Genomic DNA, 225,857 nt, shown 5'->3' with positions numbered 1-225,857 from the left:
CGGCGTTGAACCCGAACCAGCCGAACCACAGCAGGCCGGCGCCGAGCAGCACCAGCGGCAGGCTGTGCGGCCGCATCGGGTCCTTCTTCCAGCCGATCCGCTTGCCGAGCACGATCGCCAGCGCGAGCGCGGCAGCACCGGCGTTCACGTGCACCGCCGTACCGCCGGCGAAGTCGATAGCCTTCAGCTTGTCGCCGATCCAGCCGCCGTTGCCGTCGTCCAGGAACCAGACGGAGTGCGCGACCGGGAAGTACACGAGCAGCGTCCAGCCGACCACGAACGCGATCCAGCCGCGGAACGTGGCCCGGTCGGCGATCGCGCCCGAGATCAGCGCGGGGGTGATGATCGCGAACATCAGCTGGAAGGCGACGAAAGCGAGTGTGGGCGTCGTCCCGCTCACCGCCTCGGGTGCGAGCAGGCCCTTCAGCCCGACTTCGGAGAAGTCTCCGATCACGTGCCCGGTGTCACCGGCGAATGTCAGCGAGTAGCCGACCACCACCCAGAGGATGGTGACGACGGCGATGGTGACGAAACTCATCATCATCATGTTCAGCACGCTCTTCACGCGCACCATGCCGCCGTAGAAAAAAGCCAGGCCCGGGGTCATCAGCATCACCAGGGCGGCACTTGCCAGAACCCAGGCGGTATCGCCGGCGTTGATCTCCATCAACGTCATCCCTTCCATCGAACTGGGGGTGGCCGGCGTCCTCAGTCGGGGAGGTCTCCACAACGCCGGGGAGCCCGCCGCTGGCCACAACGCACACGGTGTCGGCGCGCCGTTTCAGCCGATCGGTCCGTTTGTTTCAGGCATGTGACAAAGCGGGCTCCCAGGTGACATCGAGGTGACATGGCTCACCGAAGGCCAACATGTGGCACTCTGGCCTGGACCACACGGGCAGCAGCCGCGCCACTGCACCCGTCTGAGCTGGGGAACGACGAAATGGAGCCGAACCACGGGGTGAGGCCGCGCCGCGGCAGACCACGGGACCCGGAAGCGGAGCCGAGGATCCGCCGGTACGCCGTGCAACTACTGCTGGAGCGGGGATTCGAAGGAATGACGGTGGACGACGTCGCCGAGGCCGCGGGGGTCGGCAAAGCGACGATCTATCGGCGGTGGGCCAGCAAGGAGCAGCTCGCCAACGACGCCATGGCCGATTTGTTCGACCTGGAGATCCCGGACGCTGACACCGGTTCGATCGCGGGTGACCTGCGCCAGGTCTACCGCGTCGCGCTGGCGTTCGCGAACAGCGAGTACGGCCGGGCGATGATTCGCCTGGCGGTCTCGGAGGCGAACCGCGACGAGCGGTCCGCCGCGATCTACCGAGGTGTACTGGAACGCCGGATCGAGCTCACCCGGCAAGCACTTGAGCGCGCACGGGAGCGTGGCGAACCGATCAAGAGCACCGCGGACCCGGTGCTGATGGTCGAGTGGATGGCCGGGGTGTTCGTGATCCGAGCCCTGACCGGACAACCGATGCCGCCGCCCGACGATGCCGATCGCCTGGCCGACATCACACTGCGCGCAGTACTCGAGTTGCCTGTCTCAGAGCCGTAGTCCGGGGCCCAGAGCCACCTGGTCCACGCGCATCTCGGTGACGCGTCGGACCCGTCCGCTTTCAAGGTTCCAGGCCAAGACCCAGCCGTGGACCCGGAACAGCACGTTGCTGTCGTCGTACCAGCCGAGTACGGCGCAGCAGCCTGCCACACGCACGAACGGACGATCCCCCGCCCCCTCGTAGGTCGGGGGATTGTCTTGTGGTTCTCCGAGCACCAGCAGCCGGCTGGGCAGCGTCCGCAGCGTGGAGATCGCGGCCAGCACCTGAGGCTGTGACACCCTCGTCGGGACCTCCGGGAGCTTCTCCGCGATGAAGAGGCGCGCCGCGGCGGAGTTCGACGACATCGTCTGCCCCTGCCAGGACCGGACGGGCAGGGTGAGAGGACCGTCCTCCATCCACCGGCCGTTGAACAGGTACCGCATGACGGCGCCGGTCTGGATCCGGTACGGCGACGTGATCTCTTCCGGGTCGTCCGTCGCGGAGACCGGGATCACTGCCTGCTCTCCGTCACCACCTTCTCCGACGACCACCTGGTAGGCGGCGCCCGGCCCGCTGATCAGCACGCGCTGCTCGTCCTGCACCCAGGACACGCTGCGGAACTCACCGGCGGGCAGGGGAATGCGCGAGATCTCGGCCGTCGTCGCATTCACCGTGATCAGCTCACCCGGCTGGGGGAACGCGACGACCCGACCGTACGGAGAGATCGCTCCCGGGCTGAGAGGCGACTCGCCGCCGACCGTGACGAGGCCGACGTCGGCCTTGGCCCAGGACCCGTCCGCGCCGAGCAGCACCGGTGCATAGCGATCGCCCTGCTTCACCAGAACGACGGCAGCGACGGTCTCGAGCGTGTGTTTCGCCAGTGGACGGACCTTGTCCGGCAACTCCAGGCGATCGCCGAGCGGAGTATCGAGCCGGTCGAGGAAGCGTTCGCTGCCCGGCGGCGGCGCGACCCAGTAGTCGATCCCGCTGATCTTGCCGGACGCTTCGATGTACCCGGGCGGAGTCGTCGGGGGTGTGATGTCGGCGTTGCCCGACGTACCGACCTCGATCAGGATCGACGCGACGATCGCCAGCACGATGAAGGCGATCACGCTGATCACGACGGTACGGCGCCGACGCCGGCTGACTCTCACGCCGGCTGCCCACGCTGCGTCGGCCAGCTCAGGCTCAGGTAGCTGGTCGGCCGCCTGGAGCAGCAGAGGCTGCACGTCCTCCCGCCTCATCGGGCATCACGCCAGTCCCCCGCGCCCATCGCCGTACGGAAGCGGCCGAAGGCGCTCATGCCGTGGGCGTGTACGGCGGTGTGCGAGAGACCGAGCAGCTCGGACACCTCGAACTCGGTCAGCTCCTCCAGGTGCAGCAGCACAAACACCGTGCGTTGTGCGGGCGTCAGCTCGGCCAGTGCGAGCTTCACCGGGTCTTCCTCGTCCGGAAACGGTTTCGCCCGGTTCCACGGACGCAGGGCCGGCTGGTAGAGCATGCGCTGGACGAAGGCGTCCGGGTCGTCGACCCTGGTCCAGCGCACGGACAGCTGAGTGAAGGCGCGCAGCAGTAGCTCTTCGGCTCGGTGCAGGTCGCCGTACACGAGGTACGCCGAACGGAGCCATCTGCCCTGCCGCGCATCGACGAACGAGGCGAAGTCCGGGTCGACCGTGTCTTGCATCCACCCTCCCGGCCCCTATTCAACTCCTCAACTACTGCGCGCTGCTACTGCCAGACGCGTCTCTTCGGTGATCAGGTCGAAGTTGATACCTCCAGCAGCCGCCAATCCGGCCGCTGCGGACGGCATGACCTGCGCCATCGGGTTGCTGACGTTGCCGGCCGCGAAAACACCAGGGACTTCCGTGGCACCCATGGCGTCGACCTGGACCGCAGTACCGACCTCTACTCCGTTCGACTCCACCAGAGTGGTCTCCAGGCCCAGGTCGGCCAGGAAGCCGGCGCGTGCCCGCATGGTCGTCTGAATCGCCAGCGCCTGCCGCGGAACGACCGTGCCGCCCTCCAGCCGTACACCGGTGATCCGGTCGTCCGTGATCTCGACCTGCTCGACCTTCCCTTGTACTACGGCGATTCCGCGAGCAGCCAGCGCCTCCCACTGCTCCTCGGTCGGCTCCGGCGCGGTGTGCAGGAACAGCGTCACGTCATCACTCAACTGCCGGAAGAGCTGCACCTGGTGCATTGCCATGGAACTGGTCGCCAGTACGCCGATGGCCTGGTCCTGTACCTCCCACCCGTGGCAGTACGGGCAATGCACCACGTCCTTTCCCCACCGCTCCACCAGCCCAGGTACGTCGGGCAGCACGTCAGTCAGCCCTGTCGTCACCAGCAGTCGCCTGCTCCGGTACGTCGTACCGTCGGCCAACTCGACCGTGAACCCATCGTCGTCGCGCCGGGCCGTGGTCACCGTGCCGTCGACGAACTCACCGCCGTACCCCTGCACCTCCTGGCGGCCGATCGCGTAGATCTCCCCGGGCGGTACGCCGTCACGCGTCAGGAAGTTGTGCACGCCGTCGGCGGGCGCGTTGCGCGGCGTACCGTCGTCGATCACGAGCACGGACCGGCGGAACCGGACCAGTGCCAGCGCCCCGCTCAGCCCGGCCGCGCCGCCGCCGATCACGATCACGTCGTACTTCGTCATCTCTGGACTCCTCTCTTCTAGCGTCTGAACCGAGGATGCGTCGTGATTTTCATTTTCGACAAGTATTGTTGCCGGTATGGCAAACGACGAGGACGTTCTCGAGTCGGTCGGACCGCGGCTGCGGGCGCTCCGAAGCGAGCGTGGCACGACGCTCGCCCAGCTGTCCGAGACGACCGGTATCTCGGTCAGCACACTGTCCCGGCTGGAGTCCGGGCAGCGCCGCCCGACGCTGGAACTGCTGCTGCCGCTGGCCCGGGCGCACCAGGTGCAGCTGGACGAACTGGTCGACGCACCGCCGACCGGAGACCCGCGGATCTACCAGAAACCGATCAAGCGTCACGGCACCATTCACGTTCCCCTGAGTCGGCGGCCGGGCGGGCTGCAGGCGTTCAAGCAGATCCTGCCGGCGGGTTATCCGGGCAATGACGTGGTGCAGAAGACCCACGAGGGCTACGACTGGTTCTACGTGCTTTCGGGCCGCATCCGGCTGAAGCTCGGTGACCAGGACTTCATCGTCAAGGAGGGTGAGGCGGTCGAGTTCGACTGCCGGGTGCCGCACTGGTTCTCCAACCCGGGACCTGGACCGACCGAGGTGCTATGTCTTTACGGCCCGCAGGGGGAGCGGATGCACGTCAGAGCTCGCACTACATGAGGAGAGACCTAGTGAGCGTCGCGTTGTTCACGCTGGGCGGGACCATCTCGATGGCCGGCACCCGTCGCCTTACCGGTGACGACCTCACCGCCGCGATGCCCGGGCTCCCCGAGCTTGGCCATGCGGTCGAGATCCAGGACATCGAGAAGGTTCCCAGCGCCAACCTCACGGCCGCCAAGCTGCTCGAGGTCGTCGACGCCGCCTCCAAGGCCGTCGCCGCTGGAGCCGCGGGAGTCGTCGTCACCCAGGGAACCGACACCCTGGAAGAGAGCGCGTTCCTCGCCGACCTGGTCTGGCCGCACCCGCAGCCGCTCGTGTTCACGGGTGCGATGCGCAACCCGACCCTGGCCGGTCCCGACGGCCCTGCGAACCTGCTGGCCGCGCTGCGCGTCGCCTGCTCCCCCGCAGCACGTGACCTGGGCGCACTGGTCGTCTTCAAGGAAGAGATCCACGCGGCGCGCTGGGTGCGCAAGACGCACAGCACGAGTACGGCGACGTTCGTGTCACCGAACACCGGTCCGATCGGCCACGTCGTCGAAGACCAGGTCCGCGTACTCACACGCCCGCTGCGGCTGGACGGCGTACAGGGCAATGCTGAACCTGCCGAGCTCGACACCATCCACGTCGCGCTCTACACCGTCACGCTGGACGACGACGGTCTGCTGCTGCAGGGCCTGGCCGACACACACCAGGGGCTCGTCGTCGCCGGGTACGGCGTCGGACACGTGCCGGCGACGCTCGCACCGGTTCTCGGCGAGCTGGCGACCCGGATGCCGGTCGTCCTCACGTCACGGACCGGCGCCGGCTCGATCGTCCGCAACACGTACGACTCCCCCGGCTCGGAGACCGACCTGTTGCAGCGCGGCCTGATCGACGGCGGGTTCCTCGATCCGTACAAGGCGCGCATCCTGCTCCGGTTGCTCCTGGCAACGGACGACGACCTCGCCGCGGCGTTCGCGCAGTACAGCTAGCTCAGGGACGCGGCCTTGGTCATCAGGTAGTCGCGTTCCGGCAAGCTCGTCGTACCGCGGGCCGCCGCCCGAAAGTGCTCGGCGGCGGTCTCGCGGTCGCCGCGCATCTCGTAGAGGTGACCGCGGGTGGCGTCGAGGCGGTAGTGGCCGGCCAGCTCGTCGTCCAGCGGTGCGAGGAGCTTCAGGCCGGCGTCCGGTCCGTCCACCATGGCGGCGGCGATCGCGCGGTTGAGCTTCACCATCGGGTTTCCGGACAGGTCCTCGAGGAGGCCGTACAGCCCAAGGATCTGCGGCCAGTCGGTGTCCTCGGCGCGGTCCACCTCGTCGTGCAGTGCGGCGATCGCTGCCTGGATCTGGTACTCGCCCAGCGGAGGCGTGTTGAACGCGTCGACCGCGAGTGCCACGCCTTCTGTGATGGCGTCGTGGTCCCACTGCGACCTGTCCTGCTCAGCCAGCGGGATGATCTCCCCGCCCTTACCGGTCCGCGCTGCGCGACGAGCGTCGGTCAGCAGCATCAGAGCGAGCAGTCCGGTGACCTGTCCGTCGTCCGGCAGCTGAGTCCGTACAGCGCGAGTCAGGCGGATCGCCTCACTGGAGAGGTCGCTGCGGTGCAGCTCCGGGCCACTGGTGCTGGTGTAGCCCTCGTTGAACATCAGGTACAGCACATGCAGCACGTTGCGCAGCCGATCCGGGTCGGCGTCCAGTTCGAAGCTGGAGCCCTTGAGCTTCGACTTCGCCCTGCTGATGCGCTGCGCCATCGTCGCCTCAGGCACGAGGTACGCCGTGGCGATCTCGGCCGTGGTGAGACCGCCGACCGCCCGCAAGGTCAGTGCGATCGCCGACGCCGGTGTGAGCGTCGGGTGGCAGCACAGGAACAACAACCGCAGTGTGTCGTCGTGCTCCTCGACCTCGCCGGCCGGCACCTCCCGCAGCGCCGCCCGCTCCTCGCGACGCCGACGGGCCTGCTGCTGGCGAACCTCGTCGATCAGCCGCCGTGAGGCCGTCTGGATCAGCCAGCTCTTCGGATTGTCCGGCCGGCCGTCCCGCGGCCAGGTGGTCGCTGCTGCGAGCAGTGCCTCCTGGACCGCGTCCTCGGCCGCGGCGAAATCACCGGACCAACGCACGACGGCGCCGAGGACCCGCGGCGTCAACTCCCGCAGCAGGTCCTCGAGCTCGCCGTCCGGTTCAGAAGTCGTGGAGATCGGCATCCGACTCCATCACGCGGCGGACCTCGATCGGTTGCTCGAGCGGTACGCCGCCGGGTCCGGGTGCGGCGGACTGCCACGCCGCGATCTCGTAGGCCCGCTCCTCCGACTCCACGTCGATCATCGTGTAGCCGGCCAGGACCTCCTTCGACTCGGCGTACGGACCGTCCGTCAGCACCGGCGCGCTCACACTGGCCGCCCGCACCACCTTGGCGTGCGCCGGCCAGGTCAGCCCCTGCACCTCGACCAGCTCGCCGCTCTTCCGCAGTCGCTCGATGCCCTCGCCGAGGTGGTCCATGTGGGCCTTCATGTCGGCCTGGTCCCACTCCAGCATCGGGGTGTCGCTGTTTCCGCCGTCCATGTTCATCAGCAGCATGAACTTGGTCATGTCCTTCTCCTCTTCGTAGAGCCTTTACCCGGAGACGGAGCCGGTCGCGGGTTCTCTACATCAGTCCAGCAGGGCGTCGACGAATTCTTCGGGGTCGAACGGGGCCAGGTCGTCCGGACCCTCACCGAGGCCGACGAGTTTGACCGGTACGCCGAGTTCGCGCTGCACCGCGATCACGATGCCGCCCTTCGCCGTACCGTCCAGCTTGGTCAGGACCAGGCCGGTGACGTCGATGACCTCTGCGAACACCCGGGCCTGGGTGAGGCCGTTCTGGCCGGTGGTGGCGTCGATGACGAGCAGGACCTCGTCCACCTCGGCGGACTTCTCGATGACCCGCTTCACCTTGCCGAGCTCGTCCATCAGGCCGGTCTTGGTGTGCAGGCGGCCGGCGGTGTCGACCAGGACGACGTCCGCCTCCTCCTCGATGCCCTGCTTGACCGAGTCGAACGCGATGCTGGCCGGGTCGCCGCCCTCGGGTCCCCGGACGGTGCGGGCACCGACCCGCTCCCCCCAGGTCTGCAGCTGATCGGCGGCGGCCGCACGGAAGGTGTCGGCGGCGCCGAGGACGACGTGCTTGTCCTCGGCGATCAGCACCCGGGCCAGCCGGCCGACGGTCGTGGTCTTGCCGGTGCCGTTCACGCCGACCATCAGGATGACGGAAGGCTGCCCGTTTTTGCGGCTCACCTTCAGCGAGCGGTCCAGCGACGGGTCGACCAGCGCCACCAACTCCTCGCGGAGGATCTCCCGGGCCTGTGCGGCGCCGACGCCCTCGACGCGCATGCGGGTGCGCAGCTTCTCGACCAGCTCCTGCGTGGGCGCCACACCGACGTCAGCGGTGATCAGCGTGGTTTCGATGTCCTCCCACGCCTCCTCGTCGAGCTTGTCGCGGGAGAGCAGCGCGAGCAGCCCCTTGCCGAGGGAGCCCTGCGAACGTGCCAGACGGGCGCGGAGCCGGACCAGCCGGCCCTGCGCGGACTCGGGCTTCTCGACCGTCTCGGTCGCTGCGGGCTCCGGTAGCTCCGTGTCCTCCAGCGTGCGGGTCGGCGTGTCCCGCGGTTCCTCCGCGTCGTCACCGACCTTCGGCTCGGCGACCTCCGCGGATTCCACGGCGGGCTTCGAAGCCTTCGGCGGGAGTTCGGCGCGACGCCGCCGCGTGACGACCAGGCCGGTGGTTCCGACGACCAGAACGACCGCGATGACCACGACGATCGTGATGAGAGCCTGGTCGGTGAGCAGTGAAACGAGCAGTGGGGTCAACACGGTTCCCCATCTTGACAGACGCCCGGCCCGCCGCCCGCATTTGTCACGTCAGGCAAACCAGTTGTCGCGGTACGTGAGGAGGCACCAACTCCGGGCGATGAGTCAGCAGAACCACGGTCCGGTCGCCCGCCGCAGCGAACAGGTCGGCCAGCAGCGCCCGTCCGGTTTCCTCGTCCAGGTGCTCGGTCGGCTCGTCGAGCACCAGTACGTCGCGATCGGCCAGCAGCAGCCGCGCGAACGCGAGCCGCTGGCGCTCACCACCCGACAGCCGCGCACCGTGCTCCCCGACCATGGTGTCGAGGCCTTCCGGCAACTTCTCGACGAGCAGCCCGAGCCGCGCCCGGTAGAGCGCCTTCCACACCTGCAGGTCGCTGACACCCGGCTTCGCGAGCAGCAGGTTCTCCCGGATGCTCGTGTCGAACACGTGGCTCTCCTGGGTCAGCAACCCGACGACGGACCGCACCTGGTCGCCTTCGAGCCTGGCGAGATCCACACCGTCCAGCAGCACCTCTCCCCCGCGCGGATCGAGGAACCGGAGCAGGACCGAGGCCAGCGTGCTCTTACCCGAGCCGCTCGGGCCGGTGATCACCACACGGCTCCCTGCCGGCATGTCCAGGCTGAGTCCATCCAGCACGTCGGGGCCGTCGTACCCGGCTCGCAGCAGGTTCACCTGCAGGTCGCGTCCGGTTGGGAGGGGCAGCGGCTTGGTCGGCTCGGTGACCGGCGCGGGGGTGTCTACGAGTTCCTGCACTCTGTCGAGGGACGCCCGTACCCGGATCGCCAGCTGGGCGGCAGCCGGGATTCCGCCGAGTACGTCGGCCAGGGCGAGCGGGGTCAGGACAAGTACGGCGAAGACCGCGCCGGTGATGTTCGCCGTGCTGCCGAGGACCAGGGCAGCCACGCTGGCGCCGCCGACGCACAGGACGAGCAGGGCGCTGCCTAAGCCGGCGCTCCAGGCGGACCGGCGTTCGGCGGCGGCCAGGTGCGCGTCGCGGCGGCTGAAGTCGTCCAGCACCGAGTCGATCGCGTTGTAGGCGACCACATCCGCTGCTGTGAGCAGGGCCTCGGTGGTGGTGGCTGCGACGTCCCCACGGGCACCAGCGACGTTGCGCTCGGCTCGCTCAGCGGTCCGGGCAGTCAGCCACGGTACGACGGTGCTCGCGATCAGGACCGCCAGTGCGACGGCGGCACCGGCTGTTGGAAGCAGCACCGCGAGGAGACCCACCGTGGCGGCTGCTGTGACGGTTGCGACTGCAACGGGCAGGAGCACTCGCAGCCAGAGGTCGAGGACCGCATCGACGTCCAGCACGAGGCGGGCGAGCAGATCGCCCTTCCGCTGCGAACCGAGTGGCGCGAGCTTCTCCAGACGCCCAGTGATGCGCGCACGGGTCTCCCCCAGCACCCGGTACGCCGCATCGTGTCCGACGAGCCGTTCGACGTACCGGAAGACGCCGCGCCCGACACCGAAGGCGCGCACCGCGACGATCGGGACCATCAGCAACAGCACAGGTGGTTGTGCCGACGCCGCTGTGATCAGCCAGGCCGACGTGGCGAGCAGAGCGACAGCTGACCCGGCCGCCGAAACACCAAGCCCCAAAGCCAAGCCCAGCTGCCACCACGCCCGATCCGCCGGGCGCACGAGGTCGATCATTGGATTGGCCAGATTGAAGCGCGGTGTTCCAGGGTGGCGAGGCACCGCGACTGGCCCGCTTCGCAGACTCGGGCAAGTTGTCGGCGGTAGCTGTTTGGATTTGTAGCATGTCCCGGTTCCGGATGTGCCCAACTGCCGAGCAGCAGGCTGCGTTGCTCGAGCACTGCAGACATGCGCGACATGTGTGGAACCTGGCGCTTGAGCAATGGTTGATGTGGACCCGCGACAAACCGCCAACGCCGGGGTACGTCGAGCAGGCGCGCCAATTGACGGAGGCGCGAGCCGTGTTCGGATGGCTGCGGGCTGGGTCGCAAACCGTCCAGCAGCAGGCTTTGCGAGACTTCGACCAAGCGGTCAGGTACTTCTACGCAGGAACCCACCGGCGACCGACGTGGCGCAAAGCCGGACGGCACGAAGGGTTCCGAATCGTCGGAACCCAAGCGTCTCGGGTCGAGAACCTGAACCGCACGTGGGCGCGAGTGCTGGTGCCGAAGGTCGGCTGGATCCGGTTCCGCCTGTCCCGTGCCATATCGGATGCGAAGTCGTACCGCATCACCCGCGATGGGGCCGGCCGTTGGCACATCGCCTTCGCCGTCATCCCGGCACCGATTCCGGCGCCCGGGACGGGTGAAGTGGTCGGCGTGGACCGCGGTGTCACCGTCTCGGCGGCCTTGTCCACCGGTGAACTCCTGTCGTGCCCAGGGCTGTCGGAGACCGAGCAGGACCGCCTCAAGCACCTGCAGCGCCGCCTCGCGCGCTGCCGTCGTCGCTCCAATCGCCGCCAGCGGGTGATGGCCGCGATCGCCAGACTGCATGCTCGCGGCGCCGACCGCCGCAAGAACTGGGTCGAAAGGACCAGCACAGACCTCGCCCGACGGTACGACGTGATCCGCGTGGAGGATCTGCGCATCCCACAGATGATCAGACGTCCCAAGCCTAAGCCCGATCCCGAACGATCGGGCGCCCACCTGCCGAACCGGCGCCGCGCCAAAGCCGGGCTCAACCGGGGCATCCTGGCCAACGGTTGGGGTCACCTCGTCCGACGACTCGAGGACAAGGCCACAGGACGAGTCCAGAAGGTGAATCCTGCGTATACGTCGCAGACCTGCAGCGTCTGCGGGCATAGGGCGTCGGAGAACCGCGAGAGCCAAGCGGTTTTCCGATGCGTAGCCTGCGGACACCAGGCGAACGCGGACGTGAACGCGGCAGTCAACATCGCGGCCGGACGGGCCGTCAGCGCACGCCAAGAGACGCCACCACGAGTCTCGCCGAAGCGTGAACCTCAACTCGCTACCTCCGCGTAGTCGTTGGAATCCCCGCCATTGACAGCAGGGAGGACGTCAAGCGTTCACCAACTCTCTTGGTGCCGCTGGTTCTACGGTGATTGTCCGGTCGGCGGCTGCGATCAGAGTGGGACGGTGGGCGACCATCAGGACGGTGCGGCCGGTCGAGCGGAGGGCGGTGATGACTCTGGCTTCGGTCTCGGGGTCGAGGCCGGCTGTTGGTTCGTCGAGCAGCAGCACCGGGGCGTCGGTGAGGAGCGCGCGAGCGAGTGCGACCCGACGTTGCTGACCGCCTGAGAGTTGCTGTCCCTGCTCCCCCACCGCCTTGTCGAGCGGCAGGTCGGCAGCACCCGCGGCGAGGAGTGCCAAGCGGACCTCGTCGTCCGATGCATCCGGCCGGCCCAACCGCACGTTGTCGGCCACAGTTCCCAGCCGCAGGCCGGGACGCTGCGGCACCCACGCGAACTGCCGCCGCCACTCCGCCGGATCGAACTCGTCCGCGGCACTGCCAGCGGCGACGACCACCCCACGCTCCGGCGCGACGAATCCGAGCAGCACAGCCAGCGCCGTCGACTTCCCAGCGCCACTCGGTCCGGTCAGCGCCACCACCTCACCCGGCCGCAACTCCAGATCGAACCCCTCCAGCGCAGGCACGTCCCGCCCCGGGTAGGTCACTGTCACGTCGTACAGGTACAGCGGATTCACCCGAAGATCGGGTACGTCGGTGCGCTCGCCACGTACAGGCAGCGGCGTCTCCAGCACGCGGAACACCTCTTCGCTGGCCGCGACCCCGTCCGCGCTCGCGTGGAACTGCATGCCCACCTGTCGCAACGGCAGGTACGCCTCCGGCGCCAGGATCAGCACCATCAACGCGGTCTCGAGCCCGAGCTTCCCGTCAACCAGCCGAAGACCGACGCCCACAGCAACCAGTGCGACCGACAGGCTCGCCAACAGCTCCAACGCGAACGACGACAGGAACGCCAGCCGCAGGCTCCCCATCGACGCAGCCCGGTGCTGGTCGGTAACCCGTCGTACGGCGGACTCCTGCGACTTCGCGCGGCCGAACAGCTTCAGTGTGGTCAGTCCGCTGACCACATCCGCGAAGTGATGCGCCAGCACGGCCAAGGCGTGCTGACGCTGCCGGCTGCGCGCCTGCGTCACCCAGCCGATCAGTGCCATGAAGATCGGGATCAGCGGCAGGGTGATCAGCACTGTGCCAGCAGCGATCAGGTCACCGGTTGCCATCCAGCCGATCACGCCGGCCGGCACAGTGGCGGCCAGGATGAGCTGTGGCAGGTAGCGGGCGAAGTACGGGTCCAGATCGTCCAGGCCCTTGGTCAGCAGGGTTGTCAGCGCACTGCTGCGTTCACCGCTCAGCCAGACCGGTCCGAGCTTCAGTGAGTGCTCCAGCACCTGCCGCCGCAGCGTGGACTTCACTGCGGCGGCTGCGCGTTGTGCGACCACCTCCTGCGCCCACACCAGCAATGCCCGCCCGGCAACGACTGCAGCCAGACCCCAGGCGACAGCAGTCACCCCGCTGCCCCGCAGTACGACGCCTGCAATGCCGTGTGCGAGCAGCACCGCCTGCACGATGATCAGCACACCGCTAAGAACGCCGATCAGGACAGACGCCAACAGGAAGACCCGGGCACCACGGGCGCGCTTCAGCAGCCGCGGGTCGAGCGGCTTCATGCGACCACGACCCGCTTACGGAAGACCCAGTACGTCCACCCCTGATAGACCAGTACCAGGGGGAAGAAGATCGCCGTGATGATCGTCATCGCCTTCATCGTGTACGCCGAGGACGCTGCCTCGACCGCGGTCAGCGTCGACCCGGGATCCAGCGTGGACGGCATCACGTCCGGGAACAGCGCGACGAACAACGACACCACGGCCAGTCCGATGGCAAGCGTCGTACCGACGAAGGCCCAGCCCTCGCGGCGCAGCAGGTTCGCGACCAGGCCGCCGGCGAACGCGACGATCGCGGCGATCGTCACGATGACGGACACGGTGTCCCCGCGCAACGCCTGCGCCCAGGCGAGGAAGGCGATCGTCAGCACCGCGGCGACGGCACCGGTGCGGGTGGCGAGCCGGTTGGCGCGAACGCGCAGCTCGTCGGTGGTGCGCAGCGCGAGGAAGATCGCGCCGTGGGTGACGAACACCGCGACGAAGGTCAGGCCGCCGAGCAGCGCGAACGGGTTGAGCAGCGTGCCGAAGCCGCCGACGTACTCGTGATCGGCATCCAGCGGCACACCGCGCACGATGTTGCCGAAGGCAACACCCCAGAGCAGGGCCGGCAGCACCGACCCGACGACGATCATCGCGTCCATCCGCGCGCGCCACGCCGGCTCGTCCCGTTTGCCGCGGTACTCGAGTGCGACGCCGCGCACGATCAGCCCCACCAGGATCGCGAACAACGGCAGGTAGAACCCGCTGAAGAGCGTCGCGTACCACTCCGGGAACGCCGCGAACGTGGCGGCACCGGCCATGATCAGCCAGACCTCGTTCCCGTCCCAGACCGGGCCGATCGTGCTGATCGCGGCCCGCCGTTCGGGCTCGTTCCGGCCCAGCACGCGGTACAGCATCCCGACTCCGAAGTCGAAGCCCTCGAGCACGAAGTACCCGGTCCACAGCGTCGCGATCGCGACGAACCATACAGTCGTCAGTTCCATCAGAGGCCCCTCAGTACGCGAACGACAGTGGTTTGTCGGGCTGATCCGGAGCCGTGTCCGGCGGCGCATCCGTCCCCGCCAGGCCGGCCCGGATCGTCCGCAGCAGCAGCTTGGTCTCGACCACCGCGAGTACGCCGTATAGCGCGGTGAACCCGACCAGGGACGTGATCACCTCGCCGCTCGTCGTACTGGGTGAGACGCCCGACGCCGTCGGCAACAGGCCGAACACCAGCCACGGCTGCCGACCGGTCTCGGTGAAGATCCAGCCGAATGTGTTCGCCACCAGGGGCAGCAACGGCAACGGGGCCGCCAGCCAGACCAGCCAGCGGGTAGGAGCTCGGCCGCGGCGCGTGGTCCACAGCAGCCAGAGCGCGATCGCGGCCGACGCCATCCCGACGCCGATCATCAACCGGAAGGTCCAGTAGGTCAGGGGGATGTTCGGTTTGTACGACCCCGGTCCGTACAGCTGTTCGTACGCGTCCTGCAGCGAGTTGATCCCCTTTACCTCACCGTCGAAGTGCCCGGTGGCGAGGAAGGAAAGCAGGTACGGCAGCTTGATCGAGAAGATCTCCTTCGAACCGTCCAGCGTGCCGACGGTGAACACCGAGAACGACGCCGGCTTCTCGGTCTCGTACAACGCCTCGGCCGCCGCCATCTTCATCGGCTGCACCTCGGTCATCACCTTGCCCTGCAGGTCACCGCTGATCGCGACACCGACACTGGCCACCAGGACGACGGACGCGCCGATCTTCAGCGCCGACCGGAACACATCCCGGTCCGTGCCCGGCCGACGGATCAGATGCCACAACGCCACACCCGCCACGAACCCGCCGCCGACCATGAACGCGGCGAAGATCGTGTGCGGAAAGGTCACCAGCACGACCTTGTTGGTCAGCACCGCCCACAGATCCGTCAGCTCCGCACGACCACGATCAGCGTTGTAGCGGAAGCCGACCGGGTTCTGCATCCACGAGTTGGCCGCGAGGATGAAGTACGCCGACAGTTGCGTGCCGAGCACCACCATCCAGATGCAGCCGAGGTGGACCAACCGAGGCAACCGCTCCCAGCCGAAGATCCACAGGCCGATGAACGTCGACTCGAGGAAGAACGCGAGCAGGCCCTCGAGCGCCAGCGGCGCGCCGAACACGTCGCCGACGAACCGCGAGTAGTCGCTCCAGTTCATCCCGAACTGGAACTCCTGCACCAGGCCGGTGACGACGCCCATCGCGATGTTGATCAGGAACAGCTTCCCGTAGAACTTGGTCAGCCGGAGGTACTTCTCCTTCCCGGTCCGGTACCAGGCGGTCTGCAGGCCGGCGGTGATCGCGACCAGCGAGATCGTCACCGGCACGAAGAAGAAGTGGTACACGGTGGTGATCGCGAACTGCCACCGCGCCAGATCCAGGGTGTCCATCGGAAGGCCTCCCCAGCCCATCTACGACGTGTCGTAGTAGATGCTAGCGCGGATCTACTACGACGTGTAGTTATACTGGTCACGTGGCGAGTGAGGAGAAGGGTCCACGTCCCCTGGGCGACCTGGAACGCCTGGTGATGGAGCAGCTCTGGGCGGCTCCGGCCGCGCTGACCGTGCGTGAGGTGCACGAGCGGCTGGCCGGCACCCGTGAGCTCGCCTACACCACCGTGATGACCGTTCTGGACCGGCTGGCGAAGAAGAAGCTGACCGAGCGCGAGCGCGACGGCAAGGCCTGGCGCTACCGGGCCGCCGCGCCACGTGAGGAGTTGGCCGCCGACCTCATGCGGGACGCACTCGACCGTGCCGGCGATCGGCGCGAGGCCCTGGTCCGTTTCGTGGGTCAGGTGTCCGATGAGGAAGCGGCACTGCTCCGCGAGGCCCTGTCCAAGCTGGACGACCAGGAGCAGACGGGGTGACCACCCCGGTCCTGCTGGCCGTTCTGGCGCTGGTACTCACCGGCCCGGCACCGGCGCTGCTGGCTCGTTCCGACTGGCCCTACCGGGTCCCCCGCGCCGCCGTCATCCTGTGGCAGGCAATCGCACTGGCCGCCGTACTGGCTGCACTTGGTGCTGGTATCGCGTTGTCCTACTCGATTGCTGGTCGCCCTGGTGAACCACGGTTCGATCCGTCGTCGGCACGGGACCTGGTGGCCGCAGCGATCCTCGCCATGGTCGCGCTGGTCGTAGTGCGACTGCTGTGGGCAATCGGGCGAGTAGCGGTCGGTACTCGGGCACGGCGCAAGCGGCATCGCGATCTGGTCGACGTACTGGCGACACCGGACGGGCTGATCCCAGGACTGCGGGTATTGGCGGAGGAGACGCCGCTGGCCTACTGTCTGCCGGCCCTGCGTGGCGCGCGAGTTGTCGTCTCCGTCGGCGCGTTGGAGCGGCTGGACGACAGTGAGCTGAAGGCTGTTCTCGCACACGAGCAGGCGCACCTGCGGGCGCGACACGACCTGGTGCTGGAAGAGTTCACCGCGCTGCACCACGCCTTCCCACGCTGGGTACGTAGCGATGTTGCGCTGGAGCAGGCACGCACACTGGTCGAATTGCTCGCCGACGACGACGCTCGCCGCCGCAACGGTCCACGCCCGCTGGCGCGCGCCCTGGTCGCCCTTGCCGGTTCACCTGCACCAGAGGCTGCCCTGGCAGCAGCCAAGTCCTCCACGGTCCTGAGAGTGCAACGCCTGGCCGGCCCGGCCCCCAACGAATCCACGCTCTCCGCTGTCACGTACGCCGCAGCGGCCGTACTCCTGATCCTGCCGACGATCACCATCGCCGCACCGATCGTGAAGGCGATCGTCGACGCAGTCAGCTAGCCGGCCGGTACCGCACCAGTACGCCGCCTGCACCCCAGGGACGCGCCTCGATCAGCTCCAGGCCCACCGGCGAACCACCGCCGGACGGGAAGGCGCTCTTGCCCACCCCCAGCAGCACCGGGCAGATCCGCAGCTGCACCTCGTCGACCAGCCCGGCCCGCAGCAACGACTGGAACAGCGTGATGCTGCCCCACAGGATGATGTCTTTGCCGGTCTGCTCCGCCTTCAGCGCCCGCACCGCGTCCAGGTCCCGGACCACCAGACCAGGCTCGTACGGACCCCACGGCGCGCTGTGCAGCGTCGTCGACACGACGACCAGACGCAGCGCGTTGAGCTTCTCGGCGATCGGCTCGCCGGCCGACGCCTCGGTCGGCCAGAACCCTGCGAACAACCGGTACGTCTCGGCGCCCAGCAGCATCGTGTCGACACTGTCGAGCAGCTCGAGGTTGTCGTCGTCCGGCTGCGAGCTGATCGCGTCGAAGAACTCCAGTCCCCCGTCCGGCCCCGCGGCGTACCCGTCGAGCGTCACGTACTCCTGGAAAATCAGCCGCCTCATCCAGCGAGGCTACCCGAAATGTTTCCCCTCACCCCTTGCTACAGCCAGGAGCACCAGCCCTGACAGAACCAGCAGAACCACCATGGTGACGACGAATGTCAGCACTTCTCTCCCCAGATCCCCACACCCAACACAGTGCTTGACGTTCTCAGCGCGCCAGAAGTTCCCCGAACGCCTTGGCGATCTCGTCGATCTGCCACTCCAGCGACGCCGGCGTCATCACCAGCTCGACCCACGACCACCCAGGTACGTCGGCCGGCTGCCACGGACCGCACAGAGACTCGTGCGTCCGCTCCATCCGCTCGACGGCAGCCTGCTCGATCGACTCGGCGGCACGCGGCGCGTAGACCCGGAACGAGTTGGTGTGCGGCGGCTCCGGGAAGACGCGGAAACCTTCGCCCTGCAAGGCCGTTGCGACCTCGACGGCCCGCTGGTGGAGGTCGTCCATCAGCGGCAGTACCGTCCGGAGGCCGTGTCGCGCGGACACGGCGTACGGGAAGAGCGAGTACAGGTTGCCGCCGAGGCGCCGCTGCCACCGCCGTACCTCTGCGATCACGTCCTCGGGCCCGGCGAGCGCTGCACCGCTGATACCGCCCAGCACCTTGTAGAACGACACGTACACCGTCGACGCCAGCGCTGCGATCTCAGCCAGGCTGTGCTCCAGGTACGGCGTGCTCTCCCACAGCCGCGCGCCGTCCAGATGCAGCGGTACACCGCGCTCCGCACAGGACTCCGAGAAGACGACCAGCTCGTCCCAGGTCGGCAGGACGAACCCCGCATCGCGTAGCGGCAGTTCCAACGTCACCGCGGCCAGCTTGCCCGGGATCGCGGCCAACTCGTCCGGTCGCGGCTGACGCGGCTCTGACGTCAGCCGCTCGATCCGCAGGTGGTGCACCTCTTCCAGCGCGTTCAGCTCGTGCACCAGCAGGTGCGCGAGCCCGTGGACCGCTACCCGGCTGATGCCCGCACGGTCGGCGTACACCCGCAGCACACCTTGCTGAGCGAGGATGCCTGTCGGCAGGAACACCGCGGCCGGCTTGCCCAGCAGCTCGGCCACCTCCTGCTCCAGCGCAGCTACCTCACCACCGTTGCCGTAGGCATCGACCAGATCGTCGGTTGCGACATCTGCAAGGTGACGCAGCCGGTCAGCTGCGGGCACCCGCCGCTGGCCGAGCCAACGCTCACAGTTGTCCGCCGCGTTCTTCCGGCGCTCTCGCAGGTCCTCGGAGGTAGTAGCCACAGCTCCATCCTCTCGCGCCGCTCAACGGGGCTAGATCGTGGCCGTCACCACGTGCTTTCCCTGCACGGTCCTGATCTCCACAGAACGCACCTGGTCGATCGGAGTCAGCACACCGCCGCCGAACGCGCTCCCGCTCTTGGCAGCCTTCTCGGACACCAGCCAACTGCCCGCCACCCAGCTCCTGCCGGCCTTATCGGTGATGACCATCTCGCACTGGTCCCCGGCCTTCAGACCGCTCACCTGCACCCTCACCCAGCTCCAGCCCGCCCGTGGTTCCACTGTGGCGGCCATGGTGGCACCGGTGGTCGTGTCCGACGTCGTCACCTGCTTGGAGCCGGCGACAGGCTGATCGGTGTCCGGTGCAGTAGACCGGCCCAGTACGACGCCTCCGCCGAGCGCACCAGCCACCACGACAACCGCGGCCGCGATCAGCAGCCAACGCGAGCGCCGCTTGGGCTTGGCCTGGGGCTCCTGTCGCTGGGGCTCGCGGATCTCGCGCAGCGTGCGCTGCAGCAGCAGGTCGCCACCCTCCGGTGGTCCCTCCAGGAACGCCTCCGGTGGCACCTCTCCCAGGAAGTCCTTCATCTCGGTCAGCTCAGCCAGCTCCGCGCGGCACTCCGCACAGGTGGCCAGGTGCTCGTCCACGGCCGCTACCTCGGCCGGCTCCAGAGCGCCGAGGGCGTAGGCGCCCAACTGCGTACGGTCGTGCTCACTCATAGGACACCTCCGCTCCTTTCCCTGCCATCACCGCGCGCAGAGCTCGGAGGGCGTAATACGAACGCGATTTCACGGTACCGGGTGGAACACCCAGCTCTTTGGCAGCCTCTGCGACGGAGCGGCCGCGGTAGTACAGCTGCACGAGTACTTCGCGGTGCTCGGGCGACACCTTGTCGAGCGCGTCCATCACCACCATGGTGTTCACCACGGACTCGGAGTGGTCCCCTGTGACCGGTGGCCTGTCCACCACGTCCGCCACCTCGGTCGGACGCACCGCACGAGCACGTGCCCGGTCAGTGACCAGATTGCGCGCCACCGTCAGCAGCCAGCCCCGCACCGACCCCCTGCCGCTGGTCAGGTCGTCCGCGTGCTTCCAGGCCCGCAGCAGCGTCTCTTGTACGACGTCCTCGGCCGCGGCCCGGTCGCCGGTGAGGCGGGTCGCATACGCGAGCAAGCTGCGGCCGTGCTCGGCGTACAGCGCCCGGATCAGGGTCTCGGCGTCGTGCGGCCCTGGGTTGTCAGCCACCGACCGCACGATACCGGGATCAGCGGGCGCCCACACCACGACAGCACCAGCCAGATCAGTAACCGTAGCCATTGCCGGAACCACCCGGCTCGGTGGTGATCTTCTGACCGTTCGCGCCGACGACCCACCAGACGCCGCCGACGGCCTGTCCTTTGGCCTCACCGGCCTCGCTGTCGCTGGCGAACAGGTACAGCGGCAGCCCATTGATCGCCAGCTGCATGGTGCCGTCGGCGCGGGTGACGGTGCTGACCAGGGAGGCGTCGATGCCGTCGAACTGCGGCGTACCGTCACCGGCCGGCACCACCGGCCACTTGGCGAGGCAGTCGCCCGAGCAGTTCGACGTACCGGAGGTGTCCTTGTCGAACACGTACACGGTCCGTCCGTTGCCGTCGACAATGACCTTGCCGTAGTCGCCGACCGTCGCGGTCGCCAACTTCACTGCGGCCGCACTCGACGAACTGCTCGAGGTCGGCGAGTCGTCACTGCCGCATGCAGTCAACCCGGACAGCCCGAGCACACCAACAGCCAAACCGCTCATCACACGCTTCACAACAGGCTTCATCACAGGCTCCCCCGATCGGGTCCGAACGTCACCCGCCATACGTGCCGATCCGCCGATCGGTTCACCCTGGAGCGATATCGTCGTCGGCATGAGCCAAGAGATTCCCGCAGCGGTTCAGCGCGCGCTCGACGCGATCGACGCCCTGGACAACGACGCGTTCGTGGCGGCGTTCGCCGCGGACGGCTACGTGAACGACTGGGGCCGCGAGTTCCGCGGCCACGACCGGATCCGCTCCTGGAGCGACAACGAACTGATCGGCAAACGCGTCACCTTCACCGACACCCAGGTCACCACCCCCGGCAACCCCCTGACAATCCTCACCCAGGTAGGCGGAGACGGCTTCAACGGCCCCTCCCACTTCACCTTCGAGACCAAGAACGACGAACTGGCCTCGATGACGATCACGGCCTGATCGGCCGCTCCTAGACCGGTTCGGGTTCGCGGATGCGTTGGGAGATGACGGCGGAGACGCCGTCGCCGCGCATGGTGACGCCGTAGAGGGCGTCGGCGACCTCCATGGTGCGCTTCTGGTGAGTGATGACCAGGAGCTGGCTGTTCTCGCGGAGTTCCTCGTAGATCTCCAGGAGGCGGCCGAGGTTGGTGTCGTCCAGGGCGGCCTCGACCTCGTCGAGGATGTAGAACGGCGACGGGCGGGCCTTGAACAGCGCGACCAGGAACGCGACCGCGACCAGCGAACGCTCACCACCGGACAGCAGCGACAGCCGCTTGACCTTCTTGCCCGGCGGGCGCGCCTCGACGTCGATACCAGTGGAGAGCATGTCGTCGGGGTCGGTCAGCACGAGCCGGCCCTCACCACCCGGGAACAGCCGGCTGAAGACGTGCTCGAACGCGATCTCGACGTCCCGGTACGCCTCGGTGAAGACCTGCTCGACCCGGTCGTCGACCTCCTTGACGATGTCCATCAGGTCGCGCCGGGACTTCTTCAGGTCCTCGAGCTGCTCGGAGAGGAACCGGTGCCGTTCCTCCATCGCCTCGAACTCCTCGAGCGCGAGCGGGTTGATCTTGCCGAGCTGGTTCAGCGCACGCTCGGCCTGCTTGAGCCGCTTCTCGACCTTGGTCCGGTTGAACGGCTCCGCCTCGAGCTCCAAGGTTTCGTCCTGTGAAGGCACCGGCGGCACCAGCTGGTCCGGTCCGTACTCCGTGACCAGCGCGTCCACCTCGATACCGAGCTCGCCGAGCGCCTTCTCGTACAGCTGCTCCAGGCGCATCTTCTGCTCGGCTCGGGCCAGCGCGTCCCGGTGCACGGTGTTGGTGAGCTGCTCCAGCTCGGAGCTGAGGTTCCGCGTCGCGGACCGCGCCTGGGCGAGAGCCTGCTCACGGTCGGCCCGCTGAGCCTGAATCGCCGCCCGCTCGGCCGCCGCCAGCTGCAGCGACGACTCCAGCCGCGCCAGCACGTGACCAGCAGCCAGGTGTACGGCGTTCGCCGCCTCGGCCTGCCGCGCCCGGCGTGCTGCCCGCGCGATCGACCGGGCCCGCGCCTCGCGCTCCTGCCGGGCCGCGCGCTCCAGCGAGTCCGCGCGACCGGACAGCGCCCGGGCCCGCTCCTCGGTGGTCCGCAACGCCAGCCGCGCCTCCATCTCGGCCGCACGCCCCGCCTTGGCCTCCTCGGCCAGCCGGTCGCGCTGCGAGGTGTCGGGCTCGTCGCCGTCCTCGTCGAACGCCTCGGCGTCCGTCAGCCGCTCTTCGAGCTCGGCCAGACCGGACAGGTTCCGGTCGCGCTCCTCCTCGGCGGCCGCGATCGCCTCGGCCATCCGCTCCGCCTCGCCGCGGGACGCCTTCGCCAGCGATCCGAAGTGCCCGAGCTGCTCGGCCACCGCCGCCATCGACGCGTCCGACTCGTGCAGCCGGGCCAGCGTGATCTCGACGGACTCCTTCTGGCGGCTCCGCTCGTCCTCAAGGCCCTGCAGCTCGAACCGCAGCCGCTCGCTCCGCGCCGTCGCCTCGGTCAGCTTCTCCGTCGCCTCGTCGACCGCGGACTGCACCTCGATCAGGCTCGGCGCCGCATCCGACCCGCCGTACGCGAAATGAGCTCCGAGTACGTCGCCGACACGCGTCGTACACGTGACGTCGGGCAGGTTCCGCAGCAGGGATCGTGCCGCGTCCACGTCGTCGACGACCGCGACCTTGCGCAGCAGCCGCCGCAGGGCGGGCCGCAGGGTCTCCGGGCATTCCACGACATCCACGGCGTACGACGCGCCATACGGCAGCGCCGGCCACATGGCGTAGTCGTCGGCCGGGGCGTCGCCGAGGAGCATCCCGGCGCGGCCGAGGTCGTGCTCCTTGAGGTGGCCGACGGCGTGCAGCGCCGCGTCGGTGTGGGTGACGGCGACCGCGTCAGCGGCCTCGCCGAGCGCCGCAGCGATCGCGGTCTCGTACCCGGACCGCACGCTCAGCAGGGCGGCGACCGAGCCCATCAGCCCGTTGACCTGCTCCGACGCGGCCAGCAGCGCGCCGGCCCCGTCCTTGCGGTTCAGACCGAGCTCAAGCGCTTCCTTGCGGGCAGCCAGACCGGTGCGCTCACGCTCGGCGTCGCGCTCCTCGGCTCGCAGCTTCGCCAGCCGCTCGTCCATCTCGTCGAGCACGGCCTGGGCGGCCTCGTACTGGTCGTCGAGCCCCTTCTCGCCGGCGTCGAGCCCGGCGACCTGGGTCTCCAGCGCGGTGAAGTCGTGCTGAGCCTTCGCGGCCCGTTCCTCGGCCTCACGCCGGTTGTTGGCGAGCCGGCCGATCTCGGACTCGGCGGCGGCCGCGCGGCTCTTCAGCGCGTTCACCTGGCCGGTCAGACGGGCCAGTCCTTCGCGGCGGTCCGCGGCGGCCCGGATCAGCGCCGAGATCCGGCGCTCCTCCTCGGCCTCCTGGGCTTCCAGCTGCTGGCGGCGCTCGACGGACTCGGCGAGCAGCTCGGAATGCGCCTCGACCTCGGCCTCGATCTGCGCCTCGGTCTCGCGGACGCGGGCCGCTTCCAGTTCGAGTTCCTCGGGGTCCCGCCCCGACCGTGGGCCGTCCTCGGCCTCGTCGTTCAGCGAGCGGATCCGGTCCGCCGCGATCCGCGCCGTACCTTTGATCTTCTCGCCGAAGCCGGACAGCTGGTACCAGGTGTCCTGGGCGGCCTGCAGGGCCGGCGCGTCCTCGCGGAGCGCGTCCTCCAGCTCCGCCTCGAGATCGCGGGCCTCGCGCAGCTTCGCCTCGGTCTCGGTACGCCGCTGCGTGAGCGCCGCCTCGTCCCGCAGCTCCGCCTCGAGCGCGGACTGCGCCTGGACGATGTCGTCGGCGAGCAGCCGAGCCCGGCCGTCGCGGACCTCGGCCTGGATGGTCACCGCCCGGCGCGCCACCTCCGCCTGGCGCCCGAGCGGCTTCAACTGACGGCGGATCTCCTGGATCAGGTCCCCGAGCCGGTGCAGGTTGCCCTCGGTGGCCTCCAGCTTCCGGATCGCCTTTTCCTTGCGCTTGCGGTGCTTCAGGACGCCGGCGGCCTCCTCGACGAACCCGCGGCGGCCTTCCGGCGTGGCGCGCAGGATCGAGTCCAGCTGGCCCTGACCGACGATGACGTGCATCTCGCGGCCGATCCCGGAGTCGCTGAGCAGCTCCTGGACATCGAGCAGGCGGCAGTTCTGGCCGTTGATCTGGTAGTCGGACCCGCCGTTGCGGAACATCGTCCGGCTGATCGTCACCTCGGCGTACTCGATCGGCAGGGCGCCGTCGGCGTTGTCGATGGTGAGCACCACCTCGGCGCGACCCAGCGGGGCGCGGCCGGAGGTGCCGGCGAAGATGACGTCCTCCATCTTGCCGCCGCGCAGCGACTTGGCGCCCTGCTCACCCATCACCCAGGCCAGCGCGTCGACGACGTTGGACTTGCCGGAGCCGTTCGGCCCGACGATGCAGGTGATGCCTGGTTCGAAGTTCATCGTCGTCGCGGACGCGAACGACTTGAAGCCTCGGAGCGTCATGCTCTTCAGGTACAAGGCGAAGCTCTCCAACCCGTGAAAGGACAGACGGTACCGGAGGAACCGCCGTAGCTGTACGTCACGCTGCCGCTACCCGGGGGAAGGTGTTCCGCTTCGCAGTCTACAAAGAGATCCGCGGAATCCAGCGGAGGCCAGGCCGTTGAGAGATGGCCGGCAAGTGGTTTGGGTGCACAACAATCGGTGAACCTACAACCGGCGGAGGCCCGGACGGGGGCCACCGCCGTTCTGCAGCGTAGTGCGGACGGTCGAGATTGAATCTGCTGGCGTCAGACCGAAGCAGGAGTGCGCAGGGCCTCGTCGACGGTGAGCAGCCGACCCTCGTGGATCTGGGCCACCAGGTGGTCGTTCTCTGCCTGGAGCCGCATCACGTGCGCCTCCAGATCTGCGACGCGCCGGTTGAGCAGACGAACCTGCTCGAGCATGCGCGGGTCAGTGCCTCCAAGATGCCCTAGAAGAGCCTTGGCCATTGTGCTGTCCTCCGGAAGGGTTCTGGCCGGTCGCGCTCCGTATCGGGGTCATCAGGGAGCGCCGAAAATGTGTGCCGTCTTTCAGGGTGACACCGGCGAGGGCGACGGGTCAACCTGGGCCACGTTTATTAACGATACCTCGCTCACCAGCGGACATGGCGCGGGACCGGCTGACATTTCGGGCACCGGTACGACGAACGGTTCATGAACGGCTCGCGACGGATCGGCCGGCCGTCCCGCGGACACGGCGATCCCTCCTGCCCGTAGACGTTCAGGCCGCGCTCGAAGTACCCGGATTCCCCGTTCACGTTGACGTACAGGGCGTCGAAGCTGGTGCCACCAACGGTCAGTGCCTCGGCCATCACGGCCTGCGCCTGCTCCAGGATTCCCCTTATTTGTAAGGGTTTCAGCGTTTCTGTCGCCCGGGCGTAGTGCAGCTTGGCCCGCCACAACGCTTCGTCGGCGTAGATGTTGCCGATTCCGCTGATCGCGGTCTGGTCCAGCAGCGCTCGTTTGAGCCCGGTCCGGCGGCGGCGGATCTTCGCCGTCGCCAGCTCCGGATCGAACAGAGGATCGAACGGGTCACGGGCGATGTGGGCGATCTCGGCGGGCAGTTCGGCACCGCCCTCGGAGTACGACAGACCACCGAACATCCGCTGGTCCACAAAACGGACCTCTCCGCCGTCGTCGGCGAACCGGAACCGGACCCGGAGATGCGGCTCGTCGGGCGCGCCGACCGGCTGGACCCGGAACTGACCGCTCATTCCGAGGTGTGTCAATACCGCGTCACCGGACGTCAACGGCAGCCAGAGGTACTTGCCGCGCCGGGCCGGCTCGGCGAAAACCTGCCCCTTGAGCCGCGAGACGAAGTCCTCCGGCCCGGCGGCATGACGCCGTACCGGGCGGGGGTGCAGCACCTCGACGGTCTCGATGGTCCGTCCGGCGAGAAACTCCACCAGACCCCGCCGTACGACTTCTACCTCAGGCAGCTCCGGCACTTCAGGACTGCGAGGGGTCCACGCTGTCCGGATGCGCGGCGCGCAGGGCCTTCCAGGCGGTCTCGGCGGCCTGCTGCTCGGCTTCCTTCTTGCTCCGGCCGATGCCGTGGCCGTAGGTGTCGGAGCCGATCCGGACCCGTGCCTCGAACGTCTTCGCGTGGTCCGGTCCGGACTCCGCGATCACGTACTCGGGGACGCCGACGCCGAGCTGGGCGACCAGCTCCTGCAGCGACGTCTTCCAGTCCAGGCCGGCGCCGAGCCGGGCCGACGACTCCATCAGGTCGTCGAACAGCCGGTGCACGACGCCGCCCGCGACCTCGAAGCCGCGGTCCAGGTACACGGCACCGATCAGCGCCTCGACGCAGTCGGCAAGGATCGACGACTTGTCGCGGCCGCCGGTGGCTTCTTCGCCGCGGCCGAGCCGCAGGTACTTGCCCAGCTTGAGCTCGCGGGCGACACCCGCGAGCGCACGCATGTTGACCACCGCGGCCCGTAGCTTGGCCAGTCGGCCCTCGGACAGGTCAGGGTGGTTCCGGAACAACGACTCCGTGACGATGACGCCGAGCACGGAGTCCCCGAGGAACTCCAGCCGCTCGTTGGTCGGCAGCCCGCCGTTCTCGTACGCGTACGAGCGGTGGGTGAAGGCGTGCTCCAGCAGTTCGTCAGCCAGCGATACGCCGAGCCGCTGGTTCAGCTCGGCGTAGAGCCCCGTTTCGTTGGCAGAGTTCACTGTGAAGGTTGCCGTTTAGCTCTCGACGACCTGGCGGCGCTCACCCTTGGCGCCGTACTGGCCGCAGTTCGGGCAGACGGTGTGCTGCAGGTGCTTCGCGCGGCAGGCGGGGTTCACGCAGGTGACCAGCGACGGGGCAGTCGTCTTCCACTGCGCCCGGCGGCTCCGGGTGTTGCTGCGCGACATCTTCCGCTTCGGAACGGCCACGGTTATGACTCCTCGGTTCGGCCGGGGGCTGGTGGACCCGGCCGGCTCAGTCTGACGTTTTCAGTGGTGCGGTACTTCGGTGTTGCGGTGGAGCTGTTTCAGTCCTGCTCGTCCTGCCTGAGCAGTCCGCCGAGGGCGGCCCAGCGTGGGTCGGACCCGTCCTCGTGTTTGTGGCCGGGCTCGTCCGCCAGGCGTACCCCGCAGTCGGGGCACAGACCCGGACAGTCGTCCGTACACAACGGCTGGAACGGCAGTGCGAGCACCACCTGGTCCCTCAGCGCCGGCTCGAGGTCGATCAGATCGCCCTCCATCCGGCTGGCCTCGTCCGGCTCGGCTTCGCTCTCCGGGTAGACGTACAGCTCCTGGACGTCAGCGAGGAACTCGTCCTCGATATCGACCAGGCACCGCGCGCACTCCCCGACCAGACGACCACTGGCCGTTCCGGTGACGAGCACCCCTTCGACCACCGATTCCAGCCGTAGATCGAACTGGATCGGATCGCCTTCAGGGACGCCGATCACGTCGATTCCGAGCTCCGCCGGCGCCGGGCTCGAGAAGGTGACTTCGCGTTGGGACCCTGCGCGGCGGCTCAGCTCGTGCGTATCGATCACGAGTGGGGACCGCGGGTCCAAGACGCTCAGAACATCCCCCTCAGGCGTGGGCAGGCAAGAACTCGGTCTCGTCGAGACCGGTGATCTACACTACCAACTCCCCGGCGTTGCGCCCAATCCGGGGACACTCACAGCGTGTTCAGTAACCGTGCGTGAACAGCCGGCGTCACGAACGTGCTGACGTCGCCGCCGAGGCGGGCGATCTCCTTGACCCAGCTGGACGAGATGAAGCCGTGTTCCGGCGCGGTCGGCAGGAAGAACGTGTCGACGCCGGTCATCCGCCGATTCAGCTGCGCCATCTGCAGTTCGTAGTCGTAGTCGGCCGCCGAGCGCAGGCCTTTCACCATCACGCCGGCGCCCTCGGCCCGGCAGTAGTCGACCACCAGGCCCTCGAAGGAGCCGATCCGGACGTTCGGGAACGGCTCGACCAGCTCGGTGAGCATCTCGATCCGCTCCTGCGGCCCGAACAGCCGGTTCTTCGACTGGTTCACCCCGGTCGCGACGATCAGCTCGTCGAAGGCCGCAGCCGCCCGGGTGATGATGTCGAGGTGCCCGACTGTCGGCGGGTCGAAGGTCCCTGGAAAGACCGCCTTAACCATGGCGGTGACCGTACCAAAGACGGGCCTCGCCGTACTTGCGGTCGCGCAGCGCGGCGAACCCCTCGGGCCAGTCCCACGGCTCCCGCTTCCCGCGCTCGACGACCACGACTGCGTCGTCGGCGAGCCAGCCGTGCGCCACCAGGTCGGTCAGCACGTCCTGCAGCTCGGCCGTCTCCAGCTTGTACGGCGGGTCGGCGAAGACCAGGTCGAACACCGCAGGAGCATCACCCGCTGTCACCTTCTCCACGGGCCGGGTCAGCAGCGTCGCTCCAGGCAGCCCTACGACCTTGATGTTGGCCGCGATCACCTCGGCCGCTTTCCGGTCCGATTCGACCAGCACGGTCTTCGCGGCCCCCCGGGACAGCGCCTCCAGCCCGATCGCGCCCGATCCGGCGTACAGATCGAGGACCGCGAGCCCGTGGAAGCTGCCGAACTCCGACTCCAGCGACGAGAACAACGCCTCACGCACCCGATCCGCCGTCGGCCGCGTCCCACTCCCCGCCGGTACGTCGATCCGCCGCCCACCAGCCACTCCCCCGACTATCCGTGTCACGGGGCCTCCCGTTCTGGACTGAGGAGCGGAGGGAGCGAAGCGACCGGAGCGACGAGGGAAGAACGGGAGTAAAAGCCCCGTGACCCCCGCGCCGGAGGCGCGGCATTCAACACAGTCAATGCTTCTCCAGGTATTCGGTGGTTTCGGACTGCAGGGCGCTTCGGACGATCGCGAGCAACTCCGGGAACTCGGACAGGGCGGGGTCCACCCCGACGATCCTGGTGGCCTCGTGCCGGGCCGCGAGGATGATGTCCTCGTCCCGCAGCACACTGAGCAGTTTGAGGCTGCTGCGTCGCCCGGACTGCGCGACACCGAGCACGTCGCCCTCGCGGCGGGTCTCCAGGTCGATCCGCGACAGCTCGAACCCGTCGGTCGTCGACGCGACCGCCTCCAGGCGCCCGTACGACTTGGAACCCGCCCACAGGTCTGTGACCAGCAGGCACAGCCCGGGCACCTTGCCCCGCCCGACCCGGCCGCGCAGCTGATGGAGCTGCGAGATGCCGAACCGGTCGGCGTCCATGATCACCATCGTCGAGGCGTTCGGTACGTCGACGCCGACCTCGATGACCGTGGTCGCGATCAGTACGTCGATGTCGCCGGCCGCGAACCGGGACATCACCGCGTCCTTCTCCTCGGCCGGCAACCGCCCGTGCAGGATCTCGACGCGCAGGTCGTGCAGGATCTCCGCGAGCGCCTCGGACACCTGCATCACCGAGATCGGCGGGCGGGCCTGCTTCTTCCCGCCCTCATCGGTCTCGAGGAGCTCGCCCTCCTCGTCCTTCGCGTTCTTGACGTCGTCCCCGATCCGCGGGCACACGACGTACGCCTGGTGGCCCTTGCCGACCTCCTCGCGGACGCGCACCCACGCCCGCTGCAGCCAGTCCGGCCGCTCCTTCGCCGGGACCACCGACGACTGGATCGGCGACCGCCCGGCCGGCAGCTGGGTGAGCGTCGAGACCGCGAGGTCGCCGAACACCGTCATCGCCACCGTCCGCGGGATCGGTGTCGCGGTCATCACCAGCACGTGCGGCGTGTTCTCGCCGGATTTCGCGCTCAGCGCGGCCCGCTGCTCGACCCCGAACCGGTGCTGCTCGTCGACCACGACCAGCCCGAGATCCGCGAACTGGACCTTGTCCTCGAGCAGCGCGTGCGTCCCGACGACGATCCCGGCGGCGCCACTGGCCGCGTCGAGCATCGCCGTACGGCGGGAGGCCGCGTTCAGCGAACCGGTCAGCAGACCGATCTTGGTGGCATGTTCCGCGCCGCCGAGCATGCCCTGCTCAGCCAGGTCGCCGAGCATCTTGGTGAGCGTCTTGTGGTGCTGGACGGCCAGTACCTCGGTCGGCGCGAGCAGGGCGGCCTGGCCGCCGTTGTCGACCACGGACAGCATCGCCCGTAGCGCGACCACGGTCTTGCCGGAGCCGACCTCGCCTTGCAGCAGCCGGTGCATCGGGTGCGCCCGGGCGAGGTCGGCGAAGATCTCCTCCCCCACCTCGGTCTGGCCCTCGGTCAGCTCGAACGGCAGCCGCTGGTCGAAGTCGTCGAGCAGCCCACCGGCCTGCCGTGGCCGCGGTACGGCGCTCTGCGCGTCCATCACCGCGCGGCGCTGGGCGAGGATCGTCTGCATCACCAGCGCCTCCTCGAACCGGAACCGCTGCTGCGCGTCGTGGATGTCCTTCTCGGTGTCCGGAAGATGCACCTTCTGCAGGGCATCCCGGAGACCGATGAGCTTCTCATTGCGCAGGACGAGGTCCGGGACGGGGTCGTCGACGCGGTCGTCGAGGCTGTCCAGGACGATCTTGACCGACCGCTCGATCGTTGCAGTGGGCAACTTCGAGGTGGCCGGGTAGAGCGGGCGGAACGGCCGTGCCCGGCGTTCGATCTCGGCCTCGGTGAGGTCTTCCTCGTCGAGCACCTCGGTGCCGGGATTCTTCAGCTGCATGGTGGTGCGGAACATCGTCACCTCGCCCCAGAACAGGGCGGCGGTGCCGGGCGTCAGCTTGGTCAGCAGCCAGGGCTGATTGAAGAACGCCAGCTCGATGTCGTTCCGGCCGTCGGTGACCACGACCTTGGTGATCGTCCGCTTCTTGCGGAACTTGTGGACGTCGTCGGGCCGGATCTCGACCTTGGTGTCCAGCGCCCGGGCCGTGACCTTCTTGACCCGCCCGTTGACGGTCGCCTGGTCGCCGACCTCGAGTTCGTCGAACGGGGTCAGCTCGCCCTTCTTCAGGTACCGCCGCGGGTAGTGCCGCAGCAACTCGCCGACGGTCTCGATCTCGAGCACGTCCGAGAAGGTCTTGGCGGTCTTGGCACCGAGGAAGTCCCGGAGCTTGCGGTCCATGTCCGTTTTCATTCGACCCCGATCAGGAGCGGATACCTGTCCTGTCCTCCGTCGTACACCACGACATCGACATCTTTGCGTTGCCGGCGTACGTGCCGCTCCACAGCCTCGGCCAGAGCCGGATCGGCGTCGCGGCCGGTGACGATCGTGAGCAGCTCGCCACCGCCGCCGAGCAATCGGTCGACGACCTCCAGCGCCGCCTCCTCGAGGTCGCCGGTGATCAGCGCGAAGTCGCCGTCGACGACTCCGAGCGCGTCGCCGATCCGGCACCGGCCGGCCATCGTCCAGGCGTCCTTGACCGCGATCGTGACGGCGCCGTGCCGGGTCTGTCCGGCGGCGGCCGAGAGGTGTACGACGTCGTCGTCGAAGCTGCGGTCCGGGTCGTGGACGGCGATCGCCGCGAGGCCCTGTACCTGGGCGCGGGTGGGGATCACGGCAACCCGGATCCCGTCCTGGCGGGCGGCAGTGGCGGCGGCCTCGGCGACCGCGATCGAGTCCTGGTCGTTGGGCAGGATCACGATCTCGGGCGCCTGCGACTGCTCGATCGCCTGGAGCAGTTCGCCGGTGGAGCAGCGGCGGCCGGGGGCGCCGCGGATGATCCGGGCACCGGCCTCGGCGAACAGCCCGGCGAGTCCTTCGCCGGCGACGACCGCGATCACCGCGCGGCCGGGCGCAGGCTCGTGGTGGTGCGCCTGGTCGTCGAAGTGGGTGACCCGGATCCGGTGCGGGCGGCCGATGTCGATGCCCTGTTCGATCGCGGCGCCGACGTCGTCGGTGTGGACGTGGACGTTCCAGAGCCCGTCGCCGCCAACCACGACGACGGAGTCGCCGAGCGCGGCCAGGGTCTGCCGGAAGTCGCCGACCTTGTCGTCGGGCGCGTCGAGCAGGTACATCACCTCGTACGCGGGTCCGTCCTGGCTCTCGGCGCTCTCACCCTGCGGTTCGACTCTCGCCGGTACGTCGACGCTAACGTGCTGCCCGGTGAGCACAGATTCCATCGCGCCCAGGATCACGACGAGGCCTGCTCCTCCGGCGTCGACGACGCCCGCATGCCGCAATACGTCGAGCTGGTCGGTCGTCCTGGTGAGGGCCTGGCGGGCGGAGGCGACCGCGGCGAGGCAGACGTCGGCGAGGGTCTTGCCGTCGTTGGCAGCGGTCATCGCGCCGGTGGCGGCGGCGCGGGCGACGGTGAGCATCGTGCCTTCGACCGGCTGCGCGACGGCCCCGTACGCGGCGTCGGCGGCGAACTTGAGGGCATCGGCGAAGGCGGCTGCCTCGCTCATCCGCGGGTCGGCGAGGACGCCGTCCGTCTGCTGGTGCGGGAGGTTCTCGTCGAGGCGGAGGCCGCAGGCGCGGATCAGCTGGGAGGTAATCACGCCGGAGTTCCCGCGGGCGCCGAGCAGGGCGCCGCGGCCGAAGGCCTGGATCGCCTCGGTGAACGTCAGTTCGCCCTTGGGCAGCGCCTCGCAGGCGGCTTCCCAGGTCAGGTAGAGGTTGGTGCCGGTGTCGCCGTCCGGCACCGGGTACACGTTCAGCTCGTCGATCTCGGTCCGGGCCCGGGCCAGGTCGGCCAGTGCGGTCCGGGCCCAGGCCCGCAGCACGTCAACGGTCAATTCCTCCACGCCCGGAAGGCTAACGCGTGGACGTTCGATACGGTTCGCGGGTGAGCGGCGGCAGGAGTGTGTTGTTCTCGGCCGCGGCCGAGAGTTACGAGTTGGCTGTGCGGGAGATCCGGGGCGAGTTCGGGCGGGACGTGCGGGTCCAGCGGGTCGGCGCCGAGCTCGGGCGGGTGGATGGGCCGTCTGTAGAGGCGTTCGCGGCGGCGTGTGATGCGGGGCGGATCATGTTCGTCCGGCATCTGACGGTGGAGATCGCGAGCTTCGAGGAGCTGCCGCCGGAGTACGAGCTGGCCGAGGTGGTGCTGGGTGAGCTGCCCGAGTACCCGAAGGCGCTCGCCGTACAGGCCTGGACCGATGCGGCCGGCACCGGCGGGTCGTACTACCACCGTCTGGAGGAGGCGCTGGCCGGCCGCGGGGTGGCCGTCACGCGTTCCGGGCAGGAGTACGTCGTCTCGTGCTTCACGGGGCGGAAGGCGGTGCTGCTCGGGCTGAACCGGCTTGCGGACAGCCTGTCGGACTGGCCGGGCGGGCGGATGCGGCTGGCCCGGGGTGACGAGCGGGTGTCGCGGTCCGAGTTCAAGCTGGAAGAGGCGATCGCGACCTTCGGGCTGGAGCTGCCACAGGGCGGGAAGGCGGTCGACCTCGGCGCCTCACCGGGCGGGTGGACGCGGATCCTACGGCTGCACGGGCAGGAGGTGTGGTCGGTCGACCCGGGTTCGCTGGATCCGCGGCTGCGCGGTGATCGCCGGATCCATCACGAGGCGACGACGGCGGGCCGGTTCTTCGCGGCGAACCGGGTCCGGTTCGACGTGGCGGTGAACGACATGCGGATGGACCAGGTGACGAGCGCGCGGATGATGCTGGACGCGGCGGCGCACCTGCGGCGCGGCGGCCTCGCGGTCGTGACGCTGAAGGGCGGCGGCAAGAACCCGCTGGACGGCGCCCGCCGCGGCATCGAGGTCCTCGGCGAGCGGTACGACGTACTGCACGCCCGGCAGCTGCACCACAACCGGAACGAGATCACGGTCGTCGCGAGGAGACACGAATAGGCGCCCGGGTCAGACCCGGGCGCCTATCGAAAGGCCCTACACGGAGGAAAGCTTCAGATCAGCCGACGACGCGCTGGACCTTGCCGGCCTTGATGCAGGAGGTGCACACCTTCATCTTGGTGGGCGTGCCCTTGATGATCGCGCGGACCGGCTGGATGTTGGGGTTGAACCGGCGGGGCGTACGAGCCTTGACCCGCCGGATCATCGCGCCCTTACCCAGGCGGGCAACGCTGTTGCCGAACGTCGGCTGCTTGCCGCAGACATCGCACTTCTTAGACATGATTCTCCGTGTTCAGGGTCGTGACACCGACAGACCATGTTACATGCGTGTCAGCACACGACCAATTCGGCTGCCTGCCTTCGATTAGCCAATGAGTTAGGCAGTGAGATAGGCCACTTCCTCGTCCGTCAGCGTCACCGACAGACCCGGTGTGGAGGTCCGTGTCTCGCTGACGTGCCGCGGCCCGATCAGCGGGAACACCAGGTACGGCTGGTGCAGCAACCAGGCCAGCGCGATCGCGGTCGGCTCGACTCCCTTGGCGGCCGCCAGCTCCCGTGCCCGGTCGAGCCTACGGAAGTTCTCGTCGGAGTAGAAACAGCGCACGAGCTCCTGGTCCGAGATGTCCTCCGGCTTGGCCCGTCCGGTGAAGAACCCGCGCGCCTGGCTCGACCACGGGAACAGCGCGACCTGCCGCTCACGCAGCCATTTCTGCGACTCGTCGTCCGCCACGTGCCGGCAGCCGGCCCACGGTACGTCGTACGCCCGCGCGAGGCTGAGGTGATTGCTCAGCAGCGTGAACGGCTGCTTGCTGTTCGCCTCGGCGTACGCGTTGGCCTCGTCGAAGCGCGCGGTGGACCAGTTCGAGCCGCCGAACGCCTTGATCCGGCCGGCCTTGAAGTGCTCGTCGAGGACGTCGACGAACTCCGAGACCGGGATGTCCTCGTTGTCGCGGTGCATGAAGTACAGGTCGACGTGGTCGGTCTGCAGCCGTTCGAGGCTCTCGTGCAGCTGCCGCGTGATCGACTCGGGGTCGCAGTACGGCGTATGCGCGCCCTTGCCGATCACCACGACGTCGTCCCGGTTGCCGCGCGACTTCATCCACTGCCCGAGCAGCTTCTCGCCGCGTCCGCCGCCGTAGATGTACGCCGTATCGAACGTCGTACCGCCGCGCTCGACGAAGTCGTCGAAGACCACCGCTGCGTGCGGCAGCGTCTGCTGGTTGTCGACGCCCATGACGAGCCGGGACACCTGCCGGTCGACGCCCGGCACCTTGCCGTACGTCATCGGGGCGTCCTCGCGGCGGGTGAGCGGCCGTCCGGTCGCGGTCGGGATAATCGCGTCGTCCCGCTCGCTCGCGTACTGCTGTCCGATCGCGGCCCGCCACTGGTCCTGGACCGTGAGGTTCCCGAGGGTGTCCGCCCAGGTCATCTCCGGCGCCTGCTTGGCCCCGGACTGGATGGCCGCCTGGACGGCCTCGGCCTCGGCCGTGTAGATCAACGCCGGCTCCGCGGAGATGTCCCGCGGCTCCTCCCCCACCCGGTGCAGGGTGACGTGGGTCGGTTTGCCGTCGCCGCCGAACCACGGGTCCTCGACGACGAGGTATCCCTCGCTGCCGAAGATCCGGACCTGATTCTGATCGGCGAGCCGTACGCCGGTGCTCACCTGAGCGGTGACGCCGCCGTCGAAGAACAGTGTCGCCACCGTCCACTCGTCGGCGCCGGTCTCACCGACGTGCCCGACCGCGCTGACGGCGGCCGGGTCGGCGTACGGCTGCCCGGTGGCCGCGCCGGCGATCAGGCGGGCCATCGACGCCGGGTAACCGCCGACGTCGAGGATGCCGCCGCCGGCCAGGTCGTCGGCGAAGATCCGGCTCTCCGGCCGGTACCCGGCCGCGAACGCGAACGTGGCCTGGATCTGGTGGACGGTGCCGATCTCGCCGTCGCGGACCAATTGGGCGATCAGCTTGGTCTGCGGCAGGCACCGGTACATGTACGCCTCCATCAGGAAGACGTCATTGCGTACGGCGGCCTCGATCATCGCCTCGGCCCACGCGCGGTTGATCGCGAGCGGCTTCTCGCACAGCACATGCTTACCGGCCTCGGCCGCCTTGATCGCCCACTCGACGTGCATCGGGTGCGGCGTGGCGATGTAGACGGCGTCGACTGTGCTGTCGGCGAGCAGGTCGTCGTACGAACCGTGCCGGTTGGCGATGTCCCACTTGTCGGCGAAGGTGTTCGCGGATTCGAGGGACCGGCTGCCGACGGCGACGACCTCGTTGGTCTTCGACGTCGGCACCTGGCTGGCGAACCGGGAAGCGATGTTGCCGGTGCCGATGATGCCCCAGCGGAGCTTGTGGTCAGTCAAAAGAAATCCCGTTGTGATTGTGGTTGCAGGTCAGAATTTCATGGCCCCCGCCGCCAGGTCGGCGATGAAGGATCGGGCGCCGATCAGGAAGACGCCGATCAGCGGGATGACACTCATCAACGCACCGGCCATCACCATCGAGTAGTCGGTGCCGTAGATGCCGTTCAGCTGGTCGAGAGCGACCTGGAGGGTGAGGCGGTTCGGGTCGGTCATCACGATCAACGGCCAGAGGTAGTCGTTCCAGACGTTGATGAAGGTGAAGATGCCGAGGAAGGCCAGACCGGGCCGGAGCACCGGCAGGCCGACGGTGAGGTACTGCCGGAAGAATCCGGCGCCGTCGACCTTGGCGGCCGAGATGAGTTCGTCGGGGATGGCGCCCTTGGCGTACTGGCGCATCCAGAAGATCCCGAACGCGTTGGCCGCGCCCGGGATGATGAGGGCCTTCAGCGACCCGATCCAGCCGAACTCGGCGAGCGTCACGAACTGCGGCACCAGCGACAGCTGGGCCGGGATCATGAAGGTCGCGAGCAGCAGGCCGAACAGGAAGTTGCGGCCGGGAAACTCGTACTTCGCGAAGGCGAACGCTGCCAGCGAGTCGAAGAACAGCACCAGCACCGTGACCCCGAGGGACGCGATCAGGGTGAGCAGCATCGATCCGAAGAAGTCGACGTTGTCGAGCACCTTGCCCATGTTCTCGAACAGGTGGGAGCCGATCAGGAGCTTCGGCGGGTAGGCGAAGATGTCCGGGGTGGTGTTGGAGGCCATCACCACCATCCAGTAGAACGGGAACAGCGAGACCAGCACGCCGAGCATCAGCACGATGTGACCGACGGCGGTGCGAATGCGCTCAACGGACATCTGCGGCCTCCCTCTTGGCATTCTGGGCTGCGATCCGGCGTTCCACCCGTCGTGCGGCGCGTCGGGTCAGTCGTTCGTCGTCGTTTCCGCCGATCAGCCGCCAGTTGATGATGCTGAACAGCACGATCAGGATGAACAGGGCCCAGCCGATCGCGGCGCCGTACCCGAACTGGTTCTTGATGAACGCGCTCTGGTACAGGTACGAGACGATCGTCAGGCCGGCGTCGCCCGGACCGCCGATGTTGTCGGTGTCACCGAACAGCACCCGGGACTCGGTGAAGATCTGCAGTCCGCCGATGGTCGAGGTGACCGCGGTGAACAGGATGACCGGCCGCAGCATCGGCACGGTGATCCGCCAGAACGTCTGCCGCGAACTCGCGCCGTCCACCTTGGCGGCCTCGTACACGTCGGCCGAGATCGCCTGCAGCCCGGCCAGGTAGATGATCGCGTTGTAGCCGACCCAGCGCCAGGTGACGATGGTGGCGATCGCGATCTTGATCCCCCACGGCTGTGTGAGCCACTCGATCTTGCCGACACCTATGGACTCCAGGAAGGCGTTCAGCAGGCCGAAGTTGTTGCTGAAGATCGAACCGAACACCAGGGTGACCGCGACGACCGAGGTGACGTTCGGGATGAAGTAGGCGATCCGGTAGAAGGTCCGGAAGCGGGTGGCGTTGTGCAGCGCGTTGGCGATCACCAGCGCGAGCAGCAGCATCGGCACGGTCGACAGCACCCAGATGATCAGCGTGTTGCCGATCGCCTTCCAGAACGTCGGGTCCGAGAGCAGGTAGTTGTACTGCTCGAGCGCGACCCATTTCATCTGGCCGATGCCGTCCCAGGAGTGGAACGAGATCCAGATCGAGAACAGCACCGGGAACGCGCCGAAGACCGCGAACAGGATGAAGAAGGGCGAGACAGCGGCGTACTGCGGGAGCGCCTGCTTGTACTTGTTCGGCGGCTTCTCCGAGGTGGTGGACGGCCTGGTGACCGCGGCCGGGGCAGTCTTGCTGGTGACAGCCATCTCAGATCGCCCCCGCTCGGGTCAGTTCACGCTCGATCTGGTGCTGGGCGTCGGCCCAGGCCTGGTCCGGGTTCTTGCCGGCCGTCTCGACGTTGATCAGCTCGTTGCTGATCGGCGTACCGATGATCGAGTCGTACGGCGAGAAGTAGGCGCCCGGGTACTTCTTCGCGGACTCCGCGAACACGTCGACGATCTTCTGACCACCGAAGAACGGGTCCGGCGCCGACAGCTTCGGATCGGTGTAGCTGGCCGGTGTGGAAGGGAACAGCACCGGATCGAGGAACGCCTGGGCCTGGTTCTTCGCCGACTCGAGCCAGCTGATGAACGCGAACGCGGCCTCGGGGTTCTTGCAGTACTTCGTGATCGCGAGGAAGGACCCGCCGCGGTTGCCGGCACCACCAGGAGCCGCCGTCACCCGCCAGAGTCCCTTCGTCTTCGGAGCCGCGTTCTTCGGGCCGAGCTGCGCCCACCAGACCGCGGCGTTGAACACGACGAGCTTGCCGTTGGTGACCACCGCGTCAGCGTCGGTCGAACCGTTCTGCGCGTTGGCGGACAGGCCTTCCTTGACCACCCGGACGGCCAGGTCGAACGCCTCGCGGACGTGGTCCTGGTCGCCGATGTACTGGCCGTCCTCGGTCATGTACCGCTTCGGCTGCTGGGCCATCCGGTAGCTGTAGATGCTCGTGATGTTGTCGGTGATCGACGAGCCGGGCACGGCCTGTTTCACCTTCTTGCCGAGCGCGATGTAGGTGTCCCAGTCCGGGGCCAGCTCCGCGACCGCGGCCGGATCGATGTCGATCCCCGCCTTCTCGAAGACGTCGGTCCGGTAGAACAGCGCGGTCGGCCCGGTGTCCATCGGGTAGGCCATCATCTTGCCTTCCGGCGTGACGCCCCACTTCCACTTCCAGGGCAGGAAGTCCTTCTCCAGGTCCTTCGCGCCGAGCTCGTTCAGGTCGTGGAACTGGTCGGCGTTCGGGAAGTACGTCGCGACGTCGTCGTTGATCGCGACGATGTCCGGGACGAGAGACTTGCCGGCCAGGGCGGTCAGTACCTTGGTCTTGTAGTTGGAGCCGATCCGGGTCATCGCCAGCTTCATGCCGTCGTACCCGGGAATCGACTTCTCCGCCTGGCCGATCAGGTCGTCGTTGACGGACCCGACCCAGGTCCACATGCTGAGCTCGTGCGAGCCGCCCAGCGAGCTGCGGGAACCGCAGCCGGTGAGACCCGCGGCGGCTATGGCGGAGCCGGCCGCGAGGAAGTGCCTTCTGCTCAAGGTCATAGCCTCACCTGGCGCTTTCTGTTGGATTTCGCCGGAAGGTGTCCACATATGTTTACGTAGCCATCAAGGTAAGCGCATACCGACTGAACCGGTCAAGCCTCCGATGACAAGATTGGGTTCCATGAGTCCCAGCGCAGTCCTCTTCGATGCCGATGGCGTTGTGCAACGTCCTGACCGCGACTGGTGGTCGCAGCTGACCTCGCTCGTACCTGCGGACGGCGACGGATTCGTCGCGGACCTGATGGCGGCCGAGAAGCCGGCGCTGCTCGGGAAAGTCGATTTCCGCGACGCGCTGGCCGACGTACTGCGGCGCTGGAACTCGCCGGCGTCCGTCGACGAGGCGCTCGAGCCGTGGAGTTGGTTCGTCGCGGAGCCCGAGGTGATCACGCTCATCCAGTCGCTGCGATCGGCCGGCATCGGGTGCCATCTGGCGACCAACCAGCACGCGTACCGGCGGGCGATTATGCAGGACGAGCGCGGGTACGGCGCCTGGTTCGATCGGACGTTCTACTCGTGCGACGTCGGCCTGGCCAAGCCGGATCCGGCGTACTTCCGGGCGATCCTCGGCGCGCTGGATCTGCCCGCCTCGTCGGTGCTGTTCATCGACGACAACGTGGACAACGTGGCGAGCGCTTCGAGCGTCGGGCTGCGCGCCGAGGTGTACGACCTGGCGGCCGGCGTGCCGGCGCTGGTTGAGCTGCTTCGGCATCATGACCTGCCGATTCCGGGCTGAGGTCTTGTGATGGCGTGAAGGCTGTGACATCGTCGCCGGGCAGATGACAACGTAGGACATTCCACCAGCCGCTCCCTGGAGGCACCACATGTCCGATCGCCGCCGCACGCTCTCCCGCCGCAGTGCGCTGGGCCTCACCGCAGGCCTGGGGCTCGCCGCGACCGTCTCGCGTCAGTCGCCTTCGGGAGCGGCGTCTGCTACGTCGGCGTACCCGTCTGCGTACCCCAAAGGACAGCGGCCGCGGGTGCTGAACGTGTTCGCCGAGGATTCGCTGAGCCTGCCCGAGCGGACCCTGGCGACGACGCTGCAGGGCCTGATGGCGCGGCGCGGCGGCGAATCGCTGTACCTGAACCTGCCGACGCTCGGGTACCAGCACTGGCTCGACGACCTGGTGTCGCGGTACGGCGTCCAGGTGCGTCCCGGAGACCTGTGGAAAACCGTCAAGCGGTCCGGCGTTCCCGGATATGTTCTCTTTCGTACGGGCACCCCGTCGGTCAACGTCGCGACCACGCTCGCCGGCGTGACGGGTGCCGTGGCGATCGAGGAAAGCTTGGAGGCACTCGCGATCCGGAACGGGTTGCGGAAGGTCCTGGACGTGCGGGACAAGGACGACCGCTGGGTGTTCGAGACGTACTGGCCCCGGCTGCGGCACGACGTCGTGGTCGAGCAGCGCGCCGACATCCCGGAGCGGCTCCGGGACTACGTCACGATGGCGGGGACGCTCGCCTTCTTCGACGGCAACTCGGAGTTCCGCGCCGACGTGGTCGACGCGCTGGACGACGACGGCACAGTCATCGGCTGGGGCGATGCCTCGGCGGGCGAGGACGCCTTCATCGGCGTGAACTCGGCCACCGGCGTCAAAGCGCTGCCCGCTGACCACGCCCGCAACCTGTCGGTGCTGTCAGGCATCTCCGAAGACCGCCTGACGCAGCACGTCCCGGCGCAAGCTCCGACTCTGGACCCCGACGCGCATTACGTCACCTTCCTAATCACCGATGGCGACAACATTCAGTGGGCTCTTGGCGACTTTCCCACCGATCCGCGGTGGTTCGGGAGTCCGCGCCGGGGTGAGGTCGACCTCGGCTGGGGCATCTCGCCGTCGCTGATCGATCTCGCGCCGTCGGTGATGCGCTGGTTCTACGACCAGTCGCGGAAGGACCGCTGGGTGGTCGGCCCGTCGGGCGGCGGCTACATGTACCCGAGCCGCTACCCCACCGCCGCGCTGGACAAGCACACCGCGTCCCTCGCCCGGGCCATGGGGCGGGCCGATCTCTCGGTCGCGCAGATCATCGACTTCGACGCGTTCGAGAACACCCGGCTGTGGTCGTCGTACCTCAAACGCCCCGAGATCGACGGTCTGATCTATCTCGAGTACTCGAGGTACGACGGTCTCAAGGGCAAAGTGGTCTGGTCCGAGGGGAAGCCGGTGATCTCCGCCCGGACCATGCTCTGGGAGGGTCTCGACGGCGCCGACGAAGCGTCCGTCACCGCGGAACTGAACGCCGCGACCCGCAACCCGTTCTCCACGGCCGGCTATTCGATCGTCGTCTGGCACGCGTGGAGCAAGTCCGTCGACGACGTTCTCACCGTCGTCAACGGCCTCGCCCCACACGTCAAGGTCATCCCGCCGGACACGCTGGTCCGGATGGTCGCCAAAAACGCCAAACCGTAGGGGTCGTTGGGTCAGGTGCGCGGGACCTTGAGTTTGTCCCAGGTTTCCTTGCCGGGGATGCCGTCGGCGTCGGAGCCGGGTTGGGCGACCGAGCCTGAGAAGCCGAGCTTCTTCTGCCAGGCGGAGTAGGACTTGAGGTCGCCGGTGCCCCAGGTGTCCTTGTTCGTCTGGGTCTCGTACTTGTTGCACCCGACGGCCACGAGCCGCTCGTGCATCGCCGCGATGATCGGGCTCTTGCGGCCCATCACGAAGAACGACTTGCCCGGGAACGTGACGAAACCGGTGCGCGGCCCGGCCGAGTGCACGTACGACGGCCGCCCGTAGCCGGCGATCGTGCTGGACATCCGCGTGTGCCGGCCGCACTTGTTGCTGTAGTTGCCCTCGATCGTGTAGACCTTCGAGCCGCTGACCCCGGTGACGAGACCGACGTGATCGATCCTCGACTTGAGATCGGTGCCGTCCCAGTCGAAGAAGACGATGTCGCCGCGCCGGATCCCCGCGATGTCCACGTGCCACTGACTGTGGTTCTTGAACGCCTTCGCGTGTGCCGTTGTCAGCGCGAAGTCGCCGCCGAACGTCACCGCGGCCTGGTTGCCCGAGTTCCAGGCCCAGAACGTGATCGACGCGTCGCACCACGCGAAGTTGCCGTTGAACGCCGCGCCGTTGCGGTCGCGGTACCACTTCTGGATCTTGTTCGGCTCGCCGAGACCGATGTCGAGCTCGGCGGTGTGGATCATGTCCTCGAGGCCGCTCATGATCCGGCCCCGCCGGAGTACGTCGGTTCCGCGTCGGCTACCCGCGCCCGGCCGTACTCTCCGTCCTCGGCGGGCCCGAACTCGGCCTCCAGTTCCTCCGCCTCGTTCTCGATGTCATGGTCGAAGCTCGGCTCGACGAGCAACCCGGCCTGCTCTTCCTGCGACATCTCGTCCGGCAACTCGTCCAACTCTTCCAGCGACGGCCGCCCGTTGTCGGTCATGGCAATGCCTCCCCCTCACCACGATGAAAGCCCCCAGCCCTGATCCCTTCATCATGCTCCGGCGCGTGAGGTTCGACTACAGCTCACGGAAGTACACCGCCACCGGCAATTTCACACATCCGATTGATTCATAGAACGCACGGGCCGGCGCGTGGAAATCGTCGCCTCCGGTGCCGATCTCGACGTACTCCGCGCCCTCGGCCCGCATCGCCGCGAACGCGTGCTCACAGAGCGCGGTGGCGATGCTGGAGCGGCGGTGCTCGCGCGCGACCGCCAAGATCTCGACAGTGGCCCGATGGCGGGCGGTGTCGAGATGCCAGGCGACGTACCCGGCAGGTACGTCGTCAACGACGGCAACGGCGACGTACTTGTGTGCGGCCGGATCGTGCAACCCGGCGACCTGCCTGCGGTAGTCGCCGCGCCAGTCGCCGTGCTGGCGGGTGAAGATCAGGTCGCCGACCAGCGGCCGGAACGACTCCTCGTAGAACGGCCCGAACGTGTCGATGGTGAGGTCGATGAGCCGGGTCAGGTCAGCGTCGACGTACGAACGAATGTGCATGGAGTGTGCCTCTCGCGAGCGAAGGAGAATCCGGGCAGGCGCGACCGGCTCACCGCACGCGCGCAGGCGGCGGTGGGCCGGGATCAGCGCCGGGTACGCCCGGCGGCGAAGCACTCCATGTCCGCGATGTTAGCGAGCGACCGGCGGTACGGCGACCGGAACCGTGTGGATCTGGCCGGTCCGCGGGCCGTTGGTGAGCCGGCCGAGGTTGTCGGCGATGCTGTCGGCCATCCGCCATTCCGCGGTCAGGATGCACAGCGTCGGGCCGTCGAAGTCGACCAGGCCGAGCGCGAACGGCGCCCGGTTCTCGGGTACGTCGATGCGCTCGAGGATCTCGCCGCCCGCCGCGACGCGGACCACGCCCTCGCCGCCGGTCTGGCACCAGATCGCTCCCTCGGCGTCGAGGCAGATGCCGTCCGGGCCGAGGTTCTCGGCGTACACGCGACGGTTCGACAACCCGCCGTCCGGCTCGACGTCGAACGCGGTCAGCCGCCCCGCGAACGACTCCGCTATCACCAGCGTCCGGCCGTCCGGCGTCAGCACCATTCCGTTCGGGAACTGGATGTCGTCCGCGACCTGCCGCACCTGGCCGTCCGGCGTGACCAGCTTGATCCAGCCGGGAACCGGCTCCTCGCCACCGGAGAAGTCGAAGTCCGCGCCGTCCAGATAGATGTTGCCTTGGGCATCCACCACGATCTCGTTCGCACCCTGCTCGGCGAGCACGGTGATCGAGCCGTCGGGCTCGTACCTGCGCAGCTTGTCACCGGTGGTCAGCATCCGGCCGTCCGGCAGCCAGTCGACGGACCAGCCCATCAGGCGTTCGACCGGAGCCTCGAAGGACTCCGTCTTGCCGTCGGCGTCGACAGCGACGATCTGCTGCTCGATCCAGTGGCAGAACCACAACCGGCCGTCGTGCCAGCGCGCGCCTTCGGGAAAGGCCAGGCCGTCCAGTAGAAGCTTCATCAGGTCACCTCGTTCGTCGTTTCGGGCTCGTTCACCCCCTACACGAACGCGGCCCGGTCAGATCGACGGCTCAGCAGAAAAAGTACTGCGATCAACGGCAACGTCACCAGGTACGCCGTACGCAGATCGACGACGCGTGCGAGTACGGCGAGGAGCGCCGGCGCTATGAGGATCGCCGTACCGGAGGCCATTGCACCGACCGCGGAGAGGCGGGCCGAGCTGAGACCGGGGGTCGCGACGAGGGCTGCGAGCGTCACCGGGTACAGCGGGGCGACCCCGAGACCGGCCACGACCAGGCCGAGGGCGACCAGGGCCGGCGCGTCGAACAGGCTCACCAGCAACGTGCCGCAGGCGGCGAGTGCGCCGGACGGGAACACCGGCGACCAGCCGCGGTAGCGGATCGGTCCGATCGCGCGGCCGACCGCCATACCGATCGGGAACGCACTGCCGAGCAGCGCGGCAGCTGCAGTGGGCAACCCGCTGGCCACCAACCGCGCCACGGCCCACACCACGAAGCAGAACTCGACCGACACCGCCAGCACGACCCGCAGCCATCCCGCGCCGACATCCATGACGACGCGCCGCCCCACTCGCCTCCACTTCCGCCCGAGCCCAACAGCCGGAGCCGAATCAATCAACACCGGCACGCTGAGCCGCTCGCCTTCCGCGTCCCACTGAGGCGCGCCTGCGCCGCGCGCCGCCGTTGGCTGGGGCGGTCGAGAGCGCCGCGTTAGCACCGCTAGGAAAAGCAGTGGAGGAGCCGCGGCGAGCATGGCGTAGCGCCCGCTGGGGCCCAGACCGTCAAGGGTGCCGATTGCTAGCGGCGCTAGGATTCCGGTTCCGCTGGCGACCGCGTTGACCCGGCTCAGGCGGGCAGCGGCCGTCGGGCCGTTGAGCATCAGCGGTGCGACCAGGACGAGGAGCGCGCCGCCGAGGCCGACCAGCAGCCCGCCGGCGATGGCGACCGCGTACGTCGGGGCGACCGCGATCAGCACCGCGCCCACCGCGCAGACGACTGAACCGAGTCCAAGGACCGTCGGCATCGGCCAGTGTTTGAGCATTCGCGGACCGATCACCGCGACCAGCAGCAGCCCGGCCGCGAACCCTGAGGACATCAGCGCCAGCCGGCTGGTCGGCTCGTCGAGATCCCGCGCGAGGATCGCCACACACGCGCCGAGCCCGGCCAGCACGAACCCCATCGCGGACAGCGCGATGCCGATGCGTATCTCATCGCCGCGGGCCTTGGTCTGCGGCGGGGCCTGTGCGCCCGCGGTCATTCCAGACCTTTGAACAGCGCGTCGAGCCGGTGCAGATCAACCAGCTCGATGTCCGCCGAAATGCCCTTCAGACCAGCCGTCAGCGCACCAGACGCCTGGCCGGCCGACAACCCGACGACGGTGTCCTCGACGACCAGGCACTGCGTCGCGGGTACGCCGAGCAGCTCTGCCGCCTTCAGGTACCCCTCCGGATCGGGCTTGCCACGGCTGACGTCGTCGACCGTGACGAGGACCGACGGCGCGATCCCGGCCGCGGTGAGCCGCACCTTCGCGAGCTGGGCCGGCGCACTGGTGTAGACCGCCCACGGCAGGCCGATCCGGTCAAGCGTGGCGAGCAGGTCCAGCGCACCCGGCTTCGGCACCACGCCGTCGACGTCGTTGACCTCGAGATCGAGCACCCGCGCCCCCGCCGCGGCACGCTCGGCCGGCGTCGCGTCGGGCAGCATCTGCGCGACGGTCGCCACCGCGGGGTTCCCGTGCGCGACAGCGAGCACCTCGGCCGGCGATACGCCGTACTCGGTCGCCCAGCGGCTCCAGCTCCGGTCGACGATCGCGTCGGAATCGACCAGAGTGCCGTCCATGTCGAACAGGACCGCGCGGATGTCCCGGATCTCCATGACGCCTCCCATTAAACTCGTCCTCCGAGCATAACCGGAAGGGCTGCTATGACTCCAGTACGGCGTGGACAGTGGCAGACGGCTGCCGATGTACTGACCCAGCTGACCCGTCAGCCCGGGATCACGCGGGCGGCGGTCGCGCGGGCGCTGCGGTTGAGCACGGGTTCGGCGACCGAGGTGACTGCTCGGCTACGCGACGTACACCTGCTGACTGAGGTACCTGCGCCCAGTCAGGGCCGTGGTCGGCCGACCACGGTGCTGCAGCCGCATCCGCAGGGACCTGTGGTGCTCGTACTCGATCTGCGGCAGAGCAGTTGGCGGAGTGCGGTCGTAGCGCTCGACGGGTCGCTGCAGGAGCCGCAGTACAGGCGGCACCGGAGTCGGCGTGCACAGGTCGTGCTGAACAACCTGCGGCGTGAGGTGGAGCAGGCACAGCAGCGGTACGGCGCTCGGCTCCAGATGGTGAGCCTCGCCGTACCGGGCACTGTCCGTGACAACCACCTGATGCAGGCACCGACGCTGGAGTGGGTGGAGCTGGATCTTGCACAAGTCACTGGCGACACCGGCGTACCGCTGCTTGCTGGCAACGACGCGACGCTGAGTGGGGTGGCAGAGGCGCGTACTGGCGCTGCTGCAGGAGCTGGTACGGCGGTACACCTCATCATCGAGGTAGGTATTGGCGGGACGCTGCTGATCGACGGGGTGCCGGCACAGGGCGCGTCGGGAGCAGGCGGCGAGTACGGCCACATGCCCTTCGGTGACCGGTCCCGGTCCTGTCCGTGCGGTGCGCGTGGCTGCTGGGACCTGGAGATTGATGGACGGGCGCTGGCGCGTTATCTCAAGCAGCCGACGCCGGACGACCCAGTTGCCTACACGGAAGAGGTACTCCGGCGTAGTGATCGGGCTGCACGCGCTGCAGTGACGAGGGTGGTCGCTTCACTGGGCTACGGCATCGCAGGTCTCGTGAACGCGCATGACCCGGATGTGGTGACGATCGGTGGTCTGGCGATCCCCCTGCGGGCGGCTGCGGAGGAGACCTTTGCAGAGGCGTACGAGAGCGGTCTGATGACGTTCCATCGCGGTGCTCCCCCACCGGTGCTGCCGGCTAGGCACCAGCCAGATGGGCCGCTACGTGGCGCTGCCGCGCTGGCACTCGACCAGCTCACCAGCGAGCCAGCCATCGCAGCCTGGGCCGCCCAACGCTAGTCAGTAACCTCTTCCGCTTCCGCTGCCTCTTCGGATTCTTCAGCCTCTTCGACGCGGGGCTTGGGGACGATCGGGGGTTCTACCTTCGCCAGGATCTCGAGGATGTCGTGCCGGTGGTGCTGGATCTCGTGAGCGGTGTGCCTGATGACCCAGCCCAGCGTGCGCGGCGCCCGGACCGGGTAGTTGTACAGCCCCAGCTTCCCCAGCTCCTGCGGCTGCAGCACCCGCGCCGCCGCCCCGAACTCGCGCGCGAACCGCACCAGCGCGGCCGCGACCTCCATCGGGTCCTGAAGCTCGTACTTCTCCTGCTTCACCCGCCCGGTCCGGTCCATCGGCGCGTACACCGGCCGATCCTCAGCCAGGCACTGCGCGATCCGGTGCCGCTGCACCTCGAGTACGTCGCGCACGTGGCACGCGTACTCGATCGCCGACCACACGTCCGGCTCCGGTCGCAGGCGCACGACGTTCGGGTCCGGACCGGCGGCGGCCTTCGTCAACGCCATGCTGCAGTCCGCCGACTGCCGAACGAGCAGCGTCACCGTGCCCTGCAAGGTCCCGGTGTCGTAGTTGAAACCGCACTGCTCGCAGTACCCGTCGACCGGGGGCTGCTGCTTGCTCAACTGCTACTCCCTCTGAATCTCCACGCATGATCGACCGGGCCGATGCCGTCGCCGAGCGCGAACCCGGCCGCGATCGCCCCCGTCACATACTCCTTCGCAGCACCGACAGCACCCGGTACGTCGTACCCACGAGCAAGGTACGACGCGATGGTGCTGGCCAGCGTGCATCCCGTGCCGTGGGTGTGCCTGTTGTCGGCCCGGAGGGCGCTGTACGAACGCCGTACCCCTGGACCGTGCAGCACGTCGACGGACGCCGTACCGACGTCGTGGCCGCCCTTCACCAGCACCCAGGACGCACCTGCCTCCAGCAGAGCCTTCGCAGCGAGCTCCCGGTCCTCTACAGTCTCCAGGTCGATGCCGGAGACCGGTCCGAGCTCAGTGAGGTTCGGAGTGAGGACTGTGGCCAGCGGGACGATCTCCGTGCGTACGGCCTCCATCGCGTCGGCCGCGAGCAGTGCGTCGCCGTGCTTGGACACCGACACCGGATCGACCACGACCGGCACGTCCGGCGGCAGGGTCCGCAGCAGCGACGCGACGACGCGGACCATCGACTCGGACGCCAGCATGCCGGTCTTCACCGCGTCGACCCCGATGTCGTCCACTACGCTGCGGAACTGGGCGCGGACCTGCTCCTCCGGCAGCTCCCAGGCACCCTGGACGCCGACGCTGTTCTGCGCCGTGATCGCGGTCAGCACGCTCATGCCGTGCACACCGTTCGCAAGCATCGCCTTCAGATCCGCCTGGATCCCGGCCCCGCCGCCGGAGTCGGAACCGGCGATCGTCAGCACTCTGGGGGGCGGCATCTCAACTCCTGAAATGGGCGTGTCCGGTGTCCGCAGCATACGGCGCGCCGTCCACGGTCACCGTCCCGGCCGGTCGTTCCTCGTTGCCCTCAGCAACCGAGCCGATCACGGTCCAGCCCTCGGGGACGTCGGCCGGCTCGAACGTACCGACCAGTGCGTGGTCCTCGCCGCCGGTCAGCACGAACTTCAGCGCGTCCACACCGGTCGCCGCGGCCACCGCCTGCAGCGGCTCGGGCACCGTCAGCGCCTTCGTATGCACGTCGATGATCACCTGGCTCGCCGCCGCGATATGGCCAAGATCGGACAGCAGGCCGTCGCTCACGTCGCACAACGACGAGGCCCCGGCGAGCGCGGCCCGCGGACCTTCGGCGTACGGCGGTTGCGGGCGCCGATGCGCTTCGACGACGGCCCGTGGTGAGCGGAACCCGCGAGCGAGCACTGCCCAGCCCGCCTCGGCCCAGCCGAGCCGGCCGACGAACGCGACCTCGTCACCCGGGCGGGCACCTGAGCGCAGCACCGGCGGACGGCCGTCCAGCGAACCGAAGGCAGTCACCGAGACGACGATCTTGTCGGACTGGACCGTGTCGCCGCCGATGATGCTCGCCTCGACCAGCTCGCACTCGTCGACCAGGCCTTGGTTCAGCTCCAGCGCCCAGGCGGTCGGCAGGTCGGCGGGGCCGCCGAAACCGACCACGAGCGCGGTCGGGCGGGCACCCATCGCCACCACGTCGGCCAGATTCTGTGCAGCGGCCTTGCGGCCCACGTCGTACGCGGACGACCAGTCGCGGCGGAAATGCCGGCCCTCGACCAGCAGGTCCGTCGTGATCACCATGCGGCCGTCCGGCACCGCCATCACGGCCGCGTCGTCACCGGGACCGACCAGGACGTCCTCACCTGTGGACAGCCCCTTGGTGACGGCCGCGATCAGGCCGAACTCACCCGTGCTCCCCAACGTCTCTGTCACGTCAGCAGACCTCCCATATCGCTAGGCGGAGTCTAGGCGGTACCGTGACCGGGCAACGAAGAGTACGCCCGGCGCTCCCGCAGTACGCCTGTGGGTGACCGGAGCCAGCTGAGGACGACTGAGTGGAGAACGACGTGGTGGTCCAGGCCTACATCCTGATCCAGACCGAGGTCGGCCGTGCGGCTGACGTCGCGGCGCAGATCGCCGAGGTCCAGGGCGTCACCCTGGCCGAGGACGTCACCGGTCCGTACGACGTGATCGTCCGCGCGGAAGCCCGCAACGTCGACGAACTGGGCAAACTGGTGGTTGCCCGGGTCCAGAACGTTCCCGGCATCACCCGCACGCTGACCTGCCCCGTCGTCCACATCTGATTCTCCGGCACCGGGACCCGTCACTTCTCAGCATGCCCGAACTCCTATCCGCCGGACCGGCCCGTTCCCGTGTCCGGACCGTTGGCGCTGCACTCTGTCTGCTGCTGATCGCCGGGTGCAGTCCTGGGCCGACGCCTGTGCCTGTGCCCTCCCCCGCGCCCGAGGTCGCCGCTGCCTGCGCCGAGCTGGTCAAGGCGCTCCCCGCCAAGGTCCTCGACGCCGAACGCCGCGAGGCCTCCCCGACGAGCCCACTGACCGCGGCGTACGGCGACCCGCCGATCGAAATGACCTGTGGCGTCACACCTCCGGCCGGCATGGCCGAGGCCCAGTCCCAGTGCTTCGAGGTCAACGGCGTCGGCTGGTTCGCCAAACAGGTCGAGAACGGCTTCATCTTCACCACCATCGGCCGCTCCCTCTACTTCGAGGTCGCCGTCCCCGACAAGTACACCCCCGAAGCCAACGCCCTCACCGACGTCTCCGACGCTGTCCAGAAGCACAACAAGCTCGTCACCCCCTGCACCTGACGACTGCGCGTCAGCCGATCAGGTCGGCGAACACCACCAGATTGGCCTCGTACTTCTCCGACACGGCATCGAGCCCACCGCAGGTGATCAGTCGCAGCCCGGCGTGGTCGATATCGCCGTACACCGCGGCGCTCGGGAAGCCGGTCTTCGGGTACTCCTGGACCCGGCTCACCCGGAACGTCGCGGTTGAGTGGTCCTGCCTGGCCACCATGATCCTGTCGCCGGGCTTCAGCGAGGCCAGCCTGGCGAAGACACCGGGCCGGCCGGACCAGCGGACGTGGCCGGCGATGACGGCCGGGCCTGTCTCGCCGGGTGTGGGGGCACCGGTGAACCAGCCAGCTGGGAAGCCGTTCGGCGGCACCTGCAAACTGCCGTTGCGGGTGATGCCGAGGCGCATCAGCCGTGAATCCACCCCGATCGCGGGGATCCTCACCCGGATCGGGGTGGACGTCCGCAGCGAGGCCGGCTTTCCGCGCCCCTGACCGTGGGGTGATCGGCGCGACGGTTCGGCGGATGGCTCCGTGCGGAGTGCTGGACTGTCCTTGCCTACCGCAAGGGTGTGTTTCCCGGTCGGTGCGCCCGTGTTCCGTGTGCTCGGGGTGGGTGTGCTCCGGGTGGGTGTGCTGGGCGTGGGTGTGATGACGGTGGTGGTTGGCGCGGCGGCTCCGCTCGCGACCTCGGCCGAGCTTGCGCCTTGAGTCTGCCCCGTGCCCGACCCAGTGCTACATCCGGCCACAGTGAGGGTGGTCGCGAGGAACAGAACCGCCGCGCCAGTCCTCATGGGGTGCCGGCCAGGCTCCACCAGAACCACGGGAAGGTCGGCGGCTCCACGAGGAAGATCGACGGGCCGGACGCATCACCTGTCCCGACAGAGCCTCCCGGGGTCCTGGTGACCTGCGGCGGCCTGGGCGAAACCGTCGGCACCGGCGGCGTAGTCGGGGGTGTCGTCCGGGGTGTCGTCGGCGGCGTCGTCCGGGGTGTCGTCGGCGGCGTGGTCGGCGGCGTGGTCGGCGGCGTGGTCGGCGGCGTGGTCGGCGGCGTGGTCGGCGGCGTGGTCGGCGGCGTGGTCGGCGGCGTGGTCGGCGGGGTCGTCGGCGGCGTGGTCGGCGGGGTCGTCGGCGGGGTCGTCGGCGGGGTCGTCGGCGGGGTCGTCGGAGGCGTGGTCGGAGGCGTGGTCGGAGGGGTCGTCGGAGGCGTGGTCGGAGGGGTCGTCGGAGGTGTCGTCGGCGGGGTCGTCGGAGGTGTCGTCGGCGGGGTCGTCGGAGGTGTCGTCGGCGGGGTCGTCGGAGGTGTCGTCGGCGGCGTGGTCGGCGGTGTCGTCGGCGGCGTGGTCGGCGGTGTCGTCGGCGGCGTGGTCGGCGGTGTCGTCGGCGGAGTGGTCGGCGGGGTCGTGCTGCAGGTTGGTTTGGTGAGGGTGTTGGTGTCCAGCGTCACCGACCCGTTCCGAGCCAGCATCCGGCCGACCGCAGTGGCACCGGTGTTCATCGTGATCGAGGCCAGCGCCAGGACAGTCCCGCGGAACTGGGTCGCCGTACCGATCGTCGCCGAGCTGCCGACCTGCCAGAACACGTTGCAGGCCTGAGCACCGTTGGTCAGCACCACGCTGCTGCTGGACGCGGTGGTCAGGGTGGAGCCCGCCTGGAACACGAAGACCGCCCCCGCGTCGCCTTCGGCGTTCAGAGTCAAAGCGCCGGTCAGCCCGATCGAAGAGGCAGAGTTGTAGACGCCCTGGGTCAGCGTCTTGCCGCCCAGGTCGTCGGTGATCGGCGTCGGCGGCGACTCCCCGGCGGCGACGTTGTAGGCCGTGACCAGATCCTTCTTCGCCTCCTGGGTCACGTTGTCGCCGGCGTGGTTCGTTCCGGTGATCGTCATCGTTCCGGTGCCGGTGATCGCCGGGTTCGGGAAGCTGCCGATGTCCCCCGTCAGCACGGTCGGTCCGGTGTTCGTGATTCCCGCCCCGGCCAGGACGACGAAACTCTCGGCGGTGCCGAGTGGCACCGCCACGGCGGCGGCCTCCGCATCGCTTCCGGTGACGAGCAAACCGCCCGCGGATACGACGAGTGCAGCGGAGATCGCCAGTACGCTCAGCCGCAACCGGCCGAGTGTGGGCGCAGAGGTGGGCAACTTCATGATCGGTTTCACCCTCAGTCCATCGATAAGCCGCCTGATCGGTGACAGGACGACTTGTTGTTCGGGCAGTTCGTCTCAGGAGGATCCGCGGTCGCAAGAACGACATCGAGCGATCCGGGACAGGTCCAGGCCCGGTAACAGGACATCGGGAGATCGCCACGGGGAGCAGTACCTTCGCTGCCCCGCCATCGTGCTGGCGTCCCGTTCGATCAGCGGCGGCCTTAGGGCCGTCTCACGCCGATCACAATTCGTTACTGGAGCTGACGCTAGGTCAGTGATGACTCACTGTCAACAGTCCGATGCGGGCGCTCGGCAATCAACTGTGGTCGTTGCTTCATTCAACTAGTACCGTGCCGCGATCTACCGCCGACGCGATCGCTGTGCCACGGTTCCCACCGGCATACTCGCTGGTGAGGCTGGATTCGTCGGCCGGTGGTGTCCGGTTGGGGATCTCGGGTGCGACGTCACGGGTGGAGGCGCCCGCGGTGGGTGCCCGGATGACGGGAGTGATCGATGAAGTACATGATCCTGACGTACGCGTCGCAGCAGGACTACGACGGGATGGCGGGGAAGGACACGGGGAAGCCTGCCTGGCAGCCGGAGGACTTCGCGGCGATGGGGGCGTTCATGGAGAAGTTCAACAACGAGCTGATCGAGTCGGGCGAGCTGGTCGAGACGCGCGGGCTGGCGGCGCCGGTGCTGACCCGGCGGCTGGGGTCGAAGGACGGGCAGTCGGTGGTGACGGACGGGCCGTACGCCGAGACGCAGGAGGTGCTCGCGGGGTACTGGATCGTCGAGTGCGAGTCGTTCGACCGGGCCACGGAGATCGCGTCGCGGCTCGCCGACACGCCGGTGCCCGAGTTCGTCCGCGCGACGGCGTACGCGGATGTCCGGCCGCTCGTCGAGGGCCGCGACGACCTGGTGGAATGACTTGTCATGACTGGTGCTGTCGAGGATCTGATGCGGGAGCTGGCGCCGCAGGTTCTCGGGGCGCTGGTCCGGCGGTACGGGCACTTCGACACGGCTGAGGACGCGGTGCAGGAGGCGCTGCTCGCGGCGGCGCAGCAGTGGCCGGTGGACGGAGTGCCCGACAGTCCGCGCGGGTGGTTGATCACGGTCGCTTCTCGTCGGCTGACGGACCTGCTCAGGCGGGAGCAGGCCCGTCAGCGGCGGGAGGACCGGGTCGCGTCCTGGGCGCTGCAGGGTGAGCCGGTCGGGGACGCGGACGACACCTTGGTGTTGTTGTTCCTGTGCTGCCATCCGTCGTTGTCGCCGGCGTCGCAGATCGCGCTGACGTTGCGGGCGGTCGGTGGTCTGACGACGGCGGAGATCGCGCGGGCGTTCCTGGTGCCGGAGGCAACCATGACGCGGCGGATCACGCGGGCGAAGGCGAGTGTGCAGGACAGTGGGGCGCGGTTCACGATGCCGGCCGATCGCGACGAGCGGCTGGGCGCGGTGCTGAAGGTTGTGTACCTGATCTTCAACGAGGGTTATGCGAGTACGACGGGCCCGAGTCTGCAACGTGTCGAGTTGGCCGCCGAGGGGATCCGGTTGGCGCGAATGCTGCACAGGTTGCTGCCGGATGACGCCGAGGTCGCCGGGTTGCTGGCCTTGTTGTTGCTCACGGACGCGCGGCGGCCGGCGCGGACGGGGCCGCTCGGCGAGCTGGTGCCGATGGCCGAGCAGGACCGGTCGCTGTGGATTCCGGAGCTGGTCCGGGAGGGCGTCGAGCTGATCACGAAGACGCTGCCGCGGGGGCCGGTCGGGCCGTACCAGCTGCAGGCGGCGATCGCGGCGGTGCACGACGAGTCGCCGACGGCCGACGAGACGGACTGGCGGCAGATCGTCGCGTTGTACGAGGTGCTGCTGCAGCTCACCGACAACCCGATGGTTGCCCTCAACCACGTAGTTGCGGTCGCGATGGCGCGAGGTCCGGACGAAGGGCTCGCGTTGCTGGGTTCGATCGAGCACGACGACCGGATTGCCAAGGACCACCGGCTGTCAGCGGTCCGGGCGCATCTCCTGGAGATGTCCGGTGAGACGGCGGGCGCAAGAGCGGCGTACGAAGAGGCAGCAAGTCGGACGACAAGCGTTCCACAGCAGCGATACCTGCATGCCCGCGCGAGCAGGCTGTAGGCGGGTCAGCGGCGGTTGTGCCAGGTTAGGCGTTCGGCGGGGCGGTCGTTGGTGGTGGTGCCGGAGGCGGTGTTGAAGTGGCGGCTGATGCGTTGTTGCCGGGTGTACGGCGGCCAGCCGGGGTCGCCGCTGACCGCGAAGTCCACCCAGGACTTGTGTACGAGATCCGCCAGGTGCTGCGGTGGCGCGGAACCGAGCATCGCTGCCGCCGACGGGTCGTCCAGGTTGTCGAAGACGAACGCGAGCTCCAGACCATGGCAGGCACCGAGAGTGCCGTCGCAGGCGGGCGATCGCCAGCCGAACTCGTAGACGTACGTGCCCTGGTGGGCCTCGGCGAGACGGATCGCGGGGATGCGGTAGTACGAGTCCGTCATGACCGCCGCCAGCACATCACCCGCCGTGGCACCGGGGCGGCCGGCGCGGTAGCGACGTACGCCGCCCACGGGCAACCCGAAGCGGAGCGCGGCAGCGGCGTACAGGAACGGCGTGTTCATCCTGGCGCCGACGCCGGTCGGAACGAGGAAGAGCCGCGCCTCCTCGCTGTTCGTGCCGATCAGGAGGTCGACATCAGCCGCAGCGCCGGACCGAATGCGGTCGAGGGGCGCGCCAGGCAGGAAGTCACCATCGACGACAGGGCTGAACGGCAGCAGCGTGCGGGCAACGTCACCCCATAGCTTGGCGCGCGGCTTCGCCGCCACCTGCTGGCTCAGGTTGTCCTGCGCCGCAAGCAACTGCGGGACAGGCACCCGAGCGATCGCCTCACGCGTCGGCGCCGTACCGAGCACCGCGGCCAAACGAGCCCCGACCTGGCGCGCGGACGAGGGCCCGATCGTGTTGTGACCGGCACCCGACTGCGCGATCGCCCGATGGAACAGGCCCTCGGCAGCGGGCATCGCGAGCAACGTGCAGACGCTCATCGCACCGGCCGACTCGCCGAAGATCGTCACGTTGCCCGGGTCGCCGCCGAAGCCGTCGATGTTGTCGCGGACCCAGGTCAGGGCGGCGATCTGATCGAGCAGCCCGAGGTTCGGCGTACCGTCACCGAACCACAGGAACCCGTCAGCGCCCAGCCTGTAGTTGATCGTCACCAGTACGACGCCGTCGCGGGCGAACCGCGTGCCGTCGTACACGGACAATGCTCCGGACCCGCTCGTGAACGAGCCGCCGTGGATGAAGACCATGACCGGTGCCCGCCCGGTCAGGCCCGGTGTCCAGACGTTCAGGTTCAGGTAGTCGTCGCCCGGGATGATCGTCCGCGGAATCAGTTCAGCCATCAGACCCTCGCTACGGGTCTGCGGCGGCGTCGCCCCGTAACCGCGCACGTCACGGGGCGACGTCCACGGCTCCGGTGGGCGCGGCGGCTGGAAGCGGTTCGGGCCGACCGGCGGCGCGGCGTACGGGATGCCCTTGAAGGACAGCACGTCGGCATCGGTTCCCAGGACGGGGCCGTACTGCGTGCTGACGAGCGGCATCCGGTGGGTCAGCGGAGGCCGGTGGGGCGGCTCATGGCCAGTTGCAGGAGATGCTCGACGAGGGCAGCGTAGTCCTTGCCGGAGGCCGCCCAGAGCCGCGGGAACATGCTGGTCGGCGTGAACCCGGGCATCGTGTTGATCTCGTTGATGACCACGCGGTTGTCGGCGTCCAGGAAGAAGTCGACCCGCGCCAGCCCCTCGGCCTCGATCGCGTCGAACGCGGTCAGCGCCTTGGCGCGGACCTCCGCGGCGATCTCCTCCGGCAGGTCGGCCGGCACCGAGAGCGCCGTGTACTCCTCGCCCTCCGGCAGGTACTTGGTCTCGAAGTCGTAGAAGTCGTGCCCGCCGCCCGAGACCGCGATCTCGCCGCAGACGCTGACCTCCGCGTTGCCGCCGTTCAGGCCGCCGAGGACCCCGACCTCGATCTCCCGCGGGCTCTTCGCCGACGCCTCGACGATCACCTTCGGGTCGTGCGCCCGCGCCACCGCGACCGCCTCGTCGAGCTCGTCCAGGCTGTTCACCTTGCTGATCCCGAGGCTCGACCCGCCGCGGGCCGGCTTCACGAACACCGGGTAGCCGAGCGCGTCCACCGCCGCGCGGCAGGCGTCGGCGTCCCGGATCCAGTCCCGGTCGCGGATCACGACGTACGGCGTGACCTCGAGGCCGGCGGCCTGGAAGACGACCTTCATGTAGTGCTTGTCCATGCCGACGGCGCTCGCGAGGACGCCGGAACCGACGTACCGGATGTCGGACATCTCGAGCAGGCCCTGGATGGTGCCGTCCTCGCCCCACGGGCCGTGCAGCAGCGGGAAGACCACGTCGACCTCGCCGAGCGTGCTCGGCACCTGGTCGGGTTCGCTGACCACGAGTTCGCGGTTCGCGCCGAACAGCACCGGCATCGCGGTCACGTCGACCTCGGGGAGCTTGCCGTCGGTGATCGACAGCCGCTCGGGGTCACCGCTCTCGAGCACCCAGTGCCCGCTGGTACTGATGCCGATCGGGACCACGTCGTACTTGTCCCGGTCGATCACCTGCAGGACGTTCGCGGCGGTCACGCACGAGATGGCGTGCTCGCTCGACCGGCCGCCGAACACGACGGCGACACGGGGCTTACGCTGACTTTCCGAGTACTCACTCACCGGCTCGACTGTAGCGGCCCGGAGATCAGGTTCCGACCGGGGTTCGGTTAAGAACCCTTCAGATCGCAGTAGGTAGCGACTCGTCCCAGGTGACTGGCAACGCTGTCACTCCGTACACGAGCGTGTTGTCTCGGTAGTCGATCTCCTCGAACGGTACGGCGAGTCGCAGCGTCGGAATGCGGGCGAACAGCCGCGTGAACACCTCCTGCAGTTCGACCCGCGCGAGCTGCTGGCCGATGCACTGGTGCGGGCCGAACCCGAACGCCACATGCGCCGCCGCGTTCCGCTCCAGATCCAGCCGGTCCGGATCCGGGAACACGCTCTCGTCGCGGTTGGCCGAGGACAGCGCCGCGATCAGGTAACCGCCGGCGTCGATCGTCAACGGGCCGACGGGCAGATCGTCGGTGACGTAGCGGAACAGTCCGAAGTGCACCACGGACAGGTACCGCAGGAGCTCCTCGACCGCGGCCGGTGCGAGTGACGGATCGGCCCGCAGCGCATCGAGCTGAGCAGGATTCGCTAGCAGTGCTAGCGTGCTGAGCGCGATCATGTTCGCGGTCGTCTCGTGGCCGGCGATCAGCAGCGTGACCCCGACCGTCACGAGCTCCTCCAGGCTCAGCGGCGTACCGAGCTCCTCGCCGCGGGTGATCAGCCGGGACAGCAGGTCGTCCTCGCGATGCGCCTGTTTCGCGAGCACCAGCCCGACGATGTACTGGTTCAGCTCGTCACTGGCCCGCCCGATCTCCTCGGTCCACCCGTCGACCCGGACGAGCAGGGCGCTCCGCTCCTGGAACTCGTCGCGATCCGCGTACGGAACGCCCAGCAGCTCGCAGATCACCAGCGACGGGATCGGCAACGCGAACTCCTGCACCAGATCCACCGGACCGCCACTCGCCAGCATCGCGTCGATCCGCGACTCGATCATCTCGGCGATCCGTGGCCGCATCGCCTCCATCCGTTTGACCGCGAACTCGGTCGCCAACATCCTGCGCAGGCGTTTGTGCGCCGCCCCGTCCACCTGCAGGATCGACCCCGACTCCACCTCCCGGTCCAGATCCGCATCCGGTACGACGTGATCGGACGGCGCCAGCCGCGAACTCAGCCGGCTGTCCCGGAGCAGGGTGCGGACGTCGTCGTACCGGCTGATCACGTACGCGTCGACCCCGGCCGGCGTGGACACCTTCGCGGGCGCCTCGGTACGGCGGAACGCGGCGTACTCCTGCGCCGGATCGAAAGGGCAACCGGACGGCCTGCGGACGGGAAAGTTCTCGGTCATCGCGCGCCTCTCGTGGGAATTTGGTAGTGACTACCATATGGCTGACGCTTCCGATAAGGAACAGCCTGCGGCGCGTCGGAGGCGATACCCTGCCCGCGGAGGTGCTGATGGGACTGCGCGAGGTGAAGCGGGAGCGGACCCGCCGGCTGATCGCGGACAAGGCGTTCGAGCTGTTCAGCGACAACGGGTTCGGCCGGACGACGGTCGAGCAGATCGCCGCGGCGGCCGAGGTCGGGCCGAGCACGCTGTACCGGTACTTCCCGACCAAGGAGGGCCTGGTCCTCGAGTTCGTCGACGACTGCCTGGCCGACGCGGTCGACTGGTTCCACCAGCAGCCCGCGATGGACCTGCCGGACGGTCTCCGCGCGGTGATCGAGAGGGTCCTCGAACAACTCGAGAGCAACCCGGACCGGATTCGCGCGGTGTTCGACCTGGCCGAGCAGACCGGGTCCGTGAGCGCCCACCTCAACGAGCTGATCTGGCGCTTCCGCACCGATCTCGCCGACGAACTGGTACGTCGTCTGCCCTCGGACGACCCGCGCCGCTCGGAGTTCGTCGCCGCCCTGTCCGCGGGGATCGCGATGAACATCATCGAGACGGTCGTCCGCGTCTGGGTCGACAGCCCGGACGCCGTCGAGGCCAAGGCGCTGGCCCGGCGCGCGATGCGACTGCTGTCCACCGGCGGCGTCCCGCTCCCGGGCGCACAAAACGCCTGAAAGAATTCAAGGCATGACTCCTGACCTCGATCCGTCCACCGTCGTCGTCCACGCAGGTCGGCCGGAGCGGGTGCCGAATGCTCCGGTCGGCGAGTCCCCGGTCTTCAGTTCGACGTACGTCGCCGGCGGGGATCGCGGCTACGGACGGTTCGGGAACGACGCCTGGACCGCACTCGAGGAGACCCTCGGCGAGTTGGAGGGTGGCCGCGCGCTGACGTTCGCATCCGGCATGGCGGCCGCGGCGGCCCTCATCGACCTGATCCCGGTCGGTGGCCGCGTGGTCGCGCCGCAGCACGCGTATTCCGGCGTACTCGCGCTCCTCGACCAGCAGGCCGCGACTGGCCGCCTGAAGGTTGACCGAGTCGACATCGCCGACACGGACGCGGCCATCCAAGCGGTCGACGGCGCCGACATGCTGTGGATCGAATCACCGACGAACCCCGCAATGGAGGTCGCCGACATCCCGGCCCTCGCCGCGGCCGGTCATGCCGCCGGCGCGACCGTTGTCGTCGACAACACGTTCGCGACTCCCCTGCTCCAGCAGCCGCTACAGCTCGGCGCGGATGTCGTGATGCACTCGGCAACCAAGTTCATCGCCGGTCACTCGGACGTCCTCCTCGGCGCTGTCGTCACCGCGGACGACGACCTGTGGTCGGCGATCGACCTGCGTCGCCGCAGCCTCGGCGCGGTCCCGGGCCCGATGGAGGCCTGGCTCGCGCTCCGCGGCCTGCGCACGCTCGCACTCCGCCTCGAGCGAGCCCAATCGAACGCCGCGTTCCTGGCCGAGCGACTGCGCGAGCACCCGCGGGTCAGCCGCGTGCGCTACCCGGGACTACCGGACGATCCAGGCCACGACCGAGCCAAGGCGCAGATGTCCGGCTTCGGCGCGATCCTCGCCTTCGAGCTCGGCGGTGACGCGGCCGGCGCCCAGAAAGTCTGCGAGAGCACCGAACTCTGGGTGCACGCGACCAGCCTCGGCGGCGTCGAGTCGATGCTGGAACGCCGCCGCCGCTGGCCGATCGAGGTCCCGACGATCCCCGAGGACCTGATCCGCCTGTCCGTCGGCATCGAACACCCCCACGACCTCTGGACCGACCTCCAGCAGGCCCTCGCCCGCTGACCCTCCGCATCTGATGGGTTGACGTCCGAGATGCAGGGTTGGCGCCCGGGATCTGGTGGGCGAACCCGGCATCTCGGACGCTTACCCATCAGCGGTTGCTCTTGAGGACCGGGCCGCCGAAGAACGTCAGCACACACAGCACGACCGGCAGGATGAACGCGATGTTCAGCGGCATCCAGTGCGCGAGGCCCCCGATCAGTGCGGGACCTGCGAGCAGGCCGACGTACCCGAGGCCGACGACACGAGCCATCAGAGCGCCGGACGAGCGCGGGTCGAGGTTGCCGGCGGCGGTGAACAACTGCGGTACGCCGCCCGCGAGGCCGAGGCCGAAGATCGCCCAGCCGACGAGCGCGACGGGCACCCACGGTACGACGATCACCAGCGTCAGACCGACCGCGGCCATCGCGGCTCCCCAGCGCACGATCGCCGCCGGACCGACGACGGCCGCGACCCGGTCGGTGAGGAACCGACCCACGGTCATCGCGACCGCGAACGCGCCGTACGCGAAGGCCGCCGTACTGACCGAGGTGCCGAGGATGTCGCGGAAGTGCAGCGCGGCCCAGTCGTTGGCGACGCCCTCGGACAGCATCAGGCCGAACGCGAGCCCGCCGAGCGCCCAGACCAGTTTGGCCGGCGGCTTCTCCCGCGGGGTCTCCTCATCCGAGTCCTCATCAGAGATCGTTGCCTCCAGCAAGAATCGGCTGGCGGCCAGCGCGATCGCGATGCAGACCAGGCCGGCGAGGCCGAGCGTGAGCTCGGTCGGTACGCCGGCCTTCAGCGTGGCCGCGCCGATGACCGCGGCGATCGCCCCGCCGATCGACCACATCGCGTGGAAGGCGGCCATGATCGGCCGCGGATAACCGCGCTCGACCACGACGGCCTGCGCGTTCATCCCGACGTCGATCGAACCGTTGCCGAAGCCGACAAGGATCAGCGTGAGACCCAGCGTCCACCAGTTCGTGGCCAGGCCGGGTCCGGCGAGCGCGATGCCGAGCAGGATGCCGGCCGCCGGGACGAGCCGACGTTGGCCGAGCTTGTCGACGAGCGGCCCGGCGACCTGCATGCCGATGAACGCGGCGCCGCCGAGGACCAGCAGGAGCAGTCCGAGGGTGCTGTGGGTGATCCCGGTCTTGTGCTCGATGCTCGGGATGTGCACGACCCACATCCCGACGGCGAACCCGTTCAGACCGAAGTACAACCAGGTGGCGACTCGAGCGGCTCGGGGCGGTGCGGCCTGCAGCTGTACGTCGGTGGCGGTCAAGGCGCTACCTCGACCAGTACGCCGCGTTGGGTCAGCATGATTCGTTGGTCCTCGGGTGCGGAGTCGTCGGTGATGATCAGGTCTGGGCGATCTGCCGGGCAGACGTAGGCGAGGGCGGCGCGGTCCCACTTGGCGCCGTCGGCGAGCACGATGGTGCGAGTGGCAACGTTCATCGCCTCCTGCTTGACCTCGGCGTCACCCAGGTCGAAGGCCGTCAGTCCTGCGTCGAGGCTGAACGCGCACGGGCTCAGTACGGCGGCGTCGAACCGCAGCGCACGCAGCGACGCAACGGTCAGCGGACCGACCAGCGACAGCTCGCCCTTGCGCGCCTCGCCGCCCGGCATCAGCAGCCGGATCCGCGGCGCGTCGGCCAGTTCGTGCGCGACGTGCAGCGAGAGCGGCATCACCGTCATCGCGCGATCGTGCAAGAGCTTCGCGGTCTCGAGTGCCGTCGTACCGCTGTCGAGCACGATCGTCTCGCCGTCTCGCAGGTGCTCGACGGCGGCGCGAGCGATCGCCTGCTTGGCTGCGATGGCGGCCTGGGCACGCAGCGAGTGCGGCGGCTCCAGGCCTGACGGCATCGCGGACACCGCGCCGCCATGAACGCGCTTCAGGACACCCTGCGCCGCCAGGAAATCGAGGTCGCGGCGGACCGTCATGTCCGAGGCCTCGGTCGCTTCGACCAGTTCTTGGACCGACACTCGGTCAACGACTCGTAGTCGTTCTACGATCACTTGGTGCCGTTCCGCACTTCTCATGCGCAGAAAACTACCATCCGCCTGATCGTTCAAACAGATAGTGTGTTTGCTTGTGACTGAAGACACCACACTCGTCAAGCGGTCGCGGTACGCCGTGGCCGCCGTCTTCTGCGTGCACGGATCGGTGACCGGGTCGTTCGCGACCCGAGTGCCCTGGATCCAGGAGCATGCAGGGGTGTCCGCGGGCCAACTTGGCTTGGCGCTCGCGTTCCCGGCCCTCGGAGCGGCGCTGATGATGCCGCTCGCCGCCCGGGTCAGTCACCGGTTCGGGACCCGCACCGCGCTGCGCGGGTTGCTCGCGCTCTGGACGCTCGCCCTGATCCTGCCGTCGTTCGCTCCCGGCCTGCTGACGTTGTGCGCCGCGCTGCTGATCTACGGCGGTACGGCGGGGATGGCCGATGTCGCGATGAATGCCCTCGGCGTCGAGATCGAGCACCGGCTGAAGAAGTCGATCATGTCCGGGTTGCACGGCCTGTGGAGTGTGGGCGCGCTGCTCGGATCCGCGGTCGGGACGGTCGCGGCGCATGCGAATCTCAGTGCGCAGATCCATCACACGGTCGCTGCCGTCGTACTGACCGTCGTCGGTACGGTGGTGTGTCAGTTCGTGCTGAACATCCATCCCGAGGACGACGAGGAGCCGCCGGCGCGGTTCGCGTTGCCGCCGAAGTCGGCGTTGCTGATCGGGGCGGTCGGGTTCTGCGCGGTGTTCGCGGAGGGCGCGAGCCTGGACTGGTCGGCCGTGTACCTGCGCGACATCCTGGACAGCTCGGCGGGTGTCGCGGCCGGCGCGACGACCGGGTTCGCGCTGACGATGGCGATCGCGCGGATCACCGGCGACGCGGTCGTCGACCGGTTCGGCGCCGTACGCACAGTGCGCTGGAGCGGCGTGATCGCGACCCTCGGCGGCCTGCTCGTCGTCCTCGCACCGAACGCGATCCTCGCGATGGCCGGCTTCGGCCTGATCGGCGTCGGCATCGCGGTCGTCGTACCGCTCGCCTTCGCCGCCGCCGGCCGCACCGGCCCCAACCCGAGCCAGGCAATCGCCGGCGTCGCGACCATCACCTACGCCTCCGGCCTGGTCGCCCCGTCGATCATCGGCGGCATCGCCCAGGCCAGCAACCTCACCATGTCCTTCATAGTCGTCACCGCCCTCGCCGCCGGCCTGGCCGTCTTCGCGCGGGTCCTCGCACCCACCCAGCGGACAGCACCTGGCGACGTCCTTCCACGGTGATACGAATCATCAGGTGACGACTTTTCGAGTAGCTGGGGCAGATGACGCGGCGGCGGTTGCCGAGTTACATGGAGATAGTTGGCGGCGGCATTACCGGGGCGCTTATGCGGACGCCTTCCTCGACGACGAGTCGCCCGAGTATCTAGGGGCGATGTGGGCCAAGCGGCTCGCGGCGCGCGACGGCACGTGGACGACGGTGGCGGAGTACGACGGGCAGCTGATCGGACTCGCGCACGTGGTGTACGACGCGGATCCGAAGTTCGGCGCGCTGGTCGACAACCTGCACGTCCGGGCACCGCGCAAGCGGCAAGGGATCGGCACGCGACTGCTCGCACTCACGGCCGAGACGGTGCCGGACACCGGGATCTACCTGTGGGTGCTCGAGCAGAACACCGCCGCACAAGGCTTCTACGAAGCGCGCGGCGGCATCCAAGGCGACCGCAAGGAGGTCCCGCCGCCGGGTGGCGAACCGCGCCGCCTCAACGGCCGGCCCGCCTGCTTCCGGTACTACTGGCCGGATCCCGCGACCTTGACGGACTCGATCAGCGCGTACGACGCCTGACTCGCCGCCTCGGGATCCCGCGCCCGGATCGCCTCCAGTACGTCGACGTGCGCGTCGAGGATCCGATGATCCTCGGGGATCGTCGCGGTTTCCCGAATCGACTCGGCGAGGACCTCGGCGAGGGCGTCGTACAACCGCAGCAGCAACGGGTTCCCGCTCGCGACGACAACGCCGCGGTGGAAGTCCGTGTCGACGGCCACGAACGCGTCCAGGTCCCCCGCCGCCAACGCAGCACCGCGAGCCTCCAGCGCGTCGGACAGTGGCGTCAGACCGGCCGGATCCGCGTGCTGAGCGGCCAGCCGAGCAGCAGCCGCCTCGATGCCGGCGCGGGCGTCGAGGACATGCGTGAGCGACGCTGAGAGCTCGTCCCGGACCAGTACGCCGCTGATCTCGTTGGTCGCCCGTACATACGTGCCGTCGCCGACGCGCGGCTCCAGCAGGCCGGTCAGACTCAGCGACCGCAACGCCTCCCGCACCGTTCCGCGGCTGACCCCTAGCTCGCTGGCGAGCTGATTCTCACCAGGGATCCGCGACCCGCGCGGCCACGCCCCGGACTCGATCTGCGCCCGGAACCGCTCCGAGACCTGCAGCACGAGCGGCACCTGCCGCACCGGCCCCTTGAGTGACCCATTCAACGACGTACTCCCTTCACACGCAGCGTACAGTGTAAATGTAGGACATCTGCACAGGAGAGAGGTGTGTTGTGGCGGTACTGTCCGAACCAATGGCTCGAGAGCGGTCGGCGCTGATCACCGCGACCGCCTTCGTGGTCGCGCTGAGCCTGCGGCCGGCACTGACCGCGGTCGGTCCGGTGCTGCCGCGGATCGGGCTCGATCTGCACCTCGGTGAGGCGGCGCAGGGCCTGTTGGGCACGCTGCCGCTGCTCGCGTTCGCAGTCGCCTCTCCCCTGGTCCACCTCGCGTCACGGCGGTTCGGGATGGAGCGGGTGGTGTTCGTCTCGCTCCTGGTGCTCGCGGCGAGCAGCGCGCTCCGCCCGTACACGGGCCAGGCCGGTCTCTGGATCGGTACGGCGGTGGTCGGTGCCGCGATCGCAGTCGGCAACGTGCTGGTGCCGGTCATCATCAAACGCGACTACGCCGCGCACGTGTCCCGCGCGACCGGTGTCTACACGGCCTTCATCACCGGCGGCGCCGCGATCGCCTCGATCCTCGCCGTACCGATCGCCGACGCGGTCGACTGGCGGCTGTCACTCGCGGTCTGGGGCGGGCTCGCCGTACTGGTCGCCGTGATCTGGCTGCCGCGGACGCTGTCGCCGGAGCCGATGCCGTCGGCAACGACGGATGACGGCCCTCCCCCGGTCAGCGTCTGGCGGCAGCCGATGGCCTGGCTGGTGACCGGGTTCATGGGCCTGCAGTCGACGAGCTTCTACCTGTTCGTGAACTGGCTGCCGACCATCGAGATCGCGACCGGCGGCGTCTCGGAGCGGTCCACCGGGGTGCATCTGTTCGTCTTCCAGGTGTTCGGCCTGATCGGCGGGCTCAGCATTCCGCTCCTGCTGAAGCATCCGACCAACCAGCGGGCCGGCTTGATGACCGCGAGTGTGCCGATTCTGCTAGCACTGCTAGGTCTGCTGCTGGCGCCGCACCTGGCGATCGTCTGGGCGATCGTCGGTGGACTAGGGCAGGGCGCCGGACTGGTCGCCGCGCTCTCGCTGATCAGCCTCCGCGGCCGCGGGCACCACGAGACCACGCAGCTGTCCGGGATGGCGCAGGCAGTCGGCTACACGCTGGCCGCCGCCGGTCCGGTCGTCGCGGGCTACCTGACCCAGGTGACCGGCGGCTGGAGCACGACGCTGACCGTCTTCGCCATCCTGGCCGCCGTACAACTCACCCTCGGCTTCGTAGCCGGCCGGGACAACCGGCCGGCCTAGGCGGACCTGCGTGCATGCACAACCTGCGCGGTGCGTGAAGGCTGAGCGTGGCGCAACTCGTCGTCCACGGGTTATGCATGCACACAGGTCCAGATTTGCTACTTGTCGGTGGCGAAGGCGGCGTCGAAGGCGGCTTCGGGCTTGTCGAAGGCGAGGCCGCGGATGACGTTGACCGCCTCCGCCGCGCCGACCTTGCGCTCCATGCCGGCGTCCTCCCACTCGACCGAGATCGGGCCGTCGTAGCCGATCGAGTTCAGTACCCGGAAGCAGTCCTCCCACTGCACGTCGCCGTGCCCAGTGGAGTAGAAGTCCCAGCCGCGGCGCGGGTCGCCCCACGGCAGGTGCGAGCCGAGCCGGCCGTTGCGGCCGCCGCCGACCCGCATCCGGGTGTCCTTGCAGTCCACGTGGTAGATCCGGTCCTTGAAGTCCCAGAGGAACGCGACCGGGTCGATGTCCTGCCACACCATGTGCGACGGGTCCCAGTTCAGGCCGAACGCCTCGCGGTGGCCGATCGCCTCGAGGGTGAGCGTGGTGGTCCAGTAGTCGTACGCGATCTCCGACGGGTGCACCTCGTGCGCGAACCGGACACCCTCCTCGTCGAACACGTCGAGGATCGGGTTCCACCGGTCGGCGAAGTCCTTGTACCCGGCCTCGATCCGCTCCGCCGGCACCGGTGGGAACATCGCGACGTACTGCCAGATCGACGAGCCGGTGAAGCCGATGACGGTGTTCACACCGAGCTTCTTGGCCGCGCGGGCGGTGTTCTTCAGATCCTCCGCGGCGCGCTGCCGGACACCTTCGCCGTCGCCGTCGCCCCAGATCCGGGACGGCACGATCGCCTGGTGCCGGAAGTCGATCGGGTCGTCGCAGACCGCCTGCCCCACCAGGTGGTTGGAGATCGCGAAGACCTGCAGGTTGTACTTCTCCAGGATGTCCTTACGGCCCTTGACGTACGAGTCGTCGTCGACGGCCTGCTGGACGTCGAAGTGGTCACCAGAGCAGGCGATCTCGACGCCGTCGTACCCAGCCTCAGAGGCGAACTGACAGACCTCCTCGAACGGCAGGTCGGCCCACTGACCGGTGAACAGCGTGATCGGGCGTGGCATAAGGCTCCTAAGAGTTGTCGACGGTGATCCAGGCGCTGTCCTGCGCGGCAGACCGCAGTACGGCGTCGACCACGCGAGCGGACCGCGCTCCGGCGGCGAAATCGGGCAGGCCGTCCGGGCGATCACCCAGTACGGCGGCATAGCTGTCGGCGACGAACGAGTCGAACGCGTCCTGGTACCCCTGCGCGTGCCCGGCCGGCAGCCGGTTCACCCGCGCGGCGGGTGGGCTCAAGGTCTCGGGGTCGCGCGTCAGCAGTTGCGAGGCGGTGCGACGGCCGACCCACAGGCGATCCGGGTCCTCCTGGTCGAAGCCGAAGCTCGACTCGGTGCCCGACACCTCCAGGTACAGCCGGTTCTTCCGGCCGGCCGCGACCTGGCTGACCACGATCGTCCCGACCACACCGGCCTCGGTCCGGAACTGTGCCGTGGCCAGGTCCTCGGTCCGTACGTCGACGCCGCCGCCGCGCTGCGCCCGTACCGTCCGCAGCTGGGCGCTGATCGCCGCGATCCGGTCGCCGGTGACGAACTCGGTCAGGTCGCACCAGTGCGAACCGATGTCGGCGAACGTGCGCGACGGTCCACCGGTCGTATCGTCCACGCGCCAGTTCTGGTCGTCCGCGCCGGCGAGCCAGTCCTGCAGGTATGAGCCGTGCAGGCTGGTGATCACGCCGGCGTCGCCCGCGGCGATCCGGGTGCGCAGCTCGCGGACCATCGGGTGGTAGCGGTACACGAACGGCACCGCGCCAACCAGCCCGGCCTCGACCGCGGCGGCGTGCAGACCGGCCGCGTCCTGCACCGAGGTGGCGAGCGGCTTCTCGCAGACCACGTGCTTGCCCGCTTCGAGAGCCTTCAGCGCAACGTCGCGATGCGTGTTGTTCGGCGTACAGATGTGGACCACATCGATGTCGGCGGCCAGTAGCTCGTCGAGGGTCGCGAAGCCGCGCTCGGCACCGGTCGCCGCGGCCGCGGCCTCAGCTCTGGCAGGCGACGAGCCGACTGCGCCGACCACGGTGGCGCCGGAAACCAACGCGGACCTGCCGTGGACCTGGCCCATGAAGCCGCCGCCGACGATCCCTACCCTGAGCCGTTTGGTGGACACGTCGTAGGACGCTATGGGACCCTTTTGAACCCTGTCAAGCAAAAGTCCACGGCCAGTACGACGAAAGTCCGGTGATGAGCGCTCTCGGTACGGCGGATGCGGTGCTGCGGCTGCTCCTGGACGGGCAACCGCGGACGCGCGCCGAACTGATCGAGCGCAGTGGGCTCGCACGGTCCACCGTGACGGGGCGGATCGAGGCGTTGCTCGCGGAAGGGCTCGTGGTGCCGTCGGGTGAGGCGGCGTCGACGGGCGGCCGGCCGCCCGCGCGGTTCCGGTTCAACCCGACCGCGCGACTCGTACTCGCCGCGGACGTCGGCGCGACGCACCTGTCCGTCGCCCTCACGGACCTGGCCGGCCAAATCCTGCACCGGTCGACGACGCCGCTCAAGATCGCCGAAGGACCCGAAGTCGTACTCGCTGCAGTCGCCCGGGCAGGACACGCGCTGCTGCGCGAGGCCCAGAGATCACCGGACGATCTGGCGGGCACCGGGGTCGGGCTGCCCGGACCGGTCGAGCACAGCACCGGGCGGCCGAACCATCCGCCGATCATGCCGGGCTGGGACTCGTACGACGTGGTGGGTCGACTGAGCCAGGAGCTCCCCGGGCTCGTACTGGTCGACAACGACGTGAACATCATGGCGCTCGGCGAGCACGCGACGACGTACCCGGATGTCGAGCACCTGCTGTTCGTGAAGGTTGCCACCGGCATCGGAGCGGGCGTCATCAGCGGCGGCCGGTTGCACCGCGGCGCACAAGGGGCAGCCGGCGACATCGGCCACATCCAGGCGCCCGGACACACCGAACTCTGCCGCTGCGGCAACACCGGCTGCCTGGAAGCGATCGCCTCCGCGGCCGCACTCGCCGGCAAGCTCGGCGTCGAGACCAGCCAGGACATCGTGGACCTTGTCCGAGCAGGCAACACGACCGCGACAACCGCCGTACGCCAAGCGGGCCGTGAGATCGGCACCGTCCTCGCCGCGGCCGTCAGCCTGCTCAACCCGTCCGTGATCGTCGTCGGCGGCTCCCTCTCCCAGGCCGGCGACAGCCTGCTGGCCGGCCTCCGCGAAGCGATCTACGCAAGATCGTTGCCGCTGGCCACAACCCACCTCCGCGTGGTCCGCTCCCAAGCCGGTCACGACGCAGCCCTCCTGGGCGCCACCACCCTCGTCCTCAACCACACTTTCACCTGGTGAAGGCGCGGAGATTCGTGCAATAAGTCCCGAGTCAGCCGGCCGGGCACCCGCCACTGGGCCCGGCCCCAAACCGGTTTGGGGCGGATTACCCGCCCGAATCGGGCAGTTGTGCTCCCCGATCGGAGGCAAGAGCCTGCCCAAACCGGTTTGGGGAGGCGCAGGACACTGGCCAAACGTGTGGGCTGGTGGGTTATGCGGTCCAGCTGACGGCGAGCTTATCGATCAGGCGGAGGATCTCGTCGAGCTGGCTGCCGCCTCGGGCTCGGCCGAAGCCGTGGCGGCGGCCCCCGAACGAGGACTGTACGGCGATCAGCTGGAGCCAGCGGCCGATGCGTTCGGGGTCGATGCCTGATGCCTCGGCGAACTGCCCGGACTCGGCGCGCAGCTGCCGCAGCAGGTCGTCCGCGAGTAGACCCCCGACGAACAGGTGGTAGGCCCGGGTGCGGAGAAAGATCGCGGCGTCGAACGCCGGGTCGCCGACGTGGCCCTTCGGATCGACGGCCAGCCACGGTTCGCGGTCCGCGCTGAGGATGTTGCGCGGGTGGAAGTCGCCGTGGATCAGGATCTCCGGCTGATTGCGGCCGAGGTCGTCGACGACCGCGAGTGCCGCGTCCACCACCGCCGCGGGCAACGGATGATCCAGCTCGGCGTCGTCCTTGCGGAGCTCCTCCGCCCACCCGTCGGCCTGCTCCGACAACCGCGGCAGGCCGTCCGGAGCCGGGATGGTCAGCTGGCGATGCAGTACGCCGGCGATCGTGACGACGTCCTGGTCGTGCTCGGACAGCGTCGAGGGATGCGCTCGTTCGAGGAGCATGGCGTAGCGGGCGTCGTCGCGTTCGTACAGCTTGACCGCCCCACGACCGCCCCACGCCTCGAACGCATCCGGCTCGTGATCGTTGCCGGGGTGCGGGAACGACACCTTCAACGCAGCATCGCGCACCGGCACGACCACACCCACCTGGCCGTAAGCGACCTCGCCGTCGACCGTGCAGCCCCAACGCGCCAGCAGATCCTCGATGATCCCCGGCAACTCGGCCAACCACGCCGCCCCGGCGTCACCTTCGCGTGCGACGGTGCTCTCCGCGAACGCCGCCGGAATCAACCCCAACGCTCCGACTTCGCCGAGCGTGACACGAGGCTGAAGAGCATGTCCTTCGGGGTCATCTCGCCGGCGACCACCTTGGTGACGTGCTCGGCGATCGGCATCTCCACGTCGTGATGGTGCGCCAGTTCGCTGATCGACGCGCAGGACTTCACGCCCTCCGCGACCTGCCGGGTCCCGCCGGCGATCTCCGCGACACTCATGCCCTGACCGAGCTTCTCTCCGAAGGTGCGGTTCCGCGACAACGGCGACGAACACGTGGCCACCAGGTCGCCCAGACCGGCCAGCCCGGAGAACGTGTGCTCGTCCGCGCCCAACGCCGTACCCAGACGGGCGATCTCGGCCAGCCCGCGGGTGATCACGGACGCGCGGGCGTTGTCGCCGAACCCGAGACCGACCGCCATCCCGACCGCGAGCGCGATCACGTTCTTGCAGGCGCCGCCGAGCTCGCAGCCGACGACGTCGTTGTTCGTGTACGGGCGGAACGTCGGGGAATGGCACAACTTCTGCAACCGTGCCGCGGTACCCTCGTCCGCGCATGCGACGACCGACGCGGCCGGTTGTCCCTCGGCGATCTCGCGCGCCAGGTTCGGCCCCGACACCACCGCGATCCGCTCGGGACCGGCGCCGGTGAGCTCCGCGATCACCTCGCTCATCCGCTTCGTCGTACCGAGCTCGACGCCCTTCATCAGGCTGACCAGCGGTACGGCGTTCGGCAGCACGCCGGCCCAGTCCACGAGGTTCTCGCGCAGCGACTGCGACGGGACCGCGAGGACGACGGCCTCCGCCCCGTCGGCCACCGCGGCGGGATCGTGCGTCGCGGTGATCGCGTCCGGCAATCGCAGTCCCGGGAGGTAGTCGGGGTTCTCGTGCGCGGAGTTGATCTCCGAGCACAACGCCTCCCGCCGGGCCCACAGGGACACCTGGTTTCCCGCGTTCGCCAGCACCACGGCGAACGCCGTACCCCAGGATCCCGCACCGAACACCGCGACTTTGGTCATTCCTTCTCCTCACCTTGAGCTTTGCGGGCCTTGCGCAGGTCGTAGAGCTCCTTGGGCGGGGTCTCGCCGCGCAGTTCGCCGAGGGTCTCGGCCACCCGGGCCATGATCACCTCGGTTGCCTCGTGCAACAGCTGGTTGGTCAGCGGCTTGCCCGCGAAGGCGCTCAGGTCGACCGGCGCACCGGCCCGCACCTGCAGGGTCTTGCGCGGCAGCAACCGGAACCTGATCTTGCCGGTGTAGGACTGGATGATCTCCTGCGCGCCCCAGTTCGCGACCGGGATCACCGGGCAGCCGGTCATCAGCGCGATCCGCGCGGCGCCGGTCTTGCCGGTCATCGGCCACAGGTCGGGATCGCGGGTGATCGTGCCCTCCGGGTAAACGCCCACACACTCGCCGCGTTCGACCGCCGCCACCGCGTCCCGGAACGCGTCCACGGCCTGCGCGGAGTCCCGGTACACCGGGATCTGCCCGGCGCCGCTGATGATCTTCCCGGCCACCGGGATCTTGAACACCGATGCCTTTCCGAGGAACCGCGGGATCCGCCGGCACTCCCAGATGAAGTACCCGAGCAGCACCGGGTCGAAATGCGAGATGTGGTTCGGCACGTACACCACACCGCCGGTGCGGGGCATGTTCTCCCGGCCGGTGAACCGGCACTTGGTGAACACGATCATGAACGGCTTGACGATCGCGACGATCACCCCGAACCAGAACCCACGCGGCGGCCGTGGGTCCGCCTGCCTCGCGTCCACAGCTGCCTCCTGGTGCTCATGATGGCCGTCGGTCATGGGAGAATCCTGCCTGATGGCAGACCTACAGGTCGCTCCCTGGACCCTGGTGATCCCGGTGAAGCGTACGGCGATCGCGAAGAGCCGGCTCGCTCCGGCCTACCCTCAGCACCGTCCCGAACTGGCCCGCGCGTTCGCTGTCGACACTACTGCGGCCGCTCTCGGTTCTCCTCTGGTGCAGACGGTCCTGGTGGTGACCGACGACCCGTTGGTCGCCGCTGACGTGACCGCAGCCGGAGCGCACGTGGTCCCGGACCTGCCCGCCGCCGGTCTCAACGAAGCCTTGCTGCATGGAGCCACTGTGGCCGCTGCCGAGTTCGGAGGCAACGGAATCGCAGCCCTCTCAGCTGATCTTCCCGCCCTGCGCCCAGCAGAGCTGACCGCCGTCCTCGCAGCCTGTACGGCGCCGCGCTCGTTCGTGATCGACCAGCCCGGCACCGGTACGACGTTGCTCGCCGCGGCGCCCGGGGTTGCGCTGGATCCGCGCTTCGGTGTGGGTTCCGCCCTGGCGCACCAGGCGTCGGGGGCGATGCCGATCGAGCTGACCGCGATCGAGTCGGTACGGCGTGACGTCGACACGGCCGCCGATCTCGCGCACGCCGTACAACTGGGAGTCGGTCCGGCGACCGCGGACGTGATGTCGCTGGTTCTCGGTGCCGCGACCGGGACCGAAGGACTAGCCTGCTGACATGCAGGCAACCGTGAGCCGCTACGACGGCGAGACGTTCTCCGGTGCGGTGCTGACGGACACCGGGATCGAGCTCCCGTTCACCGTGCACGCCGTCTCGGACACCCCGGTCCGTCATCTGCGGGTGGGCCAACGGGTGCGGATCGAGACCACCGGTTCGGGTGCGGGGCTGGCGATCACCAAGCTGGAGTTCGGCACCACGCTGTAGTTGCCGTCAGCACCTCCGGACACTTCTCCGGACACGGCGAAGGCCGGTCAACCCTGGAATGGGATGACCGGCCTTCGCTGTTGTGCGGTATGCCGCAGTGCGTGAAGATCAGCGGGCGGTACGCTTCGCCGCGGTCTTCTTGGCGGGGGCCTTCTTGGCCGGCGCCTTCTTCGCAACGGTCTTCTTGGCCGGGGCCTTCTTCGCCGGGGCCTTCTTGGCAACGGTCTTCGCCGGAGCCTTCTTGGCGACCGTCTTGGCCGGTGCCTTCTTCGCGACCGTCTTCTTCGCAGCGGCGGTCTTCGTCGCAGCGGCCTTGGCCGGAGCGGCCTTCTTCGCCGGGGCAGCCGCCTTGGTGGCGGTCGCGGCCGGCTTCGGGGCTACCAGCTTCGGCAGCTTCTTGGCGCCGGAGACAACGGCCTTCAGCTCCGCACCCGCGCGGAACTTCGGAACCGTGGTCTTCTTGGCACGCTTGGTCTCACCGGTCCGCGGGTTGCGCACGATGCGCGCGCCACGCTCGATGGCCTCGAAGGCACCGAAACCGGTGATGGCGACCTTGCCGCCCTTCTTGGTCAGCTCACGCTGGACGGTGTCGATCACCGACTCCAACGCGTGCTGGGCCTGGCGGCGGTTTCCGTCGAAGTGCACTGCGAGCGCTTCGACCAACTGGCTCTTGTTCACTGCTTCCCTCCGTGAACGTAGGCGTCGAGCACAGCGCTCGATCTCACAGGAACGTTATGGACTCAACACGCCGTTCACAAACACCAACGCGGCAATTCGGCCTTGTTTTAGGCGATTCGTGCCACAATTTGGCCCGATTCGGCACTCAGACAGGGTTTTCGGGGTGGTTCAGAGCCAACCGCGGCGCTTGAAGATCTGGTGCAGACCTCCACACACCAAGGCCATCAGACCGATCGCGAAGGGGTATCCGTACTCCCAGTGCAGCTCCGGCATCTTGTCGAAGTTCATCCCGTAGACGGTGCCGATCAGCGTCGGGGCGAACAGGATCGCCGCCCAGGCAGAGATCCGCTTCACCTCTTCGTTCTGCTCGCTGCTGGCGATCGCGAGGCTCTTCATCTCCTCGTTCTGCTGCTGGGCCACCAGGGTCGCGTTCACGGTCAGGATGTCGCGCAGCAGCTCCCGGAAACCGTCGACCTTCTCCACCACTTCGGTGACGTGGTCGGCCACATCCCGTAGTGAACGTTGCAGTTCCTCGTCGACGCCGTACTTCTGGAAACCGCCGCGGAGCTGCTCGAGCATGCCGACCAGCGGCCGGGTCGCGCGCTGGAACTCGATCACCTCACGGGACAGCTCGTAGATGCGCCGCGACACCTTCGGGTCACCGCGGAACACCTCGGTCTCGATCTCGTCGATGTCGTTCTCCAGACCGGCGACCACCGGCGCGTACCCGTCGACGACCTTGTCCATGATCGCGTACAGCACCGCTTCGGCACCGCGGCCGAGGAGTTCGGGGTCGCGCTCGACCCGGCGCCGTACCGCTGCCAGATTGGGCGCTTCGGCGTGCCGGACCGTCACCACGAAGTCCGGTCCGACGAAGACGTGCACCTCACCGAACTCGACCTCCTCGGTCGCGTCCCGGTACCGCGCGGCCTTCAGTACGACGAACAACGTGTCGCCGTACCGCTCCAGCTTCGGCCGCTGATGGGCCTCGTTGGCGTCCTCGATCGCGAGCTCGTGCAGGTCGAACTCCTGCGCCAGCGAGGCGAGTTCGCGGCGGTCCGGCCGGTACAGGCCGATCCAGGCCAGGCTCTGCGGCGACGTGTGCAGCGCGGAATAGGTGTCCGCGAGCGAGTGCGGGGACGCGATCCGGTTGCCGCCGCAGTAGATCGCGCTGTCGACGACGCTGTGCCCCTTGGGCTTCTGCGGATCGCGGGACGGCTTCTCGGCCGGCTCGATCGCGGTCGCGGCAACGGATGCGGCGTGCTTACGGGCGGCGGCACGCAGTGACGGGGTGCGGCTGAACGCGCGGAGCGAACGCAGGCGCAGGTCGGACATGAGTCCTCCAGGTGCGGTGGATCAGGTGAGTGATGAACGCACGTCTGCCCGACCCTGCAACTACTAGAGACTCTGCAACTTCTAGAAGAAGGAAGCCCCCACAGGCCGAGCGAGACCGGTATGTCTGGAGGGATCGCTGCTGCTGTTGGTCATGAGCGCCTCACCTCCTCGGTCTCGCAAGCCTTGTTCTGACAACCACGCAAGGGTAACACCAGAGTTATCGCCGCCGACCATGCAGACGTTACGGCGGCGACAACTCTGGTGGATGTTCAGGCCTTCGCAGGCAGGGTTGCCGGCTTGAACGACGGCCGGGTCGCTTCGTAGGCAGCGATTTCGTCCGCGTGCGACAACGTGATGCCGACGTCGTCCAGACCGTTCAGCAGCCGGTACCGCGTGTAGTCGTCGATCTCGAAGGGAGCCGAGACGTCACCGGCCGAGATCGTCTTGTTCTCCAGGTCGACCGTGACCTTGGTCCCCGGGTCGGCCTCGATCGCGGTCCACAGCTGCTCCACGACGTCCTGCGTCACCAGGGCCGCGAGCAGACCGGCCTTGCCCGAGTTGCCGCGGAAGATGTCGCCGAACCGCGACGACACGACGACACGGAACCCGTAGTCGAGCAGGGCCCAGACCGCGTGCTCCCGGGACGACCCGGTGCCGAAGTCCGGTCCCGCCACGAGAACCGAGACACCGTCGTACTCAGGCTGGTTGAGAACGAAGGAAGGATCGTTGCGCCAGGCTGCGAACAGCCCGTCCTCGAATCCGGTCCGGGTGACCCGCTTCAGGTACACGGCCGGGATGATCTGGTCGGTGTCGACGTTGCTGCGGCGCAGCGGAGCCGCCGTACCGATGTGCTGGGTGAAGGCGTCCATGATTCCGTTGCTCCTCAGGCGTTCGCAGGTACGGCGACGGGCGGCAGGTCGGCCGGTGCGGCCAGGGTCCCGGTGACAGCGGTCGCGGCGGCGACCAGCGGCGACACCAGGTGGGTGCGGCCGCCCTTGCCCTGGCGACCTTCGAAGTTCCGGTTCGAGGTGGAAGCGCTGCGCTCCCCCGGGGCCAGCTGGTCCGGGTTCATCCCCAGGCACATCGAGCATCCGGCGCCGCGCCACTCGGCGCCGGCGTCCTTGAAGATCGCGTCCAGGCCCTCGGACTCGGCCTGCAGCCGGACCCGGCCGGAACCCGGGACCACGAGCATCCGGGTGCCCTCGGCAACCTTCCGCCCGGCCAGTACGCCGGCCGCGGCGCGGAGGTCCTCGATCCGGCCGTTGGTGCAGGAACCCAGGAACACCGTGTCCACGTGGATCTCGCGCAGCGGCGTACCGGCGGTGAGGCCCATGTACTCCAGGGCGCGCTCGGCGGCGACCTTGTCGTTCTCGTTGTCGAAGTCGTCCGGCGACGGCACGACCGCGGACAGCGGAACGCCCTGGCCGGGGTTGGTGCCCCAGGTGACGAACGGCGCGATGTCCTCGGCGCGCAGCACGACCTCACGGTCGAAGCTCGCGTCCTCGTCGGTGGCCAGGCTCTTCCAGTACTCGACGGCGGCTTCCCAGTCGACGCCCTGCGGCGCGTGCGGCTTGTCCTTCAGGTACGCGAACGTGGTCTCGTCCGGCGCGATCATGCCGGCCTTCGCGCCCCACTCGATCGACATGTTGCAGATCGTCATCCGGGCTTCCATGCTCAGCGCCCGGATCGCCTCGCCGCGGTACTCGACGATGTAGCCCTGGCCGCCGCCGGTGCCGACCTGCGCGATCAGCGCCAGCACCAGGTCCTTGGCCGAGACCCCGTCGGGCAGTACGCCGTCGACCGTGACGGCCATCGTCTTCGGGCGGGCCTGCATCAGCGTCTGCGTAGCCAGCACGTGCTCGACCTCGCTGGTACCGATGCCGAAGGCAATCGCCCCGAACGCGCCGTGGGTGGAGGTGTGGCTGTCACCGCAGACCACGGTCATCCCGGGCTGGGTCAGACCGAGCTGCGGGCCGATCACGTGCACGACGCCCTGGTCCGGGTCGCCGAGGGTGTGGATCCGGATGCCGAAGTCCTCGGCGTTCTTGCGCAGCGTGTCCACCTGCGTCCGCGACACCGGGTCGGCGATCGGCTTGTCCACGTCGAACGTCGGGACGTTGTGGTCCTCGGTGGCGATCGTCAGATCCGGCCGCCGGACCGGGCGGTTCGCCAGCCGGAGGCCGTCGAACGCCTGCGGACTGGTCACCTCGTGCACCAGATGGAGGTCGATGTAGAGGAGGTCGGGTTCTCCGTCGGCATGGCGCACGACATGCGCATCCCAGACCTTTTCCGACAACGTCCTACCCATCAGACTCTCCTTCGAGGATGTGTGTGGTGAAGTGCTCTCGCTCACAGTGCTCTCGATTGGGCAGCTGAAGCGACTTGCGTTCCACGATTCGAGACGGCAATATCGTCTCATGGACAACTCTAGCGGAGTCGGTGTTCTCGACAAAGCAGCCCTCGTACTGTCCGCCCTCGAGTCCGGGCCGGCGACCCTGGCCGGCCTGGTGGCGGCCACGGGCCTGGCCCGTCCGACGGCCCACCGGCTGGCGGTCGCGCTGGAGCACCACCGCCTGGTCGGCCGCGACATGCAGGGACGCTTCGTGCTCGGGCCGCGACTCAGCGAGTTGGCCTCGGCGGCCGGTGAGGACCGGCTGCTCGCGACCGCCGGCCCGGTGCTGGCGCGACTGCGGGACATCACCGGTGAGTCGGCGCAGCTGTTCCGCCGCCAGGGTGAGTACCGGGTGTGCGTCGCCGCGGCTGAGCGTCCGTCCGGTCTGCGTGACACTGTCCCGGTGGGCAGCCAGCTGACTATGGCGGCCGGGTCGGCCGCTCAAATACTGCTTGCGTGGGAAGACCCGGAGCGGATGCACCGCGGTCTGCACAACGCATCGTTCAACGCTGCCGCGCTGGCCGGCGTACGGCGTCGCGGCTGGGCGCACTCGGTCGGCGAACGCGAGCAGGGCGTCGCGTCCGTCTCCGCCCCGGTCCGCTCCCCCAGCGGCAAGGTGATCGCCGCCGTGTCGGTCTCCGGCCCGATCGAGCGCCTGTCCCGCCAGCCCGGCCGCATGCACGCCCCTGCCGTTATGGCCGCCGCCGAACGCCTCTCCGAAGCCCTCCGCCGCGCCTCAGAGTAGTCCCAAGAAAGCCGAAGGGTTCCTGGACGCCCAAGAACCCTTCACATGCAGCCGTCAACGCTTGACTGAACCCACAGTGATCACGTGGACGGACACCTGGGCCTCCGAGATCTCATACAAGATCCGGTGATCGCCCAGCCGGAGTCTTCGAAGATCCGTGCCACCCAGAACTTTGCTGTCGGTAGGACGTGGATTGGTCGCCAGACCCAGAATCGCGCCGACAAGAATCTTCGCCGTGTCCGGATCCGCACCCGGAGACGGTTGAGCGCTCTGATGGCCTCGCCGCTCCAGATGATGGTGTAGGTCACGACGGATCGGGTTCCCCGATCTCCAGGAGCCTGACGGCATCCTCGTGGGAGATCCATTCGCCTCGCGCCTTGATCGCCTCGGCTTCGGCAATGTCGGCCTGGTCGACCACGGCTTGCATCTCCTGGTAGTCGGCCAACGAGATGATGACCGCAACGGTGGTGTCTTCGTCGGTGAGGTCTACCCGTTCGTGCGCCCCAGCGGCACGCGCCACCAGGGCGCCGAGTTCAGCCGGTCCATCGGCCAAGGAGTAGCTGTCGCTCATAGGAAGACTGTAGCGACCTGCACCGACGAAAATCGGCGTCGGAGCCGATCTGTGGAAAACGGTGCGGCTACACAACGTACGTGAGGGGCCAGAGTTGTCCTGTGCTGCTGTCGATGAGGGCGGCGTGGTCGGCGGTGGCTTCGAGTGGGAGTACGTCGTACACCGCTGCCGCCAGCACCGGCAGCGCGGCCAGCGGGACCCGCGGTGCAAGAGTGCAATGCGGCACCCACCGCCCCGGCTGGTAGTGCCGATGCAGTTCGGCATCCGCCGCCCTCAGCGCGGACACCACGGTCGCCTGCAGTTGCAGCACCTCCACTCCCACAGCCGGCACCAGCCAGGCTCGGCCGCGGCGGAACGTGCCGAGCGCATCGAAGTACAACTCGGCAGACTGTTCGTTCAGCAGGGGTTGGACGGCTGTCTGCACTCTGTCGTGGTCCCACTCGCGCAGTACTGCAAGCGACAGGTGCGGCACGTGTCGGCGATGGGTGTGGGATTTCAGCGTCGGTACGCCGAGATTCTCCAAGCGGTCCCACAGCGCTCGCAGGAGCCGGTCGGTGCGGCGATCGAAGAGTAGGCAGACGGCAAGTGCCACACGACCACAGTAGGTCGGTGATTGCCGTGAGTGAGCAATCGGATCACCATGAGGAGAACGAGCCCTCAAGGAGGTCCGACATGGAGCGGGACTGGTTGACTCTCGGGTGGAAGATGCTGCTCGTCCGCGGTGCGATCGGCATCGTGTTCGGGATTCTCGCGATCGCGTGGCCGATCTCCACGGCGATCGCGCTGGCGCTGCTCTGGGGGTTCTGGGCCCTCACCGACGGGATCGGATCGATCGTTCAGGCCTTCCAGCCCGAGTCCCGGGGCAGTCGGCTGTGGCTGGTCGTGCTCGGCTTGATCGCGTTGCTCGCGGCGTTCTTCGCGATCACCAGTCCCGGCATGACCGCCAAGACGCTGACCTGGATCCTCGGGATCTGGCTGATCATCCGCGGCGTCTTCGAGCTCGCGGGCGCCTTCAGCAGCCACCAGGTGATGCCGCGCCGGCTGCTCGTGCTCAACGGGCTGTTGTCGCTCCTGATCGGCGTACTGTTCGCCGCCAATCCCGGTGCGGGCGCGGTCAGCATCGCCGTACTGCTAGGCATCACGGCACTGATCTGGGGCGTGGTCCTGATCGGCGTCGGATGGTCGATGCGGCGCGCGCTCTCAGCCCCACCCGGTCCGACTCAGTCGAGCCCGTCGCCGGCCTGACGAGCAACTAACCGAGTGCGTTGCCCTGGTTCCAGCCGCCGTACGGCACTGTGAGGATTTCGAGGTTGTGGCCGTCGGGGTCGTCCCAGTAAAGGCCGCGGCCGCCGTCGTTGGTGTTGATCTCGCCTTCGCTGCGGTGGAAGGGGTCGGCCCAGTACGTCAGCCCGCGGTCGACGATCCGGGCGTGGATCTGGTCGAACTCCTCCTCGCTCACGAGGAAGGCGTAGTGCTGCCGGTGCGGCTGCCCCTGGCCCTCGGCGAAGTCGAGCGTCGTGCCGTTCCCGAGCTGCACCACGGCGAACGGCCCGAAACTGCTCGGTTCGCCGATCCCGAGGATGTAGGCCAGGAACCGCGCCGAGGCTTCTTTGTCGGTGCAGTTCACGATGGTGTGGTTGAACTCGACAGCCATTCCTTCAGGCTACTCGGATTCTGTGCAGCCGCAGGAGATGCTGGGAACCAACTCGTAGTCGAGGACGTGGCGGGCTGCCGGTGGGTTCGTGCGGTCGAGCAACAGTTCGACGGCCTGGCGTGCGGTTTCCTCGATCGGCTGGCGGACGCTGGCGAGTGGCGGGATCGTCACGGTGCACTCACTGGTGCCGTCGAAACCCATCACAGCCACGTCGTCCGGCACCTGCAGTCCGGCTTCCCAGGCCGCGAACAGAACGCCGAACGCCTGCTCGTCCGTCGAGCAGTAGATCGCCCGCGGCGGCCGCTTCTGCGCGAACCACGGCCGTACGGCGTCCCGTGCAGCGAACCGCGACACCGGGCTGGCCACGTACCGCGCCGACGCCCGTGGGTGCTTGTCCAGCGCCCGTTCGATCCCGCGCCGGTGTTCCGCCGTACCGGGTGAATCCTCGGGGCCGGTGACGACGCCGAGGGTTCGGTAGCCGTGTGACAGCAGATGGTCCGCCGACGCCTCAGAGCCCGCGACGTAGTCGATCGAGAGCGTGGAGACCGTCACGCCGTCGGGCACTGGGTGCAGAGCCACGACCGGTACGCCGGCGGTCGCGAAGCGCTGGATCGCGGGCGCGACCAGCAACGAGACGAGGACTACGCCGTCGACCTTGCGTTCGATGAACGAGCCGATGTGGGCCGACTCCTGCTCCGGATCGCCGGCCGAGTCGCCGATCAGCAGCAGGTGGTCGTGCTGCCGCGCGTAGTTCTCCAGGTGCTCGGCGAGCGTGGCGAAGTACGGGTTGCGGATCTGCGGGATGAGTAGTCCGAGCGAGTACGTGCGTCCCGCGCTCAGCGCACGGGCGAGGATGTTAGGCCGGTATTCCAGCTCCGCCGCGGCCTCCAGCACGCGCCGGCGGGTCTCCGCCGACACGGGCCGGGGGCCGTTGTTGAAGACGTAGCTGACGACCGCCGTGGACGTGCCGGCGCGTTCCGCGACGTCACGTGCGGTCGCCATCGATCTCCCCACGAGCCACAGGGTATGCCGTGCCGGCGGCCACGATCCGCGTCGTGATCTCCTCGGCCACCTGCTCGGCCTCCACCGCGGTAACGATCCGCACGGTGCCGTCCGCAGCAGGCGCGAACGTACTGTGCCCCGCCCGCTCTCCCCCGACCTCGATCGACACCCGTCCGAGCTTGGAGAACGTGAACAGTTCCGGGCGACTCAGTGCGAGCACCGCGACCGGGTCATGCGGCACGTTCCACGTCTCGTTCCAGTACGCCCACCACTGCTCGATGTCCGCCCCGAGCGCGGCACCGAGCGGTCCGGCGGCGCGGATCCACTCCAGGCGGGCCGCCTCGATCGTGACCTGCTGGGTGATCTCCAGCCCGGTGATCGTGGTCGGAATTCCAGCGCTCAGCACGGCCTGCGCAGCCACGTCGTCGGACTTGAAGTTGTGCTCGCACACGTCGTCGCCGAACGATCCACCCATCACCCACAGGTGCCGGATCCACCAGGCCGCCTGCGGTTCGAGGGCGAGAGCAGCCGCCACGTTGGTCAGCGGTCCGATCGCGGCCACGTCGAGCTCACCAGGTTGCTCGCGGAGCCGGGCGACCAGCCGTTCGGGCGCGCTGTCCGCGCTGATCGTCTCCTGTTCCAGGTCGTCGTGCAGCGTGCCCTCATGCCCGGCCCACCAGACCTTCCGCCCCGACAACGTCTCGGTCTCACCGGGTACGACGTCCAGTTCGCGTCCCGCGAGTACGCCGTACCGCCTGGCGAGCTGGGCCCGCAGCCGCGTGTCGCCGTACACGGTGTGAACCTCGACGAGGTCGAGCTCCGGGCTGCCCAGGAGCTGGGCGAGCGCCATCGCGTCGTCGACGTCGGAGCCGATATCGGTATCGAGAATGATGGATCGCACAGATCTCCTTACTTGAGTCCGGTACTCGACACGGACTGGACGAAGTACCGCTGGAAGCCGGCGATGACGGCCAGCGGGATGACGGTGAGGACCACGGCGCCCGCGAACACGAGACCGTAGTCGGTGAAGTTCTGGCCCTGCAGGTTGGACAGCGCGACCGGGCCGAGGATGTGCTTGGCGTCGGTACCGATCAGCAGCGGCCAGACGTACGCCTGCCACTGGAAGAGGAACAGCATCAGGCCGGCGCCGATCAGCGCGGGCTTCGACAGCGGCAGGTAGATCCAGCGGAACACCCCGAACCAGCCCAGCCCGTCGAGCCGGCCGGCTTCGACCAGTTCGGCCGGGATGCCGAGGAAGAACTGCCGCAGCAGGAAGATCGCCATCCCGTTGCCGATCCCCGGCAGCACCAGACCCGCGAACGTGTTGGTCAGGTGCCAGTCCCGGAACATCGTCGACAGCGGGATCGCGATCGCGTCGAACGGCACCAGGAAGCTCAGTACGACGATGCCGAACACCAGCCCGCGGCCGCGGAACTGGAACGCCGCCAGCCCGAAGGCCGCGGTCGCGCAGACCGCGAGGCCGATGACGACCGTGGCAGCGCTGACCAGGATCGAGTTGAGCGTCGCACGGCCGATCGCGCTGTTCAGGAGGGCAGAGTAGTTGGTCAGGGTGGGACGCAGCTCGAGGAACGTCTGCCAGGACAGCGGGTTGAGGTTGGCGAACGTCTCCGAGCCGGGGCGCAGCGAGTTCGTGACGACCCAGAGCAACGGCAAGAAGAACAGGATGCCGACGACCCCGCCGAGCACCGAGAGGCTGACCCGCTTCACTGGTCACCTCGCAGCAGCCGGAACTGTCCGGCCACGATCGCCAGCGTCAACGCGACCAGGATGACGACCTCGGCCTGGGCAACGTGGATGTCGCCGATGGCGTACGCGCGGCTGTAGACGTCGTACATCAGCAGGTTGCTGTTGCCGTTCGGGCCGCCTTTGGTGAGGATCTGCACCGGCGCGAACACGAGCAGGTTCGACACTGTGTCGGCGACGAGCACGAACGCGAGCGGACGACGTACCAGCGGAAGGACGACCGACACCATCCGGCGCCACGGGCCCGCACCGTCGAGCAGGGCGGCCTCGCGGACCTCTTCCGGGACCTCCTGGATTCCCGCGATCAGGAACAGCATCCAGTACCCGACGCCGATCCAGGACAGCAGGACGATCAGCGACGGCAGCACCTGACTCGGCGAGGTGAGGAACGGCTGCGCGGGCAGGCCGAGCCGTTCGAGTACGCCGTTCGCGAGGCCGTCCGGGCGGTAGATGACGCTCCAGATCACTGCCGACACCGCAGGCGGGGTGGCTATCGGCAGGATCACGAGCGTGCGCCAGAGCTTCGCGCCCGCGGCCCTCTGAGTGAAGAGGACCGCGAGCAGGAACGAGACCGCGACCTGGATCGGGTTCACCAGCACGGTGAAGAGCAGCGTCACGCCGACCGACTGCCGGAAGTCCTTGTTCGACAGCAGATCCGTGTAGTTGCCCAGGCCCGCGAACACCCGCCCGCCGCGCAGCAGGCTCTCGGTGTAGAAGCTCTCGACCACCGCCGAGATCGCCGGGACGATCCGCAGTACGGCGAGACACACCAGCGCGGGGGCCAGGAAGGCGAGGGCGATCAGCCCTTGCCGCTGCTTCATTTGATGGACTTCCAGGCGTCGGTGAGCTGCCTGGTCGCCTCCTGCAACCTGGTGTTCGGGTCGGTCCCGTTGCGGATATCGGCGAACGCCTTGCCCATGACTTCCTCGAACTGGATGTACCCGACGCTCACCGGCCGCGACACCGCGGTGTGCTCACTCTCGTACGTCGTGATCGCGGCAGCACCGGCCGTCTTCGCGCCGGAGAACTTGTCCATCTGCGGGGTGTACTGCTTCTGCGCCTCGAGGTTCGCCGGGATGATCGTCGTCGTACTCGTGGTGGCCAGGTTGCCCGCCAGGTCCAGCGCCGCGAACTCGACGAACTTGCGCGCCATCCCCTGCTGCTTCGACGCCGGGTTGATGCCGAGCGACCACGAACCGGTCGGGGTGACCGGCTTGCCGCCCTGGAAGTACGGCATCGGGGCGACGCCCCAGTCGACCTTCGAGCTGCCGAAGATCTTCAGGTCCCACGGGCCGCCGACGAAGAACGCGACATCACCGGCCGCGAACACCGGGCCGGTCTGGAACCCGCCGATGCCACGCGGCGACAGTCCGCTCGCGAACGTAGCGCCGTACCACTGCATCGCCTTCTTCCAGCCGTCGGTCTCGACCGCCGGGGTGAGGGCGTCATCGCCTTCGATCCCGGATCCACCGCCGAGCGATTCGGCCAGCGGCTGCAGCTGGTAGTACGCCTCGGGCTGCTCCATGAACAGGCCGTACTTCGTGCCGCCCGACTGCATCGCCTTCCGGCCGGCGGCCTCGACCTGCTCCCAGGTCCAGCGCTGCTCCGGGTCGGCGGTCGGCGGCGTCACCTTCGCCTTCGCGAGCGCGGTCTTGTTGTAGAAGAGGAACTGCGTCGAGTTCCACATCGGCAACGACCACAGCTTGTCGCGGAAGCGATTGGTCTTGTACGCCGTCGCGCTGAAGGACGTCTTCGCCTTGGCGTCGAGGTCGCTGAGATCGGTGAGGAAACCCTTCGCGGCGAGCTGCGAGACCCGCGGCTCGTCGACCGTGTAGACGTCGATGCCGGCGTCCTTCGCGCTCAGCCGCTGCTGCATGGTCGCGTTGAACTGGTCGAACGGGATCTGGGTGTAGGTCACCTTGATCCCGGGGTTCTTCGCCTCGAAGGCCTTGATCACGGGCTGGTACGTCTCTGCGTTGTCGGTACCCGTGAACGTGATGGTCCCGGTCTCCGGACCGGGGGCGGCCGTGGCTTGGGCGTTGGACCCGGACGAGTCGCCACAGCCGGCCAGCAGCAAGGCCGTGGCAACCACCACGGCCGGAAGAGCGAAGAGGTTCCGCCGCACAGCGTTCCCCTTTCCACGAGCAGGGAGAAGATCTAAGCGCTTAGACTCTAAGCGGTTAGATCCACGGCTGTCCAGGATCCGGCCGGCTTTGCGGAACATCGTTGGCACCTGGTGCGAGAAAACTTCCGGAGACCCGCGGCGGTCCGGTCCCGAACGCACGAGCGCCTCCCACCAGTGGTGGGAGGCGCTTGACTCTGGTAGCCCCGACGGGATTCGAACCCGCGCTACCGCCTTGAGAGGGCGGCGTGCTAGGCCGCTACACAACGGGGCCAGAGGTGTGTCATCCGGACCTGTTGGGCCGGGCAACGAGGTTGAACTCTACCGATTTTCACCGGTGCGGTCCAATCCGCTGGGGTACTAGGACTCGAACCTAGACTAACTGAACCAGAATCAGACGGGCTGCCAATTACCCCATACCCCAAAGGCATTTCACTGGGTCGAGAGTTTGTTTCCGCCCTCACCAACCCGGCTCGGAGAGCTTACCCGAGGCAGGGACCGGACAGCAAAACGGGCCCCCTCCGGCGGGTTGTCACTCCCGTCACACCCGTCCCGGGCCGGCGACCGGCAGCGCGGTCAACGGCAACTCGGAACTGCGCTCCAGTTTCATCCGCCCGGACATCCACCACGCGATCGCGCCGAACGCGATGAACTTCACCACGTCGATCGTCACCAGCGGCCAGGGTGCGTCCTTCACACCGAGGCTCGCCCCGACTGTGTCGGTCAGCGCCGCGAACACGAACGTCACCACGTTGTTCGCCGCGTGCGACGCGATACCGGCCTCCAGTCCGCCGGTCCGGACCACGAGCATTCCCGCGATCAGGCCGAACACGAGCCGGTCGACGAACAGCGCCGGGCTCTGCCACGGCCAGATCCCGTGCGCGGCGGTGAACAGCACTCCGGTGACGATCACGGCCACCAGCGCGGTCCGGACGAACGACCCGACGGCCTGCAGCAGGTACCCGCGGAAGAAGTACTCCTCCCCCGCGGCCTGGATCGGCGAGGTCAGCAACGCGACCGCGATGACCGCGATCGCGTCTGGCGCCACGCCACCGCCATGGCGTTCGCCGGTGGCGAGCGGGACGTTGCCGACCTGGATGATCGTGAACGCGATCAGTTCGAGCCCGATCGAGACCAGCGCGAACCAGGCCAGCGGACGCCACCGCAGCCGGCCGACCACCGACGACAGCAGTCCCGGTGTCTGCTTGTTCAACGCCCGGGCGATCAGCATCGACAGCGGGATCAAGGACATCACGGTCAGGTTGACGCCCAGCAACCCGAACCAGGACAGCGTCCCCTCGGCGTCCTTGTGGATCGACAGTTGCACGCCCTGGATCACGACGCCGGTGATCATCCAGCCGACCAGGATCGTGAACGAGCCGAGGACGACGAACGCGCGCGGCGTGACGTCGTTGTCGAGCAGCCGCTGGTACGGCGTCGTCTGCTTGCTCATCACGTCGTACGGCGAGCGCGCTCGAGCCGGTGCAGGGACTTCTCCCGCCCGAGCAGTTCCAGTGACTCGAACAGCGGCGGCGAGATCCGGCGGCCGGAGATCGCCACCCGGACCGGGCCGAACGCGTTCTTCGGCTTCAGCCCGAGCCCGTCGATCAGCGACGCCCGCAGCGCGGCCTCGATCGCCTCGGTGGTCCACTCCGTGTCGCCCAGGTCGGCCAGCGCCTTCGCGGCCGCGTCCAGTACGGCGTGCGCGTCACCGGTCAGCACCTTCGCGGCAGCGTCCGGATCGACCCTGAACGCGTCCTCGTCGACGAACAGGAACCCGAGCATCTCGTCGGACTCCGACAGCGTGTTCATCCGCTCCTGCACAAGCGGTACGGCGGCCCGCAGTACCGCGAGCTGCTCCTCGGACGGCTGCTCCGGAAGCACGCCGGTGGCGGCCAGGAACGGGATCATCCGCTGCGCGAACTCCTCCTGCGGGAGCAGCCGCATGTGCGCGGCGTTGATCGCCTCGCACTTCTTCGGGTCGAAGCGGGCCGCGTTCGAATTCACCTTGCGGATGTCGAACGCCTCGACCATCTCCGCCATCGTGAACACGTCGCGGTCCTCGGCGATCGACCAGCCGAGCAGCGCCAGGTAGTTCAGCAGCCCCTCGGGGAGGAACCCGCGGTCGACGTACTCCGTCAGCCCGGATCCCTTGTCCCGCTTGGACAGCCGCTTGTTTCCCTCGCCCATCACGAACGGCAGGTGCCCGAAGCGCGGCGTACGTCCGCTGCCGACCCCGATGTCCGCGAGCGCCTCGTACAGGGCGATCTGGCGGGGTGTCGACGGCAGCAGGTCCTCGCCGCGGAGCACGTGGGTGATCTCCATCAGCGCGTCGTCGACCGGGTTCACCAGCGGGTAGAGCGGGTAACCGTTCGCGCGGACCAGGACGTAGTCGCCGAGGTTCTCCGGCAGGAACGTGATCTCGCCGCGGACCAGGTCGTCGAACACGATCGGGTGGTCCGGCATCCGCAGCCGCACCACAGGCCGCCGACCCTCGTCGACGTACGCCTGGACCTGCTCGGGCGAGAGGTTGCGGCAGTGGCCGTCGTACCCGCTGTGCTGACCGGCCGTGCGGGCGGCCTCGCGGCGCTGGTCGAGCTCCTCCTGCGAGCAGTAGCAGTGGTACGCCCTGCCGGCCGCCATCAGCTTCGCGACGACGTCCGCGTAGATGTCCATCCGCTCGGACTGCAGGTACGGGCCGAAGTCGCCACCGACCTCGGGGCCTTCGTCCCAGGTCAGGCCGAGCCAGCGCAGGGCGTCGTACGTGTACCGGTAGCCCTCCGCAGTGTTCCGGGCCGTGTCGGTGTCCTCGATACGGAGCACGAGCTTGCCGCCGAAGTGCCGGGCGAAGGCCCAGTTGAACAGCGCGCTGCGGATGTTGCCGACGGTCAGCAGGCCGGTCGGGGACGGTGGGAACCGGACCCGCACGGCACTCGGTTCCAGATCGCCCAGTACGGCGTCAGTCACGCACAATCACCTTGTTCGTCAGGGTTCCGATTCCTTCGATGCTGACCGAGACCTCGTCACCGGGCAGCATCGGGCCGACGCCGGCCGGCGTGCCGGTCAGCACCACGTCACCGGGCAGCAGCGTGGTGAACGAGGTGATGTAGGCCAGCACCTCGGGGATGTCGAAGATGAACTGCGACGTCCGTCCGTCCTGCTTTGGCTCACCGTTCAGCTCGGTGCTGACCCGCAGATCGGACACGTCGAGCTCGGTGCTGATCCACGGACCGAGCGGGCAGAACGTGTCGAACCCCTTGGCCCGGGCCCACTGCCCGTCGCTCTTCTGCAGGTCGCGCGCGGTCACGTCGTTCGCGATCGTGTAGCCGAAGATCACCTCGTTGACCCGCTCCTTGGGCAGGTCCCGGCAGATCCGGCCGATCACGATCGCCAGCTCGCCCTCGAAGTGCAGGTCGTTGGTCTGCTCCGGGTAGACGATGCCGTCCCGCGGGCCGATCACGCTGGTGTTCGGCTTCAGGAAGATCATCGGCTGCTGCGGTACCTCGTTGCCGAGCTCCGCGGCATGCGCCGCGTAGTTGCGGCCGACGCAGACCACCTTGCTGCGCGGGATCACCGGCGCCAGCAGCCGGACGTCGGCGAGTTGCAGCTTCTCCCCGGTGAACTGCGCCGACCGGTAGAGCGGGTCGGAGTCGAGAACGTTGACAGTACCGACGAGGCCTTCGGGGTCGTCGGTCTCGACGACGCCGTACTTGGGCTCGTCGTCCACGGAGAATCTGGCGATACGCACGGGCCGAGCCTACCGGGGCATGAGATGAGACAGTTATGCGGTGACTGTTGAGATCCGGCAGGCCGTTCCTGCGGAGTACGACGCGGTTGGCGAGCTGACCGTGGAGGCGTACTCGCACGACGGCTTCGTCAAGGGTGAGTACGCGATGACGCTGCGTGCAGCCGCGGACCGGGCCGCGAAGGCGGAGCTGTGGGTCGCGGCCGACTCGTCCGGTCTGCTGGGCACTGTTACCTACTGTCCTGTCGGCTCGGTCTACCGCGAGATCGGGCGGGACGATGAAGGCGAGTTCCGGATGCTCGGTGTGGCGGGTCGCGCGCGGGGCCTGGGAATCGGGACCGCACTGACCGAGCGCTGCATCTCGCGAACGCGTGAGCTCGGGCAGCGGCGAATCGTCATGAGCAGCGCCGTCTACATGACCACGGCGCACCGCATCTACGAACGCCTCGGCTTCGTCCGCCTGCCCGAACGTGACTGGTCCCCCATCCCGGGCGTCGATCTGTACGCGTTCGCCCTGGACCTATGAGCATCACGCTGCCCTTTGCGGAGTGGTCGTCGTACGCCGAGGATCACGCCGCGCGCGTCGACGTACTCCTGGCAGGCCACCTGGAACGGCGGCGCCGGCGGGAAGCGCATCCGGTCGAGGACTTCCTCTTCACCTACTACCCGACGCGGCCGAACCAGCTCCGCGTCTGGCACCCGGGGCCTGGAATCCTTTTGGAAGATGCGGCCTCTTACGGCGATCGGCGCGGGTACGTCGTCGTCGACGGGACGGCCACGCTCGATCCGGCCGAGATCGAGCGCCGCGCAGACAGCATCACGTGGATCCGCCGGCTGCTCGCGTCGACGCTCGATCGGCCGGCCCAGTTCGGGTGCTTCGGTCTGCACGAGTGGGCGATGGTCTACCGGACTCCCGACGTACGGCACGCTTCCTGGCCGCTCCGGCTAGGTGCCGACGGCACCGATCAGGTCGTCGAGTCCCACAAGATCAGCTGTTCGCACTTCGACGCGTTCCGGTTCTTCACGACTCCTGCTCGCCCACTGAACACGCTCCAGCCCGACCGCGAATCCCAGCCCGCGTTGGAACAGGGCGGCTGCCTGCACGCGAACATGGACCTCTACAAATGGGCGACCAAGCTGATGCCCTTCACGCCCAGCTCACTGCTCCTGGAGTGCTTCGAGCTCGCCCGCGACATCCGCACCCTCGACATGCGCGCATCGCCGTACGACCTGGCTCCCCTCGGCTACTCACCCGTGCGGATCGAAACCCCTGAAGGCAAGGCGGAGTACACCGCCGCCCAACGCACCTTCGCCGACCGCGCCCGCCCCCTCCGCCAACAACTCACGACCCTCTGCGACGAACTACTCCGCTAACCTCCCTGCATGGGAAAGATCGTCGCCATCGCGTTCGCCGCACTCCTCATCGCGATCGGCGGCGTCTGGACATTGCAAGGCCTCGGCTACCTCAAAGGCAGCTCAATGACCGGCAGCACCCTCTGGGCCACCATCGGCCCAATCGTCGCCGCGCTCGGCGTCTCCCTCCTCTACGTCGCAATCCGCGGCCCCAGAAAGCGCAACTAGCCGGGTTGGGGAGATTTCCTGCCCATTTGGGTCGGTAGCGCTCCCCAAGTCGGCCCGGCCGGCCAGTGGATCAGCAGCTCGACAGGATGTGTCATCTCAACGAGCCGGCCCTGGCGCTCAGCTGACAGGGCGCTTCACTTCAGTGGACGTATACGTACTGTCGAGCTGCCGTCCCTAGCACGCCTTGAGCCGGAGCACAGCCCACTGGTAGTGCATGACGCGGTCGTCGTCCCAGGTCATCCACTGCTCCACCGCGCCGTACCGGCCGAGCGCCTCGCGCAGTCCCTCGTCGCTGCGGATGCTGAAGAACCGGCCCGGACCGTAGCCCTTGCCGTCCTCCCAGACGTGTTCGCCTGCGTTCACGTCACCCCAGAGTCCGACGGCCAGTGGCGCTCCTGGGCGCAGTACCCGAATGATCTCCTGCAGCGCTTGGTCGAGATCTTCGTCGGCGACGTGCAGCAGGGTGCTCATCGTCCAGCCGGCGTCGAACGTCGCGTCGTCGAACGGCAGGTCGAGGACCGACGCGACCTCCGCGCGCAGGCCGAGCTCGCGGCAGGCGTCGACGCTGGCCGGTGACAGATCCACGCCGGTGTAAGTGAAACCGGCCGCCGCGATCGCTTCTCCGTCGCGGCCGGGACCGCAGCCGAGTTCGAGAACGGTGTCGTGGCCTTCGGCGCGGAGTTGTTCGAGGTACGCCGTACGCCGGGCGACACGCGGCTCGGGAAGGGCACGCTCGACGCGATCCTGGATCTCGTTGGAGTAGTAGGTGATGAGGTCCTGTTCGCGTTCTGCGCGGCTCATGGTTTTGTGGCCTTCAGGGCGAAGAGGAGGGGGATGCGGGGGGCGTTGTCCGGGAGGCGCCACCAGCCGTTGGGGGTCTGTTGCATTGATGGCCAGCGGGGCCACGGGAGTACTTCGGATTCGCGGAGGCTGGTGAGTTGGAAGCCTGCGTCGGCGAGGGTCGTGGTGATTTCGCCGAGGCCGTGGCGCCATTCGTAGCTGGTCTGCCGGCCGGGTACTTCGTCGCCGGTGTAGGTGACGGTGGAGTCGTGAGCGATCGGCCCGCGGCCTTCGAGGTAGTCGGCGCGGAGCACGAGGTCCTCGGACTCGCCGGGTAGGGAGACCTCGCGGAGCGCGTTGAGCAGCGGGTGGAACTCGACGATGTAGAGGATGCCGCCGGGTTTGAGCAGGTCGCGGACGACCTCGGCCCACTGCTTCAGCTCTGGCAGATAGCAGAGCGCGCCCTTGCCGGTGTAGACGACATCGAACTGCCGTCCGTCGACCGCGTCCAAGGCGTCGTACACATTGGCGTGCACGTAGTCGACCTCGACACCTGCCTCGGCAGCGATCCGCCGTGCGGCCTCCAGCGACTTCTCCGACAGGTCGAGTCCGCTGGTCCGCGCACCCCGCCGCGCGAACTCGATCGTCTCGGTCCCCAGATGGCACTGCAGATGCAGTACGTCGCGACCGTCGAGCGGCCCGAGATCCTCCCACTCGTAGTCGGCGAACCAGAACTCCGCGGGCCGGTCGTAGAACTCGCTCGCCGCATGCAGCGGCGCCCGCGCGTTCCAGTCGGCCTGATTGGCGGCCACCATCTGCTGCGTCTGCGCATCCAGAGTCACACCCAGCAGTCTCCCCACCACCGGGTTCAGTTCGGGTTGTTTATCCACAGACCTTGTTCAAGGTTTGTGGATAAGGTTGAATAAGGGTATGGCACGGGTTGAGTTGCATCGGTGGCCCGGGCACCCCGACGGGTTCACCCGGGCGGAGCGCCTAGGCGGGTCGTACGAGCTGTATCTCCCCGACCCGCTGGTCGGGCGTGAGTTCGACCTGTCCGACGACGTACTCGCGCTGCTCGAGGACGCCGCCGGCGATCTGGCCCGCCTGGACGCGACGGCCGCCGTACTGACGAACAGCGAGGCGTTGGCACGATTGCTGCTCCGCGCCGAAGCGGTCGGGTCGTCGCACATCGAAGGGCTCGTCGTCGGCGCGCGCAGGTTGCTGAAGGCCGACGTACTGCGGGATCGCATCAGCGACGTGACCGCCGAGGAGGTGCTCGGCGCGGTCGACGCGATGACATGGGTGACCGAGTCCGTCCAGGCCGGGGAGAAGCTCGAGGTCGACCATCTGCTCGAGGCGCATCGCCGGTTGATGGCGCAGTCGCCGCACCCGGAGTACGGCGGCGAGATCCGCTACCTGCAGAACTGGATCGGCGGCCGCTCCCCCGCCGAGGCGTACTACGTGCCGCCGCCCGCGCAACTGCTCCCCGAACTGCTCGCGGACCTGATGACGTTCGTCCGCGAGTCGGGACTGCCGGTGCTGGCGAAGACCGCGATCGCGCACGCGCAGTTCGAGACGATCCACCCGTTCGCCGACGGCAACGGCCGGACCGGGCGCGCGCTGATCCACCTGATCCTGCGCGCCGACGGCCTGATTACACGCACCGTGCCGCCGGTCTCGCTCGCGCTCGCCACCCATTCCGCGGAGTACGTCGAGACATTGACCGACTTCCGGTACGTCGGACGCGCGACGACCGCGAAGGCCCGCGCGGCCGCGAACCCGTGGCTGCGGATGTTCGCGAAGGCCTGCACGCATGCGACCGCCGAAGCCGCACGCTTCGAGCAGAGCGCCGCAGACCTCAAGGCCGAATGGCGGGAACGCGCGGCACCGGTCCGCGCCGGCTCCGCGGCCGAACTCCTGATCGAGGCGCTGCCCGCCGCACCGGTCCTGACGCTCGCGGCCGCGGCCCAGCTCATCGACCGCTCCCAGCAGGCGGCGAACCAGGGCCTCGCGCGGCTGGTCGAGACAGGCATCCTGCGCGAGATCACCGACGGGCGCCGGAACCGCGTCTACGAGGCGCCCGAACTGATCGACGCCTTCACGTTGCTGGAGCGCCGCTTCGCAAGTCCGGCAGCGGACACCCGGATCGAACGGCCTAGCAGACCGGTCCCCGCGAGGCCAGAACCGACACACTAGGGAGTTTGACTTTCTGGTCGCGATCGAGCAAGAATTCGAACATATGTTCGATCGTACAGGGGAGTTGTGATGCCGGAGGCGTTCGACTGGGACATCCTGCACCGGCCGTCAGCGATGGCGATGGTCCGCGGCCAGCTCGGCTTCAGCTGGATGGTGCTGTCCGGGCGGCTCGCCCAACTGACCGACGAGCAGTACTTCTGGCGACCCAGCAGTGAGTCGCTCACCGTCGTACGGCGGCACTATGCCGGGCAATTCCGGCCGCTCGGATCCGGCGAGTGGGTCGCGCAATGGCCGGACGAACCGGACCATCGCGGACCGCGGACGATCGCCTGGCTGATCGCGCATCTGACCGAGATGTTCTTCGAGCGCTGGGAGTGGACGTTCGGCGAGAGCCGGCAGGGACGGGCCGACATCACGCTGCACGGCAACGCCCGCGACGCGGTCGCCTGGCTGACCTACTGGGTCGAGGCCTGGCAGGACGCGATCGCCGGTCTGGACGAGGACGCGGCGATGACGATCGGCCTGAGCCAGGCCAACGAACTGGATGCCGCCGAGCCGTTCGGCCACGTCGTCCTGCGGCTGAATCGCGAGCTGATCCATCACGGCTCGGAGATCATGACGCTCCAGGATCTCTACGCGGTCGCAGCGTGACACGAGGGCGAGGACCACAAGATGTGCGACACGCGGCGCGGCGCTACCACAAGATGTAGAGCCATCCGCCTAGCATCACTACCACTGGTGGTTCGGGGCGGTCGACACCACAAGATGTTGGTCCGCGAGCCCGGATACCTGCCACCGGTGCGTGTACCGCCGGTGCACGCGGTCCGAGATCTCGCGGGTGGGTCGCAGGGCGTGACGGCAGTGTTCCCGGCCGGTGCCGCCGGTCCCGTCATGCGCCCGCTCGCGGTGGTCCCGGGTCCCCGAACTCTTCTGGAGCGCACACCTGTGACCATTGCTTCCTCATCTGTTGGTTCCTCAACGGCGGAGCTTCGAACGGAGCTCACCGTCATCCGCCGCGACGGCAGCAGTACGCCGTTCGACGCCAGCAAAATCTCAGTCGCCGTCTCGAAGGCGTTCCTCGCCGTCGAGGGCGCCGATGCGGGCGCGACCCACCGGGTCCGTGACCTGGTCGCCGACCTGACCGGCCGGGTCGTCGCCGCCTTGACCAGCCGCGGCGACATCCGCCGCAGCGTGCAGGTCGAGGACATCCAGGACCAGGTCGAGCTGGCGCTGATGCGCACCGGCGAGCACCAGGTCGCCCGCGCCTACGTGCTGTATCGCGAGGAACGGACCAAGGCCCGCACCCCCGCCGACCCGACCGGCGTCACCGAGAAGCCGGCGCTGACCGTCCGCGCCGCCGACGGCAGCCGGTCCCCGCTCGACGTCGACCGGCTCCGCGTGATCGTCGCCGAGGCCGCCACCGGACTCGACGCGGTCGACCCCGAACTGATCCTGAACGAGACGCTCGGCGCCTGCTACGACGGCATCGCGCAGCACGAGGTCGAGCTCGCGCTGGTAATGGCCGCGCGGTCGTACGTCGAGACCGAGCCGCAGTACAGCTTCGCCGCGTCCCGCCTGCTGCTGGACCAGATCCGCCGCGAGGCACTGGGCCGCGTCCACGGCGAGCCGCGTCAGGCCAGTCAGGCCGACATGACCACGACGTACGTCGACTACTTCCCGCGCTACATCCAGCTCGGCATCGAGGCCGGGCAACTCGACCCAGAGCTCGGCCGCTTCGACCTCGAGCGGCTCGCCGCGGCGATCAAGCCCGAGGCCGATCTGAACTTCACCTTCCTCAGCCTGCAAACGCTCTACGACCGGTACCTGCTGCACCTCGACAAGGTGCGGTACGAGTTGCCGCAGGCGTTCTTCCTCCGGGTCGCGATGGGGATGGCGCTGCGCGAGGACGACCGCGAGGCGCGGGCGATCGAGTTCTACGAACTGCTCAGCTCGTTCCGCTTCATGTCGTCGACGCCGACGCTGTTCAACTCCGGCACCACCCGGCCGCAGCTGTCGTCGTGCTTCCTGACCACGGTCGAGGACGATCTGTCCGGCATCTTCACCGGTATCCGCAACAACGCCCTGCTCGCGAAGTACTCCGGCGGCCTCGGCAACGACTGGACCCCGGTCCGCGGCATCGGCGCCCACATCCGCGGCACCAACGGCGAGTCCCAGGGCGTCGTCCCGTTCCTGAAGATCGCCAACGACACCGCCGTAGCTGTGAATCAGTGCTTCGCACCTGAGACTCTCCTCTACACCGCAACAGGCGCCACACCAATCCGCGACGTCAAGGTCGGCGACCTGGTTCTCGGTGCGAGTGGTCGATATCGCGAGGTAACGAAGACATTCACGTACGACCAAGACGGTCCGATGGTGGAGGTCGACGTGAAACACTCGATCGACACGCTGGTAGTTACGTCCGGGCACCCTTTCTACGCGATCCAAGGTGTTCCGATGGAGCAGAGTAGCGAGCGAACGCTCCGGTGGATCAGCAACGGCAAGGTCAAGGCCGGCTGGGTCGAAGCGGGAATGATCAGCAAGGGCGACTACATCGGTCAGGTCGTTCCGGACGAGATCGTTCCGGTGCGTGGTCTCACCGACGACGACGCACGGCTCTACGGCATCCTGCTGGGAGACGGACATCTCTCGAAGAACGGCAACCAGTGGGGCGTGTCCGGCAACCCGAAGCGCGACACGCATCTGTCGTTCGTCCGCGCGTATCTCGCCGCTCGAGAGATCCACTTCTGGGAGACGCAACGCGGAGACACCTACGTGCAGATCCACTGGTCTGCCGGCCGTGGCCCGCGACGCGACCCACAGACCGGGCGCATCGCCGGCCCTGGCGACGCAACCCTTCCGTTCACGCATGAGGATCTGTACGACGAGAATCACTCGAAGCGCATCGCGCCTCGACTCACCCACCTACCGATCCCGCAAACACTCGCACTTGTCCGAGGTCTCCTCGAAACCGACGGCGGTGTGTCGCGCGGTAAGGAGATCTACTTCACCAGTACCTCCCAGGCTCTCGCGATCGGTCTGCGCTACCAGATGCTGCGACTCGGAATTCCAACTGCCGGTCAGTACCGGGTCCGAGACACGCCGCACATCGGTCGACGCTCAGACGGATCGGAGGTGATGTTCTCGAAGCCCGTTCGAGCCTTTGATCTCCGCATTCCTGCCGTGCCGGGGATCGCCGAGCTAGTGGGAGCCGCACCGATCCAGAAACTCAATTGGATCTCGCACGGAGGCATGGTCTTCTCACGCGTGCGCGAGGTCCGCAGGACCGCGATGGTTCCCGTCGTCCACGACCTCGTCGTCGACGTCGACGAGTCGTACATGACTGTCGCCGGCTTGGCCCACAACGGCGGAAAGAGAAAGGGCGCGGTGTGTGCGTATCTCGAGACGTGGCACATCGACGTCGAGGAGTTCCTCGATCTGCGGAAGAACACCGGCGACGAGCGGCGGCGTACGCATGACATGAACACGGCGAACTGGGTACCGGACCTGTTTCTGCAGCGGGTGGAGTCCGGTGGGGACTGGACGCTGTTCTCCCCCAACGAGGTGCCGGACCTGCACGATCTGTACGGCGCTGCGTTCGCCGAGGCGTATGCGGCGTACGAGGCAGCTGCGGATCGCGGTGAGATCCGGGTGTTCAAGCGGGTCAAGGCCGTTGACCTCTGGCGGCGGATGCTGACCGTGCTGTTCGAGACCGGGCACCCGTGGATCACCTTCAAGGATGCCTGCAACCTGCGCTCGCCGCAGCAGCACGACGGCGTCGTCCACTCGTCGAACCTGTGCACCGAGATCACCCTGAACACGACGACCGAAGAGACCGCTGTCTGCAACCTCGGCTCGGTCAACCTGATCGCCCACCTGACCGACGACGGTCTCGACACCGACCTCCTGCGGGACACCGTGAAGACCGCGGTGCGGATGCTCGACAACGTCATCGACGTGAACTTCTACACCACCCCGGAATCGGAGCGCGCCAACCAGCGGCATCGCCCGGTCGGCCTCGGGCTGATGGGTTTCGCGGACGCGTTGTTCACGCTGCGGATCCCGTACGCGTCCGACGCCGCGGTCGAGTTTGCGGACCGCTCGATGGAGCAGATCAGCTACCACGCGATCGAGGCATCGAGTGATCTCGCGGCCGAGCGCGGCCGGTACTCGTCGTACGACGGATCGTTGTGGAGCCTCGGGATCCTGCCGATCGACTCGCTCGACCTGCTGCACACCGCGCGCGACGGTGACGTGATCATCGACCGCGGCACGCAACTCGACTGGGACGGTCTGCGTGCGAAGGTCCTGCGCGACGGCATGCGGAACTCGAACGTGATGGCGATCGCGCCGACCGCGACGATCTCGAACATCTGCGGCGTGAGCCAGTCGATCGAGCCGACGTACAGCAACCTGTTCGTGAAGTCGAACATGTCAGGCGAGTTCACCGTTGCCAACCCGTACCTGGTCGCCGATCTGAAGGCGCGCGGGCTGTGGGACCAGGTGATGGTGTCGGACCTGAAGTACCACGACGGCGTGGTCGCGGGGATCGAGCGGATCCCGGCCGACCTACGGGAGCTGTACGCGACGGCGTTCGAGATCGACCCGCTCTGGCTGGTGAAGGCGGCGTCGCGGCGGCAGAAGTGGATCGACCAGGCCCAGTCGCTGAACCTCTACATGGCGAAGCCGTCCGGCCGGGCGCTCGACGAGCTTTACCGGTCAGCTTGGCGTTATGGCCTCAAGACGACTTATTACCTGCGTTCCCAGTCAGCGACCCACGTCGAGAAGTCCACGCTGAAGGGCACCGACGGCCGGCTCAACGCCGTACCCGTGTCCATCCCCGAACCCACAGGGGCCATGTGCTCCATCGACGATCCGGACTGCGAGGCGTGCCAGTGACCACCGGACTGAGCGAGATCACCGTTGGCGCATCGCGGGTGCAGGTCTCCGACAAGGCGATGATCAACTCACGTGCGGACGTGAACCAACTGCTGCCGCTGAAGTACACGTGGGCCTGGGAGAAGTACCTTGCCGGGTGCAACAACCACTGGATGCCGACCGAGGTCTCGATGCAGGCCGACATCTCACTGTGGAAGTCGAAAGACGGCCTCACCGACGACGAGCGGTTGATGCTGAAGCGGAACCTCGGGTTCTTCGCCACCGCGGAGTCCCTGGTCGCGAACAACATCGTGCTCGCCGTGTACCGCCAGCTGAGCAACCCCGAGTGCCGGCAGTACCTGCTCCGCCAGGCGTTCGAGGAGGCGGTGCACACGCACACCTTCCAGTACATCTGCACGTCGCTCGGTCTCGACGAGGGCGAGCTGTTCAACATGTACCGCGAGGTGCCGTCGATCTCCGACAAGGACGCGTGGGCGCTGAAGTACACGCAACACCTGGAGGACCCGGATTTCCGCACCGGTACGCCGGAAACCGACACCGCGTTCCTGCGCGACCTGATCGCGTTCTACGTCGTGTTCGAGGGGATGTGGTTCTATACCGGGTTCGCGCAGATCCTGTCGCTCGGCCGGCGCAACAAGATGGTCGGGATCGCCGAGCAGTACCAGTACATCCTGCGCGACGAGTCGATCCACCTGAACTTCGGCATCGACTGCATCAACCAGATCAAACAGGAGAACCCGCACCTGTGGACGACCGCGTTCCAGGCCGAGGTCCGGCAGATGCTGACCGAGGCGTGCGAGCTGGAGGTCGCCTACGGCCGCGCGACCATGCCCAACGGCATGCTCGGCCTGACCGCGGACCTCTGCGAGCAGTACATGCACTTCGTCACGGACCGCAGAGCGGAACAAATCGGTATCGAACCGATTTTCGGTGAAACGCGGAACCCCTTCGGATGGATGTCAGAGGTGATGGACCTGAAGAAGGAGAAGAACTTCTTCGAGACCCGGGTCATCGAGTACCAGTCCGCCAGCGGACTCAGCTGGGACTGAACCAGCCCGGGACCAACTCAGGACCATCACAGAGCGGGAGGCCCGCGGTGCAACTCGCCGCTCCGCGGGCCTCCTGCCCTGCTGTCAGACCGTCGGGTCGTGCTTGCGGATGAATTCGAGTGCGGTGAGCGCGACCTCTTCCCAGCCGTGGTCGATCACCAGCGAGTGACCGCGACCGGGAAGCTCGACGAACTCGGTGATACCGGTGTTCTTGGCGTGCTGCTTGTACGCCGCATGCGTGATCGCGTGCGGCACCGTGTGGTCCTTCTCCCCCGACACCAGCAGGATCGGACCGCGGTTGTCCGCCTTGTAGTCGACCTTGGTCTCGCTGAACGGGTTCAGATTCGCCACCGCGGCCTGGAAGATCGGTACGCCGGACGCCGCGACGTGGAACTCGTCGTACAACTGCCGGGCCTCCTCCTCGTCGAGGTTGTTCGCCCAGCCGTACTTGAACTCGTCGAACGTCAGCGTCACCGACCGGCGGGCGTTCGCCGGGTTCCCCAGCACCGGTGAGCCGGCCTTCAACGCGGACGGCGGCAGCGGCAGTACGCCGCGACCCGGCGCCGGATCGATCGACACGGTGACGGCGGCCGCGCCTTCACCGGCGATCTTCTGCGCGATCAGCCCGCCGAACGAATGCCCGACGACGGCGGGCTTGCGGTTCAGGCCACCGATCGCTTCCAGGTAGTGATCGGTGACGGCCTGGACCATCTTGCGCGCGAACACCTCGGGGTGGTCGCGCGCCTCGGCCACCGTCTCCGGATCGTCCGGCCAGCCAGGTGCGATGGTGCTGTAGCCGTTCTCCTCGAACAACCGGCGCCAACGGTCCCAGCTGCTGGAAAGCAGCCAGAGACCGTGGACGAACACCACAGGTTGTTTGCCGGACGCGTTGGCCCCCTCGACTTCCGACCGTTCGCGATCAGTCAGCGACATAGTCCCCCTCCTCAGACTCGGAATGCTTGCGATGCTAGTCCCGGGGCATCGCCGACACCCAGCAATCGAGGAGATTGCTCAGCGGGGGCTGTTGGCGTGGGTGGGGAGTTCCAGGCGTAGAAGTAGTTGGGCTCCGGCGGGCGGTCGTCGCCCCGGACTCAGCCGAGTAGGGCGAGGATCTCCGCCGTGGAGCCGGTCTCGCCCAGTCGCGGGAAGATCCAGTTCAGTGAGTTCTCGTGGGCGGAGGCGTTCAGGTCGGTCATCGCGTCGGTGGCGAGGGTGACGTGATAGCCGTGCTCGTACGCCGCTCGCGCGGTCGACTCCACGCCGATACTGGTGGCCACGCCGGTCAGCACGATCTGCGTGATGCCGCGCCGGCGCAGGTGCACGTCGAGGTCGGTGCCGTGGAACGCGCCCCAGTTGCGTTTCGTCACGACGATGTCCTCGGCGTGACCGGCCAACTGATCGACGATCTGGTCTGCCCCGGCGGGCGGCGTCCCTCCACCTGAGCGGGCCGGCTGCTCGGTCCGGCCGGTCAGCCGGTCGGCACCGTCCGCGGCGAAGCTGACGCGGACCAGGACGACAGGAAGGTCGTGCTTACGGAAGGCGTCGGCGAGCTCGACGGTCTTGCTAATGACATCCGAGGTGGGATGCGGCGCACCGGGCAGTACGGCGACACCGTTCTGCAGGTCGATGACGACGAGGGCGGTCTTCGGGTCAAGGGTGGTGACAGGCACGGACGAACCTCTCTATTCGGGTAGGTCGAGGAAGGTGACCAGCAAGAGCAGTCCGGCGACGACGAGCAGGAAGATCGCCAGGTCGTGCAGTCCGGCCGTCGTTGCGCCGTACTGGAAGAAGTGGGCGTTCGCCGCGGCGGAGATGAGCGCGCCGACGTACACGCAGGTTCGCAGCAGGCCCGCGGACGAGCCGATGCGGACCGGATCGGCCTGCTTGTACAGGGCAGTCTGGTTGGCGAGGTTGTTGAGGCCTTGCGGTACGCCGGCGATCACGCCGACGACGGCGAGGATCCAGATCGGCGTACTCGGGCCAACGAACAACTGCGCCGCCGCAGCCAGCAGCAGAAAGAGGCCCCCGGCAACGAGTTTGCCGCGGATCACCGCCCGCCGGCCGGTCAACGCGGTGATCACAACGGCCGCCAGCGACAGCGGCAGCAGCAGCAGTCCGGCGGAGGACGCACCTAGTCCGCGGGCCTCCTCCAGCCATTGGGTGAATCCGTAGAGGAACGAGTACGCGCCGACGAACGCGAGCACCTGTCGTGCGTAGGTCAGGATCAGCGGCCGGTTGCCGCCCAGTACGCGCAGGTCGATGAACGGCGCCACGACCCGCAACTGCACGATCACGAACGCCGCGCCGAGGGCGATCGCGAGCACCAGCAGGTACCAGCGCGAGACCCGAGGCTGCATCAGGAAGAACATCAGCGAGACCAACGTGCCGGCGAACAATACGATGCCCACGTAGTCCAGTCCGCCGGCGCCCCGCGAACGTGCACGGCGCGGCAGCCAGAGCGCGCCGAGGACCACGCAGATCACCGACAGCGGGACGTTGATGGTGAAGATCAGGTGCCAGCCACCGAGCCCGATCAGCAGTCCGCCCAGCGTCGGGCCGATCACTGCGATCACCTGGTTCGCGATCGACAAGCTGCTGAGGATCGCGGCGGGCGTATCCATCCCGGTCCGGTCGGCCTCGCTGCGGATCAAGGACATCGACGCCGGGTACGCCGCCGACGTACCGAGACCGAGGAGGACACGCGAAGCGACGAGTACGCCGAGGTTGGGAGCGAGCGCGCCGAGCAGACCGGCGAGGCCGACGAGCGAGGTGGCGAACAGGTAGAGCGGTCGCGGACCGAACAGGTCGACGAGCCGGCCCATCACGGGCTGACCGACCGCGGTGGCCAGGTACAGGCCGGTGACCAGCCAGGCGGTCTGCGACGGCGGTACGCCGAATGCGGCGCCGATCGGGATCAGCGCGACCGCGAGCATCGACGAGTTGATCGGGTTCAGGATCGACCCGACGAGCATCGGTGCGATCAGGTGGCGGTTGAAGCGCTGGGTCAACGCCCGGTCGCCGCCTCGATCGCGTCGTCCAGCAGCGAGAGCGCCTTGATGATGGTCTGCCGCTCGGCATCCGTGCAGTGGTCCTGCAACGTCCGCGCCAGCCATTCCTGCCGGACCTTGCGATCCCCCTGCAGCCGATGCCGCCCGGCCGTGGTCAGCGACACGACCTGCCGCCGGCCGTCCTCGGGATCGGGGTGCCGCTGGATCAGATCGGCCTCACGCAGCGCGGCCAGGATCGCGGCGATCGACTGCGGCCGAATCCGCTCCGCCGCCGCCAACTCACTCGCCGACGCCGGCCCGTCCTTGTCCAACCGACTCAGCACCGACGACTGCGAAGGCGTCAGATCATCGGTCTCGGCCAACTCCTTCAACCGCCGCTTGACCCGACCGAACACAACCCGCACCTCACTGGCGGCCTGGGTCGCGGACGCGGAAACTCGTTCGCTCACCGCATCACAATAAATTAGACAGTCTGAACTGTCCAGTTTGAACTGATCAGTTGTGGCTTACGGTGACCTCGAGGACGCCGATGACGTGGTCGAGGCGGGCAGCGACCCGGTCGGCGTCGAACCCATTGCCCTCGACGACGATCCGTAGTTCGCCGGCGTCCAGCGACAGCGTGAGCTCGCGGACGTCGTACGGATTCAGCAGTACGGCGACCCGCGCCAGCAGGCCCTCGACCTCGACCACCCGCGCCGTGAAGACCGTGACGGCGCGTTCGACCGCCAGCAGGCTCATCGCACGACCTCCTTGTGGCGCAGCAGACCGAACGTGAAGCCGTCGACCAGCGCCTCCCAGGACGCCTCGACGATGTTGTGGCCGACCCCGACCGTCACCCACGAGCCCTCGCCGTCCGCGGTCTCGATCAGCACTCTGATCACCGCGTCCGTCCCGTGCCCCTGGTCGAGGATGCGGACCTTGTAGTCGACCAGCTCGAACTTGTTCACCACCGGGTACGCACGCTCGATCGCGGTCCGCAGCGCGTGGTCGAGCGCGTTGACCGGGCCGTTGCCCTCGCCCGTGACGATCTCCCGCTCGCCGCCCGCGACCAGCTTCACCGTCGACTCCGACACCGCCTCGCCGTCGGCTCGCGACTCGGTGATCACGCGCCAGGACTCGACGTCGAAGAACGATGTCCGCTGCCCGGTGACCTCCTCCGTCAGCAGCAGCGAGAACGACGCGTCCGCGGCCTCGAACGTGTACCCACGGGACTCCATCTCCTTCACCCGATCGGTCACCCGGCTGACCAGCTCGCGGTCGCTGCCGAGGTCGAACCCGAGCTCCCGGCCCTTGAGCTCGACGCTCGCCCGGCCCGCCATCTCGGACACCAGCATCCGCATGTCGTTGCCGACCTTGGCCGGATCCGTGTGCTGGTAGAGATCCGGGTCCACCTTGATCGCGCTGGCGTGCAGGCCCGCCTTGTGGGCGAACGCCGACACCCCGACGTACGGCTGCCGGGTCGACGGCGGCACGTTCGTGACCTCGGCGATCGCGTGCGCGAGCCGGAACGACTCGGCGAGATTGCCCTCCGGGAGCAGCTTCAGGTCGCGCTTGAGCTCGAGGTTGGCGACGATCGCCAGCAGGTCGGCGTTACCGGTGCGTTCGCCGTACCCGTTGATCGTGCCCTGGACATGCGTGACGCCGGCCTCGACAGCGGCGATCGTGTTCGCCACCGCGCAGCCGGCGTCGTTGTGACAGTGGATGCCGAGCCGGGCCCCGGTCGATTCGAGTACGTCGCGGACGACGTCCTGCAGCTCCCGGGGAAGCGTCCCGCCGTTGGTGTCGCACAGGGCGACGACGTCGGCGCCGGCCTCCGTGGCTACTCGTACGACCTCGAGCGCGTAGGCACGGTTTGCGCGGTAGCCGTCGAAGAAGTGTTCAGTGTCGAGGAAGACCCGCTGACCGTTCTCCCGCAGGTGCCGGACGGTGTCGGCGACCATCCGGAGGTTCTCGTCGAGCGTCGTACGCAGCGCCCGCTCGACGTGCGCGTCGTGGCTCTTGGCAACGAGTGTGACGACGCCGGCGCCGGACTCCCGCAGCGCGGCGACCTGCGGGTCGTCGGCGGCAACGGCCTCCGGCTTGCAGGTCGCGCCGAAGGCCGCGAACGTGGAGTGCCGCAGGTGCAGCTCGGTCTTCGCCCGCTCGAAGAACTCGGTGTCCTTGGGTACGGCGCCCGGCCAGCCGCCCTCGATGAAGCCGACCCCGAGCTCGTCCAGGTACTGCGCAATGGCGATCTTGTCGGCCACGGACAGCGCCAGACCCTCCTGCTGCGCACCGTCGCGCAGAGTCGTGTCGTACACGTGGAAATCGTCCGAGATAGTCATGGGGGTCGGCCTTCCGGAGGGGTGTGCGGCGTCGATACGGGCAAACAAAAAACCTCCCGCAAGGTGCGAGAGGTCTGCGCGCTCAGGTACAGCTTGCCGAGCGCGCCTAGGAAATAATCACCCGATAGTGCTTCATGACGTTTCGCAGTCTGCCACACAATGTCCGGACCATGAGGGGCCCGTCTCGCATCACGAACATTCAGTACGCGGAGGCGTACTGGAGTTCAGGCGGTGAGGGACCAGCCGGGGTCGTCCCAGGCGGTGTAGAAGTCCTCGCGGGTGAGCGGGCGCAGGCCCCAGTCCTCACGGTCGAGGGACTTGTCGGTGAGCATTCCCTCGTCGTCCTCGAGGCGCTGCCACCAATACCGCCGTACGTCGCCGTCCTCCCCCACCCCGAGCTGGCGGACGACGACCCACTCCCGCTCGTGCCAGACCGCCTCGTACAGCCAGTCGGTCCCGTAGTCGTCGACCGCCGCGCCGTACGTCCGCGACGCCGTCCCCCGATCCAGATCCCGAATCAGCTCGACCGTCGCCCGAATCGCGGCGGACGTCTCGGAGGACCATCCCCGACGCTCGGCCAACTCGGCGTAGTAGCCCTCGACGTCGTCCGGGAAGCTGCTCATGGCGCCCGACCCTATCGAACCGAACCTGTGGACAGCGACAACGAGTCCAACCCTCAAACCTGAAAAGATCCTATGAAACATCCGCTGGAGAGATGGGAACCATCAAGTGAGTGAGCCCGACGACCAGGCCGACCTGAACGTCCTGAAGGCTCCGTTGCCGCCGCGGGGCGAAAGAGATCCCCTGCAACGGCTGCGGTTCCAGCTGCTGGGTTACGCCACCGCGCTTGCGGTGCTGGTCACGCTCACGCCGACCTGGCTGACCCGGGAGTACAGCCGCAGCAGCCCCCACCTGTACACCGGATTCGGCATGGCCCGCGACGCCACGATCCTCGGCAGCGCCGCCAACCTTCTGTTCATCGCGTACATCGTCCTGGTGCTGGTCGCACTGGCGACTCCGACGAGGATCGCCGCCTTCGCCTGTGCGTACGCCGGGCTCGTGGACACGATCGTGATCATGCTGCTGAAGCCGGAGGGGAGCCGACACACCGACATCGGCTGGACCGGGGCGCCGATCCTCGCGCTCGGCCTCTGGCTACTCCTGGCCGTCATCAACACCATCGGCTGGTTCGAGACCAGGCCCCGGTCATGACAAAGGCCCGGCGGTAGATCGCCGGGCCTTCGTCACCTGCTTCAGGAGATGCGGGTCATCCAGCCGTGGGGGTCTGCGGTGCGGCCGTACTGGACGTCGAGGAGGGCGGTGCGGACGGCTGCGGTGATCGGGCCGCCGTTGCCGTCGCCGATCTGGGTCTCGCCGTCCTTCCACTTCAGCGAGGCGACCGGGGTGACGACCGCGGCGGTGCCGCAGGCGAACACCTCCTTGACCTTGCCGGAGGCCGCTCCCTCGCGCCACTCGTCGACCGAGATCTTGCGCTCGGTGACCGTGTAGCCGAGGTCGGTGACCAGCTTCAGGATCGAGTCCCGGGTGACGCCCTCGAGGATCGTGCCGGACAGCTCCGGCGTGACGACCGAGTTGTCGTCGAGGACGAAGTACAGGTTCATCCCGCCGAGCTCCTCGACCCACTTCTTCTCGACCGCGTCGAGGAACGCGACCTGGTCGCAGCCCTGCTCGATCGCCTCGGCCTGGGCGAGCAGCGAGGAGGCGTAGTTGCCGCCGGTCTTCGCCGCGCCGGTGCCGCCGGGGGCCGCGCGGGTGTACTCCTCGCTCAGCCAGATCCGGACCGGCTTCACGCCGTTCGCGAAGTACGACCCGGCCGGCGACGCGATCGCGCAGTACGTGACCTGGGCCGACGGGCGGACGCCTAGGAACGGGTCCGAGCCGAACATGAACGGCCGCAGGTACAGCGACGTCTCGCCGCCGCCCGGCACCCAGGCCCGGTCGATCTCGGCCAGCTTGTGCAGCGAGTCGAGGAACGCCGCGGTGGGCAGCTCCGGCAGCGCGAGCCGGTGCGCGGACCGCTGGAACCGGATCGCGTTCGCCTCGGGGCGGAACAGGTGGATCGAGTCGTCGGGATGCCGGTAGGCCTTCATCCCCTCGAAAATCGTCTGGGCGTAGTGGAACACCGAGGTCGCGGGAGACAGCTCCAGCGGTCCGAAGGCGGTGATCCGTGCGTCGTGCCAGCCCTTCTCGGCCGTCCAGGTGGCGATCGCCATGTGGTCGGAGAAGTACTGCCCGAATCCCGGGTTCGCCAGGATCTGGGCGCGCTGGTCGTCGCTGGCCGGTTGGGTGTTCGGCTCAACTGAGAACTGCAGATCGGCGCTCATAACCGCACCGTACCTCTCGGCTGACTGGTCATGCGAGCATCCGCCTTTCTCAGCCGGCCGCGCGCTTGGCGATCGCGTCACCGATCTCCGCGGTACTGCGGGCAGCGCCCGTGCGCTCCTCGATGTCCGCCGTGACGGCGTCCTCGATCGCGCGCGCCGCCTCGGTCAGACCGAGGTGTTCGAGCAGCAGCGAAGCGGACAGGATCGCCGCGGTCGGGTCGGCCTTCTGCTGGCCCGCGATGTCCGGCGCGGAGCCGTGCACCGGCTCGAACATGCTCGGCGCGGTCCGGTCGGGGTTGATGTTGCCGCTCGCGGCCAGCCCGATGCCACCGCTGATCGCGGCCGCCAGGTCGGTGATGATGTCGCCGAACAAGTTGTCGGTGACGATCACGTCGAACCGGGCCGGGTCGGTGACCAGGAAGATCGTCGCGGCGTCCACGTGCAGGTAGTCGACGGTGATCTCCGGGAACTCCTCGGCGACCTTGTCGACGGTCCGCTTCCACAGGTGGCCGGCATGCACCAGCACGTTGTTCTTGTGCACCAGCGTCAGCTTCTTGCGCGGGCGGGCCTGCGCGCGGGCGAAAGCGTCCCGCACGACCCGCTCGACGCCGTACGCCGTGTTCACCGACACCTCGGTGGCGATCTCGGCCGGCGTGCCGACCCGGAGCGCTCCGCCGTTGCCGACGTACGGGCCCTCGGTGCCTTCCCGGACGACGACGAAGTCGACCTCGCCCGGGTTCGCCAGCGGCGAGCCGACGGACGGGTAGATCTTCGACGGCCGCAGGTTCACGTAGTGGTCGAGGGTGAACCGGAGCTTGAGCAGCAGACCGCGCTCGAGGACGCCGGACGGGACGCTCGGGTCCCCGACCGCGCCGAGCAGGATCGCGTCGTGCTTGCGGATCTCCTCCAGCTCGGCGTCCGGCAGCGTCTCACCAGTGGCGTGCCAGCGCTTCGCGCCGAGGTCGTACTCGGTCCGCTCGAACGTCACGCCGTACTGTGCGGCGACCGCGTCGAGGACCTTGAGCGCCTCGGTGGTCACCTCGGGTCCGATCCCGTCACCGGGGACGACGGCCAGCGTGAAGTTCTTCGTCTCGCTCACTTCTTGGGTTCTCCCCCATTGTCACGGCGGTTCATGGCCTCTTGGACAGCCTTGACCTCGTCGCTCACCGGGCGCGTGCTGCGGCGACGCCGGGTCGCCTTGCGCTCGCGCGCGTCGATCGAGGGCCAGTTGGCTGGATACATGTCGTACATGCAGCTGCTCCCAAATATGTCGTGGGCGGCAGGATGCGCACGAATTTACTCGCACATCCGACTATTTCTCCACCATGCGGGCAGCTTGTCCCGGAATATGAGATCCGGGTGCGGTCACTGGACCGGACCTGTGCGACTCTCAGCCGGTGAGTGCTCCTCCAGAACTGCCGCCGCTGGTCTCAGCGGCCCTCAGCCTGTCCGGCCGGCGCGGATTCGTCAGCTCCACCAGGAACGAGACCGGCCGCTTGCTCGCCACCCTCGCGGCCTCGAAGACCGGCCTGCTCGGTGAGCTCGGGACCGGCTGCGGCGTCGGCTCGGCGTGGCTGCGCAGCGGCGCCGGCGAGAGCACGTCGATCGTCACCGCGGAGAGCGATCCGCAGCTCGCGCAGGTGGTCGCGGAACTGTTCGCCGACGACGAGCGGATCGAGGTCGTCTCCGCCGATTGGACCGCGCTGATCGAGCGCGGCCCGTTCGCGCTGCTGTTCGTGGACGCCCGCGAGGCGAAGCTGTCCGCCCGCGACATCATCGCGGACGTGGTGGAGCCTGGCGGCTTCGTCGTACTGGACGACTTCACGCCTTCGGCCGTCTGGCCGCCGATGTACGAGGGGCGCGTCGACACGCTCCGTCAGGAATGGCTGATGGACAAGCGCTTCACCACCGTCGAGGTAATGGTCGCCCCCGACGCCGCCGTCCTGCTGGCCACACGCCACTGACCACCGCACCACCCGTACCTCGGCCCCCAGCGCCCCTCCTCCTCCGGCAATTGGCTGGGTGACCCATCAAATGCGGGGTTACGGACCCTGGTTGAGGGTGTAGAACCCCTTAGCTGGCTGGCTTACCCAGCAAACTGGCTGGCCCACCCAGCAAATCGGACCACGGGACGCCCGGCGGGACGGTGGTGGTGGCAGGGCGGCGGGGCGGGGTACGGCGGGGTGGTGGGTGGGGTGCAGACGTGAAGCGGGCCCGAGCTATGGAGCTCGGGCCCTTGTCAGCCGCCATGCGCCTGCGGGCGGCTGACCGCCTCCAGTAAATCAGTCGTTGGGGTGAATCAGGCCTCGAGGTCCACCGTGCGGGCTGTATCGGCCTGAACCGCGACGGCGATGTCGTCGAGGACCGTCGGCACGATCTTCGAGTCGACCGACAGCGCGACCAGCGCCTTGCCGCCCTTGCGGTCCCGGCTGACCTGCATGCCGGCGATGTTCACGTCGGCGTCGCCGAGGATGCGGCCGATCTGGCCGACCGCGCCCGGCCGGTCCTCGTAGGTGAGGAACGCCAGGTGCGCGGACAGCTCGATCTCGAGGTCGTACCCGTCGATCTCGACCAGCCGCTCCGACTGCCGGACGCCGACGAGCGTGCCGGACACCGACACCTGGGCGCCGTCGGCGAGCGTGCCGCGGAGCGTGATCAGGTTGCGGTGCTCGGGGCTGTCGTGGTCGGTGACGAGCCGGACCTCGAGGCCCCGCTCGGCGGCCAGCAGCGGCGCGTTCACGTACGAGACGTTGTCCTCGACGACATCCGCGAAGACGCCCTTGAGCGCGGCGAGCTCGAGCACCTTCACGTCGTACTGCGTGATCTCGCCGCGGACCTCGACGTCGAGCTGCTGCGCGACGCCGCCGGCCAGCGCGGTGAAGATCCGGCCGAGCTTCTCGGTCAGCCCGATGCCCGGGCGGACGTCCTCGGCGATCACGCCGCCCTGGACGTTGACCGCGTCCGGGACCAGCTCACCCGAGAGCGCGAGCCGGACCGACTTGGCGACCGCGATACCGGCCTTCTCCTGCGCCTCGTCGGTGGACGCGCCGAGGTGCGGCGTGACGACGACGTTCTCGAACTCGAACAGCGGCGAGTCGGTGCAGGGCTCGGACGCGAACACGTCCAGACCGGCGCCGGCCACCCGGCCCTCCTTGAGCGCGCTGTAGAGCGCCTGCTCGTCGACGATGCCGCCGCGGGCCGCGTTCACGATGATGACCTCGGGCTTGACCTTGTGCAGCTGCTCGTCGCCGATCAGGCCGATGGTCTCCGGGGTCTTCGGGAGGTGCACGGAGATGAAGTCACTGGTCGCCAGCAGCTCGTCCAGGGTGGCGAGCCGGACGCCCATCTGCGCGGCCCGGCCGGCCTGCACGTACGGGTCGTAGGCGATCACGTTCATGCCGAAGGCGGCCAGCCGCTGCGCGACCAGGACGCCGATCTTGCCGAGGCCGACGATGCCGACGGTCTTCTCGAACAGCTCGACACCCGAGTACTTGCTGCGCTTCCACTCGCCCTTCTTGAGCGACTCGTTCGCGGCCGGGACCCGGCGCGCGGACGCCAGCAGCAGCGCGACTGCCAGCTCGGCGGCGCTGGTGATGTTGGAGGTCGGCGCGTTCACGACCATCACACCGGCCTGGGTGGCGGCCTTCACGTCCACGTTGTCCAGACCGACACCGGCGCGGGCGACGACCTTCAGCTTCTTCGCGGCGGCCAGGGCCTCGGCGTCCACCTTGGTGGCGCTGCGGATCAGGATGGCGTCGACGTCGGCGATGGCCGGGAGCAGCTCGGCGCGGTCGGCGCCGTTGGTCTGGCGGATCTCGAAGTCGGGGCCGAGCGCCTCGACGGTGGCCGGGCTGAGCTCTTCGGCGATCAGGACGACGGGCCGGGTTACGTCAGTCATGGAGGAATCTCCTGCAGAAGCGGTAGGGGCTCATCAAGAACAGAGCACCGCGCTGTGCCCGCTGCTTCGATGGTACCCCGTCCACTCCGCACCGTGAACGGGGACCCGAATGCCGGTCACTAGCTGTCGCAGGGGATTGCGGGTGCCATCGGGGAGGTCCGGTCGATCACGAGCTTGCCCTTGGAGCGGACCAGTTCGAACTTTGTGTCCAACCGGCTGCAGTTCTGCCCGGCGGCGCCCGTTGCTGTAGGAGCGAACAGCACGTTGTACGACATCCGCGCGTACGACCCGTCCGCGGCCAGATCGGTGAGCTTGGGGCCGAAGAAGTACGACGTCAGGTGCTTGGCCCTGTCTTGTTCCTCGCTCAGGCTCCGGGCGAGCCGTGGCGAGTACAACGGCCGCAGCGCGGCGAAGTCCTGGCGGTTCTCCAGGGTCAGGTAGCTGGCGAGCATCTTCTGGACCTCTACCGCCAGCGGTGTGTTGGCGACCTGCAGCACCGGCGCGATCGCGGCCTGCGAACCGTGCGACTGCTCACAGGTTCCACCCGCCCCGACGGTGAGGCCTGTCGGCGCTGGAGCGACGTACCCGCGAAGCTTGTCGAGACCGACGATCGTGCTGGCCTGGACGGTGTCGCCGACGACGAGGCCGATGAGTCCGCCGGACTTGTCGACGACCGGGCCGCCCAGCTTGGCCGCGTTCATGACCTCGCCGAGCGCCGTCGGGTCGGCCGCCGAGCCGATCGCGTTGATGACCTGCTTGCCCGCCGCCGTGTAGCCGACCAGTGCCCGCTCGGCCTTCGGTTCGGGATTCGTCGGCGGCAGGTGCAGCGGCTCGCCGTCGAACCCGATCGACTGCAGGACGGCGACGCCGTCCGTGCTGGTGCCGAGCAGGTTGGCGCGCCGGATCCGGCCGTCGGGCATCACGACCACGATCGATCGCGGTTCCTCGACCGCGGACGTCGCGGTCAGGATCCGGCCGTTGTCGATCAGTACGCCGGAGGCCTCGCCGGACCCCGCACAGGTCGACGCGAGCACCCGGACGACAGAGGGTCCGACCGACTTCAGCACTTCGTCGGTGTTCAGCTGCAGGCTCTCCTGCCGGATGAACCAGCCCGCACCGGCGCCGCCCGCGACGATCACGATCAGGACGAGCAGGCCGGCCAGGATCCGGCCGAAGATCCACGGACCCCGAGGTGGCGGCGTGGCTCCGGACGAGCGGCTCGGAGCCTCCAGCTGGGTCAGCGTGCCGGCACCCGCCGGAACCCGCCGCGGCGGCCGCGGAGTCCCGCTCCTGCCGTCCTCCACCGCTCGCCTCCCCCAGAATTCCCAGAATCACCAGTACAGACCACAACCGTCACACATTGTGTCAAACAAAAGGGCCCGGACCACCCACCTGGATGGTCCGGACCCTCGAGTCAGCTGCGGGGTCGCTCGTCAGCGGGCCGCGCTGCCCTCGACGTAGTCGTCGTCGTGCGACTTGACCCACGCCATCAGGCCGCGCAGCTCCTTGCCGACGGCCTCGATCGGGTGCTCCTGGCTCTTCTTGCGGAACTCCGCGAACTCCGGCGCGCCGGCGTCCTGGTCGGCGATGAAGCGGGCCGCGAAGGTGCCGTCGGTGATGTCGCCGAGGACCTCCTTCATCCGGGCCTTCACCGACGCGTCGATGATCCGCGGGCCGGACACGTAGTCGCCGTACTCGGCGGTGTCGGACACCGACCAGCGCTGCTTGGCGATGCCGCCTTCGTAGATCAGGTCGACGATCAGCTTCAGCTCGTGCAGGCACTCGAAGTACGCGACCTCGGGCTGGTAGCCGGCCTCGGTCAGCGTCTCGTAGCCGGCCGTGATCAGCGCCGACACACCACCGCAGAGGACGGCCTGCTCACCGAACAGGTCGGTCTCGGTCTCCTCGGTGAAGGTGGTCTTGATACCGCCGGCCCGCAGACCGCCGATGCCCTTGGCGTACGAGAGCGCCAGGTCCCACGCCTTGCCGGTGGCGTCCTGCTCCACCGCGACCAGCACGGGTACGCCGCGACCCTCGGTGTACTCGCGACGGACCAGGTGACCCGGGCCCTTCGGGGCGACCATGAACACGTCGACACCCGCCGGCGGCTTGATGTAGCCGAACCGGACGTTGAAGCCGTGACCGAAGACCAGCGCGTCACCGTCGACCAGGTTCGGCTCGATGGCCTCCTTGTAGAGCTTGCGCTGGGCGGGGTCCGGGGCGAGCACCACGATCACGTCGGCTTCCTCGACCGCCTCGGCCGGGGTGACGACCCGCAGGCCCTGGGCCTCGGCCTTGGCCCGGCTCTTCGAGCCTTCCGGCAGACCGACCCGGACGTCGACGCCGGAGTCGCGCAGCGAGAGCGCGTGGGCGTGGCCCTGGGAGCCGTAGCCGAGCACGGCCACGTGCCGGCCCTGGATCACCGACAGGTCGGCGTTGTCGTCGTAGAACATTTCAGCAGCCACTTCGGGCACTTCTCCTTAGTGTTGATTCGGTACGACGGCGGTACGGCCCGGCGGCGGGGCCGGCACCGGGTGGTGCGCGGAACTGGCACTGGCGCCGGCACTGGAACTGGCAGGCCGCGCCTGTACGTTCGGGGGTCCGGTCTGCACGTGCGGCGGCGGCACCGGGACCGGTCGCAGGGTGCGGTCGGAGATGGAGCGACTGCCCCGGCCGATCGCGACCATGCCGGACTGCACCAGCTCGCGGACGCCGAAGGGTTCCAGCACCCGGAGCATGGCTTCGAGTTTCTCGGGATTGCCGGTCGCCTCGATCGTGATCGCGTCCGGTGCCACGTCCACCACCTTCGCACGGAACAGCTGGACGGTCTCCAGCACCTGTCCGCGGGTCAGGGTGTCCGCCTTGACCTTCACCAGCAGCAGTTCGCGCTGAACCGTCTGCGTGGGTTCGAGTTCGACGATCTTGATCACGTTGACCAGCTTGTTGAGCTGCTTGGTGATCTGCTCCAAAGGCTGCTCGTCCACGCTGACCGCGATGGTCATCCGGGACACCTCGGGATGCTCGGTCGGGCCGACCGCGAGGGAATCGATGTTGAACCCGCGGCGCGAGATCAACGCCGCCACGCGGGCCAGCACACCGTGCTTGTTCTCCACCAGGATGCTCAGCGTGTGCTTGGACATCAGAGTTCCTCCCCGTCCCACTGCGGCGCCATGTCGCGGGCGATCTGGATCTCGTCGTTGCTCACACCGGCGGCGACCATCGGCCACACCATCGCGTCGCGGTGCACCACGAAGTCGACCACGACCGGCTGGTCGGTGACCGACATCGCCTTGTCGATGGTGGCGTCGACCGAGTCCTTGTCGGAGCAGCGCAGCCCGACGCCGCCCATCGCCTCGGCGAGCTTCGCGAAGTCCGGGATCCGGGCCGAGTGCAGGTCGGTGTTGGAGTAGCGCTTGTCGTAGAACAGCGTCTGCCACTGGCGGACCATGCCCAGCGACTGGTTGTTGATCACGGCAACCTTGATCGGGATGCCCTCGAGCGCGCAGGTGACGAGCTCCTGGTTGGTCATCTGGAAGCAGCCGTCGCCGTCGATCGCCCACACGGTCTTGTCCGGCCGCGCGACCTTGGCGCCCATCGCGGCCGGCACGGCGTACCCCATGGTGCCGAGACCGCCGGAGTTCAGCCAGTGACGGGGCTTCTCGAACGGCAGGTAGTGCGCGGACCACATCTGGTGCTGGCCGACGCCGGCGGTGTAGATGGCGTCCGGGCCGGCGATCTTGCCGATCCGCTCGATCACGTACTGCGGGGACAGCGTGCCGTCCTCGGGGTCGTCGTACGCCACCGGGTACTTCGCGCGGACCGACTCGAGCTGACCACGCCAGGCGTCGTACGACGGGGTGCGGCCGGCGCTCGCGATCTCGGTCCTGAGGGCCGCGATCAGGTCGGTGATGACCTCCTTGCAGTCACCCACGATCGGCACGTCGGCGGCGCGGTTCTTGCCGATCTCGGCCGGGTCGATGTCGGCGTGGATGACCTTCGCCTCGGGCGCGAACGAGTCGAGCTTGCCGGTCACCCGGTCGTCGAACCGGGCGCCCAGGGTGATCAGCAGATCGGACCGCTGCAGGGCGCCGACGGCCGAGACGGAGCCGTGCATCCCCGGCATGCCGAAGTGCAGGTCATGGGTGTCGGGCAGCGCGCCGCGGGCCATCAGCGTGGTGACCACCGGAATCCCGAGCAGCTCGGCGAGCTCCTTCAGCTCGGCGCTGGCCTGGGCGCGGATCACACCGCCGCCGACGTACAGGACGGGCTTCTCGGCGGCGACGATCAGGCGGGCCGCCTCGCGCACCTGCTTGGGGTGGGGGCGGGTCACCGGCCGGTAGCCGGGCAGCGACAGCTCGGTCGGCCACTGGAAGTCGACGCCATGGGTCTGCATCGCGTCCTTGGTGACGTCGACCAGCACCGGGCCGGGGCGGCCGGTAGAGGCGATGTGGAACGCCTCGGCGATCGTGGTGGCGATGTCGTTCGGGTCGGTCACCAGGAAGTTGTGCTTGGTGATCGGCATCGTGATGCCGCGGATGTCCGCCTCCTGGAAGGCGTCCGTACCGATCGCGGCCCCGGCGACCTGGCCGGTGATCGCCACCAGCGGCACCGAGTCCATGTACGCGTCGGCGATCGGCGTCACCAGGTTGGTCGCGCCCGGCCCGGAGGTCGCCATACACACGCCGGTCTTCCCGGACGCCGCGGCGTACCCCTGGGCGGCGTGACCGGCGCCCTGCTCGTGACGTACCAGGATGTGGCGGATCTGGGTCGAGTCGAGCATCGGGTCGTACGCCGGGAGGATCGCGCCGCCCGGGATGCCGAAGACGGTGTCGACCCCGGCATGTTCCAGTGCGCGGATCAGAGCCTGTGCCCCGGTCAGCTGCTCACTCATGAGTGCCTTCCCTCAGTCCTGTCACGATGTGGCCTTGATGGCTTTTCGCGACCGATCCATCCTCGCTCGTGGCTGTCGCTTCGCGCCATCTGGGTCGCAGATAGTCGCACTGGCAACAAAAAACCCCCTCCGCCGGGTGGGCTGAAGGGGGCGCGCTCGACTCTGTGGTCGCGTCAGTCGGCGCGCCGCACAAGTACGAGGAGAATCGATCGCATGTAGGCATTATTCGCCTGCGCACCGCGACCGGGTCAAGTTCGGCACCCGTCCGTCCCATGTAATGAGACGCCCGTCTTACCGATAGGCCGGCAAGTCAGATGCAGACAGCGCCCTCGGAGGCTGAGCGGACCAGGCGGGTGTATTTGCCGAGGACGCCCTTGGTGATGGCTGGGGTCTTCGGGGTCCAGCCCACGCGGCGGCGCTCGAGTTCCTCGGGGTCGACGTGGAGGTCGAGAGTGCGGTTCTTGACGTCGAGGGTGATCCGGTCGCCGTCCTGGACGAAGGCGATCGGGCCGCCGTCGACGGCTTCCGGCGCCACGTGACCCACGCAGAGCCCCGTCGTACCGCCGGAGAAGCGGCCGTCGGTGAGAAGCAGGACGTCCTTGCCGAGGCCCGCGCCCTTGATCGCGCCGGTGACCGCGAGCATCTCGCGCATGCCGGGGCCGCCCTTCGGGCCTTCGTACCGGATCACCACCACATCACCGGGATTCAGTGAGCCGACCGCGTCCATCGCACCACGCTCGCCGTCGAACACCCGCGCCGTACCTTCGAAGACGTCCGAGTCGAAGCCGGCGCTCTTCACCACGGCGCCCTCGGGCGCGAGCGAGCCGTGCAGGATCGTGATGCCGCCGGTGCCGTGGATCGGCTTGTCCAGCGCGCGGATGATGGTGCCGTCGACATCGGGTGGCGCGATGTCGGCGAGGTTCTCGGCCATCGTCTTGCCGGTCACCGTCAGGCAGTCGCCGTGCAGCAGGCCGGCGTCGAGCAGCGCGCGCATGATCACCGGGATGCCGCCGACGCGGTCGACATCCGTCATCACATAGCGGCCGAACGGCTTGAGATCACCGAGATGCGGGACCCGGTCGCCGATCCGGTTGAAGTCGTCGAGCGTCAGGTCGACCTCGGCCTCGCGAGCGATCGCGAGGAGATGGAGTACGGCGTTCGTCGAGCCGCCGAGCGCCATCACCACGGCGATCGCGTTCTCGAACGCTTCCTTGGTGAGGATCTGGCGGGCGGTGATCCCCTTCTGCAGCAGGCCGACGACCGCCTCGCCGGACTTGCGGGCGTACCCGTCGCGGCGACGGTCCACCGCGGGTGGTGCGGCCGAGCCCGGGAGCGACATGCCGAGGGCTTCGGCGGACGCGGCCATGGTGTTGGCGGTGTACATCCCGCCGCAGGCGCCCTCGCCGGGGCAGATCGCGCGCTCGACCGCGTCGACCTCGTCCTGGGTGATCAGGCCGCGGACGCAGGCACCGACCGCCTCGAAGGCGTCGATGATCGTGACGTCCTTGTCGCCGAGCTTGCCCGGCATGATCGAACCGGCGTACAGGAAGACCGACGCCAGATCGAGCCGGGCCGCGGCCATCAGCATGCCCGGCAGCGACTTGTCGCAGCCGGCCAGCAGAACCGAACCGTCCAGCCGCTCGGCCTCCATCACGGTCTCGACCGAGTCGGCGATGATCTCGCGGCTGACGAGCGAGTAGTGCATGCCGACGTGGCCCATCGAGATGCCGTCCGACACGCTGATCGTGCCGAACTCGAGCGGGTATCCACCGGCCGCGTGCACGCCGTCCTTGACCGCCTTGGCGAGCCGGTCCAGCGACAGGTTGCACGGGGTGATCTCGTTCCAGCTCGACGCGACGCCGATCTGTGGCTTGGCCCAGTCGTCGTCCCCCATCCCGACCGCGCGCAGCATGCCTCTGCTGGCGGTCGCTTCCAATCCGTCGGTGACTGTCCGGCTGCGGGGCTTCACATCGACCATGCCGCCCACCCTATTCCTCCGCCGACGGCACCGACGGGAGCATCACCACGGTGGCTGGGTAGCGGCCCAGTAAGGTGCAGGGCGTGATCGATGACCCGTACGGCGACCAGCAGTTGGTGGAGCTCTACGACCTGGACAACCCGTCCGGCGAGGATCATGACTACTACCGTGCTTTGGCCGAGGGGACTGCGAAGGTCCTGGACTTCGGTTGTGGAACCGGCCTGCTCACCCGGTCGCTGGCCGTGCCCGGACGGGTGGTGATCGGCGTCGACCCGAGTCCCACCATGCTCGGGTACGCGCGCCGGCAGCCCGGCGCCGACGCGGTCACCTGGATCGACGGGGACCACCGGGTGGTGGAGCCGACCGGCGATGTGGATCTCGCGGTCAGCAGCGGCAACACGATGATGCACGTCGCGGAGCACGCGGCCGCGGTCGCTGCGCTGGCGGCCGCGCTGCGTCCGGGTGGGGTGCTCGCTTTCGAGTCGCGCAATCCGGCGGCGCGTGCGTGGGAGCAGTGGACGAGCGAGGCGACGTACGGCGAACGGGACACGGTGGCCGGGCACCTCAAGGAGTGGCTCGAGCTGATCGAGATCGCGAACGGGCGCGTGACGTTCGACGCGCACAACGTCTTCGAGGACGGGCGTGACGCGGTCTACCGGAACGTTCTGTACTTCCGGTCTGCTGACGAGATCACGGCCGACCTGCTCGCGGCGGGCTTCTCGGACGTGGTCATCGAGGGCGATTGGCACGGGGAACCGTTGACCGAGGCATCACGCCTGCTGGTGGTGCGCGCGACGAAGTAGGCTGGGCGCACCGCGACTGGCGAGGGTGGAGTACCACCGGGGAGCGGATGTGTTCCTGTAGGGCGTCGTCCGCCTGGGCGCCTCCGATCCCAATCGGAGGTCCCGATGCGTCTGCGCTACGGAATGAACCCGCACCAAGCCGCCACGATCGACGCACCACCTTTCAAGCCACCCTTCATGGTGGTCGCGGGCGAACCGTCCTACATCAACGTCCTCGATGCGCTCACCGGGTGGCAGTTGGTGCGGGAGGCTGCAGAGCGGTTCGGCGTACCGGCTGCGGCGTCGTACAAGCATGTGTCGCCGGCGGGTGCTGCGCTCGGCGAGACGGTGACGGCCGCGTACACCCGTGCGCGGGACGCTGATCCGAAGTCGTCGTACGGCGATTTCGTTGCGGTCTCGCATCCGGTGGATCTCGAGTTGGCCATGGTGCTGAAGCGGGTGGTGTCGGACGGGATTATCGCGCCCGGGTACGACGAGGGCGTGGTGGAGATCCTTGCCGCGAAGAAGCGCGGGACCTACCTCGTGCTGGAGGTGGACCCGGAGTTCGAGCCGCCGGCGGAGGAGGTCCGCGAGGTGTTCGGCGTACGGCTCACGCAGGAGCGTGATGCGCTGCCGATGCCCCGCGACCTTCCGGACGATGTGGTGCTGGGGATGATCGTCGCCCGGTATACGCAATCGAACACGGTCGTGATGGTGAAGGACGGGATGACGATCGGCATCGGCGCCGGGCAGCAGTCGCGGGTGGACTGTACGAGGCTCGCCGGCGAGAAGGCGGCGCTCTGGTGGGCCCGCCGTTCGGCCGATCCGCTCACCGGTGTCTCGATGGTTTCCGACGGTGCGCTGCCGTTCACCGACAACGTCGTGGAGGCCCAGCGGTACGGTGTTTCGCACATTGCCGAGCCGGGTGGCTCGATCCGCTCGCCCGAGGTGGTGGCCGCCTGCGCGGCGGCCCGGATCACGTGGTCGGAAACCGGGATGCGCCTGTTCAGGCACTGAGATTCAGGCGCTGAGCAGGTAGTTACCTGAGGCAACGGCTTTGCGAACCTCGGTTGCTGTCCGCGGCGCATCGAGCCGGGTGGTGTCGATCGCGTGCGGCTCGAGCACGCCGAGATCCGCGAACGCGCCGTGCAGACCGGTCAGCGCGTCGGCGTCGGTCAGCTCTGACTCGGGGCGCGCCTGTCCACGGCCCAATGTCGTCTCCAGGTCAGCACGCAGTACGACATAGGACATCGTCCACTCCCCCGCCGCGGCGGCCGCGCGGAACGGGGCGAGGAACCACGGCCCGATGATGCCGTCGACGACCACGTCGTACCCGCCGCGCGCGTACACGCTCACGGTCGCGACGATCGCGTCGACGACGACCTCGTTCTGGCGGTGCGCTCCCGGCAGGTACGGCGCGATGAACCCGGTGCGGATGCCGCGGTAGAACTCGTCGGTCGTCAGGTGCATCGTCGGCCGCGGCGCGTCGGTCGCGACCAGCCGGGCCACGGTCGTCTTGCCCGAGCCCGACGGGCCGGTCAGCAGGAGGACGTTGCTCATGCCACCCGACGCTAACCAAGCACGCCGCCGAACGGCAGTCTTTTCTTTTCGCCGGCGCCGGACGTCAGCCGCCGGCCACGCTCGGGAGGACGAGGAGCTCGTCGCCTTCGGTGAGCTTGGTCTCGAGCCCGGAGAGGTCGCGGATGTTGTCGTTGCCGAGGTAGATGTTCACGTGCCGGCGGACCGCACCTTGCTCGTCGGTGAGGCGGCGGCGGAGCGCCGGGTGTTCGGCTTCGAGCGCCGCGAAGACCGAGGCGACGGTCGGCGAACCGTCCACCTCGACCTCCACGCGTTCGGCGCCGCCCGCGAACGGGCGCAGCACCGTGGGTAGGCGGACCGCGATCATCCGACGACCGCGGCGCGCACCGTCAGTACGTCGGGAAGGTGGCGCGCGACCTCGGTCCAGCTGTCGCCGGCGTCGGCGCTCGCGTAGATGCAGCCGTCCCGCGTGCCGACGTACACACCGGCCGGATCGGCGGTGTCGACGGTCATCGCGTCACGCAGCACCGGCGCGTAGGAGACGTCGGGCAACCCGGCGGCCAAGGGCTCCCAGGTCGAGCCGGCGTCGCGGGAGCGGTAGACCCGGCACTGCGCCTCGGTCGGGATCCGGTTCGCGTCCGCGACCAGCGGGAAGACGTACACGGTCTCGGGTTCGTGCGGGTGCACCACGATCGGGAACCCGAAGTCCGACGGGAGGCCGTCCGCGATCGACTTCCAGATCGCGCCGGCGTCGTCCGACCGGTACACGCCGTGGTGGTTCTGCGCGAACATCCGATCAGGGACGTCGGGGTGCGCAGCCAGCTTGTGGACACACTGACCGAACTCCGGATACGGGTCCGGGAAGAACTTCGCCTGGATCCCCTGGTTCCGCGGCGACCAGGACTGCCCGCCGTCGGTGGTCTGGTACACCCCGCCGGTCGACATCGCGACGCTCACTCGGTCGGCGTCAGTCGGATGCGGCAGCACGGTGTGCACCGCCTGGCCGCCGAATCCGGCGCCCCACTCCTTGCGGTGCGGGTGGTCCCACAGGCCGGTGACCAGCTCGAACGTCACTCCGCCGTCGGTCGACTTCCACAGGGCCGACGGCTGCGTCCCGGCGTACACGACGCCCGGTTGGCCGGCCGGGGCCGGCTGGATCTGCCAGACCCGCTCGAGGGAGGCGTCGGCGTCGGCCGGGAACCCGATCGAGCCCTCCGGCGGCTCGGCCCAGGTCGCGCCGAGGTCGTCGGAGTGGAAGACCGCCGGGCCCCAGTGCTCGCTGGTGCCGCCGACGAACAGCCGGGCTCCGTGGGCACTGTCGCCGCGGGTATCGATGCCCACGGCATACACGCCCTGCATCTCCAACTCCGGCACCGGTCCGTCGAGCCGCCACTCCTTACGGGCAGCGTCACTCCGGCCGATCCAGAGACCTTTCTTGGTCCCGATCAGCAGTACGGCCTCGGACATCGTTGTCCTCCTCTTTCAGCGTGGCGGACCTGCCACCACATTGATCAACGGTTCCCCGGATGCGTAGCGCTCCAGTTGCGCGCGCACCAGCCTGGCCACCCGTGGCGCGAACGCCGTCGAGGCGCCGCCGCGATGCGGATTGATCAGTACGTTCGGAGCAGACCACAGCGGATGTCCGGTGGGCAACGGCTCGGGATCCGTGACGTCCAGCGCGGCCCGGATCCGCCGCGTCCCGAGCTCGGTCAGCAACGCGTCGGTGTCCACGACGACACCGCGTGCGACGTTCACCAGCAGCGCGCCGTCCTTCATGCTCGCCAGGAACTTCGCGTCGACCATCCGCTTGGTCTCCGGCGTCGCCGGCGTCAGCAGTACGACGACGTCCGCGCGCGGCAGCAGCTCAGGCAGCTGGGAAATCGGGTGTACGCCGTCCCGCTCCCGCCGCGCGACCCGGATCACGTCGCACTCGAAGCCGGTCAGCCGGCGCTCGAGCGCCTCGCCGATCGCGCCGTACCCGAGGATCAGCACCGTCCGGTCGGCGAGCGAGTCGTCGACCTCGTCGTACGACCCCGGCCAGACCTGCTGCTCCTGGTCACGGACGGCTCGCGGAAGATTCCGGTACGACGCCAGGATCAGCCCGACCGCCAACTCGGCCGTGGACGCGTCGTGCACGCCGCGCGCGTTGCACAAGGTGACGCCCTCGGCGAGCCGCGACTGCGCGTGCTCGAACCCGGCGGTCTGCAGCTGCACGACCTTCAGCGCCGGCATGTCACGGATGACGTCGAACACGTCACCACCGCCCATGTAGCTGGGCACGTAGAACTCCACCTCGTCGAGCGACTTCGGCCGCTCACTACCGGAGTAGAAGTCCACGTGGTACCCCTTGGGCACCCCGCCGAGGAACGCGTCCGGGTCCTCCCACGGGAGCCATGCCTTCACCACATCAGCCATGACACGAACCTACTCGCGACCCTGGACAGTTCTGAACTCGCGTGCCTGAGCCCGAGGTGCCGTCGTACTCTGGATTGGTGCCTTCGACATCGGACATGGCGGTGGTGGTCGCGCACGATCAAGCCGTCGGGCGACTGCGGGAGTCGTACGAGCAGATTCCGCCGGGCGAGCCCGTTCGGCTGGCGAAGCGCAGCTCGAATCTCTTCCGGCCGCGCACCGATCTCGAACGCCCCGGGCTGGACGTCTCGAAGCTGACCGGCGTGATCAGCGTGGACCCAGTGGCGCGGACGGCCGACGTGCAGGGCATGTGCACGTACGAGGACCTGGTCGCGGCGACCCTCCCGCACGGGCTGACGCCGATGGTCGTGCCGCAGCTCAAGACGATCACGCTCGGCGGCGCGGTGACCGGGCTCGGCATCGAGTCGTCGTCGTTCCGCGCCGGCCTCCCGCACGAGTCCGTGCTCGAACTGGACATCCTCACCGGCGCCGGCTCATTGGTCACGGCGCGTCCCGAGGGCGAGCACGCCGACCTGTTCCGGATGTTCCCGAACTCGTACGGCACGCTCGGGTACGCGACCCGGTTGCGCATCGAGCTCGACCGCATCTCGCCGTACGTCGCCCTCCGGCACATCCGGCTCGGCCTCGACGCGCTGGCCCCGGCCGTCGACGAGATCGTTGCCTCAGGCACGTACGACGGTGAGCCGGTGCACTTCGTCGACGGCGTCGCGTTCAGCCCGTCGGAGGCGTACCTGACCCTCGGCCGGAACAGCGACGCCGCAGTGAAGACGAGCGACTACACCGGTCAGCAGATCTACTACCGGTCGATCCAGCAGCGCCAGAAGGACTTTCTCACCGCGCACGACTACCTCTGGCGCTGGGACACCGACTGGTTCTGGTGCTCGGCAGCGTTCGGTGCACAGCATCCCGTCGTACGTCGGCTGTGGCCGAAGCGCTGGCGGCGTAGCGACGTGTTCCACAAGATCGTCGGCTTCGAGAACCGGCATCACGTCGCCGCCCGACTGGACCGTCGGCGCGGGAAGCCTGACCGCGAGCGCGTGGTGCAGGACGTGGAGATCCCGGTCGCCCGGCTCGCGGACTTCCTGCGCTGGTTCGACACTCAGGTGGGCATGCGCCCGGTGTGGCTGTGCCCGCTCCGACTGCGAGGATCCGAGTCCTGGCCGCTCTATCCACTGCAGCCCGGCGAGACGTACGTGAACGTCGGCTTCTGGGGCACCGTCCCGATCGTCCCCGGCGCCGCGGACGGGGACGTCAACCGGCAGATCGAGCAGGCCGTCACCGACTTCGGCGGCCACAAGTCCTTGTACTCCGACGCCTACTACGACCGTGACACCTTCGACCGGCTCTACAACGTCGCAGCGCTGGACAAGGTGAAGAAACGCTACGACCCGGACGCCCGGCTCACCGGGCTCTACGAAAAGGCGGTGACGCGGCGATGACGACGCTAGCGACCCAGGTTTCGATCGCCGAAGCCCTCACGGCCGTGACTCCGGACGGGCTGCCGTTCCGGTTCACGGCGTACGACGGCAGCGCGGCCGGACCGGACAACTCCCTCGTGCACATGCATCTCGCCTCCGAGCGTGGACTCTCGTACGTACTGACCGCGCCTGGCGACCTCGGTATGGTCCGCGCGTACGTGATGGGTGACCTGGAGATCACCGGTGTGCATCCGGGCGACCCGTACGACCTGATGCGGATGATGCTGAACCAGTTCCACTTCCACCGTCCGACGCCCAGCGAAGCGCTGCGCATCGTCCGCGGTCTCGGCTGGAATCACCTGAAGCCACCGCCACCACCGCCGCAGGAGCACCTGCCGAAATGGCGTCGTACCTTCGAGGGTCTGCGGCACTCGAAGGCGCGGGACAAGGCGGCGATCCACCACCACTACGACGTGTCGAACCGGTTCTACGAGTTGATCCTCGGACCGTCGATGACCTACACGTGCGCGGTCTACCCGTCGGCCGGTGCCACGCTCGAGGAGGCGCAGGCGGAGAAGTACGACCTGGTCGCGCGCAAACTCGACCTGCAACCGGGGCAACGGCTCCTCGACGTCGGCTGTGGCTGGGGCGGCATGGTCCGGCACGCGGCCCGCGAGTACGGCGTCCAGGCGCTCGGCGTCACGTTGTCCGCGGCCCAGGCGGAGTGGGCGACCCAGGCGATCAAGCGGGATGGCCTGGAGGACCGCGCCGAGGTGCGGTTCCTCGACTACCGCGACGTCGCCGAGCGCGACTTCGACGCGATCAGCTCGATCGGCCTGACCGAACACATCGGCGTCCGTAACTACCCGTCGTACTTCGGTTTCCTGCTCGACCGGCTGAAGCCGGGCGGCCGGCTGCTCAACCACAGCATCACGCGGCCGGACAACCGGTTCCGCTCGACCGGCGCGTTCATCGACCGTTACATCTTCCCGGACGGCGAACTGATCGGCTCCGGCCGGATCATCGCCGAGGCCCAGGACGCCGGCTTCGAGGTCCGCCACGAGGAGAACCTCCGCGAGCACTACGCCCTCACCCTGGCCGGCTGGTCCGCCAACCTCCGCGCGAACTGGGACGAGGCCGTGGCCGAAGTCGGCTACCCAACCGCCAAGATCTGGGGCCTCTACCTGGCCGCCTGCCGCGTCGGCTTCGAACGCAACACCACCCAACTCCACCAGATCCTCGCCGTGAAACTCGACGCCGAAGCCGACGCCCACTTCCCCCTCCGCCCCAACTGGGGAAGCTGAGCTCATGTCCGGCGCGCATGAAAAGCGCGCCGGACAGGCATTGGACCTCGGCACTCGGGTGAGGTGAGGCTGGTCGGGTGATCGAGTTCGGTGTGCTGATGGACGTTCGGGAGGGTGGGTACTGCGGGGAGCGGATAGGCGAGGTGGTGATTGCCGAGGAGCTCGGGTTCGACGGCGTCTGGGTGTCGGAGCATCACCTGACGGGGGACGGGATGTTGCCGGCGCCGTTGGTGATGGCCGGGGTGCTGGCGGCGCGGACCGATCGGATCCGGATCGGGACGAACATTCTCGTGTTGCCGCTGCACCATCCGTTGCGGGTGGCCGAGGACGCGGCCGTGGTCGACCTGGTGTCCGGTGGGCGGCTGGCGCTGGGGGTCGGGCAGGGGTACTCGGAGCGGGAATTCGCCGCCTTCGGGGTCGACCGGCGACGACGCGGGGCGCTGCTCGAGGAGGGTGTGCGGGCCATCCGTACGGCGTGGTCGGAGGCGGCCCCGCGACCGCACGGCAGGATCCCGATCTTCGTCGCGGGCGTGACCGCTGCCGGCCTCCGCCGAGCGGCGCGGCTGGGTGACGGCGTGATCATCTACTGTGCGACCCCGGCCGACCTGATCGCGCGGCGGAAGCTGCTCGACGAGGTCGTCGACGATCCGCCGCCGCTGATCTGCACCGGGATCATGCATGTGGACGACGACGCGGATCGTGCCTGGGCGGAGGCCGCGCCGGGAATCGCTTACCTGGAAGGCGAAATCGCGTCATACGGCGGGACCGAACCGCCGCCATTGCACCGCGAGGACTACCTCGTGGGTACGCCGGACGACGTCGCCGCCCGGTTGATCGACCTGCACGCAGCCACCCGGTTCGTCCACTTCGCCCACTGGCTCCGGCTGCCCACGCTCTCCCATGAAGCCGCCGTACGTTCCCTCGAACTCATCGCGCGCCGGGTGATTCCCGCCGTACGGGCTGGTGTGGGCCGCTAGCTTGGGGACAGGACGACTTCAGGGAGCGGCGATGGGCGGCGGGCGGGCGACGGCTGTGGTGGCTGCGTTGGCGTTGGTCAGCGGGTGTTCGGATGCGGCGCCGACCAGTTCCCCGTCGACGTCGGCTCCGGCCAGTTCAGGTACGGCGGCGCCTACGGGCACGCTCCAGCTGACGGTGGCGGGGACGGTGGCGACGGGGATCGAGGTGCCGTGGGGGTTGGCGTTCTTGCCGGACAAGAGTGCGCTGGTGGCTGAGCGGGACTCCGGGAAGATCAAGCGGATCGCCGGGCAGGACGTGACCGACGTCGGGACTGTGGACGACGTGAAGTCGTCGTCGGAGGGCGGGCTGCTCGGGCTGGCGGTGGATCCGGGGTACCCGGGGAAGCCGTACATCTACGCCTATTACTCGGGCGGGGACGACAACCGGATCGCGCGGATCACCTACCAGGACGGGAAGCTGTCGGACCAGCAGGTCATCCTGGAGGGGATTCCGGCGGCGGCGATCCACAACGGCGGCCGGCTCCGGTTCGGGCCGGACGGATTCCTGTACGCCGGGACCGGCGACGGGTCGGACCGGCCGAACTCGCAGGACGACGACTCGCTGGGCGGAAAGATCCTGCGGATCACCACCGAGGGCAAGGCGGCACCGGGCAACCCGGACGGCCGTGTCTGGATCACAAAGGGCCATCGCAACGTCCAGGGCCTCGCGTTCGACGGGAACCAGTTGTACGCCGCCGAGTTCGGGCAGAACACCTGGGACGAGCTCAACGCGATCACTCCTGGCTCGAACTACGGCTGGCCGGCCGCCGAGGGCATCAGCCAGCTGGACGGGATGACCGACCCGATCGCGCAATGGCACACGGCCGATGCGTCGCCGTCGGGGATCGCGTTCGCCAAGGGGTACGTGTTCATGGCGTCGCTGCGCGGCCAGCGGCTCTGGGCGATACCGGTTGCCGGAGGCAAACGAGTTGGCGAGCCGCAGGCGTTCTTCACCAGCCAGTACGGGCGTCTGCGGACGGTCGAACTCGCACCGGACGCCTCGTTGTGGGTCACCACGTCGAACACCGACGGCCGCGGCGGCACCCGCGACGGCGACGACCGCATCCTCCGGGTGACAATCAGCACCTCCTGATCCGTCAACCGTTTGGGTTCTTCGGTCGTCTGGTACTTGTTGAAGAACAGTGACCTGAGGAGGAGATCGGTATGCCGACCGGCCAGGCGTCTGGCGTCCCCAGCAGTGTGATCGCAGCGGTGAGCAGGTTCGACGATGCTCAGCGAACAGTCGAGTACCTCAGAAGCTATGGGATGAACGCGGCGAACCTGGAGATCGTCGGCGCCGGACTCCGGCAAGCCACCAGACGCAGAGCGGTCCCGGTCGTCCGGCTCACCGCAACGACCGCGCTGCAGGGCGCGTTGCTCGGCGTCCTCGCGGCCGTCTTCATCACCCTGGTCGCGGAGACCACGTTGACCGGTCTCGCGGTCGTGGTCTGGGGCTTCGTGTACGGCGTACTCGTCGGAGCCCTCTGGGGCTTGTTCCGCGGACTCGTGCGTAATCGGCCGGAGCTCGTCAGCACCGAGATCCTGCCGACCCGCTACGAGGTCCGCTGCCCGGCCGAGGAGCTGACGGTCGCCCAGACCCTACTCGCCGACGCCGCAGACGTGGACGACGGCCGAGTAGACCGCGGAGTAATAGCTGACGCCCCAGAACCCGAGAAGGACGCAGCCTGACGGCGAGGGGGTGCAGCGAACTGCACCCCCTCGGTCAGTCAGATGCCCAGCTTCTCGTTCAGGAGTTGGCGGACCTTGGCGGCGTCGGCCTGGCCGCGCATGTCCTTCATGACCGCGCCGATCAGCGCGCCGGCCGCGGCCGGCTTCCCGGAGTTGACCTTCTCGACCACGTCCGGGTTCGCCGCGATCGCGCGGTCGATCGCCTCGAGCAGCGCCGAGTCGTCCGACACCAGCGCCAGCCCACGCTTCTCGATGATCTCCGCCGGCGTACCTTCACCGGCGAGCAGACCCTCGAACACCTGCCGCGCGATCTTGTCGTTCAGCGTGCCGTCGTCGACGAGCTTCTGCACCTCGGCGACCTCGGCCGGCCCGACTCCCAGCGCGTCCAGGTCGTGACCGGACTCGTTCGCCGAGCGGGCCAGCTCACCCAGCCACCACTTCTTCGCGGCCGCCGGCGTGACGCCGAGCTCGATGGTCGCCACGATCGGCTCCAGCGCGTTGCCGTTGATGACGTCGCGCATCTCCAGGTCGGTGAAACCCCAGTCCTCCTGCAGCCGCGCACGACGTACCGAAGGAGCCTCGGGCAGGGTCGCGCGCAGCTCCTCGACCCACTCGCGCGACGGCGCGACCGGGACCAGGTCGGGCTCCGGGAAGTACCGGTAGTCGTCGGCGTCGGACTTTTCCCGGCCGGACGTGGTGATGCCGGTGTCCTCGTGCCAGTGCCGGGTCTCCTGCAGGATCTTGCCGCCGGACGACAGCACGGCCGCCTGCCGGGTGATCTCGTACGTCACCGCGCGCTCGACCGAGCGGAACGAGTTCACGTTCTTGGTCTCGGTCCGCGTGCCCAGAACGGTCGAGCCGTGCGGCTTCAGCGAAACGTTCGCGTCGCAGCGCAGCGAGCCTTGGTCCATCCGCACGTCGGAGACGCCCAGCGCAAACAGCAGGTCACGCAGCATGCTGACGTACGCACGCGCCACCGCCGCAGCCTTCGCCGGCGGCACCTCGATCGTCTTGGTGACGATCTCGATCAGCGGGATACCGGCCCGGTTGTAGTCCACCAGGGAGTGCGAAGCGCCGTGGATTCGGCCGGTCGCGCCCCCGACGTGGGTCGACTTGCCGGTGTCCTCCTCCATGTGCGCGCGCTCGATCTCGATCCGGTACGTCTCGCCGTCGACGACGACCTCGGTCCAGCCGTTGAACGCGATCGGCTCGTCGTACTGCGAGGTCTGGAAGTTCTTCGGCATGTCCGGGTAGAAGTAGTTCTTCCGGGCGAACCGGCACCACTCGGCGATCTCGCAGTTCAGCGCCAGGCCGATCTTGATCGCGGACTCGACGGCCTTCGCGTTCACCACCGGCAGCGCGCCCGGCAGACCGAGGCAGACCGGGCAGGTCTGGGTGTTCGGCGGGGCGCCGAACTCGGTCGGGCAGCCGCAGAACATCTTCGACTTCGTGTTCAGCTCGACATGGACCTCGAGACCCATCACCGGGTCGTAGGTCGCCAGCGCGTCGTCGATCTCCAATACCGCGGCAGTCATCGGGTCACCTCCAGCTCCGGAGCCTTGGTCATCAGTACGCCGCCCCACTGCTCGGCCAGCGCGGACTCCAGCGCGGCGCCGACCGTGTAGAGCAGGTCGTCGCGCATCACCGGCGCCATCACGTGGAAGCCGACCGGCAGGCCGTCCTCGTCGGCGAGGCCGCACGGGAACGACGCAGCCGCGTTACCGGCCAGGTTGGACGGGATCGTGCACAGGTCGTTCTTGTACATCGCGATCGGGTCGTCGATCCGGTCGCCGATCGCGAACGCGGTCGTCGGCGTGGCCGGCGAGACCAGTACGTCGACCTGCTCGTAGGCCTTGGCGAAGTCGCGTGCGATCAGCGTCCGCACCTTCTGCGCCTGGCCGTAGTACGCGTCGTAGTACCCGCTCGACAGCGCGTGCGTGCCGAGGATGATGCGGCGCTTCACCTCGGCGCCGAAACCGGCCTCGCGGCTCAGGCTCGTCACCGTCTCCGCGCTGTTGGTGCCGTCGTCGCCGACCCGCAAGCCGTACCGCATCGCGTCGAACTTGGCCAGGTTGGACGAGGCCTCGCTCGGCAGGATCAGGTAGTACGCCGGAAGCGCGTACTCGAAGTGCGGGCAGGAGACCTCGACCACCTCGGCGCCGAGCTTGGTGAGCAGCTCGACCGCCTCGTGGAAGCGGGCCTCGACACCCGGCTGGTACCCCTCGCCGCCGAGCTCCTTGACGACACCGATCCGCAGACCGGCGACGTCACCGTTGCGGGCGGCCTCGACGACGGCCGGGACCGGCTGGTTGATCGAGGTCGAGTCCATCGGGTCGTAGCCGGCGATCGCCTCGTGCAGCAGCGCCGCGTCGAGCGTCGTCCGCGCGCACGGACCGGGCGTATCCAGCGATGACGCCAGCGCGATCAATCCGTACCGCGAGGTCCCGCCGTACGTCGGCTTCACACCGACGGTGCCGGTGAACGCGCCGGGCTGCCGGATCGAGCCGCCAGTGTCGGTGCCGATCGCCAGCGGCGCCTCGTACGCCGAGATCGCGGCCGACGAACCGCCGCCGGAACCACCCGGGATCCGGTTCAGGTCCCACGGGTTGTGGGTGGTGCCGTACGCCGAGTTCTCGGTGGAGGAGCCCATCGCGAACTCGTCCATGTTGGTCTTGCCGAGGATCACGATCCCGGCCGCCTTCAGCCGCTTCACGACCGTCGAGTCGTACGGCGGCTTCCAGCCCTCGAGGATCTTCGAACCGGCCGTGGTCGGCACACCCTCCTGGGTGAGCACGTCCTTCAGCGCCAGCGGTACGCCGGCCAGCGGGGACAGCTGCTCGCCCGCGGCGCGCTTGCCGTCGACCGCCTTCGCCTGCGCCAGCGCGCCTTCGGTGTCGACGTGCAGGAACGCGTGCACGTCACCGTCGACGGCGGCGATCCGGTCGAGGTGCGCCTGGGTGATCTCCACCGAGCTTGCCTGCCCGGACGTCATCAACTCCGCCAGCTCAGCGGCGGTTTTCCTGGTGAGGTCACTCATCGTCAGTCCTCCTCCAGGATCCGCGGCACCCGGAAACGCTGCTCTTCCGCGGCGGGCGCGCCGGACAGCGCCTGCTCGGGGGTGAGGCACGGGACGTTCTCGTCGGCGCGCATCACGTTGGTCAGCGGCAGGGCGTGCGAGGTCGGCGGGATGTCGTCCGCCGCCACCTGGCTGACCTGCCCGACCAAGGTGATGATCTGGTCGAGCTGCGGCGCAAGGTGGTCGAGCTCGTCGTCGGAGAGCTCGATCCGCGCCAGTCGCGCCAGGTGGGCGACCTCTTCGCGGGTAATCGATGGCATGAACTGATCCAATGGTTCGCAGGACTTCCGCAGCGTGTTCCGCCGCGACCCGAGCCATCCTAGTGGGCCGCTGTGACAGGCACGTTGCGTCGCCCCCTGGGCTGTGGACAACGGCGGGATGAGATGGGTCGGCGTGTCTCTGCCTACCGCTCTGTAACATGGGCGGCGACAAGGCGTTACGCGCAAGGTGATCGGCTGGGAGATGATCGTTCGGTGTTCCTGCTGCGCTTGATCATCCCCGACCGGCCCGGTTCGCTGGGCGTGGTGGCGACGGCCCTCGGCGAGGTGGACGCCGACATCCACGCGATCGAGATCGTCGAGCACCGGCGGGAGAACGGCACCGCCGTCGACGACATCGTGGTCGACCTGCCACCGGGCGTGCTCCCGGACCGCCTGGTCTCCGCCTGCAACGGCGTACCCGACGTCGAGGTCATCTGGTTCTCGCGGTACGGCGCCGGCGGCGGACTGCACATGGACCTGGAAGCGGTCGAGCAGATGACCTCGGCGCCCGCGGACGCGATCGACATCCTGGTCGAGCAGTCACCGGCCGTGCTGCACGCGGACTGGGCGGCGCTGCTCGACGGCACCGGCAGCGAGGTGAAGGTCGCGCTCGAGACCAGCGCGACGCCGGAGTTCGGTGACATGGCAGGCGCCTGGCTCCCGCTGGAGAAGGCGACCACGCTGGAAGCCCCGGACCACAAGGGCCTGTCCGAGTCGGTGCTGGTCGCCGCGCCCCTGGACTCCGACCGGCGTGTCCTCGTGATCGGCCGCCGCGGTGGGCCCGAGTTCCTCGGCTCCGAGGTGGCCCGCCTCTCCTACCTGGCCTCCCTGGCCGTCACCATCCGCGCCACCGCCTGACCCAACGCGAAAACCCCCGCTCGCCGAATCTCTGCGAGCGGGGGTTTGCTGTGTCTCAGGTGAACTGGAAGTACGCGAGGGCCCAGAGGCCCGCGATGATCAGCAGGACGACGACGCCGATCAGGCTGACGATCAGGATCGCCTGGCTGTTGCTGCCGTTCCGGTCCGGGAGGTCGAACTGGGTGGGACCCCAGGCCCCACCGCCGTCGACCCGCGGGACCGCCTCGGGCGGTGGCTGGGCCATCGTCCGAGACTCCCGCTTCTCCCGGGGGAACTTCAATCCGTCCTCCGTGCTGCTCTCTACTGCCAAGTGGTGCTGATCAGGCGTAGAACGACTCGTACTGGATCGAGACCTGCTGCGACGTGTAGCTCGCCGAGGTGTTCCCGCTGATCTCGACCTTCCAGCCGCCTACATAAGCAGAGTACGGCTTCCCGTCGTTGTGCGCGTCGACGTACGCCTTCACGGCTGCGACGTTGCCGCCCTTGAGGGCACCGAAGGCGTCGCCCAGCGCGGCCGGCAGCGCCTTCTTGGCGTCCTCGGCCTCACCGGAGGCGCTGATCTCGATGTCCTTGATGCCCTTGCCGCTGCTGGCGTAGAAGAAGACCCGCTGGTACCCGTACTTGCCGATGTCCTTCTTGCAGGAGGTCGTGCAGACGTAGCCCTTGGCCTTCAGCGTCGTCACCAACTGTGCCTGGGTGGTGTCGAAGGACTGGTCCGGCAGGTCCAGTGAGTCCTCGCCGGACTTGTGACCGGTCAGCCGGACGCTCTGGCCCTGGTTGCTGAGCTGGAACTCGCCCCAGGTGGTGCCGACCTCGTCGGAACGCTGACCGGTCTTCACCGCGTCCTGGACCTTCTTCACCTGGTCGGCGCCGAACGTGTCGTTGCCGAGCGCCTGCAGCACCTGGTCGAAGGCGACCTGGGCGTTGTTGAAGTTGTCGTCGTCCTCGGCCTGCAGCCGCACCGCGATGATGCTGCCGTCGGACTGGAACTGGAAGATCGCCTCGGCGCCCTTGCGGCCGTCCTGCTTGAAGCAGCCGCGGTGCGCGCCCTGACCGGTGTTGAACAGGTCGCTGCAGCCGAAGCCGAGGCCCTGCAACTTCTCGGTCGCGGTCTTGGCCTGGCCGGTCGCGTTACCGAGCTCGCCGTTCTGGCCGGGACCGCCGGAGGTGGAGGTCGTCGGTTGGCCGGTCGGCTCACCCGTCGGCTGCTCGGTGGTCGTCGGGTTCGACGTCGGGGTCTCGTCGTCACCAGCGAACGCGCGGATGCCGAGGAACACCAGCAGGCCGATCACAATGAGACCGACCACACCGCCACCGATCACCAGCGGCAGCTTCTCCTTGCTGATGCCACCCGGGCCCTTGGAACCCGGACCGCCCGGCTGCCACTGCTGGCCCGGACCGCCCTGCTGCTGGTGCCATCCGCCTTGCTGCTGCTGGCGCTGGCCCCACGACTGCTGCTGGTACGCGCCACCCTGCTGCGGCGGCTGACCCCAGCCACTCGCGGGCGGCTGTCCCTGCTGCGGCTGTCCATGTTGGCCAGGCTGCCCCGGTTGCCCGGGCTGCTGACCCCAGCCGCCCTGCTGCGGGGGCTGGTCCTGTCGCGGCGGCTGACCGTGCGGGGGCTGACCGTGCGGGGGCTGGCCTTGCTGCGGCTGCTGCGGGGGCTGTCCCCAGCCGCCGCCCTGGCCTTGGCCCGGGGGCTGCTGTCCCCAGCCACCCTGCTGTGGCGGCTGGCCGCCTTGTCCCCCGTGCTGCCCGCCTGGCTGGCCCCCCGGCTGCCCAGGACCCCATGGTCCCTGCGGCGGCGTCGTCATATGTGCTCCTTCTGACCCAGGTGTCGACGTGCAAAGTTAACAGTCGGACGGCTCAGCGCCGCCGCTGGATCCATCCGGTTCGTGGCGTGCCGAAATCGTTACGACTCGTCGGCCGTCGGCGTGGTCGCCACTGCGGAGGCCGCCTCGGCGCCGTCGTCGAGCAGCACCCGGAACCCGGCGGCGTCCAGAATCCGTACGCCGAGCTGGACGGCCTTGTCGTACTTCGATCCCGGCGAATCGCCGACGACCACGAACGACGTCTTCTTCGACACCGAGCTCGCGACCTTCCCGCCGCGCCCGACGATCGCCTCGGTCGCCTCGTCCCGGCTGAACCCCTCGACGGTCCCGGTCACCACGACCGACAGCCCGATCAGCGTCTGCGGCAGCGTCGGGCCGGTGCGCTCCTCGCGCATGACCACGCCGGACGCCTGCCATTTGTCCACGATCGCCTGGTGCCACGGCACCTGGAACCACTCGATCATCGCCTGCGCGATGGTCGGCCCGACGCCCTCGGTCTCGGCCAGTTGCTCCTCACTGGCTGCCCGGACCTCGTCGATGGTCCGGAACACCTCTGTCAGCGCCACCGCCGCGGTCGGCCCGACGTGGCGGATCGACAGCCCGACCAGCACCCGGGACAGCGGTTTGGTCTTCGCCTCCTCGAGGTTCGCCAGCAGCTTGCGGGCGATCGCCGACAGCGCGCCGGCCTTCGTGGTGAAGAACTCGCTCTCGGCCAGCTTCTCCTCGGTGAGCGCGAACAGGTCGCCCTCGTCGGCGATCAGCCCGCCGCGGATGAGCGCGTCGGCCGCCTTGAACCCGAGCCCCTCGATGTCGAACGCGGACCGCCCGGCCAGGTAGAACAGCCGCTCCCGCAGCTGGCCCTGGCAGTACTGCGAGTTCGGGCAGCGGATGTCGACGTCCGACTCCTTGGCCGGCGCCAGCACCGTGTCGCACCACGGGCACCGGGTCGGCATCTCCCACGCCGGCAGGCCCTTCGGACGCAGGTCCACCACCGGTCCGAGGACCTCGGGGATCACGTCACCCGCTTTCCGCAGTACGACGGTGTCGCCCGGGCGGACGTCCTTGCGGGCGACCTCCTTGGCATTGTGGAGGGTCGCGTACTCGACCGTGGAACCGGCCACGCGGACCGGCTCCATGTGCGCGAACGGGGTGACCCGGCCGGTGCGGCCGACGTTCACCTCGATCTCGATCAGCTTGGTGTTGACCTCTTCCGGCGGGTACTTGTACGCGATCGCCCAGCGCGGGGCGCTCGAGGTCGACCCGAGCGCGCGCTGCAGGTCGACTTCGTCGACCTTCACCACGACGCCGTCGATCTCGTGGTCCACCGAGTGCCGGTTCTCGCCGTAGTACGCGATGAACTCGTTGACCTCGTCGAGCGTGCCGACCCGGCGGGCGCGGTCGCTGACCGGCAGGCCCCAGGCCTTCAACTGGTCGTACGCCTCCGAGAGCCGGCCGACGTGATAGCCGTCGACCTTGCCGAGGCCGTGCACGACGAACCGCAGCGGACGGCCGGCCGAGATCCGCGGGTCCTTCTGGCGCAGCGATCCGGCCGCGCTGTTCCGCGGGTTGGAGAACACGTCCTTGCCGGCCTCGACGAGCTGGGCGTTGAGCTCCTCGAAGTCCTCGACCCGGAAGTAGACCTCGCCGCGGACCTCCATGAACGTCGGGAGGTCGTCGCCGCGCAACTGCTCCGGGATGCCCTTGATCGTCCGGACGTTCGGCGTCACGTCCTCGCCGGTGCGCCCGTCGCCGCGGGTCGCGCCGCTGACCAGCTTGCCGTTCTCGTACACCAGGTCGAGGGCGAGGCCGTCCACCTTGAGCTCGCAGAGGAAGCCGCTGTCGTGGATCTGCTTGACCGTGACCTCGCGCTCCAGCCGCTTCGCCCAGGCCTCCATCTGCTCGGCGGAGAACGCGTTGCCGAGGCTCTCCATCCGCGTCGGGTGGTCGACCGGCGTGAACAGCGTGGAGATCGGCGCGCCGACCTTCTGGGTGGGCGAGTCCGGCGTCCGGAGCTCCGGGTACTGCTCCTCGAGGCCCTGCAGCTCGTGCATCAGCGCGTCGAAGTCCGCGTCCGAGATGATCGGGCTGGCCAGGTAGTACCGCGCCCGGTGGTCCTCGATCTCCTGGCTCAGCTCCGCGTGCCGTGTCCGCACGTCCGCGGGCGCCTCAACGATCTCGCTCATGAGGTGAATTTACAGGGATTCACCGACATTTCTGCTCAGGAATCGGCGGCTTCGCCGACGACGTCGACGATGTCGCGGAGGAGCTTCAACCGCGCTCTGGCATCGGCCGGTGACGGAGCGGCCGCAAGCCCGCAGGCGGGCGTGATGACGACCTTCTTCAGCAGTTCCGGGTCGAGGCCGAGCTCGCGCCAGCGGCGTACGAGCGGATCTGCTGCCTTCTCGGCGGACGGCAGCGCTCCGGTGGTGGGTACGACGCCCGCGTAGATCGTGGTGCCCGCCTCGGCGGCGATTGCGATCTGGTCCCACGCCGCGGTGTTCAGCAGGGCCGTGTCGACGGCCACCCCAGTGGCTCCCGACTTGGTGAAGACCTCGATCGGAGGGCGGGCCGCGCAGCAGTGGACGACGGTGGGTGCACCCGTGGTGAACAGGCTGAGGAGCTCGACAGCACCAGGCCCGTCGACAGACCGGTGCTTGCTCCAGCCGGAAGCAGTCGGTACAGCTCCCGCGAGTACTGCGGGCAGCCCGGGCTCATCCACCTGCAGCAGGACCTCTGCTCCCGGCACCCGCTTCCGTACGTCGGCCACGTGCTGCTGCACACCATCCGCCAGAGCCTGCGCCAGGTCCCGCCGCGCACCGTGGTCCGCCAGCACCTTGTCCCCGCGCGGCCGCTCGACCGTTGCAGCCAGCGTCCACGGCCCGGTGACCTGTACCTTCAGCGGCCCCTGGTACCCGTCGGCGTACTCCTCCAGCACGTCCAGGTCCTCGTGCAGCAGCGCCCGCGCCCGCCGCTGGTCCAGACTGGCCCGTGAGTCCCCGCCACCGGTCAGCCGCCATCCGACCGGCTGCAGGTCCGCAGCCAACCCCGTCAGTACGGCGACGGTCCGGCTGATCATGTCGCCGTACGGACGCGCCGGGAGCTCAGGCAGGAACGGGAGGTCGACCAGCTCGAGTACGGCGCGCATCCACTCGCGGATGTCATCGCCGGGGAGCGAGCCCAGGCCAGTTGTTGTCATACCGCAGCAGTGACTCGCTCGACGGTGTCGATGGTCGCGGAGCCGATTACGCGCGTGCCGTCGTACAGGACGACCGCCTGTCCAGGGGCGACCGCGGACGTCGGCTGGTCGAAGGTCACCTGGACCTCGTCGCCGTCGACCTGTGCGGTGACAGCGACCTCTTCGCCGTGCGCACGGAGCTGCGCCTTCACCTGCAGCTCCTCTGTGGGAGCCGGGCCGCACCAGCGGGGCTTCGACGCCGTGAGGTGCGCGACGGCCAGCTCCTCGCGGGATCCGACGGTCACGGTGCGGTCGACCGGGCTGATGTCGAGGACGAAGCGCGGCTTGCCGTCGGCGGCCGGCGTACCGATCCGGAGGCCCTTGCGCTGGCCGATGGTGAAGCCGTGCGCGCCCTGGTGCTCCCCGAGCTTGTTGCCCTGCGCATCGATGATGTCGCCGGGTGCCTCGCCCAGCTGAGCGCTGAGGAAGCCCGCGGTGTTGCCGTCCGCGATGAAGCAGATGTCGTGGCTGTCCGGCTTGGCCGCCACCGACAGCCCCCGCCGCTCGGCCTCCTCGCGCACCTCGGTCTTGACCGTGTCGCCGAGCGGGAAGAACGCGTGCGCGAGCTGCTGCTGGGTCAGCACGCCAAGCACGTACGACTGGTCCTTGGCCGGGTCCACGGCTCGGTGCAGCTCGCGACCTTCAGGTGTGTCCACGATTTGCGCGTAGTGCCCGGTGGCGACCGCGTCGAAGCCGAGCGCGAGGGCTCGCTCCAGTACGGCGCTGAACTTGACCTTCTCGTTGCAGCGCAGGCACGGGTTCGGCGTGCGGCCGGCCGCGTACTCGCTGACGAAGTCCTCGACCACGTCGGCGTGGAACCGCTCGGCCAGGTCCCAGACGTAGAACGGGATGCCGATCACGTCCGCGGCCCGGCGGGCGTCACGGGAGTCCTCGATCGTGCAGCAGCCCCGCGCGCCGCTCCGGTACGACTGCGGGTTGCGGCTGAGCGCCAGGTGCACGCCGGTCACGTCGTGCCCGGCCTCGGCCATCCGCGCGGCCGCGACGGCGGAGTCGACTCCGCCGGACATGGCTGCGAGTACCCGCATCAGCTGTTCCTTCCCACGTTCTGCAGGCCGGCGGACTTCGCCCGCTCCACGACCGGCCCGATGTTCTCCAGTACGGCGTCGATGTCGGCGCGCGTACTCGTGTGCCCGAGGGTGAACCGGAGCGAGCCCCGGGCCCGCTGGTCGTCGTACCCCATCGCCAGCAGCACGTGACTCGGCTCGGCGACCCCGGCGTTGCACGCGGACCCGGTCGAGACCTCGATCCCGCGGGCGTCGAGCAGCAGCAACAGCGAGTCGCCCTCGCAGTCGCTGAAGGACAAGTGTGCGTTACCGGGCAAACGGTCCGTCGGGTCCCCCGACAGCAGCGCTCCCTCGACGGTGCCGGTGATGCCGGTGATCAGGGTGTCTCGCAGCTCGGTCAGCCGGCTGGCCGCGTCCGCCTGGTGCTTCACCGCGTGCTCGGCCGCCACCGCGAACCCGGCGGTCGCGGGCGCGTCGAGCGTGCCGGACCGTACGTCGCGCTCCTGTCCCCCGCCGTGCAGGATCGGCGTCAGCTGCGTCTCCTTGTGGACGACGAGCGCCCCGATCCCGTACGGACCACCGAGCTTGTGCGCGGACACCGTCATCGCGTCCACGCCCAGCTCAGCGAAGTCCACCGGCACCTGTCCGATCGCCTGCACGGCATCGGTGTGCACGGGTACGCCGTACTCCTGCGCGATCGCCGCGACCTCGGCGACCGGCTGCAGCGTGCCGACCTCGTTGTTCGCCATCATCAGCGTGATGAACGACACGGACTCCGGGTCGCGCTCGACAGCCCGCCGTACGTCGTCCGGACGCACACGACCCAGTTCGTCGACGGGGAGCCATTCGATCTCGGCGTGCTCGTGCTGACCGAGCCAGACCGCCGGGTCGAGCACCGCGTGGTGCTCGATGCCGCTCAGCAGGATCCGGCGCCGGCGCGGATCGGCCGCCAGGCGGGACCACCACAGGCCCTTCAGCGCGAGGTTGTCCGCCTCGGTGCCGCCGGAGGTGAACACGATCTCGCTCGGCTGCGCCCCGAGGGCCGCGGCGATCGACTCGCGGGATTCCTCGACCGTCCGCCGGGCGCACCGGCCGGAGCCGTGCAGTGACGACGCGTTACCGGTCCGCGAGAGGTGATAGGTCATCGCCTCGATCGCGGACGGGAGCATCGGGGTCGTCGCCGCGTGGTCCAGGTACACCGTGCGACGGTCGGAAGCAGTCATATCGGTTTCAAGGGTATGTCCGGCACGGATGTTCCCGCTCCCCGGGAGTCAGCGCGCGAGACCGATCGTGTACCGCTCCTCGAACCGGGCCCCGATTTGGTGGAACATCCCGGCCGCTTCCACGAGCGCGTCACGGTCCCCCGTCAGGCGGCCCTGGGCCCTTCGGAGGACCGCCTCCGCCCAAGCGTTCTCGCTCACGGCCCGCTCCAGATACCTCGCCGCATCGGGGTGCCCCGACACCACGGCCAGCTCCGCACCGGCAGCATGGGCATACGGAATCCACCATGGCTCGGTAAACGCCGCAAACGCCCGCTCAACCACATCAGCGTCGATTTTGTGGTGGTGGACGGCGAGGCGGGCTTCGACGAAGGCGGCGGGGGCGGCGAGGCCCGGGTCGTCGGTTGCGTCGGTGACGCGGGCGATCTCCAGGGCGCGGGCCTGCCAGACCGCGTCCTGACCGCTCCCGAGCAGTCCGTGGGCGAGCGCGGCCGCTGCAGCAGCCGAGGCCATCCAGGCCCGCGGCGGACACCCCGCCGCCCGCCAGCCGTTCCACATCACATCGGCCGCTTGTACGGCGTCCTCGAACCTTCCGGCGAGCGCGTAGGCACGCACTTTGCGCGGGGCCGTGATGTACGGGTGACCGTGCACCGGGTCGTCGATCAACTGCGCCAGCCGGAGGGCCTCGACGATGTCACCGACCGCGATCGCCGTAGTCGAGGCGACGTGGAAGGCGTCAACGATTTCGGCCGCCGCACGCGGGTCGTGCGCAGGAAGGGTTGCGGCCAGAGACATCCGCTCCTTCGACGCCGCGTCGGCCTCGCGCAACCGCCCGGCGGCGGCGACCGCAGTGCTGTAGGCGTCGAGCGCACTCATCAGATCCAACGGCTGGTTCGCCCGCCGAGCAGCGGCCACGGCAGCCTCCGCCGACGCGACCCCGAACCGATCCACCCAAGCCCGCGCCACCCGAACCAGAACGCTGTCTTCAGCGTTGTCAGGGAGCAGACTCGCTCCTCGGTCTTCGGGTAGTTCGGCCGGACGGGTCATCTCGTAGCGGTTCAGGATCGTCACCGCGTACCCCGCGGCGTCCAAGGTCCCATCCGCGGCCGACCGCATCATCAACTGGTAGGCGTGTCCGCCGTCCGCGACAACCATCGCGGCATCAGCAGCATCACGCAGATCGTCGTACCGCTCAGCCGCGTCCGCAGCCTGCCCGGCAGCAACCAGGTAATGCTCACGCGCCTCCAGAAAGCGCCTCCGAGCAAACGTCAGATGCGCAAGCTTGCGGGCAAGGAGCCGTACGCCGCCACTCGCCACCCGCAGGTCCGGAGCCAGCAGGTCGAACTCCTGCTGCCACTCCTCCCCCGCCTCCAGCTGCTGCTCCAGCTTGGCGGCCAACTGATCGGCCCACGTCACATGCAGCGCAGCAACCTCGTCGTACTCGTCCTTGAGCTCTTCGAGCGCGAAGACCCGCACGGTCTCCAGCATCCGCCAGCGACTGATCCCCGCGTGCTGGCTGCGGTGCAGAAGGCTCTTGTCGGTCAGCCGCCCCAGGAGGTCGCTCAACTCGCCCCTACTAAGGCCCGGCGTCACACCAGCAACAGCAGCGAGGTCGAACCCACCAACGAACACACCCAGCCGCCGGAACAACCCGCGCTCGTCGTCACCGAGCAGGTCGTAGCTCCAGCCGATCACCTGCGCCAATGAGTTGTGCCGCTCGTTCGGGCCACGTCCTCCGGCCAGGAGCCGCAGCCGGTCGTCCAACGCAGCCAGCAGACCGTCCGGCCCCAGCGACCCGGCACGAGCCGCAGCCAGCTCAATAGCCAGCGGTACGCCGTCCAACTCGGCACACACCTTCTGCGCAAGCTCACTGTCATCCGCCAACTCAGGCGCGACCAGAGCAGCCCTGTCCCGGAAGAGCTGCTCTGCCTCGGCTCCTAGCGTCAGCGGACCGAGCTGTACCGGCCGCTCCCCCGCCACGCCGAGACGCTCGCGGCTGGTGACGAGTACTGCCGTTTCGGTCGCCTCGGTGAGGATGCGGGCGACCAGACCGGCCACGTCGTCCAGCAGGTGCTCGCAGTTGTCCAGTACGAGCAGAGTGCGCCCGCGCTTGAGTCGTTCGAGTACGGCGTCCGCAAGGGTCTGCGGTGGTTGTTCGGTGGCCTGGAGTGCTTCGGCAACCGCAGCGACCACAAAACCAGGACGTACCGGGACGAGATCGACGACCGCTCCGCCGTACGGGTAGTTGTCGGCGACGTCCGCTGCGACCCGCAGCGCCAGACGGGTCTTGCCCACACCACCAGGTCCGAGCAGGCTGACGAGGCGGTTGCTGCCGAGTGCCCTGGTGAGCTCTGCGCGGTCCTGTTCGCGGCCGACGAACGTCGTACCTGGTCCAGCCGGCGTCCTGAAGCCCGGTGGTTGGGACTCCGCCACGTCCGCGAGCGCGGCGAGCTCATGCCGGTCCGCGACGCCGTACTTGCGCAGCAACGAGGAGATGTGGCTCTCGACGGTCCGGATGCTGATGTGCAGCCGCCGGGCGATCTGCGCGTTCGAGCGGTCGCCGGCGAGCGCCGCGAGCACCTCGGCCTCCCGCGCCGACACGTCCTTCGGACCAGCCATTCGCCCATCATGCGGGATCCGTGGTCCTTCCGTGGCCGGTACGGACGACTTTCCGTGGCGCCCGCGCCGACTGTGGAGGCACAACCTCGGAACCAGGAGAAGACCATGGGACGCGTACTGCTGGACATCACGATGTCGCTCGACGGATTCGTCACCGGGCCGGGAGCGGACCTCACGCACGGTCTCGGGATCGGCGGCGATCCCCTGCACGACTGGATCGCCGGCGAGCAGGCGGCCGACCGCGAGGCGTTCGAGCGCACCAGCACGAACATCGGCGCCGTGCTGATGGGACGGCGGACGTTCGACCTCATCGACGGGCCGCAGGGGTGGAGCGCCGACGGGTTCAGCGGCGAGCGGCCGGCGATCCACGTGGTGACGTCGAATCCACCGAGCCGGGTCCGGCTGGACGGCTGGTTCGAGTTCGTGCCGGACGGGATCGAGGCCGCACTCAAGCTCGCACAGGCCGCCGCGGGGGCGCGAGACGTGATGATCATGGGCGGCGGGCACCTGTGCCGCCAGTACCTGTACGCCGGGCTGGTCGACGAACTGCGGGTCCACGTCGCGCCGATCGTTCTCGGCGACGGCACCCCACTGTTCGAGCGGACCACGCTGACCCCGATCCGGCTGGTGCCACGAGACACTACGAGCACACCGAACGCGACCCACCTGACGTACGACGTACCTCATCAGGAGCAGTGATGACACAAGAGATCCTCGACCGGCGGGCTGCGGCGGTCATCGAAGCCAACAAGTACATGGCGCTCGGGACGGTCGGAGCCGACGGGCTGCCCTGGGTGACGCCGGTCTACTTCACGCCGGACGGGCACGACACGTTCTACTGGGCGTCGTCGCCGAACTCGCTGCACTCGCGCAACCTCGCCGAGCGGCCAGACGTGAGCATCGCGATGTTCGACTCGACCGTGCCGATCGGTGGCGCGTCGGCGGTGTACTTCCGGGCGCAGGCCGCTCTCGTCCCGGACGACGAGCTGGAAGCGTCCGCGACGCTCTTCTCGTCGCGCTACGCGGAGCTGCGCGCGTACACCGCCGACCAGTTGCGCGACGACCTCCGCCTGTACCGTGCCAGCGCCACCGAGCACTGGATTCTGGTCACGGGCGGCGACCCGGAGTACGGCACCGGGCTCGACTCGCGGCGACCCGTGTGGGCCGGATGACCCGCTGACACGCAATCCTTCCGGGGAGCAATGTCTGGTTGAGCGGAAGGCAGGAAGCATGAGCGACTGGTGGACCGAACGCAAGCAGAACCAGCAGCTCTCCAACCTGGAGAGCGAGATGTCGTATGCGCGCCAGGAGGCCTCCAGTCTCCGGTCCCAGTTGTCCCGGATCCAGGGCAGCCTGCAGAGCCGCGTGGAGAGCATGTCTCGTGCCTTCGACGCGTTCGTCGAGCTGTCCGATCTCCGCCACGAGACGGCCGGTTTCGTCGACGCCGCCGAACTCCGCCGCTACGCCACCCGGGTCCTCTCCGCGATGGCGTCCAGCACCGAGCTGCCGGAGGCCGGTGGGCCCGTCGCCCGGTACTGGTTGAGCCCCGCCACCCAGGCACTGATCTCCCTGCACGCCTCCACGCCGGACGAGCAGGCGATCAGTGCGGCGATGGAGCTCGACCAGCGCCGTACGTCGATCTACCTGTCGCTGGCGTTGGCGGTGCTCGGGCAGCGGCACCAGGTGCAGAACGAGTGGCTGGACGTCGCGTTCGGCGTACCGGCCGCGGACGGAACGCTGACCCGGGTGCAGCGGGTGCTGTGGACGACAGCTGCGCGTGGTGGGTTCGGGGCGGACGGTCTGGAGCTCGTGGTGAAGCGGCTGCAGTCGGCCGCGTCCCCCGATGGCGGGTGGCTGTCGCGACTCGAGAACCGCGGCAGCTCGAGCCGCTCGAGTGGGCCGCGTCTCAAGGAGACCGAACAGCAGGACGAGGCCGCGAACCGGTTGAGCCGGATCCGCAACGCTGTCGAGACGATCCTCAGCAACACCGAGGCCCGCGAGCCCGACCCCGATCTGAACTACCCGGAGACCCGTAAGACCGACAGCACCCCGGACGACGCCAAGTCGTCCCGTCGCGGTGCTAAGTCGCCCGCCGACGCCGACAACGAGCCGGCCGAGGACAGTGCCGCGGGCATGCTGCGGCTGCTGATCTCCGAAGGCAGCGAGCCGGAGCGCGAGACGCTGGCCCGGATCGCCGTACTGCGTGCACGGGTGAGCGGGGCCGCCGAGCCCGCCGCCCAGGCGCTCGACGACTCTGCCGGCACGGTCGACGCGCTGCTCACCGAGGACCTCAGTCTGTCCGCCGACCCGCACCTGTCGACCGCCGCGCTGCGCGTCGTCGGTCCGTTGGTCCTGCCCGCGGTCGAGACCGTGGCGCAGACCGCCGAGCTCCCGGGCCCGTCGGAGGTCTCCATCGAGAGCGGCACACAAACGATCACGATCCGCTCGGACGGACCCGACCAGCTCGAACTCGGCAAGGCGACGTCATCGCTCACCGCGTCCGCCGGCGTCATGACCATCGAACAGCGCGCCACTCCGATCGGACTGCTGGTGGGCGGCGCGGTCGTGGCGATCGGGCTGGGGCTGCTCCTGCACTGGTTCTGGATCGTGGTCGGCCTGGTGGTGATGGCCTTCGGCCTCAACAGCTACGTCAAGCTGCGGCGTGCCATCAACGTCGACAAGACCCGAGCCGCCGGAGAGGTAGCCAACCTCAACGAACGCTGCGCAACAGCCGCCACCGCACTCGCGAACTACCTCAACACCACCGAAGCCCGAAAAGCCGCCATCACCGACGACCTAGCCACAATCCGCCAACAACTAACCACCTGAGTCAGCGAATCCGTTCTCCAGGAATGTGACAGCCCGGCTCGGGGTGCCGAGCCGGGCTGTTGGTGTTGCGGGTCAGGACTTGCGCTTGGTGACCTCTTCGGTGGCGGTGGGGAGGACCTTGTGGAGGTCGCCGACCACGCCGAAGTCGACCAGTTCGAAGATCGGGGCCTCGGGGTCCTTGTTGACCGCGACGATCGTCTTCGAGGTCTGCATGCCGGCGCGGTGCTGGATCGCGCCGGAGATGCCGGCCGCGACGTACAGCTGCGGCGACACCGTCTTGCCGGTCTGACCGACCTGGTAGGCATGCGGGTACCAGCCCGAGTCCACCGCCGCGCGCGACGCACCGACAGCGGCACCGAGCGAGTCGGCGAACGCCTCGATCGGGCCGAAGTCACCGCCGGTACCGCGGCCACCGGACACGATGATCGCGGCCTCGGTCAGCTCCGGACGACCGGTCGCCTCCCGCGGCTTCGACTCCACGATCCGCGCCGTCTTCGCGACGTCGGAGATCGTGACGTCGAACTCCTCCACCTCAGGCGAGGTCTCGGCGGCCTCGGGAGTGGCGGCGTTCGGCTTGACCGTGATGATCGGCGTGCCGTGCGTGACCTTCGCCTGCACGGTGAAGTTGCCCGCGAACACCGACTGCGTCGTGACCGCGCCACCATCGGCAGCGACAACGTCGACGGCGTCGGTGATCAGACCCGAGTCCAGCTTGACCGCGAGCCGCGCCGCGATCTCCTTGCCCTCGGCGTTCGACGAGATCAGGATCGCCGACGGCTCGATCTTCGCCGCGACCTGCGCCAGCGCCTCGGCCTTCGGCGCCACCAGGAACTGCGAGAGCTCCGGGTTCGACAACGCGATCACCTTCGTCGCGCCGTACTGCCCCAGAGCCGGCAGCGCATCCGAGACACCCTCACCGACGAACACAGCGACCGGCTCGCCGAGACGGCGGGCGATCGTGAGGAGCTCGGCGGTCGTCTTGCGGACCGCGCCCGCGGTGTGGTCAACGAGAACCAGAACGTTCGACATAACTAGACCCGCACCCCTCAGAGGAACTTGTTCGTGGACAGGAACTCGACCAGGCCGGCGGCGCCGCTACCGTCCTCGTCGGTGACGATCGTGCCGGCGGTTCGCGCCGGACGGGCGGTCACCTCGACCACCTCGGTCCACGCCGACGAGCCGCCCACCTGCTCCGGGGTCAGCTCGAGGTCGGCCAGCGACCAGGTCTCGACCGGCTTCTTCTTCGCGGCCATGATCCCCTTGAACGACGGGTACCGCGGCTCGTTCGCCTGGTCCGACACCGACAGCACCAACGGCAGGGTGCCCTCGATGGTCTCGCTCGCGGTGTCACCGTCACGGCGGATCCGTACGGTCTGCCCGTCGACGGTCACCTCTGAGCCCAGCGTCACCGCCGGCAGGCCGAGCCGCTCCGACACCATCGCCGGAACGACGCCCATGCCGCCGTCGGTCGAACCCATGCCGAACACGACCAGGTCCGCTTCCAGCTTGCCCAGCGCCTTGGACAGGATCAGCGAGGTGGCAACCGCGTCCGAACCGTGGATCGCGTCGTCGAGAACGTGGACACCGGCGTCGGCGCCCATCTGCAGACTCTTCTTCACCGCGTCCGCAGCCTGCTCCGGGCCGACCGTGAGAACGGTCACCTCGGCGTCCCCGGCCTCCTTGACGGTGAGGGCGGTCTCGACGGCATACTCGTCCAGCTCGGACAGCAGCCCGTCGACACCCGCACGGTCCACCGTGTTGTCCTCCGAGCGGAAGCGGCGGTCCGCGGTGGCATCCGGCACGAACTTCGCGCAGACGACGATCTTCATAGCGTGTGGGACCCCTTCTGGTTAACGGTCTCTGCCAAGCCTGCCACGGATGTTACTCGCGAGAAACATAACTGCGGTGCGAGTCCGATCACAGTCTCGTGGACGACTAGGCTGAGTCAGTGAGCGAGACGTTACCGCTGACCGGCGAGAGGACTGCGCCCGGGATCTGGCACGAGAACTATTGGTTCGCGCGCCATGACGCCGCCTATCGCTGGATCACGGCCCAACTGCCGATCGGGACCGGCCGGGTCCTCGACGCCGGCTGCGGCGAGGGGTACGGCGCGGAACTGCTCCGACTCGCCGGGGCGAACCAGGTGACCGGTCTCGACTATGAAGATACGACGTTGCGGCACGTCCGCCGCGTTTATCCACAGGTCAAGGTCGCGCGCGGCAATCTCGTGCAGACGCCCTTTGCGGACAACGCTTTCGAGACCGTGACCTCACTGCAGACGATCGAGCATCTCTGGGAGCAGCCGCGGTTCGTCGCCGAGTGCGCGCGCATTCTCGCGCCCGGCGGGACCTTGGTCCTCAGTACGCCGAACCGCCTGACCTTCCCGAGCGGGAACTGGTACCACACGCGCGAACTCACCGCCGCCGAGTTCATCGAACTCCTCGAGCCGCACTTCGAGATCAGGCAGGCGCTCGGACTCCACCACGGCGACCGGCTGACGTCCTGGGAGACGCAGTACGGATCCTGTGTCGACGCGCAGCTCGCCGCCGAGCACGACCAGTGGGACGACAACCTGGCCGGGCTCGTGCACAGTACGACGTACGCCGACTTCGAGATCCGCCCAGGAGACCTGGACGAATCTCTCGATCTGATCCTGGTAGCTACGGGCGGATGATTTTTTCGAGGATCTTGCCGGCGATCAAGTAGACGAGGGCCGCGATCCCCCAGTTGACGAGCAGGGTGTTCTTCGCGGTCTCCAGCCGGAACAGGTCCTTGAACGGGCCGACCAGGTCGTGACCGCGCTCCAGGATCCAGCGCACGATCTCGTTGCTCTGGTTGGTCTGGTCGAGCGCGGTGAACAGCGCACCGAGCGCGAGGACCGCGGCCGCGAGCACCGCGACCAGCCAGATCAGCGACGCGATCAGATTGCGCAACTTCCGGACACCGGAGCCGACCGAGGTCAGCGCCTGCTTGCCCATCCCGGATCCCGAGCCACTCTTCGCGGCCGCCGGTTTGTTGCCTGAGGCACCGGTCGGCTTCGCGGCAGGCTTGCCCGCCGCGGCACCCGCACCAGTAGCCGCGGCAGCCGGCGCCTTGTCGGCGGCACTCGTCCCGACATCCTTCGAAGCATCGTCCGCTCGAGCGGGCGCGGCATCCTCCGAGGCGGCCGCGTCCGCTGCCGGGGCCTCGGCCGCCGCCTTCTCCCGGGCCCGCTGCTCCGCCACGATCTCCGCCGCGGTCTTCGGCCGGGCAGTCTTCGTCGCGGTCGCCGTACCCGAACCGCCCGCGCCGGTCTCGGTGGCAGTACTGGTCTCTACCTTGTCGGCTTCGGCAGCCGTCGCTTTCTCGTCCTTCGTACCCACGTCGTCCATCTCCTCAGCCGGGGTCCGTTCCTCGTCCGTGGCCACTGCGGTCGCTTCGGTCGCTTCGGCCGGCGGTCTCCTACGCCGGCTGACCGGGACCGGGCGTGGCGACAACCGGCGGCGCGCGCCCGCCACCGGCGCCGCTGCCGTGCTGTCGACCACTCTGCCGTCCACTGCCTGTGCTTCCGGGTTCACGCTGCTGTTCACGCCCATGTCTGACTCGCTCGTTTCAAGCACTGGTTCCAACGTAGCGCTGCGGGCTACCACTGGCTCGGCCACGATCGGCACCGGGTCGACCGCGCGGGTCCTCGCCTGCGTGATCGAGTTGTCGGCCGCGGCCTGGTCGAGCAGCGACGGTGCAGCCTGATCGGCCGGACCAATCGCAGCCTGGTCAGCCACGCTACTTCTCCTCTCCGATGCTCATCCGGTCGTGGGCGTCCGACCGGATGTGGGGGCCATAGTGCCCGACTGGTGAGTAACTTGAGAACCCCTCAGGCTCTCTTTTTCACCATCTGCTTCTACCTCATCACCACCCGCATCCCCCGGCGCCACGCGCTGGGACGGCGCGACGGGAGTCTCACCGGACTTGAGCAGGCCGGCGGTGCGGGTGTTCGCCGCGGCCAGTCCGGCCAGGTACTTACGGCGCTCGGCATTGGCGGCGTACCGGGCGGTGCGGTCGCCGATGACCTTGGCCGGAACGCCGCCGGCGATCGCGTACGCCGGGATGTTGCCGCGGGCAACGCTGTTGGCGCCGATCACTACGCCGCGGCCGATGTCGGCGCCCCGGGTGATCGTGACTTTCGTGGCCAGCCAGCAGTCCGGGCCGATCCGGACCGGCGACTTCACCAGGCCCTGGTCCTTGATCGGCAGGTCGAGGTCCTCGGTCTTGTGGTCGAAGTCGCAGATGTAGGTCCAGTCCGCGATCAGCGTCGACGCGCCGATCTCCACGTCCAGGTAGCAGTTCACCGTGACGTCGCGGGCGAACACCACCTTGTCGCCGATCCGCAGCGTCCCCTCGTGCGCGCGCAGCCGGGTCTCGTCACCGAGATGCACCCATTTGCCGAGCACGATCCGCCCGTGACCGGGCCGCGCCACGATCTCCAGGTGCTTGCCGAGGAACACGAAACCCTCGGTGATCACGTGCGGGTGGCGCAGCTTGAACCAGGCGAACCGCCAGTAGCGCTTCAGGTAGTACGGCGTCCACGCCCGATGGCGCACCACCCAGCCCAGATTCGCCGCGGTGAGTAACCGCATCAACACACCCTACTGCTTGTCTGCGATCCCCGTGATCGAGACGTTGTAGTACAGCTCGTCCGGTACGACGGCCGACAGCGCCTTGTCCACCTTGGACAGCTGCAGCCACGACTTGTACGCGAACATCCGCCACCCGAACCCGAGCTTCTGCTCCGGTACGGCGGCCTCGAACGTGCGGATCGGCCACCCGACCCATGCCGCCAGCAGCTCCTCCGTCACGGTGCGAACGTCCGTAGCACCGGCACGCGAGGCCATCCGGGCCAGTGTGTCCGGGTCGAACGTGTGCAGGTCCACGACCGCTTCCAGCGCAGCAGCCCGGGAGGACTCGTCGAGCTCCTCCTGCGGCCGCCGCCAGTGCGCGAGCGCAGGCAGCTTGGTCACGTTGGTGGTCGCCCACCAGGTGAACCGGGACAGTCGCCGGGCCACGAAGTCGCCGTACCGCGTGGGCTCGCCGCAGATCACGAAGCGTCCGCCCGGCTTGAGGACCCGGATCATCTCGCGGAACGCCAGCTCGACGTCCGGGATGTGGTGGATGACCGCGTGCCCGATGACGAGGTCGAACGTGTTGTCGTCGTACGGCAGCTTCTCGGCGTCGGCGACCTTGCCCTCGATCGCGAAGCCGAGGGTCTTCGCGTTCTTCTTCGCGGCTTCGACCATGCCCGGCGAGAGGTCGGTGACGTGCGCCTCGTCGAGAACGCCTGCCAGCTTGAGGTTCAGCGTGAAGAAGCCCGTGCCGGCGCCGATCTCGAGCGTCTTGCCGTACGGCCAGCCACGGGTTCCGGCGACCGCGACGAAGCGGTCCCGGGCGTAGTCGACGCAGCGTTCGTCGTACGAGATCGACCACTTCTCGTCGTACGTCGACGCTTCCCAGTCGTGGTACAGCACCTGGGCGAGCTTGTTGTCGTTCCACGCCGCCTCGATGTCTTCAGCGGAGGCAGCGGGCTTGGAGGTTGCAGACATCAGATTCCCTTGAATTCAGCCTTGCCGGGTCCGTTCTCGACGAACGATTTCATCCCGATCGCGCGGTCCTCGGTGGCGAACAGCGCCGCGAACTGCTGACGCTCGATCTCCAGCCCGGTGGTCAGGTCGACGCCCAGCCCGGAGTCGATCGACTCCTTGGCCGCACGCAGCGCCATCGCCGCGCCGCGGGAGAACTGGGACGCCCAGGCAACGGCCGCGACGTACACGTCGGCGGCCGGGACCACCTTGTCGACCAGGCCGATCTGCAGTGACTCGGCAGCATCCACGAAGCGGCCGGTGTAGATCAGGTCCTTGGCCTTCGACGGGCCGACCAGGCGGGACAGCCGCTGCGTACCGCCGGCGCCCGGGATGATGCCGAGCAGGATCTCCGGCTGGCCGAGCTTGGCGTCCTCGGCGGCGATCCGGTAGTCGGCGCAGAGCGCGAGCTCGCAGCCGCCACCGAGCGCGTACCCGGTGATCGCGGCAACGGTCGGCTTCGGGATCGCGGCGACCGCGGTGAGCGAGGACTGCAGCGGACCGGAGCGCTTGGCCATGTCGGCGTACGACATGTCCGCCATCTCCTTGATGTCCGCGCCGGCCGCGAACACCCGCTCGCCGCCGTAGATGACCACGGCGCGTACGTCGTCGTTGGCCGTGGCCTCGACCGCCGCGGCCCGGATCTCCTCCTGGACCTGGACGTTCAGCGCGTTCATCTTCGGCCGATCCAGCCGGATCGTGCCAACACCTTCACTCACGGTGAGGTTGACGAACTCGCCCATAGCGTCCACTCCTTACGGTTCCCGGGGCTTACCGGTCGGTCACATCCCCGGGAACCGTACCTGACAGGAGGAGGACCTTAAACATCCACCGCCTGGCCGGAGGCCGCCGAGCGGCGGGCTGCGTCGACGATCTTCAGCGTGCGGAGGCCGACCGCGCCGTCCGGCTGCGGTACGACGGCCGGCGCCTGGCCAGGCTGTGCCGGGCCGGAGGTACGGACGGCGTCCAGGAACGTGTCGAGCAACGACGCGTCCAGGTTGCCGCCGATCGCGAGGAAGACCTCGCCCGCGGCGTCCGTGCCGCCGACGTGCGCGACGAACGGCTCGATCTCCACGGACCCGTTGGTGCCGGTCACCTGCAGCGACACGCCACCCCAGGTCGCACCGTTGTCCGGAACGCTCCACGAGCAGTCGATGGTTGCCAGCAGCCCGTTGTCGTAGTTGATCGTCACCAAACCGCCCGTCTCCACCTCCACACCCTTGTCCTGGTGCAGGATCCGGTTCGCAGCGGCGTACACGCGGGTCGCGGTCGCACCGCCGGTCAGGCCGTCGATCAGGTCCGCGCAGTGCACGGTGTGGTCGACCAGCGCTCCCCCACCGGCGAGTTTCGCGTCGGTGAACCACTGGCGGGCGGCGTACGGGATCTTCCCGTTGTTGGTGCCGAGAATCGCGAACACGTCACCGAGCCGGCCGGCCTCGACGTTCGCCCGCAGTTGCGCGTACGCCGGCGCGAACCGGACCGGGTAGGCGATCATCAGGATCGTCCCGGCCGCCTCGCACGCCGCGAGCATGGCCTCGCCGTCCGCGACCTCGGTCGCCAGCGGCTTCTCGCACAGGACATGCGCACCGACAGCGGCAGCGCGCTCGACCAGTTCGCGGTGGCCCGAGTTCTCGGACGTCACCACGACCGCGTCGGGTCCCCACGCGAACAGTTCGTCGTACGAGTCGACGTACGGGATGCCGAACTGCGCGGCGAACTCGGCACCGCGCGGGCCGGGATCCGGCGCCCCGGCGCCATCGGGGTCGGCGGACAGTACGTCGATGTCGGGCAGCGACGCGAGCAGGTGCGCGTACGAACCCGCGTGGACGTGTGCGAACGAAGCGATCGCAACCTTCAGGCTCATGCCACTGCTCCCGTCGAGACGAAGGTCTTCATGTCGATCGGCTGACCGGACTCCATCGACGCACGCGCCGCCTCGGCCAGGTAGACCGCGGTCGCACCGTCCGACGCGAGAACGCGCGGCTCCGGTCCACCGCGCAGGCCGATCGCGAACTCCCGCAGCTGGGTCAGGTACGGGCTCTCGCCCAGCGCTGACTCGGGAATCAGCAGGTCGCCGACGGCAGCGCCGTTCTGGAGCTCTTCCTTGTAGCCCGTGTCGCCGTCGGACTTGAACTTCAGTACCCCGCTCGCACCCGCGACCGAGAAGCCGGTCTGGAACGTCGTACCGGTCGCTCCCCAGGTCGCGCGGCAGTGGCTGATCGCACCGGACTCGTGCGTCAGCGTCACGTGCGCAGCCACGTTGACGGGGCTGACGCCGTCCACGGTCGGCGGGTTCTGTACGGCGTACACCGTGGTGACCTCGCCGCACAGCCAGCGCGCCTGGTCGAGGTCGTGCACCATCAGGTCCATGATCACGCCACCGGACCGGGCCACGTCGCGGTACCAGCCCGCACCGGCCGGCGAGGACGCCTGACGGTAGAACCGCGCCACCGCGACCTCACCGATCCGCCCGGCCTGGATCGCGTCGTACGCCGCCTTGTACGCCGGGAACCACCGCACCACGTGCGCCGGGTACAGCCGGACGCCGGCCGCCGCTGCCGCGTCGATCACCTCGTGCGAGTCGGCCGCCGTGAGCGTCAGCGGCTTCTCGCAGATGACGTTCTTGCCCGCCTTGATCGCGGCCAGCGTGATCTCCTTGTGCGTCGCCGACGGCGTGACGATGTCGACGAACTCGACCGCGGCCAGGATCTCGTCCAGCGACGCCACGACCTCCAGCCCGTACTTCTGCGCCAGTTCCTTCGCGCCGTCGAGTGAATAGACCAGGACCCGGGCGCCGACGGCCTTCCAGGACTCGGCGTGGATGCGCGAGATGTTGCCCGCGCCGATCAGACCGACGGTCAGACCGGCCAACTCTTCCGACATGTGTTCCCCTGGGGGTGGGTAAATTAGTAACGGTCCTTGCGTATCACTGCGCACAGGCGTTCGCAACTACCGTCTCACGAACACAACCACCTCATTGTCGTGAACTCACGCCGTACTGTGCAGAATGACCCGGTGAAAGAAGCGACGGCCGCCCCGAGCGCTCCAGCCCAGTCTCCCGCGACCGGTCCGCATCCAGGGGCAGTGGTCCAGACCGGTGGGACCACTTTCACGCTCTGGGCTCCGGCCGCAGAGCGGGTCGAACTCGCACTGATCGCCGACGACGGCAGCCAGCGGAACCTGGACCTCACGCACACCGGTGAGTTCTGGACGGGGTTCGTCGCGGGCGTCGGTGCCGGCCAGCGGTACGGGTACCGCGTGCACGGTCCGTTCGACCCGTCGCACGGTCTGCGCTTCAACCCGTCGAAGCTGCTGCTCGACCCGTACGCGCGGGCCGTCGACGGCTCACTGGACTTCGACAGCCCGCTCGTCTACGACTCCTCCGACGGCGACTCGGCCGGGCATGTCCCGGTCGGCGTGGTGGTTGCCGACTCCACGCCGCCGCCACCGATCAGCGAGCCGGTGCACTGGGGCGAGACGGTCATCTACGAGCTGCACACGAAGGGATTCACGAAGCAGCATCCCGACGTACCCGAGCACCAGCGCGGCACGTACGCCGGTCTCGCGCATCCGTCGGTGATCAAGTATCTGACGGAGCTCGGCGTGACGTCGGTCGAACTGTTGCCGATCCACCACTTCCTCACCGAGCCGGCGATCGCGGCGCGCGGCCTGCCGAACTACTGGGGCTACAACACGCTCGGTTTCTTCGCACCGCACGCGCCGTACTCGTCGTCCGGTTCGCGCGGTGAGCAGGTGGCCGAGTTCAAGGCGATGGTCGCCGCGTTCCATGCCGCGGGCATCGAAGTGATCCTCGACGTCGTCTACAACCACACCGCCGAGGGCGGCTTCGACGGACCGACGCTGAGCTTCCGCGGGATCGACAACCGCGCGTACTACCGCCTGACCGACGGGGCCGCGATGTACGACGTGACCGGCACCGGCAACTCGGTCGACACCTCGCACCCGCACGTCCGGCAACTGCTGATGGACTCCCTGCGGTACTGGGTCGAGGAGATGGGCGTCGACGGGTTCCGGTTCGACCTCGCCGTCACGCTGGTGCGCAACGAGCGGCACGAGGTCGACATCCCCGACCACCCGTTCCTGGCCGAGGTCGCGGCCGACCCGGTGCTCGGCCGGGTGAAGCTGATCGCCGAGCCGTGGGACGTCGGCCCGTTCGGCTACCAGGTGGGCAACTTCGGGCCACCGTGGTCGGAGTGGAACGGCAAGTTCCGCGACAGCGTCCGCGATGTGTGGCGCAACACCTCTGACGGTGTGAAGGACCTCGCCTATCGGCTCTCCGGGTCCAGCGACCTGTACGGCGACGACGGCCGCTACCCGTACGCGTCGATCAACTTCCTCACCGCGCACGACGGGTTCACGCTGCGGGACCTGGTCAGCTACAACCACAAGCACAACGAGGCGAACCACGAGGACAACCGGGACGGGACCGACGACAACCGGTCCTGGAACTGCGGCGTCGAGGGCGAGACCGACGACGCCGGCGTGATCGCCTTGCGCAAGCAGCAGATGGCGAACCTGATGTCGACGCTGATCCTGTCCACCGGCGTGCCGATGATCACCGCCGGCGATGAATGCGGGCGGACGCAGGACGGCAACAACAACGCGTACTGCCAGGACAGCGAGATCTCCTGGTTCGACTGGTCACTGCCGAGCACCTGGTCCGATCACCTCGAGCTGACCAAGAAGCTGCTGGCCCTCCGCGCCGCACACCCCGCGCTGCGGCAGTGGCACTACTTCTCCGGGCAGCCTGTGGTGTCCGGTGGCCGCAAGGATCTGTCGTGGATCGCTCCGCACGGTGGGGAGATGACCGACGCGGACTGGTTCGACGGGAACCTGCGGACGATCGGCATGTTCCTGCGCGGCGACGCGTTGCGGGCCACCGACGCGGAGGGCAACGCCCTGACCGACAGCTCGTTCCTGCTCGCTTTGAATGCGACCGCGGAAACCAGACGGGTCGTCGTGCCGGATGCGTCGTGGGCGCCGGCGTACGAGGTGGTGCTGGACACCAGCAACAGCATGGTGACCGAGGTGGAGGCCGGTGCGACGGTGCCGCTCGGTCCACGCTGTTTGGTGCTGCTGCGCGCTCTCTGAGGTCGTTAACCTTCCACCTGTACATTCGGCGGTCACCTTCTGTTCATGTCTGGGGGGACCGATGTTTTTGCTGCGCCGAGGGGACCGTGAACGGACCACGCCGATCGGGGCGATGCATCGCGCGATCATGCGCTGGGGCGAGGCCGAGCGAACCAGCTCGCGGCTGGCGATCCAGCGCTGGGTGGACGGCGTGGCGTACGTCGACGTACAGGCGCGGACGTATGCGGAGTACTGGACGCAGCAGAACTCTTTGACACTGTCGGCCGAGGGACCGCTCTGGGTGGTGCTCGGCGACTCAACCGCGCAAGGGCTGGGCGCTTCGTCGCCGCTGCACGGGTACGTCGGCCAGGTGCTGAATGCCCTGCGCCGTAAGGGAACGCCGTGGCGAGTGCTGAACCTGTCGCAGTCCGGTGCGCAGACGCGGCACGTACTTGAGGATCAGCTCCCGTTGCTGGACGGCCTGACACCCGCACTGGTCACCTGTGGCATCGGTACCAACGACGTCCTCGCGACGCCACCAAAGCGTTTCCGCGACCACCTCCGCCAGGTGATCGATCAGCTCCCCTCCTCATCCGTCGTGATGGACCTGACCGTCCCAGACCGCTTCTGGCGGATCGGTGGAGCCGTCAGCCCCTATGTCTCCGGAATCAACCAGCTGATCAGCAACACAGCCACCTCCCGCGGCCTCCCGGTTGCCGAGGTGTCCCGCTACGCCCGCCCACCCTGGCGCGGCATGCTCGCCCCAGACGCCTTCCACCCCAACAACCTCGGCTACCGCCGGCACGCCGACGCCCTACTCGCCGCGATCCCTGAGGAGCTTTTGTAGGCGGTCCAGCGTCTTGCTGCTCTCCTGTCGCACTCTGATCGGGATGATCGCGGCGCGGCCCGGAACGCGAATGCCGCCGGTCAGGGCCACTCGCGTGCCACCACCTGGCTCGGCGGCGACTGCCATGCCGATGATCAGGAAGCGGCTCTGCAACCAGCACCACCCTGGGCGGAGCTGACCTACCAGCCGCGCGCGTTGTCCTCTGGCGCCTTTCGCCCGTACGACGACGCGGTCGCCGTCGCGCTCCTCAAGAGTCGCCGAGACGAGGTCCGCCTGGATGGTGGCGAACACGTCGAGGTCCGCGAGCATCGCCTGCACCCGATCGGGTTCTTGTGGCAGCACGCGTTCGGTGACGGCTGCGCCCGGCACGCCCGCCGCGAGCGCCCGGAACCGCTCGACGTCCGTCAGTTCAGCCTGTGGCCAGTTCATGAGCTCCATGCCTTCCGAAAGCTTGCCCGCGCCCGGTGCAGCCGCGACTTCGCCGTACCCGATGGGACATCGAGTACGGCGGCCGCTGCCTGTTCGTCCATTCCTTCGAGATCCCGCAGTACCAGGACGGCCCGATGCTCGGGCGACAGCCTCCTGAGGACGTCCTGTACGTCGATCGCGAGCTGCGGATCGTCCGCGGCCGGCAGGTCCGTGAGCTCGGCGGGCCGTTGCCGCTGCCCGCGGCGCGCGACCCGAACCGCCTCGCGGACGGCGATCGCCCGCGCCCAGCCGAACAGCGCCGCCGGCTCCTGCAGGCCGTGCAGCCCGCGGAAGATCGCGATGAGTGCTTCCTGCGCCGCATCGGGTCCGTCGTTCAGCGCGATCGGCCCGCAGATCTTCCCGACGTACGGCGTCAACGCGTCGAGCACCCCGTTCATCGCGACCGTGTCGCCACGTTGCGCCGCGCGAACCAGATGTTCCTCGATCATCTGGAGAATTCTGGCACCAGCGGCCGGCGTGCTCGGAGGAGCTTCAGATCAGCTACGCACAGCGCGACACAGAGCGGGGTGTAGAGGAACAGGTTGAGCCAGTAGAACGCCGTACTCGTGTCAACCGCGCCCGTGATCCAGACCAGCCCAACAGCCGCCCGAGCGGCCAGCCCGGCCACCAGCCCGACAACCACGAGCCTGCTGAGCCTCCACCTCGCGGTGGTGAGGATGGCGCCTGCTAGCAGGAGGTGCAGTGCGGCCAGTGGCAGCACGACTCCGGGACTGAAGCTGACCTCCGCATTGAGGACAGTCAGCGAGAGGCTGCGCTCATCACTTGCGGGCCAAGTGGCGCCTGTCGCCCAGTAGGCATGCACTGCCGCAAGCAGGATGTGTGCGCTCGCGGAGAGCTTTCGAGAATCCATCTCGACTCCTTCTCAGATGTGCGTGACATCTCCCAAGAGGAGTCGTTCGTCCGAGACGTTCCCTGCGTGATGCAGGTCTCAGGCTTCGGGTGCCTTCGGGGTCTCGGGGATCACCGGGGCGTCGGCGAGCAGCAGGTAGAGCGAGCGACGGGCCTCGGCGAGGATCTTGGCGGCTGCGGTGCGCTGCTCCTCCGAGCCGCTGCGGCCAACTTGCCGAGTCGCTGAGTGCAGCTCCTCGAGTAGCGCGCGCAGGTCGGTCGCGGGCTCGGTGCTCGCGAAACCGGCGAACGGATCGATCGACGTCTCGCGACGCTTCTCGACGTACTCGCGGCCGGCGTCGGTCAGGGTGACGAGCTTGCGGCCGGCCTCGGCGGTCACGGTGACCAGGCCCTCGTCTTCCAGTTGGTTGATGGTCGGGTAGATCGCGCCGGGGCTGGGGGTCCAGCGCCCGTCGCTGCGGTCGGCGATGGCCTGCATCAGCTGGTAGCCGTGCATCGGCTCCTCGGCAAGCAGCATCAGGACGGCCGCTCGGACATCGCCGCGCGGGGCTCGACCGCGGCCTGTGCCACGTCCTGCACCACGACTGGGGCCTCGGCCACCGCGTCCGCGGTGCGTCGGCATGCCTTCGCCCATCCGCGGTCCGCCGCGCCGGGGGTGGTGGCCGCGTCGGCGGCCTCGGATTTCGTTGGGGGTGTTCATAGATTCCTCCTCGATATTCTTCATGACACTAACGATATATCGTTACTGTCTCCAAGACAAGTCGAGACGTCCGCTGCGTGATGCAGGTCTCAGGCGTCGGCGAGCAGCAGGTGCAGCAAGCGGCGGGCGTCGGCCAGGATCTTGGCGGCCGCGGTGCGTTGCTCCTCCGAGCCGCTGCGGTCGACCTGCCGAGCGGCTGAATGCAGCTCCTCGGCAAGCAACATCAGGGCGTCCGCCTCGGTCGGGAACAGCGCGGGATCCTGCCGCAGGATCGCCTCCTGGAGCTCATCGATCTCCGCCACCGGATCCACACCGAGCTCGCGATTCAGCACCGCTCGCAACCGAAGTACGGTGTCCAGCGCCTCGGCCTGCCGGCCGGATCGGTACTGCGCTGTGGCGAGCAGAATCGACCGCCGCTCACGCAGCGGGGCCTCGTCGACCAAGACCTGCGCCCTACCGAGGACGCTGCTGTGCCGGCCCGACCGCAACGCGGCCTCGACAGCCGTCTCCTGCGCGAGTTGCCGCAGTTCTTCGAGTCGCGCAGCCTCGATCCGGGCCGCATCCCAGCGCTCGGCCTCGATCAGCGGCCGGCCCCGCCACAGACGCAACGCACCGGACAGCACCACTGCTGCGCGCTCGGCATCGGTCGCCATCAGTACGCCGGCCCGCTCGACGGCTCGCTCGAACCGCTGGGCGTCGATCTCGTCCCACGGGACCGTCAGCCGGTAGCCGCGCGGCGACGTCTCGATCGAGCGATTGCCCAGCGCCTTGCGCAACCGCACCACACAGCCCTGCACGATCTTGGTCCACGAGGCCGGGAGTTCGTCACCCCACAGGACGTCCGCGAGTACGTCGGCACTGACAACGTCCCCCGGATGCACCACGAGCGCAGACAGGACGACGCGATCACGCCGGCCTAAATGTTGCCCCCCATCGACCATGAGTGGGCCCAGAACAGCGATACCCACCTCTCGACTGTCGATCGGGCGGCGCGTCGCGTCAAGACCGGCACTCGATACCGCACCGATACCTGGCCGGAGCAGACTCGTGACGCCAAGGGGGAAGATCATGTCGGCACGAGCAGAACGGACGCAGGCGCCACCAAGCAAGCGATCGATCACGACCTGGCTGGGGAGATTGGCAGCCGTCGCAGTCTGCAGCGCGCCGCTGATCGCAACGGTCCCGGCCACGGCGGCGAACCATCCGCGGCCGGAGGGCGCGTCGGCGAACTTCAGCGCTCAGACGCCCGACCGCGACGGCGGTCTGGACGCAACCTCGGTCGCGGTCGGAGCAGCGAGCGGGATCGCCCTGACCTGGCTCGGCCTGGGCGGGCGACGGCGCCGGGATCACACGCCGATGCCCTGAGGCCGCCGCGGAATTCCGGTGACGGATATTACGGTTTCGGATAATCTGGATTCGTGGAAAGTGACGAATTGCTGTTGGTGCTGTTGCAGCGGGCGACGCATGTGACGTTGCAGGTGCTGGGGACGGAGCTGGCCGACCTGGGGTTGACGGCTTCCGAGCGGAACGTGCTGGCGAACCTCGCGGACGGCCGGCCGCGGACGGTGTCCGAGATCGGGGTCGCGGCGGGTGTGCGGCCCACGACGCTGACCGGCGTACTCGATCGGCTTGCCGACAAGGGGTTGCTGACTCGCACGGCACGCAGCGGGGACCGGCGTGCCGTGGAGATCTCGCTGACCGCGGCCGGTGCCCGGAGTGCGGACCGGGTCGCGAAGGCGTTCAAAGCGGTGGAGGTGCGCGCATTGGACGGCGTACCGGCGTCGGCGGTCAAGCAGGCCCGGCGGGTGCTGAAGGCGCTGGCGGAATCATGAATGTCTTCGACGAGCTGATGGGTCAGTTGATGGCGACCGCCGAGCGGTTCGGGCATCGGGAGCACGTCCACTTGACGTGGCTCGCCGTACGGCGGTGTGGGACGGCCGGAGCAGTGGAGCTGATCAGTGACGGGATCCAGAAGACGGCTCGGTACGCCGGGGTGCCACAGAAGTACAACGCCACGGTCAGCAGGGCGTGGGTCGAGCTGACGGCGTACCACATGACCGAGGCGCCGGACGAAGACTTCGAAGAGCTGGTACGCCGGAACCCGGGGCTCCTGGACAAGCGGCTATTGACCCGCTTCTACAGCTCACGCGCCTTGGCATCTCCGGCCGCGCGGACCGGGTGGGTGGAGCCGGACATCAAGGCGTTCCCCTTTACTCTGCCCCAAGGGCAGGGAGTGTGATGGTCGGGTGTTGACGATCAGTGAGTTCGGGCGGAGGGCCGGGCTTTCGCACAAGGCGCTGCGGTTGTACGACGTGTCGGGGCTGCTGGCGCCGGCGCAGGTGGACCCGGCGAACGGGTACCGCTTGTACGACGAGGACCAACTCGAGCGGGCGCGACGGATCAGTGTGCTGCGGCAGTTGGACATGCCGCTGACCACGATCGCTGAGGTCCTCACCGGAACAGATGAGGACGCGTTGATCCGGCTCAACCGGTGGTGGGCCGCCGAGGAGGCGACCACGGCGTCCCGGCGCGCGACGTTGCAGTATCTGCGGGACCGGCTGTCGCGCTCGGGTACGACGGGACTCGCGCCGCGACCGGTGCACACCCGGGACGTGCCGGCGACGAAGATCGCGTCGATCCGCGCGGACACCAACCAGCAGCAGCTGATCGGGGTGATCGTGACGTGCACCGACGAGCTCACGTCGTACCTGCGGGCTGCCGGTGCGACGGCGAACGTCGGGTCGTGGGTGATCTACCACGGCGCGGTGACGCCCGAGGGTGAGGCGACGGTCGAGGTGTGCGTGCCGTTCGAGGGCCTGGTGGACCCGGCCGGCCGGATCGGGATCCGGGTCGAGCCGGCCCACCGGGAGGCGTACTGCACGATCACGATGGACGAGTGCGCGTACCCGCGGATCATGCTCGCGTACGACCTCGTCTTCGACTCGGTGCGGGCATCCGGAAGCCCCGAAGCGGGTCCGCCGCGGGAGGTCTACCGCCCGGACTGCCAGCTCCTCCCCCGCGACGAACCTGCCGTCGACATCGCCCTGCCCATTCTCGAGAGGAACCTGTGATGGACTACGCGATTCAGACCCGCTTCAGCGATCCCGGCGTACATGCCGGACTGTTCGACGCACTGCCGGACGAGGTCACCGAGATCGCCGCGGTGGTCCGCAACCTGCTGATCCACTACCGCGGCGGCGGCATCGAGTTCACCGGCGAACGACTGGCCGAGATCGACAACCGCTGGGTGTCGGCGATCCTCGCCACGGACCAGAAACGCAACGGTACGGCGCTCGCGGTGCCGCGGGAGCCGGTGGACCGGGTAGTCGGCTGCTGCCGCGACTACACGCTCTTGTTCGTCTCGATCCTGCGCCACAAGGGGATCCCGGCACGCAGCCGGGTCGGGTTCGGGAACTACTTCACCGAGGGCTTCAACAACGACCACGTGGTGGCCGAGTACTGGAACGGCGACCGGTGGGTGATGATCGACGCCGAGATGGATCCGGCTGATCCACGCTTCACGTTCGACGTGGCGGACATGCCGGCCGGGCCGTTCCGGTCCGCGGCCGAGGTGTGGCAGGGATACCGGGCCGGTGAACTCAACGGTGATCTCTTCGGCGCGGACCCTAATCCGGACGCTCCGCTGAAGCTGCACGGTGGCTGGTTCATCCGCACTTATGTGCACTATCAGCTCGCGCATCTGAACGGCGACGAGCTCCTGCTCTGGGACAACTGGGGGTCCATGTCGGACACGCTGGACGGCGCCGACGTCGAACTCACCGACCGGATCGCGGACCTGATGCTTGCCTCCGACAACGGAGATGACGCGGCAACCAAGGAGGTCAACGAGCTGTACCGCACCGACCCCAGCCTGACCTACGCCGGCCGCGCCTTCGTCACCTCTCCCGCCGGCGGCCCCTTCGCCTGGAAGGACCTCGGCTAGCCCGCGAAGCCGTTGCGGAGTTTGTCGAAGAGGTGGTCGACCCGGGCGCGGTGATCCTCGGCGACATCGTCGGGTATGTCGCCGGCCATCAGGCGCCGGGCGGTTCCGGTGAGGACTGTGGTGTAGCCGGCGATCAAGAACGCGGCGAGGAGCGCGGCATCGCCCTCGAGCGCGGCGTCGCCGGACAGTTCCTCGGCTAGCGTCTGCTGGATCTCGTCCGCGATCTCCCGGGATCGCGCGATCAGCGCCGGCGACGCGGCGACCGTCACGAAGAACGGGATCGAGCCGTCCTTGAGTCCGGACAGGGCGTGGCGGTCGTCGGCCAGGCCCAGGACGGCCTCCCGGAGCGACGTCAGTACGTCGACCGCACCCGAGCGGTCGCGGACCGCCGTACGCAGCAGGTCCGTCGCATCGTCGGCGCGATCGAGGAGCAGGTCCTCCTTGCGGGGAAAGTGCTTGAAGACCGTCACGCTCGAGACCCCGGCCTCCCGCGCGACCTCGGCGACCGTCACGGCGTCGAAACCGCGCTCCAGGAACAACTGGGTGGCGACGTCCGAGATCCGCGCACGTGTCTGCGGTCCGCCACGGGCTGCGGTTCTGGGCATGGGACCTCACTCTCTTGTGTCACTAAGTTTAGTCACTTAACCTAGTGGCATGTCCTCCGATCAGACAACTGTCATAGCAGGCTCTCCCCGCTCGTTGCGGGAGGCGTGGGTCGCGCTGGCCGGGCTGTCGGCGGTGTTCCTGTTCGAGATGCTCGACAACTCGATCCTGAACGTCGCGCTGCCCACCATCGGGCGCGAGCTGCACGCGTCGACGACCGCGCTGCAGTGGGTGACCGGCGCGTACGCCGTCGTGTTCGGCGGACTGATGCTCGCCTTCGGGGCGATCGCCGACCGGTTCGGCCGCCGGCGGATCATGCTCGTCGGGCTAGCACTGCTAGCTGTTGCGAGCCTCGCGACTGCGTTCGTCTCCACGGTCGAGCAGCTGATCGCCGTCCGTGTCGCGATGGGTGTCGCGGCCGCGATGACTACACCGGGATCGCTCGCGCTGAGCTTCCGGCTGTTCGAGGACGACGGGGTCCGGGTGCGCGCGACGACGCTGATCTCGACCGTGGGGCTGGTCGGGCTCGCGGTCGGTCCGACGGCGGGTGGGTTCGTGCTGGCGATCGCGCCGTGGCAGGTGCTGCTGCTCGTCAACGTACCGATAGCAGTGCTGGCGATCATCGGCGTACGGCGTGGCATCTCCCCCGACGTACCGGCCGAGCTGCACCGCGATCCGATCGACATCGCGGGTGCCGTGCTCGGTACGGCGACGATCGTGCTGGCGCTCGTGGCGCCGACGCTGTTCGTCAACGAGGGCGCCGGGTCGTGGAGTCCGTGGGCGGCCACGGTCGCGGCGGTTGTCGGGGCTGCCTTGTTCTACGTCCGCGAACGTTCAGCGACGTACCCGCTCCTCGATCCCAAGCTGGTTGCCCACCCGCTGGTGTCGAGCGGACTCGCATTCAAGGCGGCGGCCGGTCTGGCGACGGCGGGGCTCGGGTACCTCGTGACGCTGCAGCTCCAGCTCGACTGGGGTTGGTCGCCCGCCCTCGCCGCGATCGGGATGCTGCCGCAGGTGGTGGTCCTGGTCGCCGGTGGTGCCTTGATCAGGCCGTTCGTCGAGCGGGTCGGTCTCGAGAACGCGGCGTGGATGAGCGCGGCGGCGGTCGTGTTCGGGCTCGCGGTCTTCGGGGGGCTGAGCCGGTACGGCTACGTGTGGGTCGCGATCGCGCTCGTCCTGGTCGCGGCCGGCATGCGCGTCGTCGGAGTCGTTGCCGGAGTCAACGTACTGCGGGGACTCCCGAAGAACCGCACCACGATCGGCGCAGCCCTCACCGACACCGCGACGGAAGTCACCTCCGGCGCCGGCATCGCCATCACCGGCACGATCCTCGCCACGATGTTCACCGGCGCTATCACCACTCCGAACTGGACCGCCCACCAAACCAGCCAGTTCCACCACGCGACCACCACCGCGGGCCTCACCCTCACCGCTCTCGCCGCCGCACTGGTTGCCTGGGGCATCGCCAGGAGTCGGGACTGAGCACAAACACAAAACACCCCCGCCTGGTGAGGCAGGCGGAGGTGTGTCTTTTGTGGTGGAGGCTCAGAACTCCGAGCCGGCGGGGAGGTCGGGGGTGGACGGGTCGTCCGGGTCGGACGGGCCGGCGGCGAGGCCGAGTTCGGCGACGCTCGCGAGGCCGGTGTGGTTCGGGACGACGCGGACCGTGTAACCGAACGGCCCGGTGCGGTCCAGCTTCAGCTCGCCCTCGTACCGATGCCGGTTGCCCTCGTACGTCTCGGCCAGCGAGAGCGTGGCGCGGACGGGGTCCGCGATCTCGTCATTGGTGTCGACGCGACCGTGCAGCACCTCGACGCAGATGTCGGTCGGGGCGAGGTCGCCGAGCGCCGCGAAGGCGCGGATCCCGACGGTCGTGCCCAGCTGCGGTACGTCGCCGAGGCCCTCGAGCTCCACGTGGTCGACCCGGATCTGCGGCCACGCCGCCCGGACCTTCTGCTTCCACGCGGCCAGTTCACGAGCACCGTCGTACGTCGAATTGAGGGCCCGCGACGACTGCGCCGCCGGCACGTACAGCTGCTCGACGTAGTCCTTGACCATCCGGGTGGCGAGCACCTTCGGGCCGAGTTCCTTGATCGTGTGCCGCAGCATCTCGATCCAGCGGGTCGGCACGTCACCGTCGTAGAAGCGCGGTGCGACCTGCTTCTCGATCAGGTCGTACAGCGCGTGCGCCTCGAGGTCGTCGCGGCGGTCGGTGTCCTCGATCCCTTCGGCGGACGGGATCGCCCAGCCGAACTCGTCGTCGTACCACTCGTCCCACCACCCGTCGCGGATGGAGAGGTTGAGTCCACCGTTGAGCGCGGCCTTCATCCCGGACGTGCCGCACGCCTCGTACGGACGCAGCGGGTTGTTCAGCCAGACGTCGGTGCCCGGGTACATCGGCTGCGCGAGCGCGATGTCGTAGTCCGGCACGAACACGATCCGGTGCCGCACCTCCGGGTCGTCGGCGAAGCGGACCATCTCCTGGATCAGCTTCTTGCCACCCTCGTCGTGCGGGTGCGCCTTGCCGGCGATCACGATCTGCACCGGACGCTCCGGGTGCAGCAGCAGCGCCTTCAGCCGCTCCGGGTCGCGCAGCATCAGCGTCAGCCGCTTGTACGACGGAACCCGCCGGGCGAAGCCCATCGTCAGGACGTCCGGGTCGAGGATCGAGTCGACCCAGCCGAGCTCGGCCTCGCTCGCGCCGCGGTTGATCCAGGACTGCCGCACCCGCGAACGGGTGTCGTCGATGAAGCGCTGCCGGAGCAGCCGCTTGGTCTCCCAGATCTGCGCGTCGGTGGTCTTGTCCAGACCCTCGAACACCGAGTCGCCGTCGGCGGTGTAGTTCGCGTACGTCAGGTCGTGCACCTCACGCGCCACCCACGTCGGCGCGTGCACGCCGTTGGTGATCGAGGTGATCGGCACGTCGATCGAGTCGAAGCTCGGCCACAGCCCCGCGAACATCCCGCGGCTGACCACGCCGTGCAGCTTCGACACGCCGTTCGCGCGCTGCGCCAGCCGCAGCCCCATGATCGCCATGTTGAACAGTGCTGGGTCGCCGCCCTCGAAGTCCTCGGCGCCGAGCTCGAGGATCCGGTCGACCGGGACCTCCGGGCCGAACACGTCGGGCGAGAAGTGCTGCTGGATCAGCTCGACCGGGAACCGGTCGATACCGGCCGGGACCGGGGTGTGCGTGGTGAACACGGTGCCCCCGCGGTTGACCTCGAGCGCGGTGTCGAAGTCGAGATCCTTCTCGGCGGCGAGCTCGCGGATCCGCTCGATACCGAGGAAGCCGGCGTGGCCCTCGTTGGTGTGGAACACCTCGGGCGCCGCGTGGCCGGTGATCCGGCAGTACGTGCGGACCGCGCGGACACCACCGACGCCGAGCAGCAGCTCCTGGAGCAGCCGGTGCTCGGTCGTACCGCCGTACAGCCGGTCGGTCACCTCGCGCTCCGACGGCTCGTTCTCCTCGATGTCGGAGTCGAGCATCAGCAGCGGCACCCGGCCGACCTGGGCGACCCAGATCTGCGCGTGCAGCTCGCGGTTGCCGGGCAGCGTCAGGGTCACGGTCGCCGGTGCGTCACCATCCCGGAGCAGGCTGATCGGCAGCCCGTCCGGATCCACCAGGGGGTAACGCTCCTGCTGCCAGCCCTCACGGTTCAGCGACTGAGCGAAGTACCCGTGCCGGTACAGCAGGCCGACGCCGATCAGCGGTACGGCGAGGTCGCTGGCCGCCTTCAGGTGGTCACCGGCAAGGATGCCCAGACCGCCCGAGTACTGCGGGAGCACGTGGGTGATGCCGAACTCCGGGGAGAAGTACGCGACCGCGTCGAGCGGCGAACCGCCCGCGGTCTGGAACCACCGGTCTTCGGTCACATAGCTGTCCAGGTCGGCTACAGCAAGTTCCAGCCGGCGCAGGAATGCATGGTCGTTGGCCAGCTCGTCGAGCCGGGCCGCCGGGACCTCACCGAGAAGCTTGACCGGGTCACCGCCGGTGCTCCGCCACAACTGCGGGTCGACGGCCTCGAAGACGTCCTGCGTCTCCGGGTGCCAGGCCCAGCGGAGGTTGTTCACCAGGGTGCCCAGCCCGGTCAGCTGCTCAGGCAGGACAGGGCGGACGGAAAATCGTCGTATCGCTCGCACCGGGACACCGTACCGGCCCTCGGGCCGTAGAACACCTTCGGGATGCATCGATCTTGCAACGCGAGCAAGAATTTGCAGCTCTGCATGTCACGGACAGGCTCTGGGAACCGATAACGTCAGCAGTGCAGTTCCCGACGTACTTACCCAACCGCCGGATCCACAATCCGACGGTTCCTCTATCGGAGAGTGCAGGTTCGTCTACGCCATGACTGGGCGCATCCCGATCACCGACGTCACCCCGACCGTCGACGCCGGAGCTTATCCGGCGAAGTCCGCGGTGGGCGAGACGTTCACCATCGCGGCCACGGTCTTCCGGGAAGGCCATGACGCGGTGAACGCGAACGTCGTACTGACCTCGCCGTCGGGACAGACCAGACGGATGCTGATGGCCCCTGTCGGTCAGGGCAGCGACCGCTGGACCGTCGACGTGACGCTGCAGGAGCAGGGCGCGTGGACGTTCGCGGTCGAGGGCTGGAGCGACCCGTACGGGACCTGGCGGCACAACGCCGAGATCAAGATCCCGGCCGGCCTGGACGTCGACCTGATGTTCGCCGAGGGCGCCGCGTTCTTCGACCGCGCGGCCGCCGGCGTACCACCCGCCGTACGGGCGGACCGCGGCACGCTGAGCGATGCCGCGCACGCACTGGCGAACGGCGCGCTGCCGCCGGAGGCGCGGTTGGCCGCGGGCATCTCCCCGCAGGTACGGGCGGCCCTCGGTCGCTACCCGGTGCGCGAGCTGATCACCTCCTCGGAGACGTACCCGGTGTGGGTCGACCGGACCCGCGCGCTGTACGGCAGCTGGTACGAGTTCTTCCCGCGCTCCGAAGGTGCGGAGTACGACGAAGAAGCCGGTCAGTGGAAGTCCGGGACGTTCCGAACCGCGGCGCTGCGGCTCGAAGCGGTCGCGAAGATGGGCTTCGACATCCTCTACGTGCCGCCGATCCACCCGATCGGCCACTCGTTCCGCAAAGGCCCGAACAACACCCTCGACCCGAAGCCGGGCGACCCGGGCTCGACCTGGGCGATCGGCTCCGAGGACGGCGGCCACGACGCGATCCACCCGGAGCTCGGCACGTTCGAGGATTTCGAGTACTTCGTCGGCCGGGCCCGCGAGGTCGGCCTCGAGGTCGCGATCGACCTGGCCCTGCAGGCGTCGCCGGACCACCCGTGGGTGAAGGAACACCCGAAGTGGTTCTCCGAGCGCGCCGACGGCTCGATCGCGTACGCCGAGAACCCGCCGAAGAAGTACCAGGACATCTACCCGATCAACTTCGACAACGACCCCGAAGGCATCTACGCCGAAGTACTGCGGATCGTCCGGCTGTGGATCTCCAAGGGCGTCACGGTGTTCCGGGTCGACAACCCGCACACCAAGCCGGTCAACTTCTGGGAGTACCTGCTCGGCGAGATCCGCAAGACCGACCCGGACGTGGTGTTCCTGTCCGAGGCGTTCACCCGGCGGCCGATGATGCAGGAACTGGCGAAGGTCGGGTTCCACCAGTCGTACACGTACTTCACCTGGCGCAACGAGAAGTGGGAGCTGGAGGAGTACCTGGAGGAGCTGACCAAGGAGACCGGTCACTTCCTGCGGCCGAACTTCTTCGTCAACACACCGGACATCCTCACGGCGTACCTGCAGTACGGCGGTCCCGGCGCGTTCAAGATCCGCGCGGCGATCGCGTCGACGTCGTCACCGGCCTGGGGCGTGTACGCCGGGTACGAACTGTTCGAGCACGTCGCGCTGCGGCCCGGCTCGGAGGAGTACCTGGACACCGAGAAGTTCCAGCTCCGCCCGCGGGACTGGGAGGCCGCGGAGGCCGAGGGCCGCTCGCTGGCGCCATACCTGACGCTGCTGAACAACATCCGTCGCCGGCACCCGTCCCTGCAGCAACTGCGCAACCTGACACTGCACTCGGTCGATGACGAAGCGATCATGTGCTACTCGAAGCGCTCCACCGCACCCGACGGCCACAGCGACACCATCATCGTCGTCGTGAACACCGACCCGCACTCGGTCCGCGAATCGATGGTCCACCTCGACATGACCGCCCTCGGCATGCGCCCTGAAGACACCTTCACCGTGTACGACGAAATCACCGGGGCCACGTGGCGCTGGGGCCAACAGAACTACGTGAAACTAGACCCCAACGGCGAACCCGCCCACATCCTCGCCGTCCGCCGCGGCCAAGCCTGAACTAGTCCGCCGAACATGCGACACCCGCTGGGGACTGAGCACAGGCAATAGCCTCTGCCCAGTCCCCAGGAACTATCCCCAGTTAGAGCGGGACGGTCTCCGGGTATTTGAGGCCTGCGCCGGTGTTCAGGGCTACTACTTGGTCGTTGGCTTGTATCCAGTTGGATTCGCGGAGTGCGCGGATTGCGGCGAAGTTGGCGGCGCCTTCGGGGCAGATGAAGGCGCCTTCCATCCGAGCTACTTGATGTTGCTCGGCGAGGATGTCCTCGTCGTCGACCGCGATCGCGCAGCCGCCGGTTTCCGCGATCGCCTGTAGTACAAGGAAATCGCCAAGGGCTTTGGGCACAGTGATGCCGAAGGCAACCGTGTTGGCGCCGACCCACGGCTCGCTCTCGGGGAGGCCCTTCTCCCACGCGCGGACGATCGGCGCACAGCCGGTCGACTGGACGGCGACGAGGCGCGGCAGTGGCCCGTCGATCCAGCCGAGGTCGCGGAGTTCGTTCAGTGCCTTCCAGATGCCGATGATGCCGACGCCGCCGCCGGTCGGGTACACGATCACGTCCGGCAACTGCCAGCCGAGTTGTTCCGCGATCTCCAGGCCCATCGTCTTCTTGCCCTCGATCCGGTACGGCTCCTTCAACGTCGACGCGTCGAAGTACCCGGACTGCTCCCGGATGTACGCCGCCGCGTCGCCGATCAGCCCGTCGATCAACTGCAGCCGCGCGCCGACCGCCGTCACCTCGCGCCGACAGATCTCCGGCGCGGCGATCGGCATCGCGATCAACGCCTCCATCCCGGCGCGCGCGGCGTACGCGGCCCAGGCCGACCCGGCGTTCCCGTTCGTCGGCATCGCGATCTTCCGGACGCCGACCTCGTACGCGCGGGACACACCAACGGCGGCGCCCCGCGCCTTGAACGTCCCGGTCGGGATCAGGCCCTCGTCCTTCATCAGCAGGCGATCCACCCCGAGCTCAGCGCCGTACCGCGGCAACGGCAGGAGCGGCGTCATCCCCTCCCCCAGCGTCACCACGTTCTCGGACGACCGCACCGGCAGCAGCTCGTGATACCGCCACAGATCCGGCGCCCGCGAGGCCAGGTCCTCCTTGCGAAGCGTTGGTACGTCGTACCGCGCGAGCAGCGGCGACCCGCACGGGCACAGGCCGATGATCTGATCGGCGTCATGGGTGGCGCCACAACGAGGACACTCGAGATGAGTCAGTGCGGAGAAGGTCACGACAACAGAAACTACCCCGCGCGTAGATCGGTGATCATCGGGCGCTGGTGATCGGTGAGCCGGAACCCGATGCCGCGGACGGCGTCGATCGTGACCGTCGTACCGAGGTCGTCGAGTTTGCGGCGCAGTCGCTTCACCACCGAGTGCACGTCGGCGGTGCCGCGGATGTTCCGGTCCCGCCACACGGTGTGGTGCAGAGCGTCGTACGACCAGACGCGCAGCGGCGCGGACATCAGCCGACTGAGCAGCTCCTGTTCGAGCTCGGTCAACTGGATCTCGTCACCCCGCCAGCGCGCGACCGAACGAGCCCGATCGATGGTGAGTACGTCGGCCTCGGGATCCTCGCCGGTTGCCCGGACGGTAGTGGCCTCGACCGCATCGGGTTCCGGCGGCTCGGGCTGCCCAGGTGCGGCGGGCGGTGGTTGTTCAGCGGGAACCAGCAGTCTGCGCAGTTCGTCGAGGCTGGAGACCAGGAGCAGCGGCGCGACGTCGTCGACGAGTTCGGCCAGCCGGACGCGCTGCTCGGGTGAGGCCGCGACCGCGATGAGCAGCGGGAACGGTTCGGATCTGGTCGCTGTCAGATCGACACGGGCGGTGACCATCTGATCACGATGTCAACATCTGCCTCGGATCGTCAACGGAATGCCAACGTTTGCCCAGGTTGCCTCGATCGGCGCGACAGCTAGTCACAAGTTGCTCACCAGGTGTGCTTGTTACCACGTTGTTCTGACACATAAGGTCCACGTCAGGCTTGCGGTGTCACACGCCGCGACCTGGGGGGCACGGAGCGTTCTTTCACGCCCTCCTGCAGCAAATGACTCGGGGGAGTCGACTCGGGGTCGTTTCAAGTGAGGGGCTGCAGAGATGTCACATCACCGAAAGGGACTCGCCAGATCACTGGTGGGTGCCCTCGCGACGGTGGCAGTCGTCGCAACCAGTCTGGCCGCCGCCGGCCAGGCCCAGGCTTCACCGCCCACCAAGCCGGAAGCAACACCGGCTTCTAAGATCAAGCCAGAACTGCTGGAGAAGCTGGACGGCAAGGACGCCAAGTCCGCGACGGACTACTGGGTCCGGTTCGCGGCCAAGGCCGACCTGACCGCCGCCGGCAAGATCACCAACTGGAACGAGCGCGGCACCGCAGTGGCCGCCGCGCTGAAGAAGGCCGCCGCGGACAGCCAGGCGAAGATCCGCGCCGAGCTGGACGCGCAGCACGTGAAGTACCAGTCCTTCTGGGGCACGAACGCGATCCGCATCGAGAGCGGCTCGCTCGAACTCGCCCAGAACCTGGCCGGTCACACCGAGGTCGAGGGCCTGTACGCGCCCGTGCAGATCGAGGTACCGAAGGTCACGCCGGGCCAGCAGCAGAAGGCGATCCAGGCCGTCGAGTGGGGTGTCGCCAACGTCAAGGCGAACCAGGTCTGGTCGCAGTACGGCGACAAGGGCGAGGGGATCGTCGTCGCCAACATCGACACCGGTGTGCAGTACGACCACCCGGCGCTGGTGAACCAGTACCGCGGCAACAACGGTGACGGCACCTTCAACCACAACTACAACTGGTTCGACGCGGCCGGCACCTCGCCGAACGCGCCGGCCGACGGCAACGGCCACGGCACCCACACGATGGGCACCATGGTCGGCGACGACGGCGCGGGCAACCAGATCGGTGTCGCCCCGGGCGTGAAGTGGATCGCCGCGAACGGCTGCTGCCCGAGCGACGCCGCGCTGATCACGTCCGGCCAGTGGATGCTCGAGCCGACCGACCTCGCCGGGCAGAACCCGGACGCGAGCAAGCGGCCGAACGTCATCAACAACTCGTGGGGCTCGACGCTGCCGTCGAACGACCCGTTCATGGAGGACATCACCCTGGCCTGGACCGCGTCCGGGATCTTCGGGACGTTCGCCAACGGCAACAGCGGTGAGGGCGGCTGCAACACCTCCGGCTCACCGGGCAGCCTGACGAGCAACTACTCGGCCGGCGCCTACGACATCAACAACAACATCGCGTCGTTCTCCGGCCGCGGCGTGGGTCAGGGCGGCACCATCAAGCCGAACATCTCGGCCCCGGGTGTCAACGTCCGCTCGAGCCTGCCGGGCAACACGTACGGCGCGTTCAACGGTACGTCGATGGCGACACCGCACCTGACGGCCGTCGTGGCCCTGCTGTGGTCGGCCTCGCCGTCCCTCAAGGGTGACGTCGCCGCCACGCGGGCGTTGCTGGACTCGACCGCGATCGACACGCCGAACAGCCAGTGCGGCGGCACCGACGCGAACAACAACGTCTTCGGTCAGGGCCGTCTGGATGCGCTCGCGCTCCTGAACGCGGCGCCGATCGGCGACACCGGCACGCTCTCCGGCACCGTCACCGCCGCCACCGGTGGTGCTGCTCTCGCCGGCGCCAGCGTGACGGTGAAGGCGGACGGCCAGCCGGACAAGACGCTGACCACCAGCAGCAACGGAACGTTCTCTTCCGTGCTGCCGGCCGGCGACTACAACCTGACTGTCGCATCGTTCGGTTACGCGACGCAGACCGCCACCGCCACCATCACCACCGGTCAGACCACCACGAAGAACTTCGCTCTGGTCAGCACTCCGCAGGTGAGCGTCGGCGGCACCGTCACGGACGGCTCCGGCCACGGTTGGCCGCTGTACGCGAAGGTGTCGGTCGAGGGCCCGGGTGGCGTGTTCGACTACACGACCCCGAGCAACGGCCGGTACAGCCTCAAGGTCCCGTCCGGTGCGGCGTATTCGCTCAAGGTCGAGTCGAAGTACCCGGGCTACCAGGCCATCAGCCAGCCGATCACGGTCGGCAGCGGCAACCTGACGCAGAACATCGCCGTACCGGCCGACGGCACCTCGTGCACCACCGCGCCCGGTTACAAGTGGGGCTCGGACGGCGTCTACGAGACCTTCGACTCCGGTGCCGCGCCGAGCGGCTGGACCGTCGTCGACAACAAGGGCAACGGTCAGGTCTGGAAGTTCGACGACCCGGGCAACCGGGGCAACCTGGCCGGCGGCAGCGGCAAGTTCGCCGTCATCGACAGTGACAAGTACGGCGGTGGCGGGTCGCAGGACACGTCGCTGGTCAGCCCGGTCGTGGACCTGACCTCGGTCACCGCTCCGGTGATCCGGTTCAACCAGGACCTGAACTACCTCGGCGGTGAGAAGGGCGACGTCGACCTGTCGATCGACGGCGGCGCCACCTGGAGCAACGTGCTCACGCAGTCCGTCGACGCGCGTGGCGTCAAGGAGATCGCGATTCCGCAGGCGGCCGGCAAGTCCGCGGTCCAGGTGCGGTTCCACTACTACAACGCGTCGTACGAATGGTGGTGGGAGGTCGACAACGTCCTCGTCGGCAGCCAGATCAGCTGTGTGCCGACCGGCGGCGGCATCGTCGTCGGCAACGTCAAGGACGCCAACACGAGCGGCTTCGTGAACGGTGCCGTCGTCACGCGTGACGGCAGCAGCGAGTCCGCGACCACCGTGGCAACGCCCGAGGACACCGGTCTGAACGACGGGTTCTACTGGCTCTACTCGTCCGCGGACGGCAACCAGAGCTTCACCGCCAAGGCCGGCAACTACGTCAGCTCGACCGCGACCGTCGGGGTCGAGGCCGACTGGACGACCGCGGCCGACTACACACTCAAGGCCGGCCAGCTGGCCGTCACGCCGGGCACTGTCACCGGCAACCTGAAGCTGCCGACCGGCAAGGTGACCAAGTCGTTCAACGTCACGAACACCGGCGGCGCGGACGTCGACGTGAAGTTCGGTGAGAAGGACAGCGGTTTCGTCCTGCAGAATGCGAACGGCAGCACGACGACCAAGGCCCAGGTGGAGAACGGGCCCGGCGCACCGCTGCAGCGGCTCGCCGTGGACACCTCGTTCGCCCGGATGCTGACCGGCAAGACCGGCGCCGCGCCGGCCGCCGCGAAGCCGATGGCGGCTCCGTGGGCCGACATCGCCGACTACCCCGCGTCCGTGATGGACAACCGGGTGGTCAGCCTCGAGGGCAAGACCTACTCGATTGCCGGTGGCAACGGTAGTGCGTCGACCGGGAACAGCTACGTGTACGACCCGGCGACACTTGCCTGGACCGCGATCGCCCCGCTGCCGGGTGCTCGCAACGCCATCAGCGTCGGTGTGATCGGCGGCAAGATCATCGCCAGCTCCGGCTGGGGACCGTCCGGCCCGGCGCCGGAGACCTGGTCCTACGACCCGGCCGCCAACGCCTGGACCGCACTGGCCGCCAACCCGGCCCCGCGGGCCGCGGCCGGTCAGGCCGTGCTCGACGGCAAGCTGTACGCCGTCGGCGGGTGCACCACCGCCGGCTGTCTGCCGATGAGCAACACGGTCGTCCGGTACGACGCATCGGCGAACGCCTGGGAGACGCTGGCGAACTACCCGCAGTCGGTCGCGTTCGCGTCCTGCGGTGCCATCGACGGCAAGCTGTACTGCGCCGGTGGTAACGACGGCACGAACTCGCTGAAGGCGGCGTACGTCTACGACCCGGGAGCCGACTCCTGGACCGCGATCGCGGACGCTCCGGCCGACCACTGGGCGGCGTCGTACGCCGTCGCGGGCGGGAAGCTGCTGATCGTCGGCGGTGTCCAGGCCGGTGCGGTCACCAACGCCGGGTTCTCGTACGACCCGTCGTCCGAGAGCTGGACCGCGCTGCCGAACGCCAACCTGCCGCGGTACCGCGGTGGTGCGGCGTGTGGCTTCTACAAGATCGGCGGCTCGTCCGGCAGCTTCAACGCGACTGTGGACAGTGAGGCTCTGCCGGGTCTCGAGGACTGCTCCGAGTCGTCGGCGGACGTGAGCTGGCTGTCCATCGACCAGACCGAGGTCACCCTGGCCCCGGGACAGTCGGCGACCGTCAAGGTCACGCTCTCCGCGAGCGTCGACCAGCCCGGCACCTACAGCGGTGCCGTGACGATCGGCGAGAACACCCCCTACACGGTCGCTCCGGTCGGCGTGACGATGAACGTCACCCCGCCCACCACCTGGAGCAAGCTGCAGGGCACCGTCACGGGCGTCAGCTCGTCCGGCGCCTCCGCCGCCCTCCCGGGTGCGATCGTGCAGGTGGACTCGTGGGCCCAGTCCTACACCTTCATCACCGACAAGGACGGTAAGTACGCCTACTGGCTCGACCGTCGCAACAACCCGCTCACCCTGATCGCCGCGAAGGACGGCTACAAGCCCCAGACCCGCACCACCAAGCTGGTCGCCGGCACCCCCGTCACCGAAGACTTCGCCCTGAAGTCAATCAAGTAACCAAGCAGCAAAGCTCGGCCCCCGGACCACTCTGGCCCGGGGGCCGAGCCCTTTTGCGAGGGGGTGGGGAATCCACCGCACCTGGGACGACAGGTAGGACTCCCCGTCCTCTGGAGTTATGCACAGGAGGGAGGTTGGGGGGCGTTTGGTGGTGGGGATCGGTGCATGTTCTTGGAGGTGGAACGGGAATTCGAAGAGGTTTTGCGGCGGCAACTGGGTGCGTTCAGCCGGGCACAGGCGAACGCGTCGGGGATGTCAGACCGGTCGCTCGCGGCGAGGAGCCGGGCGGGACGTATTCAGCGGCTCTATCGCGGGGCATACGTGCATTTCTCCGGGCCGGTGCCCTGGGAGACGCGGCTGTGGGCCGCGTGGCTGGCGTACGGGCCGGAGGCCGCGCTGGCCGGCGAAACGGCGCTTCGGCAGTACGGGATCGACCGGGCGCAGAGCGAGGTGATCCAGCTGGAGATACCGCACCGGCGCAGGTTGCGCGGTGAGGCCGGAGTTGTCATCACTCGAACTCGCGACTTCGCTGACCGGGTGCTCGGATCGCGGGAGCCGCCCATGGTCCGGCTCGAAGTCGCTGTCCTGACGGTCGCGAGTCGACGGTCCCGGCCGGACGATGCGGCGGCGCTCGTGCTCGACGTATGTCGTCAACGTCGTACGACGCCACAACGTCTGCTCGCCGAGTTGGCCCGGATGCAGCAGCTCCCCCGGCACGGCCTCCTCGTCCAGGTACTGCGTGACGCCGCGGACGGAGTCCAGTCGTTCCTGGAGCTCTTCTACCTACGCAAGGTCGAACGAGCGCACGGGCTTCCGGCCGCCAGGCGACAGGTTCGGGTAGCCGGCGAGGACGGTGTGGTCTATCGCGACACGGAGTACGACTACGACCTGATCGTCGAGCTGGACGGTCGTACCGGACATGAGGACGCCCGCTCCCGCTGGCGCGATATGACCAGGGACAACACGGCGCTGATGGCGGCGAAGGCGACCCTTCGGTTCGGTTACCAGATCGTGAGTGATCCGTGCGGTGCTGCAGTCCAGGTCGCCACGGTCCTCCGCGCCCGCGGCTGGCCCGGCCTCCCCACCGCATGCGGCCCCGAGTGCCCGATCGGGTTGGGTAATGCAGCGAACCTGAACTGACCAGCTGGATTCCCCACTACGAACCGGTCAGGTGGTGGGGAGGAGGTGGAAGCCGACGCCTCGGACGGCGTGGATGGTTACTGTGGCGCCGAGGTTGGTGAGTTTTTGGCGGAGGCGTTTGACGACCGAGTGGATGTGCGAGCCGTGGCCGAGGTGTTCGTTGCCCCAGACGGCGTGGTGCAGGCGCTGGTACGTCCAGACCCGGCCGGGTTCCGCTACCAGGCAGTGCAGGAAGTCGTGCTCGAGCCGGGTCAGCGGCATCTCGCGGTCCTTCCAGCGGACCACCCGGCGGTGGACGTCCAGGCGCAGCTCGGCGACCGGCTCGGGTTCACGCACCGCCTGTATCCGGCGCTCGCCAGCCGCCACGGTCGGCACATCCGGTACGCCGCCTGCCGCACTGATCGCCGCGCTCGGGGCGACCGTGACGCCGGTCAGCTCCAGGAATGCGCGGGCCTGGTCGGCGTTCGAGACCAGGAGCAGCGCGTCGGCTCCGCCCAGCAGGCGGGCCAGGTGTACTCGTTCGGCCGTGGACGCGGCCACCCCGATGATCAATGACGAATCGGACGGCCTCTCGATCGGCATCACAAGCTCGCCCCTCCCAGTCGAACCGGCCTCCCCAGACAGGACCTAAGTACGGTTCACGGCGCGAACTAAGTCAAGCGATTCGCCGCCCGCCGGGCTGGCACATATGCGTCCTGTCCGAGACAGGACAGGCAAACCTTGGCAAAACCTCGCGACGCTCCCCGGACAGGTGTGCGATCGGCCCGCCAAGCGGAGTAGTCTCCTCGCGCACGGTCACTCTGACCGCATCCACGGAGGAACAGTGCCCGGTCTCGTTCGACGGCCGCTCGTCATCTGGTTGCTCGCGGCCCTCGCAGTCCCTGTACTGCTGACGGCTGTGCTGATTCCCGCCAGGGCCGGCACCACCGAGGACGACCTCCGCGAACGCACCACGGCCGCCCTGAAAGCACGCGGTATCGAGGCCGGCGGCGTCGACTTCGACGGCCGGAACGCGCGCGTCACCGTACCGTCCGGAGTCGATCCGGCGGTGGTCCGCGAGGTTGTCTCCGGCGTCGACGGCGTGCGCTCGGTCGAGCTCGTGAACGGGCAGGCGACCGGCACCACGCCGACACCTGCTCCGACGAGCAGCAGTACGCCGCCGCAGTCCGACGTACCGGCGTTCGAGGTCGGGCGGACGGATCGGTCGATCCGGGTCCAGGCGCCGGTGCGGAGCCAGGCGGTCAAAGACGCGATCGCCGCCGAGGTCGAGCAGGTGCTCGGCGAGGACCGTGAGTACGACGACCGCACGACGATCGACGCCGCGAACGGGCTCGCCGACGCGTCGACGGTGTCCGCGCTGCTGCGGGCGCTGGCGATCGGCGGTGGTGACGCCTCGGTGCGGTACGACGGGCAGACCGTGACGTTGTCCGGTCAGGTACCGGACCAGGCGACCAAGGCGACGATCGGCCGGGCCGCTGCGACTGCCGTTCCGGGCGCGGTGATCGCGGACGAGCTGGCGGTCCCGGCGCCGCCGAAGAGCGCGGTCAGCGAGCCGTGCCGTACCTTCCCGAGCCGGCTGGCCCAGTTCAGCCGGCAGTACCCGATCAACTTCCTGTCCGGGACGTCGATCGTGAACGACGCGTCGAAGCCCGCCGTGGTGAAGGCCGCCGCCGTCCTCAAGTCGTGTACGACGGTGCGCGTCGAGGTGGCGGGTCACACCGACGACCTGGGATCGCCCGCGACCAGCCTGCCGCTGTCCGAGCGCCGGGCCGCCGCGCTGAAGGCCGAACTGGTGCGGCTGGGGATCGGTGCGGACCGGATCCTCGCGCACGGGTACGGCGAGGCGTTCCCGATCGCATCCAACGCCACCGGCGCCGGGCGGGTCGCGAACCGCCGCGCCGAGATCCGAGTAGTGCAGGGGAACGAATGAGCTGGCTGATCGCCGAGACCTGGATTCTGCTGCTGGTCGCGTTCGTACTGGGAAGCGCGGCCGCCTGGCTGGTGCACAGACTCGTCCGCCACTCGGCTGGAGGAGCACGCTGATGAGCTGGCTACTACGAGACAACTGGCTGGGCTCCCTCCTCGCGTTCGTCGTAGGCGCAGGCATCACCTGGGTCCTCCTCGACCGCCGCCGCCCCGCCCCCGCAATCCCCACCCTCGCTCCCCCAACACCAGCCGCGCCGCCCGCCAAGCGAGCCACTCCGGCACCGACAGCCGCGCCGGCCCAGCCGAGCCCGGCGCCCGAGCCCGCTCCGGCAGCTCCGGCACCTCCCACAGCCGCGCCAGCTCCTGCAGCTCCTGCAGGTTCGCGTGGGGAGGTTGAGCAGCCGGTGTTTTCGCAGTTGATGGGTGGGGAGGCGACGTTGTTCGACCACATCCAGCCGACTGCTGACACGGCTCCGGACGCGCCAACCGACGTACCAGCTGGGCGGTACGGCGAGGGGTCGGCCGACGCGGTGCCGCATCAAGGCCCGCCGGACGGGTTCACGATCAAGGGGAACGCGGGGTCGATGCTGTTCCACACGCCCGATTCGCCGTACTACGGCCGCACCAAGCCCGAGGTCTGGTTCCGCACCGAGGCCGACGCCGAGCGGGCCGGCTTCACCAAGTACACCCGCCGTCCGCGCAAGGCCGCGGACCCGCGCGACTGACCCGCGCGAATCACCCAGGGAGAGACCGTGCGACGCCAGCTCCACCTTCCCTTCATCGTCGGCCAGGACGAGGACGGCACCTGGATCGCCGAGGCCGCGCTCACCCCGGACATCTTCGTCTCCGGCGAGGGCGAGACCCGCGAGGCCTCCCTCGACGACCTCCGCTTCCAGATCGCCCGCGTAGTAGCCGATTCCGGCGCCCCCGAGCAGCTCGTCGTCGACGTCGACGTCCCGGACAACTGACCCACAACAGTCCTACGATTTCGGCAACACCGAGTCACCAGGAGGCGGAGTGCAGCGCGACATCACTGTGCCCTTCACCGTCGTACAGGACGAGAACGGCGCCTGGTGCGCCGCGGCGGCGCTGAGCTCGGAAGCGTTCGCGAACGGCGAAGGCGATACCCGCGACGCCGCGATCGCCGACCTCCGGGAAGCGATCGCGCTCCTGGTCGCGGAGACCGGCATACCCGATCAGCTGACCGTCACGGTTGAGACCGACTGAGAGAAGGAGGCCGGCTGATGGGCGAGGAGCTGTCCCGGAGCGACCCCGGTCCTGGCACCCAGGGGCCGGACGACGTACTGACGCCGGACGCCGTCATTCTTCCGGGGGAAGGGCAGGAGGGGCGGAACGTCAATGCAGACGAGGCGTACCCAGGCCTGCAGTCGGTGAACGTCCGGGGTCTGTTGCGGCGGTACCGGCGTGGTGGTGGTCGCAGTGGTCCAGCCCAGCAGACCGCGAAACAGCGTGACGAGCGGTCACCGCGGCGGTGATCCTGCCGCGGTGAACCGACCGCGCCGAAGCCCGTCGCAACTGCCGTCATCGAATCGCAGTACAGCCGGATCGCGAGCCCTATTTGCTTGTACTGGCAAAGGGCCGCCAGACTGTGCGGAACGCCTTGCGGACCCGTCCGGCCGACGGCGTCACCACATCACCGCTGTACTCCCGGGAGTTGTCCGGGCGCAACGCACTGCCCTCCCCTTTTAGGTGCGCCCGAACGGGGTACGGGTCCTAAGGTTTGATGACACCCGATGGAGGTGAGCGTGACCGACATGCTGCCGGAGCAGCACCACGGACTGACGAAGAGTGACCCGCTGTGGTTCAAGCGGGCCGTCTTCTACGAGGTCCTCGTGCGGTCCTTCAAGGACTCGAACGCCGACGGCATCGGCGACCTGCAAGGCCTGACCGAGAAACTCGACTATCTCGAGTGGCTCGGTGTCGACTGTCTTTGGTTACCTCCGTTCTACCCGTCGCCGCTGCGCGACGGCGGCTACGACATCTCGCACTACACCGAGGTGATGCCGGAGATCGGGACGGTCGCCGACTTCGCGGAGTTCCTGCAGCAGGCACACGCCCGCGGTATCCGGGTGATCGTCGACTTCGTCATGAACCACACCTCGGACCAGCACCCCTGGTTTCAGGCCTCGCGGGAGGACCCGGAGGGTCCGTACGGCGACTTCTACGTGTGGTCCGACACCGACGAGAAGTACGCCGACGCGCGCATCATCTTCGTCGACACCGAGTCCTCGAACTGGACCTGGGACCCGGTGCGCAGCCAGTACTTCTGGCACCGGTTCTACTCGAACCAGCCGGACCTCAACTTCGAGAACCCGGCCGTCGGCGACGCGATGATCGAGGCGCTGAAGTTCTGGCTCGACCTGGGCGTCGACGGTTTCCGGCTGGACGCCGTGCCGTACCTGTTCGAGGTCGACGGGACGAACTGCGAGAACCTCCCGCGCACCCACGAGTTCCTCAAACGGGTCCGCAAGGAGGTGGACGCGAACTACGAGGACCGCGTCCTGCTCTGCGAGGCGAACCAGTGGCCGGCCGACGTGGTCGAGTACTTCGGCGACCGGGACTCCGGCGGCGACGAGTGCCAGATGGCGTTCCACTTCCCGGTGATGCCGCGGATCTTCATGGGCGTACGGCGGGAGTCGCGGTTCCCGATCTCCGAGATCCTGGCCCAGACGCCGGAGATCCCGGACACCTGCCAGTGGGGCATCTTCCTGCGCAACCACGACGAGCTCACTCTCGAGATGGTCAGCGACGAAGAGCGCGACTACATGTGGGGCGAGTACGCGCAGGACCCGCGGATGAAGGCGAACATCGGCATCCGCCGCCGGCTCGCACCGCTGCTGGACAACGACACCAACAAGATGGAGTTGTTCACCGCGCTGCTGCTCAGCCTGCCGGGCTCCCCGATCCTGTACTACGGCGACGAGATCGGCATGGGCGACAACATCTGGCTGGGCGACCGGGACGGCGTCCGCACCCCGATGCAGTGGTCCCCGGACCGCAACGCCTCGTTCTCGACCGCGACGCCGGGCAAGCTCAGCCTGCCGGTGATCATGGACCCGGTCTACGGTTTCCAGGCGGTGAACGTCGAGGCCGAGATGGAGAACGCCTCGTCGCTGCTGCACTGGACCCGGCGGATGATCCAGACCCGCAAGCAGCACCCGTCGTTCGGTATGGGCACCTTCACCGACCTGGGCGGCTCCAACCCGAGCGTGCTGTCGTACGTCCGGGAGTTCGGCGACGACGTGGTGCTGTGCGTGAACAACCTGTCGAGGTTCCCGCAGCCGATCGAGCTGGACCTGCGGCAGTGGCAGGGCGTGGAGCCGATCGAACTGCTCGGCGGTGTGCACTTCCCGACGATCGGCGAGTTGCCCTACCTTCTGACCCTCGGCGCCCACGGTTTCTACTGGTTCCGGCTGCCGGTGGCGAAGCCGGAAGACCACGAGGAGAGCATTTAAGTGACTTCCCATCTGGACCAGGTCCAGTCCTTCTGCGCGAGCCAGAGGTGGTTCGGCGAGAAGGGACACGACGTTCACGTCGAAGCGGTGGCCACCTCGACGTGGCTTTCCGACGCGGACGCCTGGCCCGCGGTCCGGATCGGGTTCGTCTACTGTGCGGGGCCACCCGGAGCGGAATCCCCGATCCGGGTGTACCAGCTGCCGCTCAGCTACCACCGCGCGCCGGTCGAGAACCTCGGCCACGCGCTGGTCGGTGAGTGGACCGAACCGGACCTCGGCGACACCGACGTCTGGGTGTACGACGCGTTGCACGACAAGGAAGCGACGCCGTACTGGCTGGACGGGCTCACGCACGGACGGCAGCTGGACGGGTTGGAGTTCCATCCCGTCCAGGCTCCGGAGGGCTCGATCGAGGTGCCGGAGGACGCGCAGTCGCTGGTCCTCACGGTCGAGCAGAGCAACACGTCGCTGGTGTTCAGCGACGTCGCGCTGCTGAAGGTGTTCCGCCGCCTCGAGCCCGGGAGCAATCCCGGGGTCGAGATCGAGTCGGCGCTCACCGAGTCCGGGTCCGATCTGGTCCCGGAGGTGCTGGGGTCCGCGCGTGGTCGGTGGCCGCGCGCGGGCGGCGGCACGGACAGCGGTGAGCTGGCGATGATGACGGCGTTCCAGAAGAACGCGACCGACGGCTGGACGTTCGCGACCTCGTCGGTGCGGGACCTGTACGCCGAGGCCGACCTGCACGCCGAGGAGGTCGGCGGTGACTTCGCGGCCGAGTCGCACCGGCTCGGCGCGAGCACGGCGCAGGTGCACTCCGAGCTCGCGAAGGCGCTCGGTACCGACGTCTGGGAGCCGGCCAAGGTGGTCGAGCACGCGAACGCGATGCGCCGCCGCCTCGACAAGGCCGCTGCTGCGATTCCGGAGCTCGCGCCGTACGCCGACGGACTGGCGCGGGCGTTCGACGCGCTGGCGGCGTACAACCAGCCGGTGACGGTGCAGCGGATCCACGGCGACTTCCATCTCGGTCAGGTGCTGCGGACCATCGACGGCTGGAAGCTGATCGACTTCGAGGGCGAGCCGGCCAAGTCACTGGTCGAGCGGCGGGCGCTGGACACCGAGGTGAAGGACATCGCCGGGATGCTGCGCTCGTTCGACTACGCGGCCCGGTCGCTGCTGGCCGATCACCAGGGCGATCAGCAGATCGCGTACCGCGCGGCGGAGTGGGTGAACCGCAACCAGCAGGCTTTCTGCGACGGGTACGCCGAGGCGGCGGGCAGCGATCCGCGCCAGCAGAGCGTGCTGCTGAACGCGTTCCTCGCGGACAAGGTCATCTACGAAACGCTGTACGAGGCCCGCAACCGCCCGAGCTGGCTGCAGATCCCCCTGTCGGCTGCCGCCCAATTGGCCGAACAGTAATCACCCGCCGCAGCATCGTCCGCGCCGCTTGACCGATTGAGTTTGTGTACTTCGGGACTCGACGGGTACGGGGGTGCGGTGTAGAGGGTCTGGATCGGGCAGGATGGTGTTCATGGGAGAGCGTGAAGCTTTTGAGGAGCCGGTGGTGGCGACCGACGAGCCTGTGGTGACAGCGGTTCCGGTCGCTCGGACCGATCTCGAGCGACTGGTCGCCGGCACGTTCCACGATCCTCATCAGGTGCTCGGCCCGCATCTCGGCGATCACGGCGTCACCGTCCGCGCGCTGCGCCCGTACGCGAACAGCGTGACAGTGCTGTACGACGGCCAGCGGCTCGAGCTCCGGCACGAGCACGACGGGATCTGGGTCGGCGTACTCGATATCGACAAGGTCCCTGACTACCGCCTCGAGGTCACCTACACCGACGGTCCCGCGAGCGAGGTCGACGACCCGTACCGGTACCTCCCGTCGCTCGGCGAGGTCGACCTGCACCTGATCGGCGAGGGCCGCCACGAGCAGCTGTGGACCGTGCTCGGCGCCCACGTCCGGCGGTACGACGGCCCGACCGGAGCCGTGACCGGTACGTCGTTCGCGGTCTGGGCCCCGAACGCGCAGGGCATCCGGCTGACCGCGGACTTCAACTTCTGGGACGGCCGCGCGCATCCGATGCGTTCGCTCGGCGGCTCCGGCGTGTGGGAGCTGTTCGTGCCCGGCGTCGGCCCGGGTACGAGGTACAAGTTCGACATCTGCGGCCGGGACGGCGTCTGGCGGCAGAAGGCCGACCCGATGGCGAACCTGGCCGAGACTCCCCCGGCGAACGCGTCCGTCGTGCACGAGTCGACGTACGAGTGGAGCGACTCCGACTGGCTGACCAAGCGCGCCGGCGCGGAGGCGTACGCCGAGCCGATGAGTGTGTACGAGGTGCATCTCGGCTCGTGGCGCAAGGGCAGGTCGTACCGCGAGCTGGCCGACGAGCTCGTTGCCTATGTCAACGAGATGGGCTTCACCCATGTCGAGCTCATGCCGGTGATGGAGCACCCGTTCGGCGGCTCGTGGGGCTACCAGGTCACGTCGTACTTCGCGCCGACCTCGCGGTTCGGCGACCCGGACGACTTCCGGTTCCTGGTCGACAGGCTGCACCAGGCCGGGATCGGCGTACTCGTCGACTGGGTGCCGGCGCACTTCCCGAAGGACGCCTGGGCACTGGCTCGCTTCGACGGTACGCCGCTCTACGAGCACCCGGACCCGCGCCGCGGCGAGCAGCCCGACTGGGGCACGCTGGTGTTCGACTTCGGCCGGCCGCAGGTGCGCAACTTCCTGGTCGCGAACGCGCTCTACTGGGCCGAGGAGTTCCACATCGACGGCCTGCGCGTGGACGCGGTCGCCTCGATGCTCTACCTGGACTACTCGCGGCAAGAGGGCCAGTGGGTGCCGAACCAATTCGGCGGCCGCGAGAACCTCGAGGCCGTGTCGTTCCTGCAGGAGATGAACGCGACCCTCTACAAGCGGGTCCCGGGCGTGATCACGGTCGCGGAGGAGTCGACGTCCTGGCCGGGTGTCACCCGCGCGACGCATCTCGGCGGACTCGGGTTCGGCTTCAAGTGGAACATGGGCTGGATGAACGACTCGCTCCGCTACCTGGAGCACGAGCCGGTGCACCGGCAGTACCACCACCACGAGCTGACGTTCTCGATGATGTACGCGTACTCCGAGAACTTCGTTCTCCCGCTGTCCCACGACGAGGTCGTGCACGGCAAGGGGTCGCTGCTGCGGAAGATGCCCGGCGACCGCTGGCAGCAGCTGGCGAACCTCCGCGCGTACCTGGCGATGATGTGGGCGCACCCGGGCAAGCAGCTGCTGTTCATGGGCTGCGAGTTCGGCCAGGAGTCGGAGTGGTCGGAGAAGGGTGAGCTGGACTGGTGGCTGCTGGAGCACAGCGACCACAAGGGCCTGCAGGACCTGGTCCGCGACCTGAACCGGGTCTACAAGGACAACCCGGCGTTCTGGCGGACCGACCACGACGCGGGGAAGTTCAGCTGGATCGACGCGAACGACGCCGGCAACAACGTGTTCTCCTTCGTCCGGTACGGCGAGGAGGGCGAGCCGACCGTCGCATGCATCGCGAACTTCTCCGCGCTCCCGCACCACGGCTACCGTCTCGGCCTGCCGTACGCCGGTCGCTGGGAGGAGGTCGTCAACACCGACGCCACCTCGTACGGCGGATCCGGTGTGGGCAACCTCGGCGCTGTCGAGGCCGACGGACCGGAATGGCACGGCATGAAGTCCAGTGCCGAGCTGTCCGTGCCACCCCTGGCGACGGTGTACCTGCGCTTCACCGGGTAGCGTTCACGGCGTGACCGCCGTACCGCCGCTGACCGATGGTGACCTGACCCTGCGACTGTTGCGCCAAGATCCGAAGGTGATCGCCTTCGACGTCGAGAACGGCGCACCGGTCGGCACGGTCGAGGTACGCCGGACCACACCTGGCGTCGGCCTGGTGGTCTGGGCGGTGGAGAACTCCGACGCGGCGCGGCGCGCGCTCCGGCTGGTGAGCGAGTACGCGTTCGGTGAGCTCGGTCTGGAGCGGTTGCAGGTCGAGGTGGATCCTTCGCTGCATGCTTCCGCCCGGGTCGCGGTGCGGTCCGGTTTCCGGCGGGAGGGCGTACTGCGCGGGGCCGCGCTGGTGGAGGGCGAGCGCCGCGACGTCGCCGTGTACGGGATGCGCATCGACGATCCGCGTCCGGACACGGTGACGGGCTGGACAGCGCTGATGGACTCGACGCTGCCGAAGAAGCGGGTGATCGCGCACGTCGTCGTACGCGACACCGGTGGACGGGTGCTGCTGTGCCAGGTCAGCTACAAGAAGGACCTGGAGCTGCCGGGCGGGGTGGTCGAGCCGGACGAGGACCCGGCAACCGGTGCGTCCCGCGAGATGGAGGAGGAGCTCGGTACGGCGCTCCCGCTGCTCGGCGTACTCGCGATCGACTGGCTGCCGCGCTGGGAGGGTTGGGGCGACGCCGTCGAGATCCTGTACGACGGCGGCGTACACGACCCGTCGCTGATCGACCGGTTGCAGCCGGACGGGTTCGAGATCCGGGGCATCTCCTGGCACGCGCCGGACAAGCTGGCCGGACTGGTCTCGCCGCTCAACGCACGCCGCCTCCCGATGCTCCTGGACGCACCAGACCAACTGCACAACCTCCGAAACGGCTCCCCCATCACCTCGTGAGCTGGCTGACGCACCAGGTGTAGTGGCCGTCGGCGGCGTTCTCGTCGTAGATCGTGGCGGTGATGATCGCGTACGCCCGCCGGTAGAGCCGCATCTGCTCTCGATCGTGTCCGAGGTCCTCGAACCGGGCGGTGAGCAGGTCGTCGAGACGGCGCGCGTTGGGCGAGTACATGTCGAAGAACCCGGCCGCCAGCGACGCCTCGAACGTGCTGTCTCCCGCGGTCGACAGGAACCCCCAGTCCAGCACCGCCGCCACCCGCTGCCCATCCATCAGCACGTTGGGCGGACAAATATCCCCGTGCACAACGCTCGACGCATCCCCCAGTTGGGCCAGGCCGTCCAGCACTTCCTCCAACAGTTCTGGGAAACCGGCGACATCACGCTCCAGGTGGACGCTGGATGCTTCGGCGCGACGTCGTACCAAGCCCGCCAGACTCTCACCCCAGGACCGCCCCCAGAACGGCTGCCCCAGCACCGGCATCTGCTTGCTCGCCGGCCCAGGCTCCACCTCGCGCAACGCCTCCACCACGGCGACAAACGAGTCCAGCGCGACGTCTTCCGGCAGCCCGGCCTCGTGCAAGGCCACGCCGGTCAGCTTGTCCTCGACGCTGACCGCCAGCCCGTCATCCCCCGCCGTGATCTCCCGGATCCGCGGCGTCCGGAACGGCAACTCCGGCAACTCGTCGAGGAACGCCTGCAACGGCCGCACGTCCTCCGGCCGGCGGTCGAACCAGACCTTCCGCACGGTCCCGTCGCCGAGATCGTAGACGGCCCCTTCCATCCCCTGCCCGATGAGTTCCACCGGGCCGACCCTATAGGTCCTAGCGGATGAAGCGGATCGTCAACGGGTAGCGGTAGTCGTTCCCACCGGACGCCGCGATCGTCGCGAGGATGATCACCACCAGTGCCGCGATCGCGCCGATCACGACCAGCGGTACGACGATCAGCACCCCGAGGCCGAACGTGATGAAGATCAGCACGGCCGAGAGCGCCGAGTAGATCAGCAGCGAGATCTGGAAGTTCAGCGACTCCACGGCATGCCGCCGTACGAAGTCCGAGCGGTCCCGGAAGACGAGCCAGATGACCAGCGGGCACAGGAACCCCATCGCCAGCCAGGCCGCGATCAGCACACCGATGTGCGCGACCATCGCCCACGTGCGTTCCTCAGAGCCTGACAGCGGCGTGCTCATAGTCCAGTCAAGCACACCGATTCCTTTTCGCGGTGTCTTCGGTCTGTACCGGTGACAGACCTGCAACGAAAGGGACGCACGATGGCGAGCAAGGAGTCGGAAGCGGTTCGGCGGCACTGGGCCGCAAACCGGAAGGCTGCCGAGGAGAACATCCAGGACGGCGATCAGGAGCTGGCCGATCACCGCTGGGCCGGGCTGACGACCGAGCCGGCGGAGGTGGACTACCTGGCGGTGCCCGGACGCCGGGCGATGTGGCTCGTGCCGCACGGCGCCGCCGCGGACCGGGTGCTGCTGTGTCTGCACGGCGGCGGTTTCATCGGCGGATCGCAGTACTCCCACCGGAAGCTGTTCGCGCACCTCGCCCGCGCGGTCGGGGCGCGCGCGCTGGTCTTCGACTATCCGCTGGCGCCCGATCACACGCATCCGGCCCAGGTCGACGACGCGGTCGACACGTACCGCTGGCTGCTCGGCCAGGGCATCGCGCCTGAGCACATCGTGTTCACGGGTGACTCGGTGGGCGGTGGCCTGGCCATCACCACCCAGCTGCGCGCCCGATCGGTCGGCCTGCCCCTTCCCGCCGGCACGATGCCGTTCTCACCGGCGGTGGACTTCGAAGCGACCGGAGCGTCGTACGACACCAACCGGGACCGCGACGCGTTCTTCCACCGAGACCTGGTCCGCGGACTCGCGTGGATGTTCCTCGGACCGGACGGCTCGCCGCGGGATCCGTTCGTGAACCCGTTGTACGGCGACCTGACCGGGCTCGGACCGATCTACATCCAGGTCGGCGGGGACGAAGTACTGCTGGATGACGCGCAACAACTCGCGGCCGCCGCGGAGAAGGCCGGGGTCGAGGTGCAGCTGGATGTGTTCCCGGAGATGCAGCACACGTTCCAGATGGCGGCCGGGCGCGCGCCGGAGGCGGACGATGCGATCCAACGCATGGCACTCTGGGTCCGGCCGCTGCTGGGGCTGGAGACGCGATGACTCAGGGAGCTGTGATGGAGGATGAGGCCGAGTTCGCCGACCGGACCGAGCCCTTCCGCAAGGAGTTACTGGCGCACTGCTACCGGATGCTCGCGTCCGTGCACGAGGCCGAGGATGCGGTGCAGGAGACGTACCTGCGGGCCTGGCGGTCGTGGTCGTCCTTCGAGGGCCGCTCGTCCGTGCGGGTCTGGCTGTACCGCATCGCGACGAACGTAAGCCTCACCGCGCTCGAGCAGCGCAGCCGCCGTGCTCTGCCCTCCGGTCTGGGAGCACCTGCCACCGATCTCAGTCCCGGCGTGCCGCCGGACGATCCGGCGGTGCGGTTCGTGGAGCCGATCGCCGAGGCACTGGTCGTCTCGGATCCCGCGTCGATCGTCACCGTCCGGGAGAGCCTGCGGCTGGCGTTGATTGCTGCGCTGCAGTATCTGCCGCCGAAGCAACGCGCCGTACTGATCCTCCGAGAGGTCCTCGCGTTCCCGGCCGCAGAGGTCGCCACGATGCTCGACACCTCGGTTGCGGCTGTGAAGAGCACGCTGCAACGCGCCCGTGCCCGCCTGGATTCCACGGCGCCGTCACAGGGTGAAGTCTCGGCGCCCACCGACCCCGAATCGCTAGCACTGCTAGACGACTACATCGCCGGCTTCGAGAACGCCGACACCGCAGCCCTGGAACGCGCCCTCCGCGCGGATGCCGCGATCGAAATGGTCGGTACGACGGCGTGGTTCAACGGCCGCGTGATGTGCATGCAACTCCTCGCCTCCGCGGTCGGCGCACCGGGCGATTGGCGGATGATCCCGCTCATCGCGAACGGCCAGCCCGCGGTAGGTGCCTATTTCAAGGGCGACCCGTACGGCGTCGCCGTACTCACGCCCACTCCGACCGGACTCACCCACATCCACGTCTTCAGCACCCCGAGCCTCGTCACGTACTTCGGTCTGCCCCCTACAGCTCCTGCACCGTACGACGCGCGCGGCGACTCGTGCTGATGAGAGCCAGCGCCAGTACGACGAGACCCATCGCGAGCGTCGGCCACCAGACGATGTGCTCGGCGCGGACGAACCGCCGCGGATCGGTCGTCGCGGTGGCGCCGACGATCGATCCGGCGATCGCGACACCCAGCGACGTACCGGTCTGCCGGCCGACCGAGGCGAGCGAACCGGCCAGACCGGCCATCGACCTGGGCATCCCGGACACCGCCGAGTTCGCGATCGGCGGGTTGATGGTGCCGAGGAAGACGCCGAAGAACAGGAAGACCGCGAGCACGTTGAGCAGCGGCGTGGACGCTTGGATCGTGAGGGAGGCGAGCGCTCCGAGCGTCAGCGCCGTACCTGCGACGACAAGTGGCAAGCGTGGGCCGCGCGCGCCGACGACCCGGCCCGTCAGCGGTGAGAGGACGCAGATCAGGAGACCGACAGGCAGCAGGCACAGGCCGGCGTCCAGGGCGGACAGGTGGCGAACGCTCTGTAGGTAGAGCGTGGTGACGAACAGGAACGCGCCGAACCCGGTGTAGGCGAACATCGCGATCACCACGGCCGAGCTGAACGGGACGCTGCGGAACAGCCGGAGCTCGAGCAGCGGCTCCGTGCGGCGGTGTTCGTACGCGATCAGGAGGACCGCGGCGACGGCGGCCGCGACGATCAACGGCGTACGCCACCCGTTGTTCTCGATGATCGCGGACACCACGCTGCCGAGGAGCACGACGACCAGGAGCTGACCGATCGGGTCGAAGCGGCGGCCGTGGGCGGCTCGGGACTCGGGGATGTACAGGCTGGTGAAGATCACCGCGAGGACGACGATCGGCAGGTTCACCCAGAAGATCGATCGCCAGCCGAGACCGTCGACGAGCGCGCCGCCGAGGATCGGGCCGAGGACGAGCGAGAGGCCGGCGGTCGCGCCGAAGATCCCGATCGCGCGGGCCCGCTCGGCGCGCTCCGGGAACACGGTCACCACGATCGCCATCGCGACCGGGTTGAGGAGCGTGCCGCCAACGGCCTGGACGGCGCGGGCGGCGATCAGCGCTTCGATGCTGGGGGCGAGGCTGCAAAGGAGCGAGCCGAGGCCGAAGACGGTCAGACCGAGGCGGAACATGCGCTTGCGGCCGTACCGGTCGGCGGTGGAGCCGGCCAGCAGCAGGAAGCTCGCGAGCACCAGCGTGTAGGCGTCGACGGTCCACTGCAGGCCGGCCGTCGAGGCGCCGAGATCGTCCCGGATCGCGGGCAGCGCCATGTTCACGATCGAGATGTCCATCACCGAGATCAGCAGGCTCGCGCAGCAGATCGCGAGGACGGCGTACCGGCGGGCACTGGTCAGACCAGTGTCCTCGAGCGTTGGAAGGGTCATACCAGCAACGCTAGGATTTAGAGCGTGCTCGAAGTCAATGAAAGCGGGATCAGCATCGCCGAAGCCGCCGAACGCACCGGCGTCAGTGTCCACACGCTGCGGTACTACGAGCGCGCCGGCCTCGTCGTCACCACCGTCGACCGCACCGCCGGCGGGCGCCGCCGCTACCGCAAGATCGACCTGGACTGGATCAAGATCTGCACCAAGTTCCGCGCCACCGGCATGCCGATCCGCACCATCCGCCGGTACGCCGAACTCGTCACCGCCGGCCGCGGCAACGAGAAGGACCGCCTCGAACTCCTCGAGACCCACCGCGCCGAGATCCTCACCCAACTGGCCGAGCTCACCGAGAGCCTCGAACTCATCGACCACAAGATCGACGTCTACCGAGGCCGCATGGAAGCCGGCGACGCCGACCAACTCTGGGCGCCCCGGGAGTAACTCAACCTCCTAGGAGGCGTCAGCGGTTGAGGTTGGTGAGGCGGGTGGTGAGGAAGCGGCGTTCGGTTTCGTTGGCGGTCAGGTGGATCGCCTGTTCGTAGGCCTCGGCCGCTTGCCCGGGACGGTCGAGCCGGGTGAGGACATCGGCCCGGGTCGCCGGAAGATAGGCGTACGTCGCGAGGGCCGGTTCCTTGCTCAAGGCATCCAGTTCGACCAGTACCGCCTCAAGGTCAGCCCCGGGAACCAGGCTGCGCGCGGCCACCCGATTGAGCGCGACGATCGGAGTCGGCCAGCTCACCATCATCGCGTCGTACATCCGGACCACCTGCCCCCAGTCCGTCTTCTCCCACGACGGCGCCGTCACATGCAGACCGGCAACTGCCGCCTGCAACGCGAACCTCCCATTGCCCCGCTGCAACGCCGCCGTCGCCCGTGAGACGCCCTCCGCCAACAGTTTCACGTCCCACCGCGACCGATCCTGATCCGCCAGCAGCACCAGTTCACCGTCCGCGCTGACCCGCGCGTCACCACGCGCCTCGGTCATCAGCAGCAGCCCTAGCAGTGCTAGCGGTTCAGCCTCGTCCGGCATCAATCGCTCCAGCATCCGCGCCAGCTCGATCGCCCGCCCGGTCAGATCGGTCCGCGTCAGCTCCACCCCCGTGGCGACGTACCCCGCCGTGTACACCAGGTGTACGACGGTCAGCACCACATCCATCCGCGCCGGCAACTCGTGATCCGCCGGGATGCGATACGGAATCCCGGCTGCCGCGATCTTCTTCTTCGCCCGGGTGATCCGCGCCGCGGCCGTCGCCTCGCCGATCAGCAGCACCGCGGCGACCTCCCGCGTGGTCAATCCGCAGATCAGCCGCAACGTCAACGCCACTTGCGATTCCCGCGCCAACGCCGGGTGACAGCACGTGAACACCAGCCGCAACGGATCCGTCGGCTGCTCAGCATCGTCAGGCTGCTCTACCAGAAGGGGCAGCTTCCGCCGGAGATTCGTCTCCCGCCGCAGCCGGTCCAGCGCCAGCCGCCGAGCGACTGTCGTCAGCCAGCCGGCCGGATTGTCCGGTATGCCGTCCGGCCAGGTTCGCAGCGCCTGGACGAAAGCGTCCTGGGTGCAGTCCTCGGCGAGATCCAGGTCCCGTGTCAGCCGGACCACGGACGACAGCACCGTCGACCAACTCTCCCGGTGCGCCCGGTCCACCACCCGCGCGACCTCGACCGCCTCGCTCACCATCTCCCCTGTCCCCCTGCCCGTGGGTACGCCGACGGGATCGAGCGTCGGCGTACCCGGGTCGAACGGCATGATCGGACGATCGTCCGATCGCGGTCGCCGGTCAGGCCGGCGGCGCCGCGTCCTCGGATGTCGGCATCACCGGCCGGACCTCGATGTTGCCGGACGGGCAGAGCTTGGCCAGCTCCAGTGCCTGATCGAGGTCACGCGCCTCGATCACGTAGTACCCGCCGAGCGCCTCCCGCGTCTCGATGAACGGCCCGTCGGTGACCAGCGGCTCGGCCCCCTCGCGGTTCTTGACCGTGCTCGCCGTACTGGACCGTTCGAGCGCCTCCCCGCCGAGGATCCGCGCCCCGGCCTTCTCCACCGCCGCCGCGAACTCCCCGTGCAACTTCATCGCCTGCTGCCACTCGTCGCGCGTCAGGTTGTCGTACCACTCCTCGCTGTCGAACAGCAGGAACATGTACTGCGCCATCTCGGGCTCCCTCGTCGATGTCTTCTACTTGGACATCTTGCTGACGAATGTCGCGACACGGAATCGACAACACCCGGAAAGAATTTTTATTACCGTGGGGTACATGGAGCACCTCGACGTCCTGATCGTCGGCGCAGGCCTGTCCGGGATCGGCGCGGCGTACCGGATCCAGACCCGGTGCCCGGACCGCACGTACGCCGTACTGGAGGGCCGCGAGGCGCTCGGCGGTACCTGGGACCTGTTCCGGTACCCCGGGGTCCGGTCGGACTCCGACATGTTCACGCTCGGGTTCCCGTTCCACCCGTGGAAGGCGGCGAAGGCGATCGCGGACGGGCCGTCGATCCTCGATTACCTGCACGAGACCGCGTCGACGTACGGGATCGACAAGCACATCCGGTTCGGTCAACGCGTCGTACGGGCCTCGTGGTCGTCGGCGGACGCGCTGTGGACCGTGGAGACGGCGGACGCGGCGTACACCTGCTCGTTCCTCTACGTGTGCAGCGGGTACTACGACTACGACTCGGGGTACGTCGTCGACTTCGACGGAAAGAATGATTTCCAGGGGCGGATCGTGCACCCGCAGCACTGGCCTGACCAGTTGGACTACGCCGGCCAGCGCGTCGTGGTGATCGGCAGCGGCGCGACCGCAGTGACTCTGGTGCCCGCAATGGCGGGTACGGCGGAACACGTGACGATGCTGCAGCGATCGCCGAGCTACGTCGCCTCTCGCCCCGCCCACGACGCGCTGTCGGACCGCATGCGCGCCGTACTGCCCGAGAATCTCGCGCACCGGTTGATCCGTGGGAAGAACGTTGTCGCGAGCACTGCGATCTACAACGCGTTCCGGAAGTGGCCGGCGCATGCGGCCTGGTTGCTGAACAGCGCCGTGGCGAAGCAACTGCCGGAGTCGATCCCGGTCGATCCGCACTTCACGCCGCGGTACAAGCCCTGGGATCAGCGACTCTGCCTGGTACCGGACGCGGACCTGTTCAAGGCGCTGCACAACGGGTCGGCCTCGGTGGTGACCGACGAGATCGACCGCTTCACGCCGACCGGGCTGCGGCTGCGGTCCGGACGCGAACTGGAGGCCGATCTCGTGGTCACCGCGACCGGCCTCCGCATGGTTGCGCTCGGCAACATCCAGGTGACGGTCGACGAGCGGCCGGTCGCGCCGCACGACACGTTCGTCTACAAGGGCATGATGCTGAGCGGCGTACCGAATCTCGCCTGGTGCATTGGGTATACCAACAACTCGTGGACGTTGCGCTCCGACCTCACCTCGCAGTACGTGTGCCGGCTGCTCAACCACCTCACCGCAACCGGCACCCGCGTCTGCCTCCCCGAGGTCGACCCGTCCGAGTACGACGCCCCACCGCGCCCTGTCGTCGACCTCTCCTCCGGCTACATCCGCCGCGCCGCCCAGATCCTCCCCCGCCAAGGCACCCAAGGCCCCTGGCGCCTCCGCCAGAACTACCCCCGCGACCTCATCACCCTCCGCTACAACCGCGTCGACGACGGCGTCATGCAGTTCAGCTAGGGACGGGCGCGGGAGGCTGCGGGCCGACGTACGTCGCGGCCGGACGAATGATCTTCGGATCGGTGGACTGTTCGAGGATGTTGGCGGACCAGCCGATGATGCGGCTGACCGCGAACGTCGGCGTGAACATGGCGCGCGGGATGCCGCACAGCTCCATCACGACACCGGCGTAGAACTCGACGTTGGCGTACAGGTTGCGGCCCGGCTTCAGCTCGGCGAGTACGTCGACGATGCGCTGCTCGACGGTCGTCGCGAAGTCGACGAGCTCGCCGCCGATCCCGCGGGCGATGTCGCGCAGCATCAGCGAACGCGGGTCCTCGGTCCGGTATACCGCGTGCCCGAACCCCATGATCCGGTCGCCGGCGGACACCTTCGCGCGGACCCAGTCGTCGATGCGGTCCGGCGTACCGATCTCGTCGAGGCTCGCGAGTGCGCGATCCGGTGCACCGCCGTGCAGCGGACCGGAGAACGCACCGATCGCACCCGCGACGGCCGCAACCACGTCCGCACCAGTGGACGCGATGACGCGGGCGGTGAAGGTGGACGCGTTGAAGCCGTGGTCGACGGTCGAGACCAGGTAGTGCTCGACCGCGGTCGCGTGGACAGCGGTGGGTTCGGCGCCGGTCACCAGGTAGAGCCAGTTCTCGGCCGCCGACAGGTCGGCGCGTGGCTCGAGCGGCTGCTGTCCTTCGCGGAGCCGGTACAGGGCCGCGAGAATGGTCGGCGTCACTGCGCAGACCAGCATCGCATCGGCCTTGCGGCGGGCTTGGTCGGCATCCCAGAGCGGCGGGAGACCGCGGACGGCCGCCAGGAGCGACAGCGCGGTACGGAGACCGGCGAGCGGGTTGAACGTCGTACCGGCGGTCGCGATTGCCGGGAGGACCGCGCTGACCTCGTCGGGGAGGACGCGCAGCGGGGCAATCTCGGCGACGAACCGGTCGCGCTCCGCGGCGGTCGGGAGGTGGCCCTCGAACATCAAGTACCAGACGTCTTCGAGGGTCTTGGACTTGGCGAGATCGATCGCCGAGTACTCGCGGTAGTGGTAGAAACCCTCGTCACCACGGACGTCGCCGAGGGTCGTCTCGGTGACGACGACGTTGCGCAGGCCAGGCGGAACATTGATCGTTGTTGACATATCTTCAGAGTTGACAGGCGATCAATGATTGTCAATATTGATCCAGTCAACATGAATGGTCCGAGGAGCGCTGGATGCCATCCGAAGGTGACGAGAATTACCTGACCACCGCCGAGGTGGCGCGCCGTCTGCAGGTGAAGCCGGCGACGGTCTACGCCTACGTCAGCCGCGGCCTCCTCACCAGCGTCCGAGCCCGCGGCCGCCGCGGCAGCCTCTTCCCTGCCGCCGACGTCGAACGCCTGGCCGCTCGCTCGGTAGAACACTCCGGCGTAGTCGAACGCATCGAGTCCGAACTGACCCTCCTCCAAGACGACAACCTCTACTACCGAGGCCACTCCGCCCAATCCCTAGCCACCACTGCCACCCTCGCCCAAGTAGCCACCCTCCTCTGGACCGGCCAACCCCCAACAGATCCGGATGGGGTGGAGGCGGACTTGTTTGGGGTAGAGCGGGAGGGGGTGGAACTGGCTCGGGCGGCTATGGAGGTGGTGCCGGCGGGGGCTCGGTTGACGGATCGGTTGCGGGTGGCCGTGGCGGTCTTAGGGGCTGCGGATCCGTTGCGGTTCGACCTGTCGGCGGGGTCGGTGACTGCCGCGGCCGGGAGGTTGATCGGGACGTTGGTCGCAGCACTCCCGGGGCCGATCGTCACGCGTACGACGCTGGGCGGGAAGCTCTGGCCGAAGCTCTCGGACGCAGAACCCCGACCGGAGCTACTCGACGCCGCACTCATCCTCCTGGCCGACCACGGACTCGCAGTCTCCACCGTCGCGGCCCGGGTCGCAGCCAGCGCACGCGCGAACCTGTACGCGGTGATCTCGGCAGGACTCGGCGCACTCGACGGCCAGTACCACGGCGCCGCGCCGACCCTCGCCTACGAGTTCCTGGACCGAGCGAAACACGACCCGTTGAAGGCACTGTCGGACCAGTTGCGTTCCGGCGAACCGATCCCCGGCTTCGGCCACCGCATCTACCAGCACCGCGACCCGCGCGCCGACGTACTGCTCGAACTCCTGGGCGACGACCCGATCGTGAGCACGATCCACGCGATCGCCGAACGTACGCCGACCTTCCCCAACAGCGACCTCGCGATCGCGGCCGTCATGCACGCCTACAACTTCCGCCCCGACGCCGGCGACGCCCTCTTCGCCCTGGCCCGCATGATCGGCTGGACCGCCCACGCCCTGGAGGAATACGCAGCCCCCGCCCTCCGCTTCCGAACCCTAGGCATCTACACCGGCCAAACCACCTAACCCAACAACCACACGTGGGGTTACTTGGTGGTTAGTTTGAGGAGAGTTGCGGCGCCGGGGGCTAGGGAGATGGGGACCGGGGCTACACGTTGTGGGGTGTACTTCTGGCGGGCCGGTTGGAAGACTCCGATCGAGCCAACCGTTTGCTCGTTCACCGTCACGAGCGCCCGGGTCTTCGCGCTGTGCGAGCGGTTGGCGACCAGCAACCAGCGATCGCTCGACGCGGCGTCGCGGGATCGGAAGGTGCCGACCACGACCGCGTCGCCGGTAATTCCCGACACCAGGTTCGTCGGGGTGAAGCCGGCGGCCCCGTTCGGCAGTGGCGTTTCGTTGGCGTGCTCTACGGTCTCGGACACGAGCGGCTTGAGTTCGCGGCCGACCTGGTGCAGCCAGGTGGTGTTGATCTCTTTCGCCGCGTAGTACCGCGACGTCCGTTCCCCGTCGACGGTGATCAGCGCCGGCCCGAAGCCTTCACCGCGGGCGGCTTCGGGCGTCCAGTAGGTGAAGTACTGGATGCCTTTCGCGCCGTACGCGAGGCTGATGTTCACCTGCCAGAGCAGCTCGGCAGCGGTCGGTTCGCGATGGTTGTTGTAGGCAAGCGTCTGGATGAACACCCAGGACGGGATGTCGCCGTGCAGCGCGGCGTCGCGGACGATCGCCCAGTTGTGGAAGTAGTTCGCGTCCTCGCGGCCTTCGGAGAGCAGCGGGTACCGGTCGAACGAGATCAGCGACGGCTTCACCACGTCGACGAAGCTCCGGTAGTACGACGCGTCGTCCGATGGGAACAGGTTGATGTACGGCAGCAGTTGCGGTGCCAGCTCACGGGAGATCGACAGTGCCTTCGCCAGCGTCGCGAACCAGCCCGCGCCGGGTTCGTCGTAGAAGTTGAAGCCGGCCAGCGAGGAGTACGGCCCGTACGCGTCGCGCGCCCGGATGTAGAGCGCGCTGGCCTCGGCCGGAGTGACGCTGAGGAAATCTGACGGCGTGTCAGAGATCGAGAACCAGCGGGACATGTTGCGGATCTGGATGTCGTCGGAGATCAGCATCTTCAGGCCGGCGTCGCGGGCGAGCCCGAGCTGGTACTGGAAGATGTTGCCGTCACCGGCGTAGTTGCCGGAGATGACGAAGTCGAACCCGGCGTTCTTGATCTCGCCGAACCGCTCCGCCGTACTCGCGTACGGGTGCGGCGGCCAGAACAACCCGATCGGGAAGTCGGCCCCACCCGTCAACGGCAACGCGTCAGGCGACGGTACGGCGACCGCGGCCGAGGCTGTTGACGCGGAGGCCGTTGAGGCGGATGTGGTGGCGGCGGATGCTGCGGTGAGGGCGGTGGCGCCGGCGCCGAGGAGCAAGGCGCGGCGGCTCGGGCCGAGGGTCTGGTGCGGACTCTGCATGTCTCTCCTTCGAAAGGCGGTCGAACGGAGTGGCGAGGGTTGTTCAGGGGCGTTGCCGGTGCGTGGACACTGCGTCGGCAGTCGCGTCGAAGGCCTGTTCTGCCAAGGGATAGTCGCGTTGGGCGACGCCGAGATACAGGGCGTCCAGGACGATCATCTGGGCGTGCCGTCCGGACAGTCCCCCGGTGCGGAACGTGACGTCGCGGGCCGCGGTGACCAGAACGATGTCCGCCATCCGGGCCAGCGGCGAGCGGGGATAGTTGGTGATAGCAACAGTCGTCGCGCCCTGCCGGCCGGACCGGGTCATCGGCTCCAGTACCTCGATCGTCTCGCCGCTGTGCGAGATTCCGATCGCGACGTCCCCGGTGCCGAGCAACGCGGAGCTGGCCAGCGCGGTGTGTACGTCGCTCCAGGTGCTCGCCCCGCGCCCGATCCGGTGCAGCCGCAACCGCAGGTCCTCGGCGACGGACGCCGACCCCGCCACGGCGTACAGATCGATCCGCCGCGCGTCCGAGATCGCCCGGACCGCCCGGCCGAGAGCGTCGACGTCGAGTGCAGCGACGGTGTCCTCGAGCGCGCGGGTGTCGGCGCGCAGCAGGGTCCGGAGTACGTCGTCCAGCGAGTCGTCCGGGCCCACCTCTGAGCCGGTCCCCCGCTCCCAGCTCGGACTGGTCCGACCACTTTCGGCCGCCAGCGTCAGCCGCAACTCGGCGTACCCGGACAGACCGAGCGCGAGGCAGAACCGGGTGACGCTCGGCAGCGACGTACCGCAGCGGGCCGCCAACTGGCCGATCGTCGACGAGGCGACCGCCGCCGGGTCGCGGAGCACTTCGGCGGCGATCCGCGCCTGCGCCGGGCTGAGCGCCGGCAGCAGGCCGTGGATCCGCGCCTCGAGACTCGGCGGTGGCGACTCGACAGCACTCATGTAAAGAATTCTCAGAGCACGTCAACCACAATTACAAGGATTCACAGTGTCCGATTCCGGCCAGTCAGCGACTCATCCGTCGAATGGTGAACTGGTCGGACCAGCCGCCGGCGAGGAGTACGTCGATCCGGCCGCTCAGAACGTAGGTGCCGTACGGCGTGACTGCGGCAGTTGTCGGACCGGCGACGAGCCATGGCTCGACTGATCGGACCTGTGCGGTGCGGTAGTTGTCGCGGCTGCTCAGCACGGTCGCCTGCTCGACGCCGGGAGCACCGAGCTTGTTGGTGATCGCGATCAGGCGGCCGTCGGGCCTGAGCGCTAGGCCGTCTCCGCCGACCAGTGCACTGGTCAGACCAGTAACACTCAGTTCACCACGCGGCGAGATGCGGAACAAGGTGCCGGTGTCGTAGCGGACCGTCAGGAGGTAGCCGGCCGGGTGCCAGACGATGCCGTTGGCGCCGATCGTGTCGCTGCGTAGACGCTCGTCGCGGATCAGGACTGTTGCTACGCCCGCCGGGGTGACCTTGTAGATCGCGTCGGATGCCGGGTCGGTGACGTAGGCGTTGCCTGCGGCATCGATCGCCAGGTCGTTGGCGCCGTGGTGGCCGCCGGCCGGGTTCAGGCGGGGCGTGTTCAGATCGACGCGCTGCTCTAGTTGGCCGGTGCGCAGGTTGTAGATGGCGATGCCGGATTGCTTGTAGGTGGTGGCTTCCGATGACCGTTCGCCGTTGCCGATGTCGGCGTACGTGACGAGTACTCGGTTGCGTACGGCGTCGACGTGCAGGCCGAAGGTGGAGACGCCGGGTGCGATGCCGAACGGATGCGGTACGCCGTCGCGACCGACCACGGAGATCCGGCCGGTCGCCATCGACCCGATCAGAAACGCCCGCCGGCTCGGATCCCAGGCGATCCCCTCCGGATACCGATCACTCGTCCGCCCGTCGAACTGCGCGACCCGGCGCAACGCCGCAGGAATCGACGTGGCGGCCGCCGCCGCGGTAGTGGCGGTGGTGGCTGTGGCGGTGGCAGTGGCCGCAGATGCGGTGGTGATGCCGGCGGCGGGCAGGGCGACCGTCATGGTCAGTAGGGCTGCTGTTGGTGCGCGGAATCTCATGGAGGGCCTCTCTTCTGTCCAATACGACCACAGAGACTAATCAGAGCTCTGATGATCGTCAATGCATATATCACCGACGTCGTTCGTACGATGGTCATCATGCGGATGTCCTTCGACGAACGGCTCGGGAGTCACCTCAAGCGGGTCGAGCAGGAACTGCAGGCCGTGAAGGCGGCCGCCGTGAAGCCGGCCGGGCTGACCGTGCCGCAGTACGCCGCCCTGTTCGTCCTGGACGAGCAGCCGGGAATCTCGGCCGCCGAGCTCGCCCGCCGTTGCCTGGTCACGCCACAGACGATGACGACGATCCTGCGCAACCTGGAGTCGGCCGACCTGATCGAGCGCACCCCGCATCCACTGCACAGGCACGTCATCGAGACCCGCCCGACCACAGCCGGCCGAAAAGCTCTCGAACAGGCGGACAAGCGCGCAACCAGCGTCGAGCGCAGACTCGCCGACGCCTTCAGCGAGGAGGAAGCGGAAACCCTCCGCACCCTCCTCGCCCGGGTCTCAGAGGCCCTGACAACAGACCCGATCTTGAAAAGCTAGAACAGCGCAGCCATCAACCGGCGGCGAGCCTTGACGACGCGCTCGTCGTCCGCACCGACGACCTCGAAGAGCTCGAGCAGGTGCAGCCGTACGGCGTTCCGCTCGTCCCCCGCGGTCGCCTGGACCGTGGAGATCAGGCGTGCGAACGCGTCGTCCACATGCCCGCCCATCAGGTCCACATCGGCCACCAGCAGCTGAGCCTCGACGTCGGTCGGGTTGTCGGCCGCCCGTGTCCGGACGTCGGCCGGCACGTCCTGCGTACGCTTCACCAGCTGTACGCGGGCCAACCCCGACTTCGCCTCGGCGTCGTTCGGCGTCTCCTTCAGCAGCTCCTCGTACGCCGCGATCGCGCCGTCCAGATCGCCCGCGCCGACCGCGTTCTCGGCCTTCTCGTACCGCGGGTTCGGTGCCTCTTCCTCCTCGACGGCCTCGGCCACCGGGCCGACCGGCTCGGCGCGCCCGGTGATCCCGTTCGCGACCGCGACCGTCAGCAGCTGGTCGAGGTACTGCCGGACCTCCGGCTCACCGAGGACGCCCTGGAACAGCGGCACCGGCTGACCTCGCAGGATCGCGATGACGACCGGCACAGCCTGTACGCCGAACGCCTGGGCGACCTGTGGGTTCGCGTCGACGTCGATCCGGGCCAGCAGGAACTTCCCGGCGTACTCGGTCGACAGCTGGACCAGCACCGCACTGAGCGCGTTCGAGCCCTGCGCCCGCGGCGAGTACAGCTCGACCACGACCGGGGCCTGCAGCGAGCGCTCGATGACGTCGGACTGGAAGTTGGCCTCGCCGACCTCCAGCGCGTACGCACCTGCGGCGCCACCACCCGCTGGAGCACTGGGAGCACCAGGTGCGCCAGGCGCACCGGCCGGTTTACGGAGGGACGACAGGTCGACCGCCCCTGGACGGGAGAAGTTGGACTGGCTCACCACTGTCCTCGCATTCCGTGCACACTCCGTACGTTCACAGGTCCATCCTCTACGACGCGGCCGACTTACGCTGCGCCCGGGTCACCATCAGCAGCCGAGCGAGGCCTGCCCGGGTCCCCACGACCGCCAGCCGGTCCCCTACCTTGACCTGCTTCTCGGACGCCGGACTCCACTCCCAGGGACCGTGCCGATCCTGTCGTGCGAGCACCCGAAGGCCCTCGGCCTCGTTCAGTTCGCCGAGCCGTCGACCGTCGGCAACCGACCCTGGCTCGACGGTCACCTCGGTCAGCAGCAGCACGCGGCGACCGGCCGGGATCGTCACCTGCTTGCGCCGGTTCGCGACCGCGGCAGCGATCGCCGGCGCCACCAGCATCGACACCGACCGGCTGTGGCCGAGGCCCAGCCGCCGCTCGACCCGCTGCGCCAGGTCGTGGTCGAACATCCGCATCGTGATCCGGGCGTCCGGGTTCAGGTCCCGGGCCACCATCGCCGACTCCAGGTTGGTGATGTCGCCGTCGGTGATCGCGAGCACCGACTGGCACCGCTGTACGCCGGCCGACCGCAGCGTCTCCTCGTTGCTGCTGTCCCCGATCACGACCGGGATCTTCAGCCGGTGCGCGACCTGGATGCCGGGCGCGTCCTCGTCCTGATCGACACCGACGACCGCGACGCCCCGCTCGGTGAGGATCTCCAGCACCCGCGCGCCGACCGTACCGAGGCCGCACACCACCACATGGTTGCGCGGCCGCCCGCGGACTCCGCCGATGATCCGCGACAGCCGCGCGCCGATCAGCGAGTCGACCACGACCGCGGTCAGCAAGGCCATCAGCACGATGCCGGTCAGCTGCACCACCACAGCGGCGACCTTCACCCAAGGGTCGGCGTCGGAGAACGCGTTGTCCTCGATGCCCGCCGACGTCACCGCGCCGGCGGCCATGTACACCGCCCGCCACCACTCGATCCCACCGACGAAGTGGATGACCGCCGTACCGGCCGCGACCAGGAACGCCATCACCGCGGCGATCTTCCGGACCCGGCTGTCCAGGATGTCGCGCAGCGCGATGAACCAGCCGGCCGGGCGTACGTCGCGGCTGCGCCAGATCGTCCGTACGCCGGTGCCGAGCACGATGTCACCGTCCGGGTCGGCGCTGGCCATCGGCAACAGCTGGGGCGTCGCGGACGAGGTCGTGTCCGCGAGCACGGTCACATGAGGCTCGCGGATCAGATCTGCCTGTCCCACGACCACCCGCTGACCGCCGAGCTCCATCCAGGTCAGCTCGTCGTCCTCCAGCGCGTCCGAGACGAACGCGGGCGCGGCCAGCGACGGCCCGTTGATCACCACGCAGTCGCCGAGCAGGCTGTTCAGCTGCTTACTGAGCCGCGGATTCACCATCTGTACGACGATCCGCAGCTCCGGATCCATGTCCCGCGCAGTCAGCGCGGTGTGGACGTTGTGTACGTCGTCGGTGTCCAGCAGGACCAGTGCGCGCGCGGTGGACGGCGTACCGTCGTCGGCTGCGTCGACACCGGCCCGCCGGAGCAACGACTCGCTGATCACCCGGGCGCCCATCACGGTCGCGCCCAGCTCACCGATCCGGTCGTAGTGACGGGACGCGGGGTTGACGATCGCGGTCACCCGCTCGCCCGAGCTCACCAGTTCGGTGACCACCCGCAGCATCGTGCGGTCCGAACCGCAGACCACCACGCGCCGTCCGTCCGGGGAATCGGCCGCACCAGGGGCCTCTCGCCCGGACGGTGGCGGCTCCTCAGAACCGGGCGGGCTCTCGGTACTCTCCCCACTGTTCCCGAAGAACGTGACAGATTTCCCCCATCGTGGCCTCCGCACGCACTGCCTCCAGCATGGGCTCGATCAGGTTGCCAGTGCCGCTGGCCGCCTCCACCAGAGCCGACAGCGTACGCCGTACCCGGTCCTCGTCGCGGTGCGCCTTGCGTTCCGCGAGGACGCGGCACTGTTCGACCTCGACCTCGTGCGAGACCCGGAGGATCTCCAGCTCGCCGGACACGGTGTCGGTGAGCGTGTTGACGCCGACGATCTTCTTCTCGCTCTTCTCGAGCTTCTGCTGGTACTCGAACGCGGCGTCGGCGATCTCGGCCATGAACCAGCCGTCCTCGATCCCGCGCAGGATGCCGCCGGTCATCGTCTCGTCCGGGCTCATCTCCTTGATCCGCGCGAAGATCGCCTCGGCCTCGGCCTCGATCTCGTCGGTCAGCGCCTCGACGTACCAGGATCCGCCGAGCGGGTCGGCGACGTTCGTGACGCCGATCTCCTCCATCAGCACCGACTGGGTCCGCAGCGCGATCTCGGCCGACTCCTCACTCGGCAGCGCCAGCGTCTCGTCGAGCGCGTTGGTGTGCAGCGAGTTCGTCCCGCCGAGTACGGCGGCCAGCGCCTCGACAGCCGTCCGTACGACGTTGTTGTACGGCTGCTGCGCCGTGAGCGACACCCCGGCCGTCTGCGTGTGGAAGCGGAGCCACTGCGCCTTGTCGGTCTTGGCGCCGTACACGTCCCGCAGCCAGCGCGCCCAGATCCGGCGGGCGGCCCGGAACTTCGCGATCTCCTCGAAGAAGTCCAGGTGGCTGTCGAAGAAGAACGACAGGCCGGGCGCGAACACGTCGACGTCGAGCCCGCGGGAGAGCCCGAGCTCGACGTACCCGAAGCCGTCGGCGAGCGTGTAGGCGAGCTCCTGCGCGGCGGTCGAGCCGGCCTCGCGGATGTGGTACCCGGAGACGCTCAGCGGCTTGTACGCCGGGATCGTGGTCGCGCAGTACTCCATCAGGTCGCCGATCAGGCGCAGGTGCGGCTCCGGCGGGAACAGCCACTCCTTCTGCGCGATGTACTCCTTGAAGATGTCGGTCTGCAGCGTCCCGTTCAGCTTGGAGATGTCCGCGCCCTGGCGCTCGGCGGCGACCAGGTACATGCAGAACGCCGGCACGGCCGGACCGGAGATCGTCATCGAGGTGGTGACGTCCTGGAGCGGGATGTCCTTGAACAGCCGGTCCATGTCGACGGCCGAGTCGATCGCGACGCCGCAATGGCCGACCTCGCCGAGCGACTTCGGCTCATCGGAGTCGCGCCCCATCAGCGTCGGCATGTCGAACGCGACCGACAGGCCGCCGCCACCACCGTTGAGGATCATCCGATAGCGCTCGTTGGTCTGCTCCGCGTTCCCGAAGCCGGCGAACTGGCGGATCGTCCAGGTGCGGCCGCGGTACCCGGTCGCGTACAGACCGCGGGTGAACGGGAACTCCCCCGGCCAGCCGATCCGCTCCATCCGCGGGTCGGCGACACCCTCGGGCGGCCCGTACACCGGCTCGACCTCGGTGCCGGACAGCGTGGTGAAGTCCGCCTCCCGCTTGCGCGCGGCGTCGTACCGCTGCTGCCACCGGCTCCGGCCGGCCGCGATCTGCTCGGCATCCATCAGTCAGACCTCCTAGGGAACTGGTCCCAAAATACTAGGACGTCCAACTATTTCCAACCGGGGTGGACGTGCATGCAGGCACAACCCCCACTCCGCGCCCCATCAGCCCGCCTGAAGGCGAGTTGTGCATGCGTGGGCGTCCACCCCCTACCCAGCCAACCTGAGCCCGCGCCGGCGGGCCTGCTCTCGCGGATCGGGGACGGGGGCCGCCTCGAGGAGGCGGACGGTGTAGGGGTCCTGGGGTGCGCGGAGGACGGACTCTCGGTCGCCCTGCTCGACGAGGCGGCCCTGGCTCATCACGGCGACGCGGTCGCAGACCTGGTCGACCACGGCGAGGTCGTGGCTGATGAACAGGCAGGCGAAGTGCAGCCGGTCCTGCAGCGAGCGGAGCAACTCGAGCACGGTGGCCTGCACCGAGACGTCGAGTGCGGACGTCGGCTCGTCCGCGATCAGCAGCCCGGGATCGAGCGAGATCGCCCGCGCGATCGACACCCGCTGGCGCTGACCGCCGGACAGCTCATGCGGGTACCGCCCGGCCCACGCACCCGGCAGCTCGACACTGTCGAGCAGCTCCTCGACACGGCGACGGAGCTCGGCACCACGGACGCCGCGATGGACGGCGAGCGGCTCGCCGACGGACTGCCCGATGGTGCCGCGCGGGTTCAGCGAACCGGCCGGATTCTGGAAGACGACACCGATCCGGGCCCGGGTCTTGCGGAGGTCGGACGCCGACGCGGACGTGAGCGCCTGTCCGGCCACGTGGACCTCGCCGGAGGTGATGGGTGCGAGACCGAGCACCGCTTTGCCGATCGTGGACTTCCCGGATCCCGACTCCCCGACGAGACCGACGACTTCACCGGGATTCAGCAGCAGGTCCACGTGATCGACCGCCTGCACCGTACGGCCCCGGCGACCGCGATACTCGACGACGAGATCGTCGATCTTCAGCGCCGCAACATCCGCGTCCACAGAAGTCGACTCACGTGGGCCGCCGCGCGGTACGGCGTCCAGCAGGGCCCGCGTGTACTCCTGCGTCGGGTGATCGAACAGCTCGTGCACCTCGGCCGTCTCGACCACCGAGCCCTTGCGCATCACGACGACCCGGTCGGCCACGTCCGCGACCACGCCCATGTCGTGCGTGATGATCATGATCGCGCCGGAGATCTTCGACCGCATCGCGAGCAGTACGTCGAGCACCTCCCGCTGCACGGTCACGTCGAGGGCCGTGGTCGGCTCGTCCGCGATCAGGAGCTCCGGGTCGCACGCCAGCGCGATCGCGATCATCACCCGCTGGCACTGCCCTCCGGACAGCTGGTGCGGGTAGTACTTCAGCCGGTTCTCGGGGATCTCGACCATCCGCAGCAACTCGATCGCCCGTTCCCGCGCCGCGCCGCGCGACAGCGACGGCTCGTGCGTGCGGATCATCTCGACCAGCTGTGCGCCGATCGTGAACACCGGGTCGAGCGCCCCTGACGGATCCTGGAAGATCATCGCGATCCGCCGGCCGCGGAGCGCGGTGAGTTCGGCCCGCGACATCTCCAGTACGTCGGCGCCGCCGAAGCTGATCCGCCCGCCGGCGCGGGCGTTCGAGGGCAGCAAACCTAGCGCTGCTAGCGCCGTGACGCTCTTCCCGGATCCCGACTCACCCACGACCGCGAGCACCTCGCCCGGCCGGACCTCGAAGCTGACCCCGTCGACCGCGCGCTGCGTCGTACCGCCGACGGTGAAGTCGACCGTCAACTCCTCGAACCGCAGCACCTCGTCGCTCACTCGCCCTCCCCCTGATCCGCTTCGAGCTTGTCGCGGTGCTCCTGCCAGTCCGCGAGCATCTTGCGGTGGTACGAGGCCAGCCACTCGAAGTAGTTGCGCGCGTTCCGCAGTCGCTTGGCCGGACCGGGCATCCCCTCGGGAAGCTCGGCGAGCATGTCCTCGAACAGCCGCTGCTGCTTGCCGAGCGACCGCCGCTCCCCCGCCAGGAAGCTCCCCCAGACGTCGTCCTCGACCTTGAAGTAGTGGTTGCGATCACCCGGTACGGCGTGCCGCACGATGAACCCGAGATCGATCAGCCGCCGGGTCGCGCTCGAGATCGAGCCGGCGCTCGCCGACAACGCCCGGGTCAGCTCGGCCGACGCGACGTACGGCTTGTTGCTCACCATCAGGTAGCCGAGGACGCGGCCCTCCATCCGCGGCGAGCCTGCCAGCTCTCTTAGCAGGGCGAACTGCTCGACGAAGTCCGCGCGGCGTGGGTCCTCCTCCCACGCGTCGTCAGGCAGCGTCTCGTCACTCATCCCGACCTCCCACAACGGCTCCCGCGATCTGCGCCGTACGGCGTGCCCGGAACGCCTCGACCGGCCAGCGCGAGCTCCCGCCGTACCGGACGAGCGACGGCCGGCCGGCCGTGTCCCAGGTGAACTCCACCTTCTCGCCGATCGATCCGAACCCCGCCGAAGGTACGACGGCCAGCGTGTTCTCGTCGACGACCTGGAGTTCCTCATAGCTCTCAACCGGATCCGGTGCGGCTGGGAAGAACGCGACCAGTCGCCCGCCGAGCAGCGAGATGCTGAGCACGCCCATCAAGTTCGCGAAGTTGCCGCAGAACCGACGGGCGTCGATGTCGGTCGGCACCTGGGTACCGGCCGGCGGCTCGGCCGCGAGGTTCAGCAGCTTGACCACGCCCGTGGCCAGTGCGCCCGCCGGCCCGCCGATGCAGTTGGTGAGCACCGACACGACGATCTGGTCGGCGGGGTCGATGAAGGTCCGGGTGATGTGCCCCGGGTATCCACCGCTGTGCCCGACCAACCGGCGTCCGCCGATCGTGACGATGTCCATGCCGAGCCCGTACCGCCCGATTTCGCGTCCGTTGGCGTTCACCAGACTCTCGTCTCGCTGCAGCAGCCGCTTGCTCGCGTCGCCGATCAGCTGGTCGGCCCCGAAGAAGTGCGCGGCACCGTAGACGGCCAGGTCCTCCGCGGTCGAGTACAACCCAGTGGCCGCCGCCATCGCCCGGGTGTCCACGTGCGGGATGACTTCGCGTACGTCGTTCCCGTCGAGCAGCCCGGTATGACCGCCGGCGTACTGACCTGCCCGCGCACGCTCCCACTCGGCGCCCGTGTTGGTCAGTCCCAGCCGATCCACGATGTTCGCCGCGACGTAATCGCCGTACGACGATCCGCTCGCGGACTCGATCACCAGGCCGAGCAGCGAGTAGCCGATGTTCGTGTACTTGAAGTACTCGTTGCGCTCGAACACCTGACCGGCCGACCGGCACAGCTCGATCAGCGCGTCCCGGTCCGGGAACGGGTCCATCAGCTGCCAGTAGTCCTTGTCCACGCCGTCCCGGATCACGCCTGCTTGGTGACCGAGCAACTCGCGCACGGTGACCGGCGCCAAGGCGCTCTCGGCCAATTCGGGGACATACGTATCGATCGGGTCGTCGAGCCGGACCTTGCCCTGTTCGACCAGTTGCAGGATCGAGGTCGCCGTAAAGGTCTTGCTGTGCGACGCGATCCGGAACAGGTGGTCCGTGCGCAGCGGCGTACCGGCGACCTCGTCGCTGTGGCCGAGGGCGGTCGAGAGGACGAGCTCGTCGCCGACCCGGATCGCCGCCTGGACTCCCGGCGTCCGCAGGTAGCGGCGCTGGAACTCGAGCCAGCTCTCGATGGCGGGAGCGGCTTCCCTGGCAATAGATGGGTCGAACAAGGCGGCGTCCGTTCTGTCATGGTTGGTCATCAGGAGCGTCCCTTCGGGTTCACCGCGTCGCGGAGCACGTCGCCGAGGGTGATCAGGCTCAGTACCGTCGCGGCGAGGAACATCGCCGGGTAGATCAGTGTGTGCGGCGCCTGCTGGAAGCGCGACTGCGCGGTGGCGAGCTGCAGGCCCCACGAGATCGACGGCGCGCGCAGGCCGAGGCCGAGGAAGGTCAGCGTCGACTCGGCCACGATCACGCCGCCGACGGTCAGCGTGGCGACCGCGAGCACGGGGCCGATCGAGTTCGGCAGCACGTAGTGCGTGAGGATCCGGGTGGTCGGGAACCCCATCGCCTTTGCGGCCTGGACGTACTCCGCGTCCCGGGTCGCGCGGACCGTCGTCCGCACCATCCGGGCCAGGGTAGGCCAGGAGAACACCGCGAGGACGAGCGACACCGACAGGACCGACCGCTTGCCGAGGCTGTTGAGTACGACGATCGCACCGAGCAGGAACGGGAAGCCGAGGAAGACATCGGTCAACCGGGCCAGGATCGAGTCCGCCCAGCCCCCGACGTACCCGGCGATCGTTCCGACGCCGACGGCGATGACCAGGGCGATCAACGTGCACACCAGGCCGACGGACAGCGACGCGCGGGCGCCGTGGACGACGCTCGCGTAGACGTCGCAACCCTGGAGGTCCTGGCCGAACGGATGGCCGGGCGAGGACGGACGGGCGCTGGCCGAGATATCACAGGCGCGTGGGTCGGCGCTGGTGAACAACTGCGGGACGAGCGCCATCAGAAGCAGTACCGCTAGCACTGCTAGCGGCAGCCAGAAGAGCACGCGGCGGCGAACGGTCGCCCAGACACCGCGTCGCGCGATCACGTCCTCATCGACGGTCTGAAGGAGCACTGCGTCAGTCATGGCGGATCCTCGGGTCGAGGAGGGAGTTGAGCAGGTCGACGACGAGACTGGTCAGCAGGAAGATCAGGATCAGCGCGGTCGCGATGCCGACCACCGTCGGCCCTTCGTGCACCCGGATCGACTCGAACAGCAACTGCCCGACGCCCGGCAGGTTGAAGATGCCTTCCGTTACGACCGCCCCGCCGAGCAACGCGCCCAGGTCGATCGCGAGATACGTCAACACCGGGATCGCCGAGTTCCGCAGCACGTGGACACCGATGACGCGGCGCCTGCTGAGGCCCTTCGCCCACAGCGCGCGGACGAAGTCGGAGCTCATCGTGTCGACCACGCTCCCCCGGGTCAGCCGCGCCACCGCGGCCAGCCCGTAGATCGCCAGAACCGTTGCCGGCAGCAAGTACGACGTCGGCCAGCCGTCCGTCACGCCCGCGATCGGCAGCAGCGACAGCTTCACGCCGAACACCAGCTGCGCCGTCACAGCCATCACGAAGATCGGCACCGACGCGATCAGGATCGTCAGGATCAGCACACCGCGATCGATCCAGGTGTTCTTGCGCAGTCCGGCAATCAGACCGAGACCGACGCCGATCACCACCTGGATCACCCACGCCGTCAGCGCCAACTGGATCGTCACCGGCCAGCGACTCGCCAGCCGCTCGGCCACCGACCGGCCGCGGAAGTCGACGCCGAGGTCGCCGGTGAGCAGATGGCCCAGATAGCGCAGGTACTGCGACCAGAGCGGATCGTTGAGGTGGTACAGATTCCGGATCCGTTCGACCACCGCCGGCGACAGCGGCTGATCACCGCCGAGACTGGAGATCGGGTCACCGGGCAGTGCGAAGACGGCCGCGTAGATGGCGAACGTGACGCCGAAGAACACCAGCACCAGCTCGATCAACCGCCGGATCGTGAAGCGCGCCATCAGCCGGCCTCTCGGCGTACGGCGTTCAGCAGCGCCAAGGTAGCGGCGTACTGGACTCCGACGCAGTCGTTGATCGGCACGGTGTGCAGTTCCTCGTCGAGGCTCGCAGCCTCGTCCTGCCACTCGCGATAGATCTCGCGGAAGCGCCGGGCCAGCGGATGCAGCGCGGCCGCGGCGCCGCCCCGCGCGATCTCACCGTCGATCGCGCGCAGGAGCATCCCGCCGTACCGCAGCCGGTACAGGCGGACCGTGTCGCGCAGACCGAACACTTCGGAGACAGTCGCCCGCCGGCCCGGGTCGACCTCCGTCGCCCGCGCCCGCTCCCGGCCCGGCCGCCGGAGCAGGTACGGCAGGAACGACGCGACCCCGCGGACCAGCTGGGAGTCGTCGGACAGGTACGGCCGCGCCGCCCGGAAGATCTCGTCCATCACCGCCAGGTTGTCCTCGAGCTCGTCCGCCACGCCGGACAGCACCTGCTGGTACGCCTGGTCCGTCGGCGTCTGGTCGTCGGCCGACGGGTGAGTCCAGTACGGCAGCTCGGCGACGAGGCTCGCTGTGCCGTGCCGTTCGGCGTACGCCGCCGACGAACTGCCCGACTCGTTCGGCGTGGGCAGGCCCCGATCCTCGGCGTAGTCGTACATGGCCCGCTGCGAGATCATCTCGAAGACCGCGGGACCGATCGGCCGGGCGACCGGGGTCTCGGGCTCGCCGAGGTCGAGCGGAAGCCCGAAGGACGCGGCGACGGCGTGCAGCTCGTCGACGAAGCCATCGAGCTCCTTGGTGAGGTAGTAGTAGACGCCGCCGACCTCGGTGTTGTGCAGCGACACCGCGATGATCGGTTTCAGCTCGTCGATCACGCGCATCAGGGCGAGCGTCTCCGGCAACACCTGGTCGAAGTACGCGCCCTTGTACTGGAAGGGGAACGACCACTCGACCTGCTCGCCGGGAGCCGGGCGGTGGAAGTTCGCCGCGTAGTGGACCCGGGTGAACGGGCCGTCGAACCAGCCTTCGTTCAGGCGGGTGCCGTCGGGGTCGATGCAGCCGATGATGTTCCAGCGGCAGGTCGCCCGGAGATCGGCATCCGCGCACAGGTCCTCGGCCAGGTGGATCGCGGTCCAGAACCCGATCGGTTCGTTCGGGTGGACGCCGGCGTACACGAGGGCCTGGTCGGGGCCGTCGCCGATCGAGTACATGGTGATCGGGTCGCCGAGTCTCGACGTACCGATCCGGCGCCGGGTGACGAGGTCGGGGTGCTCGTCGGTCAGGGCGTCGAGGCGCGCGGTGATCTCGTCGACGCCCGGGAAATGGGTCAGCTCGGGGACGCGGTGGGCCCGCTCCAGGATCGCCTGGAGCGGGCCGTCGGCAACAACCGCCATCAGTTGTCCACCAGGGTGGTGTTCTCGAGTTCGAGGCTGCCCGCACCCTCGGCCAGCTTGGCGATCCGGTCCGAGGTCGCGTACGTGTACTTCTCGAAGAACATCGGCGGCGCCGGGAAGTCCTTCAGAATCGCCTTCTGTACGTCGACGTACCCCTCGATCGCCTTCTGCGGGTCGACCTGTGCGTCCGCCTTCGCGAGCAGCTGCTCGACCTGCGGGGTGTAGTAGGGGATGCAGTTCACGCAGCCGCCGGCCTTTGTGTAGAAGGAGCGCAGGGTGTTCTGCTGGCTGGCGTAGAGGGCACCCCAGCGGGAGAAGTACGGGCCGCTCAGCTTCTTGTCGTTGCGCAGCTTCTGGAACTCGGGGAAGTCGGTCGTCGGCGTCGCGGTGACGTCCTTGATCCCGAGATTCTGCCGGAGCTGGTTGGCGTAGGCGTTGTAGAGGTCGTCCAGGCCCGAGCCACCCGGGTAGCGGATCTCCATTTTGCCGCTGAAGCCGCCGGCCTCGGCCAGGAGCTGCTTCGCCTTGGTCGGGTTGAACGTGCACAGCTCGCCGCACAGGTCCTTCGGCGTACCGGGCTCGCCCGGCGGAGTCAGCGCCGTCGCGGGCTCCCAGATGCCGCCGTAGATCACGTTGCTCACGGCCTGCCGGTCGATCGCCATCGAGATCGCCTGCCGCACCCGGACGTCCTGGTAGCGCTTGTCCCACAACGGCAGACCGAGGTAGTTCATGCCCAGGCCCTGGAAGACGTACGCACGATCGCCGAAGTCCTTCTTCACCTGCGCCATCCGGGCCGCCGGCACGAACAGGATGTCGGTGTTCCCGGCCTGTACGTCGGTGTAGGCCGTCGTCATGTCGGTGTACGGCTTGAAGACGATCTCGTCGACGGTGGGCTTCGGGCCCTGATACGCGTCGTACCGCTTGACCGTCATCGGCTCGTTCTCGGCGTAGCTGCCGACCATCTGGAACGGCCCGTTGCCGATCGGCTGCTTGCCGAAGGCATCGAAGTCCTTGTACGCCGCTTCCGGCAGCGGGAAGAACCCGCTCTGCGCCTGCGAGAGCTGCACCGGGAACTGACCGTCCGGGCTCTTCAGGGTGACCGTGAAGGTGAGGTCGTCGACCACCTTGAGGCCGGACAACTGGGTCGTTGTGGACTTGCCCTTGGCCGGGTTCAGGGCGTCGTACCCGGCGATGTTGACCAGCTGGCCGCTGTTCTCCCAGGCGTTCGGACCGTAGGCGACCGTATTCCACGCCTTCACGTAGCTCTCGGCGGTGACCTTCTCGCCGTTGTGGAAGGTCCAGCCCGGGCGCAGCTTGACGGTCCAGTGCACGGCGTCGGACGACTTCACCGACTCGGCGTTCAGATAGGTCAGCGATCCGTCGCTCTTGACGAAGGTCAGGCTCGAGAACAGCTCCTTGACCTGGGAGAACGCGATCGTCTGGCGACCGGGGTTGAGGGTCACCGGGTCGGAGACCGCGAACGAGACCGACTTCGTCGCGCCCTCGGCCGACCCGGATCCGCCGCCGCCGGAGCAGCCGCCCAGGGCCACGGTGGCGGTGAGGAGAACAGCGGCAGCACGCTTCATGAGGTCCTCCAGGGACGTGTGCCGGCCTGCAGGGTTGGCCGACTCGTCTCCGATCCTGGACGCTGATCCCACTACCTGGCAATAGGGAAACTTGGGAAGTTTCAGTAGGAAATGAACTTTTAGCGCGGGCGTAACACAAGGCGCCCTCGGTCAGGCCCGGCTTCCGGTCAGTTGAAGTCGCCGGCGTTGTGGCGGAGGGGTTCCAGGACGGACCAGAGCATCTTGAGCTGGTCGTCGGTGAGGCCGGACAGGGCGAAGTCGGCGGCGACCAGGTCGGCGGTGGCGCGCTCGACCAGGTCACGGCCCTCGGGGGTGATCTCGCAGAGCACCGCGCGGCCGTCGTCCGGGTGCGGCGTCCGGGTCACCAGCCCGGCCGCCTCGAGCCTGCGGACGATCGAGGTCACCGACGTCGGGTGCACCTGCAGCCGCTCCCCCATCTTCCCGAGCGGCAGCGACCCGCGCCGGGAGAAGGTGAGCAGCACCAGGGCCTCGAACCGGGCGAACGTCAGCCCGTGCTTGCGGAGGAGTTCGTCCAGCTCGTTGATCACGATCTGCTGCGCCCGCATCAGCGACGTCACGGCCCGCATCTGCTCGACGGCACCCCAACGCCGCCCCCACTGCCGCGACGCCTCGTCGATCGGATCGAACGGCAACGCCCTCTTCCTGGCCATGAGCGGAACCTTAGCCCGACACTTGTCTGACTATGCCGCGACTCAGAGATTCGGACTTTCCTGCCCTCGGGACGGACGCGCCCGCCGAGCAACTGATCAGCATCCGCTTTCGCTGGTACGCCGCACAAGCCCGGCGTGCCCGCATCTGGTACCGCGCCCTCGGCACCGTGCAACTCATCGCTGCCGTGGTGATCGCGATCTCGGTCGCCATCAAGGCGCCCATCTGGCTCGCTCCTTCGCTCGGTGGCGTGATCGCGCTGGCCGAGGGGATCCGGACGTTGTTCGGGTTCAAGGACTCGTATCCGACGTACACACGGACCGCGCAGGAACTGCGGAACGAGGCCTGGCTCTACTCGCAGAAGGCCGGCCGGTACGCCAAGGCCGGCGAACCGGTGAAGTTGCTCGCCGAGCGAGTCGTCGAGATCAGCTATTCCGAGACCGAGGACTGGGAGGCGGCGTTGAAGGCGCGGAGCGTCTGAAACTGTCCATGGGCTCTGGCAGGGTGCGGACATGAGATTTCTGGAGCACGTGCGGGCCGAGAGCGCCCGGCTCGGCGAGGTCGCGCGGACCGGGCTCGACGCGCCCGTGCCCAGTTGCCCGGGGTGGACGGTGGACGACGTGGTGCGGCACGTCGCGATGGTGTACGTCCACAAGGTCGAGGTGCTGAAACTCGGCACCCGCCCCGACCCGTGGCCGCCGGACTTCACCGGGCTCGCTTCGCTGGAGTGGTACGACGATGCGCGCATGGGGATCGTCGACGCCCTGGAAGCGGCCGGGGCCGAGACACAGACATGGACGTTCAGCCCGCGCGACCGCACGTCTGCGTTCTGGTACCGGCGGATGGCGCACGAGACCGTGATCCACCGGATCGATGTCGAGCAGGCGCACGACGTCGTCACGCCGATCGACCCCGAACTGGCCCTCGACGGGATCGACGAGGTCCTCTACCCGACGCTCGGTGGCCCGTGGTGGGAGGAGGGCGACACCGCCTACCCCATCGACGCGGCCGTTCGACTGACCGCGGGAGGCCGGTCGTGGACCGTGTACGCCGACGCGACGAGTGTCGACGTACGGCAAGGGGCTGAGGGGGACGTGGCGGCGGAGGTGTCCGGGGATCCGGCGCAGGTCTATCTGTGGTTGTGGGGCCGGGTCGGCGAGGACGCGATCGAGACGGTCGGCGATCCGAATGTCGTGCGGGCGTTCCGCGGACGACTTTCGGAGGCCTCGCAATGACGATGTCCTCTCGGAGGTGGGCTGTTCGTTCCTTTCACGAGAGACCACAGTGGTCTCAGCGAGAAGGAGGACTCCGATGGCGCAGTACCTTGCACTGACCTACACCGCTGACGTCGACTGGTGGGCGCCCGAGCAGGCCGAGGAGCTGGCCGAGTACCGGAGGTTCGGCGTCGAGTTCGCCGAGCAGGTGAAGGCGAGCGCCGTACTGCATCCGACCTCGACGGCGACCGTCGTCCGGGTCGAGGGTGCCCGCGGCGGGCCGGTGGTCACCACCGACGGACCGTACGCCGAGACCAAGGAAGCGCTGACCGGCTACTACCTGATCGAGGCCGAGGACCTCGAGGAGGCGGTGCGGGTCGCGGCCGGGATCCCGGCGGCCTGGGGCGGCGCGGTCGAGGTCCGGCCGGTGATCGCGGCCAAGTAGGGCAGGTCCCGTGAACGAGCGGTACGACGTGGTCGCCGAGACGATCCGGATCGAGGGGACGCGGATTCTCGCGACCCTGATCCGGACCGTCGGCAACGTCCAGCTCGCCGAGGACGCCGTCCAGGAGGCGGCCCTGGCGGCGCTCGGCGCGTGGCCGGTGACGGGCGTACCACCCGAGCCGCGCGCCTGGCTCACCGTGACGGCCCGGCGGAAGGCGATCGACATCATCCGCCGCGAGCAGGCCCGCGGCACGAAGGAGCGCGACGGCGCGGACCTGATCGAGCTGACGAAGCGTGAGGTCGAGACCGAAGCCGTCGTTCAGGACGACCTGCTGCGACTGATCTTCACCTGCTGCCACCCGTCGCTGTCGCCTCCGACCCGCGTGGCCCTCGCGCTCCGAACGCTCTGCGGCCTCTCACCCGCACAGATCGCCGGCGTTCTGCTGACGACCGAGGTCGCCACCACGAAGCGGCTCGTCCGTGCACGGCAGAAGATCGCCGCAGCGCGCATCCCGTACCGTGTGCCGGCCGAGGCCGAGCTACCCGAACGACTGCCCGCAGTCTGCGCCGTCATCCACAGCCTCTACACCGCGGGCCACGCGCCGACCGAGGGCGAGGCGGCGTACGACGTCGATCTGTGTGCGGAGGCGATCCGGTTGGCTGAGCTTCTGCACTCGCTCCTCCCCGATCAGCCGACACCGACCGCGGTGCTGGCGCTGCTGCTCCTGACCGAGGCGCGTCGACCGGCCCGTGTCGACGACGCCGGCGAGGTGGTGACGCTCGATCTGCAGGACCGCTCGCTGTGGGATCAGGACCTCATCGGCCGTGGCGTCGCGCTCCTCAACGACTCGCTGGAGCGGTCCGCTCGGCGGGCCGACGCGTACCAGTTGCAGGCCGCGATCGCGGCCGAGCACGCGCGCGTACCCAGCTATACCGCGACAGACTGGCGCGAGATCGTCCGGCTGTACGACCTGCTGGTCGAGGTCTCCCCCAGCCCCGCCGCCGAACTCGCCCGAGTCGTCGCGATCGCGGAAACCGGTGAGGTCGACACGGCCCTCAAGCTGCTCGACGAGATCCCGACCAGCTCACGCAAGTACGCCGTACGCGGCGAACTCCTCGCCCGCCGCTCTCGCTACGCCGAAGCCGCCGACGAGCTGCAGCAGGCGCTGGACACAGCCCCGCCCAATCACCCCGAACGCCCCCACCGAGAACGCCGCCGCAACTACTTCCGCGACCGCGCGAAGACGTGAGGGTTATTCGTTGTCGGTCCAGTTGCCGCGTTCGCTGTTGAAGATGGACTTCGAGGCGGACGAGGACGTCGGGGATGCGGGTCGGTTCGGCTGCGAGGCGGCCGGGGCCGGCGTGCTCGCGGTGACTTCCTGCGCCGAGTCCATCCCGATCGGACCGGTGCCGTCGTCGTCGGAGTCCTCGTCCCCCTGCAGTACGTCGACGCTCGCGGAGGCCCGCAGGCCGGTGCGCTGGATGACGCGCTGAATGGTCAGGTCGCGGTCGTCGGGCCGGCTGACCCACTTGATCTCGCGGAAGCCCTGGTCCTGCGCGGCCGACTCGAAGACGAAGTGGCCGTAGCCGAGCATCCGCCCGATGATCGGCTTCTGCAGCGTGATGTCGAGGACCCTGGCGATCGGGGTGGTCGCGACGGTCTGCGAGAAGACGCCGCGGATGCGCATGACCCGCATGTTGGTGACCACGAAGCGGTCCCGATGCTGGGTGAGGAACTGCCAGAAGGCATGACTGAGCAGCACCAGGACGATCGCCAGCAGCACCGGCTGCCCGCCGATCGCGGTGGTCGCCATGGTGAGCAGCAGCGCCGCCGCGAGCACGACCTCGAGCATCGGCACCGTGAACACCACCCAGTGGTGCCGCACCTCGTCGATGACGACTTCGCCCTCGTCCGAGATCAGATGGCGCCGGACCTTCGGGTCGAAGATCCGGAACAGGCCTATTCCGGCCATCCGTTCACTCCCCTGTCACGCTGTTGTGTGACCCCGTACGACTCAAGTGTCCCGCACGACGACGTGCAACGGGACACAGAGGCGACAGATCAGCTGAACAGCGCCGTCAGGAACTGGATGACGCTCCCGAAGGCGTCACCGACGGCCGAGAACGCTCCACCCACCGCGTTGGCCGCGTTGGTCGGCTGGGTGAAGAGGTAAAACCCGGCAAAGGCGATGAGCGACCAGATCAACAGCTTCTTCGGCATGTCGCCACTCCTTGTTCCTAACCACTCGGTCGACTGTGTTTGAGTTTGTATCACGGACCGTGACCAATTGTCACTGACTGAACACAGCCCACCGCACAATGCTCACCAGCTACAAGGTCCATTCTGTAACGGATCCGGGGGCACGGCACCCATCGGCGCGCCGCCCTGAGACGCAGATCGCCGTACCCGGCGGAAATCCTGCGGCATTTGCCCGAAATCGGCACAACATCCGGTGAACGAATTGCAAAGACACCATGTGACACAACGTGGTCGATTGTTCCACGGCGAGACAAGTGTCACAAAGCGGCGATCAACTCGTCGGCCGCCGAATACGGGTCGGTGCCGCCGTCCGCGACCTTCGCCGCGAGTACGTCGAGCCGCGCGTCCCCGTGCAGGTGCGCGAACCGGGCCCGCAGCGCCGTCGTCGCGATCGCCTCGATCTCGTCCCGCGCGCGACTGCGGCGACGCTCGGTCAGTACCCCATTCCCGCGCATCCATTCCAGCCGGTCCTCGATCGCCTGCACCACCTCGGCGATCCCCTCGTTGCGGGACGCGACCGTCTTGAGGATCGGCGGCGACCAGGCACCCTCGGACCGCTCGGCCAGCGCCAGCATCGACCGCAGGTCCCGGGTGACCGACTGGACGCCGTCCCGGTCCGCCTTGTTGACGACGTAGATGTCACCGACCTCGAGGATCCCGGCCTTGGCCGCCTGAATACCGTCGCCCATTCCCGGCGCCAGCAGAACCAGCGTCGTGTCCGCCATCCCGGCGATCTCCACCTCGGACTGCCCGACCCCGACCGTCTCCACCAGCACCACGTCGAAACCGGCCGCGTCCAGCACCCGCAGCGCCTGCGGCGTCGACCACGACAGCCCGCCGAGATGCCCGCGGGACGCCATCGACCGGATGAACACCCCGCGGTCGGTCGCGTGGTCCTGCATCCGCACCCGGTCCCCGAGCAGCGCGCCGCCGGAGAACGGCGACGACGGGTCCACCGCGAGTACGCCGACCCGCTTCCCGGTCTCGCGGTACGCCGACACGAGGGCTGACGTCGACGTCGACTTGCCGACGCCGGGCGAGCCCGTGATGCCGACGATGTGCGCGTGACCGGCGTACGGCGCCAGCTCGGCCATCACCTCGCGCAGCAGCGGGGACTCGTCCTCGACCAGCGAAATCAGCCGAGCGACGGCCCGGGCGTCGCCCTCCCGGGCCCGCTCGACCAGCTCACCGACCGGCGCCGTACGTCGTGGCATCAGTTCTTCGGTACACGAACAATCAGGGCGTCACCTTGACCGCCACCGCCGCACAACGCAGCCGCGCCCACTCCACCGCCGCGGCGGCCGAGCTCGAGGGCCAGGTGCAGCACGAGGCGGGCGCCGGACATGCCGATCGGGTGGCCGAGCGCGATCGCGCCGCCGTTCACGTTCACCTTGTCGTCGCCGACCTGCAGCTCGCGCGCGGACGCGATCCCGACCGCCGCGAACGCCTCGTTGATCTCGATCAGGTCGAGGTCCGCGGGCTGGATGCCTTCCTTCGCGCAGGCCTTGGCGATCGCGTTGGCCGGCTGGCTCTGCAGCGACGAGTCCGGTCCGGCGACCGAGCCGTGCGCGCCGATCTCGGCGATCCAGCTGAGCCCGAGCTCCTCGGCCTTCGCCTTGCTCATCACGACAACGGCACAACCGCCGTCGGAGATCTGCGACGCCGAACCGGCCGTGATCGTGCCGTCCTTGCCGAACGCCGGCCGCAGCTTGCCCAGTACCTCGACCGACGTGTCACCGCGAACGCCTTCGTCGCTGTCCACCACGATCGGGTCGCCCTTGCGCTGCGGCACCTCGACCGGCACGACCTCGTCGGCGAAGAGGCCGTTCTTCCAGGCCTCGGCGGCGCGCTGGTGCGAACGGGCGCTGAACTCGTCCTGCTCCTCGCGGCTCAGCTTCTGGCGCTCGTTGTTCGCCTGGTCCGTGAGCGCGCCCATCGCCTGGTCGGTGAACGCGTCCCACAACCCGTCGTACGCCATCGAGTCGACCAGCGTGGTGTCGCCGTACTTGTAGCCCTCGCGGGACTTCGGCAGCAGGTGCGGCGCGTTCGTCATCGACTCCATGCCGCCGGCGACGACGATGTCGTACTCATCGGCGCGGATCAGCTGGTCGGCGAGCGCGATCGCGTTCAGCCCGGACAGGCAGACCTTGTTGATCGTGATGGCCGGCACGTCCATCGGGACGCCGCCCTTGACCGCGGCCTGGCGGGCGGTGATCTGACCGCCGCCGGCCTGCAGGACCTGGCCCATGATCACGTACTCGACCTGGTCCGGCGCGACGCCGGCCTTCTCGAGTGCGCCCTTGATCGCGAACCCGCCGAGCTCTGCTCCGGTGAAGCCCTTGAGGCCACCCAGCAACCGCCCGATCGGGGTCCGTGCACCGGCGACGATGACGCTGTGGTTCCGCGTGTCAGACATGCTGTCACGATACCTGCGAGCGCACTGGTACGCCGCTGCTCGATGACGTCAGACGGGTCACACGGATCGTGTCGACTGGGCCACTTTCGATGGTCTCGCGGGCCCGGCGTGCGCCACGCTGGCGGGATGGATCAGTTGTTCGACGCGATCGACCACGTCGGCATCGCGGTGCCCGACTTCGACGAGGCCGTCCGGTACTACGCCGACGTGTTCGGCATGACCGTGGCGCACGAGGAGATCAACGAGGAGCAGGGCGTCCGGGAGGCGATGCTCTCGGTCGGCGACTCGGGTTCCTCGATCCAGTTGCTGGCGCCGTTGTCGGACGCCTCGCCGATCGCGAAGTTCCTCGACCAGCGCGGTCCGGGCATCCAGCAGCTCGCCTACCGGGTCCGCGATCTCGACGCGGTCTCGAAGGTCCTCCGCGCCCGCGGCGCCCGCCTCCTGTACGACGAACCAAAACGAGGCACCGCCGGCTCCCGCGTCAACTTCATCCACCCGAAGTCAGCCGGCGGCGTCCTCGTCGAACTCGTGGAGCCATCGACCTCGCACTAGCGGTGACGGCGCGCTATTCGAGTCTCCTCGGCCTCGTTGGCGGACTACTCTGATCGAGTGCTGAAGGACAGCGCCACCGACTCCTTGCACGGTGCGCCGGCCGGATTCCTGCACGACGCCTTTGTCCACGTGTCGGACGAGGAGTTCGTGCAGCGCTCCGCTGCGCTCGTACAGGAGGGTCTGGCGGCGGGGGAAACCATCGTGGCCGTGCTACCGCCGGAGCGGATCGCCGTACTGCGCGACGCTCTTGGACCGCTGCACCATCATGTCCGGTTCAACGATATGACCGTTGCCGGGGGCAACCCTGCGCGGCTGATCCCGTACTGGCGCGGTGTCATCGCGCACCAACCCGGACCGGTGCGCGGACTCTGCGAGCCGGCGTACCCGGGACGGAGCGCAGCGGCGTACGACGAGGTGCTGCTGCACGAGGCGCTGTCCGACATCGCGTTCGCGCAGGACCGGGCGTTCCGGCTGTACTGCGCGTACGAGGCGTCCGTCGGCATCGACCCGACCGTGACGCACTCTGGCGCGGAAGCTGTTGCGGAGAAGGAGTTCCGGACCGCGCTCGACGACGTACCGGATCGCGCCGAGCGGTGGGAGTTCGGGTCCGACGAGCTCGGCCAGATCCGGCAGTGGCTGAGTGGGCAGGCCGCCTCGCACGGCGTGTCGAGGGACCGGCTCGAGGACCTGTCGCTGGCTTTGCACGAGATCTGCACCAACAGCATCCGGTTCGGCGGCGGGCGCGGGCGGCTCGCGGTGTGGATCGCCGACGGGACGCTGATCTGCGACGTACTGGACTGCGGACGGATCGACGACCTGCTCGTCGGACGGGTGCTGCCGCCGCTCGACGGGCTCGGCGGGCGGGGCGTCTGGCTCGCGAATCAGCTGTGCGACCTGGCGCAACTGCGGTCGGGTGACGACTTCACCCAAGTACGGCTCCACACCAGACTGCGGTGACGTCGAGGCGATAAGACCACTGACAACGGTGGACTGGAAAAGTGACGGTCGTCTCAACCGTCGCTCCCTGTGTTACAGCGCACAGCCACGGGCGCATACTCAACGGTAAGTTCCGCTCACCGATTTGTTACGGGACCGCCGCTGCAGGAGGTACTTTCGTGAAGCAGATCCTTGAGGCGATCCTCTCCGGCGACAACGCCGCCGTCGGAGAGCTCGACGTACCGGAGCATTACCGCGGAATCACCGTCCATGCCGACGATGCCGCGATGTTCGACGGGCTGGACAGCAAGGAGAAGGATCCGCGCAAGAGCCTGCACCTCGACGACGTACCGACGCCCGAGCTCGGGCCGGGTGAGGCGCTGGTCGCGGTGATGGCCAGCGCGATCAACTACAACACCGTCTGGACGTCGATCTTCGAGCCGGTGTCGACCTTCTCGTTCCTGAAGCGGTACGGGAAGCTGTCGCCGCTGACGGCCCGGCACGATCTGCCGTACCACGTGGTCGGCTCCGACCTGGCAGGCGTCGTACTGCGGACCGGACCCGGCGTGAACGCGTGGAAGCCGGGCGACGAGGTGGTCGCGCACTGCCTGTCGGTCGAGCTGGAGTCGCCGGACGGGCACAACGACACGATGCTCGACTCCGAGCAGCGGATCTGGGGATTCGAGACGAACTTCGGCGGTCTCGCCGAGATCGCGCTGGTGAAGTCGAACCAGCTGATGCCGAAGCCGGCCCACCTGACGTGGGAGGAAGCGGCGTCGCCGGGGCTGGTGAACAGTACGGCGTACCGGCAGCTGGTGTCCGCGAACGGCGCCAACATGAAGCAGGGCGACGTGGTTCTGGTCTGGGGCGCGTCCGGCGGTCTGGGTTCCTACGCGACGCAGTTCGCGCTGAACGGCGGGGCGATCCCGGTGTGCGTGGTGTCGTCGCCGGAGAAGGCGGAGATCTGCCGCGCGATGGGCGCGGAGCTGATCATCGACCGGTCGGCCGAGGGGTACAAGTTCTGGAAGGACGAGCACACCCAGGACCAGAAGGAATGGAAGCGGTTCGGGGCGCGGATCCGGGAGCTGACCGGCGGCGACGACCCCGACATCGTGTTCGAGCACCCGGGACGGGAGACGTTCGGCGCCTCGGTGTACGTCGCGCGGCGCGGCGGGACGATCGTGACGTGTGCGTCGACGTCCGGGTTCATGCACGAGTACGACAACCGGTACCTGTGGATGAACCTGAAGCGAATCATCGGCTCGCACTTCGCCAACTACCGCGAGGCCTGGGAGGCGAACCGGCTGATCGCCAAGGGCATGGTGCACCCGACGGTCAGCAAGGTCTACCCACTCGAGGACACCGCGCAGGCGGCGTACGACGTCCACCGCAACCTGCACCAGGGCAAGGTCGGCGTCCTGACCCTGGCTCCGGCCGAAGGACTGGGCGTCCGCGACACCGCTTTGCGCGAGGAACATCTGGACGCCATTAATCGCTTCCGCAACAGGTAGTTGCCGCCGACTCCCGATTGGCTGGTTTCGGGTGGGTTCTGACAGGCTTATGGTGGGGGATTCACGCTGAGCCGCCAGAAGGGAACCTCGGGAGAATGCCTGACGAGTCGAGCCTGCCGTTCTTCGACCGCACGGCGACAGCGGCCGGGGGCTTCCCGGTCAGTCGCCGCGGGTACGACAAGCAGGCCGTGGACGACTATGTCCGCGCGCTGGAGATGCAACTCGTCCAGGCACGCGGCCGCGCCGACGAGCTGCAGCAGAGTGTCGCGCCGATGCAGCACCAGCTCGCGGAGACGCGGCGCCAGCTCGAGGCCAGCGCCAACCCGTCGTACGCCGGGCTCGGCGACCGGGCCGCGCAGATCCTCCGGCTCGCCCAGGACCAGGCGTCCGAGGCGCTCGACGAAGCCAAGCGTGAGGCGGAGGAGCTCCGCGCGAACGCGGCCAAGGAGGCTGCCGCCGCGCGGGCGACCGGTGAGCGTGAGGCCGAGGACATCCGGACCGTCGCGCTCAACGAGGCGGACAGCATGCGTCGTACCGCCGAGGGTGACGCGGCCGAGCTGCGGCGTACGGCGGAGACCGAGGCGGCCGAGGTGCTGCAGGCGGCCCGGCGGAAGGCCGAGCAGCTGCAGCTGACCGCCGAGTCGCAGGCGAGCACGCTGAAGAACG

General features: G+C 68.5%; 221 protein-coding genes, 2 tRNA genes, 2 pseudogenes and 1 riboswitch (2 of these 226 cut by a window edge). Of the genes and pseudogenes, 80 read left to right on the top strand and 145 right to left on the bottom strand.

Features of this window, described 5'->3' with window-relative positions; all coding sequences use genetic code 11:
* Positions 1–676, bottom strand: partial view of an ammonium transporter gene (locus EV649_RS33415; protein ID WP_198682829.1) — the 5' portion only. 668 nt of this gene lie to the left of the window's left edge; only the first 676 of its 1,344 coding nucleotides appear in the window; the start codon lies at positions 674–676; the stop codon falls past the left edge of the window.
* Positions 677–1,021: 345 nt separating this feature from the next.
* On the opposite strand from EV649_RS33415, the gene EV649_RS33410 reads away from it, so the two are divergent.
* Positions 1,022–1,555 (top strand): TetR/AcrR family transcriptional regulator, encoded by a 534-nt coding sequence (locus EV649_RS33410; RefSeq protein ID WP_241998993.1) that lies wholly within the window; start codon positions 1,022–1,024, stop codon positions 1,553–1,555.
* Here the strand turns inward: EV649_RS33410 and EV649_RS33405 are convergent.
* From EV649_RS33405 to EV649_RS33395, 3 genes are read right to left on the bottom strand one after another with little or no spacing between them, the layout of a single operon-like run.
* A complete protein-coding gene (locus tag EV649_RS33405; protein ID WP_241998991.1) occupies positions 1,544–2,764 on the bottom strand; it encodes a hypothetical protein in 1,221 nt (406 codons plus the stop codon). The two genes, EV649_RS33410 and EV649_RS33405, sit on opposite strands and share 12 nt — an antisense overlap.
* 11 nt (positions 2,765–2,775) lie before the next feature.
* A complete protein-coding gene (locus EV649_RS33400; protein ID WP_130387640.1) occupies positions 2,776–3,219 on the bottom strand; it encodes a sigma factor-like helix-turn-helix DNA-binding protein in 444 nt (147 codons plus the stop codon).
* Between the two features lie 27 nt (positions 3,220–3,246).
* Positions 3,247–4,194 carry an NAD(P)/FAD-dependent oxidoreductase gene (locus EV649_RS33395; protein ID WP_130387639.1) on the bottom strand — a complete coding sequence of 316 codons (948 nt, stop codon included), beginning with the start codon at positions 4,192–4,194 and terminating at the stop codon, positions 3,247–3,249.
* 76 nt (positions 4,195–4,270) lie between these two features.
* Between EV649_RS33395 and EV649_RS33390 the strand changes: the two genes are divergently transcribed.
* Positions 4,271–4,846: a helix-turn-helix transcriptional regulator gene (locus EV649_RS33390; RefSeq protein ID WP_130387638.1), complete on the top strand. Its 576-nt coding sequence runs from the start codon at positions 4,271–4,273 to the stop codon at positions 4,844–4,846.
* A gap of 11 nt (positions 4,847–4,857) precedes the next feature.
* Positions 4,858–5,817 carry an asparaginase gene (locus tag EV649_RS33385; RefSeq protein ID WP_198682828.1) on the top strand — a complete coding sequence of 320 codons (960 nt, stop codon included), beginning with the start codon at positions 4,858–4,860 and terminating at the stop codon, positions 5,815–5,817.
* On the opposite strand, the gene EV649_RS33380 is transcribed toward EV649_RS33385, so the two are convergent.
* Genes EV649_RS33380 through cydC form a run of 4 tightly spaced genes read right to left on the bottom strand, consistent with a single transcriptional unit; the run spans position 5,814 to position 10,321 of the window.
* Positions 5,814–7,025: a sigma-70 family RNA polymerase sigma factor gene (locus tag EV649_RS33380; RefSeq protein ID WP_130387636.1), complete on the bottom strand. Its 1,212-nt coding sequence runs from the start codon at positions 7,023–7,025 to the stop codon at positions 5,814–5,816. The two genes, EV649_RS33385 and EV649_RS33380, sit on opposite strands and share 4 nt — an antisense overlap.
* Positions 7,003–7,410: a YciI family protein gene (locus EV649_RS33375; protein ID WP_130387635.1), complete on the bottom strand. Its 408-nt coding sequence runs from the start codon at positions 7,408–7,410 to the stop codon at positions 7,003–7,005. The genes EV649_RS33380 and EV649_RS33375 overlap by 23 nt, the downstream gene beginning before the upstream one ends.
* A gap of 60 nt (positions 7,411–7,470) precedes the next feature.
* On the bottom strand, positions 7,471–8,670 hold the full coding sequence (gene ftsY, locus EV649_RS33370) for a signal recognition particle-docking protein FtsY (protein WP_130387634.1): 1,200 nt from the start codon (positions 8,668–8,670) through the stop codon (positions 7,471–7,473).
* Between the two features lie 43 nt (positions 8,671–8,713).
* Positions 8,714–10,321, bottom strand: coding sequence for a thiol reductant ABC exporter subunit CydC (cydC, locus tag EV649_RS33365; RefSeq protein ID WP_130387633.1), 1,608 nt, complete (start codon positions 10,319–10,321; stop codon positions 8,714–8,716).
* A gap of 107 nt (positions 10,322–10,428) precedes the next feature.
* Between cydC and EV649_RS33360 the strand changes: the two genes are divergently transcribed.
* A complete protein-coding gene (locus EV649_RS33360) occupies positions 10,429–11,625 on the top strand; it encodes an RNA-guided endonuclease TnpB family protein (RefSeq protein ID WP_130387632.1) in 1,197 nt (398 codons plus the stop codon).
* Between the two features lie 36 nt (positions 11,626–11,661).
* Here the strand turns inward: EV649_RS33360 and cydD are convergent, their stop codons facing one another.
* From cydD to EV649_RS33345, 3 genes are read right to left on the bottom strand one after another with little or no spacing between them, the layout of a single operon-like run.
* Positions 11,662–13,296 carry a thiol reductant ABC exporter subunit CydD gene (gene cydD, locus EV649_RS33355; protein ID WP_130387631.1) on the bottom strand — a complete coding sequence of 545 codons (1,635 nt, stop codon included), beginning with the start codon at positions 13,294–13,296 and terminating at the stop codon, positions 11,662–11,664.
* Positions 13,293–14,276: a cytochrome d ubiquinol oxidase subunit II gene (cydB, locus tag EV649_RS33350; protein WP_130387630.1), complete on the bottom strand. Its 984-nt coding sequence runs from the start codon at positions 14,274–14,276 to the stop codon at positions 13,293–13,295. The genes cydD and cydB overlap by 4 nt, the downstream gene beginning before the upstream one ends.
* A gap of 10 nt (positions 14,277–14,286) precedes the next feature.
* The gene (locus EV649_RS33345) at positions 14,287–15,690 is read right to left on the bottom strand and encodes a cytochrome ubiquinol oxidase subunit I (protein ID WP_130387629.1); all 1,404 of its coding nucleotides are present in this window, start codon (positions 15,688–15,690) and stop codon (positions 14,287–14,289) included.
* An 83-nt stretch (positions 15,691–15,773) separates the two neighbouring features.
* Here EV649_RS33345 and EV649_RS33340 point away from each other — a divergent pair, with 83 nt between their 5' ends.
* Together EV649_RS33340 and EV649_RS33335 are read left to right on the top strand one after the other, a co-directional pair.
* Positions 15,774–16,166 (top strand): BlaI/MecI/CopY family transcriptional regulator, encoded by a 393-nt coding sequence (locus EV649_RS33340; protein ID WP_130387628.1) that lies wholly within the window; start codon positions 15,774–15,776, stop codon positions 16,164–16,166.
* Positions 16,163–17,068, top strand: coding sequence for a M56 family metallopeptidase (locus tag EV649_RS33335; protein WP_130387627.1), 906 nt, complete (start codon positions 16,163–16,165; stop codon positions 17,066–17,068). Before EV649_RS33340 ends, EV649_RS33335 begins: the two co-directional genes overlap by 4 nt.
* Here the strand turns inward: EV649_RS33335 and EV649_RS33330 are convergent.
* From EV649_RS33330 to EV649_RS33310, 5 genes are all read right to left on the bottom strand, one after another.
* Positions 17,061–17,624, bottom strand: coding sequence for a dihydrofolate reductase family protein (locus EV649_RS33330; protein WP_130387626.1), 564 nt, complete (start codon positions 17,622–17,624; stop codon positions 17,061–17,063). The two genes, EV649_RS33335 and EV649_RS33330, sit on opposite strands and share 8 nt — an antisense overlap.
* A 148-nt stretch (positions 17,625–17,772) precedes the next feature.
* Positions 17,773–18,864, bottom strand: coding sequence for a beta-eliminating lyase-related protein (locus EV649_RS33325; protein WP_130387625.1), 1,092 nt, complete (start codon positions 18,862–18,864; stop codon positions 17,773–17,775).
* A 30-nt stretch (positions 18,865–18,894) separates the two neighbouring features.
* The gene (locus EV649_RS33320; protein ID WP_130387624.1) at positions 18,895–19,581 is read right to left on the bottom strand and encodes a zf-HC2 domain-containing protein; all 687 of its coding nucleotides are present in this window, start codon (positions 19,579–19,581) and stop codon (positions 18,895–18,897) included.
* Positions 19,574–20,107, bottom strand: coding sequence for a sigma-70 family RNA polymerase sigma factor (locus tag EV649_RS33315; protein ID WP_277875724.1), 534 nt, complete (start codon positions 20,105–20,107; stop codon positions 19,574–19,576). The genes EV649_RS33320 and EV649_RS33315 overlap by 8 nt, the downstream gene beginning before the upstream one ends.
* A gap of 55 nt (positions 20,108–20,162) precedes the next feature.
* Entirely contained in the window at positions 20,163–20,669 is a 507-nt protein-coding gene (locus EV649_RS33310; RefSeq protein ID WP_198682827.1) for a hypothetical protein, read from the bottom strand.
* Between the two features lie 88 nt (positions 20,670–20,757).
* Between EV649_RS33310 and EV649_RS33305 the strand changes: the two genes are divergently transcribed.
* Positions 20,758–21,081, top strand: coding sequence for a nuclear transport factor 2 family protein (locus EV649_RS33305; protein WP_130387621.1), 324 nt, complete (start codon positions 20,758–20,760; stop codon positions 21,079–21,081).
* Positions 21,082–21,091: 10 nt separating this feature from the next.
* Here the strand turns inward: EV649_RS33305 and smc are convergent, their stop codons facing one another.
* From smc to EV649_RS33255, 10 genes are all read right to left on the bottom strand, one after another.
* Positions 21,092–24,649 carry a chromosome segregation protein SMC gene (gene smc, locus EV649_RS33300; protein WP_198682848.1) on the bottom strand — a complete coding sequence of 1,186 codons (3,558 nt, stop codon included), beginning with the start codon at positions 24,647–24,649 and terminating at the stop codon, positions 21,092–21,094.
* 269 nt (positions 24,650–24,918) lie between these two features.
* Positions 24,919–25,074 carry a hypothetical protein gene (locus EV649_RS33295; RefSeq protein ID WP_238151152.1) on the bottom strand — a complete coding sequence of 52 codons (156 nt, stop codon included), beginning with the start codon at positions 25,072–25,074 and terminating at the stop codon, positions 24,919–24,921.
* A 188-nt stretch (positions 25,075–25,262) separates the two neighbouring features.
* Positions 25,263–26,117, bottom strand: a complete 855-nt coding sequence (mutM, locus tag EV649_RS33290) for a bifunctional DNA-formamidopyrimidine glycosylase/DNA-(apurinic or apyrimidinic site) lyase (RefSeq protein ID WP_130387618.1) — start codon at positions 26,115–26,117, stop codon at positions 25,263–25,265.
* Between the two features lies 1 nt (position 26,118).
* Positions 26,119–26,847 (bottom strand): ribonuclease III, encoded by a 729-nt coding sequence (rnc, locus tag EV649_RS33285; RefSeq protein WP_130387617.1) that lies wholly within the window; start codon positions 26,845–26,847, stop codon positions 26,119–26,121.
* Between the two features lie 15 nt (positions 26,848–26,862).
* Positions 26,863–27,054, bottom strand: coding sequence for a 50S ribosomal protein L32 (gene rpmF, locus EV649_RS33280; protein ID WP_130387616.1), 192 nt, complete (start codon positions 27,052–27,054; stop codon positions 26,863–26,865).
* A 98-nt stretch (positions 27,055–27,152) separates the two neighbouring features.
* The gene (locus EV649_RS33275; protein WP_241998990.1) at positions 27,153–27,665 is read right to left on the bottom strand and encodes a YceD family protein; all 513 of its coding nucleotides are present in this window, start codon (positions 27,663–27,665) and stop codon (positions 27,153–27,155) included.
* Positions 27,666–27,793: 128 nt separating this feature from the next.
* The gene (gene coaD / locus EV649_RS33270) at positions 27,794–28,264 is read right to left on the bottom strand and encodes a pantetheine-phosphate adenylyltransferase (RefSeq protein ID WP_130387614.1); all 471 of its coding nucleotides are present in this window, start codon (positions 28,262–28,264) and stop codon (positions 27,794–27,796) included.
* On the bottom strand, positions 28,257–28,817 hold the full coding sequence (gene rsmD, locus EV649_RS33265) for a 16S rRNA (guanine(966)-N(2))-methyltransferase RsmD (protein ID WP_130387613.1): 561 nt from the start codon (positions 28,815–28,817) through the stop codon (positions 28,257–28,259). The genes coaD and rsmD overlap by 8 nt, the downstream gene beginning before the upstream one ends.
* A gap of 115 nt (positions 28,818–28,932) precedes the next feature.
* A complete protein-coding gene (gene recG, locus EV649_RS33260) occupies positions 28,933–31,158 on the bottom strand; it encodes an ATP-dependent DNA helicase RecG (protein WP_241998988.1) in 2,226 nt (741 codons plus the stop codon).
* A gap of 8 nt (positions 31,159–31,166) precedes the next feature.
* The gene (locus tag EV649_RS33255) at positions 31,167–32,780 is read right to left on the bottom strand and encodes a DAK2 domain-containing protein (protein WP_130387611.1); all 1,614 of its coding nucleotides are present in this window, start codon (positions 32,778–32,780) and stop codon (positions 31,167–31,169) included.
* Positions 32,781–32,821: 41 nt separating this feature from the next.
* On the opposite strand from EV649_RS33255, the gene EV649_RS33250 reads away from it, so the two are divergent.
* On the top strand, positions 32,822–33,826 hold the full coding sequence (locus EV649_RS33250; protein WP_241998986.1) for an SAM-dependent methyltransferase: 1,005 nt from the start codon (positions 32,822–32,824) through the stop codon (positions 33,824–33,826).
* Positions 33,827–33,884: 58 nt separating this feature from the next.
* Here EV649_RS33250 and rpmB read toward each other — a convergent pair whose 3' ends face one another.
* From rpmB to EV649_RS33225, 5 genes are all read right to left on the bottom strand, one after another.
* Entirely contained in the window at positions 33,885–34,106 is a 222-nt protein-coding gene (rpmB, locus tag EV649_RS33245; RefSeq protein WP_130387610.1) for a 50S ribosomal protein L28, read from the bottom strand.
* A 96-nt stretch (positions 34,107–34,202) separates the two neighbouring features.
* The gene (locus EV649_RS33240; RefSeq protein WP_130387609.1) at positions 34,203–36,191 is read right to left on the bottom strand and encodes an aldo/keto reductase; all 1,989 of its coding nucleotides are present in this window, start codon (positions 36,189–36,191) and stop codon (positions 34,203–34,205) included.
* 30 nt (positions 36,192–36,221) lie between these two features.
* Positions 36,222–37,049: a carbohydrate ABC transporter permease gene (locus tag EV649_RS33235; RefSeq protein ID WP_130387608.1), complete on the bottom strand. Its 828-nt coding sequence runs from the start codon at positions 37,047–37,049 to the stop codon at positions 36,222–36,224.
* Positions 37,039–38,070, bottom strand: coding sequence for a sugar ABC transporter permease (locus EV649_RS33230; protein ID WP_130387607.1), 1,032 nt, complete (start codon positions 38,068–38,070; stop codon positions 37,039–37,041). The genes EV649_RS33235 and EV649_RS33230 overlap by 11 nt, the downstream gene beginning before the upstream one ends.
* A 1-nt stretch (position 38,071) precedes the next feature.
* Positions 38,072–39,349, bottom strand: a complete 1,278-nt coding sequence (locus EV649_RS33225) for an extracellular solute-binding protein (protein WP_130387606.1) — start codon at positions 39,347–39,349, stop codon at positions 38,072–38,074.
* 121 nt (positions 39,350–39,470) lie between these two features.
* Between EV649_RS33225 and EV649_RS33220 the strand changes: the two genes are divergently transcribed.
* Together EV649_RS33220 and EV649_RS33215 are read left to right on the top strand one after the other, a co-directional pair.
* Positions 39,471–40,082, top strand: a complete 612-nt coding sequence (locus EV649_RS33220) for an HAD-IA family hydrolase (RefSeq protein ID WP_130387605.1) — start codon at positions 39,471–39,473, stop codon at positions 40,080–40,082.
* Between the two features lie 88 nt (positions 40,083–40,170).
* Positions 40,171–41,754, top strand: a complete 1,584-nt coding sequence (locus EV649_RS33215) for a GxGYxYP domain-containing protein (RefSeq protein ID WP_130387604.1) — start codon at positions 40,171–40,173, stop codon at positions 41,752–41,754.
* 11 nt (positions 41,755–41,765) lie between these two features.
* Here EV649_RS33215 and EV649_RS33210 read toward each other — a convergent pair whose 3' ends face one another.
* The 6 genes from EV649_RS33210 to EV649_RS33185 form a co-directional block, all read right to left on the bottom strand.
* The gene (locus tag EV649_RS33210) at positions 41,766–42,509 is read right to left on the bottom strand and encodes a peptidoglycan-binding protein (RefSeq protein WP_198682826.1); all 744 of its coding nucleotides are present in this window, start codon (positions 42,507–42,509) and stop codon (positions 41,766–41,768) included.
* Positions 42,506–42,730, bottom strand: coding sequence for a hypothetical protein (locus tag EV649_RS33205; RefSeq protein ID WP_130387603.1), 225 nt, complete (start codon positions 42,728–42,730; stop codon positions 42,506–42,508). Before EV649_RS33205 ends, EV649_RS33210 begins: the two co-directional genes overlap by 4 nt.
* Before the next feature lie 76 nt (positions 42,731–42,806).
* A complete protein-coding gene (locus EV649_RS33200; protein ID WP_130387602.1) occupies positions 42,807–43,289 on the bottom strand; it encodes a GNAT family N-acetyltransferase in 483 nt (160 codons plus the stop codon).
* 129 nt (positions 43,290–43,418) lie between these two features.
* Positions 43,419–44,252 carry an SMP-30/gluconolactonase/LRE family protein gene (locus EV649_RS33195; protein ID WP_130387601.1) on the bottom strand — a complete coding sequence of 278 codons (834 nt, stop codon included), beginning with the start codon at positions 44,250–44,252 and terminating at the stop codon, positions 43,419–43,421.
* 38 nt (positions 44,253–44,290) lie between these two features.
* On the bottom strand, positions 44,291–45,529 hold the full coding sequence (locus EV649_RS33190; protein WP_130387600.1) for an MFS transporter: 1,239 nt from the start codon (positions 45,527–45,529) through the stop codon (positions 44,291–44,293).
* Complete coding sequence (locus tag EV649_RS33185; RefSeq protein WP_130387599.1) at positions 45,526–46,146, bottom strand: HAD-IA family hydrolase; 621 nt, start codon at positions 46,144–46,146, stop codon at positions 45,526–45,528. Before EV649_RS33185 ends, EV649_RS33190 begins: the two co-directional genes overlap by 4 nt.
* Positions 46,147–46,194: 48 nt before the next feature.
* Here EV649_RS33185 and EV649_RS33180 point away from each other — a divergent pair, with 48 nt between their 5' ends.
* Positions 46,195–47,352, top strand: coding sequence for an ROK family transcriptional regulator (locus EV649_RS33180; protein ID WP_130387598.1), 1,158 nt, complete (start codon positions 46,195–46,197; stop codon positions 47,350–47,352).
* Here EV649_RS33180 and EV649_RS33175 read toward each other — a convergent pair.
* Genes EV649_RS33175 through EV649_RS33165 form a run of 3 tightly spaced genes read right to left on the bottom strand, consistent with a single transcriptional unit; the run spans position 47,349 to position 49,739 of the window.
* A complete protein-coding gene (locus tag EV649_RS33175; protein ID WP_130387597.1) occupies positions 47,349–47,972 on the bottom strand; it encodes a DinB family protein in 624 nt (207 codons plus the stop codon). The two genes, EV649_RS33180 and EV649_RS33175, sit on opposite strands and share 4 nt — an antisense overlap.
* Positions 47,969–48,775, bottom strand: coding sequence for a bifunctional hydroxymethylpyrimidine kinase/phosphomethylpyrimidine kinase (gene thiD / locus EV649_RS33170; RefSeq protein ID WP_130387596.1), 807 nt, complete (start codon positions 48,773–48,775; stop codon positions 47,969–47,971). The genes EV649_RS33175 and thiD overlap by 4 nt, the downstream gene beginning before the upstream one ends.
* A gap of 1 nt (position 48,776) precedes the next feature.
* On the bottom strand, positions 48,777–49,739 hold the full coding sequence (locus EV649_RS33165; protein WP_130387595.1) for a thiamine-phosphate kinase: 963 nt from the start codon (positions 49,737–49,739) through the stop codon (positions 48,777–48,779).
* 137 nt (positions 49,740–49,876) lie between these two features.
* On the opposite strand from EV649_RS33165, the gene EV649_RS33160 reads away from it, so the two are divergent.
* Together EV649_RS33160 and EV649_RS33155 are read left to right on the top strand one after the other, a co-directional pair.
* A complete protein-coding gene (locus EV649_RS33160; protein WP_198682133.1) occupies positions 49,877–50,110 on the top strand; it encodes an Lrp/AsnC ligand binding domain-containing protein in 234 nt (77 codons plus the stop codon).
* A gap of 137 nt (positions 50,111–50,247) precedes the next feature.
* Positions 50,248–50,634 carry a DUF3515 domain-containing protein gene (locus tag EV649_RS33155; protein WP_241998984.1) on the top strand — a complete coding sequence of 129 codons (387 nt, stop codon included), beginning with the start codon at positions 50,248–50,250 and terminating at the stop codon, positions 50,632–50,634.
* Positions 50,635–50,644: 10 nt separating this feature from the next.
* Here the strand turns inward: EV649_RS33155 and EV649_RS42080 are convergent, their stop codons facing one another.
* The gene (locus tag EV649_RS42080) at positions 50,645–51,415 is read right to left on the bottom strand and encodes a class F sortase (protein ID WP_130387592.1); all 771 of its coding nucleotides are present in this window, start codon (positions 51,413–51,415) and stop codon (positions 50,645–50,647) included.
* Entirely contained in the window at positions 51,412–52,764 is a 1,353-nt protein-coding gene (locus EV649_RS33145) for an ice-binding family protein (RefSeq protein WP_130387591.1), read from the bottom strand. Before EV649_RS33145 ends, EV649_RS42080 begins: the two co-directional genes overlap by 4 nt.
* A gap of 513 nt (positions 52,765–53,277) precedes the next feature.
* On the opposite strand from EV649_RS33145, the gene EV649_RS33140 reads away from it, so the two are divergent.
* Together EV649_RS33140 and EV649_RS33135 are read left to right on the top strand one after the other, a co-directional pair.
* Complete coding sequence (locus EV649_RS33140; protein WP_130387590.1) at positions 53,278–53,694, top strand: YciI family protein; 417 nt, start codon at positions 53,278–53,280, stop codon at positions 53,692–53,694.
* A gap of 6 nt (positions 53,695–53,700) precedes the next feature.
* Positions 53,701–54,900, top strand: a complete 1,200-nt coding sequence (locus EV649_RS33135; protein WP_130387589.1) for a sigma-70 family RNA polymerase sigma factor — start codon at positions 53,701–53,703, stop codon at positions 54,898–54,900.
* Between the two features lie 5 nt (positions 54,901–54,905).
* Here the strand turns inward: EV649_RS33135 and EV649_RS33130 are convergent, their stop codons facing one another.
* The 3 genes from EV649_RS33130 to EV649_RS33120 are packed head-to-tail and all read right to left on the bottom strand — an operon-like array spanning position 54,906 to position 58,787.
* Positions 54,906–56,372 (bottom strand): carboxylesterase family protein, encoded by a 1,467-nt coding sequence (locus EV649_RS33130; protein ID WP_130387588.1) that lies wholly within the window; start codon positions 56,370–56,372, stop codon positions 54,906–54,908.
* A gap of 8 nt (positions 56,373–56,380) precedes the next feature.
* Entirely contained in the window at positions 56,381–57,511 is a 1,131-nt protein-coding gene (locus EV649_RS33125) for a D-alanine--D-alanine ligase family protein (protein WP_130387587.1), read from the bottom strand.
* Between the two features lie 58 nt (positions 57,512–57,569).
* Positions 57,570–58,787 carry a cytochrome P450 gene (locus tag EV649_RS33120; protein ID WP_130387586.1) on the bottom strand — a complete coding sequence of 406 codons (1,218 nt, stop codon included), beginning with the start codon at positions 58,785–58,787 and terminating at the stop codon, positions 57,570–57,572.
* 107 nt (positions 58,788–58,894) lie between these two features.
* On the opposite strand from EV649_RS33120, the gene EV649_RS33115 reads away from it, so the two are divergent.
* Both EV649_RS33115 and EV649_RS33110 read left to right on the top strand, forming a co-directional pair.
* Positions 58,895–59,503, top strand: coding sequence for a TetR/AcrR family transcriptional regulator (locus EV649_RS33115; RefSeq protein ID WP_130387585.1), 609 nt, complete (start codon positions 58,895–58,897; stop codon positions 59,501–59,503).
* A gap of 13 nt (positions 59,504–59,516) precedes the next feature.
* On the top strand, positions 59,517–60,623 hold the full coding sequence (locus tag EV649_RS33110) for an aminotransferase class I/II-fold pyridoxal phosphate-dependent enzyme (RefSeq protein WP_130387584.1): 1,107 nt from the start codon (positions 59,517–59,519) through the stop codon (positions 60,621–60,623).
* An 88-nt stretch (positions 60,624–60,711) separates the two neighbouring features.
* Here the strand turns inward: EV649_RS33110 and EV649_RS33105 are convergent, their stop codons facing one another.
* Both EV649_RS33105 and EV649_RS33100 read right to left on the bottom strand, forming a co-directional pair.
* Positions 60,712–61,884 (bottom strand): MFS transporter, encoded by a 1,173-nt coding sequence (locus EV649_RS33105; RefSeq protein WP_241998982.1) that lies wholly within the window; start codon positions 61,882–61,884, stop codon positions 60,712–60,714.
* Positions 61,881–62,642, bottom strand: a complete 762-nt coding sequence (locus tag EV649_RS33100) for a DeoR/GlpR family DNA-binding transcription regulator (protein WP_130387583.1) — start codon at positions 62,640–62,642, stop codon at positions 61,881–61,883. Before EV649_RS33100 ends, EV649_RS33105 begins: the two co-directional genes overlap by 4 nt.
* Before the next feature lie 52 nt (positions 62,643–62,694).
* Between EV649_RS33100 and EV649_RS33095 the strand changes: the two genes are divergently transcribed.
* The gene (locus EV649_RS33095; protein WP_198682825.1) at positions 62,695–63,873 is read left to right on the top strand and encodes an MFS transporter; all 1,179 of its coding nucleotides are present in this window, start codon (positions 62,695–62,697) and stop codon (positions 63,871–63,873) included.
* 13 nt (positions 63,874–63,886) lie between these two features.
* Positions 63,887–64,435, top strand: coding sequence for a GNAT family N-acetyltransferase (locus EV649_RS33090; RefSeq protein WP_130387581.1), 549 nt, complete (start codon positions 63,887–63,889; stop codon positions 64,433–64,435).
* Here the strand turns inward: EV649_RS33090 and EV649_RS33085 are convergent.
* Positions 64,381–65,070, bottom strand: coding sequence for an FCD domain-containing protein (locus EV649_RS33085; RefSeq protein WP_198682824.1), 690 nt, complete (start codon positions 65,068–65,070; stop codon positions 64,381–64,383). The genes EV649_RS33090 and EV649_RS33085 overlap by 55 nt on opposite strands.
* A gap of 89 nt (positions 65,071–65,159) precedes the next feature.
* On the opposite strand from EV649_RS33085, the gene EV649_RS33080 reads away from it, so the two are divergent.
* Positions 65,160–66,326: an MFS transporter gene (locus EV649_RS33080; protein WP_130387580.1), complete on the top strand. Its 1,167-nt coding sequence runs from the start codon at positions 65,160–65,162 to the stop codon at positions 66,324–66,326.
* Positions 66,327–66,424: 98 nt separating this feature from the next.
* Here EV649_RS33080 and EV649_RS33075 read toward each other — a convergent pair whose 3' ends face one another.
* Together EV649_RS33075 and EV649_RS33070 are read right to left on the bottom strand one after the other, a co-directional pair.
* The gene (locus EV649_RS33075) at positions 66,425–67,432 is read right to left on the bottom strand and encodes a sugar phosphate isomerase/epimerase family protein (protein ID WP_130387579.1); all 1,008 of its coding nucleotides are present in this window, start codon (positions 67,430–67,432) and stop codon (positions 66,425–66,427) included.
* Between the two features lie 7 nt (positions 67,433–67,439).
* The gene (locus EV649_RS33070; RefSeq protein WP_241998978.1) at positions 67,440–68,531 is read right to left on the bottom strand and encodes a Gfo/Idh/MocA family oxidoreductase; all 1,092 of its coding nucleotides are present in this window, start codon (positions 68,529–68,531) and stop codon (positions 67,440–67,442) included.
* Positions 68,532–68,605: 74 nt separating this feature from the next.
* Here EV649_RS33070 and EV649_RS33065 point away from each other — a divergent pair, with 74 nt between their 5' ends.
* Positions 68,606–69,724: an ROK family transcriptional regulator gene (locus EV649_RS33065; RefSeq protein WP_130387578.1), complete on the top strand. Its 1,119-nt coding sequence runs from the start codon at positions 68,606–68,608 to the stop codon at positions 69,722–69,724.
* Positions 69,725–69,914: 190 nt separating this feature from the next.
* On the opposite strand, the gene EV649_RS33060 is transcribed toward EV649_RS33065, so the two are convergent.
* The 3 genes from EV649_RS33060 to EV649_RS33050 are packed head-to-tail and all read right to left on the bottom strand — an operon-like array spanning position 69,915 to position 72,615.
* A complete protein-coding gene (locus EV649_RS33060; protein WP_130387577.1) occupies positions 69,915–70,832 on the bottom strand; it encodes an aminoglycoside phosphotransferase family protein in 918 nt (305 codons plus the stop codon).
* On the bottom strand, positions 70,823–71,827 hold the full coding sequence (locus tag EV649_RS33055) for an NAD(P)H-dependent glycerol-3-phosphate dehydrogenase (protein ID WP_130387576.1): 1,005 nt from the start codon (positions 71,825–71,827) through the stop codon (positions 70,823–70,825). Before EV649_RS33055 ends, EV649_RS33060 begins: the two co-directional genes overlap by 10 nt.
* Positions 71,824–72,615: a lysophospholipid acyltransferase family protein gene (locus EV649_RS33050; protein ID WP_130387575.1), complete on the bottom strand. Its 792-nt coding sequence runs from the start codon at positions 72,613–72,615 to the stop codon at positions 71,824–71,826. Before EV649_RS33050 ends, EV649_RS33055 begins: the two co-directional genes overlap by 4 nt.
* Positions 72,616–72,631: 16 nt before the next feature.
* Between EV649_RS33050 and cofC the strand changes: the two genes are divergently transcribed.
* Both cofC and EV649_RS33040 read left to right on the top strand, forming a co-directional pair.
* Positions 72,632–73,303 carry a 2-phospho-L-lactate guanylyltransferase gene (cofC, locus tag EV649_RS33045; protein ID WP_130387574.1) on the top strand — a complete coding sequence of 224 codons (672 nt, stop codon included), beginning with the start codon at positions 72,632–72,634 and terminating at the stop codon, positions 73,301–73,303.
* 1 nt (position 73,304) lies between these two features.
* Positions 73,305–73,511: a hypothetical protein gene (locus EV649_RS33040; RefSeq protein ID WP_130387573.1), complete on the top strand. Its 207-nt coding sequence runs from the start codon at positions 73,305–73,307 to the stop codon at positions 73,509–73,511.
* A 108-nt stretch (positions 73,512–73,619) separates the two neighbouring features.
* Here EV649_RS33040 and EV649_RS33035 read toward each other — a convergent pair whose 3' ends face one another.
* From EV649_RS33035 to leuC, 4 genes are all read right to left on the bottom strand, one after another.
* The gene (locus EV649_RS33035) at positions 73,620–74,189 is read right to left on the bottom strand and encodes an HU family DNA-binding protein (protein ID WP_130387572.1); all 570 of its coding nucleotides are present in this window, start codon (positions 74,187–74,189) and stop codon (positions 73,620–73,622) included.
* 168 nt (positions 74,190–74,357) lie between these two features.
* Positions 74,358–75,524, bottom strand: coding sequence for a magnesium/cobalt transporter CorA (corA, locus tag EV649_RS33030; RefSeq protein ID WP_130387571.1), 1,167 nt, complete (start codon positions 75,522–75,524; stop codon positions 74,358–74,360).
* Positions 75,525–75,793: 269 nt separating this feature from the next.
* A complete protein-coding gene (leuD, locus tag EV649_RS33025) occupies positions 75,794–76,393 on the bottom strand; it encodes a 3-isopropylmalate dehydratase small subunit (RefSeq protein WP_130387570.1) in 600 nt (199 codons plus the stop codon).
* Between the two features lie 14 nt (positions 76,394–76,407).
* Positions 76,408–77,832 (bottom strand): 3-isopropylmalate dehydratase large subunit, encoded by a 1,425-nt coding sequence (gene leuC / locus EV649_RS33020; RefSeq protein WP_130387569.1) that lies wholly within the window; start codon positions 77,830–77,832, stop codon positions 76,408–76,410.
* Between the two features lie 109 nt (positions 77,833–77,941).
* Between leuC and EV649_RS33015 the strand changes: the two genes are divergently transcribed.
* Entirely contained in the window at positions 77,942–78,661 is a 720-nt protein-coding gene (locus EV649_RS33015; protein WP_130387568.1) for an IclR family transcriptional regulator, read from the top strand.
* Between the two features lie 304 nt (positions 78,662–78,965).
* Here the strand turns inward: EV649_RS33015 and EV649_RS33005 are convergent, their stop codons facing one another.
* Positions 78,966–79,232 carry a hypothetical protein gene (locus EV649_RS33005; RefSeq protein WP_130387566.1) on the bottom strand — a complete coding sequence of 89 codons (267 nt, stop codon included), beginning with the start codon at positions 79,230–79,232 and terminating at the stop codon, positions 78,966–78,968.
* A gap of 67 nt (positions 79,233–79,299) precedes the next feature.
* Positions 79,300–79,824 (bottom strand): 2'-5' RNA ligase family protein, encoded by a 525-nt coding sequence (locus EV649_RS33000; protein WP_130387565.1) that lies wholly within the window; start codon positions 79,822–79,824, stop codon positions 79,300–79,302.
* Positions 79,825–79,904: 80 nt separating this feature from the next.
* Between EV649_RS33000 and EV649_RS32995 the strand changes: the two genes are divergently transcribed.
* Complete coding sequence (locus EV649_RS32995) at positions 79,905–80,477, top strand: HdeD family acid-resistance protein (RefSeq protein WP_130387564.1); 573 nt, start codon at positions 79,905–79,907, stop codon at positions 80,475–80,477.
* Between the two features lie 7 nt (positions 80,478–80,484).
* On the opposite strand, the gene EV649_RS32990 is transcribed toward EV649_RS32995, so the two are convergent.
* The 11 genes from EV649_RS32990 to EV649_RS32940 form a co-directional block, all read right to left on the bottom strand.
* Positions 80,485–80,886: a VOC family protein gene (locus tag EV649_RS32990; protein ID WP_130387563.1), complete on the bottom strand. Its 402-nt coding sequence runs from the start codon at positions 80,884–80,886 to the stop codon at positions 80,485–80,487.
* A 9-nt stretch (positions 80,887–80,895) separates the two neighbouring features.
* On the bottom strand, positions 80,896–81,888 hold the full coding sequence (locus EV649_RS32985) for a LacI family DNA-binding transcriptional regulator (RefSeq protein ID WP_130387562.1): 993 nt from the start codon (positions 81,886–81,888) through the stop codon (positions 80,896–80,898).
* Entirely contained in the window at positions 81,872–82,789 is a 918-nt protein-coding gene (locus EV649_RS32980; protein WP_130387561.1) for a nucleoside hydrolase, read from the bottom strand. Before EV649_RS32980 ends, EV649_RS32985 begins: the two co-directional genes overlap by 17 nt.
* Positions 82,790–82,797: 8 nt before the next feature.
* Positions 82,798–83,616, bottom strand: a complete 819-nt coding sequence (locus EV649_RS32975; RefSeq protein ID WP_130387560.1) for a carbohydrate ABC transporter permease — start codon at positions 83,614–83,616, stop codon at positions 82,798–82,800.
* Positions 83,613–84,473 (bottom strand): sugar ABC transporter permease, encoded by an 861-nt coding sequence (locus tag EV649_RS32970; RefSeq protein ID WP_130387559.1) that lies wholly within the window; start codon positions 84,471–84,473, stop codon positions 83,613–83,615. The genes EV649_RS32975 and EV649_RS32970 overlap by 4 nt, the downstream gene beginning before the upstream one ends.
* The gene (locus tag EV649_RS32965) at positions 84,470–85,777 is read right to left on the bottom strand and encodes a sugar ABC transporter substrate-binding protein (protein WP_157996361.1); all 1,308 of its coding nucleotides are present in this window, start codon (positions 85,775–85,777) and stop codon (positions 84,470–84,472) included. Before EV649_RS32965 ends, EV649_RS32970 begins: the two co-directional genes overlap by 4 nt.
* A gap of 195 nt (positions 85,778–85,972) precedes the next feature.
* A tRNA-Glu gene (locus EV649_RS32960) sits at positions 85,973–86,048 on the bottom strand.
* A gap of 78 nt (positions 86,049–86,126) precedes the next feature.
* Positions 86,127–86,198 (bottom strand) — tRNA-Gln (locus EV649_RS32955).
* A 117-nt stretch (positions 86,199–86,315) separates the two neighbouring features.
* Positions 86,316–87,227 carry a CPBP family intramembrane glutamic endopeptidase gene (locus EV649_RS32950; RefSeq protein WP_130387557.1) on the bottom strand — a complete coding sequence of 304 codons (912 nt, stop codon included), beginning with the start codon at positions 87,225–87,227 and terminating at the stop codon, positions 86,316–86,318.
* The gene (gene gltX / locus EV649_RS32945) at positions 87,227–88,741 is read right to left on the bottom strand and encodes a glutamate--tRNA ligase (RefSeq protein WP_241998976.1); all 1,515 of its coding nucleotides are present in this window, start codon (positions 88,739–88,741) and stop codon (positions 87,227–87,229) included. Before gltX ends, EV649_RS32950 begins: the two co-directional genes overlap by 1 nt.
* Positions 88,734–89,522, bottom strand: coding sequence for a fumarylacetoacetate hydrolase family protein (locus EV649_RS32940; RefSeq protein ID WP_130387556.1), 789 nt, complete (start codon positions 89,520–89,522; stop codon positions 88,734–88,736). The genes gltX and EV649_RS32940 overlap by 8 nt, the downstream gene beginning before the upstream one ends.
* Before the next feature lie 40 nt (positions 89,523–89,562).
* Here EV649_RS32940 and EV649_RS32935 point away from each other — a divergent pair, with 40 nt between their 5' ends.
* The 3 genes from EV649_RS32935 to EV649_RS32925 are packed head-to-tail and all read left to right on the top strand — an operon-like array spanning position 89,563 to position 91,100.
* Positions 89,563–90,045, top strand: coding sequence for a GNAT family N-acetyltransferase (locus EV649_RS32935; protein WP_130387555.1), 483 nt, complete (start codon positions 89,563–89,565; stop codon positions 90,043–90,045).
* Positions 90,042–90,893 carry a 3-methyladenine DNA glycosylase gene (locus EV649_RS32930; protein WP_130387554.1) on the top strand — a complete coding sequence of 284 codons (852 nt, stop codon included), beginning with the start codon at positions 90,042–90,044 and terminating at the stop codon, positions 90,891–90,893. The genes EV649_RS32935 and EV649_RS32930 overlap by 4 nt, the downstream gene beginning before the upstream one ends.
* A gap of 9 nt (positions 90,894–90,902) precedes the next feature.
* Positions 90,903–91,100, top strand: coding sequence for a hypothetical protein (locus EV649_RS32925; protein ID WP_130387553.1), 198 nt, complete (start codon positions 90,903–90,905; stop codon positions 91,098–91,100).
* A 174-nt stretch (positions 91,101–91,274) separates the two neighbouring features.
* Here EV649_RS32925 and EV649_RS32920 read toward each other — a convergent pair whose 3' ends face one another.
* On the bottom strand, positions 91,275–91,901 hold the full coding sequence (locus EV649_RS32920; RefSeq protein WP_130387552.1) for a class I SAM-dependent methyltransferase: 627 nt from the start codon (positions 91,899–91,901) through the stop codon (positions 91,275–91,277).
* Positions 91,898–92,722 carry a class I SAM-dependent methyltransferase gene (locus tag EV649_RS32915; protein ID WP_130387551.1) on the bottom strand — a complete coding sequence of 275 codons (825 nt, stop codon included), beginning with the start codon at positions 92,720–92,722 and terminating at the stop codon, positions 91,898–91,900. The genes EV649_RS32920 and EV649_RS32915 overlap by 4 nt, the downstream gene beginning before the upstream one ends.
* 88 nt (positions 92,723–92,810) lie before the next feature.
* Between EV649_RS32915 and EV649_RS32910 the strand changes: the two genes are divergently transcribed.
* From EV649_RS32910 to EV649_RS32895, 4 genes are all read left to right on the top strand, one after another.
* The gene (locus EV649_RS32910) at positions 92,811–94,076 is read left to right on the top strand and encodes a Fic family protein (RefSeq protein WP_130387550.1); all 1,266 of its coding nucleotides are present in this window, start codon (positions 92,811–92,813) and stop codon (positions 94,074–94,076) included.
* Between the two features lie 69 nt (positions 94,077–94,145).
* Positions 94,146–94,727 (top strand): DinB family protein, encoded by a 582-nt coding sequence (locus EV649_RS32905; protein WP_130387549.1) that lies wholly within the window; start codon positions 94,146–94,148, stop codon positions 94,725–94,727.
* A 294-nt stretch (positions 94,728–95,021) separates the two neighbouring features.
* A complete protein-coding gene (locus EV649_RS41850) occupies positions 95,022–98,972 on the top strand; it encodes a ribonucleoside-diphosphate reductase subunit alpha (RefSeq protein WP_241998974.1) in 3,951 nt (1,316 codons plus the stop codon).
* The gene (locus EV649_RS32895; RefSeq protein WP_347233162.1) at positions 98,933–100,021 is read left to right on the top strand and encodes a ribonucleotide-diphosphate reductase subunit beta; all 1,089 of its coding nucleotides are present in this window, start codon (positions 98,933–98,935) and stop codon (positions 100,019–100,021) included. The genes EV649_RS41850 and EV649_RS32895 overlap by 40 nt, the downstream gene beginning before the upstream one ends.
* 84 nt (positions 100,022–100,105) lie before the next feature.
* Here the strand turns inward: EV649_RS32895 and EV649_RS32890 are convergent, their stop codons facing one another.
* From EV649_RS32890 to EV649_RS32860, 7 genes are all read right to left on the bottom strand, one after another.
* Positions 100,106–100,954, bottom strand: a complete 849-nt coding sequence (locus EV649_RS32890) for an alpha/beta hydrolase (RefSeq protein WP_130387548.1) — start codon at positions 100,952–100,954, stop codon at positions 100,106–100,108.
* Between the two features lie 158 nt (positions 100,955–101,112).
* On the bottom strand, positions 101,113–101,691 hold the full coding sequence (locus EV649_RS32885; RefSeq protein ID WP_130387547.1) for an isochorismatase family protein: 579 nt from the start codon (positions 101,689–101,691) through the stop codon (positions 101,113–101,115).
* 12 nt (positions 101,692–101,703) lie between these two features.
* Positions 101,704–103,029: an MFS transporter gene (locus EV649_RS32880; protein ID WP_198682822.1), complete on the bottom strand. Its 1,326-nt coding sequence runs from the start codon at positions 103,027–103,029 to the stop codon at positions 101,704–101,706.
* Positions 103,026–103,478 carry a MarR family transcriptional regulator gene (locus EV649_RS32875; RefSeq protein ID WP_130387546.1) on the bottom strand — a complete coding sequence of 151 codons (453 nt, stop codon included), beginning with the start codon at positions 103,476–103,478 and terminating at the stop codon, positions 103,026–103,028. The genes EV649_RS32880 and EV649_RS32875 overlap by 4 nt, the downstream gene beginning before the upstream one ends.
* Before the next feature lie 46 nt (positions 103,479–103,524).
* Positions 103,525–103,767 (bottom strand): hypothetical protein, encoded by a 243-nt coding sequence (locus EV649_RS32870; RefSeq protein WP_130387545.1) that lies wholly within the window; start codon positions 103,765–103,767, stop codon positions 103,525–103,527.
* On the bottom strand, positions 103,764–105,353 hold the full coding sequence (cimA, locus tag EV649_RS32865) for a citramalate synthase (RefSeq protein ID WP_130387544.1): 1,590 nt from the start codon (positions 105,351–105,353) through the stop codon (positions 103,764–103,766). Before cimA ends, EV649_RS32870 begins: the two co-directional genes overlap by 4 nt.
* A 224-nt stretch (positions 105,354–105,577) precedes the next feature.
* Positions 105,578–105,976, bottom strand: coding sequence for a hypothetical protein (locus EV649_RS32860; protein WP_130387543.1), 399 nt, complete (start codon positions 105,974–105,976; stop codon positions 105,578–105,580).
* A gap of 106 nt (positions 105,977–106,082) precedes the next feature.
* Here EV649_RS32860 and EV649_RS32855 point away from each other — a divergent pair, with 106 nt between their 5' ends.
* Positions 106,083–106,565, top strand: coding sequence for a hypothetical protein (locus EV649_RS32855; protein ID WP_130387542.1), 483 nt, complete (start codon positions 106,083–106,085; stop codon positions 106,563–106,565).
* 41 nt (positions 106,566–106,606) lie between these two features.
* On the opposite strand, the gene EV649_RS32850 is transcribed toward EV649_RS32855, so the two are convergent.
* From EV649_RS32850 to EV649_RS41320, 3 genes are read right to left on the bottom strand one after another with little or no spacing between them, the layout of a single operon-like run.
* Positions 106,607–107,698, bottom strand: coding sequence for a branched-chain amino acid aminotransferase (locus EV649_RS32850; RefSeq protein WP_130387541.1), 1,092 nt, complete (start codon positions 107,696–107,698; stop codon positions 106,607–106,609).
* A gap of 49 nt (positions 107,699–107,747) precedes the next feature.
* The gene (locus EV649_RS32845; RefSeq protein ID WP_130387540.1) at positions 107,748–108,797 is read right to left on the bottom strand and encodes a 3-isopropylmalate dehydrogenase; all 1,050 of its coding nucleotides are present in this window, start codon (positions 108,795–108,797) and stop codon (positions 107,748–107,750) included.
* Entirely contained in the window at positions 108,794–108,949 is a 156-nt protein-coding gene (locus EV649_RS41320; RefSeq protein WP_198682821.1) for a hypothetical protein, read from the bottom strand. The genes EV649_RS32845 and EV649_RS41320 overlap by 4 nt, the downstream gene beginning before the upstream one ends.
* Positions 108,950–109,095: 146 nt before the next feature.
* On the opposite strand from EV649_RS41320, the gene EV649_RS32840 reads away from it, so the two are divergent.
* Positions 109,096–109,662, top strand: coding sequence for a class I SAM-dependent methyltransferase (locus EV649_RS32840; protein ID WP_130387539.1), 567 nt, complete (start codon positions 109,096–109,098; stop codon positions 109,660–109,662).
* A 335-nt stretch (positions 109,663–109,997) separates the two neighbouring features.
* On the opposite strand, the gene serA is transcribed toward EV649_RS32840, so the two are convergent.
* The 6 genes and pseudogenes from serA to ilvD all read right to left on the bottom strand — a co-directional run bounded on the left by serA (position 109,998) and on the right by ilvD (position 118,465).
* Positions 109,998–111,596 carry a phosphoglycerate dehydrogenase gene (serA, locus tag EV649_RS32835; protein ID WP_130387538.1) on the bottom strand — a complete coding sequence of 533 codons (1,599 nt, stop codon included), beginning with the start codon at positions 111,594–111,596 and terminating at the stop codon, positions 109,998–110,000.
* Between the two features lie 119 nt (positions 111,597–111,715).
* Complete coding sequence (locus EV649_RS32830) at positions 111,716–112,900, bottom strand: trypsin-like peptidase domain-containing protein (RefSeq protein WP_130387537.1); 1,185 nt, start codon at positions 112,898–112,900, stop codon at positions 111,716–111,718.
* Positions 112,901–113,029: 129 nt separating this feature from the next.
* A complete protein-coding gene (ilvC, locus tag EV649_RS32825) occupies positions 113,030–114,049 on the bottom strand; it encodes a ketol-acid reductoisomerase (protein ID WP_130387783.1) in 1,020 nt (339 codons plus the stop codon).
* A gap of 183 nt (positions 114,050–114,232) precedes the next feature.
* Positions 114,233–114,736 (bottom strand): annotated as a pseudogene (ilvN, locus tag EV649_RS32820) (acetolactate synthase small subunit); the annotation flags it as partial.
* Positions 114,736–116,487 carry an acetolactate synthase large subunit gene (locus tag EV649_RS32815; protein WP_130387535.1) on the bottom strand — a complete coding sequence of 584 codons (1,752 nt, stop codon included), beginning with the start codon at positions 116,485–116,487 and terminating at the stop codon, positions 114,736–114,738. The gene EV649_RS32815 and the pseudogene ilvN, both read right to left, overlap by 1 nt.
* 310 nt (positions 116,488–116,797) lie before the next feature.
* The gene (ilvD, locus tag EV649_RS32810; RefSeq protein WP_130387534.1) at positions 116,798–118,465 is read right to left on the bottom strand and encodes a dihydroxy-acid dehydratase; all 1,668 of its coding nucleotides are present in this window, start codon (positions 118,463–118,465) and stop codon (positions 116,798–116,800) included.
* An 83-nt stretch (positions 118,466–118,548) separates the two neighbouring features.
* Here ilvD and EV649_RS32805 point away from each other — a divergent pair, with 83 nt between their 5' ends.
* Together EV649_RS32805 and EV649_RS32800 are read left to right on the top strand one after the other, a co-directional pair.
* Entirely contained in the window at positions 118,549–119,268 is a 720-nt protein-coding gene (locus tag EV649_RS32805) for a class I SAM-dependent methyltransferase (RefSeq protein ID WP_130387533.1), read from the top strand.
* Between the two features lie 2 nt (positions 119,269–119,270).
* Positions 119,271–119,354: riboswitch (ZMP/ZTP riboswitch) on the top strand.
* Positions 119,355–119,361: 7 nt separating this feature from the next.
* A pseudogene (locus tag EV649_RS32800) lies at positions 119,362–120,264 on the top strand (5-aminoimidazole-4-carboxamide ribonucleotide transformylase); the annotation flags it as partial.
* A gap of 3 nt (positions 120,265–120,267) precedes the next feature.
* On the opposite strand, the gene EV649_RS32795 reads toward EV649_RS32800, so the two are convergent.
* The 4 genes from EV649_RS32795 to EV649_RS32780 form a co-directional block, all read right to left on the bottom strand.
* A complete protein-coding gene (locus EV649_RS32795) occupies positions 120,268–120,807 on the bottom strand; it encodes an AAA family ATPase (protein WP_130387531.1) in 540 nt (179 codons plus the stop codon).
* Positions 120,808–120,871: 64 nt separating this feature from the next.
* A complete protein-coding gene (locus EV649_RS32790) occupies positions 120,872–121,153 on the bottom strand; it encodes a ubiquitin-like small modifier protein 1 (protein WP_130387530.1) in 282 nt (93 codons plus the stop codon).
* Positions 121,150–122,253: an exo-alpha-sialidase gene (locus EV649_RS32785; protein WP_130387529.1), complete on the bottom strand. Its 1,104-nt coding sequence runs from the start codon at positions 122,251–122,253 to the stop codon at positions 121,150–121,152. The genes EV649_RS32790 and EV649_RS32785 overlap by 4 nt, the downstream gene beginning before the upstream one ends.
* Before the next feature lie 15 nt (positions 122,254–122,268).
* Entirely contained in the window at positions 122,269–123,201 is a 933-nt protein-coding gene (locus EV649_RS32780; RefSeq protein WP_130387528.1) for a 2-hydroxyacid dehydrogenase, read from the bottom strand.
* Positions 123,202–123,278: 77 nt separating this feature from the next.
* Between EV649_RS32780 and EV649_RS32775 the strand changes: the two genes are divergently transcribed.
* From EV649_RS32775 to EV649_RS32765, 3 genes are all read left to right on the top strand, one after another.
* Positions 123,279–124,658 (top strand): FAD-binding oxidoreductase, encoded by a 1,380-nt coding sequence (locus EV649_RS32775; RefSeq protein WP_241998970.1) that lies wholly within the window; start codon positions 123,279–123,281, stop codon positions 124,656–124,658.
* On the top strand, positions 124,655–125,941 hold the full coding sequence (locus EV649_RS32770; RefSeq protein ID WP_130387527.1) for a cyclopropane-fatty-acyl-phospholipid synthase family protein: 1,287 nt from the start codon (positions 124,655–124,657) through the stop codon (positions 125,939–125,941). The genes EV649_RS32775 and EV649_RS32770 overlap by 4 nt, the downstream gene beginning before the upstream one ends.
* Positions 125,942–126,018: 77 nt before the next feature.
* Positions 126,019–126,918: an LLM class flavin-dependent oxidoreductase gene (locus EV649_RS32765; protein WP_130387526.1), complete on the top strand. Its 900-nt coding sequence runs from the start codon at positions 126,019–126,021 to the stop codon at positions 126,916–126,918.
* Between the two features lie 18 nt (positions 126,919–126,936).
* Here EV649_RS32765 and EV649_RS41845 read toward each other — a convergent pair whose 3' ends face one another.
* A complete protein-coding gene (locus tag EV649_RS41845; protein ID WP_241998968.1) occupies positions 126,937–127,155 on the bottom strand; it encodes a hypothetical protein in 219 nt (72 codons plus the stop codon).
* Positions 127,156–127,165: 10 nt separating this feature from the next.
* Here EV649_RS41845 and EV649_RS32760 point away from each other — a divergent pair, with 10 nt between their 5' ends.
* Together EV649_RS32760 and EV649_RS32755 are read left to right on the top strand one after the other, a co-directional pair.
* Entirely contained in the window at positions 127,166–128,050 is an 885-nt protein-coding gene (locus EV649_RS32760; RefSeq protein WP_241998966.1) for a PQQ-dependent sugar dehydrogenase, read from the top strand.
* Between the two features lie 71 nt (positions 128,051–128,121).
* Positions 128,122–128,646, top strand: a complete 525-nt coding sequence (locus EV649_RS32755; protein ID WP_130387524.1) for a hypothetical protein — start codon at positions 128,122–128,124, stop codon at positions 128,644–128,646.
* 38 nt (positions 128,647–128,684) lie between these two features.
* Here the strand turns inward: EV649_RS32755 and gatB are convergent, their stop codons facing one another.
* From gatB to gatC, 3 genes are read right to left on the bottom strand one after another with little or no spacing between them, the layout of a single operon-like run.
* Entirely contained in the window at positions 128,685–130,181 is a 1,497-nt protein-coding gene (gene gatB / locus EV649_RS32750; RefSeq protein WP_130387523.1) for an Asp-tRNA(Asn)/Glu-tRNA(Gln) amidotransferase subunit GatB, read from the bottom strand.
* A complete protein-coding gene (gene gatA / locus EV649_RS32745) occupies positions 130,178–131,683 on the bottom strand; it encodes an Asp-tRNA(Asn)/Glu-tRNA(Gln) amidotransferase subunit GatA (protein WP_130387522.1) in 1,506 nt (501 codons plus the stop codon). The genes gatB and gatA overlap by 4 nt, the downstream gene beginning before the upstream one ends.
* 2 nt (positions 131,684–131,685) lie before the next feature.
* The gene (gene gatC, locus EV649_RS32740; protein ID WP_130387521.1) at positions 131,686–131,982 is read right to left on the bottom strand and encodes an Asp-tRNA(Asn)/Glu-tRNA(Gln) amidotransferase subunit GatC; all 297 of its coding nucleotides are present in this window, start codon (positions 131,980–131,982) and stop codon (positions 131,686–131,688) included.
* 213 nt (positions 131,983–132,195) lie between these two features.
* Here gatC and EV649_RS32735 point away from each other — a divergent pair, with 213 nt between their 5' ends.
* Positions 132,196–132,840 (top strand): amino acid-binding protein, encoded by a 645-nt coding sequence (locus EV649_RS32735; protein WP_130387520.1) that lies wholly within the window; start codon positions 132,196–132,198, stop codon positions 132,838–132,840.
* A gap of 55 nt (positions 132,841–132,895) precedes the next feature.
* On the opposite strand, the gene EV649_RS32730 is transcribed toward EV649_RS32735, so the two are convergent.
* The 7 genes from EV649_RS32730 to EV649_RS32700 all read right to left on the bottom strand — a co-directional run bounded on the left by EV649_RS32730 (position 132,896) and on the right by EV649_RS32700 (position 142,771).
* A complete protein-coding gene (locus EV649_RS32730) occupies positions 132,896–133,084 on the bottom strand; it encodes a hypothetical protein (protein WP_241998964.1) in 189 nt (62 codons plus the stop codon).
* A 76-nt stretch (positions 133,085–133,160) separates the two neighbouring features.
* Positions 133,161–134,654: a PT domain-containing protein gene (locus EV649_RS32725; protein WP_130387518.1), complete on the bottom strand. Its 1,494-nt coding sequence runs from the start codon at positions 134,652–134,654 to the stop codon at positions 133,161–133,163.
* A gap of 98 nt (positions 134,655–134,752) precedes the next feature.
* Positions 134,753–136,855: an NAD-dependent DNA ligase LigA gene (gene ligA / locus EV649_RS32720; protein ID WP_130387517.1), complete on the bottom strand. Its 2,103-nt coding sequence runs from the start codon at positions 136,853–136,855 to the stop codon at positions 134,753–134,755.
* Positions 136,856–136,890: 35 nt separating this feature from the next.
* Positions 136,891–137,868 (bottom strand): methionine synthase vitamin-B12 independent, encoded by a 978-nt coding sequence (locus tag EV649_RS32715; protein ID WP_130387516.1) that lies wholly within the window; start codon positions 137,866–137,868, stop codon positions 136,891–136,893.
* A complete protein-coding gene (gene mnmA, locus EV649_RS32710) occupies positions 137,865–138,953 on the bottom strand; it encodes a tRNA 2-thiouridine(34) synthase MnmA (protein WP_130387515.1) in 1,089 nt (362 codons plus the stop codon). The genes EV649_RS32715 and mnmA overlap by 4 nt, the downstream gene beginning before the upstream one ends.
* Entirely contained in the window at positions 138,953–140,155 is a 1,203-nt protein-coding gene (locus EV649_RS32705) for a cysteine desulfurase family protein (protein ID WP_130387514.1), read from the bottom strand. The genes mnmA and EV649_RS32705 overlap by 1 nt, the downstream gene beginning before the upstream one ends.
* Before the next feature lie 48 nt (positions 140,156–140,203).
* On the bottom strand, positions 140,204–142,771 hold the full coding sequence (locus EV649_RS32700) for a LuxR C-terminal-related transcriptional regulator (RefSeq protein ID WP_130387513.1): 2,568 nt from the start codon (positions 142,769–142,771) through the stop codon (positions 140,204–140,206).
* 105 nt (positions 142,772–142,876) lie between these two features.
* Between EV649_RS32700 and EV649_RS32695 the strand changes: the two genes are divergently transcribed.
* From EV649_RS32695 to EV649_RS32685, 3 genes are read left to right on the top strand one after another with little or no spacing between them, the layout of a single operon-like run.
* Positions 142,877–143,470 (top strand): dihydrofolate reductase family protein, encoded by a 594-nt coding sequence (locus EV649_RS32695; RefSeq protein WP_130387512.1) that lies wholly within the window; start codon positions 142,877–142,879, stop codon positions 143,468–143,470.
* Complete coding sequence (locus EV649_RS32690; RefSeq protein WP_130387511.1) at positions 143,470–143,943, top strand: pyridoxamine 5'-phosphate oxidase family protein; 474 nt, start codon at positions 143,470–143,472, stop codon at positions 143,941–143,943. Before EV649_RS32695 ends, EV649_RS32690 begins: the two co-directional genes overlap by 1 nt.
* A 58-nt stretch (positions 143,944–144,001) precedes the next feature.
* Positions 144,002–145,600, top strand: a complete 1,599-nt coding sequence (locus tag EV649_RS32685; RefSeq protein WP_130387510.1) for a hypothetical protein — start codon at positions 144,002–144,004, stop codon at positions 145,598–145,600.
* A gap of 72 nt (positions 145,601–145,672) precedes the next feature.
* Here the strand turns inward: EV649_RS32685 and EV649_RS32680 are convergent, their stop codons facing one another.
* Together EV649_RS32680 and EV649_RS32675 are read right to left on the bottom strand one after the other, a co-directional pair.
* Positions 145,673–146,629: an electron transfer flavoprotein subunit alpha/FixB family protein gene (locus tag EV649_RS32680; RefSeq protein ID WP_130387509.1), complete on the bottom strand. Its 957-nt coding sequence runs from the start codon at positions 146,627–146,629 to the stop codon at positions 145,673–145,675.
* A gap of 17 nt (positions 146,630–146,646) precedes the next feature.
* On the bottom strand, positions 146,647–147,429 hold the full coding sequence (locus EV649_RS32675) for an electron transfer flavoprotein subunit beta/FixA family protein (RefSeq protein ID WP_130387508.1): 783 nt from the start codon (positions 147,427–147,429) through the stop codon (positions 146,647–146,649).
* Between the two features lie 119 nt (positions 147,430–147,548).
* Between EV649_RS32675 and EV649_RS32670 the strand changes: the two genes are divergently transcribed.
* Positions 147,549–148,274 carry a class I SAM-dependent methyltransferase gene (locus EV649_RS32670; RefSeq protein ID WP_130387507.1) on the top strand — a complete coding sequence of 242 codons (726 nt, stop codon included), beginning with the start codon at positions 147,549–147,551 and terminating at the stop codon, positions 148,272–148,274.
* On the opposite strand, the gene EV649_RS32665 is transcribed toward EV649_RS32670, so the two are convergent.
* The 6 genes from EV649_RS32665 to EV649_RS32640 all read right to left on the bottom strand — a co-directional run bounded on the left by EV649_RS32665 (position 148,261) and on the right by EV649_RS32640 (position 154,095).
* Positions 148,261–149,361: a hypothetical protein gene (locus tag EV649_RS32665; protein WP_130387506.1), complete on the bottom strand. Its 1,101-nt coding sequence runs from the start codon at positions 149,359–149,361 to the stop codon at positions 148,261–148,263. The two genes, EV649_RS32670 and EV649_RS32665, sit on opposite strands and share 14 nt — an antisense overlap.
* A 21-nt stretch (positions 149,362–149,382) precedes the next feature.
* A complete protein-coding gene (locus tag EV649_RS32660) occupies positions 149,383–150,216 on the bottom strand; it encodes an acyltransferase (protein ID WP_130387505.1) in 834 nt (277 codons plus the stop codon).
* 9 nt (positions 150,217–150,225) lie between these two features.
* Positions 150,226–151,176: a class I SAM-dependent methyltransferase gene (locus tag EV649_RS32655; RefSeq protein WP_130387504.1), complete on the bottom strand. Its 951-nt coding sequence runs from the start codon at positions 151,174–151,176 to the stop codon at positions 150,226–150,228.
* Complete coding sequence (locus tag EV649_RS32650) at positions 151,176–151,955, bottom strand: enoyl-CoA hydratase-related protein (protein WP_130387503.1); 780 nt, start codon at positions 151,953–151,955, stop codon at positions 151,176–151,178. Before EV649_RS32650 ends, EV649_RS32655 begins: the two co-directional genes overlap by 1 nt.
* Positions 151,956–152,032: 77 nt before the next feature.
* The gene (locus tag EV649_RS32645; RefSeq protein WP_130387502.1) at positions 152,033–153,076 is read right to left on the bottom strand and encodes a Gfo/Idh/MocA family oxidoreductase; all 1,044 of its coding nucleotides are present in this window, start codon (positions 153,074–153,076) and stop codon (positions 152,033–152,035) included.
* Positions 153,073–154,095: a Gfo/Idh/MocA family oxidoreductase gene (locus tag EV649_RS32640; protein ID WP_130387501.1), complete on the bottom strand. Its 1,023-nt coding sequence runs from the start codon at positions 154,093–154,095 to the stop codon at positions 153,073–153,075. Before EV649_RS32640 ends, EV649_RS32645 begins: the two co-directional genes overlap by 4 nt.
* Positions 154,096–154,296: 201 nt before the next feature.
* Between EV649_RS32640 and glgX the strand changes: the two genes are divergently transcribed.
* Positions 154,297–156,324, top strand: a complete 2,028-nt coding sequence (gene glgX, locus EV649_RS32635) for a glycogen debranching protein GlgX (protein WP_241999024.1) — start codon at positions 154,297–154,299, stop codon at positions 156,322–156,324.
* A 61-nt stretch (positions 156,325–156,385) separates the two neighbouring features.
* Positions 156,386–157,150 (top strand): SGNH/GDSL hydrolase family protein, encoded by a 765-nt coding sequence (locus tag EV649_RS32630; RefSeq protein WP_130387499.1) that lies wholly within the window; start codon positions 156,386–156,388, stop codon positions 157,148–157,150.
* Here EV649_RS32630 and EV649_RS32625 read toward each other — a convergent pair.
* The 5 genes from EV649_RS32625 to EV649_RS32605 form a co-directional block, all read right to left on the bottom strand.
* On the bottom strand, positions 157,118–157,579 hold the full coding sequence (locus tag EV649_RS32625) for a hypothetical protein (RefSeq protein WP_198682820.1): 462 nt from the start codon (positions 157,577–157,579) through the stop codon (positions 157,118–157,120). The genes EV649_RS32630 and EV649_RS32625 overlap by 33 nt on opposite strands.
* Complete coding sequence (locus EV649_RS32620) at positions 157,576–158,067, bottom strand: sigma-70 family RNA polymerase sigma factor (protein WP_130387498.1); 492 nt, start codon at positions 158,065–158,067, stop codon at positions 157,576–157,578. Before EV649_RS32620 ends, EV649_RS32625 begins: the two co-directional genes overlap by 4 nt.
* Positions 158,064–158,489: a DUF3995 domain-containing protein gene (locus EV649_RS32615; RefSeq protein ID WP_130387497.1), complete on the bottom strand. Its 426-nt coding sequence runs from the start codon at positions 158,487–158,489 to the stop codon at positions 158,064–158,066. Before EV649_RS32615 ends, EV649_RS32620 begins: the two co-directional genes overlap by 4 nt.
* 78 nt (positions 158,490–158,567) lie before the next feature.
* Positions 158,568–159,005 carry a PadR family transcriptional regulator gene (locus EV649_RS32610; RefSeq protein ID WP_198682819.1) on the bottom strand — a complete coding sequence of 146 codons (438 nt, stop codon included), beginning with the start codon at positions 159,003–159,005 and terminating at the stop codon, positions 158,568–158,570.
* A 272-nt stretch (positions 159,006–159,277) separates the two neighbouring features.
* On the bottom strand, positions 159,278–160,129 hold the full coding sequence (locus tag EV649_RS32605) for a BTAD domain-containing putative transcriptional regulator (protein ID WP_277875731.1): 852 nt from the start codon (positions 160,127–160,129) through the stop codon (positions 159,278–159,280).
* A 127-nt stretch (positions 160,130–160,256) separates the two neighbouring features.
* On the opposite strand from EV649_RS32605, the gene EV649_RS32600 reads away from it, so the two are divergent.
* Genes EV649_RS32600 through EV649_RS32580 form a run of 5 tightly spaced genes read left to right on the top strand, consistent with a single transcriptional unit; the run spans position 160,257 to position 163,131 of the window.
* Positions 160,257–160,553 (top strand): hypothetical protein, encoded by a 297-nt coding sequence (locus EV649_RS32600; RefSeq protein ID WP_130387494.1) that lies wholly within the window; start codon positions 160,257–160,259, stop codon positions 160,551–160,553.
* 53 nt (positions 160,554–160,606) lie between these two features.
* Positions 160,607–161,020, top strand: a complete 414-nt coding sequence (locus EV649_RS32595; protein ID WP_198682817.1) for a MarR family transcriptional regulator — start codon at positions 160,607–160,609, stop codon at positions 161,018–161,020.
* Positions 161,017–161,427, top strand: coding sequence for a hypothetical protein (locus tag EV649_RS32590; RefSeq protein WP_130387493.1), 411 nt, complete (start codon positions 161,017–161,019; stop codon positions 161,425–161,427). Before EV649_RS32595 ends, EV649_RS32590 begins: the two co-directional genes overlap by 4 nt.
* Positions 161,428–161,437: 10 nt before the next feature.
* Positions 161,438–162,259: a MerR family transcriptional regulator gene (locus tag EV649_RS32585; RefSeq protein WP_241998962.1), complete on the top strand. Its 822-nt coding sequence runs from the start codon at positions 161,438–161,440 to the stop codon at positions 162,257–162,259.
* Positions 162,259–163,131: a transglutaminase domain-containing protein gene (locus EV649_RS32580; RefSeq protein ID WP_130387491.1), complete on the top strand. Its 873-nt coding sequence runs from the start codon at positions 162,259–162,261 to the stop codon at positions 163,129–163,131. Before EV649_RS32585 ends, EV649_RS32580 begins: the two co-directional genes overlap by 1 nt.
* Here the strand turns inward: EV649_RS32580 and EV649_RS32575 are convergent.
* Positions 163,128–163,736, bottom strand: coding sequence for a TetR/AcrR family transcriptional regulator (locus EV649_RS32575; protein ID WP_130387490.1), 609 nt, complete (start codon positions 163,734–163,736; stop codon positions 163,128–163,130). The genes EV649_RS32580 and EV649_RS32575 overlap by 4 nt on opposite strands.
* A 49-nt stretch (positions 163,737–163,785) precedes the next feature.
* On the opposite strand from EV649_RS32575, the gene EV649_RS32570 reads away from it, so the two are divergent.
* Positions 163,786–165,216 carry an MFS transporter gene (locus EV649_RS32570; RefSeq protein ID WP_130387489.1) on the top strand — a complete coding sequence of 477 codons (1,431 nt, stop codon included), beginning with the start codon at positions 163,786–163,788 and terminating at the stop codon, positions 165,214–165,216.
* 63 nt (positions 165,217–165,279) lie between these two features.
* Here the strand turns inward: EV649_RS32570 and glgP are convergent, their stop codons facing one another.
* Complete coding sequence (glgP, locus tag EV649_RS32565; protein ID WP_130387488.1) at positions 165,280–167,874, bottom strand: alpha-glucan family phosphorylase; 2,595 nt, start codon at positions 167,872–167,874, stop codon at positions 165,280–165,282.
* A 205-nt stretch (positions 167,875–168,079) separates the two neighbouring features.
* Here glgP and EV649_RS32560 point away from each other — a divergent pair, with 205 nt between their 5' ends.
* Positions 168,080–170,068, top strand: a complete 1,989-nt coding sequence (locus EV649_RS32560; RefSeq protein WP_130387487.1) for a maltotransferase domain-containing protein — start codon at positions 168,080–168,082, stop codon at positions 170,066–170,068.
* Positions 170,069–170,150: 82 nt separating this feature from the next.
* On the opposite strand, the gene EV649_RS32555 is transcribed toward EV649_RS32560, so the two are convergent.
* Together EV649_RS32555 and EV649_RS32550 are read right to left on the bottom strand one after the other, a co-directional pair.
* Positions 170,151–171,302 (bottom strand): threonine synthase, encoded by a 1,152-nt coding sequence (locus EV649_RS32555; protein WP_130387486.1) that lies wholly within the window; start codon positions 171,300–171,302, stop codon positions 170,151–170,153.
* 11 nt (positions 171,303–171,313) lie between these two features.
* A complete protein-coding gene (locus tag EV649_RS32550) occupies positions 171,314–171,904 on the bottom strand; it encodes a winged helix-turn-helix domain-containing protein (protein ID WP_130387485.1) in 591 nt (196 codons plus the stop codon).
* Between the two features lie 316 nt (positions 171,905–172,220).
* Here EV649_RS32550 and EV649_RS32545 point away from each other — a divergent pair, with 316 nt between their 5' ends.
* Together EV649_RS32545 and EV649_RS32540 are read left to right on the top strand one after the other, a co-directional pair.
* Positions 172,221–176,573: a S8 family serine peptidase gene (locus EV649_RS32545; RefSeq protein WP_241998960.1), complete on the top strand. Its 4,353-nt coding sequence runs from the start codon at positions 172,221–172,223 to the stop codon at positions 176,571–176,573.
* Between the two features lie 165 nt (positions 176,574–176,738).
* Complete coding sequence (locus tag EV649_RS32540) at positions 176,739–177,713, top strand: type IV toxin-antitoxin system AbiEi family antitoxin domain-containing protein (protein WP_130387483.1); 975 nt, start codon at positions 176,739–176,741, stop codon at positions 177,711–177,713.
* 27 nt (positions 177,714–177,740) lie between these two features.
* Here the strand turns inward: EV649_RS32540 and EV649_RS32535 are convergent, their stop codons facing one another.
* Positions 177,741–178,295, bottom strand: coding sequence for a winged helix-turn-helix domain-containing protein (locus EV649_RS32535; RefSeq protein WP_130387482.1), 555 nt, complete (start codon positions 178,293–178,295; stop codon positions 177,741–177,743).
* Between the two features lie 241 nt (positions 178,296–178,536).
* Here EV649_RS32535 and EV649_RS32530 point away from each other — a divergent pair, with 241 nt between their 5' ends.
* From EV649_RS32530 to EV649_RS32490, 9 genes are all read left to right on the top strand, one after another.
* Entirely contained in the window at positions 178,537–179,643 is a 1,107-nt protein-coding gene (locus EV649_RS32530; protein WP_241998959.1) for an OmpA family protein, read from the top strand.
* Between the two features lie 112 nt (positions 179,644–179,755).
* Complete coding sequence (locus EV649_RS32525; protein ID WP_130387480.1) at positions 179,756–180,364, top strand: hypothetical protein; 609 nt, start codon at positions 179,756–179,758, stop codon at positions 180,362–180,364.
* 27 nt (positions 180,365–180,391) lie between these two features.
* Entirely contained in the window at positions 180,392–180,607 is a 216-nt protein-coding gene (locus tag EV649_RS32520; protein WP_130387479.1) for a hypothetical protein, read from the top strand.
* Positions 180,608–180,656: 49 nt separating this feature from the next.
* A complete protein-coding gene (locus EV649_RS32515; RefSeq protein ID WP_198682816.1) occupies positions 180,657–180,866 on the top strand; it encodes a hypothetical protein in 210 nt (69 codons plus the stop codon).
* Between the two features lie 17 nt (positions 180,867–180,883).
* The gene (locus tag EV649_RS32510) at positions 180,884–181,135 is read left to right on the top strand and encodes a hypothetical protein (protein ID WP_130387478.1); all 252 of its coding nucleotides are present in this window, start codon (positions 180,884–180,886) and stop codon (positions 181,133–181,135) included.
* A gap of 279 nt (positions 181,136–181,414) precedes the next feature.
* Positions 181,415–183,115 carry a maltose alpha-D-glucosyltransferase gene (gene treS, locus EV649_RS32505; RefSeq protein WP_241999022.1) on the top strand — a complete coding sequence of 567 codons (1,701 nt, stop codon included), beginning with the start codon at positions 181,415–181,417 and terminating at the stop codon, positions 183,113–183,115.
* Entirely contained in the window at positions 183,116–184,528 is a 1,413-nt protein-coding gene (locus tag EV649_RS32500) for an aminoglycoside phosphotransferase (RefSeq protein WP_130387476.1), read from the top strand.
* A 112-nt stretch (positions 184,529–184,640) separates the two neighbouring features.
* A complete protein-coding gene (gene glgB / locus EV649_RS32495; protein ID WP_198682815.1) occupies positions 184,641–186,869 on the top strand; it encodes a 1,4-alpha-glucan branching protein GlgB in 2,229 nt (742 codons plus the stop codon).
* Between the two features lie 10 nt (positions 186,870–186,879).
* Positions 186,880–187,755, top strand: a complete 876-nt coding sequence (locus tag EV649_RS32490; RefSeq protein ID WP_241998957.1) for a GNAT family N-acetyltransferase — start codon at positions 186,880–186,882, stop codon at positions 187,753–187,755.
* On the opposite strand, the gene EV649_RS32485 is transcribed toward EV649_RS32490, so the two are convergent.
* Positions 187,745–188,557, bottom strand: coding sequence for an aminoglycoside phosphotransferase family protein (locus EV649_RS32485; RefSeq protein WP_130387473.1), 813 nt, complete (start codon positions 188,555–188,557; stop codon positions 187,745–187,747). The two genes, EV649_RS32490 and EV649_RS32485, sit on opposite strands and share 11 nt — an antisense overlap.
* Positions 188,558–188,576: 19 nt before the next feature.
* Complete coding sequence (locus EV649_RS32480; RefSeq protein ID WP_198682814.1) at positions 188,577–188,960, bottom strand: DUF4870 domain-containing protein; 384 nt, start codon at positions 188,958–188,960, stop codon at positions 188,577–188,579.
* A gap of 66 nt (positions 188,961–189,026) precedes the next feature.
* On the opposite strand from EV649_RS32480, the gene EV649_RS32475 reads away from it, so the two are divergent.
* The gene (locus EV649_RS32475; protein WP_130387472.1) at positions 189,027–189,932 is read left to right on the top strand and encodes an alpha/beta hydrolase; all 906 of its coding nucleotides are present in this window, start codon (positions 189,027–189,029) and stop codon (positions 189,930–189,932) included.
* Positions 189,933–189,946: 14 nt separating this feature from the next.
* Complete coding sequence (locus EV649_RS32470) at positions 189,947–190,918, top strand: RNA polymerase subunit sigma-70 (protein WP_241998955.1); 972 nt, start codon at positions 189,947–189,949, stop codon at positions 190,916–190,918.
* Here EV649_RS32470 and EV649_RS32465 read toward each other — a convergent pair.
* Positions 190,875–192,272 carry an MFS transporter gene (locus EV649_RS32465; RefSeq protein WP_130387470.1) on the bottom strand — a complete coding sequence of 466 codons (1,398 nt, stop codon included), beginning with the start codon at positions 192,270–192,272 and terminating at the stop codon, positions 190,875–190,877. The two genes, EV649_RS32470 and EV649_RS32465, sit on opposite strands and share 44 nt — an antisense overlap.
* Positions 192,273–192,296: 24 nt before the next feature.
* Here EV649_RS32465 and EV649_RS32460 point away from each other — a divergent pair, with 24 nt between their 5' ends.
* Positions 192,297–192,713: a MerR family transcriptional regulator gene (locus tag EV649_RS32460; RefSeq protein ID WP_130387469.1), complete on the top strand. Its 417-nt coding sequence runs from the start codon at positions 192,297–192,299 to the stop codon at positions 192,711–192,713.
* A 19-nt stretch (positions 192,714–192,732) separates the two neighbouring features.
* On the opposite strand, the gene EV649_RS32455 is transcribed toward EV649_RS32460, so the two are convergent.
* Positions 192,733–194,022 (bottom strand): sigma-70 family RNA polymerase sigma factor, encoded by a 1,290-nt coding sequence (locus tag EV649_RS32455; RefSeq protein ID WP_347233161.1) that lies wholly within the window; start codon positions 194,020–194,022, stop codon positions 192,733–192,735.
* Between the two features lie 31 nt (positions 194,023–194,053).
* Positions 194,054–194,425, bottom strand: coding sequence for a YciI family protein (locus EV649_RS32450; protein ID WP_130387468.1), 372 nt, complete (start codon positions 194,423–194,425; stop codon positions 194,054–194,056).
* 103 nt (positions 194,426–194,528) lie between these two features.
* Between EV649_RS32450 and EV649_RS32445 the strand changes: the two genes are divergently transcribed.
* Positions 194,529–195,962: an NAD(P)/FAD-dependent oxidoreductase gene (locus EV649_RS32445; protein ID WP_130387467.1), complete on the top strand. Its 1,434-nt coding sequence runs from the start codon at positions 194,529–194,531 to the stop codon at positions 195,960–195,962.
* Here EV649_RS32445 and EV649_RS32440 read toward each other — a convergent pair.
* Positions 195,955–197,097 (bottom strand): citrate/2-methylcitrate synthase, encoded by a 1,143-nt coding sequence (locus tag EV649_RS32440; protein WP_130387466.1) that lies wholly within the window; start codon positions 197,095–197,097, stop codon positions 195,955–195,957. The genes EV649_RS32445 and EV649_RS32440 overlap by 8 nt on opposite strands.
* 74 nt (positions 197,098–197,171) lie before the next feature.
* Here EV649_RS32440 and EV649_RS32435 point away from each other — a divergent pair, with 74 nt between their 5' ends.
* Positions 197,172–198,347, top strand: coding sequence for a citrate/2-methylcitrate synthase (locus EV649_RS32435; protein WP_130387465.1), 1,176 nt, complete (start codon positions 197,172–197,174; stop codon positions 198,345–198,347).
* 20 nt (positions 198,348–198,367) lie between these two features.
* Here the strand turns inward: EV649_RS32435 and EV649_RS32430 are convergent, their stop codons facing one another.
* From EV649_RS32430 to EV649_RS32420, 3 genes are all read right to left on the bottom strand, one after another.
* Complete coding sequence (locus EV649_RS32430) at positions 198,368–199,741, bottom strand: hypothetical protein (RefSeq protein WP_241998953.1); 1,374 nt, start codon at positions 199,739–199,741, stop codon at positions 198,368–198,370.
* Positions 199,742–199,784: 43 nt separating this feature from the next.
* Positions 199,785–200,666, bottom strand: coding sequence for a MurR/RpiR family transcriptional regulator (locus EV649_RS32425; protein ID WP_130387464.1), 882 nt, complete (start codon positions 200,664–200,666; stop codon positions 199,785–199,787).
* A 64-nt stretch (positions 200,667–200,730) separates the two neighbouring features.
* Positions 200,731–201,780, bottom strand: coding sequence for an SMP-30/gluconolactonase/LRE family protein (locus EV649_RS32420; protein ID WP_130387463.1), 1,050 nt, complete (start codon positions 201,778–201,780; stop codon positions 200,731–200,733).
* Positions 201,781–201,879: 99 nt separating this feature from the next.
* Between EV649_RS32420 and EV649_RS32415 the strand changes: the two genes are divergently transcribed.
* Positions 201,880–202,326: a MarR family transcriptional regulator gene (locus EV649_RS32415; protein ID WP_198682813.1), complete on the top strand. Its 447-nt coding sequence runs from the start codon at positions 201,880–201,882 to the stop codon at positions 202,324–202,326.
* Here the strand turns inward: EV649_RS32415 and EV649_RS32410 are convergent.
* The 11 genes from EV649_RS32410 to EV649_RS32360 all read right to left on the bottom strand — a co-directional run bounded on the left by EV649_RS32410 (position 202,323) and on the right by EV649_RS32360 (position 215,860).
* A complete protein-coding gene (locus EV649_RS32410; protein WP_130387462.1) occupies positions 202,323–203,258 on the bottom strand; it encodes a tetratricopeptide repeat protein in 936 nt (311 codons plus the stop codon). The genes EV649_RS32415 and EV649_RS32410 overlap by 4 nt on opposite strands.
* Before the next feature lie 49 nt (positions 203,259–203,307).
* Entirely contained in the window at positions 203,308–205,104 is a 1,797-nt protein-coding gene (locus EV649_RS32405; protein WP_130387461.1) for an NAD-binding protein, read from the bottom strand.
* Entirely contained in the window at positions 205,025–206,698 is a 1,674-nt protein-coding gene (locus tag EV649_RS32400; RefSeq protein WP_130387460.1) for a methylmalonyl-CoA mutase family protein, read from the bottom strand. The genes EV649_RS32405 and EV649_RS32400 overlap by 80 nt, the downstream gene beginning before the upstream one ends.
* Positions 206,699–206,845: 147 nt before the next feature.
* A complete protein-coding gene (locus EV649_RS32395; RefSeq protein WP_241998951.1) occupies positions 206,846–208,468 on the bottom strand; it encodes an ABC transporter ATP-binding protein in 1,623 nt (540 codons plus the stop codon).
* Entirely contained in the window at positions 208,465–208,986 is a 522-nt protein-coding gene (locus EV649_RS32390; RefSeq protein ID WP_130387459.1) for a MarR family transcriptional regulator, read from the bottom strand. The genes EV649_RS32395 and EV649_RS32390 overlap by 4 nt, the downstream gene beginning before the upstream one ends.
* Positions 208,979–210,427 carry a serine hydrolase domain-containing protein gene (locus tag EV649_RS32385; protein WP_130387458.1) on the bottom strand — a complete coding sequence of 483 codons (1,449 nt, stop codon included), beginning with the start codon at positions 210,425–210,427 and terminating at the stop codon, positions 208,979–208,981. Before EV649_RS32385 ends, EV649_RS32390 begins: the two co-directional genes overlap by 8 nt.
* Complete coding sequence (locus EV649_RS32380; protein WP_130387457.1) at positions 210,427–211,308, bottom strand: ABC transporter permease; 882 nt, start codon at positions 211,306–211,308, stop codon at positions 210,427–210,429. Before EV649_RS32380 ends, EV649_RS32385 begins: the two co-directional genes overlap by 1 nt.
* The gene (locus EV649_RS32375) at positions 211,301–212,227 is read right to left on the bottom strand and encodes an ABC transporter permease (RefSeq protein WP_130387456.1); all 927 of its coding nucleotides are present in this window, start codon (positions 212,225–212,227) and stop codon (positions 211,301–211,303) included. The genes EV649_RS32380 and EV649_RS32375 overlap by 8 nt, the downstream gene beginning before the upstream one ends.
* Entirely contained in the window at positions 212,227–213,603 is a 1,377-nt protein-coding gene (locus EV649_RS32370) for a M14 family zinc carboxypeptidase (RefSeq protein ID WP_130387455.1), read from the bottom strand. Before EV649_RS32370 ends, EV649_RS32375 begins: the two co-directional genes overlap by 1 nt.
* Positions 213,603–215,189: an ABC transporter substrate-binding protein gene (locus EV649_RS32365; RefSeq protein ID WP_130387454.1), complete on the bottom strand. Its 1,587-nt coding sequence runs from the start codon at positions 215,187–215,189 to the stop codon at positions 213,603–213,605. The genes EV649_RS32370 and EV649_RS32365 overlap by 1 nt, the downstream gene beginning before the upstream one ends.
* A gap of 167 nt (positions 215,190–215,356) precedes the next feature.
* Entirely contained in the window at positions 215,357–215,860 is a 504-nt protein-coding gene (locus EV649_RS32360) for a MarR family transcriptional regulator (protein WP_130387453.1), read from the bottom strand.
* Positions 215,861–215,892: 32 nt separating this feature from the next.
* On the opposite strand from EV649_RS32360, the gene EV649_RS32355 reads away from it, so the two are divergent.
* From EV649_RS32355 to EV649_RS32340, 4 genes are all read left to right on the top strand, one after another.
* The gene (locus EV649_RS32355; RefSeq protein ID WP_130387452.1) at positions 215,893–216,339 is read left to right on the top strand and encodes a DUF4231 domain-containing protein; all 447 of its coding nucleotides are present in this window, start codon (positions 215,893–215,895) and stop codon (positions 216,337–216,339) included.
* 31 nt (positions 216,340–216,370) lie between these two features.
* Positions 216,371–217,093, top strand: a complete 723-nt coding sequence (locus EV649_RS32350; RefSeq protein ID WP_130387451.1) for a maleylpyruvate isomerase family mycothiol-dependent enzyme — start codon at positions 216,371–216,373, stop codon at positions 217,091–217,093.
* Positions 217,094–217,169: 76 nt separating this feature from the next.
* Complete coding sequence (locus EV649_RS32345; protein WP_130387450.1) at positions 217,170–217,517, top strand: YciI family protein; 348 nt, start codon at positions 217,170–217,172, stop codon at positions 217,515–217,517.
* Positions 217,518–217,527: 10 nt separating this feature from the next.
* Positions 217,528–218,766 carry a DUF6596 domain-containing protein gene (locus tag EV649_RS32340; RefSeq protein WP_130387449.1) on the top strand — a complete coding sequence of 413 codons (1,239 nt, stop codon included), beginning with the start codon at positions 217,528–217,530 and terminating at the stop codon, positions 218,764–218,766.
* 3 nt (positions 218,767–218,769) lie between these two features.
* On the opposite strand, the gene EV649_RS32335 is transcribed toward EV649_RS32340, so the two are convergent.
* The 4 genes from EV649_RS32335 to EV649_RS32325 form a co-directional block, all read right to left on the bottom strand.
* Positions 218,770–219,489 carry a PH domain-containing protein gene (locus EV649_RS32335; protein ID WP_130387448.1) on the bottom strand — a complete coding sequence of 240 codons (720 nt, stop codon included), beginning with the start codon at positions 219,487–219,489 and terminating at the stop codon, positions 218,770–218,772.
* 89 nt (positions 219,490–219,578) lie between these two features.
* On the bottom strand, positions 219,579–219,737 hold the full coding sequence (locus EV649_RS41315; RefSeq protein ID WP_198682812.1) for a hypothetical protein: 159 nt from the start codon (positions 219,735–219,737) through the stop codon (positions 219,579–219,581).
* 296 nt (positions 219,738–220,033) lie between these two features.
* Positions 220,034–220,990 (bottom strand): methylmalonyl Co-A mutase-associated GTPase MeaB, encoded by a 957-nt coding sequence (meaB, locus tag EV649_RS32330; RefSeq protein ID WP_130387447.1) that lies wholly within the window; start codon positions 220,988–220,990, stop codon positions 220,034–220,036.
* A complete protein-coding gene (locus EV649_RS32325) occupies positions 220,990–222,192 on the bottom strand; it encodes an acetyl-CoA C-acetyltransferase (RefSeq protein WP_130387446.1) in 1,203 nt (400 codons plus the stop codon). Before EV649_RS32325 ends, meaB begins: the two co-directional genes overlap by 1 nt.
* A 126-nt stretch (positions 222,193–222,318) precedes the next feature.
* Between EV649_RS32325 and mce the strand changes: the two genes are divergently transcribed.
* The 4 genes from mce to EV649_RS32305 form a co-directional block, all read left to right on the top strand.
* The gene (gene mce, locus EV649_RS32320) at positions 222,319–222,744 is read left to right on the top strand and encodes a methylmalonyl-CoA epimerase (protein WP_130387445.1); all 426 of its coding nucleotides are present in this window, start codon (positions 222,319–222,321) and stop codon (positions 222,742–222,744) included.
* A 57-nt stretch (positions 222,745–222,801) separates the two neighbouring features.
* Positions 222,802–223,701 (top strand): sensor histidine kinase, encoded by a 900-nt coding sequence (locus tag EV649_RS32315; RefSeq protein ID WP_130387444.1) that lies wholly within the window; start codon positions 222,802–222,804, stop codon positions 223,699–223,701.
* A 158-nt stretch (positions 223,702–223,859) separates the two neighbouring features.
* Positions 223,860–225,191, top strand: coding sequence for a crotonyl-CoA carboxylase/reductase (gene ccrA / locus EV649_RS32310; protein ID WP_198682811.1), 1,332 nt, complete (start codon positions 223,860–223,862; stop codon positions 225,189–225,191).
* 95 nt (positions 225,192–225,286) lie between these two features.
* Positions 225,287–225,857, top strand: partial view of a transposase gene (locus tag EV649_RS32305; protein WP_241998950.1) — the 5' end (the start) only. The gene runs 1,229 nt beyond the window's last position; only the first 571 of its 1,800 coding nucleotides appear in the window; its start codon is at positions 225,287–225,289; the stop codon falls past the right edge of the window.

Origin of the sequence: Kribbella sp. VKM Ac-2569, assembly GCF_004216905.1 — a bacterium.
GTDB lineage: Bacteria > Actinomycetota > Actinomycetes > Propionibacteriales > Kribbellaceae > Kribbella.
Note: the sequence above shows the minus strand (reverse complement) of the source record. Positions and strands in the feature narration are given on the sequence as shown.

Bases quoted from the DNA above. Each gene is read 5' to 3' on its own strand.
- EV649_RS32375 (WP_130387456.1), bottom strand. From the start codon at position 212,227: ATGGCGCGCTTCACGATCCGGCGGTTGATCGAGCTGGTGCTGGTGTTC.
- EV649_RS33055 (WP_130387576.1), bottom strand. From the start codon at position 71,827: ATGACCAAAGTCGCGGTGTTCGGTGCGGGATCCTGGGGTACGGCGTTC.
- EV649_RS33400 (WP_130387640.1), bottom strand. From the start codon at position 3,219: ATGCAAGACACGGTCGACCCGGACTTCGCCTCGTTCGTCGATGCGCGG.
- ilvD (WP_130387534.1), bottom strand. From the start codon at position 118,465: ATGGTCGATGTGAAGCCCCGCAGCCGGACAGTCACCGACGGATTGGAA.
- EV649_RS32325 (WP_130387446.1), bottom strand. From the start codon at position 222,192: ATGTCTGACACGCGGAACCACAGCGTCATCGTCGCCGGTGCACGGACC.
- EV649_RS32590 (WP_130387493.1), top strand. From the start codon at position 161,017: ATGAATGTCTTCGACGAGCTGATGGGTCAGTTGATGGCGACCGCCGAG.
- EV649_RS32370 (WP_130387455.1), bottom strand. From the start codon at position 213,603: ATGGCGGTTGTTGCCGACGGCCCGCTCCAGGCGATCCTGGAGCGGGCC.
- EV649_RS32890 (WP_130387548.1), bottom strand. From the start codon at position 100,954: ATGTCGCTGACTGATCGCGAACGGTCGGAAGTCGAGGGGGCCAACGCG.
- EV649_RS32690 (WP_130387511.1), top strand. From the start codon at position 143,470: ATGACACAAGAGATCCTCGACCGGCGGGCTGCGGCGGTCATCGAAGCC.
- EV649_RS32475 (WP_130387472.1), top strand. From the start codon at position 189,027: ATGGCGAGCAAGGAGTCGGAAGCGGTTCGGCGGCACTGGGCCGCAAAC.
- EV649_RS32615 (WP_130387497.1), bottom strand. From the start codon at position 158,489: ATGGATTCTCGAAAGCTCTCCGCGAGCGCACACATCCTGCTTGCGGCA.
- coaD (WP_130387614.1), bottom strand. From the start codon at position 28,264: ATGGTTAAGGCGGTCTTTCCAGGGACCTTCGACCCGCCGACAGTCGGG.
- EV649_RS33380 (WP_130387636.1), bottom strand. From the start codon at position 7,025: ATGCCGATCTCCACGACTTCTGAACCGGACGGCGAGCTCGAGGACCTG.
- EV649_RS32850 (WP_130387541.1), bottom strand. From the start codon at position 107,698: ATGAGCGCCGATCTGCAGTTCTCAGTTGAGCCGAACACCCAACCGGCC.
- EV649_RS32860 (WP_130387543.1), bottom strand. From the start codon at position 105,976: ATGAGCAGCTTCCCGGACGACGTCGAGGGCTACTACGCCGAGTTGGCC.
- EV649_RS32580 (WP_130387491.1), top strand. From the start codon at position 162,259: ATGGACTACGCGATTCAGACCCGCTTCAGCGATCCCGGCGTACATGCC.
- mce (WP_130387445.1), top strand. From the start codon at position 222,319: ATGGATCAGTTGTTCGACGCGATCGACCACGTCGGCATCGCGGTGCCC.
- gatA (WP_130387522.1), bottom strand. From the start codon at position 131,683: ATGAGTGACCTCACCAGGAAAACCGCCGCTGAGCTGGCGGAGTTGATG.
- EV649_RS32920 (WP_130387552.1), bottom strand. From the start codon at position 91,901: ATGAGCCGCGCAGAACGCGAACAGGACCTCATCACCTACTACTCCAAC.
- EV649_RS33395 (WP_130387639.1), bottom strand. From the start codon at position 4,194: ATGACGAAGTACGACGTGATCGTGATCGGCGGCGGCGCGGCCGGGCTG.
- EV649_RS32755 (WP_130387524.1), top strand. From the start codon at position 128,122: ATGCCGACCGGCCAGGCGTCTGGCGTCCCCAGCAGTGTGATCGCAGCG.
- EV649_RS32675 (WP_130387508.1), bottom strand. From the start codon at position 147,429: ATGAAGATCGTCGTCTGCGCGAAGTTCGTGCCGGATGCCACCGCGGAC.
- EV649_RS32790 (WP_130387530.1), bottom strand. From the start codon at position 121,153: ATGATCGCGGTCCGCCTACCCACGGTGCTGCGCCCGTTCGCGGGCGGC.
- EV649_RS33390 (WP_130387638.1), top strand. From the start codon at position 4,271: ATGGCAAACGACGAGGACGTTCTCGAGTCGGTCGGACCGCGGCTGCGG.
- EV649_RS32730 (WP_241998964.1), bottom strand. From the start codon at position 133,084: ATGGCCCAGCCACCGCCCGAGGCGGTCCCGCGGGTCGACGGCGGTGGG.
- EV649_RS33200 (WP_130387602.1), bottom strand. From the start codon at position 43,289: ATGCACATTCGTTCGTACGTCGACGCTGACCTGACCCGGCTCATCGAC.
- EV649_RS32430 (WP_241998953.1), bottom strand. From the start codon at position 199,741: ATGCAGAGTCCGCACCAGACCCTCGGCCCGAGCCGCCGCGCCTTGCTC.
- EV649_RS33185 (WP_130387599.1), bottom strand. From the start codon at position 46,146: ATGGAGATCCGGGACATCCGCGCGGTCCTGTTCGACATGGACGGCACT.
- EV649_RS32335 (WP_130387448.1), bottom strand. From the start codon at position 219,489: ATGGCCGGAATAGGCCTGTTCCGGATCTTCGACCCGAAGGTCCGGCGC.
- EV649_RS33360 (WP_130387632.1), top strand. From the start codon at position 10,429: ATGTCCCGGTTCCGGATGTGCCCAACTGCCGAGCAGCAGGCTGCGTTG.
- EV649_RS32985 (WP_130387562.1), bottom strand. From the start codon at position 81,888: ATGGCGACCGCACGTGACGTCGCGGAACGCGCCGGCACGTCCACGGCG.
- EV649_RS32655 (WP_130387504.1), bottom strand. From the start codon at position 151,176: ATGTCTGCAACCTCCAAGCCCGCTGCCTCCGCTGAAGACATCGAGGCG.
- meaB (WP_130387447.1), bottom strand. From the start codon at position 220,990: ATGCCACGACGTACGGCGCCGGTCGGTGAGCTGGTCGAGCGGGCCCGG.
- EV649_RS33215 (WP_130387604.1), top strand. From the start codon at position 40,171: ATGTCCGATCGCCGCCGCACGCTCTCCCGCCGCAGTGCGCTGGGCCTC.
- cofC (WP_130387574.1), top strand. From the start codon at position 72,632: ATGGCAGACCTACAGGTCGCTCCCTGGACCCTGGTGATCCCGGTGAAG.
- treS (WP_241999022.1), top strand. From the start codon at position 181,415: ATGCTGCCGGAGCAGCACCACGGACTGACGAAGAGTGACCCGCTGTGG.
- EV649_RS33080 (WP_130387580.1), top strand. From the start codon at position 65,160: ATGGCTCGAGAGCGGTCGGCGCTGATCACCGCGACCGCCTTCGTGGTC.
- EV649_RS32605 (WP_277875731.1), bottom strand. From the start codon at position 160,129: ATGGTCGATGGGGGGCAACATTTAGGCCGGCGTGATCGCGTCGTCCTG.
- EV649_RS32535 (WP_130387482.1), bottom strand. From the start codon at position 178,295: ATGCCGATCGAGAGGCCGTCCGATTCGTCATTGATCATCGGGGTGGCC.
- serA (WP_130387538.1), bottom strand. From the start codon at position 111,596: ATGACTGACGTAACCCGGCCCGTCGTCCTGATCGCCGAAGAGCTCAGC.
- EV649_RS32435 (WP_130387465.1), top strand. From the start codon at position 197,172: ATGCCATCCGAAGGTGACGAGAATTACCTGACCACCGCCGAGGTGGCG.
- EV649_RS32400 (WP_130387460.1), bottom strand. From the start codon at position 206,698: ATGGATGCCGAGCAGATCGCGGCCGGCCGGAGCCGGTGGCAGCAGCGG.
- corA (WP_130387571.1), bottom strand. From the start codon at position 75,524: ATGTCCGACCTGCGCCTGCGTTCGCTCCGCGCGTTCAGCCGCACCCCG.
- EV649_RS32540 (WP_130387483.1), top strand. From the start codon at position 176,739: ATGTTCTTGGAGGTGGAACGGGAATTCGAAGAGGTTTTGCGGCGGCAA.
- EV649_RS32445 (WP_130387467.1), top strand. From the start codon at position 194,529: ATGGAGCACCTCGACGTCCTGATCGTCGGCGCAGGCCTGTCCGGGATC.
- EV649_RS32600 (WP_130387494.1), top strand. From the start codon at position 160,257: ATGTCGGCACGAGCAGAACGGACGCAGGCGCCACCAAGCAAGCGATCG.
- mnmA (WP_130387515.1), bottom strand. From the start codon at position 138,953: ATGCGGGTACTCGCAGCCATGTCCGGCGGAGTCGACTCCGCCGTCGCG.
- EV649_RS33310 (WP_198682827.1), bottom strand. From the start codon at position 20,669: ATGAAGCCTGTTGTGAAGCGTGTGATGAGCGGTTTGGCTGTTGGTGTG.
- thiD (WP_130387596.1), bottom strand. From the start codon at position 48,775: ATGCCGCCCCCCAGAGTGCTGACGATCGCCGGTTCCGACTCCGGCGGC.
- leuC (WP_130387569.1), bottom strand. From the start codon at position 77,832: ATGGGTAGGACGTTGTCGGAAAAGGTCTGGGATGCGCATGTCGTGCGC.
- EV649_RS32560 (WP_130387487.1), top strand. From the start codon at position 168,080: ATGACTGGGCGCATCCCGATCACCGACGTCACCCCGACCGTCGACGCC.
- EV649_RS32470 (WP_241998955.1), top strand. From the start codon at position 189,947: ATGGAGGATGAGGCCGAGTTCGCCGACCGGACCGAGCCCTTCCGCAAG.
- cydB (WP_130387630.1), bottom strand. From the start codon at position 14,276: ATGGAACTGACGACTGTATGGTTCGTCGCGATCGCGACGCTGTGGACC.
- EV649_RS32385 (WP_130387458.1), bottom strand. From the start codon at position 210,427: ATGACCAACCATGACAGAACGGACGCCGCCTTGTTCGACCCATCTATT.
- glgB (WP_198682815.1), top strand. From the start codon at position 184,641: ATGGGAGAGCGTGAAGCTTTTGAGGAGCCGGTGGTGGCGACCGACGAG.
- EV649_RS32465 (WP_130387470.1), bottom strand. From the start codon at position 192,272: ATGACCCTTCCAACGCTCGAGGACACTGGTCTGACCAGTGCCCGCCGG.
- EV649_RS32770 (WP_130387527.1), top strand. From the start codon at position 124,655: ATGACGACGCTAGCGACCCAGGTTTCGATCGCCGAAGCCCTCACGGCC.
- EV649_RS32610 (WP_198682819.1), bottom strand. From the start codon at position 159,005: ATGCTGCTTGCCGAGGAGCCGATGCACGGCTACCAGCTGATGCAGGCC.
- ilvC (WP_130387783.1), bottom strand. From the start codon at position 114,049: ATGTTCTACGACGACAACGCCGACCTGTCGGTGATCCAGGGCCGGCAC.
- EV649_RS41315 (WP_198682812.1), bottom strand. From the start codon at position 219,737: ATGCCGAAGAAGCTGTTGATCTGGTCGCTCATCGCCTTTGCCGGGTTT.
- EV649_RS32925 (WP_130387553.1), top strand. From the start codon at position 90,903: ATGGGAAAGATCGTCGCCATCGCGTTCGCCGCACTCCTCATCGCGATC.
- EV649_RS33100 (WP_130387583.1), bottom strand. From the start codon at position 62,642: ATGAGAAGTGCGGAACGGCACCAAGTGATCGTAGAACGACTACGAGTC.
- EV649_RS32970 (WP_130387559.1), bottom strand. From the start codon at position 84,473: ATGAAGCAGCGGCAAGGGCTGATCGCCCTCGCCTTCCTGGCCCCCGCG.
- EV649_RS32700 (WP_130387513.1), bottom strand. From the start codon at position 142,771: ATGGCTGGTCCGAAGGACGTGTCGGCGCGGGAGGCCGAGGTGCTCGCG.
- EV649_RS32510 (WP_130387478.1), top strand. From the start codon at position 180,884: ATGGGCGAGGAGCTGTCCCGGAGCGACCCCGGTCCTGGCACCCAGGGG.
- EV649_RS32575 (WP_130387490.1), bottom strand. From the start codon at position 163,736: ATGCCCAGAACCGCAGCCCGTGGCGGACCGCAGACACGTGCGCGGATC.
- EV649_RS32360 (WP_130387453.1), bottom strand. From the start codon at position 215,860: ATGGCCAGGAAGAGGGCGTTGCCGTTCGATCCGATCGACGAGGCGTCG.
- EV649_RS32725 (WP_130387518.1), bottom strand. From the start codon at position 134,654: ATGACGACGCCGCCGCAGGGACCATGGGGTCCTGGGCAGCCGGGGGGC.
- EV649_RS33015 (WP_130387568.1), top strand. From the start codon at position 77,942: ATGGACAACTCTAGCGGAGTCGGTGTTCTCGACAAAGCAGCCCTCGTA.
- EV649_RS32905 (WP_130387549.1), top strand. From the start codon at position 94,146: ATGCCGGAGGCGTTCGACTGGGACATCCTGCACCGGCCGTCAGCGATG.
- EV649_RS33320 (WP_130387624.1), bottom strand. From the start codon at position 19,581: ATGAGTGAGCACGACCGTACGCAGTTGGGCGCCTACGCCCTCGGCGCT.
- EV649_RS32715 (WP_130387516.1), bottom strand. From the start codon at position 137,868: ATGACAACAACTGGCCTGGGCTCGCTCCCCGGCGATGACATCCGCGAG.
- EV649_RS32995 (WP_130387564.1), top strand. From the start codon at position 79,905: ATGGAGCGGGACTGGTTGACTCTCGGGTGGAAGATGCTGCTCGTCCGC.
- recG (WP_241998988.1), bottom strand. From the start codon at position 31,158: ATGGACCGCAAGCTCCGGGACTTCCTCGGTGCCAAGACCGCCAAGACC.
- EV649_RS33195 (WP_130387601.1), bottom strand. From the start codon at position 44,252: ATGAAGCTTCTACTGGACGGCCTGGCCTTTCCCGAAGGCGCGCGCTGG.
- EV649_RS32345 (WP_130387450.1), top strand. From the start codon at position 217,170: ATGGCGCAGTACCTTGCACTGACCTACACCGCTGACGTCGACTGGTGG.
- EV649_RS32455 (WP_347233161.1), bottom strand. From the start codon at position 194,022: ATGCCGTTCGACCCGGGTACGCCGACGCTCGATCCCGTCGGCGTACCC.
- EV649_RS33295 (WP_238151152.1), bottom strand. From the start codon at position 25,074: ATGCTCGAGCAGGTTCGTCTGCTCAACCGGCGCGTCGCAGATCTGGAG.
- EV649_RS33120 (WP_130387586.1), bottom strand. From the start codon at position 58,787: ATGACCGAGAACTTTCCCGTCCGCAGGCCGTCCGGTTGCCCTTTCGAT.
- EV649_RS32650 (WP_130387503.1), bottom strand. From the start codon at position 151,955: ATGGGCGAGTTCGTCAACCTCACCGTGAGTGAAGGTGTTGGCACGATC.
- EV649_RS33135 (WP_130387589.1), top strand. From the start codon at position 53,701: ATGACTGGTGCTGTCGAGGATCTGATGCGGGAGCTGGCGCCGCAGGTT.
- gatB (WP_130387523.1), bottom strand. From the start codon at position 130,181: ATGACTGCCGCGGTATTGGAGATCGACGACGCGCTGGCGACCTACGAC.
- EV649_RS33305 (WP_130387621.1), top strand. From the start codon at position 20,758: ATGAGCCAAGAGATTCCCGCAGCGGTTCAGCGCGCGCTCGACGCGATC.
- EV649_RS33005 (WP_130387566.1), bottom strand. From the start codon at position 79,232: ATGAGCGACAGCTACTCCTTGGCCGATGGACCGGCTGAACTCGGCGCC.
- EV649_RS32620 (WP_130387498.1), bottom strand. From the start codon at position 158,067: ATGATCGAGGAACATCTGGTTCGCGCGGCGCAACGTGGCGACACGGTC.
- EV649_RS32355 (WP_130387452.1), top strand. From the start codon at position 215,893: ATGCCGCGACTCAGAGATTCGGACTTTCCTGCCCTCGGGACGGACGCG.
- cydC (WP_130387633.1), bottom strand. From the start codon at position 10,321: ATGATCGACCTCGTGCGCCCGGCGGATCGGGCGTGGTGGCAGCTGGGC.
- EV649_RS32425 (WP_130387464.1), bottom strand. From the start codon at position 200,666: ATGAGTGCTGTCGAGTCGCCACCGCCGAGTCTCGAGGCGCGGATCCAC.
- EV649_RS33075 (WP_130387579.1), bottom strand. From the start codon at position 67,432: ATGCCACGCCCGATCACGCTGTTCACCGGTCAGTGGGCCGACCTGCCG.
- EV649_RS33115 (WP_130387585.1), top strand. From the start codon at position 58,895: ATGGGACTGCGCGAGGTGAAGCGGGAGCGGACCCGCCGGCTGATCGCG.
- EV649_RS32550 (WP_130387485.1), bottom strand. From the start codon at position 171,904: ATGGTCACCGCCCGTGTCGATCTGACAGCGACCAGATCCGAACCGTTC.
- EV649_RS33145 (WP_130387591.1), bottom strand. From the start codon at position 52,764: ATGAAGTTGCCCACCTCTGCGCCCACACTCGGCCGGTTGCGGCTGAGC.
- EV649_RS32990 (WP_130387563.1), bottom strand. From the start codon at position 80,886: ATGGCTGTCGAGTTCAACCACACCATCGTGAACTGCACCGACAAAGAA.
- EV649_RS33110 (WP_130387584.1), top strand. From the start codon at position 59,517: ATGACTCCTGACCTCGATCCGTCCACCGTCGTCGTCCACGCAGGTCGG.
- cydD (WP_130387631.1), bottom strand. From the start codon at position 13,296: ATGAAGCCGCTCGACCCGCGGCTGCTGAAGCGCGCCCGTGGTGCCCGG.
- EV649_RS33205 (WP_130387603.1), bottom strand. From the start codon at position 42,730: ATGACCGACAACGGGCGGCCGTCGCTGGAAGAGTTGGACGAGTTGCCG.
- EV649_RS32365 (WP_130387454.1), bottom strand. From the start codon at position 215,189: ATGAAGCGTGCTGCCGCTGTTCTCCTCACCGCCACCGTGGCCCTGGGC.
- EV649_RS32450 (WP_130387468.1), bottom strand. From the start codon at position 194,425: ATGGCGCAGTACATGTTCCTGCTGTTCGACAGCGAGGAGTGGTACGAC.
- EV649_RS32930 (WP_130387554.1), top strand. From the start codon at position 90,042: ATGAGCATCACGCTGCCCTTTGCGGAGTGGTCGTCGTACGCCGAGGAT.
- EV649_RS32630 (WP_130387499.1), top strand. From the start codon at position 156,386: ATGTTTTTGCTGCGCCGAGGGGACCGTGAACGGACCACGCCGATCGGG.
- cimA (WP_130387544.1), bottom strand. From the start codon at position 105,353: ATGACTATCTCGGACGATTTCCACGTGTACGACACGACTCTGCGCGAC.
- EV649_RS32645 (WP_130387502.1), bottom strand. From the start codon at position 153,076: ATGAGCCTGAAGGTTGCGATCGCTTCGTTCGCACACGTCCACGCGGGT.
- EV649_RS33220 (WP_130387605.1), top strand. From the start codon at position 39,471: ATGAGTCCCAGCGCAGTCCTCTTCGATGCCGATGGCGTTGTGCAACGT.
- EV649_RS32420 (WP_130387463.1), bottom strand. From the start codon at position 201,780: ATGAGATTCCGCGCACCAACAGCAGCCCTACTGACCATGACGGTCGCC.
- EV649_RS33040 (WP_130387573.1), top strand. From the start codon at position 73,305: ATGCAGGCAACCGTGAGCCGCTACGACGGCGAGACGTTCTCCGGTGCG.
- EV649_RS33130 (WP_130387588.1), bottom strand. From the start codon at position 56,372: ATGCCGCTCGTCAGCACGCAGTACGGCCCCGTCCTGGGAACCGATGCC.
- EV649_RS33065 (WP_130387578.1), top strand. From the start codon at position 68,606: ATGAGCGCTCTCGGTACGGCGGATGCGGTGCTGCGGCTGCTCCTGGAC.
- EV649_RS32870 (WP_130387545.1), bottom strand. From the start codon at position 103,767: ATGAGCCTGCTGGCGGTCGAACGCGCCGTCACGGTCTTCACGGCGCGG.
- EV649_RS32705 (WP_130387514.1), bottom strand. From the start codon at position 140,155: ATGACTGCTTCCGACCGTCGCACGGTGTACCTGGACCACGCGGCGACG.
- EV649_RS32440 (WP_130387466.1), bottom strand. From the start codon at position 197,097: ATGTCAACAACGATCAATGTTCCGCCTGGCCTGCGCAACGTCGTCGTC.
- leuD (WP_130387570.1), bottom strand. From the start codon at position 76,393: ATGGACGCCTTCACCCAGCACATCGGTACGGCGGCTCCGCTGCGCCGC.
- EV649_RS32795 (WP_130387531.1), bottom strand. From the start codon at position 120,807: ATGAGCAACGTCCTCCTGCTGACCGGCCCGTCGGGCTCGGGCAAGACG.
- EV649_RS32390 (WP_130387459.1), bottom strand. From the start codon at position 208,986: ATGAGTGACGAGACGCTGCCTGACGACGCGTGGGAGGAGGACCCACGC.
- EV649_RS33345 (WP_130387629.1), bottom strand. From the start codon at position 15,690: ATGGACACCCTGGATCTGGCGCGGTGGCAGTTCGCGATCACCACCGTG.
- EV649_RS32660 (WP_130387505.1), bottom strand. From the start codon at position 150,216: ATGCGGTTACTCACCGCGGCGAATCTGGGCTGGGTGGTGCGCCATCGG.
- EV649_RS42080 (WP_130387592.1), bottom strand. From the start codon at position 51,415: ATGAGGACTGGCGCGGCGGTTCTGTTCCTCGCGACCACCCTCACTGTG.
- EV649_RS32815 (WP_130387535.1), bottom strand. From the start codon at position 116,487: ATGAGTGAGCAGCTGACCGGGGCACAGGCTCTGATCCGCGCACTGGAA.
- EV649_RS32350 (WP_130387451.1), top strand. From the start codon at position 216,371: ATGAGATTTCTGGAGCACGTGCGGGCCGAGAGCGCCCGGCTCGGCGAG.
- EV649_RS33050 (WP_130387575.1), bottom strand. From the start codon at position 72,615: ATGACCGACGGCCATCATGAGCACCAGGAGGCAGCTGTGGACGCGAGG.
- EV649_RS33210 (WP_198682826.1), bottom strand. From the start codon at position 42,509: ATGAGCGGCCTCGAGGACATGATCCACACCGCCGAGCTCGACATCGGT.
- EV649_RS33225 (WP_130387606.1), bottom strand. From the start codon at position 39,349: ATGACCTTGAGCAGAAGGCACTTCCTCGCGGCCGGCTCCGCCATAGCC.
- EV649_RS32380 (WP_130387457.1), bottom strand. From the start codon at position 211,308: ATGACTGACGCAGTGCTCCTTCAGACCGTCGATGAGGACGTGATCGCG.
- EV649_RS32625 (WP_198682820.1), bottom strand. From the start codon at position 157,579: ATGAACTGGCCACAGGCTGAACTGACGGACGTCGAGCGGTTCCGGGCG.
- EV649_RS32695 (WP_130387512.1), top strand. From the start codon at position 142,877: ATGGGACGCGTACTGCTGGACATCACGATGTCGCTCGACGGATTCGTC.
- EV649_RS33235 (WP_130387608.1), bottom strand. From the start codon at position 37,049: ATGTCCGTTGAGCGCATTCGCACCGCCGTCGGTCACATCGTGCTGATG.
- EV649_RS33140 (WP_130387590.1), top strand. From the start codon at position 53,278: ATGAAGTACATGATCCTGACGTACGCGTCGCAGCAGGACTACGACGGG.
- EV649_RS32525 (WP_130387480.1), top strand. From the start codon at position 179,756: ATGAGCTGGCTACTACGAGACAACTGGCTGGGCTCCCTCCTCGCGTTC.
- EV649_RS33180 (WP_130387598.1), top strand. From the start codon at position 46,195: ATGACTCCAGTACGGCGTGGACAGTGGCAGACGGCTGCCGATGTACTG.
- rpmB (WP_130387610.1), bottom strand. From the start codon at position 34,106: ATGTCTAAGAAGTGCGATGTCTGCGGCAAGCAGCCGACGTTCGGCAAC.
- EV649_RS33330 (WP_130387626.1), bottom strand. From the start codon at position 17,624: ATGAGGCGGCTGATTTTCCAGGAGTACGTGACGCTCGACGGGTACGCC.
- EV649_RS32685 (WP_130387510.1), top strand. From the start codon at position 144,002: ATGAGCGACTGGTGGACCGAACGCAAGCAGAACCAGCAGCTCTCCAAC.
- EV649_RS33190 (WP_130387600.1), bottom strand. From the start codon at position 45,529: ATGACCGCGGGCGCACAGGCCCCGCCGCAGACCAAGGCCCGCGGCGAT.
- EV649_RS41320 (WP_198682821.1), bottom strand. From the start codon at position 108,949: ATGTACGACATGTATCCAGCCAACTGGCCCTCGATCGACGCGCGCGAG.
- EV649_RS32680 (WP_130387509.1), bottom strand. From the start codon at position 146,629: ATGTCGAACGTTCTGGTTCTCGTTGACCACACCGCGGGCGCGGTCCGC.
- EV649_RS32780 (WP_130387528.1), bottom strand. From the start codon at position 123,201: ATGGCTGATGTGGTGAAGGCATGGCTCCCGTGGGAGGACCCGGACGCG.
- gatC (WP_130387521.1), bottom strand. From the start codon at position 131,982: ATGCCATCGATTACCCGCGAAGAGGTCGCCCACCTGGCGCGACTGGCG.
- EV649_RS32415 (WP_198682813.1), top strand. From the start codon at position 201,880: ATGCGGATGTCCTTCGACGAACGGCTCGGGAGTCACCTCAAGCGGGTC.
- EV649_RS33375 (WP_130387635.1), bottom strand. From the start codon at position 7,410: ATGACCAAGTTCATGCTGCTGATGAACATGGACGGCGGAAACAGCGAC.
- EV649_RS33230 (WP_130387607.1), bottom strand. From the start codon at position 38,070: ATGGCTGTCACCAGCAAGACTGCCCCGGCCGCGGTCACCAGGCCGTCC.
- EV649_RS32785 (WP_130387529.1), bottom strand. From the start codon at position 122,253: ATGTCCGAGGCCGTACTGCTGATCGGGACCAAGAAAGGTCTCTGGATC.
- EV649_RS32910 (WP_130387550.1), top strand. From the start codon at position 92,811: ATGGCACGGGTTGAGTTGCATCGGTGGCCCGGGCACCCCGACGGGTTC.
- EV649_RS32640 (WP_130387501.1), bottom strand. From the start codon at position 154,095: ATGTCGGAAGAGTTGGCCGGTCTGACCGTCGGTCTGATCGGCGCGGGC.
- EV649_RS32950 (WP_130387557.1), bottom strand. From the start codon at position 87,227: ATGAGCAAGCAGACGACGCCGTACCAGCGGCTGCTCGACAACGACGTC.
- ligA (WP_130387517.1), bottom strand. From the start codon at position 136,855: ATGAGCGAGATCGTTGAGGCGCCCGCGGACGTGCGGACACGGCACGCG.
- EV649_RS32570 (WP_130387489.1), top strand. From the start codon at position 163,786: ATGTCCTCCGATCAGACAACTGTCATAGCAGGCTCTCCCCGCTCGTTG.